At 66.3% G+C, this 227,109-nt stretch carries 208 protein-coding genes, 1 tRNA gene, 1 other RNA gene and 3 pseudogenes (2 of these 213 running past the window's edge); 79 read left to right on the plus strand and 134 right to left on the minus strand.

What is annotated here, in order from left to right; genetic code table 11:
* A protein-coding gene (locus ACVT6V_RS01825; protein WP_489898116.1) for an acetyl-CoA C-acetyltransferase crosses the window boundary here: on the plus strand, window positions 1-816 show its 3' portion. The gene continues 342 nt to the left of window position 1, outside the view; the window shows 816 of its 1,158 coding nt (coding positions 343-1,158); its start codon lies beyond the left edge, outside the window; it ends in the stop codon at window positions 814-816.
* Complete coding sequence (locus ACVT6V_RS01830) at window positions 813-1,964, plus strand: acyl-CoA dehydrogenase family protein (RefSeq protein ID WP_489898117.1); 1,152 nt, start codon at window positions 813-815, stop codon at window positions 1,962-1,964. The genes ACVT6V_RS01825 and ACVT6V_RS01830 overlap by 4 nt, the downstream gene beginning before the upstream one ends.
* 33 nt (window positions 1,965-1,997) lie before the next feature.
* Here the strand turns inward: ACVT6V_RS01830 and ACVT6V_RS01835 are convergent, their stop codons facing one another.
* On the minus strand, window positions 1,998-2,627 hold the full coding sequence (locus ACVT6V_RS01835) for a TetR/AcrR family transcriptional regulator (protein WP_489898118.1): 630 nt from the start codon (window positions 2,625-2,627) through the stop codon (window positions 1,998-2,000).
* Window positions 2,628-2,851: 224 nt separating this feature from the next.
* On the opposite strand from ACVT6V_RS01835, the gene ACVT6V_RS01840 reads away from it, so the two are divergent.
* Window positions 2,852-3,796: a hypothetical protein gene (locus tag ACVT6V_RS01840; RefSeq protein WP_489900679.1), complete on the plus strand. Its 945-nt coding sequence runs from the start codon at window positions 2,852-2,854 to the stop codon at window positions 3,794-3,796.
* An 85-nt stretch (window positions 3,797-3,881) separates the two neighbouring features.
* Complete coding sequence (locus ACVT6V_RS01845) at window positions 3,882-4,793, plus strand: PaaI family thioesterase (RefSeq protein WP_489898119.1); 912 nt, start codon at window positions 3,882-3,884, stop codon at window positions 4,791-4,793.
* A gap of 34 nt (window positions 4,794-4,827) precedes the next feature.
* Here ACVT6V_RS01845 and ACVT6V_RS01850 read toward each other — a convergent pair whose 3' ends face one another.
* Together ACVT6V_RS01850 and ACVT6V_RS01855 are read right to left on the minus strand one after the other, a co-directional pair.
* Window positions 4,828-6,375 (minus strand): PEP-utilizing enzyme, encoded by a 1,548-nt coding sequence (locus ACVT6V_RS01850; protein ID WP_489900680.1) that lies wholly within the window; start codon window positions 6,373-6,375, stop codon window positions 4,828-4,830.
* Window positions 6,376-6,578: 203 nt separating this feature from the next.
* On the minus strand, window positions 6,579-7,187 hold the full coding sequence (locus ACVT6V_RS01855; protein WP_489898120.1) for a TetR/AcrR family transcriptional regulator: 609 nt from the start codon (window positions 7,185-7,187) through the stop codon (window positions 6,579-6,581).
* Window positions 7,188-7,297: 110 nt separating this feature from the next.
* Here ACVT6V_RS01855 and ACVT6V_RS01860 point away from each other — a divergent pair, with 110 nt between their 5' ends.
* Genes ACVT6V_RS01860 through ACVT6V_RS01890 form a run of 7 tightly spaced genes read left to right on the plus strand, consistent with a single transcriptional unit; the run spans window position 7,298 to window position 15,395 of the window.
* Entirely contained in the window at window positions 7,298-8,197 is a 900-nt protein-coding gene (locus tag ACVT6V_RS01860) for a DUF7064 domain-containing protein (RefSeq protein ID WP_489898121.1), read from the plus strand.
* A 10-nt stretch (window positions 8,198-8,207) separates the two neighbouring features.
* Complete coding sequence (locus tag ACVT6V_RS01865) at window positions 8,208-8,822, plus strand: hypothetical protein (RefSeq protein ID WP_489898122.1); 615 nt, start codon at window positions 8,208-8,210, stop codon at window positions 8,820-8,822.
* Window positions 8,819-10,348: a pyruvate, phosphate dikinase gene (locus tag ACVT6V_RS01870; protein ID WP_489898123.1), complete on the plus strand. Its 1,530-nt coding sequence runs from the start codon at window positions 8,819-8,821 to the stop codon at window positions 10,346-10,348. The genes ACVT6V_RS01865 and ACVT6V_RS01870 overlap by 4 nt, the downstream gene beginning before the upstream one ends.
* The gene (locus ACVT6V_RS01875; protein WP_489898124.1) at window positions 10,345-11,958 is read left to right on the plus strand and encodes a PEP-utilizing enzyme; all 1,614 of its coding nucleotides are present in this window, start codon (window positions 10,345-10,347) and stop codon (window positions 11,956-11,958) included. Before ACVT6V_RS01870 ends, ACVT6V_RS01875 begins: the two co-directional genes overlap by 4 nt.
* The gene (locus tag ACVT6V_RS01880) at window positions 11,955-13,019 is read left to right on the plus strand and encodes a DUF7064 domain-containing protein (RefSeq protein WP_489898125.1); all 1,065 of its coding nucleotides are present in this window, start codon (window positions 11,955-11,957) and stop codon (window positions 13,017-13,019) included. The genes ACVT6V_RS01875 and ACVT6V_RS01880 overlap by 4 nt, the downstream gene beginning before the upstream one ends.
* Window position 13,020: 1 nt before the next feature.
* Window positions 13,021-14,679 (plus strand): PEP-utilizing enzyme, encoded by a 1,659-nt coding sequence (locus ACVT6V_RS01885; RefSeq protein WP_489898126.1) that lies wholly within the window; start codon window positions 13,021-13,023, stop codon window positions 14,677-14,679.
* Window positions 14,676-15,395 carry a tyrosine-protein phosphatase gene (locus ACVT6V_RS01890; protein ID WP_489898127.1) on the plus strand — a complete coding sequence of 240 codons (720 nt, stop codon included), beginning with the start codon at window positions 14,676-14,678 and terminating at the stop codon, window positions 15,393-15,395. The genes ACVT6V_RS01885 and ACVT6V_RS01890 overlap by 4 nt, the downstream gene beginning before the upstream one ends.
* On the opposite strand, the gene ACVT6V_RS01895 is transcribed toward ACVT6V_RS01890, so the two are convergent.
* From ACVT6V_RS01895 to ACVT6V_RS01980, 18 genes are all read right to left on the minus strand, one after another.
* Window positions 15,385-16,416 (minus strand): ABC transporter ATP-binding protein, encoded by a 1,032-nt coding sequence (locus ACVT6V_RS01895; RefSeq protein ID WP_489898128.1) that lies wholly within the window; start codon window positions 16,414-16,416, stop codon window positions 15,385-15,387. The genes ACVT6V_RS01890 and ACVT6V_RS01895 overlap by 11 nt on opposite strands.
* Window positions 16,417-16,455: 39 nt before the next feature.
* Window positions 16,456-17,121, minus strand: a complete 666-nt coding sequence (locus ACVT6V_RS01900; protein WP_489898129.1) for a hypothetical protein — start codon at window positions 17,119-17,121, stop codon at window positions 16,456-16,458.
* A 56-nt stretch (window positions 17,122-17,177) separates the two neighbouring features.
* Window positions 17,178-18,182, minus strand: a complete 1,005-nt coding sequence (locus tag ACVT6V_RS01905) for an MlaD family protein (protein ID WP_489898130.1) — start codon at window positions 18,180-18,182, stop codon at window positions 17,178-17,180.
* On the minus strand, window positions 18,179-19,177 hold the full coding sequence (locus ACVT6V_RS01910; protein WP_489898131.1) for an MlaD family protein: 999 nt from the start codon (window positions 19,175-19,177) through the stop codon (window positions 18,179-18,181). The genes ACVT6V_RS01905 and ACVT6V_RS01910 overlap by 4 nt, the downstream gene beginning before the upstream one ends.
* Window positions 19,174-20,265 (minus strand): MlaD family protein, encoded by a 1,092-nt coding sequence (locus ACVT6V_RS01915; RefSeq protein ID WP_489898132.1) that lies wholly within the window; start codon window positions 20,263-20,265, stop codon window positions 19,174-19,176. The genes ACVT6V_RS01910 and ACVT6V_RS01915 overlap by 4 nt, the downstream gene beginning before the upstream one ends.
* Window positions 20,265-21,260, minus strand: coding sequence for an MlaD family protein (locus ACVT6V_RS01920; RefSeq protein ID WP_489898133.1), 996 nt, complete (start codon window positions 21,258-21,260; stop codon window positions 20,265-20,267). Before ACVT6V_RS01920 ends, ACVT6V_RS01915 begins: the two co-directional genes overlap by 1 nt.
* On the minus strand, window positions 21,248-22,270 hold the full coding sequence (locus ACVT6V_RS01925; protein ID WP_489898134.1) for an MlaD family protein: 1,023 nt from the start codon (window positions 22,268-22,270) through the stop codon (window positions 21,248-21,250). The genes ACVT6V_RS01920 and ACVT6V_RS01925 overlap by 13 nt, the downstream gene beginning before the upstream one ends.
* Window positions 22,270-23,271, minus strand: a complete 1,002-nt coding sequence (locus tag ACVT6V_RS01930) for an MlaD family protein (RefSeq protein ID WP_489898135.1) — start codon at window positions 23,269-23,271, stop codon at window positions 22,270-22,272. The genes ACVT6V_RS01925 and ACVT6V_RS01930 overlap by 1 nt, the downstream gene beginning before the upstream one ends.
* 53 nt (window positions 23,272-23,324) lie before the next feature.
* The gene (locus tag ACVT6V_RS01935) at window positions 23,325-24,146 is read right to left on the minus strand and encodes an ABC transporter permease (protein WP_489900681.1); all 822 of its coding nucleotides are present in this window, start codon (window positions 24,144-24,146) and stop codon (window positions 23,325-23,327) included.
* A gap of 52 nt (window positions 24,147-24,198) precedes the next feature.
* Window positions 24,199-25,116, minus strand: coding sequence for an MlaE family ABC transporter permease (locus ACVT6V_RS01940; RefSeq protein WP_489898136.1), 918 nt, complete (start codon window positions 25,114-25,116; stop codon window positions 24,199-24,201).
* 385 nt (window positions 25,117-25,501) lie between these two features.
* Window positions 25,502-27,202 (minus strand): phytoene desaturase family protein, encoded by a 1,701-nt coding sequence (locus ACVT6V_RS01945; RefSeq protein WP_489898137.1) that lies wholly within the window; start codon window positions 27,200-27,202, stop codon window positions 25,502-25,504.
* A 57-nt stretch (window positions 27,203-27,259) separates the two neighbouring features.
* Window positions 27,260-28,120, minus strand: coding sequence for an SDR family NAD(P)-dependent oxidoreductase (locus ACVT6V_RS01950; protein WP_489898138.1), 861 nt, complete (start codon window positions 28,118-28,120; stop codon window positions 27,260-27,262).
* Window positions 28,121-28,123: 3 nt separating this feature from the next.
* The gene (locus tag ACVT6V_RS01955; RefSeq protein ID WP_489898139.1) at window positions 28,124-28,318 is read right to left on the minus strand and encodes a ferredoxin; all 195 of its coding nucleotides are present in this window, start codon (window positions 28,316-28,318) and stop codon (window positions 28,124-28,126) included.
* A 57-nt stretch (window positions 28,319-28,375) separates the two neighbouring features.
* Entirely contained in the window at window positions 28,376-29,773 is a 1,398-nt protein-coding gene (locus ACVT6V_RS01960) for an aldehyde dehydrogenase family protein (RefSeq protein ID WP_489898140.1), read from the minus strand.
* A gap of 7 nt (window positions 29,774-29,780) precedes the next feature.
* Window positions 29,781-30,572: a coniferyl-alcohol dehydrogenase gene (locus tag ACVT6V_RS01965; protein ID WP_489898141.1), complete on the minus strand. Its 792-nt coding sequence runs from the start codon at window positions 30,570-30,572 to the stop codon at window positions 29,781-29,783.
* A 12-nt stretch (window positions 30,573-30,584) separates the two neighbouring features.
* Window positions 30,585-31,844, minus strand: a complete 1,260-nt coding sequence (locus tag ACVT6V_RS01970) for a cytochrome P450 (RefSeq protein ID WP_489898142.1) — start codon at window positions 31,842-31,844, stop codon at window positions 30,585-30,587.
* Between the two features lies 1 nt (window position 31,845).
* Entirely contained in the window at window positions 31,846-33,384 is a 1,539-nt protein-coding gene (locus ACVT6V_RS01975; protein WP_489898143.1) for an acyl-CoA synthetase, read from the minus strand.
* Between the two features lie 53 nt (window positions 33,385-33,437).
* Entirely contained in the window at window positions 33,438-33,842 is a 405-nt protein-coding gene (locus ACVT6V_RS01980) for an SCP2 sterol-binding domain-containing protein (protein WP_489898144.1), read from the minus strand.
* 161 nt (window positions 33,843-34,003) lie between these two features.
* Here ACVT6V_RS01980 and ACVT6V_RS01985 point away from each other — a divergent pair, with 161 nt between their 5' ends.
* Window positions 34,004-34,537, plus strand: coding sequence for a TetR/AcrR family transcriptional regulator (locus ACVT6V_RS01985; RefSeq protein ID WP_489898145.1), 534 nt, complete (start codon window positions 34,004-34,006; stop codon window positions 34,535-34,537).
* A 128-nt stretch (window positions 34,538-34,665) separates the two neighbouring features.
* On the opposite strand, the gene ACVT6V_RS01990 is transcribed toward ACVT6V_RS01985, so the two are convergent.
* Complete coding sequence (locus ACVT6V_RS01990) at window positions 34,666-35,553, minus strand: LysR family transcriptional regulator (RefSeq protein WP_489898146.1); 888 nt, start codon at window positions 35,551-35,553, stop codon at window positions 34,666-34,668.
* Between the two features lie 99 nt (window positions 35,554-35,652).
* Here ACVT6V_RS01990 and ACVT6V_RS01995 point away from each other — a divergent pair, with 99 nt between their 5' ends.
* Window positions 35,653-36,672, plus strand: coding sequence for an LLM class flavin-dependent oxidoreductase (locus tag ACVT6V_RS01995; protein ID WP_489898147.1), 1,020 nt, complete (start codon window positions 35,653-35,655; stop codon window positions 36,670-36,672).
* Between the two features lie 132 nt (window positions 36,673-36,804).
* Window positions 36,805-38,013 (plus strand): EamA family transporter, encoded by a 1,209-nt coding sequence (locus ACVT6V_RS02000; protein WP_489898148.1) that lies wholly within the window; start codon window positions 36,805-36,807, stop codon window positions 38,011-38,013.
* Here the strand turns inward: ACVT6V_RS02000 and ACVT6V_RS02005 are convergent.
* Window positions 37,909-38,772 (minus strand): annotated as a pseudogene (locus ACVT6V_RS02005) (alpha/beta hydrolase); the annotation flags it as partial. The gene ACVT6V_RS02000 and the pseudogene ACVT6V_RS02005 overlap by 105 nt on opposite strands.
* Before the next feature lie 122 nt (window positions 38,773-38,894).
* On the opposite strand from ACVT6V_RS02005, the gene ACVT6V_RS02010 reads away from it, so the two are divergent.
* The 3 genes from ACVT6V_RS02010 to ACVT6V_RS02020 all read left to right on the plus strand — a co-directional run bounded on the left by ACVT6V_RS02010 (window position 38,895) and on the right by ACVT6V_RS02020 (window position 41,762).
* Window positions 38,895-40,178, plus strand: coding sequence for a MurT ligase domain-containing protein (locus tag ACVT6V_RS02010; RefSeq protein ID WP_489898149.1), 1,284 nt, complete (start codon window positions 38,895-38,897; stop codon window positions 40,176-40,178).
* On the plus strand, window positions 40,175-40,897 hold the full coding sequence (locus tag ACVT6V_RS02015) for a type 1 glutamine amidotransferase (RefSeq protein WP_489898150.1): 723 nt from the start codon (window positions 40,175-40,177) through the stop codon (window positions 40,895-40,897). Before ACVT6V_RS02010 ends, ACVT6V_RS02015 begins: the two co-directional genes overlap by 4 nt.
* Before the next feature lie 139 nt (window positions 40,898-41,036).
* The gene (locus ACVT6V_RS02020) at window positions 41,037-41,762 is read left to right on the plus strand and encodes a uracil-DNA glycosylase (RefSeq protein ID WP_489898151.1); all 726 of its coding nucleotides are present in this window, start codon (window positions 41,037-41,039) and stop codon (window positions 41,760-41,762) included.
* A 364-nt stretch (window positions 41,763-42,126) separates the two neighbouring features.
* Here ACVT6V_RS02020 and ACVT6V_RS02025 read toward each other — a convergent pair whose 3' ends face one another.
* The 7 genes from ACVT6V_RS02025 to ACVT6V_RS02055 form a co-directional block, all read right to left on the minus strand.
* On the minus strand, window positions 42,127-42,672 hold the full coding sequence (locus ACVT6V_RS02025; RefSeq protein WP_489898152.1) for a uridine kinase family protein: 546 nt from the start codon (window positions 42,670-42,672) through the stop codon (window positions 42,127-42,129).
* The gene (locus ACVT6V_RS02030) at window positions 42,669-44,210 is read right to left on the minus strand and encodes an alpha/beta fold hydrolase (protein ID WP_489900682.1); all 1,542 of its coding nucleotides are present in this window, start codon (window positions 44,208-44,210) and stop codon (window positions 42,669-42,671) included. The genes ACVT6V_RS02025 and ACVT6V_RS02030 overlap by 4 nt, the downstream gene beginning before the upstream one ends.
* Before the next feature lie 153 nt (window positions 44,211-44,363).
* Window positions 44,364-44,978: a recombination mediator RecR gene (gene recR, locus ACVT6V_RS02035; protein ID WP_187588163.1), complete on the minus strand. Its 615-nt coding sequence runs from the start codon at window positions 44,976-44,978 to the stop codon at window positions 44,364-44,366.
* Between the two features lie 9 nt (window positions 44,979-44,987).
* Window positions 44,988-45,356: a YbaB/EbfC family nucleoid-associated protein gene (locus tag ACVT6V_RS02040; RefSeq protein WP_489898153.1), complete on the minus strand. Its 369-nt coding sequence runs from the start codon at window positions 45,354-45,356 to the stop codon at window positions 44,988-44,990.
* Window positions 45,357-45,377: 21 nt separating this feature from the next.
* Window positions 45,378-45,707, minus strand: coding sequence for a hypothetical protein (locus ACVT6V_RS02045; protein ID WP_286321733.1), 330 nt, complete (start codon window positions 45,705-45,707; stop codon window positions 45,378-45,380).
* 4 nt (window positions 45,708-45,711) lie between these two features.
* The gene (locus tag ACVT6V_RS02050; protein ID WP_489900683.1) at window positions 45,712-46,653 is read right to left on the minus strand and encodes a pseudouridine synthase; all 942 of its coding nucleotides are present in this window, start codon (window positions 46,651-46,653) and stop codon (window positions 45,712-45,714) included.
* Window positions 46,654-46,685: 32 nt separating this feature from the next.
* On the minus strand, window positions 46,686-47,123 hold the full coding sequence (locus ACVT6V_RS02055; RefSeq protein WP_489898154.1) for an SRPBCC family protein: 438 nt from the start codon (window positions 47,121-47,123) through the stop codon (window positions 46,686-46,688).
* A 79-nt stretch (window positions 47,124-47,202) separates the two neighbouring features.
* On the opposite strand from ACVT6V_RS02055, the gene ACVT6V_RS02060 reads away from it, so the two are divergent.
* Both ACVT6V_RS02060 and ACVT6V_RS02065 read left to right on the plus strand, forming a co-directional pair.
* Window positions 47,203-48,594, plus strand: a complete 1,392-nt coding sequence (locus tag ACVT6V_RS02060) for an FAD-binding oxidoreductase (protein ID WP_489900684.1) — start codon at window positions 47,203-47,205, stop codon at window positions 48,592-48,594.
* Window positions 48,591-49,916, plus strand: coding sequence for a class I SAM-dependent methyltransferase (locus ACVT6V_RS02065; protein WP_489898155.1), 1,326 nt, complete (start codon window positions 48,591-48,593; stop codon window positions 49,914-49,916). The genes ACVT6V_RS02060 and ACVT6V_RS02065 overlap by 4 nt, the downstream gene beginning before the upstream one ends.
* A 92-nt stretch (window positions 49,917-50,008) precedes the next feature.
* On the opposite strand, the gene ACVT6V_RS02070 is transcribed toward ACVT6V_RS02065, so the two are convergent.
* The 4 genes from ACVT6V_RS02070 to ffs all read right to left on the minus strand — a co-directional run bounded on the left by ACVT6V_RS02070 (window position 50,009) and on the right by ffs (window position 55,323).
* Entirely contained in the window at window positions 50,009-52,384 is a 2,376-nt protein-coding gene (locus ACVT6V_RS02070) for a DNA polymerase III subunit gamma and tau (RefSeq protein ID WP_489898156.1), read from the minus strand.
* A 121-nt stretch (window positions 52,385-52,505) separates the two neighbouring features.
* Complete coding sequence (locus ACVT6V_RS02075; protein WP_489900685.1) at window positions 52,506-53,768, minus strand: glycosyltransferase 87 family protein; 1,263 nt, start codon at window positions 53,766-53,768, stop codon at window positions 52,506-52,508.
* A gap of 114 nt (window positions 53,769-53,882) precedes the next feature.
* Window positions 53,883-55,160 carry an aspartate aminotransferase type Ic gene (locus tag ACVT6V_RS02080; RefSeq protein ID WP_489898157.1) on the minus strand — a complete coding sequence of 426 codons (1,278 nt, stop codon included), beginning with the start codon at window positions 55,158-55,160 and terminating at the stop codon, window positions 53,883-53,885.
* 68 nt (window positions 55,161-55,228) lie between these two features.
* Window positions 55,229-55,323: signal recognition particle sRNA small type (gene ffs, locus ACVT6V_RS02085), an RNA gene on the minus strand.
* A gap of 211 nt (window positions 55,324-55,534) precedes the next feature.
* Here ffs and ACVT6V_RS02090 point away from each other — a divergent pair.
* The 3 genes from ACVT6V_RS02090 to ACVT6V_RS02100 all read left to right on the plus strand — a co-directional run bounded on the left by ACVT6V_RS02090 (window position 55,535) and on the right by ACVT6V_RS02100 (window position 58,366).
* A tRNA-Ser gene (locus tag ACVT6V_RS02090) sits at window positions 55,535-55,620 on the plus strand.
* Window positions 55,621-55,949: 329 nt separating this feature from the next.
* Window positions 55,950-56,786 carry an NmrA/HSCARG family protein gene (locus ACVT6V_RS02095; RefSeq protein ID WP_489898158.1) on the plus strand — a complete coding sequence of 279 codons (837 nt, stop codon included), beginning with the start codon at window positions 55,950-55,952 and terminating at the stop codon, window positions 56,784-56,786.
* Window positions 56,787-56,974: 188 nt separating this feature from the next.
* The gene (locus ACVT6V_RS02100; RefSeq protein WP_489898159.1) at window positions 56,975-58,366 is read left to right on the plus strand and encodes an acyl-CoA synthetase; all 1,392 of its coding nucleotides are present in this window, start codon (window positions 56,975-56,977) and stop codon (window positions 58,364-58,366) included.
* Between the two features lie 182 nt (window positions 58,367-58,548).
* Here the strand turns inward: ACVT6V_RS02100 and ACVT6V_RS02105 are convergent, their stop codons facing one another.
* From ACVT6V_RS02105 to ACVT6V_RS02195, 19 genes are all read right to left on the minus strand, one after another.
* Window positions 58,549-59,817: an MFS transporter gene (locus ACVT6V_RS02105; RefSeq protein WP_489898160.1), complete on the minus strand. Its 1,269-nt coding sequence runs from the start codon at window positions 59,815-59,817 to the stop codon at window positions 58,549-58,551.
* A gap of 49 nt (window positions 59,818-59,866) precedes the next feature.
* The gene (locus ACVT6V_RS02110; RefSeq protein WP_489898161.1) at window positions 59,867-60,271 is read right to left on the minus strand and encodes a RidA family protein; all 405 of its coding nucleotides are present in this window, start codon (window positions 60,269-60,271) and stop codon (window positions 59,867-59,869) included.
* Window positions 60,268-60,597: a hypothetical protein gene (locus tag ACVT6V_RS02115; RefSeq protein ID WP_489898162.1), complete on the minus strand. Its 330-nt coding sequence runs from the start codon at window positions 60,595-60,597 to the stop codon at window positions 60,268-60,270. Before ACVT6V_RS02115 ends, ACVT6V_RS02110 begins: the two co-directional genes overlap by 4 nt.
* Window positions 60,594-61,700, minus strand: a complete 1,107-nt coding sequence (locus ACVT6V_RS02120) for a Rieske 2Fe-2S domain-containing protein (RefSeq protein ID WP_489898163.1) — start codon at window positions 61,698-61,700, stop codon at window positions 60,594-60,596. The genes ACVT6V_RS02115 and ACVT6V_RS02120 overlap by 4 nt, the downstream gene beginning before the upstream one ends.
* A 1-nt stretch (window position 61,701) precedes the next feature.
* Complete coding sequence (locus ACVT6V_RS02125) at window positions 61,702-61,935, minus strand: recombinase-like helix-turn-helix domain-containing protein (RefSeq protein ID WP_489898164.1); 234 nt, start codon at window positions 61,933-61,935, stop codon at window positions 61,702-61,704.
* The gene (locus ACVT6V_RS02130; RefSeq protein ID WP_489898165.1) at window positions 61,932-62,387 is read right to left on the minus strand and encodes an alpha/beta fold hydrolase; all 456 of its coding nucleotides are present in this window, start codon (window positions 62,385-62,387) and stop codon (window positions 61,932-61,934) included. The genes ACVT6V_RS02125 and ACVT6V_RS02130 overlap by 4 nt, the downstream gene beginning before the upstream one ends.
* A complete protein-coding gene (locus ACVT6V_RS02135) occupies window positions 62,384-64,063 on the minus strand; it encodes a thiamine pyrophosphate-binding protein (protein WP_489898166.1) in 1,680 nt (559 codons plus the stop codon). The genes ACVT6V_RS02130 and ACVT6V_RS02135 overlap by 4 nt, the downstream gene beginning before the upstream one ends.
* A 39-nt stretch (window positions 64,064-64,102) precedes the next feature.
* The gene (locus ACVT6V_RS02140) at window positions 64,103-64,885 is read right to left on the minus strand and encodes an SDR family oxidoreductase (RefSeq protein WP_489898167.1); all 783 of its coding nucleotides are present in this window, start codon (window positions 64,883-64,885) and stop codon (window positions 64,103-64,105) included.
* Window positions 64,886-64,930: 45 nt separating this feature from the next.
* The gene (locus ACVT6V_RS02145; RefSeq protein WP_489898168.1) at window positions 64,931-65,683 is read right to left on the minus strand and encodes an SDR family oxidoreductase; all 753 of its coding nucleotides are present in this window, start codon (window positions 65,681-65,683) and stop codon (window positions 64,931-64,933) included.
* On the minus strand, window positions 65,680-66,495 hold the full coding sequence (locus tag ACVT6V_RS02150; protein WP_489898169.1) for an alpha/beta fold hydrolase: 816 nt from the start codon (window positions 66,493-66,495) through the stop codon (window positions 65,680-65,682). Before ACVT6V_RS02150 ends, ACVT6V_RS02145 begins: the two co-directional genes overlap by 4 nt.
* The gene (locus ACVT6V_RS02155) at window positions 66,492-67,475 is read right to left on the minus strand and encodes a VOC family protein (protein ID WP_489900686.1); all 984 of its coding nucleotides are present in this window, start codon (window positions 67,473-67,475) and stop codon (window positions 66,492-66,494) included. Before ACVT6V_RS02155 ends, ACVT6V_RS02150 begins: the two co-directional genes overlap by 4 nt.
* A gap of 28 nt (window positions 67,476-67,503) precedes the next feature.
* Window positions 67,504-68,454 (minus strand): PDR/VanB family oxidoreductase, encoded by a 951-nt coding sequence (locus ACVT6V_RS02160; RefSeq protein WP_489898170.1) that lies wholly within the window; start codon window positions 68,452-68,454, stop codon window positions 67,504-67,506.
* Between the two features lie 41 nt (window positions 68,455-68,495).
* Window positions 68,496-69,014 carry a cupin domain-containing protein gene (locus tag ACVT6V_RS02165; RefSeq protein WP_489898171.1) on the minus strand — a complete coding sequence of 173 codons (519 nt, stop codon included), beginning with the start codon at window positions 69,012-69,014 and terminating at the stop codon, window positions 68,496-68,498.
* A 55-nt stretch (window positions 69,015-69,069) separates the two neighbouring features.
* Window positions 69,070-69,438, minus strand: coding sequence for a RidA family protein (locus tag ACVT6V_RS02170; RefSeq protein WP_489898172.1), 369 nt, complete (start codon window positions 69,436-69,438; stop codon window positions 69,070-69,072).
* Window positions 69,439-69,483: 45 nt separating this feature from the next.
* A complete protein-coding gene (locus ACVT6V_RS02175; protein ID WP_489898173.1) occupies window positions 69,484-71,022 on the minus strand; it encodes an aldehyde dehydrogenase in 1,539 nt (512 codons plus the stop codon).
* Window positions 71,023-71,246: 224 nt separating this feature from the next.
* Window positions 71,247-71,786: a MarR family winged helix-turn-helix transcriptional regulator gene (locus tag ACVT6V_RS02180; RefSeq protein WP_489898174.1), complete on the minus strand. Its 540-nt coding sequence runs from the start codon at window positions 71,784-71,786 to the stop codon at window positions 71,247-71,249.
* Window positions 71,787-72,001: 215 nt separating this feature from the next.
* A complete protein-coding gene (locus ACVT6V_RS02185; protein WP_489898175.1) occupies window positions 72,002-72,859 on the minus strand; it encodes an ABC transporter ATP-binding protein in 858 nt (285 codons plus the stop codon).
* A gap of 53 nt (window positions 72,860-72,912) precedes the next feature.
* Window positions 72,913-73,827: an ABC transporter permease gene (locus ACVT6V_RS02190; protein WP_489898176.1), complete on the minus strand. Its 915-nt coding sequence runs from the start codon at window positions 73,825-73,827 to the stop codon at window positions 72,913-72,915.
* 72 nt (window positions 73,828-73,899) lie between these two features.
* Entirely contained in the window at window positions 73,900-75,381 is a 1,482-nt protein-coding gene (locus ACVT6V_RS02195; RefSeq protein WP_489898177.1) for an ABC transporter substrate-binding protein, read from the minus strand.
* 258 nt (window positions 75,382-75,639) lie between these two features.
* Here ACVT6V_RS02195 and ACVT6V_RS02200 point away from each other — a divergent pair, with 258 nt between their 5' ends.
* Both ACVT6V_RS02200 and ACVT6V_RS02205 read left to right on the plus strand, forming a co-directional pair.
* Window positions 75,640-76,023, plus strand: a complete 384-nt coding sequence (locus ACVT6V_RS02200) for a YidH family protein (RefSeq protein WP_489898178.1) — start codon at window positions 75,640-75,642, stop codon at window positions 76,021-76,023.
* Entirely contained in the window at window positions 76,020-76,355 is a 336-nt protein-coding gene (locus ACVT6V_RS02205; RefSeq protein WP_489898179.1) for a DUF202 domain-containing protein, read from the plus strand. Before ACVT6V_RS02200 ends, ACVT6V_RS02205 begins: the two co-directional genes overlap by 4 nt.
* Window positions 76,356-76,442: 87 nt before the next feature.
* Here ACVT6V_RS02205 and ACVT6V_RS02210 read toward each other — a convergent pair whose 3' ends face one another.
* From ACVT6V_RS02210 to ACVT6V_RS02235, 6 genes are all read right to left on the minus strand, one after another.
* Window positions 76,443-77,960, minus strand: coding sequence for a SulP family inorganic anion transporter (locus ACVT6V_RS02210; protein WP_489900687.1), 1,518 nt, complete (start codon window positions 77,958-77,960; stop codon window positions 76,443-76,445).
* Between the two features lie 135 nt (window positions 77,961-78,095).
* Entirely contained in the window at window positions 78,096-79,469 is a 1,374-nt protein-coding gene (locus tag ACVT6V_RS02215; RefSeq protein WP_489898180.1) for an arylsulfatase, read from the minus strand.
* A 92-nt stretch (window positions 79,470-79,561) separates the two neighbouring features.
* Window positions 79,562-80,335 (minus strand): GntR family transcriptional regulator, encoded by a 774-nt coding sequence (locus ACVT6V_RS02220; protein WP_489900688.1) that lies wholly within the window; start codon window positions 80,333-80,335, stop codon window positions 79,562-79,564.
* 504 nt (window positions 80,336-80,839) lie between these two features.
* A complete protein-coding gene (gyrB, locus tag ACVT6V_RS02225; protein ID WP_489898181.1) occupies window positions 80,840-82,768 on the minus strand; it encodes a DNA topoisomerase (ATP-hydrolyzing) subunit B in 1,929 nt (642 codons plus the stop codon).
* Complete coding sequence (locus ACVT6V_RS02230; protein WP_489898182.1) at window positions 82,765-83,727, minus strand: formylglycine-generating enzyme family protein; 963 nt, start codon at window positions 83,725-83,727, stop codon at window positions 82,765-82,767. The genes gyrB and ACVT6V_RS02230 overlap by 4 nt, the downstream gene beginning before the upstream one ends.
* 246 nt (window positions 83,728-83,973) lie before the next feature.
* A complete protein-coding gene (locus tag ACVT6V_RS02235) occupies window positions 83,974-84,909 on the minus strand; it encodes a hydroxymethylglutaryl-CoA lyase (RefSeq protein ID WP_489898183.1) in 936 nt (311 codons plus the stop codon).
* A 172-nt stretch (window positions 84,910-85,081) separates the two neighbouring features.
* Between ACVT6V_RS02235 and ACVT6V_RS02240 the strand changes: the two genes are divergently transcribed.
* From ACVT6V_RS02240 to ACVT6V_RS02250, 3 genes are all read left to right on the plus strand, one after another.
* Complete coding sequence (locus tag ACVT6V_RS02240; RefSeq protein WP_489898184.1) at window positions 85,082-85,690, plus strand: TetR/AcrR family transcriptional regulator; 609 nt, start codon at window positions 85,082-85,084, stop codon at window positions 85,688-85,690.
* 56 nt (window positions 85,691-85,746) lie between these two features.
* Window positions 85,747-86,739: a GlxA family transcriptional regulator gene (locus ACVT6V_RS02245; RefSeq protein WP_489898185.1), complete on the plus strand. Its 993-nt coding sequence runs from the start codon at window positions 85,747-85,749 to the stop codon at window positions 86,737-86,739.
* 123 nt (window positions 86,740-86,862) lie between these two features.
* Complete coding sequence (locus ACVT6V_RS02250) at window positions 86,863-87,687, plus strand: alpha/beta fold hydrolase (protein WP_489898186.1); 825 nt, start codon at window positions 86,863-86,865, stop codon at window positions 87,685-87,687.
* A gap of 55 nt (window positions 87,688-87,742) precedes the next feature.
* Here ACVT6V_RS02250 and ACVT6V_RS02255 read toward each other — a convergent pair whose 3' ends face one another.
* Window positions 87,743-88,384, minus strand: coding sequence for a TetR/AcrR family transcriptional regulator C-terminal domain-containing protein (locus ACVT6V_RS02255; protein ID WP_489898187.1), 642 nt, complete (start codon window positions 88,382-88,384; stop codon window positions 87,743-87,745).
* A 134-nt stretch (window positions 88,385-88,518) separates the two neighbouring features.
* Between ACVT6V_RS02255 and ACVT6V_RS02260 the strand changes: the two genes are divergently transcribed.
* A complete protein-coding gene (locus ACVT6V_RS02260; protein ID WP_489898188.1) occupies window positions 88,519-89,487 on the plus strand; it encodes an NAD(P)-dependent alcohol dehydrogenase in 969 nt (322 codons plus the stop codon).
* Window positions 89,488-89,540: 53 nt separating this feature from the next.
* The gene (locus ACVT6V_RS02265; RefSeq protein ID WP_489898189.1) at window positions 89,541-90,116 is read left to right on the plus strand and encodes a GNAT family N-acetyltransferase; all 576 of its coding nucleotides are present in this window, start codon (window positions 89,541-89,543) and stop codon (window positions 90,114-90,116) included.
* On the opposite strand, the gene ACVT6V_RS02270 is transcribed toward ACVT6V_RS02265, so the two are convergent.
* From ACVT6V_RS02270 to dinB, 7 genes are all read right to left on the minus strand, one after another.
* Complete coding sequence (locus ACVT6V_RS02270) at window positions 90,113-90,844, minus strand: DUF429 domain-containing protein (protein WP_489898190.1); 732 nt, start codon at window positions 90,842-90,844, stop codon at window positions 90,113-90,115. The genes ACVT6V_RS02265 and ACVT6V_RS02270 overlap by 4 nt on opposite strands.
* Before the next feature lie 334 nt (window positions 90,845-91,178).
* Window positions 91,179-92,480, minus strand: a complete 1,302-nt coding sequence (locus ACVT6V_RS02275) for a TrpB-like pyridoxal phosphate-dependent enzyme (protein WP_489898191.1) — start codon at window positions 92,478-92,480, stop codon at window positions 91,179-91,181.
* 220 nt (window positions 92,481-92,700) lie between these two features.
* Entirely contained in the window at window positions 92,701-94,533 is a 1,833-nt protein-coding gene (gene nhaA / locus ACVT6V_RS02280) for a Na+/H+ antiporter NhaA (protein WP_489898192.1), read from the minus strand.
* A gap of 97 nt (window positions 94,534-94,630) precedes the next feature.
* Window positions 94,631-95,299, minus strand: coding sequence for a response regulator (locus ACVT6V_RS02285; RefSeq protein WP_489898193.1), 669 nt, complete (start codon window positions 95,297-95,299; stop codon window positions 94,631-94,633).
* Window positions 95,289-96,932 carry an ATP-binding protein gene (locus ACVT6V_RS02290; RefSeq protein ID WP_489898194.1) on the minus strand — a complete coding sequence of 548 codons (1,644 nt, stop codon included), beginning with the start codon at window positions 96,930-96,932 and terminating at the stop codon, window positions 95,289-95,291. The genes ACVT6V_RS02285 and ACVT6V_RS02290 overlap by 11 nt, the downstream gene beginning before the upstream one ends.
* 29 nt (window positions 96,933-96,961) lie before the next feature.
* A complete protein-coding gene (locus ACVT6V_RS02295) occupies window positions 96,962-98,464 on the minus strand; it encodes a CitMHS family transporter (protein ID WP_489898195.1) in 1,503 nt (500 codons plus the stop codon).
* 388 nt (window positions 98,465-98,852) lie between these two features.
* Window positions 98,853-100,061 (minus strand): DNA polymerase IV, encoded by a 1,209-nt coding sequence (dinB, locus tag ACVT6V_RS02300; RefSeq protein ID WP_489898196.1) that lies wholly within the window; start codon window positions 100,059-100,061, stop codon window positions 98,853-98,855.
* Between the two features lie 261 nt (window positions 100,062-100,322).
* On the opposite strand from dinB, the gene ACVT6V_RS02305 reads away from it, so the two are divergent.
* Complete coding sequence (locus tag ACVT6V_RS02305) at window positions 100,323-100,904, plus strand: class I SAM-dependent methyltransferase (RefSeq protein WP_489900689.1); 582 nt, start codon at window positions 100,323-100,325, stop codon at window positions 100,902-100,904.
* 9 nt (window positions 100,905-100,913) lie between these two features.
* Here the strand turns inward: ACVT6V_RS02305 and ACVT6V_RS02310 are convergent, their stop codons facing one another.
* On the minus strand, window positions 100,914-101,762 hold the full coding sequence (locus ACVT6V_RS02310) for a helix-turn-helix transcriptional regulator (protein WP_489898197.1): 849 nt from the start codon (window positions 101,760-101,762) through the stop codon (window positions 100,914-100,916).
* Between the two features lie 101 nt (window positions 101,763-101,863).
* Here ACVT6V_RS02310 and ACVT6V_RS02315 point away from each other — a divergent pair, with 101 nt between their 5' ends.
* On the plus strand, window positions 101,864-102,844 hold the full coding sequence (locus ACVT6V_RS02315; RefSeq protein ID WP_489898198.1) for an SDR family NAD(P)-dependent oxidoreductase: 981 nt from the start codon (window positions 101,864-101,866) through the stop codon (window positions 102,842-102,844).
* 5 nt (window positions 102,845-102,849) lie between these two features.
* Here the strand turns inward: ACVT6V_RS02315 and ACVT6V_RS02320 are convergent, their stop codons facing one another.
* On the minus strand, window positions 102,850-104,124 hold the full coding sequence (locus ACVT6V_RS02320; protein WP_489898199.1) for a GAF domain-containing protein: 1,275 nt from the start codon (window positions 104,122-104,124) through the stop codon (window positions 102,850-102,852).
* Between the two features lie 173 nt (window positions 104,125-104,297).
* Here ACVT6V_RS02320 and ACVT6V_RS02325 point away from each other — a divergent pair, with 173 nt between their 5' ends.
* Both ACVT6V_RS02325 and ACVT6V_RS02330 read left to right on the plus strand, forming a co-directional pair.
* Window positions 104,298-106,103, plus strand: a complete 1,806-nt coding sequence (locus ACVT6V_RS02325; RefSeq protein WP_489898200.1) for a DUF2207 domain-containing protein — start codon at window positions 104,298-104,300, stop codon at window positions 106,101-106,103.
* A gap of 70 nt (window positions 106,104-106,173) precedes the next feature.
* Window positions 106,174-106,740 carry a LemA family protein gene (locus ACVT6V_RS02330; protein ID WP_489898201.1) on the plus strand — a complete coding sequence of 189 codons (567 nt, stop codon included), beginning with the start codon at window positions 106,174-106,176 and terminating at the stop codon, window positions 106,738-106,740.
* Window positions 106,741-106,764: 24 nt separating this feature from the next.
* Here ACVT6V_RS02330 and ACVT6V_RS02335 read toward each other — a convergent pair whose 3' ends face one another.
* Window positions 106,765-107,610, minus strand: a complete 846-nt coding sequence (locus ACVT6V_RS02335) for a helix-turn-helix domain-containing protein (RefSeq protein ID WP_489898202.1) — start codon at window positions 107,608-107,610, stop codon at window positions 106,765-106,767.
* A gap of 37 nt (window positions 107,611-107,647) precedes the next feature.
* Between ACVT6V_RS02335 and ACVT6V_RS02340 the strand changes: the two genes are divergently transcribed.
* The gene (locus ACVT6V_RS02340; protein WP_489898203.1) at window positions 107,648-108,226 is read left to right on the plus strand and encodes a TIGR03086 family metal-binding protein; all 579 of its coding nucleotides are present in this window, start codon (window positions 107,648-107,650) and stop codon (window positions 108,224-108,226) included.
* A 97-nt stretch (window positions 108,227-108,323) separates the two neighbouring features.
* Here the strand turns inward: ACVT6V_RS02340 and ACVT6V_RS02345 are convergent, their stop codons facing one another.
* Window positions 108,324-108,569 carry a hypothetical protein gene (locus tag ACVT6V_RS02345; protein WP_489898204.1) on the minus strand — a complete coding sequence of 82 codons (246 nt, stop codon included), beginning with the start codon at window positions 108,567-108,569 and terminating at the stop codon, window positions 108,324-108,326.
* Window positions 108,570-108,669: 100 nt separating this feature from the next.
* Here ACVT6V_RS02345 and ACVT6V_RS02350 point away from each other — a divergent pair, with 100 nt between their 5' ends.
* From ACVT6V_RS02350 to ACVT6V_RS02385, 8 genes are all read left to right on the plus strand, one after another.
* Window positions 108,670-109,083 (plus strand): YccF domain-containing protein, encoded by a 414-nt coding sequence (locus ACVT6V_RS02350; protein ID WP_489898205.1) that lies wholly within the window; start codon window positions 108,670-108,672, stop codon window positions 109,081-109,083.
* Between the two features lie 68 nt (window positions 109,084-109,151).
* Window positions 109,152-110,504 (plus strand): NAD(P)/FAD-dependent oxidoreductase, encoded by a 1,353-nt coding sequence (locus tag ACVT6V_RS02355; RefSeq protein ID WP_489898206.1) that lies wholly within the window; start codon window positions 109,152-109,154, stop codon window positions 110,502-110,504.
* Entirely contained in the window at window positions 110,501-111,346 is an 846-nt protein-coding gene (locus ACVT6V_RS02360) for a DUF1365 domain-containing protein (RefSeq protein WP_489898207.1), read from the plus strand. The genes ACVT6V_RS02355 and ACVT6V_RS02360 overlap by 4 nt, the downstream gene beginning before the upstream one ends.
* Entirely contained in the window at window positions 111,343-112,653 is a 1,311-nt protein-coding gene (locus ACVT6V_RS02365; protein ID WP_489898208.1) for a class I SAM-dependent methyltransferase, read from the plus strand. The genes ACVT6V_RS02360 and ACVT6V_RS02365 overlap by 4 nt, the downstream gene beginning before the upstream one ends.
* Window positions 112,650-113,462 (plus strand): DUF1295 domain-containing protein, encoded by an 813-nt coding sequence (locus ACVT6V_RS02370; protein WP_489898209.1) that lies wholly within the window; start codon window positions 112,650-112,652, stop codon window positions 113,460-113,462. Before ACVT6V_RS02365 ends, ACVT6V_RS02370 begins: the two co-directional genes overlap by 4 nt.
* 89 nt (window positions 113,463-113,551) lie before the next feature.
* A complete protein-coding gene (sigK, locus tag ACVT6V_RS02375; RefSeq protein WP_489898210.1) occupies window positions 113,552-114,124 on the plus strand; it encodes an ECF RNA polymerase sigma factor SigK in 573 nt (190 codons plus the stop codon).
* Window positions 114,117-114,878 carry an anti-sigma factor gene (locus ACVT6V_RS02380; RefSeq protein ID WP_489898211.1) on the plus strand — a complete coding sequence of 254 codons (762 nt, stop codon included), beginning with the start codon at window positions 114,117-114,119 and terminating at the stop codon, window positions 114,876-114,878. Before sigK ends, ACVT6V_RS02380 begins: the two co-directional genes overlap by 8 nt.
* A gap of 479 nt (window positions 114,879-115,357) precedes the next feature.
* On the plus strand, window positions 115,358-116,608 hold the full coding sequence (locus tag ACVT6V_RS02385) for an HNH endonuclease (RefSeq protein WP_489898212.1): 1,251 nt from the start codon (window positions 115,358-115,360) through the stop codon (window positions 116,606-116,608).
* A 432-nt stretch (window positions 116,609-117,040) separates the two neighbouring features.
* Here the strand turns inward: ACVT6V_RS02385 and ACVT6V_RS02390 are convergent, their stop codons facing one another.
* Together ACVT6V_RS02390 and ACVT6V_RS02395 are read right to left on the minus strand one after the other, a co-directional pair.
* Complete coding sequence (locus ACVT6V_RS02390; RefSeq protein WP_489898213.1) at window positions 117,041-118,282, minus strand: fatty acid desaturase family protein; 1,242 nt, start codon at window positions 118,280-118,282, stop codon at window positions 117,041-117,043.
* 10 nt (window positions 118,283-118,292) lie between these two features.
* Window positions 118,293-119,405 carry a ferredoxin reductase gene (locus tag ACVT6V_RS02395; protein WP_489898214.1) on the minus strand — a complete coding sequence of 371 codons (1,113 nt, stop codon included), beginning with the start codon at window positions 119,403-119,405 and terminating at the stop codon, window positions 118,293-118,295.
* Between the two features lie 154 nt (window positions 119,406-119,559).
* On the opposite strand from ACVT6V_RS02395, the gene ACVT6V_RS02400 reads away from it, so the two are divergent.
* Window positions 119,560-120,447, plus strand: coding sequence for a phosphatase PAP2 family protein (locus ACVT6V_RS02400; RefSeq protein ID WP_489898215.1), 888 nt, complete (start codon window positions 119,560-119,562; stop codon window positions 120,445-120,447).
* Between the two features lie 2 nt (window positions 120,448-120,449).
* On the opposite strand, the gene ACVT6V_RS02405 is transcribed toward ACVT6V_RS02400, so the two are convergent.
* From ACVT6V_RS02405 to ACVT6V_RS02440, 8 genes are read right to left on the minus strand one after another with little or no spacing between them, the layout of a single operon-like run.
* Window positions 120,450-121,430, minus strand: a complete 981-nt coding sequence (locus ACVT6V_RS02405; RefSeq protein ID WP_489898216.1) for a 2-hydroxyacid dehydrogenase — start codon at window positions 121,428-121,430, stop codon at window positions 120,450-120,452.
* A gap of 42 nt (window positions 121,431-121,472) precedes the next feature.
* Window positions 121,473-122,807, minus strand: coding sequence for an enolase C-terminal domain-like protein (locus ACVT6V_RS02410; RefSeq protein WP_489898217.1), 1,335 nt, complete (start codon window positions 122,805-122,807; stop codon window positions 121,473-121,475).
* Window positions 122,808-122,866: 59 nt separating this feature from the next.
* Window positions 122,867-123,583 (minus strand): sulfite exporter TauE/SafE family protein, encoded by a 717-nt coding sequence (locus ACVT6V_RS02415; protein WP_489898218.1) that lies wholly within the window; start codon window positions 123,581-123,583, stop codon window positions 122,867-122,869.
* A gap of 10 nt (window positions 123,584-123,593) precedes the next feature.
* Complete coding sequence (locus tag ACVT6V_RS02420; protein WP_489898219.1) at window positions 123,594-124,640, minus strand: ABC transporter ATP-binding protein; 1,047 nt, start codon at window positions 124,638-124,640, stop codon at window positions 123,594-123,596.
* Entirely contained in the window at window positions 124,633-125,652 is a 1,020-nt protein-coding gene (locus ACVT6V_RS02425; RefSeq protein WP_489898220.1) for an ABC transporter ATP-binding protein, read from the minus strand. Before ACVT6V_RS02425 ends, ACVT6V_RS02420 begins: the two co-directional genes overlap by 8 nt.
* Window positions 125,649-126,647 carry an ABC transporter permease gene (locus ACVT6V_RS02430; protein ID WP_489898221.1) on the minus strand — a complete coding sequence of 333 codons (999 nt, stop codon included), beginning with the start codon at window positions 126,645-126,647 and terminating at the stop codon, window positions 125,649-125,651. Before ACVT6V_RS02430 ends, ACVT6V_RS02425 begins: the two co-directional genes overlap by 4 nt.
* A 26-nt stretch (window positions 126,648-126,673) precedes the next feature.
* Window positions 126,674-127,600, minus strand: a complete 927-nt coding sequence (locus tag ACVT6V_RS02435; protein WP_489898222.1) for an ABC transporter permease — start codon at window positions 127,598-127,600, stop codon at window positions 126,674-126,676.
* Window positions 127,601-127,617: 17 nt separating this feature from the next.
* On the minus strand, window positions 127,618-129,192 hold the full coding sequence (locus tag ACVT6V_RS02440) for an ABC transporter substrate-binding protein (protein ID WP_489898223.1): 1,575 nt from the start codon (window positions 129,190-129,192) through the stop codon (window positions 127,618-127,620).
* Between the two features lie 379 nt (window positions 129,193-129,571).
* Here ACVT6V_RS02440 and ACVT6V_RS02445 point away from each other — a divergent pair, with 379 nt between their 5' ends.
* Window positions 129,572-130,615 carry a 2-hydroxyacid dehydrogenase gene (locus ACVT6V_RS02445; protein WP_489898224.1) on the plus strand — a complete coding sequence of 348 codons (1,044 nt, stop codon included), beginning with the start codon at window positions 129,572-129,574 and terminating at the stop codon, window positions 130,613-130,615.
* Window positions 130,612-131,007, plus strand: coding sequence for a universal stress protein (locus tag ACVT6V_RS02450; protein WP_489898225.1), 396 nt, complete (start codon window positions 130,612-130,614; stop codon window positions 131,005-131,007). The genes ACVT6V_RS02445 and ACVT6V_RS02450 overlap by 4 nt, the downstream gene beginning before the upstream one ends.
* A gap of 12 nt (window positions 131,008-131,019) precedes the next feature.
* Here ACVT6V_RS02450 and ACVT6V_RS02455 read toward each other — a convergent pair whose 3' ends face one another.
* On the minus strand, window positions 131,020-131,919 hold the full coding sequence (locus ACVT6V_RS02455; protein WP_489898226.1) for a LysR family transcriptional regulator: 900 nt from the start codon (window positions 131,917-131,919) through the stop codon (window positions 131,020-131,022).
* 120 nt (window positions 131,920-132,039) lie between these two features.
* On the opposite strand from ACVT6V_RS02455, the gene ACVT6V_RS02460 reads away from it, so the two are divergent.
* Window positions 132,040-133,305 carry an APC family permease gene (locus ACVT6V_RS02460; protein ID WP_489898227.1) on the plus strand — a complete coding sequence of 422 codons (1,266 nt, stop codon included), beginning with the start codon at window positions 132,040-132,042 and terminating at the stop codon, window positions 133,303-133,305.
* 25 nt (window positions 133,306-133,330) lie between these two features.
* On the plus strand, window positions 133,331-133,507 hold the full coding sequence (locus ACVT6V_RS02465; protein ID WP_489898228.1) for a hypothetical protein: 177 nt from the start codon (window positions 133,331-133,333) through the stop codon (window positions 133,505-133,507).
* Between the two features lie 497 nt (window positions 133,508-134,004).
* Here ACVT6V_RS02465 and ACVT6V_RS02470 read toward each other — a convergent pair whose 3' ends face one another.
* The 5 genes from ACVT6V_RS02470 to ACVT6V_RS02490 form a co-directional block, all read right to left on the minus strand.
* Window positions 134,005-135,270, minus strand: a complete 1,266-nt coding sequence (locus tag ACVT6V_RS02470) for a glucarate dehydratase family protein (protein WP_489898229.1) — start codon at window positions 135,268-135,270, stop codon at window positions 134,005-134,007.
* The gene (locus tag ACVT6V_RS02475; RefSeq protein ID WP_489898230.1) at window positions 135,270-136,205 is read right to left on the minus strand and encodes a 5-dehydro-4-deoxyglucarate dehydratase; all 936 of its coding nucleotides are present in this window, start codon (window positions 136,203-136,205) and stop codon (window positions 135,270-135,272) included. The genes ACVT6V_RS02470 and ACVT6V_RS02475 overlap by 1 nt, the downstream gene beginning before the upstream one ends.
* Before the next feature lie 37 nt (window positions 136,206-136,242).
* Window positions 136,243-137,853 carry an aldehyde dehydrogenase (NADP(+)) gene (locus ACVT6V_RS02480; RefSeq protein WP_489898231.1) on the minus strand — a complete coding sequence of 537 codons (1,611 nt, stop codon included), beginning with the start codon at window positions 137,851-137,853 and terminating at the stop codon, window positions 136,243-136,245.
* A 499-nt stretch (window positions 137,854-138,352) separates the two neighbouring features.
* Window positions 138,353-139,360 (minus strand): VapC50 family PIN domain-containing toxin, encoded by a 1,008-nt coding sequence (locus ACVT6V_RS02485; protein WP_489898232.1) that lies wholly within the window; start codon window positions 139,358-139,360, stop codon window positions 138,353-138,355.
* A gap of 4 nt (window positions 139,361-139,364) precedes the next feature.
* The gene (locus ACVT6V_RS02490) at window positions 139,365-139,820 is read right to left on the minus strand and encodes a helix-turn-helix domain-containing protein (protein ID WP_489898233.1); all 456 of its coding nucleotides are present in this window, start codon (window positions 139,818-139,820) and stop codon (window positions 139,365-139,367) included.
* Between the two features lie 284 nt (window positions 139,821-140,104).
* On the opposite strand from ACVT6V_RS02490, the gene ACVT6V_RS02495 reads away from it, so the two are divergent.
* Window positions 140,105-140,410, plus strand: a complete 306-nt coding sequence (locus ACVT6V_RS02495; protein WP_489898234.1) for an EthD family reductase — start codon at window positions 140,105-140,107, stop codon at window positions 140,408-140,410.
* A 137-nt stretch (window positions 140,411-140,547) separates the two neighbouring features.
* Here ACVT6V_RS02495 and ACVT6V_RS02500 read toward each other — a convergent pair whose 3' ends face one another.
* Genes ACVT6V_RS02500 through ACVT6V_RS02510 form a run of 3 tightly spaced genes read right to left on the minus strand, consistent with a single transcriptional unit; the run spans window position 140,548 to window position 142,189 of the window.
* Window positions 140,548-141,348 carry an HTTM domain-containing protein gene (locus ACVT6V_RS02500; RefSeq protein WP_489898235.1) on the minus strand — a complete coding sequence of 267 codons (801 nt, stop codon included), beginning with the start codon at window positions 141,346-141,348 and terminating at the stop codon, window positions 140,548-140,550.
* Entirely contained in the window at window positions 141,332-141,892 is a 561-nt protein-coding gene (locus tag ACVT6V_RS02505; protein ID WP_489898236.1) for a hypothetical protein, read from the minus strand. Before ACVT6V_RS02505 ends, ACVT6V_RS02500 begins: the two co-directional genes overlap by 17 nt.
* A 3-nt stretch (window positions 141,893-141,895) precedes the next feature.
* Entirely contained in the window at window positions 141,896-142,189 is a 294-nt protein-coding gene (locus ACVT6V_RS02510; RefSeq protein ID WP_489898237.1) for a hypothetical protein, read from the minus strand.
* 218 nt (window positions 142,190-142,407) lie between these two features.
* Between ACVT6V_RS02510 and ACVT6V_RS02515 the strand changes: the two genes are divergently transcribed.
* From ACVT6V_RS02515 to ACVT6V_RS02530, 4 genes are all read left to right on the plus strand, one after another.
* Window positions 142,408-144,108: an aldehyde dehydrogenase family protein gene (locus ACVT6V_RS02515; protein WP_489898238.1), complete on the plus strand. Its 1,701-nt coding sequence runs from the start codon at window positions 142,408-142,410 to the stop codon at window positions 144,106-144,108.
* Window positions 144,109-144,211: 103 nt separating this feature from the next.
* A complete protein-coding gene (locus tag ACVT6V_RS02520; RefSeq protein ID WP_489898239.1) occupies window positions 144,212-147,475 on the plus strand; it encodes an ATP-binding protein in 3,264 nt (1,087 codons plus the stop codon).
* Window positions 147,472-150,723: an ATP-binding protein gene (locus ACVT6V_RS02525; protein WP_489898240.1), complete on the plus strand. Its 3,252-nt coding sequence runs from the start codon at window positions 147,472-147,474 to the stop codon at window positions 150,721-150,723. The genes ACVT6V_RS02520 and ACVT6V_RS02525 overlap by 4 nt, the downstream gene beginning before the upstream one ends.
* 530 nt (window positions 150,724-151,253) lie before the next feature.
* Window positions 151,254-152,456 carry a S8 family serine peptidase gene (locus ACVT6V_RS02530; protein ID WP_489898241.1) on the plus strand — a complete coding sequence of 401 codons (1,203 nt, stop codon included), beginning with the start codon at window positions 151,254-151,256 and terminating at the stop codon, window positions 152,454-152,456.
* 12 nt (window positions 152,457-152,468) lie between these two features.
* Here the strand turns inward: ACVT6V_RS02530 and ACVT6V_RS02535 are convergent, their stop codons facing one another.
* Entirely contained in the window at window positions 152,469-152,981 is a 513-nt protein-coding gene (locus ACVT6V_RS02535) for a nuclear transport factor 2 family protein (RefSeq protein ID WP_489898242.1), read from the minus strand.
* A gap of 48 nt (window positions 152,982-153,029) precedes the next feature.
* Here ACVT6V_RS02535 and ACVT6V_RS02540 point away from each other — a divergent pair, with 48 nt between their 5' ends.
* Window positions 153,030-153,875, plus strand: a complete 846-nt coding sequence (locus tag ACVT6V_RS02540; RefSeq protein WP_489898243.1) for a DNA-3-methyladenine glycosylase family protein — start codon at window positions 153,030-153,032, stop codon at window positions 153,873-153,875.
* Here the strand turns inward: ACVT6V_RS02540 and ACVT6V_RS02545 are convergent.
* Complete coding sequence (locus ACVT6V_RS02545; RefSeq protein WP_489898244.1) at window positions 153,868-154,482, minus strand: TetR/AcrR family transcriptional regulator; 615 nt, start codon at window positions 154,480-154,482, stop codon at window positions 153,868-153,870. The genes ACVT6V_RS02540 and ACVT6V_RS02545 overlap by 8 nt on opposite strands.
* A 115-nt stretch (window positions 154,483-154,597) precedes the next feature.
* On the opposite strand from ACVT6V_RS02545, the gene ACVT6V_RS02550 reads away from it, so the two are divergent.
* Together ACVT6V_RS02550 and ACVT6V_RS02555 are read left to right on the plus strand one after the other, a co-directional pair.
* Complete coding sequence (locus ACVT6V_RS02550) at window positions 154,598-156,085, plus strand: MFS transporter (RefSeq protein ID WP_489898245.1); 1,488 nt, start codon at window positions 154,598-154,600, stop codon at window positions 156,083-156,085.
* Entirely contained in the window at window positions 156,082-156,783 is a 702-nt protein-coding gene (locus ACVT6V_RS02555; RefSeq protein ID WP_489898246.1) for an SGNH/GDSL hydrolase family protein, read from the plus strand. Before ACVT6V_RS02550 ends, ACVT6V_RS02555 begins: the two co-directional genes overlap by 4 nt.
* A gap of 9 nt (window positions 156,784-156,792) precedes the next feature.
* Here the strand turns inward: ACVT6V_RS02555 and ACVT6V_RS02560 are convergent, their stop codons facing one another.
* Complete coding sequence (locus ACVT6V_RS02560) at window positions 156,793-158,097, minus strand: hypothetical protein (RefSeq protein WP_489898247.1); 1,305 nt, start codon at window positions 158,095-158,097, stop codon at window positions 156,793-156,795.
* Window positions 158,098-159,013: 916 nt separating this feature from the next.
* On the opposite strand from ACVT6V_RS02560, the gene ACVT6V_RS02565 reads away from it, so the two are divergent.
* Window positions 159,014-159,136, plus strand: a complete 123-nt coding sequence (locus ACVT6V_RS02565) for a hypothetical protein (RefSeq protein ID WP_489898248.1) — start codon at window positions 159,014-159,016, stop codon at window positions 159,134-159,136.
* A gap of 21 nt (window positions 159,137-159,157) precedes the next feature.
* Here ACVT6V_RS02565 and ACVT6V_RS02570 read toward each other — a convergent pair whose 3' ends face one another.
* The 4 genes from ACVT6V_RS02570 to ACVT6V_RS02585 form a co-directional block, all read right to left on the minus strand.
* Window positions 159,158-160,750, minus strand: a complete 1,593-nt coding sequence (locus ACVT6V_RS02570) for an HNH endonuclease signature motif containing protein (RefSeq protein WP_489900690.1) — start codon at window positions 160,748-160,750, stop codon at window positions 159,158-159,160.
* Window positions 160,751-160,914: 164 nt separating this feature from the next.
* Entirely contained in the window at window positions 160,915-162,117 is a 1,203-nt protein-coding gene (locus ACVT6V_RS02575) for a CaiB/BaiF CoA transferase family protein (protein WP_489898249.1), read from the minus strand.
* Window positions 162,114-163,820 (minus strand): acyl-CoA dehydrogenase family protein, encoded by a 1,707-nt coding sequence (locus tag ACVT6V_RS02580; RefSeq protein ID WP_489898250.1) that lies wholly within the window; start codon window positions 163,818-163,820, stop codon window positions 162,114-162,116. Before ACVT6V_RS02580 ends, ACVT6V_RS02575 begins: the two co-directional genes overlap by 4 nt.
* A 291-nt stretch (window positions 163,821-164,111) precedes the next feature.
* Entirely contained in the window at window positions 164,112-165,476 is a 1,365-nt protein-coding gene (locus ACVT6V_RS02585) for an MFS transporter (RefSeq protein ID WP_489898251.1), read from the minus strand.
* Window positions 165,477-165,612: 136 nt separating this feature from the next.
* On the opposite strand from ACVT6V_RS02585, the gene ACVT6V_RS02590 reads away from it, so the two are divergent.
* Window positions 165,613-166,497 (plus strand): LysR family transcriptional regulator, encoded by an 885-nt coding sequence (locus ACVT6V_RS02590; protein ID WP_489898252.1) that lies wholly within the window; start codon window positions 165,613-165,615, stop codon window positions 166,495-166,497.
* On the opposite strand, the gene ACVT6V_RS02595 is transcribed toward ACVT6V_RS02590, so the two are convergent.
* Window positions 166,490-166,996, minus strand: coding sequence for a hypothetical protein (locus tag ACVT6V_RS02595; protein ID WP_489898253.1), 507 nt, complete (start codon window positions 166,994-166,996; stop codon window positions 166,490-166,492). The genes ACVT6V_RS02590 and ACVT6V_RS02595 overlap by 8 nt on opposite strands.
* 72 nt (window positions 166,997-167,068) lie before the next feature.
* On the opposite strand from ACVT6V_RS02595, the gene ACVT6V_RS02600 reads away from it, so the two are divergent.
* Window positions 167,069-168,256, plus strand: a complete 1,188-nt coding sequence (locus ACVT6V_RS02600) for a Fic family protein (protein ID WP_489898254.1) — start codon at window positions 167,069-167,071, stop codon at window positions 168,254-168,256.
* 49 nt (window positions 168,257-168,305) lie between these two features.
* Here the strand turns inward: ACVT6V_RS02600 and ACVT6V_RS02605 are convergent, their stop codons facing one another.
* Entirely contained in the window at window positions 168,306-168,428 is a 123-nt protein-coding gene (locus ACVT6V_RS02605) for a hypothetical protein (RefSeq protein ID WP_489898255.1), read from the minus strand.
* Between the two features lie 283 nt (window positions 168,429-168,711).
* On the minus strand, window positions 168,712-169,155 hold the full coding sequence (locus tag ACVT6V_RS02610) for a MarR family winged helix-turn-helix transcriptional regulator (RefSeq protein ID WP_489898256.1): 444 nt from the start codon (window positions 169,153-169,155) through the stop codon (window positions 168,712-168,714).
* A 75-nt stretch (window positions 169,156-169,230) separates the two neighbouring features.
* Here ACVT6V_RS02610 and ACVT6V_RS02615 point away from each other — a divergent pair, with 75 nt between their 5' ends.
* Window positions 169,231-170,199, plus strand: coding sequence for a ketopantoate reductase family protein (locus tag ACVT6V_RS02615; protein WP_489898257.1), 969 nt, complete (start codon window positions 169,231-169,233; stop codon window positions 170,197-170,199).
* A gap of 12 nt (window positions 170,200-170,211) precedes the next feature.
* Here the strand turns inward: ACVT6V_RS02615 and ACVT6V_RS02620 are convergent, their stop codons facing one another.
* Together ACVT6V_RS02620 and ACVT6V_RS02625 are read right to left on the minus strand one after the other, a co-directional pair.
* Window positions 170,212-171,786 carry an acyl--CoA ligase family protein gene (locus ACVT6V_RS02620; RefSeq protein ID WP_489898258.1) on the minus strand — a complete coding sequence of 525 codons (1,575 nt, stop codon included), beginning with the start codon at window positions 171,784-171,786 and terminating at the stop codon, window positions 170,212-170,214.
* A 114-nt stretch (window positions 171,787-171,900) separates the two neighbouring features.
* Window positions 171,901-172,656, minus strand: coding sequence for a dienelactone hydrolase family protein (locus ACVT6V_RS02625; RefSeq protein WP_489898259.1), 756 nt, complete (start codon window positions 172,654-172,656; stop codon window positions 171,901-171,903).
* Window positions 172,657-172,986: 330 nt separating this feature from the next.
* On the opposite strand from ACVT6V_RS02625, the gene ACVT6V_RS02630 reads away from it, so the two are divergent.
* Window positions 172,987-173,457, plus strand: coding sequence for a copper chaperone PCu(A)C (locus tag ACVT6V_RS02630; RefSeq protein ID WP_489898260.1), 471 nt, complete (start codon window positions 172,987-172,989; stop codon window positions 173,455-173,457).
* Window positions 173,458-173,601: 144 nt separating this feature from the next.
* On the opposite strand, the gene ACVT6V_RS02635 is transcribed toward ACVT6V_RS02630, so the two are convergent.
* From ACVT6V_RS02635 to ACVT6V_RS02660, 6 genes are all read right to left on the minus strand, one after another.
* Window positions 173,602-173,790: a hypothetical protein gene (locus ACVT6V_RS02635; protein ID WP_489898261.1), complete on the minus strand. Its 189-nt coding sequence runs from the start codon at window positions 173,788-173,790 to the stop codon at window positions 173,602-173,604.
* A 74-nt stretch (window positions 173,791-173,864) separates the two neighbouring features.
* Entirely contained in the window at window positions 173,865-174,473 is a 609-nt protein-coding gene (locus tag ACVT6V_RS02640) for an LppP/LprE family lipoprotein (RefSeq protein WP_489898262.1), read from the minus strand.
* Between the two features lie 91 nt (window positions 174,474-174,564).
* Complete coding sequence (locus tag ACVT6V_RS02645) at window positions 174,565-175,242, minus strand: GntR family transcriptional regulator (protein ID WP_489898263.1); 678 nt, start codon at window positions 175,240-175,242, stop codon at window positions 174,565-174,567.
* A gap of 45 nt (window positions 175,243-175,287) precedes the next feature.
* Window positions 175,288-176,199, minus strand: coding sequence for a polysaccharide deacetylase family protein (locus ACVT6V_RS02650; protein ID WP_489898264.1), 912 nt, complete (start codon window positions 176,197-176,199; stop codon window positions 175,288-175,290).
* A 231-nt stretch (window positions 176,200-176,430) separates the two neighbouring features.
* Window positions 176,431-177,582, minus strand: coding sequence for a maleate cis-trans isomerase family protein (locus ACVT6V_RS02655; protein WP_489898265.1), 1,152 nt, complete (start codon window positions 177,580-177,582; stop codon window positions 176,431-176,433).
* Window positions 177,579-178,883, minus strand: a complete 1,305-nt coding sequence (locus ACVT6V_RS02660; protein WP_489898266.1) for an MFS transporter — start codon at window positions 178,881-178,883, stop codon at window positions 177,579-177,581. Before ACVT6V_RS02660 ends, ACVT6V_RS02655 begins: the two co-directional genes overlap by 4 nt.
* Window positions 178,884-179,008: 125 nt before the next feature.
* Between ACVT6V_RS02660 and ACVT6V_RS02665 the strand changes: the two genes are divergently transcribed.
* Window positions 179,009-179,662 carry a fumarylacetoacetate hydrolase family protein gene (locus ACVT6V_RS02665; RefSeq protein WP_489898267.1) on the plus strand — a complete coding sequence of 218 codons (654 nt, stop codon included), beginning with the start codon at window positions 179,009-179,011 and terminating at the stop codon, window positions 179,660-179,662.
* Between the two features lie 11 nt (window positions 179,663-179,673).
* Here the strand turns inward: ACVT6V_RS02665 and ACVT6V_RS02670 are convergent, their stop codons facing one another.
* Together ACVT6V_RS02670 and ACVT6V_RS02675 are read right to left on the minus strand one after the other, a co-directional pair.
* Window positions 179,674-180,069 (minus strand): DUF4189 domain-containing protein, encoded by a 396-nt coding sequence (locus tag ACVT6V_RS02670; RefSeq protein ID WP_489898268.1) that lies wholly within the window; start codon window positions 180,067-180,069, stop codon window positions 179,674-179,676.
* A gap of 85 nt (window positions 180,070-180,154) precedes the next feature.
* A complete protein-coding gene (locus tag ACVT6V_RS02675; RefSeq protein ID WP_489898269.1) occupies window positions 180,155-181,336 on the minus strand; it encodes a TY-Chap domain-containing protein in 1,182 nt (393 codons plus the stop codon).
* A 372-nt stretch (window positions 181,337-181,708) separates the two neighbouring features.
* On the opposite strand from ACVT6V_RS02675, the gene ACVT6V_RS02680 reads away from it, so the two are divergent.
* Window positions 181,709-182,083, plus strand: coding sequence for a hypothetical protein (locus tag ACVT6V_RS02680; RefSeq protein ID WP_489898270.1), 375 nt, complete (start codon window positions 181,709-181,711; stop codon window positions 182,081-182,083).
* 44 nt (window positions 182,084-182,127) lie between these two features.
* Here ACVT6V_RS02680 and ACVT6V_RS02685 read toward each other — a convergent pair whose 3' ends face one another.
* The 3 genes from ACVT6V_RS02685 to ACVT6V_RS02695 form a co-directional block, all read right to left on the minus strand.
* Window positions 182,128-182,718, minus strand: a complete 591-nt coding sequence (locus ACVT6V_RS02685; RefSeq protein WP_489898271.1) for a DUF4234 domain-containing protein — start codon at window positions 182,716-182,718, stop codon at window positions 182,128-182,130.
* A 212-nt stretch (window positions 182,719-182,930) separates the two neighbouring features.
* Entirely contained in the window at window positions 182,931-186,329 is a 3,399-nt protein-coding gene (locus ACVT6V_RS02690) for a DEAD/DEAH box helicase (RefSeq protein ID WP_489898272.1), read from the minus strand.
* A 186-nt stretch (window positions 186,330-186,515) separates the two neighbouring features.
* Complete coding sequence (locus ACVT6V_RS02695) at window positions 186,516-186,866, minus strand: DUF2200 domain-containing protein (protein ID WP_489898273.1); 351 nt, start codon at window positions 186,864-186,866, stop codon at window positions 186,516-186,518.
* Between the two features lie 188 nt (window positions 186,867-187,054).
* On the opposite strand from ACVT6V_RS02695, the gene ACVT6V_RS02700 reads away from it, so the two are divergent.
* Window positions 187,055-187,306 carry a HigA family addiction module antitoxin gene (locus tag ACVT6V_RS02700; RefSeq protein ID WP_489898274.1) on the plus strand — a complete coding sequence of 84 codons (252 nt, stop codon included), beginning with the start codon at window positions 187,055-187,057 and terminating at the stop codon, window positions 187,304-187,306.
* 108 nt (window positions 187,307-187,414) lie between these two features.
* Here the strand turns inward: ACVT6V_RS02700 and ACVT6V_RS02705 are convergent, their stop codons facing one another.
* On the minus strand, window positions 187,415-188,242 hold the full coding sequence (locus ACVT6V_RS02705) for a hypothetical protein (protein WP_489898275.1): 828 nt from the start codon (window positions 188,240-188,242) through the stop codon (window positions 187,415-187,417).
* A gap of 281 nt (window positions 188,243-188,523) precedes the next feature.
* Here ACVT6V_RS02705 and ACVT6V_RS02710 point away from each other — a divergent pair, with 281 nt between their 5' ends.
* From ACVT6V_RS02710 to ACVT6V_RS02720, 3 genes are all read left to right on the plus strand, one after another.
* Complete coding sequence (locus ACVT6V_RS02710) at window positions 188,524-189,048, plus strand: hypothetical protein (protein WP_489898276.1); 525 nt, start codon at window positions 188,524-188,526, stop codon at window positions 189,046-189,048.
* Between the two features lie 341 nt (window positions 189,049-189,389).
* Window positions 189,390-190,664 (plus strand): vWA domain-containing protein, encoded by a 1,275-nt coding sequence (locus ACVT6V_RS02715; protein ID WP_489898277.1) that lies wholly within the window; start codon window positions 189,390-189,392, stop codon window positions 190,662-190,664.
* A gap of 273 nt (window positions 190,665-190,937) precedes the next feature.
* Complete coding sequence (locus ACVT6V_RS02720) at window positions 190,938-191,993, plus strand: ADP-ribosylglycohydrolase family protein (protein WP_489898278.1); 1,056 nt, start codon at window positions 190,938-190,940, stop codon at window positions 191,991-191,993.
* Between the two features lie 150 nt (window positions 191,994-192,143).
* Here the strand turns inward: ACVT6V_RS02720 and ACVT6V_RS02725 are convergent, their stop codons facing one another.
* Both ACVT6V_RS02725 and ACVT6V_RS02730 read right to left on the minus strand, forming a co-directional pair.
* Complete coding sequence (locus ACVT6V_RS02725; protein ID WP_489898279.1) at window positions 192,144-192,461, minus strand: hypothetical protein; 318 nt, start codon at window positions 192,459-192,461, stop codon at window positions 192,144-192,146.
* Window positions 192,436-192,870, minus strand: coding sequence for a GNAT family N-acetyltransferase (locus tag ACVT6V_RS02730; protein ID WP_489898280.1), 435 nt, complete (start codon window positions 192,868-192,870; stop codon window positions 192,436-192,438). The genes ACVT6V_RS02725 and ACVT6V_RS02730 overlap by 26 nt, the downstream gene beginning before the upstream one ends.
* Before the next feature lie 234 nt (window positions 192,871-193,104).
* On the opposite strand from ACVT6V_RS02730, the gene ACVT6V_RS02735 reads away from it, so the two are divergent.
* The 3 genes from ACVT6V_RS02735 (at window position 193,105) to ACVT6V_RS02745 (ending at window position 194,510) form a co-directional block, all read left to right on the plus strand.
* Window positions 193,105-193,641, plus strand: coding sequence for an LpqN/LpqT family lipoprotein (locus tag ACVT6V_RS02735; RefSeq protein ID WP_489898281.1), 537 nt, complete (start codon window positions 193,105-193,107; stop codon window positions 193,639-193,641).
* Between the two features lie 12 nt (window positions 193,642-193,653).
* Window positions 193,654-193,941: a hypothetical protein gene (locus ACVT6V_RS02740; protein WP_489898282.1), complete on the plus strand. Its 288-nt coding sequence runs from the start codon at window positions 193,654-193,656 to the stop codon at window positions 193,939-193,941.
* A 437-nt stretch (window positions 193,942-194,378) separates the two neighbouring features.
* The gene (locus tag ACVT6V_RS02745; protein ID WP_489898283.1) at window positions 194,379-194,510 is read left to right on the plus strand and encodes a hypothetical protein; all 132 of its coding nucleotides are present in this window, start codon (window positions 194,379-194,381) and stop codon (window positions 194,508-194,510) included.
* A 167-nt stretch (window positions 194,511-194,677) separates the two neighbouring features.
* Here the strand turns inward: ACVT6V_RS02745 and ACVT6V_RS02750 are convergent, their stop codons facing one another.
* The 5 genes from ACVT6V_RS02750 to ACVT6V_RS02770 all read right to left on the minus strand — a co-directional run bounded on the left by ACVT6V_RS02750 (window position 194,678) and on the right by ACVT6V_RS02770 (window position 197,790).
* Window positions 194,678-195,088: a hypothetical protein gene (locus tag ACVT6V_RS02750; protein WP_489898284.1), complete on the minus strand. Its 411-nt coding sequence runs from the start codon at window positions 195,086-195,088 to the stop codon at window positions 194,678-194,680.
* A gap of 94 nt (window positions 195,089-195,182) precedes the next feature.
* A complete protein-coding gene (locus ACVT6V_RS02755; protein ID WP_489898285.1) occupies window positions 195,183-195,683 on the minus strand; it encodes a GNAT family N-acetyltransferase in 501 nt (166 codons plus the stop codon).
* A gap of 24 nt (window positions 195,684-195,707) precedes the next feature.
* Window positions 195,708-195,944, minus strand: coding sequence for a hypothetical protein (locus ACVT6V_RS02760; protein WP_489898286.1), 237 nt, complete (start codon window positions 195,942-195,944; stop codon window positions 195,708-195,710).
* 118 nt (window positions 195,945-196,062) lie between these two features.
* Window positions 196,063-197,445: a hypothetical protein gene (locus tag ACVT6V_RS02765; protein ID WP_489898287.1), complete on the minus strand. Its 1,383-nt coding sequence runs from the start codon at window positions 197,443-197,445 to the stop codon at window positions 196,063-196,065.
* A gap of 3 nt (window positions 197,446-197,448) precedes the next feature.
* Window positions 197,449-197,790: a hypothetical protein gene (locus ACVT6V_RS02770; protein WP_489898288.1), complete on the minus strand. Its 342-nt coding sequence runs from the start codon at window positions 197,788-197,790 to the stop codon at window positions 197,449-197,451.
* 297 nt (window positions 197,791-198,087) lie between these two features.
* Between ACVT6V_RS02770 and ACVT6V_RS02775 the strand changes: the two genes are divergently transcribed.
* On the plus strand, window positions 198,088-198,498 hold the full coding sequence (locus ACVT6V_RS02775; protein WP_489898289.1) for a DUF898 family protein: 411 nt from the start codon (window positions 198,088-198,090) through the stop codon (window positions 198,496-198,498).
* 15 nt (window positions 198,499-198,513) lie between these two features.
* Entirely contained in the window at window positions 198,514-199,221 is a 708-nt protein-coding gene (locus ACVT6V_RS02780) for a DUF2510 domain-containing protein (protein ID WP_489898290.1), read from the plus strand.
* Between the two features lie 61 nt (window positions 199,222-199,282).
* Here ACVT6V_RS02780 and ACVT6V_RS02785 read toward each other — a convergent pair whose 3' ends face one another.
* The 8 genes from ACVT6V_RS02785 to ACVT6V_RS02820 form a co-directional block, all read right to left on the minus strand.
* On the minus strand, window positions 199,283-200,230 hold the full coding sequence (locus tag ACVT6V_RS02785; protein ID WP_489898291.1) for a polysaccharide deacetylase family protein: 948 nt from the start codon (window positions 200,228-200,230) through the stop codon (window positions 199,283-199,285).
* Complete coding sequence (locus tag ACVT6V_RS02790; RefSeq protein ID WP_489898292.1) at window positions 200,223-202,253, minus strand: amidase family protein; 2,031 nt, start codon at window positions 202,251-202,253, stop codon at window positions 200,223-200,225. Before ACVT6V_RS02790 ends, ACVT6V_RS02785 begins: the two co-directional genes overlap by 8 nt.
* Window positions 202,250-203,038, minus strand: coding sequence for an ABC transporter ATP-binding protein (locus tag ACVT6V_RS02795; RefSeq protein ID WP_489898293.1), 789 nt, complete (start codon window positions 203,036-203,038; stop codon window positions 202,250-202,252). The genes ACVT6V_RS02790 and ACVT6V_RS02795 overlap by 4 nt, the downstream gene beginning before the upstream one ends.
* Window positions 203,035-203,931 carry an ABC transporter permease gene (locus ACVT6V_RS02800; protein WP_489898294.1) on the minus strand — a complete coding sequence of 299 codons (897 nt, stop codon included), beginning with the start codon at window positions 203,929-203,931 and terminating at the stop codon, window positions 203,035-203,037. The genes ACVT6V_RS02795 and ACVT6V_RS02800 overlap by 4 nt, the downstream gene beginning before the upstream one ends.
* Window positions 203,928-204,971, minus strand: a complete 1,044-nt coding sequence (locus ACVT6V_RS02805) for an ABC transporter substrate-binding protein (RefSeq protein ID WP_489898295.1) — start codon at window positions 204,969-204,971, stop codon at window positions 203,928-203,930. Before ACVT6V_RS02805 ends, ACVT6V_RS02800 begins: the two co-directional genes overlap by 4 nt.
* A 153-nt stretch (window positions 204,972-205,124) precedes the next feature.
* On the minus strand, window positions 205,125-205,880 hold the full coding sequence (locus ACVT6V_RS02810; RefSeq protein ID WP_489898296.1) for a FadR/GntR family transcriptional regulator: 756 nt from the start codon (window positions 205,878-205,880) through the stop codon (window positions 205,125-205,127).
* A gap of 251 nt (window positions 205,881-206,131) precedes the next feature.
* Window positions 206,132-207,154 (minus strand): hypothetical protein, encoded by a 1,023-nt coding sequence (locus ACVT6V_RS02815; RefSeq protein ID WP_489898297.1) that lies wholly within the window; start codon window positions 207,152-207,154, stop codon window positions 206,132-206,134.
* Window positions 207,121-207,939 (minus strand): RDD family protein, encoded by an 819-nt coding sequence (locus tag ACVT6V_RS02820; protein WP_489898298.1) that lies wholly within the window; start codon window positions 207,937-207,939, stop codon window positions 207,121-207,123. Before ACVT6V_RS02820 ends, ACVT6V_RS02815 begins: the two co-directional genes overlap by 34 nt.
* 421 nt (window positions 207,940-208,360) lie before the next feature.
* On the opposite strand from ACVT6V_RS02820, the gene ACVT6V_RS02825 reads away from it, so the two are divergent.
* The gene (locus ACVT6V_RS02825) at window positions 208,361-208,681 is read left to right on the plus strand and encodes a hypothetical protein (RefSeq protein ID WP_489898299.1); all 321 of its coding nucleotides are present in this window, start codon (window positions 208,361-208,363) and stop codon (window positions 208,679-208,681) included.
* Window positions 208,681-210,957 (plus strand): TPR repeat domain-containing protein, encoded by a 2,277-nt coding sequence (locus tag ACVT6V_RS02830; RefSeq protein ID WP_489898300.1) that lies wholly within the window; start codon window positions 208,681-208,683, stop codon window positions 210,955-210,957. The genes ACVT6V_RS02825 and ACVT6V_RS02830 overlap by 1 nt, the downstream gene beginning before the upstream one ends.
* 1,511 nt (window positions 210,958-212,468) lie before the next feature.
* On the opposite strand, the gene ACVT6V_RS02835 is transcribed toward ACVT6V_RS02830, so the two are convergent.
* Together ACVT6V_RS02835 and ACVT6V_RS02840 are read right to left on the minus strand one after the other, a co-directional pair.
* Window positions 212,469-212,591 carry a hypothetical protein gene (locus tag ACVT6V_RS02835; protein WP_489898301.1) on the minus strand — a complete coding sequence of 41 codons (123 nt, stop codon included), beginning with the start codon at window positions 212,589-212,591 and terminating at the stop codon, window positions 212,469-212,471.
* A gap of 95 nt (window positions 212,592-212,686) precedes the next feature.
* Complete coding sequence (locus tag ACVT6V_RS02840; protein ID WP_489898302.1) at window positions 212,687-214,339, minus strand: nuclease-related domain-containing DEAD/DEAH box helicase; 1,653 nt, start codon at window positions 214,337-214,339, stop codon at window positions 212,687-212,689.
* Window positions 214,340-214,522: 183 nt separating this feature from the next.
* Here ACVT6V_RS02840 and ACVT6V_RS02845 point away from each other — a divergent pair, with 183 nt between their 5' ends.
* From ACVT6V_RS02845 to ACVT6V_RS02855, 3 genes are read left to right on the plus strand one after another with little or no spacing between them, the layout of a single operon-like run.
* Entirely contained in the window at window positions 214,523-216,148 is a 1,626-nt protein-coding gene (locus ACVT6V_RS02845) for a sigma-70 family RNA polymerase sigma factor (RefSeq protein ID WP_489898303.1), read from the plus strand.
* Window positions 216,085-219,207 carry a helicase-related protein gene (locus ACVT6V_RS02850; RefSeq protein WP_489898304.1) on the plus strand — a complete coding sequence of 1,041 codons (3,123 nt, stop codon included), beginning with the start codon at window positions 216,085-216,087 and terminating at the stop codon, window positions 219,205-219,207. Before ACVT6V_RS02845 ends, ACVT6V_RS02850 begins: the two co-directional genes overlap by 64 nt.
* A gap of 1 nt (window position 219,208) precedes the next feature.
* Window positions 219,209-220,936, plus strand: a complete 1,728-nt coding sequence (locus tag ACVT6V_RS02855) for a DUF8724 domain-containing protein (RefSeq protein ID WP_489898305.1) — start codon at window positions 219,209-219,211, stop codon at window positions 220,934-220,936.
* A 627-nt stretch (window positions 220,937-221,563) separates the two neighbouring features.
* On the opposite strand, the pseudogene ACVT6V_RS02860 reads toward ACVT6V_RS02855, so the two are convergent.
* Window positions 221,564-221,713: pseudogene (locus ACVT6V_RS02860) on the minus strand (ATP-binding protein); the annotation flags it as partial.
* 139 nt (window positions 221,714-221,852) lie between these two features.
* Here ACVT6V_RS02860 and ACVT6V_RS02865 point away from each other — a divergent pair.
* Genes ACVT6V_RS02865 through ACVT6V_RS02875 form a run of 3 tightly spaced genes read left to right on the plus strand, consistent with a single transcriptional unit; the run spans window position 221,853 to window position 224,876 of the window.
* A complete protein-coding gene (locus tag ACVT6V_RS02865; protein WP_489895637.1) occupies window positions 221,853-222,920 on the plus strand; it encodes a tyrosine-type recombinase/integrase in 1,068 nt (355 codons plus the stop codon).
* Window positions 222,917-223,228 (plus strand): helix-turn-helix domain-containing protein, encoded by a 312-nt coding sequence (locus ACVT6V_RS02870; RefSeq protein ID WP_489895640.1) that lies wholly within the window; start codon window positions 222,917-222,919, stop codon window positions 223,226-223,228. The genes ACVT6V_RS02865 and ACVT6V_RS02870 overlap by 4 nt, the downstream gene beginning before the upstream one ends.
* A gap of 22 nt (window positions 223,229-223,250) precedes the next feature.
* A complete protein-coding gene (locus tag ACVT6V_RS02875) occupies window positions 223,251-224,876 on the plus strand; it encodes a tyrosine-type recombinase/integrase (RefSeq protein ID WP_489897343.1) in 1,626 nt (541 codons plus the stop codon).
* A 71-nt stretch (window positions 224,877-224,947) separates the two neighbouring features.
* Here the strand turns inward: ACVT6V_RS02875 and ACVT6V_RS02880 are convergent.
* Both ACVT6V_RS02880 and istA read right to left on the minus strand, forming a co-directional pair.
* Window positions 224,948-225,565, minus strand: a pseudogene (locus ACVT6V_RS02880) (ATP-binding protein); the annotation flags it as partial.
* A gap of 61 nt (window positions 225,566-225,626) precedes the next feature.
* On the minus strand, window positions 225,627-227,109 hold the 3' portion of the coding sequence (gene istA / locus ACVT6V_RS02885) for an IS21 family transposase (RefSeq protein ID WP_489898306.1). The gene runs 68 nt beyond the window's last position; only the last 1,483 of its 1,551 coding nucleotides appear in the window; the start codon falls outside the window, past its right edge — the gene reads right to left on this strand; it ends in the stop codon at window positions 225,627-225,629.

Consider the following 227,109-nt stretch of genomic DNA (forward strand, 5'->3'; position numbering starts at 1 on the left):
GGCGTGCAGAAGATGAGTCAGTACCCGATCCTGTGCGCGTTCGGCGCCGGCGAACCGTACGGCTCGTCGGATCCATGGACCGACTGTGCCGGCTGGGAGGAGCGCTACGGCACTGAGGAGATATCGCAGTTCCGCGCCGCCGAACTGATCGCCGACCGGTGGGACATCAGCCGTGCGCAGTGCGAGGAGTTCGCGCTGGCCAGCCACACGCGCGCGGTCGCTGCCATCGACGCCGGCCATTTTGCCCGCGAGATCGTGCCGGCCTTCGGGGTCGCAGTCGACGAAGGCCCCCGGCGGGACACCAGTGCGCAGAAACTCGCCGGCCTCAAGACCCTCACCGAAGGTGGCAAGGTGACGGCCGGAGTCGCCAGCCAGATTTCTGACGGGGCGGCCGCTCTGCTCATCGCTTCCGAAGCCGGCGTCAAGCGGTTCGGATTCACTCCCCGCGCCCGAATTCACCATCTGTCGGTGCGCGGCGCAGATCCGGTGATGATGCTGACGGCCCCGATTCCGGCGACCCAGCACGCCCTCAAGCGAACTGGGATCTCCATCGACGAGATCGACACATTCGAGGTCAACGAGGCATTCGCGCCGGTGATCCTCGCCTGGCTCGCCGACATCGGTGCCGACCCGACGAAGGTGAACCCCAACGGCGGCGCCATCGCCCTGGGGCATCCGATCGGCTGTACCGGCGCCCGGCTGATGACGTCCATGCTCCACGAACTCGAGCGCACCGGTGGCCGATACGGACTGCAGACCATGTGCGAAGGCGGTGGGCAGGCCAACGTCACCATCATCGAACGGCTCGACTCATGAGGCGCGAACTGTACTCCGAAGATCACGAGGCCTATCGCGAGACCGTCCGTGAGTTCCTCCGCCGAGAGGTCGAGCCGTACAAGGACCAGTGGGATGCCGATCGATGGATCGATCCCAGCGTGTTCTCGCGCGCGGCGAAGGCCGGCATCTACGCATTGCAGATCGGCGAAGAGTACGGCGGTGCAGGAGAATCCGACTATCGCTACCGCATGGTCGTGTGCGAGGAGACCGCACGGATCAACGCGCTCTCGTTCAACACCACCATCAGCCTCCAGGACGATCTGGTTCTGCACTACCTGCTCGACCTCACCAACGATGAGCAGAAGTCTCGATGGCTGCCTGGGTTCGCGACCGGCGATCTGATCGGCGCCCTGGCCATGACGGAGCCAGGCGCTGGCAGTGACCTACGCGGCATTCGCACCAGCGCGCGACGCGAAGGTGACGAGTGGATTCTCAACGGCCAGAAGACGTTCATCTCGAGCGGCATCATGGCCGACCTCGTGGTCGTTGCAGCCCAGACCGACTCGGAGGCCGGTTCTCGCGGGTTCAGTCTGTTCGTCGTCGAGCGGGATACGCCCGGATTCGAACGAGGCCGCAAGCTGGACAAGATCGGGCTGCCCGCGCAGGACACCGCGGAGCTGTTCTTCGACGACGCCCGGGTCCCACACGCGAACCTCCTCGGCGACGCGGGCAAGGGGTTGCCCTACCTGATGAGCCATCTTCCCCGCGAGCGGCTCGGGGTCACCGCCAAGGCTTTCGCCGTCACTCGGGCGATCCACGCCAAGACCATCGCCTACTGCCGCGACCGTAAAGCCTTCGGCGGCTCCCTCACCGATCTGCAACACGTCCGCTTCGAACTGGCCGAGATGAAGACGGAGATCGACATCGCCGAGGCCTACGTCGACAAGTCCGTACTGGCCTACAACGCAGGCGAATTAACTCCCATCGACGCGGCCGAGGGGAAGTGGTACGTGAGCGAACTCCAGAAGCGCGTCATCGATCGCTGCCTGCAATTGCACGGCGGGTATGGCTACATGGCCGAGTACGACGTCGGGCGAGCGTACGTGGACACGCGGGTGCAGACCATCTACGGCGGCACGACGGAGATCATGAAGGAGATCATCGGACGGGATCTGGTCAGCGATTGACGTTGTGCTCGAAACCCATTGCAGAGTGCGGCGTCATCGGTACAACGCTCCCTGCCACAGGGTGACCAGAGGATCGACGAGTGACTCCTCCGCCCCGAGGTTCGGGTCGACACCGAGACCCGCGATATAGAGCACTCGTTCGGTTCCCCAGAACAGAGTCGACGCGAGCTGTCGACTCGGAACCGAGGTCACGATCATGCCGGCTTCGCGCTCACTGTCGATCTCTCGCGCCCCGGCCTCGATCAGCCCCTCGGTCAGAGTCAGCCAGAGCGCCTTGATCTCTGGCTCGCTCGGCCAGTTGTCCGCCACCGCCCGCAGCACCAGCCGATGACGGTGCCAGGTTTGCGTCACCGCACGGATGCTGCGCTCCAGGGCAAGACCAGGCTGTTCGTCAGGTGCGCGATTCAGAAACGGGGAGACCGTCTCCGAGATGTCGGCCATGGCTCGTTCGAGCAGTCCACGGAGCACGGCGATCTTCGACGAGAAATACGAGTAGAACGTCGCACGCGAGACCTGTGCACGTTTCAGGATCTGCGCGACGCTGATGTCTCCGAATGGCGCCTCCGCCATGAGCGCAAGCGTGGCCGCGTAGATCTCCTCCGCGATCTCACCCTCCGCTTCGGCAGAGCGCTGTCGCCCACGGGTTCTCGTACCACCGGCCACTCCGACAACCCTACCGATCACTGTAGTCACGCGACGCGACCAGGTTAATTTATACGGGTTTCAAAAATAGGTATACATAGTGTCTGGCTTTTGCTAGTGTGAGCCAGTACACAAGCGCCCCGGTGGGGCATGCCATCACAGGAAGGCGATTGACAGTGAGTACTGCATTCACACTCGCGGCCGACAGTTGGCCGCTGGTCAGCGAAGAGGGGTGGCCCCCCAACATGCAGCCGGCGCCCGGCGACTTCACGGCGGGCTTGCCGGCCGAGATCGCGTTTTTCTTCATCGCCGGTGCGGCGGTCGTGATATTCGCCCTGCCGTGGGCCATCCGCGCTGCCGTCAAGAGCAAGAACTACATCCCTCTGCTGGTGATGGCCAGCGGCCTGATCTGCAGCCTCCTCGAGCCGATGCTCGACCTGCTCGGACACCTGCACTGGGCGGAGAACCTCATCCCGGCGTTCACGAACTTCGGGATCACGGTGCCGGCGCTCATCCCGCTCTGTTATGTCGCTTTCCTCGGCCTGGAAGCCTATTGGTGCTACTTCGTCATTCGTAACGGTGCGCACCGGATGACCTTTGTCATGCTGCTCGGGATGGGCATCATCACCGATGCGGTGATGGAGACCATCGGCATCAATCTCGGCGTCTACCTCTACTACGGCACCCAGCCGTTCGAGCTCTTCAACTTCCCCTATTGGTGGGGCTTCATCAACGGCGGCTCGTTCGTGACCATCGGCGCCATCCTCGCCTACGCCGTACCGCGGCTCAAGGGCGCATCGAAACTCCTCCTGCTGCTGGTCGCTCCGTTCGGCATGATGGTGGCGTACTTCGGGGTCGGCTGGGTGCACATCCTGGCCCACAATGCGTCGTTGCCGACCTGGGTCCGCTGGATCGCCGCCGCAGTGATGATGGTGATGATGGTCGGCTGGATGTTCGTCCTGCATCACCTCGTGGGCCGCAAGGAGTCCGAGCCGGCCCCTCGCTGGACCCTGTGGCGATTGTTCGCTTACTCCCGCCTAGGCTTCAGCAAGGCCAGTCGCCAGAATTTGTGGGAGCGCATGCTCGACGAGGCAGGCCCCGGCGCACGAGAGGCCCTTGCGGTAGACCCCGAGGACCCGAAGCAGGCGTTCTTCGGACCGCAGCAGGAGCGCGAGCCCGCACTGGTGTAGGAGCGCGTGTTCAGATCACCACCGTCGAAGCGGCACCGGCCCATGCCGGTGCCGCTTCCCGTCGCCGAGAGTAGTGTGCTCACAGATGAACGAGCCAATCTACAGCCTGCCGATATTCGATGCCGACAATGCCTCCGCAGCAATGGGTATCACGCTCGAGGAGCTCGATGAGACGACGGGTTCGATCACCTTCGTGCAGCGCGCCGAAGCCTGGCACACCGGCATCGACGGAAACATCTCCACTGCGTCGCTGGGTCCGCTGATCGACACCACCCTCGGATCGGCCGCCTACCTCGCCGCGGCGAGTGACGGAACACAGGTCATGTCCTCACTGACGGCGTCGTTCTCGGCGAATCCGCTACTCGGCGAGACCATTCGCGGCCGTGCCACGGGGGTTCAGGTCGACACCCGATCGGACACGATCATCACCTCCGGACTGCTCGATGGCCAGGCCGGTCCCCTCGCGATTGCGCATTGCCGGGCGATGCCGGTGCACCGGGCACAATCGGCGGCACGGCTCGATGACGTGACGTCACCCAGCACCGCCACGGAGACGCAGGTGGACGACGGGCTCGTCGGTCGGACCCGACTCGAATTGTTCGCTTCGCGGCACGCCATATCCGCGCCGTTTCCCGCCGCATTGAATCTCGACGTCACGCGGGTCACGGACACAGACGTCGGCGGCATCTGGACGCCCGCGACCTGGATGCTGAACCCGCTCGGATCTGTACACGGTGGCGTCGTCTTCGCGACCGCCATGGAGGTCTCCCAGCTGACCGCCGAGCTCGTCCGAGATGGTTCCGATGCCATGTCTCTCGCCGAGATCAGCGTGGATCTCCTGGGCTCGCCACGTTCCGAGGAAGTCGTCACCTGGCACGGATCACTCGTGCGCTCCGGCCGCCGGCTGGTGAACGTTGCTGTCACCCTGGCGGGTTCCTCGGGACGCGACCACGCGCACGCCCGGTGCTCAGTGATCCGCCACCGGCGACATCGCTGATCGTGTCGCATCGAGGACAGCCGACTCCGGGTCATCAGCTCACGGCAGACGCCCTTCTGGACAAGATCTCCACACATCCGGTCCCGCCGTCGATCCGGATGATGTCGCCTGTCTCGATCAAGGATGTACCCCTACCCGTGTTCATGATGCACGGCACCCCCAGCTCGCGCGCCACCACCGCTGCGTGGCTCATCAACCCGCCGATGTCGACGACGAGCCCCGCCGAGAGGAACATGAGCGACACCCACGACGGATCGGTCGTGTGCGCGATGAGGATGTCCCCGTCGTCGAGTTCGGACTCGCCGGGGTCCGTCACGACAACAGCACGACCCTCGACCACCCCCGCGCACGCACCGACGCCGACGAGACGGTCCGCGGTTCCACGGTCCGCGGTTCCACGGTCGGCGGTTCCACGGTCGACATCGGTCACCACGACCTGCTCGGCCGGCGGATTGCCCCGCCACGTCGGCGGCACGGTCATGCCCTGAAACTCGGCTCGTCGAGCCTTGCGCTGTACCGCGATTCGGCCTGCATCGACCGACAGCAGACTGGCGAGTTCGGTTGCGGTGAAGTAGAACGCTGCGTCGACGTCGTCCAGGGTTCCCGCGGCAACCGCTTCGGCGCCGATCCGTCGTGCGCAGGCTCGCACCACGTCGAGGCATTGCAGGTAGCTCACCTTGCCGACACCGCGCAGCGGGATGAAGCGTCGCGCCAGGCGGAGCGTGATCGAGGTGCGGAGCCGGCCGGCGGGACCATCAGCATGCAACAGTCGTTCGGCCTCGGCAGCCGAGCCTGCCAACTGTTCGGCCCGCATGAGAGGGCTCTCGCTTTCCGGTCGTGCTGCGAACTGGTCGACAAGTCGCGTCACCGGCGCCGGGTCCTCGCGCCAACTGACCGCGGCGGTCTCGCCTTCGCCTGCACAGTGATAGCCGTGACGTCGGAGGAACTCGTCGAGCGACAGCACGTCCCGTGAGACCGACCACATGTCGGCGAGCACCGCGGACTCCTCGTGTGAGCCATGACCCCGCAACAGGTCGGTGACGTCCACGCCGGCCGCCTCGGCGAGAGCGGTGATCTGCTCGTGAACGAGCTGGATGGCGCATGCGCTGACCACGGCCTGTTCCTCGAGAGCACCGGTGAAGCGGCACACGGCGTCGGTCAGCAGACCGCGAGTCTCCGCGAGGCTGAGCGAGTCGACGTGCGCGATCGACTTACGCCACCACGCATCCGTTTCCGTCCTGCGTCGCTCGATCGTCCGCGCGACGCCCATCAGAGTGCGGGGATAGCGCATCACGATTGCCGGCAGGCGGCGGTTCGACGGATGACTCACGAAGTCGTCGGGAACGAATCCGAAGAAGTCCCGGGCGAGTGCATCACCGGACTGGCCCGGAATGAGATCGCCCATCTCGCAGAGGAAGTCGACGCGGACCGCCATCCGCCCATAAAAGGCCCCAGTGATCCTGTCCAGCGGGTCGTCGGGGATGCCGGCACGCCCCTTGTCCACAACTCCCATCGCACGGAACGGAGCGCGCAATCCGAGTTCGCTGGCGGGTACCCAGATGCTGGCGGTGAGCGGCGTCATGACGCCCGGCACCGCCTCGGCCAGATTGACCGAACTCCACGATGCATCGGGCGGTGAATCGGTGTGCAGAACGTCCATGGTCGTCTCCGTTCGTCCGGCGCGATTGCGCGTGGCCCTGATTAAACACCCCGGTACGGAGATTTTCTACGTGCAATTCGAAAATCTTCGGGGTGCGCCCCTCAAGGAGAGCCGCCCTCCGTCCGTCAGCGATACCCGTTGACCACCAACCTGATCGCGTCGCGCAACTGTCCGTCTGACAGTTCGATTCCGGCCAGCCTCTGACGCACGGCTGCCGTCGCGCTGCCCCCGACAGCCTCCGGGAGCGAGCGTCCACCGAACCGGCGCGCCGCATCCGAACGTGACACCCGGTACAGCGCGGAGCCGAGGACGAAACTGAAGAGGGTGACCAGGAGTTCGTCGGCGCGATCGGGCGGGATTCCGGCCGTGGCCGCGCATTCGAGAATCGCGGCAGCAGCGGTCAGCGCCGCCTCCCCCTCGAGGCGCGTGGTGGCCATCTCGCGCGCCAGCGACGGATGCCCGACCAGAAGGCGATGGAAGTCCATCCCCCATCGCACGAGTTCGACAGTCACATCCCCTGCCGGATCAACATGCCGGACAATCCGCATGGAGTCGTCGAGAACCAGAGCGAGAAGCTCGTCCTTGTTCGCAACGTGGCGATAGATCGCCATCGGGGTGACCCCCAGCTCCTGCGAGAGCCTACGCATGGTGAGCCTGTCGACTCCCTCCTCGTCGGCGATTGCCAACGAGGCGCCGACGATCTGCGCGACGTCCAACCCAGCGCCGTGTGGCATGGGGCTCTCCAGCCTGTCGATGTGACACTTGCCACAAGCAAGTATACGTTGTAGATTCGCTTTCAGTTTCTATTTCTACTTCAAAATCAACCTCGAGAGGGAGGCTGACGATGACCGTCACCGAGCCACTGCCCCGTTCGACCGATTGGGGCAGCCTGGCGGAGCCACTGCACGACGATGCGGCCGGCCAGGGCGATCCGATCTGGAAAGACAACGCCTACCTGTCGTATTGGGATGTCGAGCGCTCCACCTTCGGCAGCTTCCACCTCTCCACCTCGCCCAACGCGAGTGGCGCGCGGCGCGCACGCTGCTCCCTGCTGATCGGCCACACCGAGATCGAGATCATCGAACCGCTGGATCGCGGTTCGTTTGCGAGCGAATCGATCACCTTCGGATTCGACGGGAGGATCACCGTCGACCACCCCGACCTCCAGGCGGAGTTCGTGAACCTCCCCCTGTACACCGCGGCGGACTTCTCGCTGCACGATCTGATCCCGCCGTTGGTTCCGGGCAAGCCCCTGCAACACTTCCAGCAGGCCTGCACCATGCGCGGCCGCGCGGTACTGCGTGGTCAGACCCACGAGGTGGACGGATTCGGGATGCGTGATCGCACCTGGGGTTTCCGGGACGAATCCGCCCAATGGGCCGAGTACGCGGGTCTCGTCGCCGTCTTCGACGACGCATTCTTGTCGGTCATGAAGTTCCTCGGTGCCGACGGCACACTGGCAACGGACGGTTACCTGATCGGGCAATCCGGGAGTCGCCACATCACCGACGTCACGTTCGGGCGCACCGCCGCCGCCCAGTACCTCTACGCGCGCATGACGACCGCCGACGGCGCGGAGCATCAATGCGCACTCGCCGAGCGCCACGGCGGCTTCTTCGTCCCGATGGGATCGGCAACCGAAGGACCCGCGTTCGGTACGTATGACGACTTCATGTCGCTCGACCTCGACGGCAGTGGCGGTGCCGGGTTCTTCGAGCAGGGCATTGTCCACCGGGTCTGCTGAGGAGTCACCGATGACCGATGAACTGAACACACTCCAGACGCTTCGGCTGAAGGGGCGGATATCGAGATCGGATCTCGCGACGAGTACGGCAGTCGATCCGGCCGTCGTCAGCGCCCTCGTCGACACCTTCATTTCTGACGGGCTGGCCACGGAAGCCAATGGCCGGGTCAAGCCGACGCCGTCGGGCCGCGAGCGATTGGCGTCGCTACTCGACGCCGAACGTGCCGAACTCGACGTCCATGAACTCGACTCCGCGTATCACGAATTCGATTCGTACAACGTCGAACTCAAGGTGTTGATGACCCGCTGGCAACTCAAGGACGGCACAGAACCCAACGATCATTCGGACGGCGACTACGACGGCGCGGTGGTCGCGGACCTCCGAGACCTCCACGAGCGGTTCAGTCCGTTGTTGGATCGGATCCTCGTTCTGGCCCCTCGCCTGCGGCGATATCCCGGCCTGTTCGCATCCGCGCTCGCAAAGGTGGAGGCCGGCGACAGCTCATGGTTTGCGCGACCGATCGCCGACAGCTATCACACAGTGTGGTTCGAACTCCACGAGGAACTCATCGGCCTCACCGGCCGAACCCGGGCCGACGAGGCCGTCGCAGGACGTGCGCTGTGACGGCCGACGCCCTGACGGAGGTGGTCGGCCGCGTGGTCGGCCTCGGCGCACGCGGCGACCACGACCGGGAGACCTTGGGCGGCAAGGCGTGGAGCATCCAGAACATGCTCCGTCTCGGGATTCCGGTTCCCCCCGCATTCGCCATCACCACCGAGGTGTGCCGGGACTACCACCGCGTCGGTGGTGAATCGGGCCACCGGACCGTGCCCGACCACGTGTGGGACGGGGTCCGATCGGAGCTGAACATCATCGAGGAGGCGACCAGTCGCGGATTCGGTGCCGCCGCACGTCCGTTGCTCGTCTCGGTTCGGTCGGGCGCCGCGACGAGTATGCCGGGGATGATGGACACCGTTCTCAATCTCGGTATGACCGACGCCGTGGAGGACGCGCTGGCAGCCGAATCCGGCGACGTCGGTTTCGCCGCCGACACCCGCGCGCGGTTCGCCCACCAGTTCACCGCGATAGTCGGACACCCGCCGCCGGATGATCCGTGGCAGCAACTGCGCGACGCCGTCTACGCCGTCCTCGATTCCTGGCAGTCACCACGGGCGACCGCCTACCGCGACTCGCGCGGCATCAGTGACGTCGGCGGTACTGCCGTGACTGTTCAGGCCATGGTCTTCGGCAACCTCGGCGCCGATTCCGGCACCGGAGTTCTGTTCTCGCGGAATCCGCTGACCGGGGACCGCGCGCCGTACGGTGAATGGTTGCCGGGCGGGCAGGGCGAGGACGTGGTCTCGGGGCGATCGGATGCGCTCGTACTCGACGAACTCGCTGCCCAGCTGCCATCGGTCCATTCCCAGCTGCTCCACATCGCCGACGTCCTCGAACGTGAGGAGAAGGACTTGCAGGACATCGAGTTCACCGTCGAAGAGGGGCGTCTGTGGCTGCTGCAATGCCGTTCGGCCAAGCGGACCCCGCACGCCGCCGTGCACAGTGCCGTCGCGATGGTCGATGACGGACTCCTCACCACCGACGAGGCACTCGATCGCATCACCGGCGATCAGGTCCGCGCACTGACACGACCTCACCTCGATGAGGCCACGACCGATCGGGCAAGCGTGCTGGCCACCGGAAAGCCGGCCGCACCCGGCATTCGGACAGGTGTGGTGGTCACCGACCCCGACGTCGCCGAGGAACGCACCGACGCGGGTGAGGACGTCATCCTCGCCCGTCCCACAACCGATCCCGACGACGTGGCCGCCATGTCGGTATCCGTCGCTGTGCTGACCGAACTCGGCGGCTCGACATCGCATGCTGCGGTCGTGTGCCGCGAGATGGCGGTCCCGTGCGTCGTCGGATGCGGCGCCGGGTCACTGGCCGGGCTGACCGGACGCATCGTCACCGTCGATGCCGGCAGGGGGATCGTCTACGACGGTGCACTGCCTGTTGTCGACGGCGTCCAGGAGGCGCCGGACCTCGACACGATCATGCATTGGCTCGACGAGATAGTCGCGCCGGCAACCGATCCCGATCTCGCCGCACGACTCGACGAATACCACCAGAGCAGGAAGCCCCAGTCATGACCACCCGCCGCACCCACATGATCGACACCCTCGAGAGTGCCGACGTGCCACCCACCACCACATGGACCACCGGCAACGTCGCCGAGGCCTTCCCGGGCGTCTTCACCGCCTTCGGTATCGGATTCGCCTTCGATCCGATGGAGATGGCCTTCCGTCGGATGTTCTGCGACCTCGGTGCCGTCAGTGCCACCGACCTCGTGATCCCGGACAAGGTCGACGAGTGTTTCTGGAGCCTCTTCCACGGCCGGGGCGCAGGCAACATCGACAAGTTCCGAGAGGTCGCGAACGTCCTGCCCGGAACGTCTGCCACCGCGATCGAACAGCAGCTCTTCGGCTATGTACGCCCGGACACCGTTGATGCCAACACCATTCGCCGCTACCCGGCGATTCTGGCCAAGGCGCCGCGATGGGTGGCCACCGTGGGGCGGCGGCACGACGCGATGTTCGCCGATCTCCGCAGGTGGCGGTTGGCAACTCTGCCCACAGTCGATGCGCTCGACGAGCAGGGATGCCTCAGCGTTCTCGCCGACGCCCGCACCCGGTTCGAGGACATCATGTCGTTGCACATGGGTGTGGCCTTCGTCAGTTCGAGTCTCGCGGACCGGGTCGCCGACTCCGCCTCAGCGGTCGGATTGGGCGGGCTGGAGCAGGATCTGCTGTCCGGGGTCGGCTCAGACGAGAACGAGGTCGCACACGACCTGTGGGCGCTCTCGCACGGGCACATCGACGAGCAGAAGTTCATCGATCGCCACGGGTATCACGGACCGAACGAGGGACAACTCCACGGTGTCACCTGGCGGGAGGACCTCACACCGATACGAGCCCGTTTGGCGGACTACCGCGCCATCGGCGCGGACGACCCCCGCGCACCGCGCCGGAGGAGCGCGGTGCAGGCGGGTCGTCGCGAGGATGCCCTGGCACGGCTGGTGGCCGCGTCACCGCGCCACAAGCGACGACCGACGGCCGCAGTCGTGCGTCTCGCGGCTCGCTTCCTCGCATTGCGCGAACAGGGCAAGGCCGGATATCTGATCACCTACGACGTCGCTCGTGCTGCGGCCCGGCGCCTCGGCGTCCTGCTTGTCCGACGCGGAGTTATCGACGATCCCGAGCACGTGTTTCATCTGGGCTATGCCGAAGTGGTCGGCGGAGTCCGATCCGATCAGCGTGACGTCGTCACCGACCGGATCGCCGAGTACGTCCAGCGTCGGGAGCTGCGTCTGCCACAGGCGTGGGCGGGCACGCCGGAGGTCACCAAGGTCGGCGACGGCGACGGCGAGCAGTTGGCGGTGGGCGACACCCTGGCGGGTGTCGCGGCCAGCGGTGGCCTGGTCGAGGGACGGGCCCGAGTGGTACGGGATCCGGCGGAGGTCGAACTGGACGACGGCGACATCCTGGTCTGCGAGACAACCGATCCCAGTTGGGTGTCGTTGTTTCTCATCGCCGGCGGAGTCGTGACCGACTTCGGCGGATTGCTGAGCCATGGCCCCATCGTCGCCCGGGAACTGGGCATCCCGTGTGTGTGCGGCACCGAAACCGGCAGCAAGCAGATCCACGACGGTGCGCAACTGCGCCTCGACGGTGACACCGGAACGGTCACGGTGATCGCATGAGCATCGACACCACGACGTCCTCCGACCGTGTGTTGCACGGCGACAACCCGTTCGACGTCGATCCCCGTTCGGATCTACTGCACGAGATTCCCGAGTCGGTGCCCGGGTGGAGCGAGACGATGTTCTTCCACGCCTGGTCCCCCGACAGTGGCGTGGGTGTCTTCATCCATTGCGGGCGCTGGCCCACCGATCTGGATCTCTGGTGGGCCCAGGTCATCGCACTACTACCCGATGGCCGGCTATTGGTCGACCGCTCCTGGGGACGATCCGGCGGTGGCGCCGGGCCGACGACCGGCAACCTGAGAATCGAATGTCTCGAACCGCTCTCGAGCTGGCGTCTACGATTCGACGGTGCCGGCGAGATCACCGATCTCGCCGGTATGGCCGCCGGCCCGTCCGGCGCCGGTCCCGCCGTCCCCTTCGCATTCGACCTGATCCTCGAGGCGGCAGCTCCCGTCTGGGACATGCAGGCCGCGCTCGGAACACGCGATCTGTCATGGGCCGCGTTCCACCACACCCAGGGATTCCGCAGTTCCGGTGAACTCCGCTCCCGCGACTCTTCGTGGAATATGGGAGGCGTCGGAATCCGAGACCATTCCAGTGGTCCTCGCGATGTCAGCGCACTCGGTGGCCTGCACTTCTTCGTCTTCGTCTTTCCCGACACCGGACGCGTCGTGAACGGCTTGGTCAATTGGGACCGCGAGGGCGTGGTCGATCATCGGACATTCGCGTCCCAGCAGGACTTCCGATGCACTGTGGGAAGCGATGTGCACTGCACTGGACTCGAGGACTACCGGACGCATCGCCCTCATGACATGACGGTGACCTTGGGATTCGACGGCTCCGACCATGTGCTCACGGCGCAGCGACTACACGGCTACACGCTGACGTTCCACTCCCCCAACGAGAACATCAATGGCGTCGATCTCCGCACCCAAACCGATGCGTTGGTGATCACCCAGTCCACAGTTCGGGTCGTCGACCCGGCCGGCAACGTGGGATACGGGGTCGTGGAACGCGACTATCGCCCGTCGTCTCTGCCATCTCCCGAGGAGCGTTGACATGTCTGCGACTCGCAGTGACACCGAGGAGACATCGACGGGTGCCGAACATGTGCCACCCACCGACCTGTCGTCGAGTCCGGTCCATGTACCCGGGCACACGCTGCGGTGGACCACCGCCAACGTGGACGAGGGTCTGCCCGGAACCGTGAGTCCGTTGACCTGGTCGATGTACTTCCCGCCGACCGAGCAGACGATGCGAGACTGTTGGGTTGATCTGGGTGTTCTCCCGGCGTCGGCGCGTCCCATACCGACGGATGTCGACCAGCGTTTTCTGTCCGTCGCCTACGGGCACGCGATCGCCAACGTCGATCAGATGGGACAGATGGCCGCTCGCATCCCCGGCGGCTCGGCCGCCATGATGGAAGAGCAACTCTTCGGTTCGGTTCAGGCCGGTGGACTTCCCGAGCCCAAGGGCTGGAACAAGGTTCGACGCTATCCATACGTGGCGATCAGATTTCCCCGGACCCTCCGGCGGGCGATGGCCGACTTCGGTCCGTTGGCGGAGGAGACCGAACTCTGGTGGTCGCGCCGGGCCTTCGCCCTCGCGGACGCCCCGCTCGCCGAAGCGGTCTCGGCTCTCGTCGAAGCGAGGTCGATGTTCGTGCGCGGACTGTCCGTCCACATGGTGTTGTCGATGGCAGCCCAGGGTGTGATGGGACAGGTCGAGACGATGGCCGCCCGAGCCGGGGTCAACGGCGGTGACCTGATCCGCAGCACGGAGGGTACCGCCGAGTTCGAACTCGTCCGCGACCTGTGGGCGTTGGCGGCTGATCGACTGGACATCACCACCTTCAGCCGGCGACACGGCTACCACGGACCGCGCGAGGGACTCGTGGAATCGGTTGTCTGGCGCGAGGACCCGGCTCCGGTGCTGGCATTGCTGGAGCGATACCGGGCACGCGCCGACGGTGGTGACCTCGACGCGCAGCAGGCACGTCTCCGCGAGCAGCACGCGGCAGCAGTGGCACGCCTGCAGCAGTCGCTCGGGCCGGTTCGCCGGCGGGTGGCCGAGGTCCTCATCCGATTCGCCGCACGAGTTCCCGTCTGGCGTGAGACCGGGCGCGCGAATATCCTGCGCGGCGTCGATGTCGCACGCGCCGCGGCACGGACGGTCGGTGTGCGGCTCGCCGACGCGGGACATCTCGCCGATCCGAGCGATGTGTTCTTCCTGACGATCGACGAGATCAACACCGGGATGGTCGGTTCGTTTCGCGGGTTGGTGGAGCGCCGGCGAGCAGATCACATGGCGTTCGAGCAGATTCGACTGCCGCACGTGTGGCATGGTGTGCCGCAGCCGATCACCACCGTGCCGTCCCCCGCCTCCGAGGATGTGCAGGAGCTCCATGGTATCGGTGTCAGCGTCGGAGTCGCCGAGGGCGTCGTCCGGGTGATCGTCGATCTCGACGATGCAGAGATCGACGATGGCACCGTCATGGTGTGCAAGGCGACCGATCCGAGTTGGGCATCGCTCTTTCCGCTTGCCGAGGCGGTGGTGACCGATGTCGGGAGCGCCATGAGTCATGCGGCGATCGTGTGTCGAGAACTCGGATTGCCGTGCGTGGCCAACACCCGTAGCGGAACCGCACAGCTTCGGGATGGCATGCGCGTCCGGGTCGACGGAACCGCCGGCACAGTGCTCGTCATCGGTGACTCATGACCAGCCGAGCTCCGGTCAACCTACGCGACGTCGGAGGTATGACGATCACGTCTGGTGGCACCGTGGCTCACGGAGTTCTGCTACGCAGTGACGCTCCGTACCTCGGCGACGACCTCACCGGGACTCGAGGTTTTCCCCCAGATGTGGTGATCGATCTGCGGTCGCCCCGTGAGCGTCTCTGCATGCCCTACGTCTGGCCGTCCGGCACGACGGTTCACCATCATGATCTCTTTGACGCCGGCGACCTGGCCACCCTCCGTACCGGTACCACGATGACTGAACTCTATCGGGCCATGATCACGTCCAGTCGTCACGGGATCGCCGCCATCCCGGCGTTGCTCTCGGTTTCCGGGGCGACGATCGTGCACTGCACGGCCGGCAAGGACCGCACCGGAGTGACGATAGCCGCGCTGCTACTCCTCGCCGGCGTCGCCGCCGACGACGTGCTGGCCGACTTCCGTCACACCGAGACCGTGATGGATTCAGTGGTGGAACGCGCCTGCGCAGCAGGGATATTCGATCGCAATGCGGTCCGTGACGAATGGTTGCGGGCGCCCGCAGAAGGGATGGCGATCCTGATCGAGGAACTCACCACCTGGCCGGATGGGCCGGCGGGTTGGTTTGTCGCGCACGGAGCGTCGGAGGACGCGGTAGCGACATCCTGCTGGCGACTGGCTGCCCGTCCTCTCGCCGATCCGTCCGACTCTACCAGTTGACGGCCTCCGCGTGGGCGTCGGCCTCGGCACGCATGCGGTCTTCTTCGTCCATGCTGCGACGAATCGCTTCCTGCGCATTCGGCGGCAGAGTGTGCAGCATCTCGTGCATCCGCTCACGATGACGTTTGATGGCCTTACGTTCGGGCATCCCCGGATTCGGCTGCACCTGCGCGATGATCTCCGAGAAATCCTCGTGCGTACCCCCACCACCGATACCCGCAGCAGCCATCGCCGCCTCGGCCGCGGCCACCGCCGAGTCCTTCTCCTCCGACATACCGATCGGACCGAACCGGTCACCAGACAGGAACTGCTTGACCACCGGCTGCTCCGAGGTCAACAACACCTCCCGCGGACCGAACATCACCAACTCCTTGCGAAACAGCATCCCGATATTGTCCGGAATCGTCCGGGCGATGTTGATGTTGTGCGTCACCACCAACACCGTCGCATCGATCTGCGCATTGATGTCGATCAGCAACTGCGAAATGTAGGCGGTACGCACCGGATCGAGACCCGAGTCCGGCTCGTCGCACAGGATGATCTGCGGATCCAACACCAACGCACGCGCCAGCCCGGCACGCTTGCGCATACCGCCGGAGATCTCACCCGGGAGTTTGTCCTCGGCACCGGTCAGACCGACCAGGTCGATCTTCTCCATCACGATGTCGCGGATGTCGTCTTCCTTCTTCTTCGTGTGCTCACGAAGCGGGAAGGCGATGTTGTCGTACAGGCTCATCGACCCGAACAGCGCACCATCCTGGAACAGCACACCGAACAGCTTGCGGATCTCGTAGAGCTCCTTGGCCGAACACTGCGTGATGTCGGTACCGTCGACGATCACCGAACCCTGCTCGGGATGCAACAACCCGATCAGCGTCTTGAGGAACACCGACTTACCCGTACCCGACGGCCCCAACAACGCCGACACCTCACCCGTCGGCAACGTCAACGACACATCACGCCAAATATTCTGCGAACCAAACGATTTCGTCAGACCCGAAACACTGACCTCAACACCCACGATGTCCTCCGTTCTCGCCGGAAATGTCTTGCTGTGTGGTCATTTCGGCGCGACCGCGCTGTCGAGCCCGCCTACATCGGTGATTAGCCAGTCTTTCGAACCGTCCAGGGTCACGGTGTAACTCGCGGTCGACTGCACTCCATCGGGAGCCTGGGCGTTCTTCGTCATCACGCTCACGAACGCGGTGACGACGTAGGCAGAGCCGTTGTGAGACTTGATCTGCGCTGCAATCGGGGATGCGGTCGACTTCCATTGCAGCGGCACGATCACCTGTTCCATCGCGGACGAGGCATCGGTGAGTTTCTTGGTCAGCTCCGGTGAGGTCTTGGCCGTCAGCCGCTTGTTCCATGCCCCCAGGTCGTTGAAGTCCATCTGAGCTGCGCCGGTCGCGTACTCGAGCGCAACCTTTTCCGCCCGAGCCGATCCGGCGGCGTCCGACGTCATCGAATCGATGGTGTCGTTGCGCTCGGACAGCATGTACCCGAGCACCCCGACGGTGGCGATGAGCGCGATCATCACCACCCCCACGATCAACTGGCCGATGCCGAGGCGTGCTCCGCGAACAGCGGCGATTCTGCTCTTCTTCGCCGCCGTGCTCGCGGCGTGACCGGCCAGGCTGCTGTCGTCGACGGCCGTATCGGGGCCTCCGGCGACGGCCTCGTCATCGGTGTTCGTGCTGTTGGGTTCGGTGATCGTGGTGCTCATGGTGATCTCCTCTTGTGTGGTGCTGTTGGCGGGATGCAAATGAGGTTGTGCGGTGATCAACCTCCGACCTTGATGACGAGGCCTTTGCCGTTGCCGGATGTCGCGAGCGCCGTCTTCATCAGATTGCTGAGGTCGACTGTGCGGAGCTTGCTCGCCGCGGCGGTGACCGCCGGCAAGGCAGCGTCGCCCAGGATCTTCAGATCGGGTGCGGAACGGTCGAGGAACTTCTGGACGTTCTCCAGGAGCGGCTTGGCGTAGACGTTGAGTGATGTGGGCGAATCGGTGGACACGATGAATCCGTCTTTGCCATCCGGGCTGCTGTCGGCCTTCTTGCCGCCTTCCGTGAGAAACAGCGCGAGGCCATCCGCGAACCGGGACACCGGGTCACCGGCTGCTGCCAACGACGGACTGACCTCTGCGGCCTGGGTCAGCAGCGGCTGGAATCGCTCGAGTAGGTCATTGAGTGAGCCTCTCGTCGAGAGGATGGTCGACTCCAACAGGGCACTGGCATTGGCGATGTTGGACAGCACCTCTTGATCGGCGACGAGGCCGGTGTTGATCTCGTCGATGATGCTGCGGACCTTCTTCGCATTGATCTGCTCGAGCAGACGGGTGAACCGTGCCGACAGCTCGTCGATAGTGGTGGGGACGGTGACCGACGACGATGTCAGCGCCACGCCGTCGGCGATGGCGGGGCCTCCGTCGGTCTGCGGCGTGATGCCGATATACGTTTCGCCCAGCGCCGACAGATTGTCCACCCGGTAGTTCGACGAGACCGGGATCTCATAGTCCTTCTTGTAGTTCCAGCTGACCTTCACACCGCTCACCGATGGCTCGACGGCGGTGATCTTGCCGATCGGAACGCCCCGGAAGAGCACGCGGGAGCCGACGACGAGCCCGTTGGTCTGGGGGATGATCATCGTCGCGTTCCGGACGTTGTGGCCGTCGGTGACACTCAGCCCCACCGAACCCAGGTAGGCCAGCGACGCGAACACCAACGCGATCATCGCGATGATCGACAGCGCGGTGCGGCCACCGGCCGCGGTGAATCGTCTTCTCATCGAACCGCTCCCAGTATCCGCAGCACCTTCGTCATGTTCCCGATCATCTCCTCACCTTGCGGCGATCGGGCCGAGACGATGTCGAGTCCCGGCTTGCGCATGAACGGGAACAGGCTGTTCGAGAGAAACTTCCGCAGCAACTCGTCGTTTTCACCGATCGCGTCGACGCCTTGACGCACCGTCTGGATGGACCCGTCGACCTCTGTGAGCATGGGCATCAGCCAGAAACCGCCTTCGAACACGCTGCCGATACTGGGTAACACGATGCCGATCCCGGAGAACAGGCGTGACAGTTGGCTCCAGTAGTGCATCCCCGCCGGGGAGAGCATCTCTTCCATCTTGGCCAGCCGTGGGATGACGGTGCGGCTCGTCCTGTCCAGCCCGGTGATCATCGTGTCGATGCGTCGGGTGTCGAGTGCGAGACTGTGCATGTCGATCGCGGCGATCTTGGCGACTCGCTTGGTCTGCGCCATGTCGGGCAATGCGGTGTTCACCGACCTGATCACATCCTGCATGTTCTGGATGCTTCCGCCGTTGACGAAGTTCGCGACCACCGCGAGTGTGTCCTCGAGTGGGGGCGGTGCAGTGGTGCGCGACAACGGGATCACACCGCCGGCCAGCGCCGGTCCGGTCTCCGGTCCCCGGATCGCCAGATAGGGATCGCCGAGGACGGTGTTCTGCCGGATCGACGCCGTCGCCTCCGCGGCGATCCGCACACCGTGCTCGAGTTTCGCCGCGACGTCGACATGATCGCCGCGCAACGCTACCTCGGTGACCGAACCCACCCGCAGACCGTTGAGCGTCACATCGGCCCCTTCGGGCAGATTCAGTGTATTCGCGAACTTCACGGTGACCGACTGGCCATCGCCGGCCGATCGAACCGACGATGCGAGGTCCCCCGGATTGAGCGAACATCCGGCGAGGATCACCGCGATGATCGCGATCACGAGCAGACCTGCGGCACTCTTGCGTGGACGGTTCGGACTGATCATCATCGGACTCCCGCCATCAGCAGGTCCAGAGCACTCACCCGCACGGTGCGCGCGTCGTTACCGGACGAGCGGCAGCTGCCCTTTCTCATCGCGTTCAGGCGTGTACACATCTCGGTTGAACCCGCTGATCTGAAACGTATCTGTGGCGCACTGACCTGCATGCCCGCGCCCTGCCCCTTTCGTGTGACCAGCGTCGCGGTGTTCGCCACCGCCGGCAGCATGTCCAGGGCACGCGTGATGTCACCCACGCGGGTGGCGGCTATGTGTATCGGGACCGGCAAGACGTCGAGCAACGCGAAGAACTCTCTGCCGTACCTCGGCACGAAGTCGCCGATGGCTTGAAGAACCGGCGTCATGCCGTAGATCATGTGCACTGCTCCGGGCCACAAGACCTTCGCCCCGGTGTCCGTGGCCGCCGGCAGTTTGGTGATGATGGATGCGATGTCTTTCCATCGTGTCAGCGCATCGCCCGACAAGGGCGCCATCGTCTGGATGATCGAACCGATGTCCGAGATCCATCGATCCGGACTCTCGGCAGCGGCGGACGCGGTCGACATCAGATTCGCGACCGACGGTCCCGTACCCGCCACCGCCGTGGACATCTGATCGATCGAGCCCGCCACCGACCGCGTGTCACCCTCCGGGGCGATCTGATCGATGAGATCGGCCGCCGAGCCGGTGATCTCGGAGATACTCTTCGGCGTGTAGGCGTTTCTGATCGACACGCAGTCGCCCGGCTCGAGGGTCCCCCGACCGGACTCTCCCACCAGTTCCAGTGAGCGGTCGGCGAGGATGGACTTCGACCGCGTGACGGCTTTGACATCCGCCGGGAGCGACCGGTCGGAATGAAGGGAGAACTCGACACGCACACCGCTGTCGAAGGGCGTGATCGATGTTATCTCTCCGATCGCGTAGCCCATCCGGGTGACTTCGTTGCCCACGTAGAGGCCGATGGTATCGGGGAGGATCGCGCAGTAGCCGGACCGCGATGCCGCCTTGGCCTCGCCGCTACCCAGTGTCACGCCTGCGGCGATCACGACTGCAGCTACGCATGTGAGAACCACGCTGGTGCGCAATGGATTCCAGCTCATCAGCAGTTCCTTCCCGGGACCGGGAGACACATGGTGGAGGCGTCGACGACGAACGTCGAATCGGTGCTCGCCCGGCCGTCCGACCCAATCAATCGCACCAGCTGCTGCCGCAGCGGCTCGAGTTTGTCGATGAACCCGGACGTGGTGTCGGTGAGACGGCTCAGGGTGTCTCGCGCAGCGACAACGGCCGGATAGGCTTGGTCGGTGTGGTTCAGATAGAACCGGGCGAGGGTCCCGAGTCGCTCCAGCACTCCGCCAAGTTGTCGGTAGGCCTCCGAGAAACCGGCCCGGTACGTGTAGTACTGCGACAGCGCGATGTTCACCTTTCGGATCAACTCAAACACGAATTGCCGACTGTTGTCGAAGGTCGTCAGGTAGTTGCTCGCCATGTCCAGGATCGAGTGCACCTGCACCTTCTGTTGATCCATGACCGTGGCGAGGGTCTGCAGACCGGCGATCGCATTGCGGACCGACGTCGAGTTCTGGCTCAATCCGTCGGCGACCTGTTCGAGGGTCTTGTCGACCGGCTCTCCCTCGACATCGTTGGTGACCCGCGGTAGCTCCTGCAGGATGTCGGCGACGGTGTAGGGCACGCTCACGCGATTCGCCGCGATCGTGGTACTGCCCTCGGTGACACGGCCGGCCGGAACCAGGGACACGAAGTATCCGCCGACGGCCGTGAGCAACTGCACCTTCACGCTCGACCGGTCACCGATCCGGACGCTGTCCTCAACGTCAAGGGTCACCTGGACGTCGTTGTTCCGCAACGTCACCGACGAGACCTTTCCGACCGAGATACCTGCCACGCGGACGTCCTCGCCACCGGCGACCGCCGCCGCGTCGCGCGTGGTGAAGGTCGCCGTCTGTCGACCCGGTGGGGCGAGGTAGAAGTAGGCGACTCCCGCAACGATGACAACGACCAGCAGTATCGCCAGTCCACCGGCAAGGATGTCGTTCTCCGCCAGCCGTTCCCGGAATCGTGTCAGCTTCGACATACGACCACCCCACTACCGTTGATCAGGATCTGACCCATTTCGGGCAGCGACAACTCACCCTTCGAGCACCGAGTATTGTTCGTGGGCGTTGCAGCCGGAACCTGCAGGCCTTCGAACACGGTCGGCAGCAGTTCCAACGACTTCCAGAGATTGTCCACAGTGGGAAACGCTTCGGTCAGTGCCTTGTCGACGTCGGTGTCCGTCTCGATGCCGAGACCCGACAGGATCGAGTTGACGACGCCCATGAACGACGGACCGTACAGACTCGCCTTCCGGAACTCGTCGAGCACCGTCAGTGCCGAGTTCACAGGAGCCTCGATGTCGCGGAGGAATTCGATGATCTGCGGCGACTTTCCCCCGAGGCTGTCAGAGATGCGAGACATGTTTGCCACCAATGTCGATATCAGCTTCTGGCGGTCGGCCGTGTAGCGACTCAACGTGTTGACACTCTCCAACATCGGCGCCAGTCCACCTCCATCACCCTGCAGCAGTGCCAACGCGTTGTTGGAGAAGGCGTTGATCTCCTGAGGACTCAATGTCTGCAGCACCGGTTGGAGCCCGTTGAACAGTTCGGTGATGTCGAACGACGGCGTCGTGTTGGACACCGTCAGGTGGCGTGTCGTCTCGCCACGCTCGGCGCCGCCGACGACATCGAGGTACCGGACACCGGACAGGTTCGCGTATTTCACCGCGACAGTCGACGTCCCCGTCAGCGTGTGACCGTCGGTCAAGGTGAAGGCCACCCGCGCCACCGCGTTGTTGTCATCCCCTTGACTCAGGTCGATCGCCGTGACCTTACCCACCTTGACGCCACGGATACGAACGTCTGCATTGGGGCGCAGCCCGGACACATCGGTGAAGTCTGCTGTGTAGCCGTCGGTCTTGCCGCTCACCGGATTCTTGATTCCGTTGATGATCACGATGAAGAGCACTAGCGCGACCACCGCGGCGGCGATGAGTTTCCACAGCGGCTTGATGATGCGCGCCGACCCGGCGACTACGCCACCCATCAGTGACCTCCTTCGGGGAGTCCGGTCAGCGGACCTGCCAGGGCCGGCAGGCTATCCAAGGCCAGGTTGATCCTCAGGATCCGCTGACCCTGGGGCCCATCGGCGAACGCGCCGTCGAGATTGGTCACCAGTTCACGCACCGTCACAGGTGTGACGACTCCCTGACCCATCGCGGGTAGCACACTGGCCGCCTGGGTCACTGTGTCCACCAAGGGCGTCAGGTTGCCCTGGTTCGAACGGAGCAGCGTTCCGACCATGGAGAAGAAGTTGTCCGAGATCGCCTTCAAGGTGATGGTGAAATTGTTCTGTACCTCGTCTCCGGCAGCATTGAGCGCGCTGTCATAGAAACTGGTCATCGCCGACATGGCACCCTCGGCGAATGGTGGCAGTGCCGCGACGATCTCGTTGTAACGATCCAGCAGATAGGCAGGCATCTCGCGCTGCGTGCGGGCGACCGTATCCGCGAAGACGACGCCGGTGTGGATGAGCGGTTGGAAGGCTCCCGTGTAGACGAGCACACGCTTGATCGCGTCCATCGTCTCCGGGACGAGTGTTCCGTTGGCGACGTCGGACCCTTGCTCGATCATGGTCGCCATCGTGTAGTCACCGGCGTCGCGGCGCATCACATGGTCACCGTCGCGCAGTTCGCCGGATTCGCTGCTACCCGGGTCCGTGATGTTGACTCCGGTGATGCCGAAATAATTCTTCGGTCGGAAGTCGATCACGAAGTCCTGACCCATTCCCCGTACCAGTGATCGATCCAGATCGACTGTCAACGAGGATGTTCCATTGTCGTTGACCTGCAGCCCGGTCACTTTTCCGACCGGCGCGCCACGCAGCACCACATCTGTGCCCATCTCCACCCCCGGTCCCACCGACGGCGTGTCGATCGTCACCGCCATCAGGCTCTTGTCTCGCGGTGTGAGCGCAGGCATCACGTACGCGATGAACAGGGCAATCGCGACGACGATCGCGACAACGACTGCGCCGGTGAGACGCAACTTTCTGCGACGGTCGTGTTCGGATCCGATCAGAAATCCTGATACCACGCCGCTCACCCCTTGAACACCAGGTCGGGGTGCAAGCCCCACAACAGGATCGTCATCACGAGATTCATCACGATGACCATGACCAGACTTGCGCGAATGGCACGACCCGAGGCGCGGCCCACTCCCTCGGGGCCGCCGGACGCGAAGAACCCGTAGTAGCAATGGATGATCGTGATCACGGCGCAGAAGGTCACCGCCTTGACGAGTGAGTAGAAGACCTCCACCGGATCGAGGAACTGGGAGAAGTAGTGGTCGTAGGTCCCTGCAGGTGCACCTTGTACCACTTTCACGAACACGCTCGCGGTCAAGAAGCCGATCGCCAGGCTCAAGAGATAACCCGGTATCACACAGAGCATTCCACCGACAAGCCGAGTGCCGACCACGAACGGGATCGATCGGATGCCCAGGGTTTCGGTGGCGTCGATCTCCTCCGCGATCCGCATCGACCCGATCTCGGCTGTCATCCGGCATCCGACCTGTGCCGCGAAGCCGATCCCGGTCATGATCGGGCCCATCTCACGAATGTTCAGAAACGCACCGATGACACCCGTGAGGGGACCGAATCCGATCAGGTTGAGGGTGTTGTATGCCTCGATCGCCACGGCGATCCCGATCGCGACGCCGAGCACGACCAGCAACGAGATGACACCGCCGTCGACGATGATCGACCCGCGTCCCCACGCCATGCTGTTCATCGTGCGCATGGTCTGCTTGCGATAGTGACGAATCGTGAAGGGGATGTGGATGATGGTCTGGGTCGCGAACAGTGTCCAGCGACCCACACCTTCGCCGAGGTTGAACACACTCGTGCTGAACCAGCGACCGATCTTCACGACGGGATTGCCGGTGGCGAATCCACTCGGTGCACTCACCTTCACCTCACCCCACCTGACTCGGGAAGAACATCGACTGGACCTGAGTGGTTAGCAGATTCGTCACGAAGACCGCGACGAAACCCAGGACCACCGAGGCATTCACGCCATCGGCGACGCCTCGAGGGCCGCCTTTGGCCTCGAGGCCACGGAGGCTGGCGATGATGACCACCTCCATGCCGAAGAGCATCGTCTTGAGGATGGCGAAGAGGAAGTCCGTTTGAGTTGCGAAGGCGCCGAAGGATTGCCAGAAGCTACCCGGGATCACGCCGTTGATGGTGACGGCCAGCGAGAAGCCGGCGGCGACTGCGGACGCCACGATGATGACGCACAGGATCGGCGAGATGATCAGGATCGCGAGGAATCGTGGCAGAACCAGACGCTGCACCGGATCGACACCCATGACCCTCATCGCGTCGATCTCTTCGCGGATGGAGCGGGCGCCCAGGTCCGCGGCGATGGCCGATGCGGCGGCGCCGCCCATCAGGAGCCCGGCCGCGATCGGTGCACCCTGCGAGATCACACCGATACCGCTCGCAGCGCCGGCGAGCGACTTCGCCCCGACCTGATTGACCACCGCACCCACCTGGATCGAGATCTCGGTGCCGAACGGCAGCGCGATCAGGACCGCGGGCAACGCCGTGACCGTGAGGAGGAACCACGCCTGCTCGAGGGTCTCCACCATCGGGATACGCAGTCGCACAATACCGGTGATGGCATACCAGAAGACCTGTGCGGCGAGCCTGGCCGCACGTCCGAACGTTGCGATCGATTGCGCCGGTACGGTTGTGACGTACTTGACGACGGCTCTGCCGGCGCGATCGAACACCTGCGAGGCTCCCCCGAGCAGGGGCGGCGGCGGCGCGAGAGCGGCCTGTGAGCCGGACATCTCGTAGCGCTCGTCCGAGCGGTTGAGACCCTGCATCCCTTCCTCTCCGTTCAGTGCGGCGCAACGATAGGAACCGACACGCCATCGGTTAATTGATATTCAATTAAAAATTGATGAGCTGTTCCCCTTGTGCTCCCCGTCACATGGGACACTAGCATAAGTCGACATATGGTCAACCCCGATTGGGTCGACTGCCCCAGATGGCCTGGTTGCCCGACAATCGGCCCGACGATCCCCGGCCGTCGACACCGCGCGCTGCGGGCGTGCGAGTGTTCGACCGCTTCGCATCCGCACACAGGACAGCGGCGAGGCCTCCGGATACCATTCTGCCGCAGCAGAAGTGACGTACCACGAAGGCCCCGCCATCGAGCCGTTCCGACCGAAGGGTCAGACCGGTGTCCTGTTCAATCGATTCGCCTGATCATCGCGCGACCGGGAACGGGTCGTTCTGACCACTGTCGTAGACGTCGGCACCCCGTCGGCGGAGCTTGGAGACCCGCTCCTTCATGACTCCGAACCGCCCGCCCTTGTCTTCCAACTGCAGGTGCTTCAACAGGGTGCGAGCCGCATTCTGACCGGGCATGCCGCTGATGCCGGCCACCGGGTGGGTACCGGATCCGGTGAGATACAGGCCATCGACCGGCGTCTTGTACCCCGCAAACCCTGCCACCGGCTTGTTGGGCCCGAATCGACTGAGCGTCGGATCGACATGGTAGACGGAGCCGTCAATCGCCCAGAACCGTTCCTCGATGTCAGGAAGGACCAAGGGGCGCACAGCAACCTGAAGCTCTTCGACTCCCTTGTAGTACTGCTCGGCGTCGGAGACGATGCTGTCGGTGATCTTCTTGCGAGCGACGTCCCACCCCTCCTCGGGGAACGACGGGGTCAGTCCCGTCCAGAACCACCACAAGTCCTTGCCCTCTGGAGACATCGACGGATCAAATGCGTTGGTCACCTGGGCCAGACCTGGTATCGCGTCCGGCACCTGACCGCGAACACACGACCGTGCGGCTTCCAACGCCTGCTCATACGTGTGGTAGCAATTGCAGGCGAGCCGAAGATCGATTCCGTCGCCACGCCACTTCTCGTGTTTGGACATGTCGATCCGTCCGCTGAGGGCGACGTTCACCTTGGCATCGGCGATGCCGCGCTTCCGGGTTGGGATGTGATCGGCCGCAACCTGCTTCTTGGGCTCGAGAACACCTCGTGGAAGAAGCCGCGTCAACGTGGTTTTCGGACTGCAGGCAGTCAGAACCGCACGTCGGGCCGTGATCTCGCGCCCTCCACGGATACGAACGCCCGTACAACGATTGTTGGTGACGATCAACTCCTCGACCGGCGATCCGGTAATGATCTCACCACGGTTGTCTTTGATGACACCGGCCAACGCCTTGACCAGAGACCCGGTGCCGCCGTGGAACATTGCGACACCGTAGCGGCTCAGAACACCGAGGTAGATCAGCGACCATCCCGACAGATCCGCATCGAAAGGCATGAACGGCAGGCTCGTCAGGAGCGGAGCCCTGATCATGTCGTGCTCGAAGCTCTCCTCGATGGCCTCGGCCTGAGAGCTGGACATCCAGCGTCCGAGTGCAAGGAGTTGCTCACGGTTCTTCGCGAGTGCCCGCGCCGACTTGAGAATGTTCTTGATCTCCGGCTCGACCACGTTTGTCTGCATCATCGGGAGACCGACCGCCACCGCCGCATCGATGACCTCGTACAGCTCGATCAGTGCTTTCGCGTCCTTCTTCGAGAAGTACTCGAGTTCGGCAGCCGTCTTCCGCGGGTCTCGCCACAAACCGAGTGATGATCCGTCGGCGGCCAACTGGAAGTGCGCGGGATCGATCACCGTCTGACGAAGGCCGTGATTGCGCGACAGCCCCAGGTCTGCATCGATCGTCGTCGTCCGGAACAGCGATGCCTGAATCGACGCCTCGTTGATGGTGTACCCGGGCGCCTCCGGCTCGAACGGATTGGTCGAGGTCATACCACCAACAGTGTCCGCTGCCTCGACAACCAGGACATCGAGGCCTGCCTTGGCGAGGTACGCCGCGGCAACCATTCCGTTGTGTCCCGATCCGACGACGACTACGTCGGCCTCGCGTGGAAGCTCCTTGGTCATTGAATACTCCTAATGGTTGTACGGATCGTCGCCGAAACGGCGCGATTCCGGAACTGTCTACAGAGGGTTGGTTCCTGGAACTGCACCGTCGAGGTCTGTGATCTCCGACCAACGCTCCGCCACCTCGCCGACTGTCGGGGGATCCGAGAAGGTGACCCCCTTGTTCGCAAAGAGAGCCACGCGCTGCACCAGACCACCGCCGACGACGAACACCGACGCGGTGTCGGAACACCGCTCACTCAGGAGATGTGCAACGACCGGCGCGACGTGGTCGGGCGGCAACTTGTCCAACAGTTCCTGCGGTGCGACGTCTGCGGTCATCCGGGTGGCCGCCAAGGGCGCGATCGCATTCGCGGTGATGCCGAACTTATGGCCCTCCGCCGCAAGGGTATTGATCAGTCCCAGAAGGCCCAACTTGGCGGCCCCGTAGTTCGCCTGGCCGAAGTTGCCGTAGAGGCCACTCGTCGATGTCGCGACAATGATCCTTCCGAACGACTGCTCCCGGAAATGCAGCCAGGCGGCCTTCGTGACGTGATAGCCGCCGTAGAGGTGGACCTTGAGCACCGCGTCCCAATTGTCGGGTGTGAGCTTGGCGAAACTAGAGTCCCGCAGAATGCCCGCATTGTGGACGATGCCGTCGATCCTTCCGAACGACTCGAGCGCCGTGGCAACGAGCGCGTCGGCACCGTCCTGCGTCGCGATGTTCTCGTAGTCGGCCACCGCATTTCCGCCGCGGGCCGTGATCTCCGCGACGACGTCATCAGCCATCGACGGACCCGCGCCGGAGCCGTCGCGGGCACCACCGAGATCATTCACCACCACCAGGGCGCCCTCGCCGGCTGCGGCGAGAGCGTAGGCGCGTCCGAGTCCTCCGCCCGCGCCCGTGATCGCGATGACCCTCCCATCCAATGACGCCATGTGTCAGTCCTCTTCCATTCGGAGCGCTTCGGTCGGGCAGCCTTTAACCGCTTCCTCGACCTCTTGAATCTCGTCTTGGGCGACATCGTCTCGAAGCACGAGAAGTGCTCCGTCATCTCCGATCTCGAAGAAGTCGGGTGCGAGTGACTCGCAGATTCCCAGTCCGGTGCACTTGGCCCGGTCGAGGTGTACCTTCATGATTCCTCCTGCTCTGGATTTCGGGTGCGGGCGCCCTGGGCTGGACCCACGCCGCTCTCAGAAGAGCTTTCGCATGATCGACAGGTCACGCTTCGTGTAGGGCGGATAGATGAGCTTGATATCCGGTTTCGCCGTCTTCGAGAGCACCGCCTTGCGGTGACTGAGGCGCTCGAATCCCCACTGCCCGTGATACTCACCGATCCCGGACGCGCCGACGCCACCGAACGGGAGCTGCGGGACCAGACAGTGCATGGCGATGTGGTTGATCACCGCCCCGCCGGCCGCGACGTTGTCCACCAGGTGCCTGCCGACGCTGCGAGACGATGTGAATGCGTACAGCGCCAGGGGTTTCGGTCGCGAGTTCACGAACTCGACCGCCGCCGGAATCGAGTCCACGGTCAGGATCGGCAGTATCGGGCCGAAGATCTCGTCGGTCATCAGCGGTTCGTTCGGGGCCGGGTCGACCACGACGGTGGGTTGCATGCGCAGACCGCCCCGGTCGCTGCCCCCGCCGGCGACAATCCTGCCTGCGGTCTCGCCCAGATAGCCGGTGAGCCGGTCGAACTGACGCTGGTTGACGATCGGCAGGGTCGGGTCCGATTCGGCAGCACGAAACGCCTTGATGGTGTCGACGATCGCAGAGATCAGCCGGTCGGCGACGTCCCGGTGCACGAGCACGTAGTCGGGCGCGATGCAGGTCTGCCCGGAGTTGAGCAGTTTGACCCAGGCGATCCGCCGCGCCGCCACATCGATGTCCGCGTCGGACGCGACGATGACCGGGCTCTTGCCACCGAGCTCCAGCGTCACCGGTGTCAACGTCGGCGCGGCGGCCGCCATGATCTTCTTGCCGATCTCGGTGCCCCCGGTGAAGACCGCGTGGTCGAATCCCATGGCCAGGAGTCGCTGGGTGGTCGCCGCGTCGCCCTCGACGACCGTCACCGTGGACGGGTCGAGGTACACCGGGACCAACCGTGCCAACAACGCCGACGTCGCGGGCGCCAACTCCGAGGGTTTGAGCACCGCACAGTTGCCTGCCGCGACAGCGGCGATCAGCGGACCGAGGGTCAGATAGACGGGATAGTTCCACGGTCCGATCACCAGGACGACGCCCAACGGCTCGTACTGAACCCATCCACGGCCCGGCAACTGGTTGAGCGGCAGCCGGATACGGCGCCGCTTCATCCATTTCCGGAGATGTTTCCGGGCGAACGCCGCCTCACCGACGGTGGAGGCGATATCGCCGAGCCAGGCCTCCGCTGCCGTGCGCCCGAGATCCTCGGCGAGTGCCGCGGCGATCTCCGACTCCCGTTCCGTGAGCAGCTGCTCGATGGCCTCGAGCTGACCGATCCGCCAGTCGTAGGTCCGGGTCCTGCCGGCGGCAAAGGTGTGGCGGAGGTCGTCGATCACATTGCCGCCCGTCGGAGAGGCGTCTGTGGAACGCAATGGTGTCGCCATGGTCGCCTCAGATCTCCGGCGCCGGGACGACACCCGACAACACCGAGCCGGTCACGCCGCCGTCGACCACCAGCGCGTGACCGTTCACCCACCTGGCCGCGTCGGAGGCGAGAAACAGAATCGTGTCGGCGATGTCGCCGGGCTCCGCGTGACGGCCCAGCAGATTCCGCAGGCCGTCGAGGGTGTCCTTGCCCATCGACTCCTCGAAGTCGACGAGGATCGGGGTCTCCACGGGGCCGGGCAGGATCGCGTTGATCCGGAATCCCATTTCTGCCAATGCAAGGCCCATCGACATGGTGTAGACGGTGGTCACTTCCTTGGAGAAGTTGTAGGTGTTGCCCTGCTGCGGGTTCTCCTTGAACCAGGCCAGTCCTTCCTCGAAGGTGTCGGTGGCCAGCAATTCGCGAATCTGCTCCAGGCGCTCCGGCCAGCCGAAGCCGGCGGTCGAGCTCACGATCACGACGGCGGCCCCGGGGTTGAGCCGGTCGAAGAACGACTCGGTGAGATGACGCGGCGCGAGAGAGTTCACCGAGAAGACCAGCTCCGCGGGTGCTGTGCCGGGGATACCGGCGATGTTGAGCAGCCCGTCAAAGGTGCCGTCGAGTTGTTCGATCGCGGCATCGATGCTGTTCGGGTTGGCGAGGTCGACCTCGACGTAGGTGGTGACGTCGAATGCGGGCTTGTTGCGGTCGAACGCATGGACCTCTGCGCCGGCGGCGAGCAGACGCTGGGCTGTCGCGGCACCGATACCGGATGCCGCCCCGGTGACGACGTATCGCTTATCGGAAAAGTCAGACATGTGAGACTCCAGTCAGAGGGTGTAGGACATGGATTTGACTGCGCGGACGAAATTGCCGGTCAGGAACTCCGGCTCACCGACCCGCAGGGTCGGGGCCCTGTGCAAGAGCTGATCGAAGATCTCGGTGAGTTGCATCTTCGCCACGAAGCTGCCCATGCAGAAGTGCGGGCCACCGCCTCCGAAACCGACGTGCGGGTTGGGCCAGCGCGTGATGTTGAACTCGTTGGGGTTCTCGAAGACCTGCTCGTCGCGATTACCCGACGAGTAGACCATCGCCACCCACTCGCCCTCCTTGATCTCCTGGCCGCCGAGAACGGTGTCCTGTGTGGCCGTTCGGCGGAAGGTCATCACCGGTGAGGCCCACCGGACGAATTCTTCGACGGCGGGCTTGATCCGCCCGGCGAAGTCCTCCAACAGGTATGCACGCTGGTCCGGGAAGTCCTGGAATGCCTTGGTGGTGATGCTGATCGAGTTGCGGGTGGTGTCGTTGCCGGCGACCGAGAGCAACACGAAGAACGAGGCGATCTCCTCGTCGGTGAGCTTCTCGCCGTCGACCTCTGCCTGCACCAGACCGGTCATCAGATCGGCCTTCGGATTCGCGCGTCGCTCTTCCGCGAACTCGAAACCCATCGACAGCAGTCCGACCAGCGACTCGTTGAGCACCTCTCCGGGCTCGCGTCCGGCAGCCACATCCTCGTCGGCCCAGGAGACCATGCCGTCGGCGTGATGGGCGGCCTCTTCGCGCTTGTCGATGTCCTCGAGACCCATCATCTCGTAGATGGTCCACATCGGCAGCCGCTTGGAAACGATGTCGACGAAGTCGCCCTCACCCTTCTCGATGAGCTGATCGACGATGATGCGGGCCTGATTCTTGATCTGTTCGTGGATCTTCTTGACCTGCTTCGGTGTGAAGGCCGAGCTGACGAGCTTGCGCAGCGCGGCGTGCCGCGGGTCGTCCATGCCGAGAAATGAACCCGCGGCCGACAAGACGTCTTCGGGGATCTCCTCGAACTGGAAACCGTGCCCGGAACAGAACAACTCGGGGTGTTTGCTGACCTCGCTGATCAGATCGTGCGTGGTCACCACCCAGACACCGTCGTTCTCGGGCGGCATGATGGCGCCCTCGAGCGGGGCATGCCAACTGATCGGGCGGTCGGCGCGCAATCTGGCGAAAGTCTTCTCCCGCGCCTCGGCTGTCGAGGCCCAGAAGTCCAGCGATGAGATGCTGAGCTCGTCATACGGACGGGTCGGGGTATGCAGTGTGCTCGTCATGTCACGCCTCCACGAGGTACTTCTTCTCGATGTCGCGCTTGACGAGTTTGCCGGTGGCCGTCCTCGGCAACTCGTCCACGAAGTCGAGCGACTTCGGCGCCTTGAAATGTGCGATCCGCTCACGCGTGTAGTCGATGATCTCGTTCGCGAGCTCCGCGGAAGGTGTTTCGCCGCTGCGCAGTTGCACGACGGCCTTCACCTGCTGACCCATTTCCGGGTCCGGCACGCCGATCACCGCCACGTCGAAGATCTTCGGGTGCAAGGTCAGGACGTTCTCGATCTCCTGCGGGTAGATGTTCACGCCGCCGGAGATGATCATGAAAGCTTTGCGATCGGTCAGGAACAGGTAGCCGTCGTCATCGACGTAACCCAGGTCGCCCACCGTCGTCCAGTTCTCGTGCGACGGATGCTCGGCAGCCTTCGTCTTCTCCGGGTCCTTGTGGTACGAGAACGGCCGTGTCTCGCGTTCGAAGTAGACCTGGCCGACTGCCCCGGTGGGCAGTTCGTTTCCGTCGTCGTCGCAGATGTGCACCGGGCCGAGTGCGGATCGACCGACCGAACCCCGCTTGTTCAGCCATTCCGGTGTTGTGATGATCGTGGTGCCGTGCTGTTCGGTGGCACTGTAGTACTCCACCAGGATCGGTCCCCACCAATCGATCATCGCCTGCTTCACGTCGGGCGGGCACGGGGCTGCGGCGTGCACGACGATCCGCAGGCTCGACGTGTCGTACCCGGTTCGGACATCCTCGGGGAGCTGCAGGAGGCGGACGAACATCGTCGGGACCATCTGCGTGATGGTCACCTTGTGTTTCTCGATCGCCGCCAACGCTTCTCGCGCATCGAACTTCTCCAGGATCACCACCGTCCCACCCAGCGCATGGACCGCACCGCACCATTTCAGCGGTGCCGCGTGATACATCGGCGCCGGCGACAGGTAGACGTCGGAGTCATCGACCTTGAACACATGCTGGACGAGACCGGTGATCGGGTCACCGGGCTGATCGACCTGGATGGGCAGCAGCGTGGGCTGTACCCCCTTGGGACGGCCGGTGGTACCCGAGGAATACAGCATGTCCGATCCGCGCGGTTGATCGGTCAACCGCTCTCCCTCCCAGGCGAGGAGATCGTCGTAGGAAGCGAAGCCGTCGAGCTGTCCGCCGAACGAAAATGCTTCGATCTCTCTGACACCCAGTTCTTTCCGCGCCTTCCCGGCGAGTTCGCCCAGAGATGCGGAGACGAAGAGGACCTTCGCATCGCTGTCGTCGATGATGTACGCGACCTCGGGCGGCGCCAGATGACGGTTGACAGCAGTGATGTACAGCCCCGATCGCAGTGCTGCCCAATAGATCTCCAACACCTGCGGCGAGTTTTCGGACAGCACCGCGATCACATCGCCCTTGCGGAGCCCGCGGGCGTGCAATGCAGCCGCGATTGCCGCGGAGCGATCGTCGAGTTCGCGATAGCTCACGGTTGCGCCGCTGCCCGCCATGATGATCGCGGCTTTGTCCGGGTTGGTGACCGCGTGGGTTCCGGGATACATGATCGCTCTCCTCGTGTATGACCTGGTCGTGGGGTTCGCGTGGCCGGCGGGCCTCAGACCAACAGATCCTCGCGATTGTCGGTCTTGAGGTTGTCGATGTAGACGGGGAAGAGCTTCTTGCCGAGGGGCGCGAGTTTTAGCAGACTCGCGACGTTCCCGTTCACCGAGATCTTCTTCTTCGCCATAGCTAGTGGGAGGTTGACCTTGCCCTGCCAGTAGGCGTTTCCGGTGTCAGCGGGCATCACCATCGTCGCGTGCGGTTCCGGGCTGCCATCCCATCCGCTGTACACGCGCTTGTTCACCGCGTCCACGACCACCACCGCGTCGGGGGCGGAGAAGTCGAAGGCGAACACCAGGCCGCTGTCGACGAGCTTGGGCCCGATTTCCTCGTCATCGAACGCCGTCTCGAAGATCCCTCCGATGTACTTCCGCACCTCGGCAGCATCTGTGAAGGCCATGTTACGTCCTTTCAAATATAACTTTGATTCAATTCAGCGTCGCCAGTGCGGCACGCTGGGAGTATGTACCGCGAACGGTTATGAGCTGAGTCACACAGACGATAGCATAAGATGACTTATGGTCAACCCTCGCTCACACGAGCGGGAACGGAGGAGGGTCGATGACGACCGTGCAGTCGCGAGACGACTACTACGAAACCGGTCTGCAGATACTGTCCGAACTGGGGTTCTCCGGACTGAAGCTCGCCGAGGTCTGCCGGCGGCTGGGAGTCACCTCGGGTTCGTTCTACCACTACTTCTCCAAGTGGGCGGAGTACCTCGACTCCCTTCTCGGATACTGGAGGGAGGCACGCACCGTGAAGCTCATCGACGCCTTGGACTCCGAGACCGACCCACGTCTACGGCTTGCGCGGATCGTCGACATCGGTGTGGCGTTGCCGCACGGTGCCGAGTCGGCGATCCGAACGTGGAGTCGCATGGACCCGCAGGTTCGCGAGATCCAGGCCGATGTCGACCGTCAGCGTTTCGATGCGGTCTCCGAGGCGGTCACTGAGATCACCGGCGAGCCCGCCACCGCGGATCTCGTTGCCCATGCCGCCGTGTATCTCCTCGTGGGATACGAACAGAGCAGCCTCGAACCGAATACGGCCGCGTTACGCGAGATCATGCTGCGCCTGGTGAGCTCCCTCATGTGACGCCAAGCTGGCTGGACGCGACAGCGCGCCGCCCAAGCGATTCACTTCTCCAGATCGAGGTCGCGACAATCAGGAGTCCGTGGCGACGATGCCGACAAGCCCCGTCCTCAGGTCCCAGCTGTGGATACTCAGGTACCCAGAGCGTTCGCCGCGGACTCGACCAGGTGCCGGATCACCTCAGTGATCGAGCGTCGCGGCCGGGGCCGATTCAGCGCCTCGTAGACGCGGGCCGCGCGAACCCCCTTGAGGGTCAACGGCTTCACTCCCGGGTGCCGGACCGCGAACCGCGGGATGAGTGCGATGCCATGGTCGGCGGCGACGATCGACTCGATCGTCGCGAAGTCCAGCATGCGCTGCGTGACGCGGGGCGCGACCCCGGTCACCGCCGAGATCGACAGGAGCACGTCGTCGACCGGGAAGCCACCCTCGACGCTGATCCAGTCGCAGTCGGCGAGCTCGCCGACCTCGACCTCGTCCCGCGCCGCGAAGGCGGAATCGACCGCGACGACGACGTCCACGGGCTCCCGCATCAACTCCGTGACCTCCACGCGGGGTAGCCGCACCGGCGCTGTCCGCTCGTCCCTGTGGGTGACGACGATGTCGTGGTCGGCCAGCGCCGGAGCCGCGTCCGGGTAGCCGACGTCGAGTTCGGACGCGTGGACGTCGATCCCGGACCCGACGGTCCGGTCGAGTACGCCCGGGAGCAGCAGGGCGGCACCTGATGGGAACATGGCCAGCCGTACGGTCGCCCGGCCGGACCGGTAGCCCTCCATCTCCTCCTGCGCACGTTCGACGGCCGCGATCACGTCGTCGGCACGCAGTACCAGCGCACGGCCGGCATCGGTGAGACGTATCCGCCGCCCGTCCTGCTCGAGCAGCTCCACGCCTGCCTCCTTTGCGAGCACCTTGAGCTGCTGAGAGACCGCCGACGGCGTCATGTGCATGGCGTCGGCGACCGTCCCGACCGAGCCACGGTCGGCGAACTCCCGTAACAGGCGGAGGCGCTTCACATCCATGAAGCAGAATCGTAGACGCCGAGCGCCACCGTTCAACTCTGCTTCACCATCCACACCGACAGTGGGAATTAAACGGACCGCAGTATCATTTACCAGATCATGAAGAAGATCGGCTTTCTCTCATTCGGCCATTGGTCCGATGCGCATGGCTCGCAGGTCCGGTCCGGCGCCGACGCACTGCTGCAGTCCATCGACCTCGCCGTCGCCGCCGAGGAGCTCGGTGCCGACGGCGCCTACTTCCGCATCCACCATTTCGCCCGGCAACTCGCCTCACCGTTCCCGCTGTTGTCGGCGGTCGGCGCGAAGACCGATCGCATCGAGATCGGCACCGGTGTCATCGACATGCGTTACGAGAATCCGCTGTACATGGCGGAGGACGCCGGCGCCGCCGACCTCATCTCGGGCGGCCGTCTGCAGCTCGGGATCAGCCGGGGATCGCCCGAGCAGGTCATCGAGGGCTACAAGTACTTCGGCTATGTGCCGCCGGAGGATTCGAGCGACGCCGAGATGGCGCGACAGCACGCCGACGTGTTCCTCCGCGTCATCGAAGGAGGAGGATTCGCCGAACCGAATCCGCGGCCGATGTTCCCGAATCCACCCGGCCTCTTGCCGATCGAGCCCCAGTCCCCCGGACTCCGCGATCGCATCTGGTGGGGTGCCGGTTCCCGCGCAACCGCGGAATGGACTGCGCAGCGAGGGATGAACCTGATGAGTTCGACCCTTCTCACCGAAGACACCGGGATACCGTTTCACAAGTTGCAGGCGGAGCAGATCCAGCGGTTCCGCGACGCATGGGACGAGGCCGGTCACACGCGCGAACCACGGGTCTCGGTGAGCCGCAGCATCTTCGCCATCGTCGACGACCTCGATCGGGCCTACTTCGGGCGCGGCGGCGACGAACAGGATCAGGTCGGCGTCATCGACAACACGGTCGCACGCTTCGGACGCAGCTATGCCAACGAACCGGACAAGCTCATCGACGCGCTTCGTGAGGACGAGGCGATCGAGGCTGCCGACACCCTGCTGTTGACGGTCCCCAATCAGCTGGGCGTCGACTACAACGCCCACGTCATCGAATCGATCCTCACCCACGTGGCCCCGGCCCTCGGCTGGCGCTGACGATGGGTGGCCGCGGCCGGCGGCGGCGTTTCCGCCGCAGGCCGCGGTGTCGGAGTTTGTGAAGCATTTCTTCATCGTCGATGCGATTTATTTCGATTGTGCTGCACCGATCCGGCACCGACGATGGTGCTCATGAGCAATCGCGATCGACTCCTCGGGATCGGCGTGGTCGTGCTGTGGGGACTGAACTTCATCGCCATCCGCCTCAGCCTCGACCACTTCCCGCCGTTCTTCTGCGCCGCGCTCCGTTTCACCGTGATGGCGATCCCGGTGATCCTCCTCGTGCGCTTCCCGAAGGTCCGCATCCGGTGGTTCCTGCTCTACGCTGTCGGGTTCGGCGTCATCCAGTTCTCGTTCCTGTTCCTCGCGATGGACCTGGGCATGCCGACCGGCCTGGCCTCGCTGGTCCTGCAGACCTCTGCGCCGTTCACGGTGCTGCTCGGCGTCCTGTTCCTGCGGGAACGAATGAGCCTGCTGCAGGTCATCGGGATCGCGGTCGCCGTCGCCGGGATGGTCGTCATCGGCGACGGCGACCGCGCCACCCACAACGCGCTCGGGGTGGCCGCGATCGTGCCGATGATCCTGACGGTTCTCGGTGGACTGGGCTGGGCGTTCGGCAACATCGGTTCGCGTCTGGCCGTGAAGGGCGTGCCCGCGGGTCCCGCCGACGACGGGCGACTGTCGGACCCGCTGCGCATGACCCTGTGGATGTCGGTGGTGCCGCCGATCCCGTTCTTTCTGATGAGCATCGTGTTCGACGGTCCGACAACGGGTCTCGACTCGCTGACCACCCTCGACTCACGCAGCGGGCTAGTGGCGCTCGGTGGGCTGGCGTACACCGTGGTCCTCGGGACCGTCGTCGGCTCGGGCCTGTGGATCATGCTGATGTCGCGCTACGAGGCGAGTCGGGTCGCACCGCTGTCGCTGTTGGTCCCCGTCGTCGGAATCACCGCTGCCTGGCTCCTGCTCGGCGAGGCCCCGAGCACGCTCGAGGTCCTGGGCGCCGCAACGGTGATCGCCGGGTGCGCCGCCGGGGTGCTGGCCGCGCCACGATCGCGGCCTCGGCGCTCGCCCGTCGACGCAGATGTCGTGGACGTCTCAGCGCATCGCGAACGCAAGGGCGGCGCCGATGCGGTCGACGGCCGCTCGGGCGTCAGGGCTGATCAGCGTCATGTTGGCGAAGGCATGGATGAGGCTGCCCGCCCGGTCGAGCGTCACCGGGACTCCCGCCTGCTTCAGCCGGTCGGCGTAGGCGATCCCCTCGTCGCGGAGCGGATCGAATCCGGCCACGATCACATAGGCGGGCGCGAGACCGGACAGGTCGTCGGCCAGCAGCGGTGACACCCGGGGATCCGCGCGCTGCTCGACGTCGGGGACGTAGTGATCGACGAACCAGTCCATGTGCGCGTCGGTCAGATACAACCCGTCGGCGAACTCGCGACGGGAATCGCGCTTGGTCGTCACGTCGGTGACGGGATAGATCAACATCTGCAGGCAGGGCGTGACCTCGTCGTCGCGCACCTGCTGCGCGACGACCGCACTCAGGTTTCCGCCCGCGCTGTCGCCGGCCACCGCGATGCGGTCGGTACGCACGCCCCAACCCGGCGCCTTGGCGACGGCGAACCGCCACGCGGCGAGCGCGTCGTCGACCGCGGCGGGGAAGGGATGCTCGGGCGCGAGCCGGTAGTCGACCGAGAGGATGTCGGCCCCGGTGGACAGCGCCAGCCTGCGGACGAGGTTGTCGTGACTGACCCGATCCCCCTGGACGAAGCCGCCGCCGTGGAAGAAGACGACGAGCCCGACCGAATCGACCTGGGCGCGGTAACGGGTAGCCGGGATCGACCCGCCCGGCCCGTCGATCTCGAGATCCTCCTCGACGGCCATCGGCGGCAGCTTCTCGGTCAGGGTGGCCGCATTCTCGGTGAGGTCGGCCCGGGCGCGATCGACCGGCTTACCGGCGAGCTCGAAGGCGCGAAGGTTCGCGGCGATCCACCCGGTCAGCGCCATCTCCGGCGACAGCCGCTCCCCGTCGGCGTTGACGCGACCGAACTGTGCGCCGAGGCGCAGCAGGGCGGGCGGGAGGTGTCCGGCACCGCGCATGAGGACGCGCTGGACACGGGCAGGGATCGACGGCGACGTCGCTGTGGCCTGACTCACGCCCGCGAGCGTACCCGCGGCGCACGGTCGCGCCACCCCCGACCGCCTGTGTCAGACTCGTTGCCATGCCCGACCGCGTGAGAACTCCGATGCGCACCACCGTCGCACTTGCGGCCGCATCCGCGGCCCGGTGGGCGTCGCGGACCGCGGGTCGCGGCAAGGGTTCGATGATCGGTGGGCTCGTCGCGGCGAAGATCGATCCGAACATCATGGGACGACTCGCCGCCGGCAAACGAACCGCCCTCGTGACCGGCACCAACGGGAAGTCGACGACGACCCGGATGACCGCCGCGGCGCTGTCGGAACTGGGCGAGGTGGCCACGCAGGCCGACGGCGCGAACATGGACGCGGGCATCATCGCGACGCTCACCCTGCATCGTCCCGCGCCCATCTGCGCGCTCGAGGTCGACGAGCTCCACGTGCCGCATGTCAGCGACGCCGTCGACCCCGAAGTCCTTGTGATGCTGAATCTCTCACGCGACCAGCTCGACCGCGTCGGCGAGATCAACATGATCGAACGGCGCCTCCGCGAGGGCATCGGACGGCATCCGTCGATGACGATCGTCGCGAACTGCGACGACGTGCTGGTCACCTCGGCCGCCTTCGACACGCCGCGGGTGATCTGGGTGGCCGCCGGCGCGGGATGGGTCGGCGACTCGGTGAGCTGCCCCCGCACCGGCGAACCGATCGTGCGCTCCGGAACCGACTGGCAGTCGAGCGGCGACGAGAACTTCCGCCGTCCGACACCGGCGTGGTGGTTCGACGACGAGAACATCTACGGCCCAGACGGTTTCGTCGCGCCGATGACGCTGTCGGTGCCGGGACGAGCGAATCGCGGCAACGCGACCCAGGCAGTCGCGGCGGCCGTGGCGATGGGCGCCGACCCGGCGAAGGCCGTCGCCGCCGTCGGCACCGTCGGCGAGGTCGCCGGGCGGTACGGCATCCATCAGGTCGGCAACCATTCCGTCCGCACGCTGCTCGCCAAGAATCCCGCCGGCTGGCAGGAGGCCCTGTCGATGATCGATCAGGATGCCGACGGACTCGTCATCGCCGTCAACGGTCAGGTCCCCGACGGTGAGGACCTCTCCTGGTTGTGGGACGTGCGATTCGAGGCCTTCGAGACGATGCAGGTGGTGGCCGCAGGCGAACGCGCGGCCGACCTCTCGGTGCGTCTGCTCTACGCGGGAGCAGAGCACACGACCATCCCCGACCCGATGAAGGCGATCGCCTCGTGTCCGCCCGGCCGGGTCGAGGTGCTGGCCAACTACACCGCGTTCCGCGATCTCGGCACCGCGCTGGAGCGCGCCGAACGCGCCCGCGGATCCGATCTACGGGGTGCAGAGAAGTGAGCGAATCGACCCTGCGGATCGGACTGGTCCTGCCCGATGTCATGGGCACCTACGGCGACGGCGGCAACGCACTCGTCCTCCGTCAGCGTGCATTGATGCGCGGTATCGACGCCGAGATCGTGCAGATCACCCTTGACGACGAGGTGCCCGACTCGCTGGACGTATACACCCTCGGCGGTGCCGAGGACTACGCCCAGCGACTCGCGACCCGGCATCTCACGCGCTACCCGGGTCTGCAGCGTGCAGCGGCTTCCGGGCGCCCGGTGCTCGCCATCTGCGCCGCCATCCAAGTACTCGGCCACTGGTACGAGACGTCGGCGGGCGAACGCGTGGACGGGATCTCGCTCTTCGATCTGACGACCGCACCGCAAACCGACCGCAGCATCGGCGAACTCGTCACCGAGCCCGCACTCGACGGCCTCACCGCACCGCTCAGCGGATTCGAGAACCACCGCGGTGGAACAACTCTCGGTTCGGACGCGCGTCCGCTGGCACACGTGAGGCACGGCGTCGGGAACGGGGTGGGCGACGGCACCGAGGGTGTCGTCCAGGGATCTGTTCTCGGCACCTACATGCACGGACCGGCCCTGGCGCGCAATCCCGAGCTCGCCGACCATCTCCTCGCCCGCGCCGTCGGCACCGATTCGTTGGCGCCCCTCGACCTCCCCCAGGTCGATCGTCTCCGCAAGGAGCGACTCGCCGCCGGCCGCCGCGGCTGACTCTCGGCTGCCGCCTCACCTCACCCTGCCCGCTGGCGCCTCAGCCCGCCCGCACCCGAGAACTCGCCGATCGTGCCCTGCTTTTCGCCGATCGTGCCCAGAATCCCGCCGATCGTGCCCGCCGTCGTATCGTCGAAGCATGGCGTACCGCAGCATTGCCGCGCTCGACGCCGACCTCATCGACTGTCGGGCATGCCCGCGTCTCGTCCGATGGCGCGAGCAGGTCGCCCGCGAGAAGCGGGCCGCGTTCGCGGATCAGACCTACTGGGGCCGTCCGGTTCCGGGGTTCGGGCCCACCGACGCGCGGGTGCTGATCCTCGGACTCGCTCCCGCCGCCCACGGCGGTAACCGCACCGGCCGGATGTTCACCGGCGACCAGAGCGGCGACGTCCTGTTCCGCGCGCTCTACGACGTCGGCTTGGCCAACCAACCGCGCGCGACGTCGCTCGACGACGGCATGGAACTCCTCGGCGTCCGGATGACCGCGCCCGTGCACTGCGCGCCCCCACAGAACAAACCCACCGTCGAGGAGCGGGACCGGTGCGCCCACTGGCTCGATGCCGAACTCGAGCTGCTGCTGCCGACAGTGCGATCAGTGGTCGTCCTGGGCGCCTTCGGCTGGCAGGCCGGACTTCGGGCATTCGCCGACCTCGGGTGGACGGTGGACCGGCCACGTCCACGCTTCGGTCACGGGGCGCACACCGTGATCCGACGCGACGACCAGGACCTGTCGATCTTCGGGAGTTATCACGTGAGCCAACACAATACGTTCACCGGACGACTCACTCCGGCCATGCTCGAGGACGTGCTGATCGCAGCCGCAACGCACGCGGGCCTGAGTTGCCGAACGCCACCGCGACCGTGAACTATGACGGGTAGGCTGCGGTGGGTCACGCAGGTGTGACCGATTGGAGAGGACGGGCCGACTCATGACGACTGTGTTCGCACGATGGCTCGGCCGCACACCGGACTCGCGGTGCCGATGCGGACATCCACGCGAGGCTCACCTGCACTATCGATCCGGCTCCGACTGCGCCGTCTGCGGACCGGCAGAGTGCCCACGGTTCCGGTTCGACCGGTCCCGAGAGCACTGACGGGCCGGGAGGCGTCGGGGCCGGACGATCGGCACGATTCTGGACCCGATCGGCGGGATTCTGGGCACGATCGGCGAGGGGTGAGGGCACGCCGAGAATCGCGACAATCCTTGGGCACCAACCGTAGTGCGGCCGTCAGTCCAGGACGCGGCACCGCTCCCGGGTGCGGTCGACGGCGAACCAGCCGCGCTCGAACTGTTGCCATCGTTCAAGCATCGGCCGTGACTCCTCGCCGTCTCGGGCGACGGTGCGTGCCAGGCGCTCGGACGCCGGCCCGCCGTCGAGCCACAGCGACCACGTGAGCCGTTGCGCGATACGCCGTCGCGCCGACGACACGCCCTCGATGATCAGCAGCGGTTCCCACCGGAGCCAGATGAGCGGACCCGCGCTCGGCACGCCGTCGTGCCACACCCGTGGCCGGTAGCGGTAGTCGTGCCGGCGGATGAAGGCCTGCAGCACATCGGTTTCCAGCTCCGGCCACCACGCGACCGGGTTGTCCCAAGTGGCGAAGTCATCGGTCCGGATCAGCTGCACACCGACACCGCGTCGTCGTAGGCGCTCCACGAGAGCGTCCGCGACGGTCGACTTGCCCGCACCCGACGGCCCGTCGATCGCCACGATGCCCGAATCCATCTCGGCGGCAAGGTCGTCGAGATGACGGTCGAGCGCCGCTTCGATCATCCCGACGCACCGATCCCGGTGTGCGGCGCCTTGGTCAGGGACGCGGAGATCTTCGGCTCCGGAACCGATCGGATCGAGGTCCGTCCGGTCCGGAGGTAGTCCGTGATCGCCCGATCCAGCGCCGGATTGCGACGCCCGAGTTGCGCGTGATCACCACCGCCGACGGTGATGAGATGGCTGCGCATCAGACGCTGCATCGCGAACGATCCCCGGTACGGCGTCTGCGGATCACCGAGACTCTGGACCTGCAAGGGGGGCACGGCGAGTCCGCGATTGGCGAGCGCGACGGGCCGGGTGACCGCCGGCGCACCCGCACATGCCATCCCGGACTGATAGATCAGCCCGGGAGCGTCGTACACATCGCCGACGACGTAGTTCGCGAAGAAGGCTGCCGGAATCGTCGCAGGCTGCGCGGGCACCTGATTCTCGTTGCACATGATCAGGTTCTGCATCTCCTGCATGGTCGTCAGGAGCTTGATGACCTGCGGGTTGGGCGTCGACGGCGCCGTCGCACGGCCGGCAGTGCGCAGCGCGACCAACGGCCACAGATTGCGGTCGAGAGCGGCGAGCCGGGTGACCCCGAGCAACGACGACTTCGCCTGCAGTCCACCTGGAACAAGCATCGTCGCGATGAAGTTCTCGAACCTGGCCCGGGCGTCCGCGGTGAGATCGACCCCGGCGATGTACTGCGCGGCAACAGCTCGCAGGCCGGGCGGGACGTCGCCGACCCGCGCGGGCGACGCAGCCAGCGACGGGGGCACACCCGACTCCCTCTCGACCTTCGCGCTCCAGGCACGATAGACCGCGAGCGGCGTACGACCGAGATGATAAATGTTGTCGCGCTGAGCGATCCACGCCATCATTTCGTGCGTCCGACGTTTGTACGACGACGTCTGCGCAGCCAGCACCGTGTTCCACACCCAGGACGGGTCGACACCCGAATCGAGCACGAGTCGATCAGTGTGTCCCGGATACAACGTCGCGTACGTCGACATCAGCAACGTGCCGTAGGAGATGCCGTACAGACTGACCTTCTCCTCACCGAGTGCCCGCCGCACGACGTCGATGTCGCGGGCTGTGTTCTCGGTCGTGATCGTCCGCACATATCCGGGATCAGCACTGTCACAGCGTTCCCGATTCAGTCCACCGAACGACACGATTGCGGTGATGGCGTCGGCGTCGTCGGCGGGCGTGCACCGCGCCGGAGTCGACGACAGCAGGCCACGCGGCTGAACAGCGATCAGATCCCATTCGTCGCGGACCTCGCGCGGGACCTTCAGCGCCGAGAACATGCCGATCGCGTCGCCGCCGGGACCACCCGGGTTGCCGATGAGCACCCCGCGCCGACGGCCCGGGTCGCGGGCGGGAATCCGGCTGATCATGATCTGGATCGTCGGGCCGGACGGCCTCGCATGGTCCCGGGGAACCCGCACGGTGGCGCAGCGGACCTCTGGCCCGGCGCCATGGATCTTCGGGCACGGACCCCACGACAACGTCTGCGCCGGCGCGGGTGCCGCGGAGGCCGGGATCACCGACATCAGGCCGACTGCGGCGGTGAGGACCGTCGTCAGCACGGCGAGCCGACCGAGCAGGGTGGTGTCCCGACTGTTCACGCGTCCATCTGTAGCAGGGGTCGTGCCGATCCGGCGCGTCAGGGCGGTCGGGCTCGGGAGCAACCCGGTGTCCCGTGCCTAGCCGGCGAGCACGCGCCTGCCCGACAGCGCCCGCCCGAGTGTCAGTTCGTCGGCGAACTCGAGATCGCCGCCCATCGGCAACCCGGATGCGAGTCGGGTGACCGACAGCCCTGGGAAGTCCTTGAGCATGCGCAGCAGATAGGTCGCCGTCGCCTCGCCCTCGGTGTTGGGATCGGTCGCGACGATCACCTCGGTCACGTCGACGCCGTCCTCCTGATTGGCCAGCCGACGCAGGAGCTCGCGGATGCGCAGCTGGTCCGGCCCGATCCCGGACAGCGGGTCGAGGGCCCCGCCGAGGACGTGGTAGCGGCCGTCGAACTCCTTGGTCCGTTCGATGGCGTGGACGTCCTTGGGTTCCTCGACGACGCAGATCTTCGTGGCGTCGCGTCGCGCATCCGAACAGATCCGGCACAGCCGGTTCGCCGAGACATTGCCGCATTCTGCGCAGAATGTGACGTCGTCGCGCACACGACCGAGGGCCGCGATCAGCCGGTCGATCTCGCTGTTCTCGACGCCGAGCAGATGAAAGGCGATCCGCTGGGCACCCTTCGGGCCGAGTCCCGGCTGCTTGGCGAGCTCGTCGATCAGATCCTGGATGGGCCCCTCGTACATGTCGGCCGGCTAACCGAGACCGGGCAGGCCGCCGCCGAGACCACCGGCGAGCGGGCCCATTTTCTCCTGTGCCAGCGCCTCACGCTTCGTGGACAGGTCGGCGAGCGCGCCGAGGACGAGGTCCTGCAGGGTCTCCACGTCGTCGGCGTCGACGACCTTGGGGTCGATGGTGACCGCGGTGACCTCGCCGGTGCCGTTGCCGGTCACCGTCACCAGGCCGTTGCCCGCGGAGCCGGTCACCTCCGCCTCGGCGATCTCGTTCTGCGCGGCGAGCAGTTGCTCCTGCATCTGCTGCGCCTGGGCCAGCAGACCCGCCATCGGGTTGTCGCCGCCTTCACCGCCGCCGAACAGTGAGCTGGGATCGAAAGGTTGAGTCACACCGTCAACTGTATAGCCGTCTCAGCGCAGCAACCTGTCGACATGCTCGGCGAGCTCGTCGACGGTGACCCCGTCACCCGGTGTGACGACGAACGAGATCACGTCGTCGCCGAACAGTCGGCCTGCGCGCCTGGTCAGCGCGAATTCGAACCGATCGTCGATGCGGCGCCACCCGGTGATGGCGCCGTAGATCGGAGCGCTGGCGCCAGTGGTCACGCAGTACTCGTCGGCGCGTGGGCCGCCGACCAGGTCACGTTGGATCTGGAAACATGCCAGTGACTCGTCGTCGATGAACACCACGGCCTCACACCCCAGGTCGAGATGGCGTTCGTAGGTCGTCTGGATGGCCATGGGCTCAGGGTAGACCGGGCGGATTCGGTGGGGTCAGATCGTCGGCGACCGACCGGGTGCTCTCGAAGTGCCGACGTTCCCCGGTCAGCGGGTCGTCGAAGGTCAGCGAGTGCGCGATGAGCCGCAGCGGCTGCGAGAAGTCGCCCTGATCCGGCAGTTCTGCCAGGTCCGGCCGGATGTCCGGGTACAGCGGGTCGCCGACGATGCCGACGCCGAGATGAGCCATGTGCATGCGCAGCTGATGGGTGCGCCCGGTGAACGGGCGCAGTTCATAGATCCCGAGACCCCCGCCCGGCGCGACGCGTTCGACCAGGGTGATGTCGCTGATCGCGTTCACCTCACCCTCGACGACGCGTGCGCGCAGATCCCCCGCGGTCTTCTCGATCCGATCCGCGACCGTCCGGGTGACCATGAGGTCGTCGCGGACCGGTGCGAGTGCGCGGTACTCCTTGGTCACACGACGTTCGGCGAAGAGATCCTGATAGCGCGACCGGACCTCGGGACGCAGGGTGAACAGCAGCACGCCGGCGGTCAGCCGGTCGAGACGATGGGCCGGGGACACGAGGTCGGTGCCGAGTTGCCGGCGTAGTCGGACGAGCGCGGTCTGGGTGACGTGTCGACCGCGCGGCATCGTGGCAAGGAAATGCGGCTTGTCGACGACGACGATGTGATCGTCGAGGTGGAGTATCGGCAGGTCGAAGGGGATCTCGGGTTCGTCGGGGAGATCGCGATACAGATACACCGAGGTGTTCAGGCGGGCCGGCGCACCCAGTTCGACGGACCGGCCGTCGCCGTCGACGATCTCACCGCGGTCAGCGCGGGCGATCAGGTCCTCCGAGTCGAGACCGGCCAACGAGGGCGTCGCCAGGAGACACTCCCCGACCGTGCGCTCGGTGCCTGACCGCAGGACGACCCGCGTGGCGTCGACCCCGTCCCGCGCGGGCAGCGGCGGGAAGGGTCCGCGACGTCGTCGGCGGCTCAGCTCTCCAGACGCTTCTTGAGATTGCCGAGCAGCTCGGCCTGGATGCGGTTGAGTCCCTTCGGCGCGAAGGTCTTCTCGAAGAACCCGCCGATGCCACCGGCACCGGTCCAGGTGGTCGCCGTGGTGACGCGGCTGCCCGAGCCCGCCTTCGCGACGACATAGGTCGTCACCATCGACGAGTTCTCGTCCTTCTCGGTGACCGTGTCCGGGACAACCGAGACCGTCGCCTTGACGTCACGCTGACGCTTCTCGGTCGCCTGCAGGATCCAGTGCACGACGGTGCCATCGCCGTTGCCGCCGCTGATCACCGCGTAGTCGCGGTACTGCGACGGCAGGATCGCCGGACGCACCTCGTTGTAGTCGGCCAACGCCGCCACCACGACATCCGGTGCTGCGGCGATGTCGACGGACTGCGTTGCGGAAACCTGACCCACGGTGGGTACTCCTCTGAACTGATTGGCGGGGGGCAAACTCACGTCCTAGGCTATCCAAGTGAGCTCGGACCGGTTGGAGATGGGTGCGCAGGCGTTCGACGAGGGTGTCGCGACCCTTTTGGCCAGCTACCGGGCCATCCCGCCGGGTGCGACGGTACGTCTGGCAAAGAAGACGTCGAATCTGTTCCGTAAGCGTGCCAAGAACCCGTATCCCGGCCTGGACGTCTCCGGCCTGGACCGGGTGATCTCGGTCGACGCCGATGCCAAGACCGCCGACGTCGCCGGCATGTGCACATACGAGAATCTGGTGGCCGCGACGTTGCCCTACGGCCTGGCCCCCAAGGTCGTCCCGCAGCTGAAGACCATCACCCTCGGGGGCGCCGTCACGGGACTGGGCATCGAGAGCACATCGTTCCGCAACGGACTTCCGCACGAATCGGTGCTCGAGATCGACATCCTCACCGGCGATGGTGAGATCATCACCGCCACACCGACCAACGAGAACGCCGACCTGTTCTTCGGTTTCCCCAACTCCTATGGCACGCTCGGTTACTCGGTTCGGCTCAAGATCGAACTCGAAGCCGTGCAACCGTATGTGGCGCTGCGCCATGTGCGTTTCGACCGGCTGACCGACCTGCAGGACACGATGTCGGCCGTCATCGCGGACGGCACGTATGACTGCGAGCAGGTGGACTACCTCGACGGTGTGGTGTTCACGGCCGAGGAGAGCTACCTGACCCTCGGACGACAGACCGATGACCCCGGTCCCGTCAGCGATTACACCGGGATGGACATTTTCTACCGGTCGATTCAGCACCCGGGCGGGGTGACCCGCGACTATTTGACGATCCACGACTACCTGTGGCGCTGGGACACCGACTGGTTCTGGTGTTCACGCGCGTTCGGAGCGCAGAATCCCCGCATCCGCCGGCTCTGGCCGAAGAAGCTGCTGCGCAGCAGTTTCTATTGGAAGCTCATCGCCCTCGACCACCGCTTCAACATCGGCGACAAGCTCAACGCCCGCAAAGGTGAACCGCCCAGCGAACGCGTCGTCCAGGACATCGAGGTCCCGATCGAGAACACCACCGCCTATGTGCAGTGGTTCCTCGACAACGTCCCTATCGAACCGATCTGGTTGTGCCCGTTGCAACTTCGCGAGCCAAACCTGCCCGGTTCGGATCCGGTGCGGCCATGGCCGCTCTATCCCCTCGAACCCCGCCGGACCTACGTCAATGTCGGATTCTGGTCCGCGGTCCCGGTCAACCCGGAAGACCCCGGGTACACCAACAAGTTGATCGAACGTAAGGTGGCCGAGCTCGAGGGTCACAAGTCGCTGTATTCGGAATCCTTCTACTCCCCGGACGAGTTCGACGAACTCTATGGGGGCGAAAGCTACCGACTGCTCAAGAAACAGTACGACCCGCGTGGCCGACTGCTCGATCTGTATGCGAAAGCGGTGAAACGACAATGACGACATTCAAGGAAAGCCCTCTGCATGCCGGCGGTGAGACCTCGTCGAGCAAGATGACTTTGGCGCAGATCTTCGAATCGCTGATGGGCGGCAACCTCACCATCCGCATCACCGCCTACGACGGCAGTGCCGCCGGACCGGCGGACGCCGAGTTCGGACTCAACCTCAAGACCTCACGCGGCACAACATATCTCGTCACCGCACCCGGCGATCTGGGTCTGGCTCGCGCTTACATCGCCGGTGACCTCGAGCTCGTCGGCGCCCATCCCGGCGACCCGTACGGCGCACTGCGCGCTCTCGCGTCCGACCTGAACTTCGTCCGACCGTCACCGCTGACCCTGGCGCACGTGGCACGGTCGCTGGGCATCGAGCATTTCAAGCCGATCGCACCGCCGCCGCAGGAGGCGCTGCCGCGGTGGCGCCGATTCGCGGAGGGTCTGCGGCACAGCCGCGCTCGTGACGCGGAGGTCATCCACCATCACTACGACGTCTCCAACACCTTCTACGAGTGGGTGCTCGGACCGTCGATGACCTATACGTGTGCGGTCTACCCGGAACTCGAGGCCTCGCTGGAAGCCGCGCAGGACAACAAGTACCGCCTGATCTTCGACAAACTGCGCCTCAAGCCCGGTGACCGTCTCCTCGACATCGGTTGCGGCTGGGGTGGAATGGTCCGCTACGCGGCACGTCGCGGGGTACACGTGATCGGCGCGACCTTGTCCGCCGAACAGGCCGAGTGGGCGCAGAAGGCGATAGTCGATGAAGGACTGACCGACCTTGCCGAGGTCCGTCACAGCGATTACCGCGATATCACCGAGACCGGCTTCGACGCGGTCTCGTCCATCGGACTCACCGAGCACATCGGCGTCGCCAACTACCCGGCATACTTCAAGTTCATCCGGGATCGGCTCCGCGTGGGCGGAATGCTGTTGAATCACTGCATCACCCGTCCCGACAACGGTCGCAACGCGCGAGCAGGTTCCTTCATCGACCGCTACGTGTTCCCCGATGGCGAGCTGACCGGCTCCGGCAAGATCATCTCCAAGTTGCAGGACATCGGCGGCATGGAAGTGGTCCACGAGGAGAACTTCCGCGACCACTACGCGATGACCCTGCGCGACTGGAACCGAAACCTGGTGGAGCACTGGGACGAGGCCGTCGACGAGGTCGGCGAGGGCACCGCACGGCTGTGGGGCCTGTACATGGCCGGCTGCCGGATCGGCTTCGAGCGCGACATCATCCAGCTGCACCATGTGCTGGCGACGAAGCTCGACGACAAGGGTGGCAACGATCTTCCGCTGCGCCCGTGGTGGCAGCCCTAAGCCGTCGTTGTCACGGGTTCTTCCCCCGGGTATCGTTTCGTCGGCCAACTGCCGCAGGACGACGAAGTGATACCCGGGGCCGAACGGCCGGTTCACTCCAGCGGGCGTGCACCCAGTTCTGATTTGAGCAGTTCGAGCGCAACCTGATCGGGGTCCAACCGTCGTTCCGGTGGACCGGAGTGAGCATCGGCGACCATTTCATCGCGCTCGGCGTCGGTGAGCTCCTCGTCGGACCGTGGCGGCTCAGGCTCCTCGGGTTCCGGGGCGGCTTCCGGAGTCGTGGGCGCCGGCGCCGCGGCCTGATCCCGTCCCCGACTCGGCCGCGAGAACGTCGGCCGCTTCGGTGCCGGCCGTGACGGTTCCCGATCCGATCGACCACCTTGCGGCGCAGCCTGATTCGCGGCCGGGCCGGTGGCGTGGACACACCTGGCGTCGATGTCGGGACCGAACACCTGCTGCACTGCCGCCCGCAGGTTGCCCGCATGCTCCTTGCTCAACCGGCCGACGAGCATCTCGGTCGAATGCCCGAAGACGATCGTGTTGCCGTCCACGCCCTGGATCGACGCGCCCGAGAGCATGACCTCCAACACCGGCGTGATGCCGCGCGCCGCGGATCTGATGTCGGTCCACCTGGCCTCCACGTCGGCGACCGACAAGCCGGAATCCGGTTGCGGCGGTTCGACGTCGGCCACCGGCTGCGTCGGCTCCTCGACATCGAACGGCGGTGGCGGCTCGTCGTCCATCGGCTCATCCGGCAATGGAATGTCGGCGTCGGCCTCGATCAACGGCTCCGGCTCGGCCACCGCCCGCGCCGGCGGCTGCGGCGATGTCGGATTGGGCGGTGTGGGTACCCGACGGTCACGCTCGGCGCTCGACGGCGGCACAGGCTCGGGCTCTGCCGGTCGCGCAGCACCACCGTCGTCCGCTGGTCGCGCAGCCGCAGCCGCTTCCGCCGGTCGCGCAGCCGCAGCCCCCTCCGCCGGTCGCGCAGCCGCAGCCCCCTCCGCCGGTCGCGCAGCCGCAACCTCCCCCGCCGGTCGAGTAGCCGCACCCTCCTCCGCCGGTCGCGCAGCCGCAGCCCCCTCCGCCGGTCGCGCAGCCGCGGCCCCCTCCGCTGGTCGAGTAGCCGCGAACGGAGTGAGTGGCGTATCGAGACCCGGTGACCCGACCTCGGACCCCGCCGCCGCCGTCTCCGCCTGCTCCGCAGCCTTCCGCTGCGACGGTCGAACATACTTCGGCGCAGGCTCGTCTTCCGGAGCGGACGCGGCACCAGCAGCCACGGAACCCGTTGCGCGCGCCGACGTTCCGTTCGAGACGACGACACCGGATTCGAGCCGCTCCAGCCGCTGCAACAGCGCCGCATCCTCGGTCGAGGCGGCGGGCAGCAGCATCCGGGCGCACATCACCTCGAGCAGCAGACGTGGCGAGGTGGTACCGCGCATCTCACCGAGCGCTGCATGGACGGTTTCCGCGAAACGCGTCAGCGATGCCGGACCGAGCACGTCGATCTGGTGCTGCATGCGTGCCAGCGCGTCGCCAGGCGCCTCCACGAGGCCACGGTCTGCCGCATCCGGAACCGCCTGCAGCAGAATCAGATCCCGCAAGCGTTCGAGCAGGTCTACGGCGAACCGACGCGGATCGTGACCGGCATCCACCACCTTCTCGACGGTGCCGAACAGGCGTGAGCCGTCGGCGTCGGCCAGCGCGTCGATCGCCTCGTCGATGAGCGCGGTGTCGGTGACACCGAGCAGGGCGAGCGCACGATCGTAGGTGACGCCCTCGGGACCCGCACCTGCGAGCAGTTGATCGAGGATGCTCAGCGAGTCGCGTGGCGACCCGCCGCCGGCGCGGATGACGAGCGGGTACACATCGGGCGCAACCACGACCTGCTCACTGGCACAGATCTTCTCGAGCAGGGCGCGCATCACGGGCGGCGCGAGCAGCCGGAACGGATAATGGTGCGTGCGCGAACGGATCGTCGGCAGCACCTTCTCCGGCTCGGTGGTCGCGAACACGAAGATCAGATGCTCCGGCGGCTCCTCGACGATCTTGAGCAACGCGTTGAAGCCCGCGTTGGTCACCATGTGCGCCTCGTCCACGATGAAGACGCGGTAGCGCGATTCCGACGGTGCGTAGAACGCGCGGTCGCGGAGTTCACGGGTGTCGTCGACACCGCCGTGGCTGGCGGCGTCCAATTCGATCACGTCGAGGTTGCCCGGACCACCAGGCGCCAGCGCCACACACGAGCCGCACACGCCGCATGGAGTCGACGTCGGACCCTCGACACAGTTGAGGGAGCGGGCGAGGATGCGTGCCGACGACGTCTTACCGCATCCACGTGGCCCGGAGAACAGATAGGCGTGATTGATCCGCCCGGAGTCGAGGGCGTGACTCAATGGATCGGTGACGTGCTCCTGACCCACGACGTCGGCAAAGCTGGCCGGGCGATAGGTGCGATACAGAGCCACGCGTCGAGACTACCGGCGATCGCCGACAGCCGAACCTGCTCCCCCACAGCCCGCGACGCGACCGTGGATGCCTCCGCACACGGTGGCCGTTCCGGCACACATCGGTGCAGGCAACGACGGATCAGCGGCCGCCGGCCACCACTTCGTCCCCGACGTCGGTCGACGACGACTCGGACTGGCGCCGCAGCACCACGATCGTGGCGATCGCGGTGCCGAGGAAGATGGCGTTGTACGGGTAGTAGGTGAACCACTGCAGCCCGACGATGCCGTGCTTGAAGAACAGGCCGATCAGATACGCGTCCGGCACGGTCTTGTTCACGAACCAGATCGGGTAGGCCAGGTAGGTCCGCCAGGAGAACGCGATCAGCATCAGCGCGATCAGTCCCGCACCGACCACCCCGTAGACCAGCACACCACGACCGGGTGTGAACAGCAGGTGCACACAGATCACCACGAGCGGCACGAACCAGACCCAGTGGTGCCCCCACGACATCGGCGAGACGGCGCAGGCCGTCATCCCGACGATCGTGACCGCCAGGAGCTCCTGACCGTGCCGATGTGCGAGGGTCGCCGCATACATCCCCAAAGTCAGCGCGGCCACCGCGAGGGTCCCCCACAACACGACGTTGGGTTCGTCGGTGTGGGTCAGGTTGGCAAGCAGACCGCGGATCGACTGATTACCGACCGTCTGCGGAGCGCCCACACGATCGGAGTCGAACATGGTGCCCGTCCAGTAGGCCCACGACTCGCGCGGCAGCACCGCGAATCCGATGATCATCGTCCCGGCAAACCCGGCCAGGACCCCGATCATCGACTTCCATTGACGCAACAATGCCAGGTAGAGCACGAAGATCAGCGGTGTCAGCTTGATCCCGGCGGCGATGCCGGTGCCCACGCCGCGTAGGCGGCGGCCGTCGGCACGGGTGAGGTCGGCGACGATCATCAGCATCAGGAAGACATTGATCTGGCCGTACCAGACCGTGGTGCGCACCGGTTCGAGCAACAGCACGACCGCGACGAGTGCGAACGCGACGAACCGCAGCGGCCACGTCGGCCGACGACCGAGACTCTTGAAGCTGAGCATGATCACGAGATAGAGGGCGACGAAGATGCCTGCGGACCAGATGATCCGCGCGGTCTCGAACGACACCCAGGTGAACGGGGTGAACAGCAGGATGGAGATCGGCGCGTAGGTGTAGTCCATCTGACCGAGCAGTTTGGCGTCATAGAGACTGCCGCCGTCGATGACGGTCTGCGCCCCGGACAGGTACACGTCGAGGTCGAGCTGATTGTCGAACAACCCCCAGAACGGCGTGCTGTACGGCACGATCACGTCCTGCAGCCACAGGGCGAAGGCGGCGACGAGCAGGGAGCCGACGGCGATCAGGGTGAGCCTGATCCACCCGGCTGGTCGGGTGTCGGGTGCGAAAGGCGCAGTCCCGACGACCGACCGACGACGCTTCACTCTTTGCAGGTTTTCACAGCACCGCGCCCGAGGTCAGGCTTCGCGGGGTGCCAGCAGGGTCTCCGAGGCCGCCAGCAGCACACAGGTGGCGACGCCGTCCATGGCGGTCCGGAGATCGTCGGTCGACGGGAAGGTCGGCGCCAGGCGGATGTTGCGGTCGAACGGATCTTCTTTGTACGGGTAGGTCGATCCGGCCGCGGTCAGCGCGATACCCGCCTGTTTGGCGAGTTCGATGACGCGGCGGGCGGTGCCGTCGATGACGTCGAGGTTGATGAAGTAGCCGCCCTCCGGCTCCGACCATGCGGCGACCTTCGAATCGGCCAGGCGGTCGGCGAGGATGTCGAGCACCAACTGGAACTTCGGCGCCAGGATCTCGCGGTGGCGCGCCATGTGTGCGCGCACGCCGTCGGCGTCCCCCAGGAACTTGACGTGGCGGAGCTGATTGACCTTGTCGGGGCCGATGGTCTTGATCGACAGATGGCTCGAGAACCAGTCGAGGTTCTCCTTCGACGACCCGAAGAAGGCGACGCCGGCACCGGCGAAGGTGATCTTCGACGTCGAGCCGAGCACGTACACGCGGTTCGGATTGCCCGCCTCGGCCGCCATGTCCAGCACGGGCAGCGGGGGCGGCGGCGCGTCGACCAGCGTGTGCACGGCATACGCGTTGTCCCAGTAGATGCGGAAATCGTCGGCAGCCGGCATCGCCAGCAGACCGCGGGTGACCTCTTCGGTGAAGGTGACGCCGGTCGGATTCGAGTAGGTCGGCACCGCCCACATCCCCTTGATGGACGGATCGTCGGCGGTGAGTGCGGCGCACGCGTCCACGTCGGGACCGTTGGGCAGCATCGGCACCGGGATCATCTCGATCCCGTAGTTCTCGGTGATGGCGAAGTGTCGGTCGTAGCCGGGCACCGGGCACAAGAACTTGATCGGGGCGGCACCCCACGGCTGCGCGGAGTCGACGGTGCCGGAGAGCAGCGCGAACACCGTGAGGTCGTGCATCACCTCGAGGCTGGCGTTGCCCAGGGCGAGCAGATGCGCGGCGTCGACACCCAGCAGTTCCCCGAAGATCTCGCGCAGCTCGGGCAGTCCCGTCACGCCGCCGTAGTTGCGGGTGTCGGTGCCTGCGGCGTCGCGGTACTCATCGCCCGGCAGCGACAGCAGCTCATTGGAGAGGTCGAGCTGCTCGGGTGAGGGTTTACCGCGGGTGAGGTCCAGCTTGAGACCCGCAGCGCACAGTGCGTCGTACATCTGTCGCAGGTCGGATTGGGTTTCGCGAAGTTGGTCGGCACTCATCGAGTGGTAGTTCAACGCGGGACCTCTCCAGTGGCACCGGCATCGGCCGGCGGCGCCGCTGTGGAAACTGATGTTCGTCTCGGGATAGGGGACCCCGCGCACCCGAGAGAGCCCGTTGACCCTTGCTGCCTTCCGGCCCTGGGGGAGTTCACAGGATGCACGCCGCGCGGGATCCGCCGTCAAGTGTAGCGGGAGGGTCGGGGCGTTCTACAAACCGGTGGTTGCCCGGGGCTCTCACGAGGCGCGCAATGCCATCCACAACTCCTGTCGTCATCCACCTTTGGCACGCGGCATGTAGATGACGACAGGAGTTGTAGCTGTGGTCGAGCCAACCCCCACCCGACCGCGTTTTGGGTCCGACGGCCTCGGCCCGCTATCATGCCGTGGTTGGAGGATTCGCCTAGTGGCCTATGGCGCTCGCCTGGAACGCGGGTTGGGTTAACAGCCCTCAGGGGTTCGAATCCCCTATCCTCCGCCGATGACGGCAGGTCCGAGACCTGCTGATCCGAAGTGAGAGCTTCGGGGCTCCTCACCGCCAGATCGGGACAGCGTTCCTGATCTGGCGGTGTCGTCTTTCGTGGACGACGAACGCACCGAATCGCCCCGATCGCACGCATGCGATCGGGGCGATTCGAATCTGCACAGCCCCCGGATTCCTCGTCGGGGGGTCAAGGGGTGTCGACGAGGGCGGTGCGTCGTCGGGATCGTCGGCCGGGGGGGAGGGTGACGATCCGTCGGCACACACGACGCTACCGATGTGATCTGACACACCCTAGGGTCGAAGGACCCAAGTAGGTTGGAACCATGACCTATGTGGTTCTCGGAGCGACCGGCGGCCAGGGCGGCGCGGTGGTCACCGAACTGCTCGCTGCCGGTCTCCCGGTCCGTGCGGTCGTCCGCAATCCCGATTCCAAGAGATCGCACGAACTCGCGACCCGTGGCGTGGAGCTTGCGGTCGGCGACATGGTGAGCGGCAGCGGACTCGCGGAAGCCTTCGCCGACGCCACCGGCGTGTTCGCCTTCACCACTCCGTTCGAGACCGGCGTCGATGCCGAGTTCACGCAAGGGGTGGCGATCATCGGAGCCGCGATCGACGCAGGCGTCCCGTATCTGGTGTTCTCGTCGGTGGCCAGTGCCGACCGCAACACCGGGGTTCCCCATTTCGAGAGCAAATACGAGGTCGAACAACGGCTCGCAGGGACCGGTCTCCCGCACACCATCGTCGGCCCGACCTACTTCTACGACAATCTGCTCGGTGGTGCCGATGCCCTGGCGGCGGGCGTGATGCCGATCGCCATGCCCAGCGACCAACCACTGCAACAGTTGTCGCGCCGAGATCTGGGCCGGGTCGTCGTCGAACTCTTCCGGGACCCGCCGTCATATACCGGTGAACGCATCGACGTCGCCTCAGACGCCCTCACGCCCGACCAGATGGCGGCAACTCTGTCGTCTGTGCTGGCTACGGAAGTGCACGCCGAATCCTATGATCCGGAACGCATTTCGTCTCCTGATATGCGAGCGATGTTCGAGTTTCTGGGATCTGGTGGTTACCAGGTCGACATCCCCGCGCTGCACACCCGGTTTCCCGATGTCGGTTGGCAGACCTTCGAGGAGTGGGCGACCGTACAGTTCGGGGCCTGACGACACGGATTGTCACCGACGCAGACGTCGGCCGCGTATGCAGAGAAAGTTTTGGACAAGACCGGGGGTTCTGTAAACCGCCCCGGCCTCTGGTTCAACAAGCGAGTTACAGCATCGCGTGAACGTGGTCCCCACCGTAACAGGCCATGCCCACTATCGACGAATCGTCCATCTGAGAAGCTGAAGACGTGCTGTTCCCGACGCTGACCCCCAACGCACCCGACGTTTCCGACGTGATCACCATCGGTGACGACCGTTTGTCGCGAGAAGACCTGGTCGGAGCGGCCACCGCCGTCGCCGAACGAGTCGCGGGAGCGCGCGCCGTAGCGGTTCTCGCGCGCCCGAGCATCGACACGGCGCTCGCCGTCGTCGGCTGCCTGATCGCAGGGGTCGCGGCGGTGCCGGTCCCACCCGACTCCGGCGCCCGCGAACTCGAGCACGTCCTCTCCGATTCCGGCGCACAGGCCTGGCTGGGTGCGGCGCCCGCCGATCCCCCACTGCCGGTGATCCCGGTGCGCCGTTACGCCCGCTCGTGGCACCGACACCCCGAGCCACCCGAATCGTCAACCGCCCTGATCCTCTACACATCCGGCACCACCGGCCTGCCCAAGGGTGTGCCGATCGCCCGCGGCGCCATCGCCGCCGGCCTCGATGCGCTCGCCGACGCCTGGCAGTGGACCGCCGATGACACGCTGGCGCACGGACTTCCGTTGTTTCATGTGCACGGCTTGATCCTGGGGATGCTCGGGCCACTCCGGCGGGGTGGCCGACTGATCCACACCATCAAGCCGACTCCGGAGAACTACGCGAACGCGATGTCGCCGGGCGCCACCATGTTCTTCGGTGTGCCGACGGTGTGGGCCCGGGTGGCCGCGGATACGGCTGCCGCGCAATCACTGTCGTCGGCCAGGCTGCTGGTGTCGGGAAGTGCACCACTCCCGGTTCCGGTGTTCGAGCGGATCCATGAACTCACCGGCCACGAGATCGTCGAACGCTATGGCATGACCGAGACGATGATCACCGTGAGCACCCGCGCCGACGGTGACCGCCGCCCCGGCTGGGTCGGCCTGCCGCTGCGTGGTGTCGAGACCCGAATCCGCGACGGCGCCAAGGACCTTCCCCACGACGGCGAGACCGTCGGCGACCTGCACGTGCGGGGTCCGATGATGGCCCGGGGCTATCTGAACCAGCCGGAGAAGTCGGCCGAATCCTGGCTCGCCGACGGCTTTTTCGCGACCGGCGACGTCGCGGTCATCGATCCGGACGGCATGCACCGGATCGTCGGCCGCCGGGCGACGGACCTGATCAAGTCGGGCGGCTTCCGCATCGGCGCCGGTGAGATCGAGACCGTGCTGCTCGGTCACCCGGCCGTCGACGAAGTCGCGGTGATCGGTGTCCCCGACGACGATCTGGGGCAGCGCATCGTCGCGTATGTGGTGGGTGAACGCGTGCCCGAGCGTGAGCTGATCGATCTCGTGACCACCGAACTGTCGCATCACAAGCGTCCCCGGGAGATCCGGTTCGTCGACGCATTGCCCCGCAACGCTATGGGCAAGGTGCAGAAGAAGCTGCTGGACTGAGTCCCCCGCACTTCCTCTGTCGCCCACACTCCCTCCCCACCCGCACACTCCCTCCCCACCCCCGCTCCCCACCCCCGCACCCCACCGAAAACCACCCTCGAGCGGTGACCTGTCGGCATATCGCCGGCAGGCTCCCGCTCGAGGGTGGTTTTCGGTAGTTCGGGTGCCTTTCAGCGGGCCGGTCAGCCGGCGGCCGGGACCGGGTCGCCGACGACGGCTGACTCGGCGCGCGTCCGAACCCGGCCCAGCGCCACGATCACGCCGAGCGCCACCACCACCGGCAGGCAGGCGATCAGCACGATGGTGCTCGCCGAGTAGCCGAGACCGATCAGCGCACCGCCGACGATGGGTCCGACGACCGATCCGATGCGGCCCATCGACGACGCCCAGCCCACACCGGTCGCCGCGGTGGCCTGCGGGTACAGCGACACCGACACCGCGGCCTGCCCGATCATGCCGGCCTGCAACCCGAGCCCCACGCCGCCGAAGACCAGCAGCAACAGGGCCTTGTCCGGGCCGAGGAAGGCCGAGATCACGAGGAACACGATCGCGACGGCGGTGGTGCCCGCCAGCACCGACGTCATCCGGAACCGCAGTGCGCCCACCATCAGCACACCCGCGCCGACGATGCTGCCGACGCCGAGTGCGGCCGAGCCCAGCGGTGCCAGTTTGGTGGTGAACCCGTAGCTGGTCAGCAGGGTCGGCAGCCACGACGAGAAGATGTAGAACACCGAGAACACCAGGAACGAGAACACCCAGAGCAGGATGGTGCGAGTGCGGACCTCGGGGTCGAACAGCCGCGCCACCGAGGCATGATGGCGGGCGGAGGCCGGCGGGGTGCCGATCACGGCGCGTTCGTCGGGCAGCCAGATCCAGAGGAACGGCAGCAGTGCGGCCGAGGCGATCGCACCGAAGACGAAGACCGACGGCCAACCGAACGAACCGATCAGCTTGGTGCCGAGCAGCCCGGCGATCAGGGCGCCCAGCGAGATGCCCATCGTCACGAACACCGCGATCGACTGGCGGTAGCGGGTCGGATTGAGCGCCGTCGCCTGGGCGACGGCCGCGGGCATCACGGCGCCGAGACCGAAACCGGTCAGCAGGCGCAGCGCACTGAGTTCGAGGATGCCGCCCGACCATGCGGTCAGCAGCGATCCGATGGTGAACACGGCGACCGCGACCAGCACCACGCGGCGGCAGCCGAACCGGGCGGTCAACCGTCCGACCGCGATGTAGCCGAGGGCGACGCCGAGGCTGGTCAGCGACAGTGCCGGCGTGAAGTGGGATGCCGGGACGTCCCAGTCCTTGGCCAGTGCCGGGACGGACAGGCCCAGGGCGATGGTGTCGTAGCCGTCGAGGACCACCGCGACGAAGGCAAGGATCAGTACCGACCAGTTCGGTCGGGTGATGGGGCTGTGTGTGGGGCTGGAATTCTGTGTCGGTCCGCTCATGGTGGCGTCCTCGGGGTAGTCGGCGTGGCTGACGCCGGTTTGATTGATTCTAATCGGCCGCGGAAGCGGTCGTCGGGAGGAATCCCTGGGCTTCGACCTCGACGGTGAGGTCGGGTTCCACCAGTGCCGACACCTCGACGAGGGTCGAGCACGGGAAGTCGCCGGAGAAGATCGTGCTCCGGGCACGACCGACGGCCGCCTTGTCGGCGATGTCGGTGAGATAGATCCGCAGGACCACGATGTCGTCGACGGTCGCACCGCACGCCTGCGTGAGTGCGGCCAGCCGGCGGAAGGCCTCCACGGCCTGCGCATGGGTGTCGTCGCCGCCGACCGGGCCGTCGGGGCCACCGGCGTGCATGCCGGACAGGAAGAACTGATCGCCGACGACCCGGGCGTTGCTGAACATGTCCGGCCGCGGCGGTTCGGCCACCTCCGGATGGCCGATGCGGGTCATGCCGCGCCTCGTCGGGCGTCGGACTCCGCGGTCAGGCGTTCCCGGACCGGCACGAAGTCATATGTCGGATAGAAGTCGGTGGCGAAGGTGCCCCACGCCCGGCGTTCCAGTTCGACGTTGACCGCCGCGAGACGATCGGCGGGCAACCGTAGCGTGACGATCTGCCCGATCCCCATCGCGACCACCCAGGACACGATCTCGCAGCCGGCGGGCGGGAAGCCGTGCCACCAGTCGTTGTCGTCGAGACGGCCCTGCAGCTGTTCGAGGTTCTGCGACTGGTCGTGGCGCAGGATGACCGTCAGCAGCATCGTGGTGTCGGTGCTCATGCGTTGGCTTTCGCCAGCACCTCGGCCTGCGCGACGGCGTCGGCGCGGTAGATCCGCCGAATCCGCGAGACGCCGAGGTCGTGCTGGTAGAGGTGTTCTTCGCGGTCGGCGTCGTCGGCGAGCACCTCGAGGACCTCGCGGTCCTGTTCGAGCACCTCCCAGTGCTTGGCCTCCAGTGTGGTGCGGAACAGAAACCGCCAGGTCTCGCGTTCCCAGCCGCTGACGCGACGCGTGCGCCAGTGGAAGATCGCCGACGTCGAACGGTCGATCGGGGTGCTCATCCCGACGATGCCGAACACCCCACCCGGCCCGGCACCCGGACCGTACGGGATCTCCAGGTCGACGTAGTCCATCGAGCCGCGGACGAACTCCACCCAGTCGAAGTTCACACCACACTGGTCGGTCTTCTCGAAGAAGAACCCGCGGTCGGTCTCGCGGATGCGGAACCGCGCCGACGTGTCGCCGCCGAACATCGAGTGCGAATTGCGGTGCAGGAACGCGCCGTGCATCGGGTCGAGCACGTTGTCCATGTAGAAGCGCCACGGACCGGCCCACTCGGCATAATTCGCAAACCACGACACCTCGGCATCGCTGAGCCGATCAGGCAACACGAACGGTGTCGGCACCGACTCCGCGGTCAACGGGACGAAGGCGAAGATCGTGTCGGCGGCCTCCACCACCTCCAGTGACACCGTCGCCCGCCGCCCTTCCAGCGCGCAGCCCGGCATACCGGGCACCGAGACCACGGTGCCCGCACCGTCGACCTGCACGCCGTGATAGGCGCAGGCCACGCGATCACCGAGGTGCTGGCCCACCGACAACGGTGCGCTGCGGTGCGGGCAGCGGTCTTCGAGCATGTGCACCACGCCCTGGGCGTCGCGGAACAGCACCCAGTCGACCTCGAGGCGGCGGACCGGCACCATGGCGCCCGGTTCGACCATGTGTGACGGCAGGATCGGATACCAGCGGTCACGCAGACCGGTGGCGGCGATCTCGTCGGCGTCGAGGTGGCGTCGGGTCCCCACGGCGAAGGTGGGGCGGCCGCGGACCGGACGTGTTGCGGTGGTAGATGTTGCAGCGGTGTTGTTTTCGGTGGTGGTCATGTCACTTCCCCAATCGGCGCATCTCGGCGCGGAAGGTCTCGTCGGTCCACGGACCACCGTCGGGTCCGTGCAGTCCCAGTCCGTTCAGCCCGTCGACGACCTCGACGAGAGTCGTTGCACCCCCGGCAAAGATCTCGGTGATCGAGCCGCCGAGCTTGCGCTCATACGGTGTGATGGGTTCCGGGTGGGTCTGGTGTACTTCCAGATAGGGCTCGGGGGCTGGGCGAGTGTTCATCTCAGGGCTCCTTCGACGAGTGGGGTGGGCGGGGTGAGCAGTCGGCCGTCACGTGCGGCCAGTCCTTCGGAGATGGCGACGAATGACGCGCTCCACTCCGCGAACGACTCCCGACGCTCGGTGTGCACCGGCTTCGGTGCGCCGTCGATGACGACGAAGACGCCATTGTCGATCTCACCGGCGAGCTGTTGTGCCGCAGTGAGATCCGCGTCGGCGGTCGGGGCCGACGCGAGGACCAGGGTGGGTACCTCGACCGCGGGCAGCAGCGTCGCGACGTCGTCGGCCACGGCTGCGGGTTCGGCGAGGATGAGACTCAGGACGGTGTCCGGGTGGGCGACGGCGAGGCGGATCGCATCGCCGACGTCGTGCCCGGTGGCGAAGACGTGGGTCGGTTCACCGGCTTCGACGGCAGAGCGTGCGCCGTCGTCCCACCAGCATTGCGCGGCGATCATGAGTGTGCCTCTCCGGGAACGTGAACGGGCGGTACGAACGGCCCGGGCGCGGGATCGACGGCTTCGACGTCGATCTCGATGATCGAGGGGCCCGGGTGGGCGACGGCGTCGGCGAGGGCGTCGCTGATGACGCCGGCCCCCTGGACCAGTCGGTACGGAAGGTCCATCGACGCGGCGAGCAGGTCGAACCGCGGGGTGTGCAGGTCGACACCGGAACGACGGAACCCGTTCTTCTCCTGCATGTTGCGCAAGACTCCATAGCCGCCGTCGTTGAACACCAGCACGATGACGTGGGCTCCCGAGCCGGCCAGCGAGGCGAGTTCGCCGAGATGGACGGCGAGCCCACCGTCGCCGGCGATCACCAGCGTCGGCACGTCGGGTCGGGCGTGGGCGGCACCGATGCCCATGGCGAGACCCTGGCCGATGCCGCCGCCGAGGGGGAACACGTTGGTGGCGCGGTCGTAGATCGGCAGCAGCCGGTTACCCCATTGGCTGGACGGGATGGTGACGTCGCGGGCGATGACCGACTCGGCGGGCAGCGCGTCCCGGATGGCCTGACAGATCTCGGCGTATCCGCCGATGTAGTCGGTCAACTCGGCGCGGGCGGTGTCGCGGACCTCGGTGACGCGAGCCTGCCAGGCGGCCTCGGCTGCGGTGTCGCCGAGCTGATCGGCCAGGGCCCGGATGGCGTCGTCGGCGTCGGCGACGATGCCGACCTGCGCCGGGTAGACGCGGCCTACCGTGTCGGGTTCGACGTCGATCTGGATCAGCTTCTGCGGCAGCACAAGACTGTACGAGGCGGTCTCGTTCGATCGGAAGTGCGTGCCGACGGCGAGCAGGACGTCCGCGTCGGCGAGCAGGGCCCGGGCGGGCGGAGTGGTGGCGAAGTTGCCGATCACGAGCGGGTCGTCCTCGGGCACGATGCCGCGGCCGGAGTTGCTGGTCAGGATGCCGGCGCCGAGGCGGTGCGCGAGGTCGGCGATCGCCTCGCCGGCCCCGGCCGCTCCGCCACCCAGCCAGATCAGCGGCGAGCGTGCGGTGCTCAGCAGTTCGGCGGCGCGGGTGACGGCATCGGTGTCCGGGCGCACGGTCGGCACGGCATCGATGTCGATGGGCCGCTGTGCATCCGGAGTGGCGAGGTACTGCAGGTCGGTCGGCCATTCCACGCTGGCCGGGCCCTGCGGCGCGGACTCGATGTGCGCGATCGCGGCCTCGAGCTCGGCGGCCACGTCTTTGGCATCGGTGATGGTCGCGGAGTGCTGGGAGATCGCGTGCAGCAGCTCGGGCTGGCGGGGAAACTCGTGGATCACACCGCGGCTGGTCTCGGGGCGTCCGGGTGCGAGGTGTTCGCTCTCGATCTGGCCGGTGATGTGCAGCACGCGACTACCGGCGGTGAGGGCCTCCACCATCGAGCCGGCCGCGTTGCCGGCGCCGGTTCCGGTGCTGGTCAACGCGATACCGATGCCGCCCGAAGCGCGGGCGAAGGCGTCGGCGGCGTTGACCGCGGCCGCTTCGTGACGCATCTCGACGAAGGTGAGCTCGCGGTCGACTGCTTCGACGAGCGGCAGGTTGTGGATGCTGACGACGCCGAAGGCGGTGGTCACGCCGTGTCGGCGCATCACCTCGACGAGGACGTCGCCGCCGGTTCGGCGGTGCTCGGTGGGCTGATCGGTCATGCTGTTCTCCTGGGCTGGGCTGGGCTGCTGGTGGTGCGGTCAGACGTAGCGGTGGACGCCGCCGCCGACGTCGAGTGCGGCACCGGTCATGTAGCTGTTGCGCGGCGACAGCAGCGTGGTGATGGGAAACGCGAGTTCGTCGGCGGTGCCGAAGCGGCCGAGCGCGATTCCGCGGTCGCGGGCGATCTCCGTGCTCCACGCGTCGAAGTCCGCGTCCGTGCCGCTCTCGGCGAAGCGGCGTTGCCACTGACCGGTGTCGATGAGGCCGAGGAGTACCGAGTTGACGCGGATGCCGTCGTCGGCGAGGTCACCGGCGAGCGACCGTGACAGGTTGAGCAGTGCCGCTCGTGCCGCCGCCGTTGCGGCCAGGCGCAGTTCGGGTTGCCGCGACAGGATGGCGTTGACCACCACCACCGATCCGGCGTCGGAGGCCGCGAGCGCCTTGCGGGCCGAGCGGATCACGTTGAGAGCACCGAAGATCTTGAGGTCGAACTCGTCGCGGATCTCGTCGTCGGTGGTCTCGTCGAGGGTGCGCATGAGGGATCGGCCGGCGTTGCACACCACACCGTCGATGCCACCGAACTCCGCGACGGTCGCCTCGACGAAACCATCGACCGAGGCGCGGTCGGTGACGTCGCAGGTCGTGTAGACGACGTCGGTGCGGTCGGCCAGGTCTGCCGTCGCCTTCCGCAGCCGCTGCTCGTCACGGGCGCAGAGTGCCAGGCGGGCACCTTCGTCGGCGAGCATGCGTGCGGTGGCCAGGCCGATCCCCGAGCTGGCGCCGGTGATCAGAATGCTGCGGCGCTCGAGCTGCAGATCCATGGCTTCTCCCTCGTCTGTGGTGAATGGTGTGGTGGTGAATGGTGGTCAGCGGAAGATGAATCCGCCGTCGACGACGATGGTCTGTCCGGTGACGAATGCCGCGTCGTCGGAGAGCAGGAACCGCACGACGCCGGCGACGTCGTCGGGCGTCTGTTCCCGTTTGAGGCAGCGCCCGTCGGCGTAGGTGCGGTAGCGCTCGTCGGGCACCCCTTCGGTGGCCTCGACGCGGATGAGCCCCGGTGCCACCGCGTTGACGCGGACGCCGTGCGGGCCGGCGTCGCGGGCCATCGAGCGGGTCATGCCGATGACCGCCGCTTTCGACGAGACGTAGTGCACCAGCCGCGGTGAGCCGTACATGGCCACATCGGAGGCGATGTTGACCACCGCGCCCTGTGCCGCCGACAGCAGCGGCCACAGGTACTTGGTGACCGACCAGGTGCCACGGACGTTGACGTCGGCGAGGCGGTCGAACTCGTCGTCGGCGAGCTCGAAGAAGGTTGCGCCGCCGACTCCGTCGGCGATGGCAGCGTTGTTCACCAGGCCGATGACGCGGTCGCCGTCGCGGTCGAGACGATCGGCCAGATCCCGCACCGAGGCGGTGTCGGCGATGTCGGTGACCAGTGCGGTGACGTCGAATCCGGCTGCGCTGAGCTGGTCTTCGGCGATGCGCGCTGTGTGCGCGTCGCGTTCGGCGATGACGACTCGATGGCCGTCGCGGCCGAAACGTTCGGCGATGCTGCGACCGAGGCCACGTCCGCCGCCGGTGACCACCACGGTGCCGTTCGTTGCGGGGCTCATCGCAGTCCTCCGACAAACTCGGTGATGAGCTCTGCTGCGGCGGCGGGCTGTTCCTGGATGGCGACGTGACCAGCATTCGCGATGACGTGCAGTTCGGCGGCGGGAATCCGGTCCGCGATCAGTCGGGATTCGTCGACGCCGGTGATCACGTCGTGTTCGCCGACCAGGACGAGCGTCGGGCAGGTGATACGAGTCAGCTCGGCGCCGAGGTCGGTGGCGGCCATGAACTCCGCGGCGGCCGCGAAACCGGGCTGCCGAAGAGCCGCCATCCAGCGGCGAACCGATTCGGAGACAGCCGGATCGGCGCCCGGCGCGGTGAGCCGAGGGGCGCGCTCGACGGCGACGGCCGCCGCGCCCCGGTCGGTCAGCTCGGTGATCCGGGCGCGCATCGCGGCCGCCTTCGCCGGCGTCGTGCCCGACCCGCGAGTACTGTCGGCGAGGATCAGCCCGGCGACCCGGTCGGGTCGGCGCAGCGCCACCGACATGGCGATCACTCCGCCCCAGGACGTGCCGAGCAGGACCACGGGACGTTCGGGTGAGACGCGGTCGATCACGGCGACGACCTCGTCGACCACGTCGGATGAGGCGCCGGGGTCCGGCGAATCTCCGTACCCGGGGGCGTCGACACACCAGGACGCGATCCCGGCGGCGGCCAGCCGGTCGGCCAGTGGCGCACACGACGCCGCCGACCCACCGATGCCGTGCAGCATCACCACCGCTTGCGCACAGCGGATCTCGCGGTGCGTCGGGTGCGCGACCACGTTCAAGCGGTCACCAGCCGTCGGCGACGTGGTGGGAGCCGGCGCGGTCATGAGGCACCGGCCATCGCGGGTGCACCGTAGAAGTAGTCGACGTCGGCGGGGGTGACCAGCGCCTGCGCGCCGAGGTCGGGGATACCGGCCATCGCGGATCGGATGGTGGTGGTGGGCGGACCGGCGGTGCCCCAGGTGTCCGACAGTTCGGGGGTGCGCCGCCAGGTGCGGCACAGCCAGGCGTCCTCGTCGATCTGGGCGACCTCGGAGGTGTATTCGCACACCAGACCGGCCGGGTCGGTGAAGTAGGAGAAGGTGTTGTCGCCGGGGCCGTGGCGGCCGGGTCCCCACTGGGGTGCGATGCCGTGCGCCTTGAGGCTGCCGATGCCGCGCATGAAGTGGTCCAGCGAGCCCATCTCGTAGGCGACGTGGTTGATGGACGGCCACGCCGCCTGGTTCAGGGCGATGACGTGGTGGTCGGAGTTGCAGCGCAGGAACGCCATCTGACGCTCGGACCAGTCCGAGATCCGCATGCCGAGGACTTGGGTGTAGAAGCGCGCCGTGCGTTCGATGTCGGTGGTGTTGAGCACCACATGGGCGATCTTGCGGGGCACCGCGCGTCGTCCGGCGGGTTCCTGATCGGAGACCGCGAAGGTGTCTGCGGACAGCTCGATCACGCGGCCTTCCGGGTCGACCAGCGCCAACCCGTAGCCGCCGCCGGCGTCGTCGAGGGGCGCCGGTTCCCGCAGCAGCGGAACACCGATGCGGTCCAGCGCGAGGGCGGCGTCGTCCACCTCACGCGGGGTGGCGAGCGCAAAGCTGATGCCGCCGAGGCCGTTCACGTCGCCGCGGCGCAGATCCAGTACGTGGTGTTCGGTGCCGGTGGCCCGCAGCCAGAAGCGATCGGTGTCCTCGTCGACGGTGGTGAGTCCCCACACCTGGTGGTAGAAGTCCGCCGACGCGGCCGGGTCGGCGACGGTCAGCGCCACCGATCGCAGGCTGCGTAGTCGGCACACCGGCGCGTCGGCCAGGGTGGGCATCTGGGAGTAGAGCACGATGGTTCCTTCTCTAGAGGTCGAGGACGAGTTCGGCGGAGCGGCAGCGGGATACGCACGGGAACATGGTGGTGTTGGCCTCGTGTTCGGCGTCGCTGAGCAGGAAGTCGCGATGGTCGACGTCGCCCTTGATGATGCCGACCTCGCAGGTGCCGCAGATGCCTTCGGTGCAGGAGCTCGCGACGTCGACACCGGCGTCGAGCAGTGCGTCGAGCACCGAGATGTCCGGGCCGACCGGGATGCGTTGTCCGCTACGGTCGAGGACCACGTCGAAGGCGTTCTCGTCGCCGGCGGGAGCGGGTGCCACCGGTGCGGCGAATCGTTCGGTGCGCAGCGTGACGCCCTCGGGCACATGGGATGCCACTGCATCCAACAGCGGCGCCGGCCCGCAGCAGTAGACGACGGTGCCGGGGGTCGCGGCGCCGACGCTGGCGGCCAGGTCGGGCAGACCGCCGGTCTCGTCGTCGGCGTGGATGGTCGAGGCGTCATGTGCGGCAACCTCGTCGACGAACGCCATGGTGCGGCGTGATCGCCCCGCGTACAGCATCCGCCACGACTGCCCGTCCCGGTGCAGCCGGCGCATCATCGCCACGATCGGGGTGATGCCGACGCCCCCGGCGACGAGGATGTGTTCGTCGGCCTCGGGGTCGAGGGCGAACGCGTTGCGCGGGCCCTCGACCTCGATCTCCGCACCGACCGACAATCGATCGTGGACCAGTGTGCTACCGCCCCGGGACTGTTCGGCCCGCAGCACCGCGACGGTCCAGCGCGTGGTGTCCTGCGGGTCCGAGCAGAGCGAGTACTCGCGGATGAGCCCGCCCGGGAGGTGCAGTGTGATGTGTGCACCCGGTTCCCAGGTCGGCAACGCTGCGCCCGTCGGGTCGACGAGGCTGACGCTGGTGATGCCGTCGGCCTCCCACGTCTTCTGCTGGACGCGAAGGACTCTCGAGGTTCCTGCGCTCATCGTTGATCCTTTTCGGTAGGTGTTCGGTCGGTGCGGACGGGTCAGCGGGTGACGCCGTACATCTCGGAGCTCGGCGGATAGGTGGGCAGTTCGGGCTTCTTGGCGCCGATGATCACGCAGAACAGCGCATCGGTGTCGCCGACGTTGGCGAGGCTGCGCGGCACGCCCGCGGGTACGCGGATGAGGTCGCGGTAGCCCAGGCGGCGCACGGCCTTCTTGGTGCCGTCCTCGACGTCGTGCACGGCCACCTCGAGTTCCCCTTCGAGGACGAAGAACACCTCTTCGACGTCGTGATGGGTGTGCTCGGGGCCGACGGCGCCGACCGGCAGCCGCATGTTGGAGAAGGTGAAGTGCTCCGACGGGAGGGTGCGGTTGTCGCCCTCGTGGTTTCCGGTGGCGCCGGAACCGATGTAGCGGATCTGGGCACGCTTGAACCGGTCGCCGCCGGCGGCTGCCTGGAAGCCCAGGGTGTCCCAGTCCTCGCGGCGGGTCTCGCGGCTGGCGATGGCGGCGTCGATCTGCGCCTCGAGGTCGACGGTGGTCTTCTCGGGTGCGGTCATGGTGTGTCCTTTCGGGGTGGTGTTCTCGGCTGGCGGTGGTGAGACTGCGCTGGGGTCAGGCGACGTGCGCGACGGCTTCGATCTCGACGGTCGCGCCGTACGGCAGCGCGGCGACCTCGACGAACGAGCGGGCCGGCCGGGGTGCGGCGAAGACCTTCTCGTAGTGCCGATTCGCGGCGTCGCGCAGGGTGACGTCGGTGACGAAGTAGGTGGTCTTGACGACGTCGGAGAGCGTCATGTCGATGGTCGCGAGTCGTTCGGTGAGGCGGGCGATCGCGGCGTCCAGCGCGGTCTCCACGCCGTCGACGGCCTGACCGTTCTCATCCACCGAGAGTGCGCCAGAGACGAATCCGAAGCCGGCCACCGCATAGGCGGGGCTGTAGGGGTGTGCGGATTCGGTGGCGGTGTCGACGGGAGCTGACATGGATGTATTCCTTTCAGTGGTACTGCAATCGGGAGATGCGGTCGGTTATCGGGGAGTTCCCCAGGCGATCGGGGATTCGCTGCGGTCGAGGTAGATGCTCTTCTGGTCGCAGTACTGGCGGACGGCGTCGCGGCCCTTCTCGGTGCCCAGGCCGCTGTCGCGCAGCCCGGTGAACGGGGTGGAGATGGAGAACTGCTTGTAGGTGTTGACCCACACGGTGCCGGCGTCCACGGCCTCGCCGACCCGCAGTGCGCGCCGGTAGTCCTCGGTCCAGATGCCGCAGGCCAATCCGTAGACGGTGTCGTTGGCCTGGGCGATCACGTCGGCCTCGTCGTCGAACGGCAGGACGACGGCGACCGGACCGAAGATCTCCTCGCGGCAGATGGTGTCGGCGTTGGTCACTCCGGCGAGCACGGTGGGTGGGTAGTAGTTGCCCTCGGCGAGGCGCGGGTCGTCGGGAATCGCTCCGCCGCAACGTACCCGGGCCCCGGCAGCGATGGCCTCGTCGACCATCGCGGCGACCGAGTCGCGGTGTGAGCGGGAGATCATCGGTGCGACGTCGGTGGCCGGGTCGGTGCCCACGCCCAGTCGCAACCGCGCGGCGCGTGCCACGAGTTGGTCGGTGAAGGAGCCGAAGATGCTGCGGTGCACAAAGATCCGTGATCCTGCGATGCAGCTCTGTCCGCTGGAGGAGAAGATGCCGAACAGGACACCCTGCAACGCGCGTTCGATGTCGGCGTCGTCGAAGACGATCGTCGGCGACTTGCCACCGAGTTCGAGAGTGATCGGCATCAGCTTGTCGGCGGCGACGTGGGCCAGGTGACGGCCGGTGGTGGTGCCGCCGGTGAAGCTGACCTTGGCGACCGACGGGTGGCGCACCAGTGCCTCCCCCACGGTGCGGCCGGGTCCGGGCAGGACCGACAGCACGCCGCGCGGCAGGCCGGCCTCCTCGCAGAGCCGCGCCAGCAGCAGGGTGACCCACGGCGCCCACACCGGCGGCTTGCTGACCACGGCGTTTCCGGCGGCGAGCGCCGGTGCGAGCTTTTGGGCGTCCGACGCGATGGGCGAGTTCCAGGGCGTGATGGCGCCGACGACTCCCATCGGGCGGTGCGTCGACAGTGTCATCCACGGTCCACGCGACGTCGTCATCGCACCGTCCATCGTTTCCAGCGCGGCCGCCATGTAGCGGAAGGTGTTGGCGGCGCTGCCGGCCAGCGCACGGGTCTCGGTCAGCGTCTTACCGGTGTCGAGGGTCTGCAGTGCGGCGATCCGGTCGGCGGCGGCGTCGATCGCGTTGCCGATCCGATGCAGCACGGCGGCCCGCTCATGCGGCAGCATCGTCGACCACCCGCTGGCGCGGGCCGCGGAAAGACCCTCGCGCACAGCGGTGTCGACGGTATCCGCCGTTGCCCCGTGCAGCGTCGCGAAGACGCGGCCGGTGGAGGGATCCACCGATTCGATGAGGTCGCCGGTGCCGACCTCCCACCGCCCGGCCACGTAGATCCGGTCGGCCAGATCACGGGTGGCATCGATCCCGCGGGACACGAGGTCGGCGGTGTGGGGGCTACTCGTAACGAGCGACATGCTTGCGGTCCGTTCCAGCGGGTGAGTTTCAGGATTGTCAGCGCGTCGGCATTTATCTTTGCGCTAAGACATTTCTAAAGCCTTAGCGCTAAGAGGTCAAGGCCAGAAGTCCCAGGACAGACGTTTGTAACGCTCGTTTTACACGGCCGAAATGGTAGAGATGCAGGTCACACAGGGTGTGGCGCCGGTCACGGACGGGCGAGATTTTTTTTGAGAAAAGTTGGTCAGCCGGCGGTGATCGGGTCAGATTCGCCCGGATCGAGACCGTCGCCGAGGACCGCGGACCGCGCCGACGACTCGAGCCCGCCGAGTAGACCGGCGAGTGCTTCGGCGTCCTCGTCGGACAGTCCGTCGAGCATCGTGCGCAGCTTCGCGAAGTGTTCGTCGGCGACGCGATCGACCAGCGCGGCACCCTCGGGGGTGAGTTCGACGTAGACCACCCGGGCGTCGTGCGGGTCCTTGGATCGGGTGACCAGGCCCGCGTCCTCGAGGCGCTTCACCCGTAGCGACAGCCCGCCGGTGGTGACCAGCGTCTGCTCCGCGAGCTGTCCGGCGGTCAGTCGGTGGTCCGGGACGGCCCGGCGCAGGCAGGCGAGCACGTCGAACCCGGCCTCGCTGATGTTGTGCTCCTCGAACGTCGTCGCGATGCGCGCGCGGTACACGAGGAAGCTGCGATGAAGTCGTCCGAAGACCTCCAGTGCCGACACGTCCAGTTCGGGTCGGGCGACCGCCCAGTGCGACACGATGACATCGACTCCGTCCATGATGGGTCGAGATTACCTGCCGGAACCGCGCCGGCCCGCCGCCCCGCCACCCGCCCGGCCGCCACCCGGCAACGAAAAGCGCCCCAGAGAAGCTCCCTCCCCAGGGCGGCCGTCGACATCATGTCGATGAGTCGCCTGGAGCGGGTGCTTGTCTGGGGCGCTTTTCGGGGTGGGCGGTTTTCGGGGATGGGCAGAGCGGGTTCGCCCGCTGCGGCTCAGTGCGCTCCGACCGGGGAATGGCCCAGGAACTCCAGGATCGACTGGCGCCGACGCTGGTAGGTCTCCTCGAACTGGGCTTGCGGGTCGCGGGGGTTCTCGATGGTGATGATGTCCGCGACGGTGGCGGGGCGATGCGTCAGCAGCACCACGCGGTCGGCGAGCAGCAGCGCCTCGTCGACGTCGTGCGTGACGAACAGGATCGTCATCTGGGTCTGCGCCCAGACCGAGATCAGCAGCTGCTGCATGTCCAGGCGGGTCTGCGCGTCGAGCGCGCCGAACGGCTCGTCCATGAGCATCACCTGCGGTTCACATGCCAGGGTGCGGGCCAGCTGGACACGCTGACGCATGCCGCCGGACAGGTGGCTGGGCAGATGGTCGAGGTAGGAGCCCAGCCCGACCTGCTCCAGATACTGGGTCGCCGCCTTCTTCGCCTCGCGCCCCCGGACGCCGCGCAGCCCCAGCGGGAACTGCACGTTCTTCAGCGCCGTCCGCCACGGGAACAGCGCGTCCTCCTGGAACACCATCGCGCAGTGGGCGTCGTTACCGGTGATGGCGCGACCGTTCACGGTGGCCTCACCGCCCATCGGTGCGAGCAGTCCGGCCAGTGCCCGCAGGATGGTCGACTTGCCGCAGCCCGACGGCCCGAGGAAGACGACGACCTCGCCCGGTTCGATGTCGAGGGTGACGTTGGCGGCGATCTTGCCGTCGAAGCCCAGCTGCAGATGGTTGAGGTTGACCGCGGCACCGGCCCCGGCGCCGTAGACCGGGATGTCGGTGGTCGCCTTGGCCGCGGTCCGGGTGATCGTGTCGGTCCCGGTTGTGGTGCCGGAAGTCCTGGTGTCGGTCGATGTCATGGTGTCGGTCCTTCGAGTGTCGGTCGGGACGGTGTCGGTCGTGATGTCGGTCCTCATCGCGATGCCCGGGGCAGCCAGTGGTTGATGCGGCGACCGATCAGCTCGACGATCCAGGCGGTGATCAGTCCGAGCGCGCCGATCGAGAGCATGCCGACGACCACCCCGGCGTAGTCGAGCAGTCCGTAGGACTGCCAGGTGTAGTAGCCGATGCCGTACTGGCCGGAGATCATCTCGGCGCTGACCACACAGATCCAGGCGACGCCCATCGCGACGGAGAGTCCGGCGAAGATGCCGGGCATGGCACCCGGCAGCACGACGCTGCGCAGGATGGTCCACCGGTCGGCACCCATCGTCTTGGCCGCCTCTTCCCACACCTTCGGCAGCGAGTCCATCGCGTGGATGGTGCTGACCAGCACCGGGAAGAACGCGGCGAAGAAGGTGATGAAGACGATGCCCTGCTCGCTGGACGGGAACAGCAGGATGGTCAGCGGGACCAGCGCGATCGCGGGAATCGGGCGCACCATCTCGATGAAGGGCCGCAACGTCTTCCGCGCGAACTCGGATCGCCCGATCAGCATGCCGAGGGCGATGCCGACGATGGCGGCGAGCGCGAATCCGACGAGGATTCGCTGCAGGCTGGCGAACAGGTCGGCGTAGTAGCCGCTGCTGCCCAGTCGCTCGACGAATCTGTCGAGGACCGCTCCCGGGGTGGGCATCCGGTTGAACCGCAGCCAGGCGACCACCTCGTTGGCGGTGAGCAGATACCAGACCACCACGAACGCGACGATCGGGATCAGCGGCAGGCCGATCGCCATCGCGGTGCGACGCAGTCTCGCCGACGACCGGCTCGTGCCGCCGGGCTGCCCGTTCGCGTCCTCGGCGATGGGCGATGCGGCGCTTCCCTGTGTGGCGACGGCGGGGTCATGATCGGCGATCGGCCGATCCTGGGTGGGTGCCATGTGCGCCATGGTGGTTCTCCTTTCACGGAATCCGAGTCGGGCCGGATCCGAGTGGGTGGGGCAGGTGGGTTGGGTTCGGACTCAGGTGGTGGACCGCGACTGCGACACGGCGCTCTCGTAGGAGACCTCGGTCAGGCCGGGATGGGTCTGCTGGTACTTCGCGGCGCCGTCCTTCGTGGCGAAGGGCAGATAGCGCTGCGACGGCGGCGCGCCGAGGTCGGCGAGCCAGGTGGCGTGGGAGGCGAAGAGCTTGGTCGCGGTGACGGCGTCGGGCACGTAGGCAGCGCGGACGTCGGTCGTGGTGTCGGCCATCCGCCGCAATGCGCAGCTCGGGGTGGCCGCGACCGTGGTCGTCTGCTGTCCGGCGAACCAGACCTCGGATGCCGTCGCCGGATCGGAGACCGGCAGCCCGCACAGGTCGTCGGTGCCGCTCAGCCGGCTCGGGTTGTCGACGTCGGCGGCCTTGGCCGCGTAGTCGGGTCCGTACAGCTTGCGGAGGTAGTCGGTGTCGGTGAACTTCGTGATGTCGAAGTCCGCGGCGACCGCGCCTCGGCCGACGAGGTACTTCTTCACCTGCTCGAGCGCCGGGCCGAACTGCTCTTTGATGGTCGGATCGAACGAGACCAGACCATTCGGTCCGTTGTAGAGGTACACCACCTCCGGCTCGATCCCGGTGATCGCGCTGACCCGCAGCGCGGCCTGCATCGGGTTCGCGGTGATGTAGTCCGTCGTCTGCCGCAAGGCCTGCATGAACGCCGTCATCACCTCCGGGTGCTCGTCGGCGAACTGGTTCCGCGCGACGACGCCATGGAATGTCGGGACCCCGTTGTCGCCTCCGTCGTAGAGCAGGTGGCCCTGATTGCGGAAGATCACCAGCTGCGGCCACGGCACGAACTGGGCGAAGGCGTCCACCTGCTTGCCCTCGATCGCGGCGGCGCCGATCGACGGGTCCTGGTTGGCGACGTGGACGTCCTCCTTGCTGATGCCGGCCTGTTGCAGGGCGGTGGAGAGCATCCCGTCTCCCGCGGAACCAAGGCTCGTGGACACGGACTTGCCGCGCAGATCCTCCAGGTCGGTGGCCGCCGAGCCGTTCGGCACCACGACCTGGTTCAGCGAACCGCGCAGGTTGTAGCCGGTGGTGGCGATGAAGTCGGTCTTGGCGTCGTCGTATTTCTTGGTCTTCGACCCGTTGGTCAGCAGCGGGTAGTCGCCCATCGAGCCGATGTCGACATGCGAGGCGATCATCGCCGCCGTGAGAGGTGCGCCCGACGAGAAGTCCTGCCACACCACGCGATAGTGCTTGCCGGACTTCTGACCCGCCTCGTCGAGCGCGTCCTCGAAGGCCTCCCGGTCACGCATGAGGGTGCCGGCGTTGACCGTGTTGATCGTCTTCGACTGGTAGCCGACGTTGACGACGACGGCATCGGAGTCGAACATCCCACAACCGGTGAGTGCAGAACTCAACGCGACGGCCGCCGTGGTCGCGGCCATCGCGACGCGGACGCGGCTGCGCTGACGTGTCGACGTCCGGCGGGTGCTGCGCGAGGTGGTGTTCTTGGGCATGACTCAAGAGTCGAAGCAAACTGTTACATCTTCGCGACTCACCGTTGCATCACCGTTAAGCCACCTGGTCAGAGGCTTGCCGGTCCACCCGACTCGACCGAGGCCAGCACAGCTGTTCCAGGAGTCGTTGCAGCACAGATGTTTCGGACCGACACGGCTGCTGTGTTGATCCGCCACAAGGTCGACGAAGGCCCGAATTGCCCATAACGCCACCATGGTCGCAGGGTCGTCGCGAGCGCCCGTGGGACACTGGAACCCATGAACGACCGCACGACGACGACCGACGGCGACGACGCCCCGGTCACCGAGCCCGACTACCGGTTCACGCTGGCCAACGAACGCACCTTCCTCGCTTGGCAGCGAACGTCTCTGGGTCTGCTCGCGGCGTCGGTGGCGGTGCTTCAGTTCCTTCCGGACCCGGCCAATCCGGTCATCCGGTACGGTCTCGGTGGTCTGCTGGGTGTCCTCGCGATCATCACCGCGGCAGGGGGACTGCACCGTTGGCGTAGCAACGACTACGCGATGCGTCGCGACCTCCCGCTCCCCCGACCGCGTGTCGTCACCTACGTGACCGTGGTGCTGATCGCGATCGCGTCGATCGCGGTGATCATGGCGATCGTGTCCGCTGTGACCCACGGATGACCGCGCATCATCCGCCCGCCGATCCTGGCCTGCAGCCGGAGCGTACGCATCTCGCCTGGACCCGCACGTCGCTGGCCGTTCTCGCCAACGGGGTGCTGGTCGCCGGAAGGGATGTGCTCAGTCATCCGGACGCATGGAGTGCGGTGCGCTGGGTTGCCGCGGCGATGGCGGCGCTCCTGGCCATCGCCGTGTACCTGATCGGGCGGCGACGGACGCGGGTGCTGTCACGACGTCCGTTGCAGTACCCGATCTCGGACCCGCGGTTGATCATGGCGACGGGTGGTGGCGTGATCGCCCTCGCCGCGCTGCTCATCATCACCGCCACCCTCTGACCTGCAGCGATCCTCCGACAGACAAAGGCCCGGGCACCGATCACAGGGATCGATGCCCGGGCCTTGCTCGTAGGGACGGTGAGACGCTCAGGTGTCCCCGAGCGCTCCCGACAGGCGGGTGTGCAGCGCCTGTGACGCCGCGTTGAGCCCGACGAAACGGACGGCCGTACCGTGCTCGCGGTATTTCTCCCGGATGACGTCGAGGGTCGCGACGGTCGTGGCATCCCACACGTGCGACGCCGAGAAGTCGATGATCACCAGGGGCGGGTCGTCGGCGTAGGCGAAGCGGTCGACGAGCCCGTGGCTCGACGCGAAGAACAGGTCGCCGGTGACCCGGTACGTTCGGACCGGCCCGGACTCGTCGCCATCCGGCACCTCGACGTCGCCATCAATCGAGGCACGGCCCGCTGCCCGCGCGACGAACAGCACCATCGCGCAGAGCACACCGACGATCACCCCGTAAGCCAGGTTGTGTGTCGCGACGGTCACCGCGACCGTGGCCAGCATGGTGACCGATTCGCCGATCGGCATGCGACGCAACGTCGTCGGGGATATCGACTGCCAGTCCATCGTGGCGGCGGAGACCATCACCATGACAGCGACGAGCGCGGCCATCGGGATCGCGGCAAGGGCCGGGCTGAAGAACAGCACGAGGCACAGCAGGGCACCACCCGCGACGAATGTCGAGACACGGGTCCGCCCACCGCTCTTCACGTTCATCATCGTCTGCCCGATCATCGCGCAGCCACCCATGCCACCGAAGAACCCCGTGACGAGGTTGCCGACGCCCTGGCCCCAGCTCTCGCGTTTCGGGTCCGACGGGGTATCGGTGAGCTCGTCGACGAGCTTGGCGGTGATCAACGACTCGAGCAGTCCGACCAGCGCCACTGCGAGTGCGTACGGGAAGATGATCCGCAGCGTCTCGAGGGTCATCGGGACGCCGGGTATCCCCAGCGTGGGCATGTCCGAGGACACCTGCCCCTCATCACCGACCCGCGGGACGCCGATGGCGAACACCACCGCGATCACGGTGAGGATGGCCGTGGCGACCAGCGGCGCGGGTATGACGTTCGTGATCTTGGGTAGCAAGACCATCATGATCAGACCCGCTGCCGTCATCGGATACACCAGCCACGGCACCCCGATCAGATGCGGGAGTTGTGCGGTGAAGATGAGGATTGCCAGCGCGTTGACGAAGCCCGTCATCACGCTGTGGGGGATGTACCGCATCAGCTTCGCCACTCCCAGCATCGACATCGCCACCTGCAGGACCCCGGCCAGGATGACGGTCGCGATGAGGTAGTCGACGCCGTGGTCGTGAACCACGGGGGCCACCACCAGGGCAACCGAACCTGCTGCCGCCGAGATCATGGCCGGCCGGCCGCCGACCACGGCGATGGTCATCGCGAAGATGAAGGAGGTGAACAGGCCGACAGCAGGTCCGACGCCGGCGATCAACGAGAAGGAGATCGTCTCGGGGATCAGGGCGAGCGCGGTCACCAGTCCCGCGAAGACCTCGGTCCGCAGCAGCCGCGGACTGCGCAGGGCCGTCATCGTCGACGACCGGCGGACCCCCGCGACGGATCGCACCACCGCCGACGACATCTGGGTCCGCACGTCAGCGCGTGGGCGGGTGTCAACACTCATCAGGTCTCCTCTCGGGTGGTCGACGCCGGCCGACACGGCGCGAGCACACAGGCTCCGGTCGTGGCGACCGGCGCCTGCGTGCTCGCTCGTGTGCTAGACCGTCACGACCTCAGCGCGTTCTGGGACGAAGTCGAGCGGCGCGCCGGGCGGGATCAGTTCCTCCCGCTCGACGGACTCGTCGTGCTCGCGGATGATCCGGTGCGCATGCTGCATGACCCACCACCGGACGAAGGTCTGGTTGACCGGTTCACGTTCCTTCGGGTCCTCCAGCAGGTTGATGATCCGGGCGAAGCCGAGGGGGATCTCCGGATCGTGGAAGTGCTGCTGACGGACGAAGCTGATCTTGAACTGGGACCATTTGACCGCGTGGAGTTCGTCGTTGAGCCACACCATGCAGCCTTCACGAGCGGATTCCTCTGCGCCGAGAAAGAAATCGCGCTGATCGATGCCGTCGATCTGACGGTCGTCCGGGGTGTCGCAACCCGCGAAACGCAGCAACGTGGTGAACATGTCGGTGACATGGACCATCTCGTTGCTCTCCCGCGCGGCCACCTGCCCGGGCCACCGGATGATCGCCGGAGTCCGGATCCCGCCCTCGGCGGAACTGAAGTACGAGCCGTCGAAGAAGCCGGCGGTACCCCGTCCGGCGAGATGGTCTTCGGGTCCGTTGTCACCGGCGAACACGACGATGGTGTTGTCGGCGATGCCGAGTTCGTCGAGTTTGTCGAGGAGGCTCTGGAAGTCGGCGTCGAGCATGAGTAATGCGTCGCCCCATGCGCCGTTGCTGCTCTTGCCGCGGAACTCCTCACGGACCTCGATCGGGAAGTGCAGCAGCGAGTGGTTGTGATAGAGGAAGAACGGCTTGTCCTCGGCCACACTGCGTTCCATGAATTCCTTGGCGCGCCGATCGTATTCGGCGTCCATCCGACCCTTCAGTTCGACGGTGAGCTGTTCGTCGGTGGTACGGACACCGCCGGACTTGGTGCCGTCATACATGTACGACCAGCCGTCGCGTTCACCGGAGTACCAGGGATCATCGGGCCACAGGCATTCGTCGTAGGTGCGTGCCGGTCCGTACCATTCGTCGAACCCGTGATCGGTCGGCCAGCGGCCGTCTTCGGCCCCGATGTGCCACTTGCCGTAGCAGGCGGTCGCGTAGCCGGCGTCCGAGAGGATGTCTCCCATGGTCCGTTCCCACGCGACGATGCCGCCCGCGTTACCACCCAATGCGATCGTGTGGTTGCCGGATCGGATCGGATACCGACCGGTCATCAGTGCGGAACGCGTTGGGGTGCACTGCGGTTCGACCACAAAATGCGACAGCTTGAGACTCTCCTGTGCGAAGGAGTCGATGTTCTTGGTGTCGGCGCCGCGCAGGATGCCGCCGCCGTAGCAGCCGAGCTCCCCCAGCCCGAGATTGTCGACGTGAAAGTACACGATGTTGGGTTGTGCGCTTGATGCGGGCATGGCTATGCCTCACTTCCTTTCTGTTGGTGACACTTTGGGGTATGGCTTGGACAGGCGCCGACAGTTATCGGCACCTTGGTGGGAGTGTTATGTCAGATGTCGGCCGGGTCGCCCTCCGACACCCTGACTCTCGGGTTGACGGAGACCAGCGACAGCCGATCTCCGCGGTAGCGAACGGATTCCAGGTCGAACGGGGTGCCGTCCTCCAGGTACGACAGTCGATGCAGTAGGAGCACGGGCTCGCCGATCCGGATGTCGAGCAGCCGGGCGGTGCCCTTGTCGGCGGCGACGGCCTCGACGGTGTTCTCGGCCTGGCCGAGTCGGACGCCGAGCTTGTCCTCGAGGAGCCGGAAGACGTCCTCGTCGGCCAGGTTGGCACCGTCGAGGGCGTCGATGGCCTCGGGCCGCAACGAGGTGGTGTCCAGTGAGAGCGGAACGTTGGCCACCGACCGCAGACGCTCGATAAACAAGATCGGGCTGCCCTCGGGGATCTGCAGCTTGTCGGCGACCGACGGCGTGGCCGTCGACTCACGGGCCGAGAGCACCTTGTTCTGGACCGTCAGCTGATGTCCGGCAAGCGATTCCGCGAGACCTTCGAGCCGATCGATGCGCTGCCTGAGCTTGGCGCCGGTCACGAACGTGCCGGCCCCCTGGACCCGCGTGATGAGTCCTTCGGCCCGCAGCAGGTCCAGTGCCTCGCGGATCGCGTTGCGGCTGACACCCCACTCCTTGGCCAGCTCGTTCTCCGGCGGCAGCATGGGTCGAGGCGCAGCGAGTCCGCCGAACGCTCCGTCGAGGATCTGGGTCCGCAGGACGTCGCGCACCCAGCGCGCCGCGTCCTCGCGGGTGCCCGCGTACTTGGGCATCGGTGGGCGCGGGAAGTCCTTCGGGGGAATCCGTGGCCGTGATGTCATGGTCCTACCTTCCCTCGCGAACATTCCCGCTGATTTGCCTGGGAATTATCCCCCAGTTACGCCACCCGAAACAGCAGGAATGCGCTGGCCAGGCCGTTTCCTGTGGCGCAGGTGGTCGAGAAACGCCACCCGCTGATCGAGTGGTCCCGAACCCGCCACCCCCCACCCGCTGATCGAGTAGCTCCGAACCCGCCACCCCCCACCCGCTGATCGAGTAGTCCCGAACCCGCCACCCCCACCCGCTGATCGAGTAGTCCCGAACCCGCCACCCCCCACCCGCTGATCGAGTAGCTCCGAGCCGCTAGGCGAGGAGCGTATCGAGATCACCGCACCGGGTTTCGATACGCGACTCACTCCGTTCGCCGCCACTCCACCAACAGGTGGCACACACACCACGACGCCCCCTTCGCCGGCGAGTGTGGCGAAGGGGGCGCTGATTTCGGTGGACGCAACCACTCAGATGTCGAGGAACCTCTCGTCGCCGGCGTTGCGGGTGATGAAGCTGCGACGCGCCTCGACGTCCTCGCCCATCAGGATCGAGAAGAGTTCGTCGGCGATGGCGGCATCGGTGAGGGTGAGTTGCCGTAGCACGCGGGCCGCAGGGTCCATCGTCGTCTCCCAGAGTTCCTTGGCGTTCATCTCGCCGAGACCTTTGTAGCGTTGAATACCGCTGTCCCGATCGATTCTTCGACCCGCAGATCGTCCTCGTTCGAGCAGCAGATCACGCTCCCGGTCGGAGTAGGCGTATTCCGGTTGTGTCTTTTGCCATTTCAGCTTGTACAGCGGAGGTTGTGCCAGGTAGACGTGCACGTGTTCGATCAGCGGACGCATGAAACGGAACAGGAGCGTCAGCAGCAGCGTCGAGATGTGCTGACCGTCGACGTCGGCGTCGGCCATCAGCACGATCTTGTGGTAGCGCAGCCTGGTGATGTCGAACTCGTTGTGGATACCGGTGCCGAAGGCGGTGATGATCGACTGCACCTCGGTGTTCTTCAGCACCCGGTCGATGCGTGCCTTCTCGACGTTGATGATCTTGCCGCGGATCGGCAGGATCGCCTGATACATCGAATCACGACCGGACTTCGCCGAGCCTCCGGCGGAATCGCCTTCCACGATGAAGATCTCGGAACGCTCCGCGTCATTGCTGCGGCAGTCCGCCAGCTTTCCGGGAAGACCGCCGAGGCTACCGGCGGTCTTGCGGCGCACCAGCTCCCGCGCCCGGCGTGCGGCCATTCGCGCCTGCGCCGACGACGCCGCCTTGCTGACAATCGCCTTGCCCTCGGCCGGATGTGCGTCGAACCAGTCGGTGAGCCGTTCGTGGCACACCTTCTGCACGAACGACCGGATCTCGCTGTTGCCGAGCCGGGTCTTCGTCTGGCCCTCGAACTGCGGATCGGCGACCTTGACCGAGACCACTGCCGCGAGCCCTTCGCGGATATCATCGCCGGACAGATTGGGGTCCTTGTCCTTCAGCACCTTCGAGGCCCGGGCATGCCGGTTGACGACGGCGGTGAGCGCCGCCCGGAAGCCTTCCTCGTGCACGCCGCCCTCGGGGGTGTTGATGGTGTTGGCGAAGGTGTGGACCGATTCGGCATAGCCATCGTTCCACTGCAGCGCCACCTCGACCTCGTAGCCGGTTCCGGTTCCGGTGTAGCCGATGACGGTCGGATGAAGGGGCTGCTTCGTCCGGTTGATGTGGCCGACGAACTCACGCAGGCCGCCGGGATAGTGGTAACGACGGGGCTGCTCGTCGGTTCGGTTGTCGGACAGGAGGATCTCGAGGCCGCTGTTGAGAAAGGCCATTTCCTGCAGCCTCCGGGCAACGGTTTCCACATCGAGATGAACCGTCTCGAAGATATCGGGGTCCGGCCAGAACCTGACTGTCGTGCCGGTCTCCGCGGTGGGCTCGCCACGACGCAGCGTGCCGGGGACAGAGTGATCGTAGGTCTGGTACCAGCGGTGGCCGTCGCGGGCGACCTCGACCTCGAGTCTCGTGGACAACGCGTTGACCACCGATACCCCCACGCCGTGCAGGCCGCCGGAGACCGCGTAGGCACCACCGTCGGCCTCGAACTTGCCACCCGCGTGCAGCTGGGTCATCACGACGTCGACGGTCGGTATCCCGCTGGCGTGCATGTCGACCGGAATGCCGCGGCCGTTGTCGGTGACCTCGGCGCCGCCATCCGCGAGGAGCCGCACGCTGACCCGGGTGGCGTGACCGGCCATCGCCTCATCCACGCCGTTGTCGATCACCTCCCACAGCATGTGGTGCAGTCCGCGGCTGCCGGTGGAACCGATGTACATGCCGGGACGTTTCCGGACGACGTCGAGCCCTTCGAGGATGGTGATGGAGTCGGCGCCGTATCCGGCGGCGGTGGTGGTCATCGGGCGTCGCCTTCACGGATGATGCACCGGAATCCGATGTGTCCGGTCGACGCGTCATCGGTGTGTCCCTGCCGTGCGGCCGGCCGGTAGCGGTTGCAGTAGTTCGGCGCACAGAGGTGCGATCCCCCCTTCACCACGCGCCGCGGATACCTCCCGCCGTCGTCGACCCTGTTCTGCTGGACCGGGTTACGTGGGATACAGCAGCTGCTCGCCGGTGCGACGTTCTTGTCCCCGGCGGCGTGGCTGGCGGTGTGATGATCGCAGGTCCACTCCCACACGTTGCCTGCCATGTCGAACAGGCCGTAGCCATTTGGACGGTATCGCCCGACCGGCGAGGTTCCCGCGTAACCATCGGTTTCCAGATTCTGCCAAGGGAATTGGCCCTGCCACACGTTGCCGCCGGGGCGCCCATGCGGTTCGTCGTGGTCGCCCCAGACATACCGGGCGCGGTCGAGACCTCCGCGTGCCGCGAACTCCCATTCCGCCTCCGTCGGAATCGCCTTGCCCGCCCACTCGGCATAGACGCACGCATCGAGGTAGGAGACATGGGTGACCGGATGGTGATTCCGCTCGCCCAGGTTGCTCCCCGGGCCTTCGGGATGGCGCCAGCTCGCGTGGGGCACATACGACCACCAGCGGCGGTAATCGTCGAGCGGCACCGGTCCGGACGGCGGCGTGAAGACCATCGATCCTGGCACGAGCAGTCCCGGATCGGCATCCGGGAAATCGGCAGGGTCGGGCTCGCATTCGGCAGTGGTGAGATGGCCGGTCGCCTTCACGAACCGGCGGAACTGGGCGACGGTGACCGGGTGGGTGTCCATCCAGAAACCGTCGACCGACACCTGATGGACCGGGCGCTCCTCCGGATAGAAATCCTCGGAGCCCATCCAGTAGGTGCCGCCCGGAACCCAGGTCATCCCCTTGCGCGCGGCGGGTGCCTGCGGCTGCGTCAACAACATGCGCCCATGCTGCCAAGGGAAATGCCCTTCGGCGTTTTACACAGTGTTACGCCACCTGGCTGCACCTCGAAACTCCAGGCAGCGGGGCCGGCGGCGGCGAAATCGGTCCCGTTACGCCACCGACGTCGGAGGCGTCACCTACTCTGTCCGCACCTCACCTTGTCAGTGAGCCCACCCCGGAAGGCATCCGGCGGCGCCCCAACCCAGCTGCGGGGTGACTTCAGACGGCCGGAGTAGCCCGCCGGATCAGCCCTTTGCACCAGCAGGCGTGGGGAAGCCACCCGCGTGCAACACCATCGCCGGGAGCCGGCGGTCGAAGACGTGCTCGAGCCACTCCCCGGCCTCCTTGAGCGATGATGCGTCGAGACCGTGGGAGATCCCGGAGCGATCCAGGGCGTAGACGAGGTCTTCGGTGGCGATGTTGCCGGTCGCGTTGGGTGCGAACGGGCATCCGCCGATGCCCCCGAGACTGGCGTCGAGGATGCTCACCCCGGACTCGACCGCGGCCAGTGCATTCGCGATGCCGCAGCTGCGGGTGTCGTGGAAGTGGGCCCGCAGCGGCAGGCCCTGCGGCACCAGATCGGCTGCGACGGCGAAGCGTTCGCGGACATCTTTCGGCACCGCCACTCCGATGGTGTCGGCCAAGGACAGTTCCGTGGGGGGTTCATCCAGCACGCGCTCGAGGATGGATCGGAGCCGCGTCACGGGTACCTCACCCTCGAAGGGGCAGCCGAACGCGACGGCGATGGTCAGGTTGGCCGTGATCCCGGCGGTTCGCGCGGTCCGTGCGATTCGCCGCCAGATCTCCACGCCGCCGTCGACATCGGTGCCCTGATTGCGCCCGCTGAACGTGTCCGTGCAGTGAACGACGGCATTGATCTCGGTGACCCCGGCCGCGATCGCCCGGTCCAGCCCGCGCTCGTTGAGCACCAGAGCGCTGTAGGTGATGCCGTCGTTCGTGGGCAGCAGGCCCACCAGGTCTTCGGCGTCGGCCATCGCAGGCACTTTTCTCGGATGGACGAAGCTCGTCACCTCGACGTTACGAGCACCGAATCGCACTGCGCGCTGCACCAATTCGAGCTTTTGACCGGTGGACAGCTCCACCTTTTCGTTCTGCAGTCCGTCCCGAGGCGCGACCTCGACGATGGTGACCTCATGAATGATCGGGTCTGCCACGCTCATGAGGTCACCTTACCGAAGGCACGGGCCCGCGCTCGCCGCCAGCTCACCCATCCCAGCGGGCGGATTCAGATTCGAAATCTCATCAACATCCGTTGAGCTTCGAGGATGCATAATTCACCCAGGAGGAGCGACATCCGCCCATCCACCAACCACGCGAGATGAGGCCAGACGCGTGCCACCGACCACAAAAGGCCGCCGGACCGAAGCGGCATTTCTCGACGCGGCGCGTCGGACCTTCGCCGAGAAGGGCTACCTCAACACCAAGATCTCGGACATCGCGCAGGCCGCCGGACGGTCGGCCGGTTCGTTCTACAACTACTACGACAACAAGGAGCAACTGCTCGAAGCGCTTCTCGACCAGTTCACAGCCGAAGTCGTCGAGGGTTCGCTGAGCAGCAAATCCCCCGATCCCGAGTCCGGTGTGCGCGCTGCTGTGTCCGCATACTGGACGACTTACAAGAAGTACCTGCCAGAGATGATCGGCCTGTTCCAGATGTCGATGCTCGACGACAGCTACCGTCGACGATGGCAAGAGAATCGGGCCTCGGGCATACGACAGATTGTGGTCGGCCTGCACAGCGCCGACCACGCGGGATATCGCATCGGCCTCCCGCTGGATGCTCTGGCATCGGCCCTCGTGTCCACGCTGGAATCGAATTGTTGGACGTGGCTGGCGGCCGGCGGGGATCGCGACGTGGCACGCCCCGATGACGACACGGCGATCGACGTACTCACCGCAATCTGGTATCGCACCGTGTACGGTACGCGGACCGCAAGCTGATCTGATCCACGGCGGCCATCTGCATTCACATCCCGCGAACGCATAGATTGACTCCTATGAAGGCAGTCGATTCGCCGGTGCCGCGGCAGGAAAAGCGACGTATCGGCTTCGTCGTGTTCGATGGCGTGAAGATGCTCGACTTCTCCGGACCGGCGGACGTCTTCGCGGAGGCCAACCAGTTCGGCGGTGATTACGAGGTCGTGGTCATGTCGCCGAGCGGCGGCGACGTGACCACCTCGATAGGTGTGCGTGTGAGCACCGAACGGGTCACGGACTCAGGGTATTTCGACACCGTCGTGGTCGCCGGCAGCGAGATGGCGCCACCACTGTTCGTCACGGCCGAACTGGTGGCGGCGGTGTCGGATCTGGCGTCGCGTAGCCGGCGGGTCGCATCGGTGTGCACCGGTTCGTTCGTGCTCGCCGAGGCGGGGCTGCTCGATGGTCGGTCGGCGACCACCCACTGGAAATTCACCGCCGACCTCGCCCATCGCTATCCCGGCATCCGGGTGGACCCGGATGCCATCTATGTGCGCGACGGATGCCTCTACACCTCGGCGGGTGTGGTCGCCGGCATCGATCTGAGTCTGGCGCTGGTGGAAGAGGATCACGACGCCGAGGTGGCGCGGCAGACCGCGCAGGGATTGCTCGTGTACATGCAACGCGGCGGTGGGCAGTCGCAGTTCTCATCGTCACTGTCCGGGCCGACACCGCGGACGAGTCTGGTGCGCAAGGTGACCGACCACATCCACGGCAACCTGCACATCGGGCACACGGTTGCGGGTCTCGCAGCACACGCGAACGTCAGTGCCCGTCAACTGACCCGGCTGTTCCGCGAGGAACTCGGCACCACGCCGGCGGGATACGTCGCCGACGCCCGGTTCGCGATGGCGCGGGACAGGTTGCACGCCGGATTCACGGTGACGGCCGCGGCGCACGCCGCCGGCTACGGCAGCTCCGAGGTGATGCGACGGGCATTCGTCGCGCGCATCGGCATCTCGCCGCGCAAATATCAGCAGCGGTTCTCCTCCACCCGAATGGTCGCCGTCTGACCGTCTCCCCACGGCATGTCGCAAATCGGGGTATTTGTGTCGCAGCCGGTGGGACCGTTCCCGACGATCCGGGCGCACACTGAACGTGCCGGTCATCCCCTCATCCCCCGCGAAGGAGCGCCCATGCCCACCATCACCACATCGGACGGTGTCGAAATCTTCTACAAGGACTGGGGCAGCGGCCAGCCGATCGTGTTCAGTCACGGCTGGCCACTGTCGTCCGATGACTGGGACACCCAGATGATGTTCTTCCTCCAGCACGGCTACCGCGTCGTGGCGCATGACCGCCGCGGTCACGGCCGTTCCACCCAGGTCGCCGACGGCCACGACATGGACCACTACGCCGACGATCTGGCGGCCGTTGTCACGCACCTGGATCTGTCTGACGCGATTCACGTCGGGCACTCGACCGGTGGCGGCGAGGTGGCCCACTATCTGGCCCGCCACGGCCAGGATCGTGCGGCCAAGGCGGTGCTGATCAGTTCGGTGCCGCCCATCATGGTCAAAACCGACGCCAACCCGGGCGGGATCCCCAAGGAGGCGTTCGACGACATCCAGGTGCAGGTGGCCACCCGGCGTGCCGACTTCTTCCGGACCTTCGCCGAGGGCCCGTTCTACGGTTACAACCGCGACGGCGCCGAGCCGTCCGAAGGGGTCATCGCCAACTGGTGGCGCCAGGGCATGATGGGCGGCGTCAAGGCCCACCACGACGGCGTGGTCGCCTTCTCGCAAACCGATTTCACCGACGACCTCACGAAGATCACCATCCCGGCACTGGTGCTGCACGGCGAGGACGACCAAGTGGTGCCGTATGAGAACACCGGCGTGCGCTCGGCCGAACTGCTGCCGAACAGCACGCTCAAGACCTACCCCGGATTCCCGCACGGGATGCCGACCACCGAGGCGGCGACGATCAACGCCGACATGCTGGAGTTCTTCCAGAGCTGATGTACGTCGGCTCCGCTCACGGTTCCCGTGGGCGGAGCCGATATCGCGTTACGCCTCAGCCCTTTTCGGCTGCCGATCGCGCGGCGAGTCCCTCGATGATGAGATCGAGTCCGACGTCGAACTCATCTCCGAACGAATACCCCGGTTGCAGCGCCCGTTCGAGGGTGAACTCCCGGAAGTAGGGCAAGGTCCCCTCCGGGAGTGCCTCCATCATCTGATGCCCGAGTTCGGCGAGGTCCTCCTCCCCGGTGAACGGCAATGCGATCTCCTGGATCAGGAACCCGTACAGGTGCGCATCGAGCAGTGCGAAGGCATGCCCGGCCAACATGATCGAGAACCCGGCTTCGCGCAGGCAGCCAAGGACGGCATCGTGGTGCTGCAGCGTCACGAAACCCGCATTGCGGCGCGAATCCATCAACCCCACCGCCCACGCGTGGCGTTTGAGCACCTCTCGTGCCGACCGTGACCGCCGACGCATCTCGTCGGCCCAATCGTTGCCGACGACAGGCTGGTGAAACTCGTCGAACACCGCGTCGACCATCGCGTCGAGCATCGCCTCCTTGTTCGCCACGTGGTGATAGAGCGACATGGCCTCGACGTCGAGCTTGCGTGCGACCGAACGCATCGTCACCGCACCCAAGCCGTCGGCGTCGGCGATCTCGATTCCCGCTGCCACGATGGCCGCACGACTGAGCATGGTCGCTCTGGGTGATCGGGGTTTTCCCGGCACGCGCTGCACTCCTGACTGATCTGATTCGAACCCTTGACTCTCTTACGCCGTAAGCCTACCGTGTAGGAGAACTCACTTACAACGTAAGGTTTGGAGAGACGATGAAAGCAATGACTCGGGTCGAGTACGGCAGCAGCGAATGCCTGCACCTGGGCGAGGTCGATCGGCCCGCACCCCGGCAGGGCGAGGTTCTGGTCCGGGTGCACGCTGCCGGCATCGACCGTGGCACCTGGCACCTGATGACCGGCACGCCCTACCTTGCTCGGCTCGTCCTCGGCATCCGACGGCCGCGCTCGGTGGTCCTCGGACGTGACCTGGCCGGCGTCGTCGCGGAGATCGGCCCCGGCGTCGACGGCTGGTCGGTGGGAGATGAGGTAATCGGCACGGCCAACGGGTCGATGGCCGAATTCGCGGTGGTACCGGTCAAGCGCCTGGCCCGCAAGCCCGCAGGTGTCACCTTCGAGGAGGCTGCCGTGCTGCCGGTGTCGGGACTCACCACCCTGCAGGCGGTGCGTGATGCAGGCCGGGTGAAGGCCGGCGACCGTGTGCTGGTGATCGGCGCGTCCGGCGGTGTCGGCTCGTACGCCGTGCAGATCGCCACGACGTTCGGCGCCGCCGTGGTCGCCGTGGCGAGTGGGCCGAAAGCCGACTGGGTGAGGTCGCTGGGTGCACAGCAGGTGATCGACTACACCCACAACGACATCGACGCCTCCGCCGGTCCGTTCGACGTCATCCTCGATATCGCCGGCAACCGGCGCGTGTCGGCACTGCGACAACTGCTGACGCCGCGCGGCACCCTCGTCATCGTCGGTGGCGAGGGCGGCGGAAACCTGACGGGTGGGATTCAGCGTCAGCTCGGCGCCATGCTGCTGTCGCTGTTCGTCAAGCACCGACTTGTCGGCGTCATCGCCAAGGAGAGCGCCGACGACATGGCCGAGCTGGCGTCCATGGTCGACGCCGGCACCCTACGTCCCACCCTGGATCGGACATTCGCACTGCCGGAGGCGGCCAAGGCGATGGACTACCTCACCGATGGGCATGTCCGCGGCAAGCTGTCGGTCTCGATCTGACCATCCCGCTCACCGGTCTTGCGCGCGTGTCCGGTTCCGATCATGGTGGACGCATGCCCATCGCCGTTCGGCCCGCGACCGTATTCGATGACATCGCCACCATGGTCGGGCCCAAGAAGCCGGATTCCAATGTCTGCTGGTGTCTGAGCTATCGGATTCCCAACAAGCTCAACCGCGAACTCGCGCGACACGAGCGCGGCGCCTACGTGAAGAAGCTCTGCCAGAGCGGGATTCCACTCGGCGTGCTCGCCTACGACGACGCCGATGAGGTGGTCGGTTGGGCGGCGGTCGCGCCTCGGTCGGACACGACGTTCGCCACCAATCGCAAGATCCCCCACGTCGACGACCTCGACGTGTGGTCGGTGTGGTGCATCCGTGTCCGGCCCGGACACCGCAAGCAGGGCATCTCGCACGCATTGTTGGCCGGGGCCGTCGAGTTCGCCCGGGACAACGGGGCACCGGCGATCGAAGGCTACCCGGTGGACAACCGCGGTGAGAAGGTGGATCTCACGATGGCATACGTTGGCACGCGAAAACTGTTCGAGGACGCCGGTTTCGAGTGGGCGGCCGACACCACGTCGGTACTCAACCGGTTTCCGCGCGTGCTGATGCGACTCGACCTGCGCTAGTCCACCAGCTCACCGAGTCCGCAGTCCGGCACGTGAATCCACCCTTCGCGCGCGGCCACCTCGTGGTCTGACGCCTCCGGCAGATGTGTGCGGCCCAACGCAGCGGCCCGCGCGATGAGCGCGGTGATGACGGCGTCGAACGCGTTGTCGTCGCGGGCGAGAAGATCGCGATGGTGGCCGAGGTCGAGCCACGGTGCAGCCTCACTCAGGCTGTCCCCGAGGGCCACCAACACCTCCCGGTGTCGGACGCCTTTGTAGCCGCGCGCGGTCAGCCCCCACTTCTTCAACGCGGCAGCGGGGTACGCTTCCACGGCCCGGCCATCAACACGGTCGGCGATCCCGAGGTCGGCCAGCAGGCCAGCGCAGCGGAACGCCACGTGCGCAATCTGATCCGCGGAGACGCTGAGCGGACGACCCCACTTCGACTCGACGACGATGTGGTCTGTGCGTCGGTATGCCAGCGGTCGCCGATGGTCGATGTCGTCCAGAGCGCGACCGGCGGCCAGCTCACCGCGGTGTTGTGCGACAACGAAATCCACGAAAGCATCCGGCCAACCGAACGGTGCGTCGATGCCGATCCGGTCAGCACCGGAGACGAGTTCCCGAATCCGGGCGTCGTCGGCCGGCACGGACAACTCGGTGACCGTCGCCGCGTCCGACGACCAGTCGATCACCGCGACCGCGGTCAGCTTCGGTGATGCCGCGAGATCGATACCGACAGTGCGCATGTGGCCGACCCTTCGTTGCCGTGATGGATACCCCGATCCCTGGGATTGAGGTACCCCGGGGATTCCTCACCGATCCCTGGGATTGAGGTACCCCGGGGGGTCCTCACCGATCCATGGGATCGAGGTACCCCGGGGGTCCTCACCGATCCCTGAGGAGGTCCGGAGCGCTAGCGGAGGACCGTCACGAAGGGCGGCCCTTCGTGACGCTCGCAAGCTCGCTCCTCAGGGACCGGGTGGAGAACCCTCGCGAGCTCGCTCCTCAGGGACCGGGTGGGGAACGCTCGCTACTCAGGGCCCGGATGGCCACCCCACAAGAACCGGGATGCGTTACCCCTCAGAACCTCCCGTCGAGGAACTCGGCGTAGGCGGGCAGATCGAGCTGGCCGTGTCCCGACAACCCGATCACCACCACCTCCTCCTTGTCAGAATCGGCGACATGCGCGGCGCACGCCGCGATGGCGTGGGTCGACTCCGGCGCGGGCACGATGCCCTGGGTCCGGGCGAACTGCACACCGGCCGAGAACGCGTCGTGCTGGGTGATCGCGACACCCTGGACGAGTCCGAGTTCGACGGTGTGGCTCAGCGCCGGGGCCATGCCGTGATAGCGCAGACCACCGGCGTGAATCGGGTCGGGCACGAAATCCATACCGAGCGTGTGCATCTTGAGCAGTGGGGTCAGGCCCGCGACGTCGCCGTGGTCGTAGCGGTACTCCCCCTGGGTGATGGACGGGCATGCCGCCGGCTCGGCCGCGACGATCCGCGGGTTCGCCCGGCCGTGAATCTTCTCCCGCAGGAAAGGGAACGACAGCCCGGCCAGATTGGAACCGCCGCCGGCACAACCGAACACCACATCGGCGCCGCCGGATTCGACGGCGTTGAGCTGGTCGACCGCTTCCTGCCCGATCACGCTCTGATGCAGCACAACGTGATTGAGCACGCTGCCCAACGCGTATCGGGTGTCGGGATCACCGGCAGCCACCTCGACCGCCTCACTGACGGCCATGCCCAGGCTTCCCGTGGTATTCGGGTCCTTGGCCAGCATCGCCCGTCCCGACTCCGTCAGATCCGACGGCGACGGGTGCAGCGTGCCGCCGTAGGTCCGGATCAGGTGGCCGCGGTACGGCTTCGAATCGTAGGAGGCGCGGACCTGCCACACCTCGACGTCGATGCCGAACTGCGCCCCGGCAAAGGCGAGCGCACTGCCCCATTGCCCGGCCCCGGTCTCCGTGGTCAGTTTCCGCACGCCGTCGACGCTGTTGTAGTAGGCCTGCGCGACCGCGGAGTTGGTCTTGTGACTGCCGACCGGGCTCACGCCCTCGTACTTGACGTAGATGCGGGCCTTGGTGTTCAGGGCCTCCTCGAATCGGCGCGCCCGGATCAGCGGCGACGGCCGCCACATGCGGTAGATCTCACGCACCGGTTCCGGGATCTCGATGTAGGGCTCGGTGGAGACCTCTTGGGCGATCAGGCCGGCCGGGAACAGCGCGACGAGGTCGTCGGGTCCCACGGGTTCCTTGGTGCCGGGGTGCAGGTGCGGCGGGATCGGCTCATCGAGCTCGGCCGCGAGGTTGTACCAGTGCGTGGGCACCCCGACGGTGACCAGATCCGGATTGGTGGCGTCCACGTTCAGCGTCATGGCAGACAGAATAGTTGGTGGCCACATCGGCCAATCGAGAAGCCGAGCCATTCTGCTGGTCGAGTAGCCCGCGAGGAACGAGCGAGCGTATCGAGACCGAGCGCCGTGATCTCGATACGGCGCCTCGCCCTTGGGGGGCTCGGTGCCTACTCGATCAACAGGAGGTGGCGGCGCGAGCCGAGCCGCTTATCGACGATCAACCGGCGGCGTCCACCACCCCCTACGACCTCCGCCGGGCCGCCGACTGCTCGTTCTGTTTCGCCTCGAGCGCCGCGATGACGGTCCGGGCATCGTGCGAACCGAGATGACGTTGCCCGTTCAAGAAGAACGTCGGCGTGCCGCGGGCTCCGCTCATCACGGCACTCTGTTCGTTCGCGGTGATCCGTACCGCGATCTCCTCGCTCTCCAGGTCCACGATGAAGCGGTTCATGTCCAGACCGAGTCGCTCGGCGTAGCCGAGTAGATGGTCGGACTCGAGTTCGGCCTGGTTCGCGAACAACAGATCGTGCATCTCCCAGAACTTCCCCTGTTCGCCTGCCGCTTCGGCCGCGGTCGCCGCGAGATAGGCGTGCGGGTGGTACTCGTAGATCGGCAGATGTCGCACCACGTACTTGATGTCGTCGCCGAAATGCGCGTGCACGTCGTTGAACATTCCGGTCGTGCGCGCACAGAACGGGCACTCGAAGTCCATGAACTCGACGACGGTCAGCGGGGCGTCGACGCGCCCCCGGATGTGGTCCGTCGCCGGGTCCACCGGCGGGTCCAGCGTCACCGGCAGGTCCGCCGACGTCTCGCCCCACTTCACGCGCGCGCGGGTGAAGATGAGCCATCCGAGGCTCGCCGCCAGCACCATCGCGACCAGCACGCCGACGGTCGCCTCCGCGGCCTCATCCCCCTCCGTGAAGGCGAGCCCGACGATGAGCAGCGACACCGTGAACCCGATGCCCGACAGCGCCGCACCGCCGAGCAGACTGCCCGGGCCCACCCCCTGCGGCAACCGCCCAAGCCCGGCGCGGATCGCCAGCCACGCCCCCACCGTGATACCGACGAACTTGCCGACCACGAGACCTACGGCAACACCCCAGGTGATGGTGGAGGTGAACGCGTCGGCCAACACCCCGCCGCCGAGTGCGATACCCGCATTGGCCAGGGCGAACGTCGGTACGACGAACAGCGAGACCGGCCCGCGCAACACGTCGTGGAGCCGCTGGTTGACCGAGATCGAGCGCGCCAGCCCGCGTCGTGCGGTCCGCGCGACGGTCGCCTGCGGCGACTGCCAGTAGTCCCGGAACAGGATCTTGGCGCTCTCGACGTGGCCGCGCTGGGTCGCCTGCGCGGGCACCAGCAGGCCCGCGACCATCCCGAACAGCGACGGGTGAACCCCGGATGCGAGCGTCGCCGCCCACCCGACCACGACGAGCGCCACGTACGGCGAGCTGCGCCACACCGTCGTCCGCGACAGCATCCACAGCCCGATGAGACTGGCGAGAGCGATCACCAGCGGCACGATGTCGAGTTCATCGGAGTAGACGATGCCGATGATGGCGACGGCGAGGAAGTCGTCGACGACCGACAGCGTCAGCAAGAACACGCGGAGCTGGTTGGACATCCGCGGACCGATGATCGCGAGCGCGCCCAGTAGGAACGCGGTGTCCGTCCCGACCACCACACCCCACCCACTTGCGGCGTCGCGGCCGGCGATCAGCAGGTAGATCATGGCGGGGACCACCACGCCGGTGAGCCCGGCCACCAACGGCACCCACGCGCGGCTGCGATCGTGCAACGTCCCGACCGCGAATTCCTGTCGCACCTCGAGGCCGATCACGAAGAAGAACAACACCATCAGGCCGTCGTTGATCCAGTGCTGCAGCGACATCTCGTAGCCGTGCTCGCCAAAGCTGACGCCCAACTCCGTGTGCCAGAACTCGCTGTAGGTGTCGCCCATCGTGGAGTTGGCCCAGATCAAGGCGACGAGGGTGATCAGGACGAGAAGCGCGGCGCTCCCGGTCTCGGTGCGAACCCAGTCACCGGCCCTCCGTGCGTACGCGACCATCGGCGATCTCCTTCCGCACGGACCACATTGCCCGACCCGAGTCGGCTCCGCTCGCTCATCAATGACAACGAGGCGGCAGTCCGCATTCCACGAGGGATCAGCCCGACAACCGATACTCCTGCCGCGGCCGTCCGGTACTCCCGTACTGCAGCGTCATTGTCAGCCGTCCCGACGACACGAGATGAGCCAGGTGTCGACGGGCCGTCGCAGCGGACACACCGACAGCAGCAGAGACCTGGTCGGCGAACAAGGGACCGTCCTCGGTCGAGAACAGTTCGAGGATGAGACGTTCGGTCTGCGACCCGACGTCGGGCCGATCCGATCCGCGTGTCCCGAACCGCAATGCCGAGAGCGCGGCGTCGACCGCGTGCTGATCGACGGTGTCAGCGGTCAGGACACGTCGGTACTGCGCATAGCCGGCGAGACGTCGCGCGAGCTCGGTGTCGTCGAAGGGTTTGATCAAGTAGGCGAGCGCACCCGCCCGCATCGCGGTGCGGACCGCTTGGGAATCGGTCTCGGCGCCGACGATGATTGCGTCGCAAGGTAACTCGGAGACCAGATCGATTCCGGAGCCGTCCGGGAGGTAGACGTCGAGAAGGGCCAGGTCGATCGCGCTGCCGTGGTTGACCATCGCGGCACGCGCGGCGGCTACGCTGCCGGCCCGGTCGACGACACGGAAGCCGCGAACGGCGTCGACGATGCCGGCGTGCAACGCGGCCACGCGGAAGTCGTCGTCGACGATGAGTACGCCCAGGTCATCGGTCATCGCTGTCGTTCTCCGTTCCGTCGTCCATCACGTCGGGGAGTCGGGCCACCAGCACGGCGCCGCCCGGGTCCGCGGCATCCCGACCGCCTGCGTCGGCCACCCAGATGTCGCCCCCGACCCGACGCGCGATCTGTCTCGACAATGCCAGACCCATTCCGCGCCCACCGGGGACACCCGGGTCGGCCTTGGTGGTGACGCCCTCGTCGAAGATCAGCGACGGGTCGTCGAACGAGATGCCCGGACCGGAGTCGGCCACCGTGATCAGCAGGTCGTCGCCGTCGGTGATCAGTTCGACCTCGACGATCCCGGCGCGCGTGCCGTCGGCGCAGGCGTCGATCGCGTTGTCGACCAGATTGCCCAGCACCGTGGTCACCACGACGGGATCGCGCAGCGCGCCCTGCACCCAGGTCTGGTCGCCCAGCCGCAGGGTGACCGCGCGTTCTCGCGCGTGAGCGGCCTTGGCGTCGAGAAACGCCTGCAGGTGCGGTTCGCCGACGTTGTCGAGCCCGGCGAGCTGGGCACCCCGCGCACCGGCCCCGGTGAGTTCGTCCAGGTAGGAGATCGCTTCGGTGGTGTTGCCCCGGCGCAGCAGCCCGGCCAGCACATGCATGCGATTGGCCGTCTCATGCCGATGGGCACGCAACGCGGTACTCATCGATCGGATGGAATCGACCTCCCGGGTGAGATGTTCGACGTCGGTGCGGTCCACCACCGACAGCACCATCCCGAGGTCGCGTCCATCGGCCTCGGCGGCGTGCGAGCTGACGAGCACCACGCGGTCACCGACGGTCGCCGCGATCGGTTCGGCGGTCGGGGTGTCGAGGACCCCGCGTACCCGCGGTGTCAGTCCCAGCTCGTCGATCGGGGCGCCCACCGGGTCGGTGAGGTCGAGCAGGCGCAGCGCGGTGTCGTTGGCGACGCGGACGATCCCGGTGGCATCGACGGCGAGCACTCCGTCGGCCATCGAGTGCAGCACGGCACCCTGTTCGCGGACCAGTTCGAGCAGTTCGTCGGGCTCGAGGCCGAGAGTCAGCCGGCGCCAGCGCCGCGCGAGCAGAACCGAGCCGACCGCCCCCACCGCCAGCGCCCCCAGCGCGATGAGAATCGTGGTGATGATGTCGCGTCGCGTGTCGGTGGCCAGACGTGTCGTCGATACCCCGACGCTGACGAACCCGATGACCCGTCCGCCGTCGAACACGGGAACCTTCGCACGGACCGACTCGCCGAGCGTCCCCCGGTCGGTGCTCACGTCCTCGCTCCCCGCCAGCGCGTTCGACGGATCGGTGGAGACCCGTTTGCCCAGTTCGGCGGGTTCCGGGTGTGCCAGACGCAACCCCTGGTCGTTGCCGATGACGACGAACAGCGCACCCGTGCGCCGCTGGACCGCGAGCGCCTCGGCCTGCAGCGGCCCGGCCGCCAGTGCTGCCGGGTCGAGGACGGCTCCCTGATGTGTGGCGACCTCGGCTTGGACCTCGGAGTCGGCGGCGACGGATTGCGCGATGGCGAGTGCCCGCTGCGCGTATTCGTCGCGGACCCGGTCGTCGGAGCCCGAGATCACCAGCCCGAAACCGACGGCAAGGCTGACCGCGATGACGGCGAGTTGCAGGAGCAGTACCTGCGTTCGCAATCGCATTCGGTCAGCCTAGGCCGGGGTATCGCGGGTCAGAACGGGATCGCACCCACCAGGCCGCCGACGAGGAGCATCGTCAGCGACACCACCGCGGCCCGCCACAACACCTTCTTGTGGTGATCACCGAGCGAGACACCCGCGAGTGCGACCAGCAGCAGGATGGCGGGGACCAGCGGGCTCTGCATGTGCACCGTCTGCCCCGTGATGGATGCCCGAGCCATTTCGCTGGGATCGATGCCGTAGCGGGTGGCCGTCTCCGACAGCACCGGCAGCACCCCGTAGTAGAAGGCGTCGTTGCTCATCAGGAAGGTCAGCGGCAGCGAGAGGATGCCGATCACGATGGCCATGTGCGGGCCCATCCAGTCCGGGATGCCGTCGGCGAGCCAGTGGGCGATGGCGTCGACCATCCCGGTGCCGGTGAACACGCCGGTGAGCACGGCCGCCGCGAGCACCATCGCCACCACCGACACGATGCTCGACGAATGCCGGGTGATCGCTTCCTGCTGGTCCTTCACGTGCGGGAAGTTGACGGCCAGCGCGATGGCGGCGGCGATCATGAACAGGACCGGGATGGCGACGATGTCGAGGCCGAGAACGGCGAGCAGTCCGATGGTCAGTCCGGCGTTGACCCAGAACAGCTTGGGACGCAGGGATGCGCGATTGGGGTCCAGGACTCCGGTGAAGCTCGTCTCGCCGTCGTCGTCGCTGGCGTCGGGGTCGTACTGCCCGACGGGGATGTCGCGGGTGGGCACGTCGTCGCCGGTCGAGCCGGTGCCGGCGGAACCGGATGCTGCCGAACCGCTGCCGCGGCCCGAGCGTCCGAAACGTCGCGACTTCGGCGCGACGTCGGTGCCCGAGCCGCCACCCGCGGCGACCAGCACCTCTTCACGCGGCATGAGCAGCGAGTCCTTGATCTCGATACGACCGATGCGGCGACGTTCCATCACGCCGAGGTGCAGGGCGAACAGGAAGACGACGATCAACGCGACAGCCAGCGCCGGAACCATCGGCAGGAACACGTCATTGGTGTCGATCTTGAGGGCGCTCGCCGCGCGGGCGGTCGGGCCGCCCCACGGCAGGATGTTCATCGTGCCGTTCGCCAGGCCGGCGACCACCGTCAACACGACCGGGCTCACCCCGAGCTTGAGATAGAGCGGCAGCAATGCTGCGGTGGTGATGATGAAGGTAGTCGACCCGTCACCGTCGAGGGACACGATCATCGTCAGCACAGCGGTGCCGACGACCAGTCGCGCCGGATCGTTGCGGACCATCCGCACCACGAACCGGACGATCGGGTCGAACAGTCCGACGTCGATCATGATGCCGAAGAAGATGATCGCGAAGAACAGCATCGCCGCCGTCGGGGCGAGTTCTTTGATGCCGTCCTTGATCATGTCGCTGATGTCGAGGCCGGCCCCGGCGAACAGGCCGAACGCGACCGGCACCAGGATCAGCGCGACGACCGGCGTCGCGCGTTTGGTGATGATCAGGAACATGAAGGTGGCCACCATACCGAGGCCGAGTGCTACCAACATCGTTGTTCTCTTTCTGCTCTGGGAACGGTCGCGATGTCGCCGGGCTGGGAGTCGCGGCCGTTACAAGAGCACTCTGCGGGTAACCCACGTCACAGTCACGCTTGCGCTCATTAGTCGTCTTTTGCGCGTTTTGCGCACGCTGTCCGCTGGGTCGAGTAGCCGCGAACCATGCCCCGCTGGTCGAGTAGCCGCGAACGTAGTGAGTGGCGTATCGAGACCCGCTGCATCGCAAGCGGTCTCGATACGGTGCTCGCCTAGCGGCTCGCCCCTACTCGACCGGCGGGTGGGCCCCCGCTGATCGAGCCACTCCCCCCGCTGATCGAGTAGCGGGCGAGCGGCAGCGAGCACGCGTATCGAGATCCCGCAACCACCAAGAGATCGCACACACTCAGTCCGGAAGCATCGGCGCGTCGTCCCCGTGATGACGTCCGACGAGCACCGCCCGCGTGACCGCGTCGCGACCGAAACGATTGCGCAACTGGTCCATCGCGATGTCGAGTTCAGCGCCGTGGTCCTCGGCGAACGGCAGGGTGAGCTGGACGCTGTCGTGGTCGTCGAGGTTGGTCAGCGACAAGCCGATCAGCGTGCAGCCGCGATCCCGGATCAGCGGCATCGCCTCGTCGAGCAGTCCGCGCGCGACGGCCATGACGATGTCGGTGCGATCGGTCGACTCGAGGAACGACCGCGACCGCGTGGCCCGCCCGAAGTCGTCGAACCGGAGTCGCAGAACGACTGTGCGACAGACACGTTCGGCACCCCGCAGCCGCTTGCCGAGACGTTCGACGATGGCGACGAGCGTGGCCTCGAGGTCGGCCTCGTTCTTCGGCCGCCGACCGAGCGCCCGCTGTGATCCGATCGACCGTCGCCGACGTCCCGTCTCGACGCGGCGCGGGTCGCGGGCCATCGACAACGCATACAGATGACGCCCGGAACCCGACCCGAGCAGCGAGCTCAGACCACGTTCGCCGAACGAGGCGAGGTCGCCGACGGTGCTGATTCCCGCATCGGCGAGTTTCGCCTCGGTGACCGCCCCGACACCCCACAGCCTGCGCACCGGCAGTGGATGCAGGAAGTCCAACTCGGTGCCCGGGGCGACCTCGAGCAGACCGTCGGGCTTGCCGACCGCGCTGGCCACCTTCGCGAGGAATTTGGTGCGCGCGATGCCGACCGTGATCGGCAGTCCGACCTCGGTGGCCACCCGCCGGCGCAGCGTGGCCGCGATCTCGACGGGCGACCCGCTGATCCGTCTCAGACCGCCGACGTCGAGAAACGCCTCGTCGACCGAGATGCCCTCGACGACGGGCGTGATGTCGTGGAAGATCTCGAAGACCGCGCGGCTCGCATCCATGTAGGCGTCGAACCTCGGGCGGACCTCGACCGCTCGTGGACACAGCGCCCGCGCCTCGCGGCCGGGCATGGGCGTGCGTACGCCGAAGGCCTTCGCCTCGTAGCTGGCCGCGAGCACGATGCCACCACCCACGATGACCGGCCGCCCGCGCAGCTCCGGGTTGTCCCGCTGCTCCACCGACGCATAGAAGGAGTCCAGGTCGGCATGCAGGATCGTGGCCTCCGACCTCTCCTTACGCTCGATGCGCATAGAACATATGTTCGCACAGTGGTCTGACAGGTTACGGTCGAAGCCATGAGCGAGCACAGTCACGGCGCCGGGAGCGAAGCGAGCGGGCCGCACGACCACGGCGCCGGGAGCGGAGCGAGCGGGCCGCACGACCACGGCGCCGGGAGCGAAGCGAGCGGGCCGCACGACCACGGCGCCGGGAGCGGAGCGAGCGGGCCGCACGACCACGGCGCCGGGAGCGAAGCGAGCGGGCCGCACAGTCACGGCGCCGGGAGCGGCGACATGGACGGCGCGGCCGAATGGGACGAGCGGTACAGCAGCGCGGATCGACTCTGGACGGCCGACGTCAACCCGGCACTTGTCGCCGAGATCGCCGACGTCCCGCCCGGAACGGCACTCGACGTCGGGTCCGGGGAGGGCGCCGATGCCCGCTGGCTCGCCGATCAGGGCTGGCAGGTCACTGCTGTCGACATCTCCCAGGTGGCCATCGACGGGGCCCGGGAGATCGACACCCGGGACTCCATCGTGTGGCTCCGCGCCGACCTCACCGTCGATGATGTCCCCGGCCGCGACTTCGGGCTGGTGGCGCTGCACTACTTCCCCATCGCACGGTCGGACGAGGCCACGATGACCCGCATCATCGACGCCGTCGGACCGGGCGGACGCCTGCTGATGGTGTCGCACGAGGCGGAAGGCGTTCGCGCGCACGGCCGCAACCCGGACGACTACTTCCAGCCCGCCGACGTCGCGGACATGGTCGGCGATGGTTGGACGGTGATCACGAACGAAACCCGTGAGCGCGGTGTGGCGGCGGGTGGTGGCGTCCACACCCACGACGTCGTGCTGCACCTGCAGCGCGCCTGATCCCGCAGGTCAGTCGACAAGTTCCTGCGTTCCGAGCACCACGGCCAGCGACAGTCGATCGGCGTCCTCGGTGCCCGGTTCGGCGGTGTAGATCATGATGCGCAGATCGTCGGCGGCGACGATCATCGTGTCGCAATCGAGCGTGATGTGCCCGACCGCCGGATGGTCGATGGTCTTGTGTCGTCCGGTGTCCCCGCGGGGGAGATTGACGTCACCGGAGTCCCAGAGTTCGACGAACCGTGGGCTGTGCGCGGCCAGCGTGTCGATGAGTTGCCGTAGCCGCTGGTCGGCGGGATACCGGGTGGCGGTCAGCCGTAGGTCCGCGACCAGCCCACGCTGGAAGTCGGCCTTCTCTTCCGGCGTGTGCACGGTCCGGGTGCCGGGACCGACGAGATTGCGCCACACACTGTTGCGCTCGACTCCCCGCCAGGTAGTGGTCGGGCCCATCAGGGCGTCATACGGCGCGTTGGCGCTGATCAGCGTCCAGGTGGCGTCGTAGACGGCGACCGGCGTGTGGTCCAGCCGGTCCAGCAGACGCGCGACACTGGGCGTGATCCGCATCGACACCACATCTCGGCCCGGCGTCACGTGGCCGGCCAGCCGGAAGAGGAGGTCGCGCTCCGCATCGTCGACGCGGAGCGCCCGGGCGAGTGCCTCCACGACCTGCGCCGACGGCGAGGTGGCCCGGCCCTGCTCCAGGCGGGTCAGGTAGTCGACCGAGATCCCGGCGAGTCCGGCCAGTTCTTCACGCCGCAGTCCCGTCGCCCGTCGACGAGCGCCCACCGGCACGCCGACCGACGACGGTGTCACTCTGTCGCGCAGCCGACGGACGAGGCGTCCGAATTCCGACGATTCCACCCCTCGAGTGTGCGCCGGGCGGCCGGTGTTGTCCTGGCCCTGACAGTCCCAGGACAACCAGACGACTACCCCACGGCTGGTCCGCGGCCGACTCTGGAATCATGCCAACACAACCGAGAACAGACAATCTCAACTCCATCAGCTCAGGAACCGTCGTCATCACCGGGCCCACGAGCGGCCTGGGCCGGGCGACGACTCTGTCGATCGTCAATCGGCCGGCGGGCGCCCGCCCAGACCTGATCCTGATCGGCCGGGACGGACCACGACTGGTCGAGGTCGCCGACGTCGCGCGCGCGTCGGGCGCGACGGTCCACGCCATCGGCTGCGATCTCGCCCGGCTGTCCGACGTGCGCGACGCGGCGCAACAGGTGAAGGATCTCGTCGCGGCCGGCGCGGTCCGGCCGCTGCGCGGCCTCGTCGCCAACGCCGGGGTCTCCCCCGTCGACGCGACGTCGGCTTCCGAGGACGGTTTCGAGCTCACCTTCGCGGTCAATCACCTCGCGCACGCGCAGCTGATCGACGACCTCGTCGACACCTTCTCGACGCCGGCCCGGATCGTGCTGCTCGGCTCCAACACCTATCACCAGAACTGGGTCCGCCGAATCCTGCATGTCCCACCGGCCCGGTGGCGTGATCCACTCGAACTGGCCCGACCGGCTACGACAGCGACCCCGTCGTCGGGCGGCATCGCCTACTCGGACTCCAAACTCGCCATCCTCTACTACGCGCACGAACTACAGCGGCAGGTATCTCCCGGCATCAATGTCTCGGTGTTCGAGCCCGGATTCATGCCGGGCACCGGCCTGTCCCGCCAGCACGGCGAAAGTCTGCAGCGGATAGGACAACTCGTGGAACGCATCCCCGGCATCTCCACGCCTGCGCGTTCCGGACCGGCGCTGGCCTCGGTGGTTCTCGATGATCGATGGGCGCACCTCGCCGACGGGGCATTCGTCGTCAAACACACCGAACGCGACGTCAAACCCGTTGCAGTCGACCCGGTACGCGAGGCGCGTTTGTGGAAGGCAACACGCGAATTGTTGGAAGCCGCCCGCCAGGATGACTCCCAGCCACTCCCCGACTGAGCGACCTAGACCCCGTACCGCTTGTCCAGCAACCTGATTCGACCGCCGACGACGGCACGGTCAGGATCTCCGGGCGCAAGCCGGTGTTCGAGGCGCCGCCACGCGACCAGGTCGTCGCGACCATGCACGGACGACGTCCATTTCCGCAACGCCCCGACCTCACCCGCCGAGATCACCCGGGAGCGAACGTCTTCGCGGATCTCCTCGAACATCTCGGTGACGCCGGGCGCCGACGACTCGGCCAGCAACCCGCCACGACCCAGGAGCTCGATCACCGCTGCCAGGTCCTCGCCACGCGCCACCCGATCGCGGATCTCGGACACGTCGGACACCAGATCGACGGTCAACCGGTAGGGCCGGGAGGCCACCACATCATTGCCCAGATCCCTACGGAGCCTGGATATCTCGGCACGAACAGTGACCGGGTCGATGCCGTCCTCGGCGAGCATCAGGGCAAGCTGTTCGGTGTTGAGACCCTCCGGATAAGCCTGCAACAGCAGGAGGATCTCCGCATGCCGTCGTGACATCGTCCGTTCGCCCAGGGCGTCACCGTCGCGCCGCCACCGATACGTGCTGCCACCCAGTACCGTCAGGCGAGCACCACCCGGCGCGGTGAAGGTGGCGGGATCGGCGAGATCGACGGCCTTGGATTGCAGTTCACGCTCCACCGCGGCCACCACCGACCGAACCGCCGCCAGCGCGAACGGTGCCGCCACCTCGCGGCCGCCGGTGACATCGATGACGCCGATGACGTGACCGGTCATCGGGTCGTGCACGGGTGCGGCCGCGCAGCTCCACTGCTGCACCGGGCCGGCGAAATGTTCGGGTCCGACGACCTGCACGCCGCGGTCGACGGCGAGCGCGAGGCCGGGCGCGTTCGTGCCGACCAATTCCTCGCTCCACATCGAGCCCTCGACGAAATTGATGTGCGCCGCCTTGTCCCGCGCATCGGTGGCACCCTCGACCCACAGCAGGCGGCCCACCTGGTCGGTCAGCGCGACGACGACGCCGGTGTCGGCGATATCGTCGAGCATGAGGGACTGCACCAGCGGCCGTACGGCGGTGATCGGATGCGCATCGCGGTACGCGGCGAACTCGACCGCGGTCATCGTCGCCGCGCTGTTCTCGGGCACGGCGTCTCCTGGATCGACGCCCTTGCTGACCGAGCGGGCCCAGGATTCCCGCACGACCGATCGAACCGAGTCGTCGGACGGTGTGATGCCCGAGAGAAAGTCCTCGTAGGCCCGACGGACACGGGACGCCGAGGCAGAATCGGTCATACGTCCTCCGTCGTTCGGGCAGCGTTCGCCAAGTGCGCGCACCTCACCGTGATGCGAATAACAGCACTTGTTCATGCCATGTTAGCGCGCCCCGTCTCGACTGATCGTGCGTGACCGGCCGCGAATGGCCCCAGAACCCGGCCTGACCACCACAGATCGTCTACGCTTCGCTCGTGAAGCGCGCGCTGTGGTCGATCGCGGTTCTCGTGCTGACCATCATCGGTCTGCTCCTGCCCGTGTCGTTGTTCCCAGGGTCGACCGACACCGTGGGCGCCGATCCGGTGACCATCACCGACTATCGGGCGACCTACGACGTGTCCGCTCAAGGCCACATGACGGCCACCGAGGTGATCACCGCCGATTTCCCGGCCGGACGGCACGGCATCTTCCGCTTCTGGGATGTCACCGACGCCACCGACTCCTCGGTCCGCTACCTCCCCGACGACGTCCAGGTCAGCCTCGACGACGGCGGCGTGCCGGTCGACATGAGCTGGCAGAAGGGCAAACGATTCCGGGTCGCGAAGATCGGCGACCCCGACACCTTTCTGTCGGCGGGCCAACACGTCTACCGCATCAGCTACGTCATCGACGGCGTGCTCGCGCCGGCGGCCGGCACCCCCGACGGGCAGAACTCCTCGTCGAGCTGGAGCGGTGCGGCATCGTCGAGATTCAGTTGGCGCGTCGTCGCCGACGGGTGGCAGATGACGATCCTGAAGAGTTCGACGACGGTCAACCTGCCCGCCGACCCGGTCTCGACATCGTGCTCCACCGGCGACGGAACTCCCTGCCAGATCACCTCCAATGGACAGAACTCCCGCACCATCACGACGGGCCTACTCGAACCGTCCACCGGCGTCGCGATCCGCGCCGATCTACCCATCGCGGCACCCGACCGCACCACACTGCCGTGGGCTCCGGCGTTGGATCCCCTTCTCGGCCGCTCGGTCCCGGCGGCGATCGTGTTGATCATCCTCTCCGCCGTCACCTTCAGCCTCGGATTGCTCTGGGCGCTACGCTCCCGCGAGGAGATCCCACTGCTCCCCGTCATGTACGAGCCGCCGGCCGACCCGGCAGACATCACGGCGCGCCTCGGTCCGGTGCAGACCTACTACGTGACCCGTGAGGCAATGCCGTCGAAGGCCCTCGCCGCGACGCTGCTGCACATGGCGGACTCCGGCCTGGTCACCCTCGCGCGGCACGGTGAGGACTGGACGATCTCCTCACAGGTGTCCGGCGACGACTGGGCCCGCACCGATCCGGTGACCGACGCCCTGGCGACCGCGCTCGGCATACGAGGCACCAATCGGTCGTTCGAGGCCGACGGCTCGGTCAGCGCCGGCAAGAAGCTCAAGTCCGCGCAGGACGAGATCACTGCCGCGGCCAAGGCGTGGGCACAATCGTCGGGTGCCGTGACCCGTAGTGGTTTCGAACAGGTCGGACGGCTCGCGGTGCTGCTGGCGTTCGTCGTCGCGGCGGTCCTGTTCATCACGCGGTGGCTGCCGTTCTCCCTGTGCGTCCTGCCGATCGCGGCGTTCGCGATCGGCGGCGCAGGCCTGTTCACCACCGGCGTGGGTACCCGCCGGACGCTCCTGGGTCGCGACATCTGGTCACGTGCGGGGGGATTCGAACGGTTGCTGTCGACGACATCGAACGAGCAGCGTCTCGACTTCAGCGCGCGGCAGGACCTCTACACCAGCTACATCCCGTACGCCGTTGCTTTCGGGTGTGCCGACAAGTGGGCCGAGAAGTACCGCACCGCAATGGGTACCGAACCGCCCACGCCGATCTGGTTCGTCGGTGCCGGCGGCTACGGCTCCGGGTCGCCGGGCCTGTTCGGCGCCGGTGGCATCGACAGCTTCGAGTCCAGCCTCTCCTCGTCGTTGTCCGCGTACTCCGCGAGCCAGCGATCATCGTCCTCCGGCGGCGGCGGTGGCGGCGGATTCAGCGGCGGCGGCGGGGGCGGAGGCGGCTCGTGGTGACCGACCGAGCTGCGATGCACCTGCCAATTATTCCTCCGATGACCGAAACCTGCAGAAAGGCACCCACCCCATGGCCCTGATCATCCTCATCATCGTCGTGGTGCTCATCATCGCGGTGATCGGCTTCGGTGTGATCGGATTCAACAAGCTCCGTCGCGCCGACATCACCGCCCAGGAAGCGCTCGGCGGTATCGACGTCCAGCTGACCCGTCGGGCCGATCTCATCCCGAACCTGGTGAACACCGTCAAGGGTTACGCCACCCACGAACGAGAGGTGTTCGAGGAGGTGACCGCGGCCCGCGCGGGGCTACGACAGGCCGCGCAGGGCGGCTCGGTGCAGGATCGATCGGCCGCCGACGCCCGGCTCGACGGCGCATTGGGCCGGCTGTTCGCCGTTGCCGAGAACTACCCGGATCTCAAGGCGTCGACGAACTTCACCCAACTCCAGAACGAACTGTCCGACACCGAGAACAAGCTCTCGTTCGCCCGGCAGTACTACAACGATGCGGTCGCCCGGCTCAACAATCTGGTGCACACGATTCCGTGGATGTTCTTCAGCGCGTGGGCCGGTGTGAAGGCCCGCGAGTTCTACCGCGCACCCGAGGGACATCAGGAGCCGCCGCAGGTGCAGTTCTGACCTGGGACGGTCCGGTTCGACGTCTCAGTCGAAGCGCGCGGCGAAACTTCCCGGGGTCATCCCCGTCACGGTGCGGAAGTCCCGCACCAGGTGCGCCTCGTCGGCGTAGCCGAGTTCGGCGGCGATCGTCGCGAGGGTGCTGCCGGACTCGCGCAGACGCTCGGCCGCCTCGTGCAGACGGCGCCGCTGGATGAGCCACTTGGGCGTCAGGCCCAGACGCCGTCGGGTGAGCCGCTGCAGGCTGCGTTCGGTGACGTGGAAACGGTCGCAGATCTGCGGCACCGAGGTGACCGACGAGTCCGACTCGACGTACTCGACGATCGCGTTGATCTGCAGACCGTCGTCGTCGACCGGCAGGTGATCGCGTAGCCATGCCTCGACCAGGTCGGTCGCCTCGTGCTGACGTGTCGTGTCCTGCGGGTCGGGCATCATCGTGGCCCGCACGCGGGAGGTGAGCGTCGCGCCGGCCGGTCCGGTGACCTGTGCCAGGTCGGCGAATCGGTCGGTCCAGTCGGCCACCGCCGTTCCGGTGAGAAGGCCACCCGCGGCGGGCGCCAACATGGTGCCGATGGCCCAGCCCGACCCGGTCAGCTCGGTCTCCGACAGCCCGGTGTTCACGCCGTAGAACCGCGAATACTCGGCGGTGATCACCACGAGGCAGACCGGATACTGCAGGACCCGCTGAGGTGCCACCCGACCGGGCGGCACCGACCAGATGGGCACCCAGAAACGCCTGATCAGATCGGTGAGGTCGGGCGACGGCGCCCAGCGGCCGATGGTGAACGACGTATCGGCCGGGTCGACGAGATGGGCGCGTTCCACGTCGTCGGCGCGCGTACCCGCCTGATCCCCGGATCTGTCGGATTTCATCAATCCCCGTCTCGGTCGGTCTCGATAGGTTTCCATCATGACTGCTACTTCTGACACCGATCTCGCGACCCGCTACCGCGCTCTCGCCGACGGCTTCGCGGCGGTTGTCGACGTCGTTCCGGCCGACGCCTGGGCGGCCCCGTCCCCGTGCGACGGGTGGACCGCCCGAGACGTCGTCGGCCACGTCCTCGGCACCCAACGGGAATTCTTCGCCCGCCACGACATCGATCTCGGCGACGAACCCGACCTCGACGACCCGGCCGCCGCGTGGCGCAGCCACAGCACTCGCGTGGCGCAGCTCCTGGCCGACCCCGCCGTCGGCGACAAATCTTTCGACGGTCACTTCGGACCGACCACGATCGGCGAAACCCTCATGCGCTTCTACGGTTTCGACATGATCGCGCACCGCTGGGACGTGGCCACCGCGGCGGGCGACGAGGTGCGGTTCACCGACGACGAGCTCGACGTGATGGAAACGGCCGCAGACGGTTTCGGGCCGACCCTCTACGCCGACGGCGTCTGCAAGGACGGCGTCACGGCGCCCGCCGACGCCGACCGCCAGACCCGGTTGCTCGCGCGGCTGGGACGTCGCCCCCTCACCGCAGACCGTCCCTGAAAACCGCCCGACAGCCGGGCATCGTCGGCGCATCGCCGACAGCGCGCCCCAGCAGGGTTGTTTTCAGCGTGCCCTATGGGTTGTTTTCAGCGTGCCGCTACGGAATCCACCCGTTGCGCCGCGGGTACCGGGCGCGCAGGAAGCTGTACAGGTAGGTACTGACCAGCAGCACCACACCGGCGATGACCGTCGGCCAGAGGAAGTCGTTGTTCAACGAGTCGCGCACGGCGATGATCACCCAACCGATGGCGAGCAGCACCAGGGCGATGGTCGCGAGCAACCGCACGACCAGCACCAGGGTGGTCAGCACCGCCCACACGGCTTCGCGTCCCCGATCCGACATGGCGTCAGGGTAACCACGATCGCCCGCGCGTCGCAGTGACACGTCGCAGTGCGACACGGATCCTCGACGCGCGCCCTGCGGGTGGCGGACAATGGACGACATGAAAACGGTCCTCAACGTGATCTGGCTACTGCTGTGCGGAGTGTGGCTGGCCATCGGCTATGCGGTCGCGGGCATCATCTGCTGCATCCTGATCATCACCATTCCGTTCGGCATCGCGTCCTTCCGCATGGCCAACTATGCGCTGTGGCCGTTCGGCCGGACCGTTGTCCGCAAACCGACCGCCGGGGCGATGTCGCTCATCGGCAACATCATCTGGCTGGTCCTCGCCGGGATCTGGCTGGCGATCGGGCACATCGTGACCGGCATCGCCATGTGCATCACCATCATCGGTATCCCGCTGGGTATCGCCAGCTTCAAGATGGTGCCGGTGTCCCTGCTGCCGCTCGGCGCGCAGATCGTCTCCACCGACGAATACATGCCCGGCGGACCGGCCCCCGCGCCGCGCATGTGATCGACCCGGTGTGACGCAAACCGCCTGACCAGACCCATCCGATCGGGTTCCGGTTCCGAACACCGGACATGAGCGATTCCTCGTCCCGGTCGGTGGCGGTCATCGGCAGCGGTGTCTCCGGCCTGACCGCCGCACACCTGCTCGCCGACCACTACCGGGTGACCCTGTTCGAGGCGGACGACCGCCTCGGCGGTCACGCCCACACCCACGACGTCACCATGCCCGACGGTCAGGTCCTGTCGGTCGACACCGGTTTCATCGTCCACAACGACCGCACCTACCCGACACTCCTGCGGATCTTCGACGAACTCGGCGTGGACACCCAGGACACCGACATGTCGATGTCGATCCGATCGGAGATCACCGGACTCGAGTACGCGGGCGCGCGCGGACTGAGCGGACTGTTCCCGACCGCCCGCACCCTCACCCGTGGCCGTTACCTGCGGATGCTCGCCGAGGTCGCCCGGTTCCATCGGGCGGCGCGGCGCCTGCTCGACGACCCGGATTCCGACGAGCCACTGGCCGAATTCGTCGCCCGCGAGGGCTTCTCCACCTACTTCGTCGACAACTTCCTGCTGCCGCTCGTCGCGGCCGTGTGGTCGTGCGACGACGAGGTCGCCGCCGAGTATCCGGCCCGCTACCTGTTCACCTTCCTCGACCACCACGGCATGCTGTCGGTGTTCGGCTCACCCACCTGGCGGACGGTGGTCGGCGGCTCGGCACGCTACGTGGAGAAGATCGCCGACGGCGTGGTCCGGTCCGGCGGCGCGGTGCATCGCAGTGCGCCGGTTCGGTCGATCTCCGAGCGCCGCGACGGTCACGGTGTCGAGATCGTCGCCGACGGCGTCGGCACCGCACACTTCGACGCCGTCGTGGTGGCCACACATCCCCATCAGGCGTTGGCCATGCTCGACGCTCCCACGCCGGCGCAGCACCGCGCGCTCTCCGCCATTCCGTACTGCACCAAACAGGCTGTGCTGCACACAGATACCTCGTTGCTGCCGCGTGCTCGCCGTGCCTGGGCATCGTGGAACTACCAGATCCGCGACGACGGACCCCGCGATCACCACCCCGCGAACGGGTCCGGCGTGCTGGACGGGTCCGGCGTCGCGGTCACCTACGACATGACCCGGCTGATGCGGCTACCCACCACTCAACCGCGGATGCTGGTGACCCTCGGACGCACCGACCTCGTCGACGCATCGTCGGTCATCGCCGAGATGACCTATGAGCATCCCGTCTATACCACCGAATCGGTTGCCGCCCAGGCTCTCCTACCCGACGCGGAGACCGATGCCATCCGCTTCGCGGGCGCCTACCATGGGTGGGGGTTCCACGAGGACGGTGCGTTGTCCGGTGCCCGCGCCGCCGCACGTCTCGGAGCACCCTGGCAGACACCCGCAACCCAGGTGACGGCATGACCTACACGACGCAACGGGCCAGCGCGCGGGCGCCGATCGACGACCCGGCGCCGGCCACGGCCACGCACTACCCCACACCCGCAGTGGTCGCGACCCGGATCTCGCACGTCCGTACCACACCGGTCCGTCACTCGTTCGTGTATCGCAGCGCATCGTGGCTGGTCGACATCGACGACCTGCCCACACCCCCGATGCCGTTGCGTCCCTTCGCCCGCTTCGATGCGGCCGACCATTTCCCGAGCCCCGCCGAGACCGGGCAGAGCCTGCGTGATCGCCTGACCACTCACCTGACGTCCGCCGGCGGGACGGTGCCGGACGGCCGCATCATCGCGCTGCTCTCCCCCCGGGTCGCCGGCTACGTGTTCAACCCGTTGAGCGTGTTCTGGTGCCACCACCGCGACGGGACGCTCGCCTGCGTCATCGCCGAGGTGCACAACACCTATGGCCAGCGCCACACCTATGTCGTCCACCCCGACCAGCACGGACAGGCCCAGGTGGACAAGGAGTTCTACGTCTCGCCGTTCAACGATGTCAGCGGCTCGTACCGCTTGCGGGTCCCGCCACCCACGGCCGACGGGCGGGTCGCGGTGTCGGTGACGCTCGAGCGGCCCGGACAGGGACCGTTCCTCGCGGCACTGTCGGGGCAGGCCCGCCCCGCGCGACCGACCGCCATCCTCACCACGCAACTCCGGACCCCGCTGGCCCCACTCGTCGTGGCAGCGCGCATCCGCTGGCACGGAATCCGACTGTGGCTCAAGCGACTCCCCGTTGCGGGTCGACCCGGCCACGACCACACCATCACCATCTCCCGCGGTTCAGCCGACCGGAAGGAACGACGATGAACGCCCCGATTCGCAACTTCCCCAACGACTATCCCTCCGACGAGGCCGCGCGCTGGCCCGACGTTGCGCGCGTGCCCGCCGGACCGACCGTCGGTCTGCGTGGCTCGGTGGCCGCGTGGCTGTTCCGGCATGCTTCACGGCGCGTCGACGTTCGGGTCGAATTCCCCGACGGCGCACTGTCCGGCAAGCGCAGCTCCGACGTCCAGCCCCGCATGATCGTCCGCCGGCCCGACTCGTTCGCGCGCCGCGTCGGCGCCGACGGGCTGATCGGATTCGGTGAGGCCTTCATGGCCGGCGACTGGACCACCGACGATCTCGTCGGCGCCCTCACCCCGTTCGCGGCGCGGATGGCGCACCTGATCCCCCGCCCGCTGCAGGTGCTGCGGGCTGCGGTGTTGCCGAGCCAGCCCCGCTCCGAGGAGAACACCACCGCCAACACGCGCTCCAACATCGCGCGGCACTACGACCTCTCGAATGACCTCTTCGCCACCTTCCTCGACGAGACGATGACCTACTCGAGCGCGCTGTTCGACAACCTCGCGCCCGGGACACGGCCGCCGTGGTCGGATCTCGCCGACGCGCAGCACCGCAAGATCGACCGCCTCCTCGACCTCGCTCGGGTCGGGCCGGGCAGCCGGGTGCTGGAGATCGGCACCGGGTGGGGTGAGCTCTGCCTGCGGGCGGCCGCACGGGGTGCCACGGTCCGCTCGGTGACCCTGTCGGTGGAGCAGCAACAGCTCGCGCGGCAGCGGGTCGCCGAGGCCGGGTTCGCCGATCGCGTCACCATCGATCTGCTCGACTACCGTCAGGTCGACGGCGAGTACGACGCCGTCGTGTCGGTCGAGATGATCGAGGCCGTCGGCGAGAAGTACTGGCCGATCTACTTCGAGACCATCGATCGGGTGCTGGCGCCCGGCGGCCGGGTGGCGATCCAGGCGATCACGATGCCGCACGACCGGATGGCCGCCTCCCGCAACACCTACACCTGGGTGCACAAATACATCTTTCCGGGCGGCCAGCTGACCTCGTTGCGTGCGCTCGACGCGGTGACCCGCCGCCATACCGACCTCCGGCTGGCCGACGTCCACGCGATGGGGCGTCATTATGCCGAGACCCTTCGGCTGTGGCGCGAGCGGTTCGTCGGCAGTCACGACCGCGTGGCCGAGCTCGGTTTCGACAGCACCTTCATGCGGATGTGGGAGTTCTACCTCGCGTACTCCGAGGCCGGATTCCGGTCCGGCTACCTCGACGTCCACCAGCTCGTCTTCACCCGCGAACCGGCGCAGCACCACCGCGCAGCCCGATGATCGACCTACACGGGTGGGCCGCCTTCGGTGTGATCACCGGAGCGTCGCTGCTGTTCCTTCTCGTTCTCCACGCCGTGACGATGGCGGTCGGTCATCGGATCGGCCGGTACAACGTCGTCGACGTGGCCTGGGGACTCGGGTTCGTCGGTATCGCCGTGCTGTCGCTGATCCTCGGCCCCGGCGACCCGGGGCGCCGCTGGCTGCTGGCCGTGTTGGTCACGGTGTGGGGGCTCCGGTTGACCTGGCACATGTACGTCAAGTCCCTCGGCAAGGGCGAGGACCCGCGCTACACCGAACTGCTGGACCGCTCGGGCGGTTCCGGTCTGGTCGTCGTCGCACGCAAGATCTTTGCCACCCAGGGCATTTCGCAGTGGTTCGTGTCGCTGCCGATCCAGGTGTCGGCGGTCGTCGGCGCCACCCACGGCTGGTGGAACATCGTGCTCGTGGCCGGCATCGCGCTGTGGATTCTGGGACTGACGTTCGAGGCGGTCGGCGATGCGCAGCTGCGCCGGTTCAAGGCCGACCCGGGCAGCAAGGGTCAGATCATGGATCGCGGGTTGTGGTCGTGGACCCGTCATCCGAACTATTTCGGCGACGCCAGCGTGTGGTGGGGACTGTGGCTGATCGCCGCGAGCGCGTGGCCGGGAGTGCTCACCCTTCTCTCCCCCATCGCCATGACCTACTTCCTGGTCTACGCGACCGGAGCGAGGTTGCTCGAGGAATCCATGAGTCGCCGACCCGGCTATCCCGAGTATCAGCAGCGGACGTCGTACTTCCTGCCCCGACCGCCCCGGCAGGCAGTGCCATGACGCTCGTCGCGCCGCGGCGCGGGGCCATACCGTTGAGGCGTCAGACTTGTCCGGTTAGGCTGATCGTCGATGACGACCGAGTGCCCGCGGTGACAGCAGACTCCGCATCCGACGTGGCCGCGCTACCGGCCCTGCTCGACCGGATCGCGTCCGGCGACTCCGAGGCGTTCGCACGTTTCTACGACCTGACCAGCGACCGCGTGTATGGCATGGTGGTGCGGGTCCTGCGCGACCCCGGCTACAGCGAGGAGACCACGCAGGAAGTATTCCTGCAGGTGTGGCGGTCGGCAGGCTCGTTCGACCCGCAGGCCGGCTCGGCACTCTCGTGGCTGATCACGCTGGCACATCGCCGTGCCGTTGATCGTGTCCGGTCGGAGACCGCGGCCACCCGTCGGGACACCACCTTCGGCCTGGAGAGCATGCGCTCGACGTTCGACGAGGTCATCGAGGCCGTGGAGACCCGGGAGATCACCCGCGACGTGGTCGGCTGCCTCGAGACGCTGACCGATGTGCAACGCCAGTCCGTCGACCTCGCCTACTATCACGGCCTGACCTACCGCGAGGTCGCCGATCGCCTGTCCGTCGCGTTGCCGACGGTGAAATCCCGCATCCGCGACGGATTGAAACGACTGCGCCGATGCCTGGGAGATCGTGATGTCTGACGACGAGCTCCTCGACCTGGCACCCGCCGTCGGCCTCGACGCCATCGAGGGTGACGAACTGGCCGACGTGAACCGTGCGGTCGACGCCGCCTCGCCCGCCGTCCGCGCGGAATTCAACCGACAGGTCGCAGCGACCCGCGAGGCGATGGCGAACGTGAGCCATGCGACCGCGATGGCACCGCCGGAGACATTGCGCTCCCGGGTCCTGTCCGCCGCACGGGCCGAGGCCGACGATTCCGCGATCACCGAGAACGCCGCACCGCCGGCCGTGCCGACGATGGACGCGACCGTCACCCCGCTGCACCGACGTCGCCAGATCGTGTACCTGGCCGCCGCAGCTGTCGTCGCGATCGCGATCGGCGCCGTCGGCTGGATCATCGGCTCGTCCACGAGTTCGCAGCCCACCCAACCGCCGACTGCCGAACAGGTCTTCTCGGCGAAGGACGTCCGGACATCGTCGGGCGACGTCGCCACCGGTCATGCCACCGTCACGTACTCGGCCTCGACTGATGCCGGCGTGCTCGTGATGAACGACGTCCCCCCACCCCAGCCCGGCACCGTCTATCAGATGTGGCTCGTGGGGCCGAGCGGCGACACCTCGGCCGGCACCATGACCGACAAGGACGTCGCACCGTCGACGACCGCTGTGATCAAGGACATCGGCGATGCCACCTCGCTCGCCTTCACGGTCGAACCGCCCGGCGGCTCCACCCAGCCGACCGGTCCGTTCGTGGCGGAACTCCCCCTGAGCTGAGTAGCGCTCTCATGCAGGTGGTCTCGCGATCTTCCGCGTTGGTCGCCGGCCAACGGCCAGCGCGCCCAACACTTTCCGGGTGATCCGGTTGACGACGAGCGGCCCTTCCGCTGATCGAGTAGACGACAAGCGCGCGAGGACGCCCCTCCCGCTGATCGAGTAGACGACGAGCGCGCGAGGAGGCCCCTTCTGCTGATCGAGTAGACGACGAGCACGCGACGAGACCCCTCCCGCTGATCGAGTAGACGACGAGCACGCGACGAGACCCCTCCCGCTGATCGAGTAGACGACGAGCACGCGACGAGACCCCTCCCGCTGATCGAGTAGTTGACGAGCGGCAGCGAGGAGACGTATCGAGATCCCCTGCCACACAAACATTCAGCCACGACACCAACAAACCCCGACCGCCCGAAAAATTCTCTGCACTTTCCTCCACAAACCCCTTGACGTCGAACGCCAGTTCGAATACGTTGGATGGCATGAGAACGTCGGGGGAACTCTCACCGCTTGTCGATACACTCCGTGACCTACCCATCGCCCACGATGAGCTGAGCAAACAGTCGGCCTTCGACACGACCCAGGCACTGATCGTGATGGGCAACCTGATCGCCCACCACCTGGCGATCATGGTCGGCCACCTCGACCGCCTCGGTGTGGCGAAAGACCACGGCCGCACAATGACCGAACTCTTGATCGTGATGGGCCTGGCACCCGCGGTCGCGGCTCGCCTACAGCGCATCGCCGCCACCCGCGACACCCTGCCCACCCTGCACGCGCATGCCGCCGACGGCGCGATCTCCAGCGAACACGCCGACGCGGTGGTCAAAGGGATGGATCATATTGCCAAGAGATCAGCGGAACCGATCGACGACACAGCGCGTCTAAGGTTTGTGACAGATCTTCTCGGACAGTTCTTCTCCGGCGCCACCCCCGCCGACATCACCAAACACGCCCGCGCGTTAGGCAATAAGCACGCCGATGACACCGGTGGTCTGCCGGCGTCGGAAGACCGCAACCTCAACGCCCTGTCCAAAGCGTTGACCAGCGACGGACGGCTCGAAGTGCACGCCGACCTCAACACCGACGTCGGCGAAAAGTTCCACGCCGCCATCGAGGAACTGGCCAAACCCCGTCCCGAGCCCGACGGCTCCCCCGACGCCCGGTCCACTGAACGTCGCCAGGCCGACGCATTGGAAACGTTGCTGGACATCGCTGCTCGCGGCGGCGATGTCGCCTCCGCACCGCGCACCCAAACCCTGATCACCGTGCCCGCCGAACGACCCGCCGATGCGGAGTTGGCGTTCATGGGGTCGATCACCGAAGCCACCCTGCGCACCCTGACCTGTGACGGCACCATCACCACCATGATCGTCGACGACGAAGCCGTCCCCCTCGACATCAGCCACGACAAACGCCTGTTCCCCGCACCTCTGCGAAGAGCACTGCACCAACGCGATCGGGGCTGCATCAAATGCGGGGCACCCGCCACCCGCTGCCACGCACACCACATCAAACATTGGGCCGACGGAGGCAAAACCTACCTGGAAAACGGCTGCCTGTTCTGCCCCTCATGTCACCACGACGTCCACCACAACGGCTGGGACGTCGTCATGGGACTCGACAAACACCCCTGGCTCATCCCGCCGGCATCCGTCGACCCGCAACGCCGCCCGATCCCCGCCCACAACCGGCGCACCCTCAACCTCGACAACCTGCCCACCGCCGCCTGAACCGAGACCCGGTGACCACAACCGCCAGACCACCACCGCCGACCCCTCCGCTGATCGAGTAGGTTCCGAGCCGCCAGGCGAGGGACACCCTCCGCTGATCGAGTAGATTCCGAGCCGCTAGGCGAGGCACCGTATCGAGATCACCCAACCCCGGTCTCGATACGCAACTCACTTCGTTCGCCGCTACTCGACCAGCAAAAGAGCGACCCACCCGACGCGCGTAAACCCACGTACCCAACGACTTCCCACGCACCCGACCCCCGGCCGGGACCGCATCTGATCCTTGAGAACTCCATAGAGTGAAACACACACGGCACCACACGGTGTCGCGTACCCGACGGCCACCCAAACCCGGTCATGACGACCGGACCACAGTGGTGCGCGGTACGCGACACCGGGGCCGGGGCCTGATTGTCCAGCCCCGAGTGCCGACTAGGCCGCCGACTGCACCGGCGCGTTCTTGAGCTCCCGCAACGCAGTTCGCAGTCCTCGCCGCCGACCTGTCGCCGGGTCGACCCCGAAGTGGTTCTGCATACCCTCACGCACCGCAAAGCGCAGCTCCGACGCCGTTTCCGGCGCATCGTCGGACGTCGCCTTCAGCAGTGCGTTCGGCAGCGCGAGCTTCGCGATCGTCCGGAACGACTGGTAATACTGGTTCGCCAGAGATCCCGTGGTGTAGGGCAAGTCGTACTTGTCGCACAGTTCACGGACCCGGACACCGATCTCCTCGTACCGGTAGCTCGGCAGATCGGGGAACAGATGATGTTCGATCTGGTGACTCAGGTTTCCGCTCATGAAGCGCATCAAGGGCCCGGCGCGGAAGTTGGCTGATCCCAACATCTGTCGTAGATACCAGCGGGGTTGATCCTCGTTCTCGTACTCCTCGACGGTGAACTTTTCGGCACCGTCCGGGAAATGGCCGCAGAAGATCACGCCGTACGCCCAATAGTTACGGATGATGTTGGACGTGAAATTGGCGACGATGGTGCTCTTCCAATTCGGGCCCGCGAGCGCCGGGAAGATCACGTAGTCCTTCGCCGCCTGCTTGCCGACCTTGCGTCCGATGATCCGCAGATCCTTGAGTGCCTGCCGGTACGACTTCTCCTTCTTGCGCAGCTTCTCCGTCTCCAGATGGTGTAGCGCCACACCATATTCGAAGAATGTGCCGAGCGTGAGGTTGTAGATCGGATTGCCGATGTTCCACCACTCCCACGGCTGGTCACGCGTGACGCGCAGGATGCCGTAGCCCACGTCGTCGTCCATGCCGACGATGTTCGTGTACTTGTGGTGGACGAAATTGTGGGAGTGTTTCCACTGCACGCTGGGGCACGTGGTGTCCCATTCCCACGACGACGAATGGATCTCCGGATCGTTCATCCAGTCCCACTGGCCGTGCATCACGTTGTGTCCGAGTTCCATGTTCTCGATGATCTTTGCCAGCGAGAGCATCGCGGTGCCGGCCAGCCACGCCGACTTCCGGTTGCTGAACATCAACGCGACACGGCCGCCGGCAGCCAGACTTCGCTGAATCGTGATCGCGCGCCGAATGTAGCGCGCATCCGCAGGCCCCCGGACTTCTTCGATGTCGCGGCGTATCGCGTCGAGTTCCGCCCCGAGCGCCTCGACGTCGGCGTCGGTCAGATGTGCGTATCGGTCGATATCGGTGATCGCCATATCTCCCCCTCTACAGGTCGAGTGTGCATTCTCCGGACACGCTGCTGATGCACGTCTGGATTCGTTCACCTTCGCGGTGCTCCTCGCCATTGCGCAGATCGCGCACGTATCCCTCGGCAAGGGGAACCACACAGGTCTGGCAGATGCCCATCCGGCAACCGAACGGCATCTGGATACCCAGCTTCTCGCCTGCTTCAAGAAGAGTGGTGGCGCCATCTATCTCGGCGGTCTTGTCAGACTTCGCGAACGTCACGGTGCCGCCTTCGCCCCCGACGTCGGTGCGGGCGATGGCGAACCGCTCGATGTGGAGTTGGTCGCGGAGGCCTTCCTCCGCATAGCGCGCCTCGACACTGTCGAGCATCGCAACCGGTCCGCACGCCCAGCACGACCGGTCACGCCAGTCCGGGACCTCCGCGTCGAGTTGATCGATGTCGAACTTGCCCTGCTCGCGCGTCAGTTGCAACTGCAGACTGTACGACGTCAGCTCCGTGTCCATCTGCTCGAGCTCGTCGAGGAAGATGACGTTGTCGCGGGTCGGCGCCGAATGGACGTGCACGATGTCGGGCAGTGACTTGCGGGAACTCAACGACCGCAGCATCGCCATCACGGGTGTGATGCCGCTACCCGCGGTCAGGAACAGCACGCTGTCGGGCATCGGTTCGGGCAGATGAAAATCACCCTTCGGCGCGGCCAGCCGGATCACTGTTCCCGGGGTGACGCCGTCTACCAGGTGAGTGGACAGAAAACCGTCGGGATTGGCCTTCACCGTGATCGCGATGGTCTTGTCGGTCGTGTCGCCGATCGACGTCAGTGAGTACGAGCGCCAGTGCCACCGGCCACCCACCTGCAATCCGATGCCGACGTATTGGCCCGCCTTGTACGAATCCGGAAAACCCCATCCCGTCCGGATGACGACCGTCGCCGAATCCTCGGTTTCCCGCACCACCTCGACGACCCGACCGCGCAGCTCCCGAGCCGACCACAACGGGTTGATCAGGTGCAGATAGTCGTCCGGCAGCAACGGCGTGGTGGCCCGGGCAATCAGCCCGCGCACGATGTTGACCTCGGGTTTCTTCGCCTCGACACCTGCCGCCGGGCGTTTGCTCCACTTCAGTAGATCCATTCGGAACACCTCCCAGACCTTGTGCACGACTGTACACAGAAGCTAGGTCGCGAGACAGGTATCTGACAATCTCTGTTGTCGTCGATCCCAGTTGCTCAGATGTCCTCAGGTTTCGCGCAGGACGTTCCCAGATTCGCGCCGTAGCGTGAGAGCCATGACCGCAACCGGCGCGGCGCGGCGCCCCTCCTCCCTCTCACGCGCTGCGCTGGTTGCGGTCACATTTCTCGGTCTCGCGGCCCTTTTGTTCTGGGGCGCGGTGCGAACCGCTCCGGGCCAACGAGTCGACCAATGGCTCCTCGAGGTGTGCCGCATGCTCGCCCCGGTCGACGATCTGCCGCGCATCCTGCAGATCGACGTCGTGACCAGCCCGCTTCTGTGGCTGGTGGTCGCGGTCGCAGTGGTGACGTTGGTCCAGTGTCGACGGTTCCGGTCCCGCACCGATGCCCGCCATGGTGTCGCGATGACCGGGATGCTCCTGGCATTCGCGCCGCTGATGATTCTGCTCGTCCAATTCCTCCGCGATCACGTGCTGACGCGCCCGATGCTGTACCCATGGGTGGCCGAGACCGCCAACTCCGCACCCAGCGGTCATGCCGCGGCAGTCACCGCGATTGTCGTGGTGCTGGCGCTCGCAACGCCGCCGGTCCTGCGGCCAGGGGTGATCGTCGTCGGCGGCACCTGGGCCGCGGTCCTCGAGTTCGGCCTGGTCGCCTCCGGGTGGCACCGGCCGAGCGACGTGATCCTGTCGACGCTGCTCGTCGCCGGGATCGGGGTGCTGCTGCCGGACCCGTGGCACTCGGCAGCACATCGCACGCCACCCCGCTGGACCCTAGCGTCACCGGTGCTGATCGCGGTCGCCACCCCGGTCATCGTCGCGATCAGCTATCCGACGATCACGCAGGTCGCGGCCGCCGGAGCCATCGCGACCGTCATGGCGGTCGCGATGCTCCCGATCGGGTTCGGCCGTCGATCCGCCCCACGAACGGAGGCGCGTCCGCCCACGCAGCGCCCGCACCGGAGTCTCGCACCCACCACGCCCTGAGCTCAGGCAGGCCACACCACGCGTTCGAGCGGCCGACCCTCGGCGAGACGCCGGATGTTGTCGGCGATGTCGTGCACCCGGCCGACGAAGGTGTCCCGGGTGACACCGGACGTGTGTGGCGTCATCAGGAGGTTGGGGAGTTCGCCGAACGGTAGGTCGGACGGTGCGGCAGTGTCGCCGCCGGCCGGATATCGGTACCAGACGTCGATCGCCGCCCCGCCGATCGCGCCGTCACGGAGGGCCTCGTAGAGGTCCTGCTCCACGACCAGCGGGCCCCGTCCGACATTGATGAGCATGCCGTCGGGCCCGAGCTGCGCCAGTTCGGCCGCACCGATCATGCCCATCGTGCGGTCGGTCAGCGGCGCGGACACGACGACGACATCGGACTCCTTGCACAACCGGCCCAGTTCTCCGGTGTCGGCATGCCACTCCAGTCCGCCGCCATCACCGACCCGGCCCGACCCGGTGACCGCGCAGCCACGGGCACCGAGCGCACCCAGCAACTCGGCGGTCCGCCGGCCGATGTGACCGAACCCCACGTAGCCGACCATCGCGCCCCGCATCGTCGAAGGTTGGGTCAGCTGTTGCTGGTAGACCGACGACGCCCAGACCCCCTCACGCAGGGCGCAATCCTGGGTCAGCAGCCCGCGACGCAGCATGACGGCTACGGCCATGATGTATTCGGCGATCGAGTCCTCGTGGTGAAACGTGTTGGCCACCTGCGTGTCCGGCGCGAGTTCATCGAAGCTCACCTTGTCGGTTCCGGCGCCGCCGGTGTGCACGAGTCGCAGTCCACGGGCCGCCCGCGCCATCGCCGGGGTGACCCGGCCGCCCACATAGACGTCGGCGTCGGCCAGGTCCGCCACCAGTGCGTCCTCGTCGAATCGCTGATGCCAGGACAGCTCGATGTCCGACGCCAACAACAACGAGATCAACAGTTCCCGGTGCGGCAGCAGATTGGTCTCTCCGACAACAACCTTCACGTATTCCTCCTCGCCATTCACATTCTCGGATGCGGCGGCCGTTCAGCGGCGGACCAGCGCGGGGCGCTTGCTGTCGAACGACCAGTTCGGGATGAGGAACTGCATCCCGATCGCGTCGTCGCGGGCGCCGAGTCCCTCGGAACGGTAGAGCCGGTGGGCGGCGTCGACCTGGTCCATGTCGAGTTCGACACCAAGCCCGGGGCGGTCCGGCACCGTGAGATATCCGTCGACGATCTCGTAGGGATCGACGGTGAGTCGCTGGCCGTCCTGCCAGATCCAGTGGGTGTCGATGGCGGTGATGTCACCCGGCGCAGCGGCGGCGACGTGGGTGAACATCGCCAACGACACGTCGAAGTGGTTGTTGGAGTGCGATCCCCACGTCAGGCCCCATGCGTCGCAGATCTGCGCCACCCGGACCGAACCCGCCATCGTCCAGAAGTGCGGGTCGGCGAGTGGGATGTCGACGGCGTTGGTGCGGATGGTGTGACCGAGTTCCCGCCAGTCGGTGGCGATCATGTTGGTGGCCGTGGGCAGGCCGGTGGCACGCTTGAACTCGGCCATCATCTCCCGGCCCGAGTAACGGCCCTCGGGCCCGACGGGGTCCTCGGCATAGGCGACCACATCGCGCAGGCGCCGCCCGATCCGGATCGCTTCCTCGAGCAGCCAACCGCCGTTCGGGTCGAGCGTGACCCGGGCCGTCGGAAAGCGCTCGGCGAGGGCGGTGACCACGTCGGCCTCCTCGTCGGGCGAGAGCACACCGCCCTTGAGCTTGAAATCGGCGAAACCATAACGCTTCTGCGCGGCTTCGGCCAACGCGACGACACCGTCGGCATCGAGCGCCTCCTGATGACGAAGGCGCAGCCAGTCGTCGGTCTCGTCGGCACCGTCGGCGTAGTCGAGGGTGGTCTTCGTCCGGTCGCCGACGAAGAAGAGGTAACCGAGGGCGGCGACCCGGTCGCGTTGCCGGCCCTCGCCGAGCAGCGCGGCGACCGACACCTGCAAATGCTGACCCAATAGGTCGAGCAGCGCCGACTCGACGGCGGTCACCGCGTGGATGGTGACCCGCTGATCGAAGGTCTGGTCGCCACGGCCACCCTTGTCTCGGTCGGCGAACGTGCGGCGGATGTCGGCGAGCACGGCGTTGTGGTCGCCGATGCCGCGGCCTTCCACGATCGGACGGGCGTCCTCGAGCGTGGTGCGGATCGGTTCGCCGCCGGGCACCTCCCCGACACCCTGATTGCCCTCGGAGTCGGTGAGGATCACCAGGTTGCGGGTGAAGAACGGGGCGTGGGCGCCGGAGAGGTTGAGCAGCATGCTATCTCGGCCGGCAACCGGCACCACGCGCATCTCGATGACCACCGGGGTCGTTGTCGTCATTGGATTTCCTTTCCGAGGTTCTGTCTGGGCTCTGCCGGCGAGTTCTGCGAGAGCCGTTGTCAGAGAAGCTGTTGACCGATGAGCAGGACCGCGCCGACACACGACATCCCGATCGACACGAACCGCAGCCGGTCCTTGTCGAGATGCCGGTTGACGAAGCGGGAGGCCACGTAGCCGAGCACGACGGCCGGGATCAGGGCCAGGAACACGCGGGCGATGTCGGGGTGCAGGTTACCGGTCGCCGCGAGCGCGCCCACCGACATGAGGCTGCCCACCAGGAAGAACGCGCTCATGTTGCTGCGCACGGCTGCGCTCTCGGCGCCCGACAGGACCAGTGCCATCGGCGGTCCGCCGATCGACGTCGCGGTGCCGAGCAGCCCCGACGCCGCGCCGGCGGTCGCGAGGTTGCGTTTCTCCGGTGCCGGCTGCCAGCCGAGGCCGGCGAGCACGACGCCACCGAGCACGACCGCCGCCAACAGCAGCGACAGTCCTCGCGTCGGTAGCCACACCAGCAGCAGTGCACCGGCGATGGTCCCGGGAATCCGGCCGATCAACGCCCAGCCCGTACCACGCAGGTCGAGACTCTCCCGTTCGCGGATCACCACCATCAGCGTGACGACGGTTGCGGACATGATCAGGGTGCCCGGCAGCAGCGAGGGCTCGATGAGCGCCACGACGGGAGCGGCGAGCATCCCCATGCCGAAACCGATCGACGCCTGCATGCACGAGGCGATGCAGACGGCGACGGCGATGACGGCGAATGCCACGACGCTCACGCTCGAATGCTCATGCGACCGCGGGCATGCCCAGCCCGACGCGACCTCGCGGGTGATAGCACTCGGCGATGTGTCCGGCCTCGGCGTGATCGGTCACCGTCGGCGGTACCGCGGTCGCGCAGAGGTCGGTGGCGTGCGCGCAGCGGGTGCGGAATCGGCAGCCCGACGGCGGGTTGAGCGGCGACGGCACCTCCCCGCTGAGCAGGATGCGCTCGCGGCGTGTGGCCGGGTCCAGCGTGGGCGCCGCCGACATCAGTGCCTCGGTGTAGGGATGTGCGGGATGGTCGAACACGGATTCGGTGCAACCGGTTTCGACGATCCGGCCGAGGTACATGACAGCGACCCGGTCGGCGACGTGGCGCACCACTGACAGGTCGTGCGAGATGAAGATGTAGGAGATGCCGAGTTCCTGCTGCAGCTCGTTGAGCAGGTTGAGCACCTGTGCCTGCACCGACAGGTCGAGCGCGGAGACCGGCTCGTCGCAGATGATGACCTCGGGGTTGAGCGCCAGCGCGCGGGCGATGCCGAGTCGTTGGCGCTGGCCGCCGGAGAACTCCTGCGGGCTGCGGTGCTCGTCGCTGGGCCGCAGACCGACGAGATGCAACAGTTCCCGGACGCGGGCGGCGCGGTCCCGTTTGCGCGGGTACAGGTCCCGGTGGGTGCGCCAGGGCTCGGCGATGATCTCCGCGGCGTTCATCCGATTGTTCAGTGACGCATACGGATCCTGGAACACCATCTGCACCTTGCGGCGCAACGCCATCAGATCCTTGCCCTTGAGACGGAAGGGGTCGGTGCCGTCCCAGCGCACGGTGCCGTTGTCCGGGCGTTCGAGCATCATCAGGGTGCGGGCGAGAGTGGACTTGCCGCAACCGGACTCGCCGACGAGCCCGAGGGTTTCGCCGCGACGCAGGTCGAGGTCGATGCCGTCGAGGGCGCGCAGTTGTGTGCGGCCCGACTTGCCGGGCACGGTGAACGTCTTGCCGACGCCGCGGACCTCGAGGACCTGGGGTTCGGTGCTCGCGGACCCCGGTGCATCGGTCAGTGTTGCCTCAGACATTGCTGGTCTCCTCGGAGAAGTGGCAGGCGGCCTTGCGGCCGTCGCCGACGGAGGTCAGTTCCGGACGCTGCTCGACGCAGAGCGCTCGTGCGAGCGGGCACCGCGCCTGATAGACACAGCCGGACGGAATGGAATGCAGGTCGGGTGGGGTGCCGCCGATCGACTTGAGGTCGGACCCGCGCACGGCGCTGACCGGCACCGAGGCCAGCAGGCCCTTGGTGTAGGGATGCTTCGGATTCCCGAACACCTCGGCGACCGGTCCGGTCTCGACGACGTTGCCGGCGTACATGATCGCGACACGATCGGCCTGCTCGGCGACGAGAGCGAGGTCGTGGGTGATGAGTACGACGGCCATGTCGTGCTCGGCGCGAAGGCGCTGCAGCAGCGCCATGATCTGCGCCTGCACCGTCACGTCGAGCGCGGTGGTCGGCTCGTCGGCGAGCAGCACCTTCGGGCTCAACGCCACGGCCATCGCGATCAGCAGGCGCTGGCGCATGCCGCCGGAGAACTGGTGCGGATAGGAGTCGATGCGCGCCTCCGGCTCGGGGATGCCGACGTGGCGCATCAATTCGATGGCCTCGGCCCGCGCATGCTTCCGCGACATCTTGCGATGAATACGGAACGGCTCGGCCAGCTGTGTGCCGACCGGGTACACCGGGTTGAGCGCGGTGAGCGCGTCCTGGAACACGATGGCCAGTTCGGTGCCGGCCAACTGCCGGCGTACCGAATCCTTGGCGGTCACCAGGTCGACGTCGTCGAGGGTGATCGAACCCTCGGAGATGTCGGCGATCGGGTCGAGCAGACCGACCAGCGCCTGCGCCGTCATCGACTTGCCGCATCCGGATTCGCCGAGCAGGGCGAGGGTTTCGCCGCGGCGGGCGACGAACGACACGTGGTCGACGGCGCGGACGGTGCCGGTGGGGGTCCGCAGGTCGACGGTCAGATCGGAGACGTCGAGTGCGACACGGTCATCGGCTCGGGCATCGGGCCGGTCGAGAATGGGAGCGCTCATCGCACAGCCTTTCGTGACGAGAAGAGGTTCCGGCGGGCCTTGGGTGTGGTCAGGCGCCACCGCTGGCCGGGGTCGGTCGCGATGCGGGCCCATGCGGCCAGGATCGTCGCCGACACTGTCGTGATGACGATCGCGACACCGGGGAAGAACGACAGCCACCAGGCGGTCTGCAGGTAGGAGCGGCCTTGCGAGACCATCAGGCCCCAGCTGATCTCCGGCGGCTGGATACCGATGCCCAGGAACGACAGTGACGATTCGGCCAGCATGACGTAGCAGAAGTCGAGCGTGGCGACGGTCAGCAGCGTCGGCAACAGGATGGGTAGGACGTGTCCGCGCACGATCTGCCCGCTACTGGCGCCGAAAGTCCTTGCCGCATCCACGAACACCCGACTCTGCAACTCTGCCGATTCCGCTCGGGCGGTACGGAGATAGATCGGGATGCGGGTGATCGCCAAGACGGCCACGATGTTCGCGGCACTCGGGGAGAACACGAACAGCACGACGACTGCGAGCAGCAGTGACGGGAAGCTCATGATGATGTCGGCGATGCGCATCGCGGTGGTCTCCCGCCAGCCGCGGTGATAGCCGGCCCACATGCCGATGGCCGAGCCGATGACGCAGGAGATGATCACCGCGGGCACCGAGACCAGCAGAGTGGTCTGGCAGGCCACGATCAGTCGGGCGAGCATGCTGCGGCCGAGCGGGTCGGTGCCGAGGATGTTCATCCAGCCGGTGTCGATACTGAACGGCGGCAGGTTGGATTCGTCGAGGTTCTGGTCGGTGGCGGCGTTGCCGACGAGCCACGGACCGAAGGCGGCGACCAGCAGGATGACGAACAGGATGGCCGCGGCGACGGTGGCGAACTTGTCGCGCAACAGCAGTCGCCACAGCGGCATCTGCCCGGAGGGCACCTTCCGGGTGGCGACCGAGTCGCCCATCGGGTCGGTCGATGCGACGGGACTGGTGGTGTCGAGGGGTTCGGTGACTATGGACATGGTGTGCTCCTTCGGTTCCCGGTCCCCTAGACCGTTGCCTTGTCGCGAACTCGCGGATCGAGCAGCGCCAGTACCGCGTCGATCGCGATGTTGAGGATGAAGATGCTGACGGCGGTCAGCAGGACAGCCGCCTGCAGGACGGCGAAGTCGCGTTGCAGGATCGAGTCGATCATGAGCTTGCCGATACCGGGCCAGCCGAAGATCGCTTCCACCACGACCGCGCCGTTGATGAGTCCGACGGCGAGATCGCCGGCGACGGTCAGCGCCGGGGCGGCGGCGTTACGCAGCGCATGGTGGGTGACCACCCGCAGATCGCCGGCTCCCTTGCTGCGCGCCACCTTCACGTAGGGCGCCGACAACGCCGACACCATCGCCCCGCGCACCACCTGGGTGAGGACGCCGAGTGGCCGGATCATCAGCGTCGCGATCGGCAACACCCAGGCCAGCACACCACCGGTGCCCGAGGTGGGCAGCCAGCCGAGCACGACGGCGAAGATCCAGATGCCGGTGATGGCGAACCAGAAGTCGGGGACGCTGGCCGCGGTCATAGAGAGCAGGCTGGAGAATCGGTCGGCGAGCGAGTTGGGCCGGTAGGCGGCCCAACAGCCGATGATGACCGCACCGAGGATCGACAGCAGCAAGGTGAAGAAGGCCAGCTGCAGGGTGGCCGGGAAGGCCTTGAGCGCCATGCCCGCCGCTTCCTGCCCGGTCTTGAGCGACTCGCCGAAGTCGAGGTGGATGACGCCCGACAGGTAGTCGAACATCTGCTGCCAGATCGGCTTGTCGAGTCCGTGGGCCGCGGCGAACTCAGCCCGCTGGTCAGGGGTCGCCGAGACCGGTAGGTAGAGGTTGGTGGGATCGCCGGTGAGTCGGGCCATGAAGAACACGCCGAACAGGACGATGATCAACGGGATCAGGCTGGTGATCATCCGGCGCCGGAGGAAGGTGAGCATCGGTCGTCGCCTCGGTTTCAGTCGTTACGGGGTTGGGCGTGGGTCATGTCGGCGAGGTGCATCTCGTCACCGGTGGCCGAATTGGGTTGGTAGGAAACCTTGTTCGACTTGGCGAGCACGGCTTCCATGTGTGCGATGTAGGCGTACTGGCGGATCTTGGTCGGCTCATCGGCGAGCACCTGCGCCAGCGCATTCTGTCGCGCGTCGCCGGTCAGGGCTTCGGCCGCGGTGATCTCCTTGTCGTATGCCGCTGTGCCGTAGGTGCTCTGGTAACCGTCGGACAGCATGTACTGATCGAGGGTGAACTGGGTGTCACCGGCCTGGTTGCCGTGCTGCACCATCAGCAGCACCGGACCGGAACCGGGCACGAACGGCCTTGTCTGATACTGCATCTGACCCGAGGTGTCCATCATCTCGATCTTGACGTCGAGCCCGATCTTGCTGAGCGAGTACTGGATCGCCTCGATCGTCTCGTTGATCTTGGGGAACTGGCCGGTGCGGCCGATGAGTCGGATGGTGCGGTTGACGGGCACACCGTCGGCGCGGGCCTCGTCGATCAGCTTCTTGGCCTTGGTCAGGTCGTACGGTGTCGGGGTGAGCTGATCGTTGTAGCCGACGATGCCCTTGCCGACGAGTTCCGCGGCGGGTTTGCCGAGGCCCTGGAAGAGCGCCTTGACGATGCCGGCCCGGTTGATGGAGTAGTCGATGGCCTCACGGACCCGGTAGTCGTCGAGCGGGGCGTCGGTGGCCTGCATGCGCAGCGCCGTCGTCTCGTTGTTGACGTACGCGATGCCGAGGTCGCCGGCACCGTCTTCGGGTCCGAGCGACGTCGCCAGATCGGCTTCGTCGTTGGCGACCATCGCGGCGCGCACACTGCCTTCGGCGCGCCACTGATAGACGGCGCGGGTGTAGGCCGGCTTCGGGCCGTGATAGTCGGGATTGGCCTTGAGCGCGATCCGCTGGCCGGAGTCCCAGAAGTCGACCATGTACGGCCCGGTACCGATGGGCTCACGCACCTTGGCGTTCGCGTCGGTGGTGTGCGGGACCATCTCGATGAAGGAGACGCGCAGCGGCAGGATCGGGTCCGGCGCCTCGGTGCGCATCTGGACGGTGTGGTCGTCGAGCGCGGTGACGTCGATCGTGCTGTCGTCGAAGACGTAGCCGTTGACGTCGCAGCCGATCGCCCCGTTGAAGGTGCGCTTGATGGAGAACGCGGCGTCGGCGGCGGTGAAGGGCGCGCCGTTGGAGAAGGTGACGCCCGATACGGTGGTGAACTGCCAGACGTTCGGCTCCACCTGGCGCCACGAGCTCGCCAGCAGCGGCTTCAGGTCACCGGTGGTGGGGTCGCGTTCGATGAGCGGCTCGGTGATGTTGGAGCGGACGACGACGCCGGTGGCGGTCAATGATGCGTCGCACGGCTCCAGGGTGGGCGGCTCCTGCGGGAGAACGATGCGGAGGGTGTCGGGGCTTGCGCTCTCGCTCGAGGTGGTGTTGGCGACGCTGCAGCCGCTGACGGCCAGCATCGCCGCCGCGGAGACTGCCAGCGCGCCGGCAATCCGGCGGCGCGGGGATCGCAGAGATGCGATCTGCATGGGGACCTCCGATGAGAAGACTGCGAGTGATTCACTGCGTGTGAACCGAGGGGGCGGTACCGCCGCTTGTGACGGTAGACACACGCTAAGAGCGCTCGAACGACGGCGTCAACAGCACAAAACCGCAGGAAGTGGCGATTTCGGGGCGTTTCGACCGCTCGCGCGGCCTGCGTCGGTCGTCGGGAATTCGACCCAAAACCGGCGCTGACCTGTCGGTTCCCCGGGCCCGGTTGCGCCGGTCGAATCGACCCACCGGACATCGATACAGGTTGGGTATCGATCCATGTTATTTACGTGTTGGACGGGTATACGGACGGCCTCTTACGGTTGATTCATCCACCAAGGACCGCGTCATGGTCCCGGCCGTCGAGGAGGACGGATGAGCAGCAGTCTCGTGAACACCGCAGAATCTACCGATACCGTTGCTGGACAACATCTTCGGCCGTCAACCGGGAGGGTCTTGCAGGTCGGCCCGCTCAAGCCCTCGCTCGAGGAGCAGCTGGCCGGCACCTATGGCGCCGAGCGCCTGCCCGACGGGGCCGCTCGGGCGCCGTTCCTGGCCGAGCACGGAGCTGAGATCACCGCCGTCGTGACCTCGGGGCGCACCGGCGTCGATGCGGCGCTGATGGCCGAGCTGCCCGACCTCGGCGCGATCATCCACTTCGGCGTCGGCTACGACGCCACCGACGTCGAGCGCGCCACCGAACTCGGCATCGGCGTCAGCAACACCCCCGACGTGCTCACCGACTGCGTGGCCGACACCGCCGTCGCGCTGGTGCTCGACACCATGCGCGGGTTCACCGCCGCCGACCGCTTCGTCCGCGCCGGACGCTGGCCGGCAGAGGGGAATGTCCCACTCACCCGCAAAGTCTCCGGCGCCGCGGTCGGCATCCTCGGCCTCGGCCGGATCGGGTCGGCCATCGCGCAGCGGCTGTCGGCGTTCGGCTGCCGGATCGCCTACCACAACCGTCGGGAGATCGAGGACTCGCCGTACCGCTATGCCGCCTCACCGGCCGAGCTCGCCGCGACGGTCGATGTCCTCATCGTCGCCGCCGCGGGCGGTTCCGGAACCCGCCACCTCGTGGACCGGGAGGTCCTGGAATCGCTGGGGGTCAACGGTTTTCTGATCAACGTGGCTCGTGGCAGCGTGGTCGACGAGGACGCGCTCGTCGAGCTGTTGGCGTCGGGCGGCATCGCCGGCGCCGGCGTGGACGTCTTCGCGAACGAACCACAGGTGCCCGACGAACTGATCGCCATGGACAACGTGGTACTGCTGCCCCACCTCGCGAGCGGCACGGTCGAGACGCGCGCGGCGATGCAGGAGCTCACTGTGCAGAATCTCGACACCTTCCTGCGGACCGGCGACCTCGTCACCCCCGTCGTCGCACCCGCGAAAACCCCGCGCGCAAAGGACATCCGATGACCGTCATCCTGAGTTACCAACCCACCGCCGAGGGACGCGGCGCGTTACCGTTCGGCTTCGCCGAGGCGCGGATGCGCGCCACCGATGTGCTGGTCGTCGCCGACGGCGACAGCGCCACCTCCCCGGACATGCTGGTCGATCTCGAAAAGGCCCGCGAGACGGCCTCGGCCGTCGACGTCGCCTACAAGGTCATCGAGAACGACAAGAGCCTGTCCCACGCAGATCAGCTCGTCGACGCGTCCTACGACGATGACGTCGAGCTGCTCGTCATCGGTCAGAAGCGCCGCTCCCCCGTCGGCAAACTGTTGACCGGCAGTGTCGTGCAACGGGTACTGCTCGACGCCCAGTGCCCGGTCGTCGCGGTGAAGCCGCCGGTCCTGCCGGCCACCTGACCGGGGACTGATCTACGGCGCCGACCACTCCCGTTCGGGCAGAACGTCTTTCATCAGACGGACCAGTGCCGGGTTGGGATTGTCGCCGCGCCAGGCAACGTTCATCTGCACCGGCCGGTCGCGGATGGCGCTCACGTCCTTGAACACCACCCCGTCGGGATGCATCGTCATCGCCGACTCGGGCACCAGCGCCATCCCGAGGCCGGAATGCACCAGCACCAGCATGGTGTGCACCTGCGTCACGTACTGGACGTAACGCGGTGATGCGCCGACGGCGGTGAAGGTGCTGATCAGCAGTTCGTTGAAGTAGCGGGCGTCGACCGGCGAGTACATGATCACCGGCTGTCCGTCGAAGTCCTCGATGGCCAACTGCTCCACCGCCGCCAGATGATGGTCGGCCGGCAAGGCCGCCACCAGTCGCTCGTGATGCAGCGGCCGGGTGTGGATACCCGGCCGGGACACCGGCGGGCGGACGATCCCGAGGTCCAGATCGCCGCCGGCGAGCGCCTCGATCTGCGCCGAGGTGACCATCTCGCGGAGCACCAGTCGCACGTCGGGCAGCCGCTCGCGAGCGGTCTGCATGAGGCGTGGCAGTACCGCACGCGCCGACGCACCGGTGAAGCCGATGTTCACGGTGCCCAGGTCTCCGGCGGGCACGCGACGCACGGTGAGTTCGGCGCTCTCGGCCAGCGCGACGATCCGTCGGGCGTCGGGCAGGAACGCCGAACCCGCCGATGTCAACGAGACAGCACGGCTGCTGCGTTCGATGAGCTGCACACCCAATTCGTGCTCGAGCTGCTGGATCTGGCGGCTCAGCGGCGGCTGGGTCATGTGCAAGCGCTCGGCGGCCCGCCCGAAATGGAGCTCTTCGGCGACCGCGATGAAACACGAGAGGCGCGACAGGGAAAACATGTATCCACTTTCGGCATCGCAACGCCGCGATCTACGACGTCGTGCGGATCACGCTAGTGCATGCGCCGTCGCGGGCCTCCGGAACCTCACGTTCACCTGACTCGGCTAGCGTCTGCGGTCATGTCCGATCCTGGAGGTGATCCCGAACTCCGCCGGTCCCTGGGTGTCGGCGACGCGGTGATGATCGGACTCGGATCGATGATCGGCGCCGGGGTCTTCGCGGTGCTCGGGCCGGCCGCGCAGGCGGCCGGATCGGGCCTGCTCGTCGGACTGGCCATCGCCGCGGTGATCGCCTATTGCAACGCGACGTCGTCGGCCCGGCTGGCGGCGGTGTACCCGGTGTCCGGCGGGACCTATGTGTACGGGCGTGAACGCCTCGGCGAGTTGTGGGGGTATCTGGCCGGCTGGTGTTTCGTCGTCGGCAAGACCGCGTCGTGCGCGGCGATGGCCCTGACCGTCGGGGCCTATGTGTGGCCGCGGTACGCGCACGCGGTGGCCGTTGCGGCGGTGGTGTTCGTGACGGCGGTGAACTACCGCGGTATCCAGAAGTCGGCGTTGGTGACCCGGGGCATCGTCGCGGTGGTGCTCGCGGTGCTGGCGGCGGTGGTGATCGCAGCGGTGTCCTCGACGCCGGATGATGCATCGCAGCACCTGGGGCTCGGAGACGACGCGACGGTGTACGGCGTACTGCAGGCGGCGGGACTGCTGTTCTTCGCGTTCGCGGGGTATGCCCGGATCGCCACGCTCGGTGAGGAGGTGCGCGATCCGGCCCGCACCATCGGCCGCGCGATCCCCACCGCGCTCGGCATCGTGCTGGTGGTCTACGTGGCGATCGCGGTGTCCGCGCTGGCGGTGCTCGGCCCGACGGGCTTGGCCGATGCGACCGCGCCGCTGGTGGAAACGGTTCGGGCCGCCGGCGTTCCCGCGTTGGTGCCGGTCGTGACGGTGGGTGCGGCGATCGCGGCCGTGGGGTCGCTGCTGGCGATGGTGCTGGGCGTCTCCCGCACCACCCTGGCAATGGCTCGCGACGGGCATCTGCCGCGGTGGCTGGCCGCGGTGCATCCGCAGCACCGGGTTCCACACCATGCCGAGCTCGCGATCGCCGTGGTGGTCGCCGTGCTCGCGGCCACCGCCGATGTGCGTGGCGCGATCGGGTTCTCGTCGTTCGGGGTGCTGCTCTACTACGCCATCGCAAATGCCTCGGCGGCGACCCTGAGCGGCGAGGAGCGGCGACCGCCGCGGGCGGTGACGACACTCGGCCTGCTCGGCTGCGTCATCCTGGCCGCGGCCCTCCCGATCGGGTCGGTTGTCGCCGGTGCGGTCGTCGTGAGCGCGGGCGTCGCGGTGTTCTTCGCACGGCGCGGAATAACTCGGCCCGAGACGTAGCACCTGGAGTCCTACTCTGGCTGGTATGAAGACCATCGGCGTGCGTGAACTCAGACAACACGCGTCTCGCTACTTGGCCCGGGTCGAGGCCAGCGTGCTGATACCGGCCAGTCGCCCGGGAATTCTCGATGCGATCGATCGGGATCGCTTGCCCGGCGGGGATCTGTCTGAGGTGCTCGATCAGATCCGCGAAGAACGATGATCTACGTCGATACCTCGGCGTCGGCGAAATTGTTGATTCGTGAGAATGAAACCGATGCCCTGATCGCCTGGTTCGGGGGAGCACTCTGACGAGCCGGTCGCGATCAGTGCGTAGGGCCGGATCGAGTTGGTGCGCACGGCTCTGCGCGGCGAGTCTCAGGGACTCCCGGAACGAGCGCGAACACTACTGTCAGCACTGGACATCATCCCGCTCGGCGACGATGTCATCCGCGCCGCAGAGATCATCGGCCCGCCGACTCTGCGTTCTCTGGATGCCATCCACCTCGCAGCAGCCGTTCACATCCGGCGAGAGCTCTCCACATTCGTCGCATGCGACCAACAGCTGCTCGATGGCTGTCGCGCACTGGACCTGCCGACAATGTCACCAGGGCGGTCGTAGCCGCCTGATCGGCCGGCGGAATGGGCACAATCATCCCCGTGAGCACGATCCGAGGGATATTTCCCTCGGACACTGCTGACGGGTCCGATTTCAGCCATTCACCATCGCGGACAGGTGTTCTCGAAGTCCGGGTCGATCGACTGCATGTAGCCGGTGTCGTCGCGGTCGCGGATGCCGCAGTCGAGATACTGCTGATGCAGCGCGGCCAGCGCGTCCTCGTCGATCTCCACACCCAGACCCGGACCGGTCGGTACCGGGACCGCACCGTCGACGAAGCGCAGCGCGCCCGGCTTGACCACGTCCTCGGACTTCCACGGCCAGTGGGTGTCGCACGCGTAGGTGAGGTTCGGTGTGGCGGCCGCCAGGTGAACCATCGCGGCCAGGCTGATGCCGAGATGGGAGTTGGAGTGCATCGACAGGCCCATGCCGAACGTGTCACAGATGCCGGCCAGCAGTCGGGACCGCTGCAGGCCACCCCAGTAGTGGTGATCCGAGAGCACCACGGACACCGAGTTCTTCGCGACCGCGGGCTTGAGATGGTCGAAGGCGACCACGCACATGTTGGTGGCCAGCGGCATCTTCGCCTCGGCCGCCACCTCGGCCATCCCGTCGAGTCCGGGCGTGGGGTCTTCCAGATATTCGACGATGCCGTCGAGTTCGGCGGCGACGCGCACGGAGGTGTCGACGGTCCATGCCGCGTTGGGGTCCAGACGCAGAGGGACTCCGGGGAACTCGGCACGCAACGCCTTGATCGCCGCGACCTCCTCGTCCGGCGGGAAGACACCACCCTTGAGTTTGATGGCGGTGAAGCCGTACTCGTCGATCATCCTGCGGGCCTGCCGAACGAGTCCCGCGGGATCGATGGCCTCGCCCCACTCATCGTCCGCGGCACCCGGATGACCGGCCCATTTGTAGAACAGATACGCGCTGAACGGCACCCGATCACGCACGGCGCCGCCGAGCAGGTCGCTGACCGGCCGGCCGAGCTCTTTGCCCTGGACGTCGAGGCAGGCGACCTCGAACGGCGAGAACACCCGGTCGGTGGTGCTGGCCGTCGTGATCATGCCGGCCACCCCGTCACCGCCGGTCACCGAGAGCGTGGCGACCTTGCGGTCGATCGCATCACGAATACCGTTGAGTGCAAACACATCGAGCCCGATGATGGCCTCTCCGGCCGCCTCCATCCGGACCAGATGCGCGGTATCGGCGTAGGTCTCCCCGACGCCTCGTAGGCCACCGGCGGTCTCGATCCGGATGATCGCCCGCAATGCGTACGGTTGATGTACTCCGACCGTGTTGAGCAGCGGGGGGTCGACGAACGCCACCGGCGTGACGGTCACCGCGGTGATCATGGTGTTGCTCATCAGACGGCGGCATTCGCGGCGAGGGATCCCGCCAGCACGGATCGTCCGGCCACGGTGATCCGGCCGAGTTCGGCCTGATGCTCCGGCGTCGGCTGCACCAGCGGTGCACGCACCGGACCGGCGTCGATGCCCTCCATCGTCACGCCGTGCTTGACGAGCGACACCGCGTAGCCGGGCACCTTGTTGCGGAGCCGCACGAGCGGGTGGAAGAAGTCGCGGAGCAATGCCTCGGTGAGGTCGGTATCGCCGGTCTCCAGCGAATTGTAGAAGGCCAGAGCCAGTTCCGGCGCGAACGCAAAGGTCGCCGACGAGTAGAGGGTCACGCCGATGGCCCGGTAGGCCTGCTGGGTGATCTCCGCGGTCGGCAGGCCGTTGAAGAACAGGAACTCCTTGCCGGAGTCGGCCAGCGCCGCCTTCACCGCGATGACGATGCGAGCGACATTGTCCAGATCGCCGGTGCCGTCCTTGAACCCGATGACGGTGGGCAGGTTCGCGACCTGCACCGCCGACGGCTCGTCGAACACGGCATTGCTGCGGTTGTAGACGATGACCGGCAGGTCGGTCACGTCGGCCACCGCACGGGTGTACTCGACCAGACCGGCCGCCGGCATGGTCACCAGGTAGGGCGGGAGCAGCAGGATGCCATCGGCACCATGGGCTTTCGCGCTGGCCGCGAACTCCTTCGCCTGCACCAAAGAGCCACCCGCGCCGGCGAAGACGGGCACACGCCCGGCGACCGTGTCGACGGCACACTGCACGATCTTCCCGAACTCGGCGAGCCCGAGAGCATGGAATTCTCCGGTGCCGCAAGCGATGAACACGCCGCCGGGTCCGGCCGCGACACCGCGGGCGATGTGCTCGGCGAGACGGTCGTAGTCGACCTCACCGGAACTGTCGAACGGGGTGACGGGGAAGAACAGGACGCCGTCGAGCATGGGGACTCCTAGAGGTGAAAAGGTATGGGGGTGATGGTCAGTCGCGGGTGAGTTCGCCGTCGATGCGGCGCCAGATCCGTTCCGGGTTGCCGTCGGCGATCGCGGCCGGCAGCAGACCCGACGGCACGTCCTGGTAGGCGACCGGCCGCAGGAAGCGTTCGATGGCCAGCGATCCGACGGAGGTGGAGCGGCTGTCGGAGGTGGCCGGGTACGGGCCGCCGTGCACCATCGCGTGGCCGACCTCGACGCCGGTGGGCCACCCGTTGAACAGGATGCGGCCCGCCTTGAGTTCCAGCAGTTCCAGCAGGGCCCCGGCCTGGTCGTGGTCGGTGTCGTCGGCGTGGATGGTCGCGGTGAGCTGACCCTCGAGTTCGGCGGTGACGTCGCGGACCTGGCGCTGATCACGGCACTTCACGATGAGGCTCGACGACCCGAAGATCTCCTGCTGCAATGCTTCCGATGCGAGGAACTCGTCGGCGTCGGTGACGAACAGTGCGGCCCGGCAGACGTTGGGGTCCGACGACTCGGCACCGCGAGCGACCGTCTGTGCGGCGCCGGTGAACTCGTCGACGCCGTCGACGTAGCTGCGGGCGATGTTCGGGGTGAGCATCGGCGTCGGGGTGGCTTGGCTCATCGCCTCGGCCGCGGCATCGACGAAGGTGTCCAGGTCGGGGCCGTCGACGGCGATGACGAGTCCGGGGTTCGTGCAGAACTGACCCGACCCCATCGTCAACGATCCGATGAACGCGCGACCGAGGTCGGCGGCGCGCTCGCGCAGTGCGCCGGCGAGCGGATAGACGGGGTTGATCGAGCTCATCTCGGCGTACACCGGGATCGGCTCCGGTCGCGACGCGGCGGCCCGCACGAGTGCCGTTCCGCCCGAACGCGAGCCGGTGAAGCCGACGGCCTTGATGTTCGGGTCGGTCACGAGTGCGATGCCGAGTTCCTTTCCGCTGCCGAACAGCAGTGAGAACGTACCGGCGGGCATCCCGGTGGCGGTGACGGCCTCGGTGACGGCGCGGCCGACGAGTTCGGAGGTGCCGGGGTGGGCGTCGTGTGCCTTGACGACCACCGGGCAGCCGGCGGCGAGCGCCGACGCGGTGTCACCACCGGCGACGGAGAAGGCGAGCGGGAAGTTGCTGGCGCCGAAGACGGCGACTGGTCCGAGCGGGATCTTGCGCTGGCGGATGTCGGCGCGCGGCAGCGGAGTGCGGTCCGGCTGGGCGGGATCGATTCGGGCACCGTGCCAGCTGCCCTCGCGAAGCACCGACGCGAACAGCCGAAGCTGTCCCGATGTCCGACCGACCTCGCCGGTGATGCGGGCGACCGGCAGCCCGGTCTCAGCGGTGGCGCGGTCGACGAGGGCGTCGGAGGCCGCGTCCAGGTTGTCGGCGATGGCGGTGAGGAAGTCGGCGCGCTGCGCCGACGAGGTGGTTCGGAAGCTCGCAAACGCCTCCGCGGCGGCTGCGGTCGCCCGGGCGACGTCGTCGGCGGTGCCATGTGCGAACGCCGGCTGGAGCCGTTCGTCGGTGGCCGGATTGATCGCATGCACCGCGGTGCCGGTGCCGGTGACGTGGTCACCGGCGATGATCATCTGTCCGGTCAGTGTCTGCGTCGTGTGAAGCCCGGTCCGCTGCGCGGTGGTCATCGGCGTCCATCCCTTGAAATCGGCGATCATTGGTGGAACGGCTCCGGTCACATCGGGGGTCTCTCGATGTGACCCGAGCCATGATTCGACGGTAGGACCGCGCATCCATACATGTCCAAGTCAAATGTCGGTGGCATCGATGCGGTTGCGGTATCAGGGCTGGTGGGGCCGGATGCGGCGGTCCAGCTCGCGCGCATTTGCCCAGCGACGTGCGTCGCCTGATGCGTCGCCACCCTGAAACCATCACCTGGGAACGCGCAACCTACCTCGCCAGAACTGCCACCCCACAGCCACAGCGGGCCTGACTCGCCACGAAACCCAGTGGCGTGTCACGGACATAGGTGACCCTTATCCGGAGGAGCGATCGGCGATCTGGCAAGGCGGAGGAGGAGCGATAGCGGCGCTATCGTCACCGACGACAACGCAGCCAGGCGTCGATCGAACGCCGGAGACGAGTTGCCCATTTCCGAGACGCACCACTTGTTCGTACAGACAACCATCACGCGCGTCGATCTGAATCGGGTCGACGGTCGTGGTGTGCGGTGGCAGGCCAAGACATGGCCAGACCGTAGACGCGCCAGCATCCGGTCGCGTCTTGCTGCAAAGCCAGGACTCGGTAGTCGGTGAAGGCGGTCTCGCCGAATGCTCGCACGCTGTGGCCCGTGACGGGAAGGAACTTGAGGTAGACGACGTCGGCGCGGTCGGTGTGATCATGGACTCCGGTGGCCAGCGAGTAGCCCTCGAGTATCTGGGCGACATCGTCGAAATCCCAGGCCTCGGGTGAGGCGCTGAGATTGCCTACAGCGTAGGGATATTCGTCACGTCTTAGTAGTGCGAACCACCATGCGCGCGCCGTCGCGGCCGGGTCTCGCAGGATCTCCTCGATGTTGTCTGGGAACTGTTCGTCGATGTCGGCGTCGTCGACGATCTCCAACGCCGCCACGGGCGAAATGATCTCCTGAACGGCGGCGGCGAACTTCGGGGTGAGCGGGCGCAGCGCTTCGGCGAGCTGCCCCGGGGTTCGCGGCGGGTACTGATTGCGGCCAGTGAGGGCGGTGATCGCGCTCATCACCTTTTGGGTGTCGAGGTCGAGTTGGTCGAGGAGGAAATCGTCAGGGTGTACTGCCGTGACGCCGAGTGGGTCGCAGGCTTCAGCGGGGAAGTCTTTGAGGTTGGCAGTGACGATCAGTGCAGCACCGGAGGCGACGGCGGCGGCCAGGACATGTCGATCCTTTGGGTGATTGGTCATTGCGTCGACGAGCTGGAGGTAGCCGGCGCTGTGGTCGGTGGCGTGCGGGAACGCGCGGCGCATCTGGGTGACGCGGTGATCGGCCTGCTCGGCGGACACGTCGAGTTTGCCGGTGAGGTTGCGGTGGACTTCGTCGAGGAGTTCTGGCGTCCACACCGGTGTGAACAGGTCATGCTCGGCAAGGGTGAGAAGCAGGTTGTTGAGGTTCTGCGTCAGCATCACACAGGCATCGAGCACGACGCGGAAGGTTGCGGCCACAGAGTCAGCGCGTGGTGATGAAGCCGCCGGTCTCAGTCAGGCCGGGGTCAGGGGCGGCGAGTTCGGTCAGGGCATCAGCGCGCTGAGTGCGCACGCGTTGTTGGTAGGCCAGGACGTCAGCGAGCTGCACCCGGCGATGGCGGCCGGGAGTGGTGTAGGGAATCTCGTTGTCGATCAGCAGGCGCACGAGGGTGGGCCGGGTGATACCGAGGATGTCGGCGGCCTCTTGCGTCGTCAGCAGCGTGCGGTGCGGTTCAACAGTCACCGCGATTCCCCGAGCCAGGTTGGTCAGCACTGTTCGCAGAATCTGCCGCAACTCTTCAGGCAGCTCGGCCGAACTCTCACCGGCGCGCACAATCACCGAGTCATCGGCGGTGAGCACAGCGATCAGTGCGTCGAGTTGCTGCGCGTCGCCACCATCGGTGTCGGGGAGAACAGTCTGCTCCAGCAGGGTGGTCATAACATCGAGTGTAATTCGAAAAAAGCGAAAATGCACTGATGGTGTTCTGCGCCCATTCCGCGCTGGATTGACCCGTGAGGCAGGTCAGAACGAGAGACCTCGCGGCGTTCGAATGCTGTCCCACAACCTGCGGCGACCAAGCCTCGCGACGGCGAGCTCATCGACAAGTGATCACCAACCTCGATGTCAGTTCGTGAATACCCGCCCGCGCCACCACCGAGATGTGAAATATATGTGACCAGAGCAGTTGTCACATCGTGCTGCCACCGAGGAGAGGAACACCGATGTACCGGATCACCATCAACTACAACCACCCCGAGGACCCGGAGCACTTCCTCGATCACTATCGGACCGTGCACGCACCGCTGACCACGACGATGCCCGGCCTCACCTCGTTCGAGTGGGGCGTGGCGGAGACACTCGACGGCTCCACCCCGGAACACTTCGTCATCGCCGTGCTGACCTTTCCGTCCAAGGAGACGGCCATCGCGGGACTCACCTCACCGGAGGGACAGAAGGGCAGCGCCGATCTCGCCAACTTCGCGGGGGCCGGCGCGAGTATCAACATGCACGAGGTGATCACCGCCTGACCGACCCTCGATCACGGGCCGTTCGTCGTCGCCGGATTGATCGCGTGCACCGCGGTGCCATCGCCGGTGGCACGGTCACCGGCGATGGCCTCGGTCCGCTCGCTGTCCGCGTCGAGTGATCAGCGCACCTCGGCGTGTCACGCGCCGTGCAGCACGGTGACGAGGACGAAGACCGCGGGATAACAGCCGCAGAAGGCCCAGACGAAGCGATTCAGACCCATGAGGAATGCGCAGCCGGCATGGAAGATGACACCGGTGGTCAGGATCGCGAGGGCCAGCGGCGGCGGCGCCAGCACGATCGCGACGAAACCGACCTCCCAGACGATCACCGACCAGCCGACGACGCGGTCGAATCCGGGATGAGCAATCAGCAGATTGCCCGCCGACTGCACCCCATAACCTTCCGTGGAGAGGACTCCGGACATCGCGCCGCCGGTACGCCACGCCGGGGAGAACCCCTTGGCAAGCCCTGCGGCGAGGTAGGCCAGCAGGATCTGGGCGGCGATGAAGATGTCACCCATGACCCTGGCGTCGTGTCCACCGCCGGCGATCATCACGATCGCGAAGGTGACGAGGACGATGAACGTCAGTTGCTCGGCGCCGCTGCCGCCAATCTGCCGACGCATGCGGATGTACCCCGCCGTCAGCAGACAGAGGAGCGTGGCCACGATTCCCGCACCGGATCCAGTGCCGATGGCGATCACCGCGCCGGCCGCGCCGACCTGAACGAGCGCCGCGGCGGTCACCGACCGGGGGCCGCCGACGGTGGCACCGACTCGCTGATGCCACCCGACGCTCAACGTCAGCTGGCGTAGGTTCGCCCGGGCGAACATGCCACGCGGTCCGAACGCATCACGCAGCGCGATGATCTGGAACGATTCGATCAGCAGGCCGACGAAGATGACGCGCGATACGAGCAGCTCAGGATGCGTGAACACGGCCGGGACTCGGAACTCCCGCTGCGGCGAGGTCGTGCTCCTCCGACACGAACAAGACGTCGACCCGTCGGTTCGGCCCGTCCCACGCGGTCGACGTGACCGCGAACTGGACACGCGTGGTCCTCGGGTCGCGTACCTGCTGCACGATCACGCTCAACAGCACCACGTAGGACGCACTGACCAGGATCGCTCGTGAGTCCTCGACGTCGCCGTCGACGCGAAGGTTGTTCACCAGGTCGCTGACCGACTTGTTCAGGACCAGCTCGGGATTCCACAGCCAGCGGCGAATGGGCCGCGCGAAGCCGAAATGCAGTTCCCGCCAGGCCTGCCACCGCCCGTCGGGCTCCTGATACTCACGCCAGATGAGACGGTGGTCGGCCCGAGCCGGGTTGGGGGCGAAGAAGGTCCAGCCCGGCAGCAAACCGAGCGGGATGTGGCGCCGAATCCTTCGCGTGTACCGACCGGAGTCGACCTGATGTAACGCACTGACGATCCACCACCCGGCCAGGACTGCACCACAGGTGGCGATGACAAGCCCGGACATGGCCTAGCGGCCGCCGTTGACCACTTGCCCGCGGGCGTTCACCAGATCGGCCAGAGTGGTACGGGCACTGAGCTGGCCGGCGAGCTCCTTGATCTGCGCGATGATCTCACGGTCACGTTCGGTGATCTCGACAAACGGATGGTGTGCGTCGGCGACCGCTTCGGCCATCATCTCGTGCGGATTGCTCGACGACTGGCTCACGCCGTCCAGCGTGTGCCCGGCCTTCTGCAGCGCGGTGATGGACAGATCGATGGCCGCCAGTTCGATGGCGGTCAGTTCGGATCGCGGTTTCTTCATTGACATCTCGTTGCCCTTCTCGGTTCCGGCGCCAGTCGGCCTTCGTCACAGAGTGCGACGTGGCGCCGCGACGATCACGGGTAGCGGGCTACCCGATTACGTCATCACCGACCCGCCGGCACCGAGGTAGTGCCGGTCTCGCGGCCCGCTCGTCGCGTTTCCCACACGCCGTGCCACGCCCACTCGCATTGGCATGTGACCGGTGTCACACTTGAGTTATGACCACCATTTCCCACCCCGTGGAACATGCGGAGCTCGACCGGATGATCGGCGATCTCGGGCACGGGGCCGGGGTCTGGGCCTCCATGAGCCTGTCCGATCGTGCTGCGCTGCTGCTGAAGACGCGCGGCACCATCGCCGCACACGCCGAGGAGTGGGCCGACACCGCGATTCGTATCAAGGGCACGCCGCCGTACGTGCGCGGCGAGGAGTGGCTCGGTGGTCCGTACCTCGCGATGGCCACCCTGACCGCCACCGCCGCCACCTTGACGACACTGGCGCGCGGCGGCAACCCCCTCGACGGCATACCGGTCGGCCAGGCGCCCGGCGGAAGGATCACGCTGAAGGTGCTTCCGCGCGGCGTTCGGGAAGCGCTGTTGCTCAACGGGTTCACCGGATCGATCTGGATGCCGCCGGGAGTGGGGTTCGACGAGGTCTGCGCGCAGGCCGGCCTGGGTGCGCGGCGGCGCGGCGAGAACGGCGGTGTGGGTCTGGTGCTGGGGGCGGGCAACGTCACCGTCATCGGTCCGCTCGACGTGGTCTATGAACTCGTCGCCCACAACCGTGTCAGCGTCCTCAAGCTGAATCCGACCTTCGACGACATGCTGGGGATCTACCAGAAGGCGTTCGCACCGCTGATCGATCTCGATCTGCTGCGAATCGTGCACGGAGAGAGTGAGACCGGCGGCTACCTCACCAACCATCCGGATGTCGGTCATGTGCACATCACCGGCAGCGAGGCCACCCACGATGCGATCGTGTGGGGCCGCGGTCCGGAGGGAGAACGGCGACGTGCCGCCGGGACGCCGCTCCTGCGCAAGCCGATCACCAGCGAACTCGGCGGTGTCTCGCCGGTCATCGTCGTACCCGGCAACTGGTCCGACGACGACATCGTCCATCAGGCCGAGAACGTCGTCACGCAGAAGTTGCAGAACGCCGGCCACAACTGCATCGCCGCGCAGGTGCTGATCCTCAGTTCGTCCTGGCCCCTGCGGGAGCGGTTCCTCGACACGATCCGCTCGTTGCTCGAATCGTTGCCACCCCGCGAGGTGTGGTACCCGGGCAGCGAATGGAAGATGGCGCAGGCCGAACACACGCACCCGTTGGCCGAGCGGCACAGCGGGCGACTGCTCATCGAGGTCGGGTCGTCGACATCCGACGAGCTGTACCGGACCGAGTACTTCTCGCCCGTGCTCGGTCACACGACACTGCCCGGCGGCGGCGCCGAGTTTCTCCGGGCGGCGGTCCGGTTCGCCAACGACCGACTCGTCGGAACGCTCGGCGCGAACCTCATCGTGGCACCCCATGACCGCAAGGAGATGGGTGTACGGTTCGGCGAGGCGATCGCCGACCTGCGCTACGGTGCGATCGGTATCAACTGCTGGTCGGCGACCGCCTATCTGGCTCCGGCGTTGCCGTGGGGCGCCTACCCCGGCAACACCATCGGGCATGTGGGCAGCGGCATCGGCGTCGTCCACAACACGCACCTGATCGCCGACCCCGAACGGTCGGTGGTGAGCGGCCCGTTCCGCCCGTTCCCCCGCTCGTGGATGAGCGGCGAGGCCTCGATGGCACCGAAGGCGCCCTGGCTGGTGACGTCCAAAGCGAACACGTCGGCGTCGAAGGCACTCACTCACTACGCGGCCAACCCCGGGTGGGGACGTATCCCTCGGGTGTTCGCGTCGATGCTGCTGCCGTGACGACGTGTCGTCCAAACAGCTCGCAAACCTCACGGACCTCGCATGACGACGCTAATCTCAGCTCAGACGATTACACGATCTGGGCGCGAGAAACGGGAGCGAGATGTCGGCACGCGTCGAGGCCACCCGACCAACGGTCTCGGTGAGGATGTCCGGGACCGTCCGTGTCGATGTCGACGGCCACCCCGGGGAGGTCAAGTCCCGGCGTGAGCGCGCGGTCCTGGCCCGACTGGTCGCTGCCGACGGGCATGTCGTGTCGACGGACCGCCTGATCGACGACCTGTGGAACGGCGAACCCCCACCGAAGGCGTTGGCCGGCCTGCAGGTGCACATCTCGAATCTGCGGCGCATCCTCGAGCCGGACCGCGCCCCGCGGACACCGGCACGAATCCTGGTGAGCGAGCCACCCGGGTACGCCTTGCGACTACCGCGCGATGTGGTGGATCTCTGGCAGTTCGCCGATCTCGTCACCGGCGCCGACGGAACCGCCGCAGCCCGCTACGAACGGCTCGGGCAAGCACTCGCCCTGTGGCGGGGTGAGCCGTACGGCCCGCACGCCACCGACGAGTGGGCCCGCGCCGAGGTCACGCGGCTCGAGGAGGTGCACCTGATCGCGGTCGAGCAGCGCGCCGCGGCCGCGCTCGACCTGGGACGGCCGGCCGAGGCGGTGGCCACGCTTCCCGCGGCATGCGAACGATATCCGGCACGCGAGGAGTTCTTCCGGCTCCTCGCGCTGGCCCAGTACCGACTGGGCCGGCAGGCCGATGCGCTGCAGACGCTGCGTACGCTCCGCGGCTATCTCGCCGACGAACTAGGCGTGGACCCGGCGCCGCCGGTCCGCGAATTGGAAGCGGCCATCCTGCAGCAGGATCCGTCGCTGGAGGCGACCGCTGGGTCGATCGACGCGCCGGCCCCGGCCGGGACCGCCGACCTCAGGGCGGCCGTCGACCGTCCCAGCCACGAGTTCGCGGGGCGCGAAGCCGAGGTGGAGAAGCTTGCCGTGCACGCGGAGTCGGTCCAGCGCACCGGACTCCGGATCGTCTGGATCACCGCGGAGGCCGGCGGCGGGAAGTCGACCTTGGCACAGATGTTCGTCGGACATCTGCAGGCCGCGGGCTGGGCGACGGCGATCGGGCACTGTCCCGAGGTCGAGGGTGCGCCCACCGCGTGGGCGTGGCGGGAGATCGTCGGCGAGCTCGGCGGCGACAACGAGCTCGACGACCCGTTCCTCATCGCCCGCCAGGTGCGGGGCCTGTGCGAGTCCGGCCCCACCGGGACCGGCACGATGGTGGTGCTCGACGACGCGCACCGCGCCGACAGCGCGACCCTGCAGGTGTTGCGGCAGATGGTGACCTGGTTGGCCGATCGGCCGGTTCTGGTCTTGGCGACCTATCGTCCGTCGGAGGCGGGCGCCGAACTCATGGCCACCGGGGCGTCGCTGATCTCGGTGACCGCCGACCATCTCACGTTGTCGGGCCTGTCCGATGACGGCATCCGGGAGGTCGCGGCCCAGGCCGGGCTGGCGCCGGTCGACGATTCGACGTTGTCGCTGTTGCGGTCCCGCACCGACGGCAATCCGCTGTTCGTGCGGGAACTGGCCAAGTTGGTGGCCTCCCGCGGTTCCCGTGACGCCCGGACCGTGGTGCCCAGCGGCGTGCGCGAGGTGCTGCTGCAACGTGTCGAGCGGCTACCGACCGACACCGTCTCGGTGCTGCGCCTGCTCGCCGTGTGCGGCCGGACCGCCGACATCGACACCCTGATCGCGCTCTGGCCGGACGACGCGAACGCCGAGGACACCGTGCTCGATGCGATCGACTCCGCCGTCGTCGCCGGCCTGCTGACCACCGACATCGAACGGGCCCGGTTCAGCCATGTGCTGATGCGCGACGCCGTCTACGACGGCATTCCGGCGCTTCGTCGGCGGCGGCTGCACTGGCGCACACTGGAACACCTCCGGTCGAGCTCCCGATCGTCGCCCGACGAGCTCGCGGTGCATGCGGCGCTGGGCGCCTCGGCGCCGACCGCCACCGAGGCTCTGCAGATCGTCGAGGCGGCCGCTCGGACCAAGGGCGATGCCGACCTCGCGGCGGACTCGGCACCCTTGTGGCAGCACGCGGTGGACCTGCACCTGCTGGCCGGGCATGAGGACGCGACCGCGGCCCGTGACGATCGCGTCGCCCTCGTCGACGCGCTGTGCAACCTCGTCACGGCACTGGCACATCGTGGCGAGACCACAGCCGCACGTGAGTGCCGGGAGCGGGCGATGCACCTCGCCGAGGACATCGGCGACCCCGCACTGGTCGTCACGACCCTGTCCTCTTGGCGCACTCCGTTCATCTGGAGCACGCGCAGCAAGGGGGTGATCGACGACGTGATGGCGGCCGCGATCGAGGCAGTCCTGCCGACCATCTCCGGCGCGGCCCGGGCCTACGTGTTGACCGCGGCGGTCATGGAGTACGAGGGCAGCGACGATCAGCTCGCCATCGATCTCGCGCGTGAGGCCGTCGAGATCGCCTCCGGGATCAACGACATCGAATTGCGCTGTGCTGCCCTCAACGCCCGTGTCTTCACCGCGCTCGGTCCGGACAGTCGGGACGAGTATCCGGGCCTGGCGCAGGAGTTCCTCGCCGTCGCGGAGGAGGCGGGCAGCCTCGAGTATGTCGCTGCGGCGCGGTTCTACCTGTTCATGTTGCGGATGTCCGAGAACGATCTGCCCGGCGCCGTCACCGAGATGCAGTTGGCGTTGCAGAGCGCCACGAGCGGCCGGGTCGGCGAGTTGGTGGTGGTGCTGTCGGCGTTCGCGGCCGTCACCGATGTCCTGCGCGGAGATCTGGAAGCAGCGGATCGCACCTATCAAGCGCTGAGCAGGGAACTGCTGGCCGCGGGTATCCCGGCGGGAGAAGACTTCCGGAACATCGGTCAACTCTGCATCGGCTGGCATCGGGGATCGATCGGCCATCTCGTCGAGGACATCCGGCCGATGTACGAACGGTCCCCGCGGGCGATCGGATGGCTCTACGTCGTCGCACTGATCGATGCCGGCCGGGTCGACGAGGCCCGCGCTCTCGTCGACGCAGGTGTGCCGATCTGTCGCGACTACTACTGGACGTCACTCGAGGCATTTCACGCCCGCGCCCTGGTGCGGCTCGGCATGGTCTCCGAAGCCGCGGAAGTGTATGCGACGCTGCGTGAGTGGTCGGGAACCGTGATCGGCCTCAATGCCGGCAGCGTCTCGTTCGGTCCGATGGACACGGTTCTCGCCGAGGTCGCCGAGCTGCTCGGCGATTCTGCTGCGGCACAGCGGCATCGGCAGATCGCCGCCGAGGTGGAACAGCAGCTGCAACGCGGTCTGGCGGAGATCGCGTGAGCACCAGCCCGGCCGTGACGATGTGGATGTCCGGCACGGCCCGCGTGGACCTCGACGGGGCGCCGGCGGAGGTGAAGTCGCGCCGCGAGCGGGCGGTGCTGGCACGCCTGATCGCCGCCGACGGCCACGTGGTGTCCACCGACCGGCTCATCGAAGACCTGTGGAGCGGCGAGCCTCCGCCGAAAGCGTTGGGCGGCTTGCAGGTCCACATCTCCAATCTTCGTCGAATCCTCGAACCGGGCCGGGCCCCGCGGTCGCCGGCCCGCATCCTCGTCAGCGAGCCGCCCGGTTACGCACTCCGCGTGCCACGGGATGCGGTGGACCTGTGGCGATTCGCCGACCTCGTCCACGCCGTCGACGGCGATGCCGCCACCCGCCATGCACGGCTGGGTGATGCGCTGACCTTGTGGCGTGGGGAGCCGTTCGGGCCGCACGCCACCGACGACTGGGCCCGCGCCGAGGTGGCGCGGTATGACGAGTTGCATCTGACCGCCATCGAACAACGGGCCGCGGCCGCACTGGAACTGGGCCGTCCAGCCGAGGTGGTGGCCTCGCTCGCCGGGCAGTGCGAGCGTCATCCCGCACGGGAAGAACTGTTTCGGCTGGTCGCTCTGGCGCAATACCGTCTGGGCCGGCAGGCCGACGCCCTGCATACGCTCCGGACGGTGCGTGAGTATCTGGCCGACGAACTCGGCGTCGACCCGTCCCCGCCGGTACGGGAGTTGGAAGCGGCCATCCTGCAGCAGGATCCGGATCTGCAGCTACCGGCCGCGCCGTCGGCGCCGGTGCACCGATCCGAGCCCGCCGAGTCCCTGCGCACCGACATCGCGCATGATCCGGCATTCGCCGGACGAGAAGCCGAGATCGAGAAACTGCTCGAGCACGCGGACACCGTGCGCCACACCGGTTTGCGGGTCGTCTGGATCACCGCCGAGGCCGGTGGCGGCAAGTCGACACTCACCCAGCTCGCCGTGGGTCGGCTCCGCGCGGCCGGGTGGGCCACGGCCATCGGACACTGTCCCGAGGTCGAGGGTGCGCCCACCGCCTGGGCGTGGCGAGAGATCGTCGGGGAACTGGGCGGCGACAACGAACTCGACGACCCGTTCCTCATCGCCCGACAGATCCGCAGCGCCTGCGAGTCGGGACCGGCCGATGCCGGCATCGTCATCGCACTCGACGACGTCCACCGCGCCGACAGCGCAACCCTGCAGGTGCTGCGGCAGACGGTCAGTTGGCTGGCCGACCGGCCGGTGCTGATCCTCGCGACGTACCGGCCGTCGGAGGCACGAACCGAACTGCTGGCGACGGGTGCCTCGCTGGTGTCGGCCACCGCCGACCTCCTCGCCCTCGCCGGTCTCTCCGACGACGGTATCCGGGCGCTGGCCGCCGATGTCGGCCTGGACCCCGTCGATGACACCACCCTCGCGTTGCTGCGATCCCGGACCGACGGGAATCCGCTGTTCGTGCGGGAATTGGCCAAACTGGTTGCGTCACGGGGGACGCGGGACGCGCAGAAGACGATTCCGAGTGGTGTCCGGGAAGTGTTGCTGCGGCGGGTGGAACGGCTCCCCGATGACACCATCTCGGTGCTCCGACTGCTCGCCGTCTGCGGTCGGCGCGCCGATATCGACGCCCTCATCGCACTCTGGCCGGATGCGTCCGGCGCCGAGGACACGGTGCTCGATGCGATCGACACCGCGGTGGTGGCCGGTCTGCTTACCGCCGAGGTGGACACGGTCTGGTTCAATCACGTCCTGATGCGCGACGCCGTCTACGACGGCATCCCGGTACTGCGGCGGCGCCGGCTTCATTGGCGCACTTTCGAATTCCTCCAGCACAGGGCCCGCTCGGCCGCCGACGAGCTCGCGGTTCATGCCGCGTTGGGAGCGGCCGGGGCCACCGGCGAACAGGCCCTCGAGGTCGTCGAGTCGGCAGCGCGTCACCGCTCCGGCGACCTGGCCGCCGACTCCGCCGAGCTGTGGCAGTACGCCGTGGACCTCCATGCCCTGGCCGGACACGATCGGCCAACGGCCCCGCTGGCCGATCGTTCCGCGATGGTGCACGCGCTCGGCGACCTCGTCACCGCCCTCGCCCATCGTGGTGAGATCTCACTGGCGCGGAGCCGGCGGACCGATGCGGTTCGGCTCGCGGAGGCCACCGGTGATCAGGCGACGGTGGTGTCGGCGTTGACCTGCTGGCGCACACCAACGATCTGGACCACCCGCACCAAGGGTGTGCCCGACGAGGTGATGGTCGATGCACTCGATCGCGCTCTGCCCACCAGCACCGGCGCCGATCGGGTGCGGCTGCTCGTCACGGCAGTGTTCGAGCACGAGGGAATCAACGAGGATCGATCGTATGAATGCGCCCGCGCGGCGATGGACCTGGCCGATACACTCGGCGACATCGAATTGCGCTGCGCCGCACTGAACGGTCTGGTGTACGCCTCACTCGGTCCCGACCACCGCGGCGATTATCCCGAGCTGGTGGACACCTTCCTGGCGACGGCGCAAGAGGCGGGCAGCCTCGAATACGAGGCGGCAGCACGATTCTTCATGTTCCTGGCCCGTACCCGCGCGATCGATCCCGCAGGTGCGGCCGCCGAGGTGCAGCGGGCCATGGCGTGCGCGACGAGCGGGCGCGTCGGGGAACTCGTGGTGGTGCTGTCGGCCTTCAACGCCGTCCTCGACGTCATGCGCGGCCGGCTGGAGGCCGCGGAGCAGTCCTACACTGTTCTGGCCATGCAGCTCTCGGCCGCCGGGCTACCGTCCGGGGAGGACTTCGCCCAGGTCGGTCGCCTGTCGGTGGATTGGGTCCGCGGCTCGATCGAGCACGTCGTCGATCACGCCGCACGCTGGTACGAACGGGCACCGCACTCCGTCGCCTGGATCTACGTCGTCGCCCTGCTGGACGCGGGCCGCGAGGATGAGGCCCGTGCCATCGCCGATACCGACCCGTACGTGACCCGCGACTACTACTGGACGACGGTCGAGGTCTTCCACGCGCGGGCCCTGGTGCGCCTGCGCATGGTCGACGAGGCGCGCGATCTCTATGCAGTGCTGCAGAACTGGTCGGGCGTGATCGCCGGATTCGATTCGGGCAGCGTCACCTTCGGTCCTGTCGATGTGGTCCTCGCAGAGCTGGCCGACCTCATCGGCGATCCCGCAGCAGCCCAGCGCCACCGGGACGTGGCGGCGGAGTTGGACGCGAAGGTCCGACGCGGTCTCGCGCAGATCGACGCCGGCTGACCGCCCGCACCCAGCCCGCCGCTGGTCGCGTACCGAGACCACCACACCCAACCCGCCGCCCGTCGAGTAGCAGCGAACGTAGTGAGTCGAGTATCGAGACCACCACACCCAACCCGCCGCCGGTCGCGTATCGACACCACCACAACCCAGCCCCGTCGTCGCTGGTCGAGTAGCAGCGAACGAAGTGAGTCGCGTATCGAGACCACCACACCCAACCCGCGCTGGTCGAGTATCGACACCACCACCCCCAACCCGCCGCTGGTCGAGTAGCAGCGAACGGAGTGAGTCGCGTATCGAGACCACCACACCAGACCTCGATCCCGAGCACCCCTCCCGCTGACCCTAGACACCCAGGCGCTCGACCACCCGGGTAGCCGGCTACCCGATTAGCCGCAGGTCGGCTACCCCATTTCCGAGCAGCAATCTGACGTAGCCGGCTACTCGTGCCATCGAGCCACCCGCGGCTCATTCTGACGTGCGCGGAGCTCGCTCGGCTTCGCCTCCACCCCAACATATCTCAAGGACCCACCATGATCTCCGACGACGACACCAGCACACCCGACGCCGCAGAAACGACCGGGCGTCAGATCATCACGTTCACCGAGGACAGCACCCACGAGCAACGCGTAGCCGCACTCAACTCCGTGAGCGGCATCAGTTCGATCGCATCCAGCGACGAAGCCGGCATCGAGTCGACCTCCGCCGACGACCTCGACGCGTCCGACGCCACCATTTTCGAGCGCTTGGGCGTGGCGGTGGCGACGGTCGATGGCACCGCATTCGAGTCTCTCAGCGAGGTGGCCGACCAGAATCCGGCCATCGTGGCCGTCGAACCCGAACACGTCGTGCACGCCCTCGCCGCGCCACTGGCGCTCGAGACGCATCTGGCCGACGGACGCCTCTACACCTGGGGCCTCCAGGCGACCCGTGCGCTGCTCTCCCAGTTCGACGGCACCGGCGTCCGGGTTGCGGTGCTCGACACCGGTTTCGACCTGACTCATCCGGACTTCGCGGGACGGTCGATCACCACCAAGTCCTTCGTCGCCGGGCAAGACGTCCAGGACGGCAACGGGCACGGCACCCATTGCATCGGAACGTCCTGCGGTCCGCGGCGGATCACCAACGCGCGTGGCTACGGCATCGCGTCGAATGCCGCGATCTTCGCCGGCAAGGTGCTCAGCAATCAGGGCTCCGGCGCCGACGCCGGAATCCTGGCAGGCATCGAGTGGGCCATCGCCAACCGATGCCAGGTGGTGTCGATGTCCCTGGGCGCCAACGTTGCTCAACCGGTACTCGCCTATGAGGTCGTCGGGCAGCGTGCGCTGGCCGCGGGCACGCTCATCATCGCGGCGGCCGGGAACAACGCCCAGCGCCCGGCCAACCCCGGGTTCATCGGCAGTCCGGCCAATTCACCGTCGATCATGTCGGTGGCCGCGCTGGCCTCGGACCTGAAGATGGCGGCGTTCTCGGCGCGGGCAACCGTGGTACCCGGCGGGGCCATCGACATCGCCGCACCCGGATTGGACGTCTATTCGTCCTGGCCGATGCCGACCCGGTACAACACGATCAGCGGAACCTCCATGGCCACACCGCACGTCGCCGGGATCGCCGCGCTCGTGGTGCAGAGCACCGGCAAGACCGGAAAGGAACTGTGGAAGGCGCTCGTGACCGATGCGGAGGTCCTGCCCCTTCCGCAGATCGACGCCGGCGCGGGGCTGGCCACCGCGCCCTGAGTCGGCCCGGACCTACTGGCGCGGCGGGTCGAACGCCCCGGCCCGTACCTCGGCACCGTCGCCCAGTGGTCTCCGGATGGACCAGCGTTCGGTGAGGGTGGAGGCCGCCATCTTCCAGACACCGTCCTCGACGACATAGTCGTCGCTGTACTCCCCCGTCATGATCGCTTCGGTGCGGTCGAGCAGGTTGACCTGCCGGAACTTGAGCGTCCACCGTCCGGTGGCGGTGGTCTCGGAGGTCAGGGTGATGTCGGGATGCATGCCGTGGTGCATGTCGAAGATGACGTACTCGCCGTCGACGGTGTGCAGTGCGACCTGCTCGAAGATCTTCGCCATCGGTTCGACGTCGTCGTAGGCGCCGAGCGGGCCGTAGTCGATGCGGGCGCCGGACCGGATGAAGCATTCACGGAACATCCTGGGGTCCTTGGCATCACACGCACGCCAGTAGCGGTGTTTGAGTTGCTTGATCGCGTCGATGCGGTCGAGGTCGTCGAGGCGGCGGGCGAGGTCGTCGGTGGAACTCATGGGTTCACGATAGGAGGACTGTCGGGCACGGGGTGCATACTCGAGAACATGACCACGCACACGGTGCGGCGCGAGGTCCTCGGACCGTGGTCCCTGGACACCAGTCGCGAGTTCTGGGAAGGATTCACGCCGGCGGCGCTGCGGGACCAGAAGAAGGACGCGACGTTGACCACGGTCTTCCGGGTCGACGCCGACTGGTCGGTGGCTCACCTGTCGGCGATGCAGCGCGATCAGGTGGCCGAACTGTCGGTCGACGGGGACGGCGATCTCGATGCCGCCGCCGTTCAGGCCGCACGGTTTCTCGCCCTCGACGTCGATGCCCGGAGTTGGCCCGGCGCCGGTGAGCGCGATCCGGTGATCGGCCGCGCGCAGCAGAAGCTGCCCGGGCTGCGTCCGTGTGGATTTCACTCGGCCTATGAGGCTGCGGCGTGGTCGGTACTGAGCCAGCGGGTGCGGATCGTGCAGGCCGCGCAGCTGTGGGAGACCCTCATCGCGAATCACGGTGACGACGGCGCGTTTCCGGCGCCCGAGCGGCTGGCACGCGCCGAGCTCGATCTGCCCGGCCGCAAGGGCGAGTACCTGCGTGCGGTCGCCGAGGCCGCGCTCGCCGGCACCCTCGACACCGCGGCACTGCGCGCGCAACCGCCCGAGGAGGCCATCGACGCCGTCCAGCAGATCACCGGCATCGGCCCGTTCGCCGCCGAGCTCATCGTCCTGCGCGGCGCCAACGCACCTGACGTGGTGCCCACCCACGAACGACGGCTCGAAGCCGAGGTCGCGCACCTCTACGGTCCTGACCGTCCCCTGACCGACGTCGCGGAGTTGTGGCGCCCGTTCCGCACGTGGGCGTCGGTGTACCTGCGGGCCCTCGCGGAAAACCGGAACGTCAGTTAGCTTCTGCCAACAGCCCGTCGATGATCGATCGGGCGGTGGGCAGGGCAGTGTCGTCACCCATCTGCGCGCCCGTGTTGGCAGCCGTCACCAGCGCGTTCAGTTCGAAGGCCAGTTCGTGGGGGTCACGCCCCTCGAGGTGCCCCTGGGCCTGCGCCTCGCGGATCTCGTTCTCCAACCAGTCCGACCACTCTCGGTTGTCGGCCTGGATGGCGTCGTGCACCGCGCCTGTGCGGCTGTCGAATTCGGCCGTGGTGGCCACTCGAAAGCATCCCCCGGACAGGACCGGCTCGCTGACGTAATCCAGCCACCGGTTGATGAGTGTCGTCAGCCGCCGCATGCCTCGCGGTTCGGTGAACGACGGCGTCACGACATTGTCGATGAACACCTCGCGGGCCGACTGCACCGCAGCCAGCTGCAGCTTCTCCTTGGTACCGAACAGGGTCGAGACACCGCTCTTGCTCATCCCCAGGTCGTCGGCCAGCCGACCGAGACTCAGACCTGTGAGGCCCTCCGCCGAAGCCACGTCGGCCGCGTGGCGCGCGATCGTCGCGCGAGCTCGCTGCCCCTTTATCAGTCGCTTGTCGGTGGTCTGCTCGATGTCACTCACCCCTCCATCGTGACACTTCGGTCTTGAAAAGGCGAACGATCGGTCGTATTGTTTTCCACATCTCGAACAAAACGTACGACCGTCCGTTGACTATTATCGTCGCGAAGGAAGTCCGATGACCGATCTCCCCCTGACCGATACACCTCCGCCTGATGCCCCTCCGCCCGATGTCCCTGCGCCCGATGTCCCTGCGTCCGATGTGCGAGTGTCGGGTCTCGCACCGACGACACACCCTTCGAATCCCCGGACCGCCCGGCTCGCGCTGCTAGTCGCATGCGGCGCTGCGTTCGTCTCGTTTCTCGACCTGTCCGTGGTCAACATCGCGTTCCCGGTCGTCGCTCGCGATTTCCCCGCCACCCCCTCGGCGACACTCACCTGGGTGGTCAGCGGGTATGCCATCGCGTTCGCCGCGTTCCTCACGCCCGCAGGGCGATTGGCCGATGTGATCGGTCGGCGGCGCATCCTGCTGGGCGCGTTGGCCGGGTTCGCGCTGACATCACTGCTGTGCGCATTCGCACCCGACATCGAGTGGCTCATCGCCGGTCGAGTTATGCAGGGCGCATCGGCGTCGCTGATGATCCCGGCGGGTCTGGGCCTGGTTCTCAGCGCGGTTCCGATCGAGCGGGCCGGGACCGCCATCGCGGCGTGGACCGCGGCCGGTGGGCTGGCCGCAGCCGTGGGACCAGCGGTCGGCGGCGCTCTGGTCGAGTGGTTCGGTTGGCGGTCGGTGTTCGTCATCAACGTTCCGGTGGCCGCGGTCCTCATCGCCGTCGGCGCGATCATCACCGTGCCCGATACGCGGACGGGTGATCGTGGCTGGCCCGACCTGCTCGGTACCGTCGCCACGGCTGTGGGGATCGGCGCCGTGGTCGCGGCCGTCACCGAAGGGCAGCACTGGGATTGGGACTGGCGGGCGCTGGTGTGCGGAATGGGCGGTGCGGCCCTGCTGGCGGTGGCCCTGCTGCGGTCCCGTCGGCATCCGCGGCCGGCCATCGCGGTCGGTTTGTGGCGCAATCGGGACTATGCGCTCGCGAACGCCGCCTCGTTCGTCTTCGGCGTCACCATGTTCGCGTGGCTGCTGGCCGGACCGTTGTGGCTCGACACGATCTGGCACTACTCAGTGCTGGAGTCCGCGGGTGCGATGACGATCGGCGCCTTCGCGTCGATGGTCGCGGCGGTGGCCGCCGGTCGGGCACCAGAGCATCTGCAGCGCAGCCTCGCTGTGGTCGGCGCCGTCTTGTTCGCCGCGTCGACGTTGTACATGAGCACCGACGTCTGGAGCACCGATCCTGCGTTCTGGCTCGCGTGGGTGCCCGGCGGCATCCTCGGTGGCGCCGGGATCGGTATGATCATCACGGTCCTCGGTACGGCCGTGGCGAAATCCTCACCGCCACATCAGTTCGCCGCCGGCATCGGGATGAATGTGACCGCTCGCCAGACCGGCGGCGCACTGGGCATCGCCGTGCTCGCCGCCGTCTTCGCCGCGATCCCCGACCAGCCGGTGACCGCATTCCACACCCTGTTCGCCGTGTGTTCGGCCATCGCTCTCGCGGCCGCCGCCTGCACAGCCATCCCCACCCGCAACGAGGAGACACCGTCATGAACTACGACCTCACTGCCACCGAAAACGACTGCGAGAAGGACGATCCCATGGTGCTGTCGCCGGCTGCCGCCCGAGACATGCTGGTCGGTGTCCCGTGGCAGCGATTCGCGGTGATCGGCGACTCGATCGCGGCCGGCACGGGCGATTCATGGCCGGGCTACGCCGACGTTCCGTGGGCCGACCGGGTCGCCGGCATGCTGCGGTCCGTTCATCCGGACCTCGGCTATCTGAACACCGGGAAGATCGGCGCGACGATCGGCCAGGTGCACGCCGAGCAGCTGCAGTCCGTCCTCGACTTCCGACCCGACCTGATCCACGTGTCGTGCGGCGGCAACGACCTGCTGCGCTCGGACACCGCCCTGGGGACCCTGGAGGGTGACCTCGATGATCTGTGTGCGGCACTGGGCGCGACCGGCGCGACGCTGTCGTTGTTCACCCTCGCCGATGCGTTCACCGGCGAATTTCTCTGGATGCGGCCACGTTTCATGGAGTTCGCGGATGTGGTGCGTCGCGTGGCCCGACGTCACGATGCGGTGCTCACCGAGTTCTGGGAACATCCTGCGCGGTTGCGACCGAGCTGGCTGAGTCGAGACTACATCCATCTGACGATGGCCGGGCACGCGGTCGTGGCGACGGAGGTGGCCGAGTCATTGGCGCGGTACCACCGGGAAAGTGTGCTGTCGGTGCAGGCCTGCTGAGGGCAGCGATCAGACCGTCGGCGCGGTCTCCTGCGGCCACGCCACGTGCAGACCACGGATCGCGTCCCCGGCCTCGCCGGTCCGCTGCTTGGTGCCCTGCCGCGCAGAGTCCTCGGCCCCGTGGGCCCGGGCACCGAGCAGACCGTAGGGCGCCATGGCCTGCTCCACCGACCAGTTCGCCTGCACACCGGCCACCGACAGGTGGACGTCGCCACGTGCGTTGACGATGTAGTCGACGGGCGGCAGCCCGGCCTTCTGCGCGTCCGCTGTTGAGAGTGTCAGCTCGAACTGATTGGCACCCGGATTCGGAAGGGGATTGGCCTCGGGATCATCCTGTTTCCACGGCTCGTCCGGGTTGGCGCCGGGGTCGCCCGCGCCGAGGGCGTAGGCCAATGCGCCACCGGCGATCCCACCGGCAACGGCGCCGATGGCCGCACCGGCGGCGCCTGCGGCCAGCGCACCGACGGCGGCGCCGGCCGGGATGCCGATGAGTGCGCCGGCTCCGGCGCCGGTGCCGACCATGCCCAGCCAAGCCGCGTCCCCGAGACCGGCCACTGGCAACATCCAGGCGAACGTGACGCCGTTGTAGACGGCACCGACGGCCGCGCCGACCGGAACGCCGATGATCGCACCGCCCACTGCGCCCATGGCCGCTGCTGGAATACCCAGGGTCACCGCACCCGCTGTGGCGCCGGTCATCACGCCGATGATCGTCGACGCCGCCTGCCGCGACGCCTCGTCCGCGGGCACGCCCACGGAGATCAACCCCTGCGCGATCTTCGCCTCGCCATAGGCCGACCAGGCGTTGATGGAGTTGACGTCCTTGTCGGACATGCCCTCCGGGATGTCGGTGATGTAGTTGCCGACACGGATCTTGTCGGGCGGCGGCGCGATCGGCCGTACCGGGGCGGTCGGCTTGGGCGCGGTCAGCGGACGAGCCGGGACCGGATCGTAGGCGTTGTCATAGGTCGGCGCGTCATAGGTGCCGGGCTCCACATACGGCTGGTACGGGGCCTCCTGTGGCGGTGCCGGCAATGACCCCGGTCCGGGAACTGCCACAGGTGCGACCTCGGGCGTCGGCGTGGTGCCACCTTGCTCGGGGGCGGCCTCTCCAGGCGTGGTCCCGCCCTGTTGAGGCGCGGTGTCGCTCGGACTGGTGCCGCCCTGCTCGGGTGCGGCCTGGGCCAGGCCCGCGCCCATCCCGGTCGCGATGGACGCCGCCAGGGCTGCGGAGGTCAGGGTCAACCGCAACGGCGACCGCCGATCCTCTGGTTCGAGACGATGCCGCGCTCCCCGCTTCGACGGCTGACCCATGCTCGCGTTGTCCTTTCGATGGAGACTCCGACCCCAGGGAGCCTCTGAACGATTACTTCAGTGGCGATTGCTTCGGTGGCGATTGCTTCGGTGGCGATTGCTTCGGTGGCGATGTGCGGACCAGATTCAATCCGCGTTCATACGATGGGAATCCTGCGCAGCCGCAGACAGCACGAAACAGCATTCGATGGAGCCCTCGCCACGGCCGCAATGACGACCGTCATCAATAAGCAGCACGTAAATCCCCCCGACAAACCGATACCTGCCGTCCGGATTGTGCCATGCCGGTGAAAGGACCGCCGAGTCGGCGCTGTCATACGTTGGGGAGCCGGCGAGATTCGTCCGCTCGGATTACGGCACGATTGTCCAAAAGGATGTTCCGTAACTTTGCGGCGCATTTCGGTTGCTGATCGAGGTTGCACTCACAGTGAGCCACAACGGTCCCGATCCGGTCCGAATGTCTCGGATGATCTTTTCACCGCGTCGAGGCCCGAACGCGGCGGGGATCGAGATGACCTCGTAGGGGACTGTCGGACTGATAACCGCAATAGCAACTCGCAAGCGACATTTGGGATTGCGTTGCCACCCGGACCCATCTCCAACAAATCCGAATGGCGTGACAGTAAGCCGAATCACACCCCTCTTGCCCTTCGGAGCCACCATGCCCAGGTGGAGCGCGCCCCGGCAGTAGTCGTGGTCACCGAATGCCCCGATGTTCTCGCCGTATTGGCTGACTCGCGGCAACTGCGGCTCCGCCGCGGCACTCCCGGCACCGACAAACGCGAACGCCCCCATTGTCGCGGCCAGTAGCAACACACACACTCTGCGGTAGATCATCGAACCCCCATCGAGATCGGCAACAACTCGTCCAACTTAGTGGATGCCGGATTCGAGGCGGCCTATGTCCTCTGAACAAATGACGGCAACCGCATCGCTGCGCGAGCGCCGGTCTCATCCCGAGACCGGTGCCGCCGGACAGCGCTTGCAGGCGACAGAGCCGGAAATGATCGGGATGGATACCTACGACGGCGCGTCGTGATACTCGCGGTCTCCGTGGCCCTCAGTTGACGGTTGTGAGCAGCGCGAGTGCGAGGCGTGCTTCGATGACCGAGATCGGTGTGGGGATCGTCTCGGTGAGATGTAGGTGCGGGCCGTCGTCGGGCGGCGGCGCGTCTGGTTGCGGTGGTGGGTGGAGTTGTGCGCGGACCTGTTCGAGATGCTGCGCATACAACACCGCGATGTCGGGGCGCCGGTTGAAGTCCTGCGGGTTCGGCGGTGCACCGTCGGCGCTGTTGCGGCGCCACCAGGTGCGGCCGGTGTGGGGGCCGTCCTCGTAGATGCCGGTGGTGAACTGGCCGATCCCGGGTCCGACCATCCGGTTGTGTTTCGGACACGCCGGGGCCAGATCGATGATGTCGGTCAACCCGCCGGCAGCGAAGTCGCGGCGGGCGTGATGCAGTTCGACGTGGGAGGCCGGCTGATCGCAGCCGGGTGCCGAGCACACCTCCCCGTCCGGGCGGGCGAACGACGCCAACCGTTGAGCCCGGGTGGCACACCGTTTGGCCTGCCCGAAATACAGGGGCTGCGGGCTAGCATCGGCGAACACCGCCAAATACTGTTGGGCCTCGGCGGCCAACCGGATCACATCGGTGATCGGCAACAGCGACCCGGTGGCGGTGGTGCCGAATCCGGTCTCCCGGATCAGATCATTCAGCTCGGCCTTGACGATCAACTGCACCGGCAACCCCCGATGGGATTTGCCCAGCAACCCATCGGCAAACACCGCCCGCAACAACGCCGCCAACGCATCATGATTGCGCTGGGCCTGGGTGCGGGTGTCACGGGCGGCGGCCGCCTTCACCGCCTCGGGGTCGGCGTCCTCCTCGGCACCCGAAGGGGCGTCGGGATCCTCGGGGTTGTTGAGACCGGGTTTGGCCCACGCGGCCAGCATCATCTCCAGCAACGCCCGGGTCTCCGGATCCAGATGGCCGGTCAGTTTCGACATCTGCTGCGCGTTCTGCCGATTCAGCCACAGATTCCGCTTACGTTTACGATCACTGTCGTCGGTCAACTCGCCATCCGGATCCAGATGCGCCAACACCCGCTGACCCAGGATCACGATCTCATCCGGAGTGTGTTTGACCGCCAACTCGGCCAACGACGCCTCCGCGGCCACCTTCTTGTCGTGGGGCGCCTGCTGCGGGATCGTCTCCAGAATGTCGATCACCGTACTCAGATGCGCCGGGCCGACCTCACCGGCCGCGAACGCCGCCGCCAACTCCGGAAAGCGTGGCTCGGCGCACTGCCCACCCAACTGCCGCATCCGCCCGGTCGCCGCGATCTGATCCTTCCGCCGGCCCGGTTCGGAGACCCGCACCTCGACATTGAGGAAGTTCGTCAAACTCCGAAACCCCATCGCCCGCGGCACACCCCGATCCGACAACTCCAGAATCTGGCGATTACCCTCGAACAACTGCCGATTGACCGCCCGCTCCGAGGCCCGCGCCACCGCCAGCACCTCCGCATCACTACAGCGCGTCAGATCCGCCGCCGCCAACCGATCCAACACCGCATGCAACTCGGTGAGCAGACCCGGCACCTCCGACAACGACTCCTGTGCGTTCAGCGTGTCGTGCGTGTTCGGCTCGGCCATACCCACCCCCCAGCGGACCATCGTTCGAATATACGTTCGAGAGTAGACCTCATTCGGGCGTCCCGCAAGTGTCATCGCTCAGGACATCGGTGACAGTTCTGCATCAGGACATCGGTGACATCACACGCCCCTTGAATGAGCCGACGATGAGGCCTGCTCGACCGTCACATCGCCATCAACGCGGACTGGTCCTCGGCGTCGTCGCGCAACCGGTCGATCACCTCACGCGTGTGCTCGCCATGTTGCGGCGGCGCGGTTCGTAGCGGTGGCCTCACACCGGAGTAGCTCACGGGAAAGCCGATCTGCCGCAGCTCTCCCGTGTGATGAGCCACGGTGCCGACCATTCCGATCGCCTCGGTGTGCGGGTCCGCGTAGATCTCGTCGAGATGACGGATGGGCGAGACCGGCACTCCGTGCTGTTTGAGAAGTGCGCACCAGTGCTTCACGGTGCCGGTGGCGAACACCTCGGACAGGACCTGTTCCAACTTCTCCCGGTTCTCCACACGATCGCGGTTGCGCCAGAACTCCTCGCACTGTGCCAGCTCGGGGCGTCCGATGGCCGCGCACAACGAATCCCACAGGGTGTCGTTGCCAACCGCGATCACGAAGTACCCGTCAGAGGCCGGAAACGCTTGATAGGGAGCCAGATTGGGGTGCGCCGAGCCCATGCCGTGCGGACGGTGACCGTCGGCGAAGTAGTTGGTCGCCCAGTTGACGTGCATGGCCAGCTGGCATTCATAGAGCGACGTGGTGACGTACTGGCCGCGTCCGGTGCGGGCTCGCTCGACCAGCGCGGAGAGCACCCCGATGACACCGAACAGCCCGGCCCCGAGGTCGCCCATGGCATAGCCGGCCTTCATCGGCGCCCCGCCGGGCTCACCGGTCAGCGACATCAGTCCGCCGGCCGCCTGGGCGATCATGTCGTAGCCGGGTTCGTCGCGTAGCGGACCTTCCTCGCCGAACGCTGAGATGTGCAACACCACCAGGTGCGGGTGGCGGGCGGAGAGATCCCGGTAGTCGAAGATCTTCTGCAGGCTGCTGCCCGGCCGGAAGTTCTCCACCACCACGTCGGCGTCGGCGAGCATGCGGTCGATGAGCTGTTGCCCCTCTTCGCTTTTCAGGTCGACGGTTACGGACTTTTTCCCGCGGTTGACGGCAAGGTAGTAGGTGGCGTCGTCGCCGACGAGTGGCGGGCCCCAGGTGCGGGTGGGATCGCCGCCGTCGGGGTGTTCGATCTTGATGACTTCGGCGCCGAGGTCGGCGAACGACATGGTGGCGTACGGGCCGGCCAGGATCTTCGACAGGTCGATGACCTTGATCCCGGCCAGTGGCGCCGGACCGGAGTTGGTGGTTGCGTCGGTGTTCATGCGTCTGCTCCTGCGAGTGTGCGGGGTGCGGCGGCGTGGACCACCTCGGGCGTGACGTCGGTGCCGTCGGCGATGGCGCCCAGGTGCTCGATGGCGACGGCTGAGGGTTCGCCGTCGAGGCCGGCCAGATACGCGTTGGCGACGAGCAGCGAACGGTAGCCGCGGGCGGCGCTGAGGCGGTGGGCGGCGATGTCGAACAGCTGGGTCGCCAGCACCGCTTGCGCAAGGTCGTCGGCGTAACGGGCACAGGCGATCTGAGCGGATGCGTCATCGGCGGCGAGGAGATCGTCCCCGCGTGTGACGAGCCGATGCCATCGCTCGGTCAACATGTCCGCTCCGGGCGTGCAGTCGGGGCCCAGGCCGGCGAGGGTGGCAATCATCGTGTCCGCGAGGTGCCGATGTGCGTTCTGCTTGCGCATACAACGCAGGACATCGAGGGCGATGACGTTCGACGATCCCTCCCAGATGGAGCCGAGATGGGCGTCGCGCAGCAGCTTCGCGAATCCCCACTCCTCGATGTAGCCGTTCCCGCCGCGGATCTCCATCGCCTCGCCGGTCACGTGCCGGGCACGTTTACAGACATGATGTTTCGCGATCGGGGTGAGGATACGGATGAGGTTGCGTGCGTCGCTGTCCCCGTCGTCCGCGCGACGCAGGCAGTTCGCGCTGTAGCCGACGAGGGCGAGCGCGGCCTCGGCGTCGAGCAACAGTGGTAGCAGGGTGGCCCGCATGAGCGGCTGATCGAACAGGTTCTGGCCGAACACGACCCGCTCACGGGTGTGCGCGACGGCGTCGCGCACGGCGCGTCGCATCAGCGCTGTCGAACGCATCGCGTTGGACAGCCGCGAGGTGTTGACCATCTCGGCCATCTGTCGGAAACCGCGGTCGAGCGCTCCGACCTGGATGCCGACGGCCCCGTCGAGGGTGACCTCGCCGCTGGGCATCGACCGGGTGCCGAGCTTGTCCTTCAGCCGGTCGATGGTGTAACTGTTGCGGCTGCCGTCGGCAAGGTGCTTGGGCACCATGAACATTCCGACACCGCGGGTGGAACCCTCGGCTCCGCCGGGGAATCGGGCGAGGGTGATGATGACGTCGGCGTCGGGATTGGAGGCGAACCACTTCTTCCCGGACAACCTCCACGTCCCACCGTCGCGGACCGCCGTCGTGGAGGTCTGCGCGATGTCGGTGCCGGCCTGCGGTTCGGTCATGAACATGGCACCGGTCAGCGACGTCGCCGGGTCGGTGGAGGTGAGCCCGTCGATCCACGGCCCGAAAATCTCCGGGTCCCCGAACATGCGAAGCGTGCGAGCGGCGGCGTCGGTCATCGACACGGGGCAAGCCAAACCGAATTCGGACTGCACGAACAGGTACGACGCGAGGTACTTGACCAGATGCGGTGGCTTGGTGGTCCATCCGTGAATCGCTTTGTGCGACAGCGCCGACAGCCCGTACTCGTAGTAGGCGGCGGCGCACAGCTCGCGGTAGGCGGGGTGATAGTCGATCTCGTCGATCCGGTTGCCGTCCCGGTCGAACTGACGCAGTACCGGCGGATGCTGGTCGGCCACGGCGGCCAGATCGGTGAGCCGCTCGGCGGCGTCGGCGCCCAGTCGGTCGAGCAGTGCGTCGGTCCGGTTGCGGTCGTCCGCGTCGATCCACCGGTCGACGACCGCGGTCAGTGCGGGATCGGTGTGTGCGTAATTCATCAAATGCCTTTCAGGTCAGTTGTTGTTGGCGCCCTTCGTGACGGCCCTCCGCTAGCGCTCCGGGCCTCCTCAGGGATCGGGTAACGGTTCCGCTAGCGCTCCGGGCCTCCTCAGGGATCGGGTAACGGTTCCGCTAGCGCTCCGGGCCTCCTCAGGGATCGGGTAACGGATCACCCGCCCGCGCGAACTTCCCGCTCCCTGAGGAGCCTCCGAGCTTGCGAGGATGCGTCACCTCACCGCTCCCTGAGGAGCCTCCGAGCTTGCGAGGATGCGTCACGAAGGGGCGACACTTCACGACGTACTCGCAACCGCTTCCAGCCGCTCCGGCACCTCATCCACCGCCTCAACCCCATCGGGCCGCAGCAGGATGCGCATGCAGATCAGGGACAGCAGCACGTAGCCGAGCGCGAGACCGACCACCGGCCAGATCGATCCGGACTTGGTGAGCAGGAACTGACTGATCATCGGCGCCGTTCCCGCGAAGATCGCCGTCGACACCTGATAGGCGAGGGAGATGCCGGTATAGCGGATGTGCGTCGGGAACCGTTGCGCGAGAATACCGGCGAGTGCCGAGTAGTACATGGCGTGTGGGGCGGTGGCCAGCGCCATACCCACGATCGCCAGCGTCAACGACCCGGTCTTCACCAAAAGGAACATCATCGGCAGCAGCACGAGTTCGGGCAGCAGGATCACGGCGACGGCGCGACGTGGGTTGATGCGGGTGGCGAGCACAGCACCGAACGGCTGCACCAGCACCTGCACCACCAGCGAGATGGTGACCACGAGCAGGAACTCACTGCGGCCGAAGCCGAGATCCGATGTCGCCCAGCTGAGCGCGAAGGTCGTCTTGATGTAGGTGATGGCCACGCCGGCGACGACCGCGCCGATACCGAGCAACACCTTTCCGCCGTGCGAGCGCAGTACCTCGACAATGGGGATGCGGTTGCGCTCTTGCGCCGCTGCGGCTTTCTGCATCTCCGGCGTCTCGCTGATCTTGAGCCGGATATATAGCGCGACGATGACCAGGGCTGCGGAGCCGAGGAACGGCAGTCGCCAGCCCCAGGTGTCGAAGACGTTGTCCGACAGCACCGACAGCGCCAAGAAGGCCAGCGTGGCGAGCAGATTGCCGACAGGAGAGCCCTGTTGGGCGAACGCGCCGTAGAGCACCTTCTTGTCCTTCGGTGCGAACTCGGTGGCGATCAGCACCGCGCCACCCCACTCGCCGCCCATCGCGATGCCCTGCAGCACCCGGAGCAGCACCAACAGGATCGGTGCCCAGATACCGATGGTCGCGTAAGTTGGCAGCAGCCCGACGCCGATGGTGCCGGCACCCATCAACGCCAGGGTGATGATGACCGCGTTCTTGCGGCCGAACTTGTCACCGAAGTGACCGAAGATGATGCCGCCGACCGGACGGGCGACGAACCCGACGGCGAAGGTGGCGAACGCGGCCAGCGTTCCGATGGCGGGCGAGACGTCGGGGAAGAACAGGCGCCCCAGGACGAGTGCCGAGGCGGTGCCGTAGATGTAGAAGTCGAACCATTCGATGGTGGTGCCGACGAAGGCGGTGATGCCGGCCTTGCGGGCCTGCCGGACGTCGTACGGCGGCTGGTCGGCGTCGCCGCTGGGGTCCGCGCTCGGGACTGTCGAGGTCACTCGTGCTCCTCTCGTGTGACGCGCCGGTTCGCGTCGATGTGGTGAGACTCCCATCACTCTCCGACCAGCATCATGTAAAGTCCAGGACCTAATTCCACATAACTATGTGGTGGTCGATACATAAAGGCGGTGACCTGTGGAGTTGCGTCAGATCCGGGCGTTCCTCGCGGTCGCCGACGAGCTGCACTTCGGCCGCGCGGCCGCCAAGCTGCACATCGCGCAGTCACCGCTGAGTCAGCTGATCCGTTCCCTCGAGAAAGAACTGGATGTCGAGCTGTTCATCCGCACCACCCGGTCGGTGCAGCTCTCCCCCGCCGGGACGGCCCTGCTCGGCCCGGCCCGCATCATCGACTCACAGATACAGGCGGCGCGGACGGTGACCCGGGCAGCCGCGGCCGGTGAGACGGGGGTGGTCCGGATCGGGTTCGGCGGGGCGAGTGGCTATGTGGCGCTGTCCGCGCTGACACGCGAAATGGCCGAACGACATCCCGGCATCCATCTGGACCTGCGGCCGCAGACCTATTCCGGCGAGGTGGTGGACCTGCTCGACGACGGTGCGATCGACATGGGGATCGTCGCCTTGCCGGTGGCGCCGGACCTGTCCACGGTGACCGTACGTACCGAGCCGCTCGTGGTGGCCCTACCCGCCGAGCACCGGCTGGCCGCACACGAGCGGGTGTCGGTTGCCGACCTCGTCGACGACCCGTTCGTCGTGTACCCCTCCGCGCATGGTTCCCGCGTGCGCGACGCCGCGTTCGCGCTGTGTTCGGCCGCCGGCTTCATCCCGCAGATCGCGCGTGAAGCTCCGGATCCGTACAGTCTGCTCGCGCTGGTCGGCGTCGGGATCGGGGTGGCGGTGGTGGTGGAGGCCACCACTCACATCACGGTCGACGGCGTCGTCTACCGCCCCATCGACGGCGACGTTCCGGAGCTGCGCATCGCGTTGGCGTGGCGCGCCGATCGGATCTCTGCGGCCGCGCAGCGGGTGGTCGAAGTGGTGCGCAATTCCGCGCTCAATTGATCTGCCGACCGGTGACCAGCAAGGCGCCGTCCTTGAAAACGGCTGCGGTACATCGGAATGTGTTGTTGGGTCCGAGGCCGGAACCGCTCGGCAGATCGCCCTCGATGCGGACGGTTCCGGTGACCGCCCAGCTCGTGGCCACCGTCGACCGGTCACGCCCGGCCTCACGGAGCGCGGTCAGCTCGGCGTCGCGGAGACCCGAGGTGCGTGTCTTGACGTCGGAGAATTCGGCGGTACCGGCCTGGGATCCGCTGCCGCCGTTGCTCTCGAGCCGGTCACGGACGTCGTCGCGGATCGCGGTGACGCAGTGATCGGTGGCTGCGGATTCGCTGTCTTCGCGATTCTGGATCGTGGTGCGCCCATGCAGTGCGGCGATCACCAGGATCACCACGACGACCGCGATGACGATGCCCCACAGCGGCCACCGACGTGGCAGGCGGACACGCGAGGTCATGTAGTCACCGATCATGGAGGGGCTCAGGTTCACCCACACAGCCACATAGCTAACTTTATAGGTGCCAAAGTACAATATCAGGCACGTTGGTGTACTTTTCTAGTTCTGGGAGATTCCGTGACCTGGCCCGCGTGCCGCATCGAGGAACGTCCATGGGAGCCCCGCGGGCGGTCGGGATCACGCGCGGACCGCACGCTGCGTGCCATCGATGTGTCGATCCCACCGATGATCGCGGACCTCGACTACAACCCCACTGCCGCCGTTGCCAGACGTCACGAGGATGCCGTCATCGCGGTCGCCCGACTCGAGGCCGGATATGGCGTTCACCTGGCGCCGCTCGCGGACTTCCTGCTCCGCAGCGAAGCGATCGCGTCATCGAAGATCGAACATATCGACGCGGGACTGCGCGCGTTCGGAAAGGCTCTGGCGGGGGCGAAGTCCGGTACTGAAGCACAATCCCAGCTCGCCGCAGTGCGAGCCCTGATCACAATGGTCGACGCGGCGAACGATGGCCCCATCACACTTGATCTTCTCTTTCGGGCGCACCGGACGCTCATGGCGCCCGACTACTATCAGGCTCGCGAAGCCGGGGCTCTTCGCGATGTGCAGAACTGGATCGGCGGTAGCGATCATTCACCGCTCGGTGCGATGTATGTCCCTCCCCCGCCCGAAGCGGTTGCCCCGCTGATGGACGATCTGATCAGATTCAGCGATCGGCGTGATCTGCCGATCCTGGCCCAAGCCGCGATTGCCCATGCACAATTCGAATCGATCCACCCGTTCGTCGAGGGCAATGGCCGTATCGGTCGCTCATTGATCAGCGCGATCCTGCGACGCCGAGGTCTCACCGAGGGTGTCACGATTCCCCTGGCGTCGGCGATGCTGGCCAACACGACCCGCTATTTCGCGAAGCTCGACGACTATCGCACCGGGGATGTCGATGGCTTCGTCGCTTATGTGGCATCCGGGACCGTACATGCGGTCGCTGCTTCCGTGGAGACCGCCCGCGTGCTTGCCGAACTCCCCACCGAGTGGCGTGACCGGGCCCGGCCTCGCGCGAATTCGGCCGATGCCGCGTTGATCGACGCGCTGCTCGCGACACCTGTCATGGATGCCGACACTGCACAACGCATCACGATGACATCGGACGTGAGCACCTACCGCGCCCTGGCCCGGCTCACGGGTGCCGGCGTCCTGGAGCCGCTGACATCGAGTCGCCGCAACCAGATCTGGGCGGCCACCGACGTCCTCGCGGAACTCGACTCGCTCTCGGCGGCCATCGGTCGGCGCACCCTCGCCGAGTAACCGTCCCGTCAGCCACCCCGCCCACCCTGGGCGGCATACACTTCGTCATCTATGGCGCCGCGCGGTCGGCGGTGTGATCGGTGGTCATCTGTTCCGGGCCGGAGTTCCGACGACGCTGGTCGCGCGCGCCGCCCACCACGCCGATCGTGTCCGCGTAGAACGGCGTCGCCAACGAGCGACGTCGGCCGGTTCCCGAGCGGCGTCGACGACGTCGCCGAAGCGATCCCCACCGATCTGCGGGCCGCGGGGTTCGTCTCACAGACCCGCGACGACATATGGCGTGGAAATACCTCAAGCTCTTCATGAAATCTGGTGCATGTAGTCACCGATCAGAGACGCACAACAGGTTCACCAGATCACTGTGTCGCCGACATCGTGTAGGCCAACGTACAACAACGGGCGAGTTGGTGGACTTTTCAGCTACCTAGACGTTCAGTGTCCGGCGCGGGCGTCACTCACCAGTGCCACGCCTGGCCGCCGACGTTGCGAATGGTGCGCTGCAGCACGGTGATGGTGGTCGCGAAGTCGTCATCGGAGATACCCTGGCGACGTTCGGCTTCCAGCTCACCCTGAACGCCGGCCCCGGCCGTGAACCGCTCGGCACCTGCTGCGGTCAGCGTCAGCACACCGGCGTCCCGCACGATCCAGCGCTTGTCGATCGCGGCGTCGATGGCTGTGGTGATCGCCGTGTCGGATTCGTTCGGTCCGACCGTCGCCACCACATCGTGCTCTGCGACACCGTCTCGGTGTAGCGACAGTTGGTGCAGCACCCACCATTCCGGCTGCGTGATGCCAGCCTCGGCGAGACGAGAACGGGTTCGGGAGCGGATGGCCTCGCCTGCGCGGGCCGTCCAGAATCCGATCGGTTGCCGCAGCGGCGGCTGCATGTCATTGGTCACACCACGACGCTAAGACTTCAAGTTCAGTTGAGGTCAAGGCTCGTGCGTCGGCCATCGGCGCCTACCCTGGGCGGCATGCACTTCGTCATCTATGGCGCCGGCGCGGTCGGCGGTGTGATCGGTGGTCATCTGTTCCGGGCCGGAGTTCCGACGACGCTGGTCGCGCGCGGCGCACATCTGGCGGCGATCCGTGATCGTGGGCTCGTCCTGGACACCGCGGCCCGAACGCACACCCTGGAGGTCCCGGCCGTGTCCGGAGCGGCCGACGTGGCCTGGACCGACGACACCGTGGTGCTGCTGTGCGTGAAGTCGCAGCAGACCGCCGCCGCGCTGGATGACCTCGTCGAACACGCGCCGCCCACCACGCCGATCGTGTCGGCGCAGAACGGCGTCGCCAACGAGCGAGAGATCCTGCGGCGCTTCGGCCACGTCTATTCGCTCTGTGTGATGCTGCCGGCGCGTCACCTCGACCCGGGTGTAGTGGTGCAACGATCTGCCGGTGCGCCCGGCATTCTCGACGTCGGCCGGTTCCCGAGCGGCGTCGACGATGTCGCCGAAGCGATCTCCACCGACCTACGGGCCGCGGGGTTCGTCTCACAGACCCGCGACGAGGTCATGGCGTGGAAATACCGCAAGCTCATCATGAATCTGGTGAACGGTGTCGATGCCACCTTCCGCCGCGACGGCGAGGCCTACCGCGAACTCGTGAAACGGGCACGCGCCGAGGGCGAGGCGGTGCTCGCGGCAGCTGCCATCGATGTGGTCAGCGACGCGACCGACCGCGAACGCCGGGGTTCCCATATTGATCTGCGCCCGGAAGAAGCCGGTGCGGTGAGCAGCTCGACGTGGCAGAGCGTCACCCGCGGCGCCGGAAATGTCGAGATCGACTATCTGGCAGGCGAGGTCGTGCTGCTCGGGCGGCTGCACGGTGTGCCGACGCCGGTCAACGAGCTCGTGCAGACCGAAACGTCGCGACTGGTGCGGGAACAACGTCCGGCCGGCAGTCTGGATGCGGCGGAAGCATTGCGGCAGTTGGACGTATAGCTCCCAGCCCGATTAGCTCCCACCTCGCTGCCGCAACACGTTCTTCTGGATCTTGCCGGTCGACGTCTTGGGGAGTTCGGCGAACACGATGTCCTTGGGAACCTTGAACCGCGCTAGCGTTTTCCGTGCATGCTCGATGAGGTCGGCGGCGGTCACCTCGGCGCCGGCGCGGACGGTGACGTACGCGATCGGCACCTCACCCCAGAGCTCGTCGGTACGGGCCACCACGGCGGATTCGATGACGTCGGGGTGGGCGTCGAGGACACGCTCGACTTCCACCGAGGCGATGTTCTCACCACCGGAGATGATGACGTCCTTGCTGCGGTCACGGATCTCGGCATATCCGTCGGGATGCATGACGGCGACGTCACCGGTGCGCAGCCACCCGTCGAGCGTCGCTGCGGCGGTGGCTTCCGGATCGCGGTAGTAGCCGAGCATCACGTTGTTGCCGCGCACCACCAGTTCACCTTCGGTGGTGCCGTCGGCCGGGACGTCGTCGCCGTCCGGTGTCGCCACGCGAATCACCCCGGCCGAGATGTTGCCGATCCCCTGCCGGGCCTTGCGGATTGCGCGTTCGTCGGGACTGCCGGTATCCCATTCGGGTTGCCATTGGTTGACGGCGATCGGGCCGAACGTCTCGGTCAGGCCGTACAGATGGGTGACCTCGATGCCGAGATCGGCCATCCGGGCCAGCAATGCCGGTGACGGCGGTGCGCCGCCGGTGGCCGCCTGCACGGTTTGTTCCAGCGGTGCCGCGGCGGGGTCCTCGGCGATCATCGTCAACACCGTGGGCGCCGCGCTGAAGTGGGTGATGGCGTCATCGGTGAGGTGCCGCCAGATCTGCGCGGTGTCGATGCTTCGCAGGCACACATGGGTGCCGCCGGCGGCAGTGATCGCCCAGGTGAAACACCAACCGTCGCAATGGAACATCGGCAGCGTCCACAGGTAGTTGGAGACCGGTCCGAGTGCGGAGTGATACGCCATCGCCAACGACTGCAGGTAGGCGCCGCGGTGGTGGTACATCACCCCCTTCGGCCGGCCGGTTGTGCCGGATGTGTAATTGATGGCCAGCAGGCCGCGTTCATCCGCGTCTCGCCAGACGGGTTCGCCGCCGCCGGTGAGCGCGTCCTCATACTCGTCGGACGCGTCGCCGGCAGCGATCACCCGGATACCGGCCGCCTGCGCAACCGAGCGTGCCCGCTCCGCGAATTCGACGGTCGCGATCAACAACGTCGCGCCGCTGTGCTCGAGGATGTAGGTCAGCTCCGCCTCCGAGAGCCGAATGTTGAGGGGCACCAACACCGCACCCATGCCGGGGACCGCGTTGTGCAGTTCGAGCATGACGTGACTGTTGGCGCACAACGCCGCCACCCGGTCGCCCGGCCGGATATCCAGCCCGTCGAGTGCCGCCGTCAACTGCCCGACTCGCTGGTGGAACTGCGCGTACGTGAAGGTGCGGTCGCCGTCGATGATGGCGGTGCGGTCGGCGAACACCGCCGCCGCCCTGTCCAGGAAGGAGACCGGACTGAGTGGGGCAAAGGTGAACTCTGCCCCACTTGCTGGGTCGATCCGGTCCGCATGCGCCATCGTTGCCGCCTTCTCTGGTGTTCGGTCCGATCCCTCGATCCTAATGACCATCGCCGCGGCGACCCACCGGCGTCGCGTGTCGCGTGATGTCACGCGACGCCGGTGCCTGTCCGGCTACGCCCGCACTGGCTGATCCATCAATTGCCGCGCAAAGAATCTCGCCGTGTTGTCCGCCTCGATTGCCGGTACCCGCTTGTGCCCGCCGACGTGCGCCCGCAACGTCTTGTCGGCCGAGGCGAACGCGTCGAACAGCAGCAGACCCTCGTCACGTGGGATCTCGACGTCGTCCCAGGAGAGCAACAGTTCGATGGGCACGGTGATCTGCCGCGCCGCGTCGAGCAGCGACGCGTAGGCGAAGTAGCCGCCGAACACCGCCGCCGAGATTCGTGAATCGGCTGCAGTCAGAGGAATTCCGATGGCGGTGCCCAGCGTCAGCCCGGCGTATCCGATCGGGTATCCGGCGATCTCGGGCAGGGCGCACAACTCGTCGAGCACCCGCCGCCATTCGGGCACAGCGCGCTCGGCCAGCGAGGCGTTGAAGTCGGGGATGATCGGGGCGATGGGTTCGCGATTGGCGCGGGCGGTACGCAACGCCGCGACCCAACGCTGATCCTCGGCCGACCGGGGACGGTCGCCGTGCCCGGGGGCATCGATCGCCGCGACCGTGAATCCGTGGTTCGTGACGTAGTGGTGCGCGCGGTGGACGATGCCGCGATGCCGCTTGTTCAGACTGCCGCCGTGGCCCATCAGGATCAGGGCCGGGGTCGGCGGTGTGTCGACGGGTGACCAGAGGACGCCGGGGATGTCGTCCACGGTGAAGGAGCGTTCGACGATGCCGGCCGTCGTGTCATCGGTTGATGTGAAGTGCATGGTGTTGCCTTTCGAAATGCCTTGCTGTGGAGGCACTCCCGGCGACACCTGGTGTCAGCGGCGACCGCGAACCGAAGGGAGTACCCACTGGGTTGAATCGATCACGGGTACCACCTCCCTTCGCGGTGTTGCACGGTCGACAGTCACAGTAACAGTCGCCGTCTGTGCGGTCACGTGATTAAGTCGGCGCCCGGTGTCCCCCGATCGGTGGACCCGACAGTCCACCGGTGGATCACCCGGTCGGCGGAGTCCGCCGCGCCCCTGACCAGGGCAAAGTCATGGGTGTCGCCGGAACGAACAGCGTCCCGGCCCCACACCCAGGAGATTCCGATGAACACCACCAGCCGCCGCATCACCGCCGGACTCGTTGCCGTTGCCGCCACCGCAGGCGTCGGACTCGCCGTCGCCGGCGCCGCCCACGCCGGCACGATGCCCGTCACCCGTCCCGGCGAGCCGACCGTCGCGATGACCATCACCAACCACACCGACAAGCCCGAATACCTCCTCGGCGCCACGACCGGCTCGACCGGCCAGTGGGTCAACGCGCCGCAACGGGTGCTCTACCCCGGCGCCAGTGAGACCGTGACCGCCGTCGCGCCGTTCAGTAACTATCTGACCGTCAACGCCCAGTACAAGATCGGCCACTTCGGACCCACGGCCAACTACGAGATCGCGGACATGAAGGGCAACACCAACACGTCGATGAGCGGCATCTGGGGACCGCACGCCCAGAACTACTGGATGAATCACCAGATCAGCAGCCGCTACCCGAACGTGAACGTCGGCTTCGATCAGTGGTGATCGAACGAATGGTCGGCGAGATGCCGGGCCGGAACCGCTCAAGTCCCGGCGCCGGCCTCCGCCGCCACGCGATCGTCGAGCAGTTTGGCGGCGCGTTGGTGGCTGATGCCCAGTGCTGCACAGATATCCCGCACGGTCAGTCCCCTATCGCGCAGACCTCGCGCCGCGCAGTGCCAGGGCGGCCTCACGATTGGCTCGCTGCGATTCTGCCCGCAACTCGGCAGCGCGACGGAGCTCGGCGTCCACCGCGTCGGGCAGGTCGACGTCGAATTGCGCCATTCTGTCCACGTCAATGAGCGACTCCTCGAGCACAGCCAAGCGCTCCGGCGTCATAGCTCCTCGGACGCACGTCTCGGGTGCACGTTCCACGAATCGGGTGACTCGTTGCGCCAACGCCATTCACCGACTCAGCACTGCCCCCGCGTCACCTCGTACGGCAGCGACCCGTTCATCACGACTTGCGAGCCGTCCCAGACAAACGAGACGTCGACCCGGCCCGAGGGGTCCGCGTTGGGTTCGCCGGGCAGCGGCCAGCGGTAGGTGACGTCGACACTGGTCGGCGACGATCCGGTCACCGTCTGGAATCCGAGGTTGCAGGCGATGGCGGGGCCGACGAACTGGCCGAGGTGGAACATCAGTAGCTGCGAGGGTGAGGACGCGGTGCCCCGTGACGTTTCCAGCACGGCGTAGCTCAGGTCGTTGCAGGTGTTGTAGTTGGTGTTGCCCTGGAAGATCCATTGCGCGTCGGGCAGCGACGGCAACGGCGGCGGGATCTGCGCCATCGCCGCCGAGATGGCCGCGCTGCCGTCGGTGGAGCACGTTTCCGGCGTCTCGGTTGCGGTGATGGTCGGGACCGAGGTGGGTGCCGGCGTCGCCTGGCTCGGCGCCTGCACAGTGACCGTGCTGGTCACCGGTACCGGCTCGGCCGTCGGCTCACCGTCGGTCGCGCAGGCGGTCAGGCCGATCCCCAGCACCACGCAGAACATGAGGATGGCCACAGATCGGACGGATCGCATGACGTCCTTCTCCGGCGGTCGACGGTGTCAGGGTCAGTCTCCCCGCCTCACCGGCCGCAGACCGGAGAATCGGGCGATCCCCTTCCTCGCGTTACTGGCCCGTCCCGAACATGGCCGTCAGGGTCGTCGACCGGTTCCGCTCGGCATGCTCTTTCGCCAACGTTTCGGCCCGCGCGCCGTCACCGTCGGCGATGGCGTCGACGATCTCATGATGATCGTGCGACACCGTCTGCGGGTCGGGGATCTGACGGACCAGCCACTGCACCCGAAACAGGATGGGAGACATGATCTCCCCCAACGTACGGTTGTGCGACGTGGTCACGAGCAGCTGATGGAACAGCGCGTTCGCGTCGTGCGCCGCTGCCGTGTCACCCGCCGTCACCGCATCGTCGGCCGCGACCACGGCGGCCCGCAAAGCCGCGACGTCCTCGTCGGTCCGGTTGTCGGCGGCCTCGCGGCAGGCCATCGCCTCGAGCGCCTGCCGGATGTCGAACAGTTCGGCGACATCCCGCTCGGTCCACGACCGCACCACCAGCCCGCGGGTCTTGCGGACCTCCAGGAACCCCTCGGTGCGCAGCGCCTGCAGCGCTTCGCGGGCCGGGAGCCGCGACACCCCGTACGCGTCGGCGACGTCGCGCTCCACCAGCCGATATCCCGGCGGATACCGACCGGTCATCACGTCCGAGCGCAGGGCATCGAGCAGCCGGCCGGTCAGCGAGACGCTGTCGGTGGCGCTGGTCGGCGATGCCTCGGGGGTGGTGGGTGCCATGACGCTCACAGCTTACGACCCCCGGCCACGCCACTCGTCCTCACGTCAACGGCCCACGAACTCCGGGCGTTCGGTCCCGCCGAACGGGAAGCGACGGCGGAACTCGTCGGCGGCATCGGCCATGGTCACGAACTCCACGCCCTCGAACGAGCCCCACCGGTCCAGCAGACGTTCCAGCATCAGCAGCACCTGCGGGCGACCGGACACATCCGGGTGCAGGGTCATCGGGATGACGGCGTAGTCGAGCTCGCGGTACACCCAGTCGAACTGGTCATTCCACAGCTGCTCGATGTCACGCGGGTTGACGAAGCCGTGCGAATTCGGGTGACCCTTGATGAACATCATCGGCGGCAGATCGTCGACGTACCAGTTGCCGCAGAACTCGACCAGATCGATCTCGTGCCCGTGCTTGAGCGGGGTCATCCAATGCGCCGCCGGCTTGGACGTGTCGATCGGCGTCCACTCATCACCGACCCGCGCATAGAACGGGACGAAGTCGTTGTAGTTCTGCGAATGGTCGTAGGCGAACCCGTATTCGGCCAAGATCGACGCGGTGTGCTCACTCATCTCCCACCACGGCGCCACATAGCCTTGTGGGCGCTCCCCGCACAGTTGCTCGATCAGCTTGACGCTCTTGGCCATCACGTCGCGCTCCTGTTCGAGCGTGAGGGATCGCGGGTTCTCGTGGCTGTAGCCGTGCGCCCCGATCTCATGACCGGCATCCACGCACATCTGCGCCTGCCTCGGGAACGTCTCGATTGAATGCCCCGGCCAGAACCAGGTGGATCGGATGTCGCGGCGTTCCAGCAGCCGCAGCATCCGCGGCACCCCCACCTCCCCGGCAAACACGCCGCGCTGCATGTCATTCGGCGAGTCCTGCCCGCCGTAGGAGCCGAGCCAACCGGCGCATGAGTCCACGTCGATACCGACGCTGACCTGAATCTTCTTGTTTGTCATGGTGTTTGTCTTTCTGTGTTGTGGTCGACCCTTCGTGACGCTCGCAAGCTCGCTCCTCAGGGATCGGGTGGTGACGCGCGCTAGCGGAGGGGGTGTCCTCCCCGCTCCCTGAGGAGGCCCGGAGCGCTAGCGGAGGGGGATCCTCCCCGCTCCCTGAGGAGGCCCGGAGCGCTAGCGGAGGGGTGTCCTTTCCCGCTCCCTGAGGAGGCCCGGAGCGCTAGCGGAGGGCCGTCACGAAGGGCGCCCCAACAACTCCCGCATCGCAACCCGCGCATCGTCCATCGCCGCCAGATCGACATCGCTCCAATCCCGTTCGGCGATACTGTGCGCCGACAACCAGGCGACGACCGCACCGTCGCGTTCCACCGGCCCCAGCACCTGGGCGCTCACCCCGTAGAAATCGCGCAGCGCCTGCGGCGGAAACGGCGGCTCAACGAACGCGGGCTGGACCAGCACCCGGCGGGTCTCGTCAAGCCATCGCACGGTTTCCAGCGCACGCTGATCCAGCGACGGATCGTGCTGGATGGAACGGATTCCGGCACCGCATGATTCGGCGACGCACAGGTCGACGTGCAGCCCAAGATCGCCGTCGTCGACGCGAACGGTGGTGCGATCACAACCGGTGCGTTCCCGCAGTTCGGTGACGATCTGCTTGGCGCGATGCCGGAACGATGCCTGCTCACCGAAGCTGCCCCAGCCGCGGATGCGTCCATCGCCGCCGGCGGTTTCTATGGCCCACCACAACGTCGCGGCGATGCTGTCGATGACGGGTACGCCGAGCTTCTGCTCGACCGCTGCGGTCACTCCGGTGCCGTCGACGTTGGTGCAGATCAGCGCCACCGCCTGGGCGTCGCCGGCCTGGGTGGCGTCGGTCAGCAGCGTGGCCACGGCGTCCTCGGTGGCGGCGGCGAACGAGAAGTTGTCGGTCAGGTTCCATTCCGCGTGGGAGACGATCTCGACTCCGTGCCTGCGGTATTCGGCGACGATCTTCTCCACCACGTCGCCGGTGTACGGGGTGGCGGCGGCCAGCGAGTTGACGCCGAAGTCGTGGCAGGCCTGCAGCAGAGCCAGAGTGGAGGTGGTCGCGGGGATGCCGGTGGCGTCGGTGATGGCCGCGGCGATGGCGTTGTCATGCTCCACCCCCAGCCAGGATCCGGCGGTGCCGTTCCACACGATGACGTCGACCTTGGCGTCGGCGAGCAGTGTGGCTGCGGCGACCATCGAGTCCACGTCGAACGACGCCCCGGTGCCGTCGGCGCTGATGGCCTGCACGCGGACGCGGGTGGAGACGAACGTGACGTCGTCGCGGCCGGCGAGTAGTCGGGTGGTGGTGTCCTCGACGGTGGTGTTCGACGACGGGACGATCATGCCGATGCGGGTCATACCCTCACTCCTGGTGTCGTGGTGGTCGGCTGGGTTGCTCGGGGTGCGAGGCGTTTCGCGTAGTCGAGGGTGAGCACGGCGATGGTCATCACGATGCCTGCCCCGACGAAGTACAGCAACGCCCAGGTGTATCCGCCGGTGGCGCCGACGATGAATCCGACCGCCATCGGCGTGATGAACCCGGAGATGTTTCCGGCGAGGTTCATGGCGCCGCCCAGGACGCCGGCGTCTTCGCGGCCGCCGAGGATGGCCGGGACCGACCAGAACAGGCCCACCCAGCGCAGGAAGAACAGCACCACCGACAACAGCGCGATCGCCGCGACCGGGCCGGGCATGAGCACCACGCCGAGCAGGCCGAGCACAACGCAGACGCCGGCGATGCCGAGCAGCGACCGCATCACGAGGTTGGTGCGGTAGCCACGCTCCTTGAGGCGGTCGGCGAGCTGTCCGCCGATGATCTCGCCGACGAACCCGGCACCGAAGATCACAAACGTCGACCAGCCGATCGTCTTGAGGTCGAAGCCCTTGCTCTCCGACAGGAACAGCGGTCCCCAGGTGAGCAGGCCGTAGAACACGCCGTTGAACCCGAGCCAGCCGAAGCACATGGCCCAGAAGCTGCGGTACTTCAGGTAGTGCACCAGGCCGGCGCGCTGCCCGGTGGAGCGGTGCCGGGTGTTCTCGTCGGCGTGGGCGGTTTCCAGGTAGTCGAGCTCGGCGGCGTCGACCTTGGGATGTTCGGACGGGGTGTCGCGGATCGCGCGCCACGCCCATAGTCCGAGCAGCATGGTGACCGCCCCGGCCGCGAGGAACGCCCAGCGCCAGCTGCCGGTGAACGCGATGAGGCCGGCGATGGCGATGCCGCCGATGGCTGAGCCGAGCGGTGCGCCGGCGTCGAGGATGGTGGCGCCGCGGCCCCGTTCTTTCTCGGTCAGGAACGCCGCGTTGAGCTTGCCGCCGGCCGGCATGATGGGCGCTTCGGCGATGCCGATGGCGCCGCGGGCGATGGCCATGGTGCCGATGTTGGGTGCCATGCCCGACACCGCCGTCGCGCCGCCCCACCCGATGCAGGCGGCGGTGATCAGTTTGCGCGGCCCGAACCGGTCGATCAGCCAGCCGGCCGGGATCTGCATCGCCGCGTACGCCCAGAAGAACGCCGACAGCAGCAGCCCGGTGAGCTCGGCGCTGATGTGGAAGTCCTCTTTGATCATCGGCAGCGCCACGGACAGTGACCCGCGGTCGACGTAATTGACGGTGACCAAGAGGAGCAGCAAGGCAAACATCCGCCAACGGGTGTTGGACATCGCGAGAACTCCTTCAAGATTTGGTATACCAAGTCGGTATACCAAGAACCTAGAGGGCGACGTCCACAACCACAAGCGTTCGCTGTAACCACTGGGTAAACGATCGAAACCACGAGGTGAGAGGCATGACCCAGCCGTATCGGCCGTCGGCGATCTGGGGTACCGGGCGCAATTTTCCGGCCCCGGGCGCACCCAGCAAGCCCGACCGTCCGCAGCTGTTCCTGAAGAATCCGCATGCGGTGATCGGTGACGGTGAGACTCTGCACCTGCCGACCGACATCGCCGATGAGGTGGTGTGCGAGGGCGAGCTGGCCATCGTCATCGGCGCCGACTGTCGCGGGCTCGACAGTGTCGGCGACGCCCGTGCGGTGATCGCCGGCTACACCGTCGCCAACGACGTGACCGCCCGCGACCTGCAGCGGATCGACGACCACTGGTCGCGCGGGAAGGGCCTCGACGGTTTCTGCCCGCTCGGCTCACGCATCGTGGCCCCCGCCGACGCCCCGCCCTGGTCGGAGGCGATCATCCGGACCCGCGTCGACGGCGTGCTGATCCAGGAGTCGCCGGTGTCGGACGCGTATGTGGGTCCCGAGGAGTTGGTGCTGTGGATGTCGCGGCAGCTCACGCTGCATGCCGGCGACCTGGTGCTGTTGGGCACGCCGGACTATCTACCGCCCGGCGGCGAGGCGGCCGCGGTGCTGCGGCCGGGGAACGTGGTGGACATCAGCATCGATGGGATCGGGACGTTGCGCACGCCGGTCGGCGAACGGCACCAGTAGCGCCCGGCGAGTCACGCGCCCGCGGTGCAGGCCCAGATGATGGTGCGCGACCCGGGTCCCGACTTGCCGGCGGCCGCGACCTCGGCTCGACGCTTGGTGGGCGCATAGGCCCACCCCCAGCGCCGGGTCACCGGGTTCTGGGTGACGGCCCCGCAGCTGCGGTCCATCTGCACCACCCACTGGCAGTCGGATGCGGCGCACTTGGCTTCCGCGGCGCGATGGGCGGCACCGGCCGTCGAGTAGTTGATGGCGTACGCGGTGTTGCCGGTGCGCGGTGAGATCGCGATGGCACCGAAGATGTGGCCGGTGTCCGCGGAGGCCTCGGCGGGAACGGTGAGCAGGGTCGCGCCGGTGGCGACGGCGAGTAGTCCGGCGGCGGAGATGCGCTTGAGGGTGCTGGTTCGCATGGCGGGCGGTCCTTCATGAGTGGTGCGCGAGCTCGGCTTCTCGCGCGGTCATGAGTGGGATGCACCCGGGTGGCGGGAATGTTCCCTACGTGGCCGACGGCCGTCCGCTGCGGTCCGTGACCGGTCCGTCGTCGTCGCGGAACACGACGACCCGCAGCGCGTCCTGCAGTTGCCGGGTCGTCGCGCGCCACACCTGCTCCTCACGACGGCATGCCTCGGCATGATCCGAGTCGCCGGCCGCCTCTGCCTCGAAGGCGGATTTCATCCACTCCAGGTACTGCTCCTGGGTGGTGCGGATGTACTGCAGGATCGCCGACTGATCGAAGCGGCAGATCTTGGCGACCTCGTGCGCGCCGAGGGTGCCGTCTTCGTCCAGCACGATGAGCGTCTGCAGCGGATCAGGCAACTGATCCCGTTCGGGCGCAGGCGGATTCGCGTCCGCACTGGCGATCGCCGAGATGACGTCTGCGGCACAGGTGTGCATGAAGTCGAACCAGCGACCGAGCGCGGCGACGAGGTTCTCCCGATGGAAGGCCGGCATGTCGATGCTGTGGAAGACCATCAGAGCCGACTCGTGCAGGATCAGGGTGATGCCGGGCCAGCGCACCGACTCCCGGGCGACGAACTCGGCGGCCACGGCATCGTCGGCCACCTCATCGACCAGCGTGCCGAAGAACTCGATGGTCGCCTCACCGTCGAGGACCCATAGCCAGGTCGGGGCGTGCTTGGTCGGCAGGGGGATGTCACCGTCGCCGTCGGCCGCGATGCGGCGCCCGGCGATGCCCTCGAGCACGTCGGTGATCAGGTTGAGCAGGTGATCGCGGGATTGGGTGACCGCGCCGACCGCGATGGTCGCCTCCCGTCGCACCGGACGGGAGTCGCCGAGGAACGCCGGGTGCACGACCTCCCCGATGTCCCGCAGCATGTCGACGGCGACGTGGGCGACTTCATCGACGCGGCGACGACTCACCTCGTAGATCAACCGACCGTCCCGCAGCCTGCGCCACCCGCCGGCGGTCATCGCCTCGATCTGCTCGTCGTGGGACGCGGTGGTGGTGCGCAGCGCTTCGTCGGGGACCGTGCAGCGGATGCGGCGCGCGCCGGTGACGGTGAACGTCAGGACGACGCGGGGTCCATCCGGGATGACAGGGACCTGCTCGACCACAAATCGGTCGCCGACCTGCAGGATTGCGAGCCGGTCGGCCAGATCGTTGCGAAACAGTCGCCACGCGTCGTCGATCGACGCGTCGACATCGAAGTCGCCCATGTCTGTCCCCGATCAAGTAGTGCATACGTGACTGTCCGAACCATCACGCCCACACGCAACGTAGAGGTGGGGTCCGACAGTCACCGGGCGCGCCGGAAAGGTCCGCTTCCGGGATTTCGCCCCCGGGGATTGTCGCAGGTCCATGCTGTAATTCGGCAATGCTGTGGCTGGCGTTACCCAGTGTGGCAATTGTCATGTTCGTCATCGTGGTGCCGCTGAGTCTGCGCCGGCTGCGTTCACGGGTACCGACAAGTGGTCGCCCGGTAGAATCTCACCAGTCGGCGCACCGCCGATACACACCGTCGGCGTCACGTCACGACGCATGGAGATCATGAATCACTCAGATGAAAGGGCGTCGTCCCTTCGGTTCTCGTGAACCCGCACCGCCGTCGCCGACGGCGCCGCGAATCGCATGCCACGCGCAGCCTGGAGCAGTGGCGTCGGCAGGTCGAATACCTCGAACGACGAGTCCGGCTGGGCGACTATCGGATGCCCGTGGACATTCACAGTCTCGTCCTGCAGGGCAGCCCGCAACCGCTGTGGTGCACCCATCCCGCGTGTGTGATGGCCTCCCTCGGGACCGAGCCCCGGGCACGTTTGGACACCTTCATGGGCCGCCGTGGACGACGAGCTCGGCAGTTGCGCGTGGCCGTCGCCCACCTCGATGAACGTTATCGCGACGTCACCGTACCGACCGATGCCCCGAGGACACTGTCGTGGTGGCACCGGCGGCAGCCGTGGGCGTGAGCAGGTCGCGCCCGGTTCGACCGCCCGGGGCACCGCTCCCGTGGTCACACGAACAGCGGCACCTGGCTCTGCGGGGGCGCGCCCGCATAGCGGTCGACGACCTTGTTCAGCTCGAACTGCATGTACAAGATGTTGGTGCTCGCCAGGAAGGCCAGCACCCAGCACCACGTCGGTGAGCACGTGGGCGGAAGACCGGCGGCCCGCTGCGCATCCTGGATGCGTTTGCCCGCGTTGTGAAAGCTGACCAGCGGGCAGATGACCGTCCAGAACAGGAACAGCATCACCAACATCGGCCCGACCACCGGGATCTCGCGACGGGGATCGAACTCGGCCATCTCCTTGTGGATCTTGTAGTACCAGACGTAGAAGTAGATGCCGAGGGTGATGAGCGGCAACCCGATCCAGGCGGCAAAAGGGTTGCGGCGCTTCATCGCCAACCCGGAGGCGACGGGCTGGAACGGCGGCGGCTGTGATGGTTGGAACGGCGGCGGTTGCGGCGGCATCGCGGCGGTCGGGCCCGATTGGTAGCCCGGCTGTTCGGTGGGCGGTGGTGGCACGATGTTCGGCTCGGCGAACTGCGGTTGCCCGGCCGTCGCGTTCGGGTCGGCGGGCGGTTCGTCGCTCGGCTCAGGCATGATCGCTCTCGATTCGCGCTTAGGTGGTCGCCGACCTGGCCGAACCGGGCCAGGCGTGAATCGCGTGCACGCGACACCGACTCAATGCTATGTGCCGAGCATCGCTCGGGGACGGGGTCGGCGAAATCCGTTCGCACGCTGGAGCGATGGCCGTCGACGGGTTCACACATGATGATCCCGGTCGAGCGAGGTGATCGTGACCGCGCCACCGGCTACGCCAGCATCTCCCGGATGTCGTCGGCGCTAAGGGCCGTGCCGAAGAGTTCGCCGTCGTCGACGACAGCGTCGAACAGTGCACGTTTGCGGTCCTGCAGCCGCACCACGCGTTCTTCGATGGTGTCCGCGGACACCAGACGGTAGACGTTGACCGGGCGTTGCTGGCCGATGCGGTGCGCCCGATCGACGGCTTGCGCCTCGGCAGCGGGATTCCACCAGGGATCACAGACGAAGCAGTAGTCGGCCTCGGTGAGGTTGAGCCCGAATCCGCCCGCCTTCAGGCTGATCAGGAATACCTGGGTGGCTCCGGAGGTGAAGCGTCGTACCGCGGTGTCCCGCTGGCGCGTCGTCATCGATCCGTCGAGGTAGCTGTAGACGATGCCCGCCTCGTCCAGGCGGGCCCGGATGATATCGAGGAATCCGGTGAACTGGCTGAACACCAGTGCGCTGTGGCCCTCGTCGATCAGCGCGGGCAGTTGGTCGGACAGGTAGTCCACCTTGGCCGAGTTGACCGCATTGTGCGTGGTATCCACCAGCGCCGCATGCAGACTCAGCTGCCGCAGCATACTGAGCGAGCGGAACACCTGGAAGCGGTTCTTCTCCCAGTCACCCAACAGGCCGAGCACCTTCTGCCGTTCGCGGGCCAGCCGGGTGTCATAGATCTTGCGGTGTTTGGTCGACAGGTCGAGCACCATCGCCTGTTCCTGCTTGGCGGGGAGGTCGATGGCCACCTGATCTTTGGTGCGCCGCAACATCACCGGTTTGATCCGGCGCCGCAAGGTGTCGAGTCGTTCGGGGGCCGAGCCCGATTCGATCGGCTTGCGGAAGTAGTCGGCGAACGCGGTCGGTGACGGGAAGAGCCCGGGAGCGGTCACTGACAGCAACGACCACAGCTCCATCAGGTTGTTCTCCATCGGCGTACCCGTGATCGCCAGCTTGAACGGCGCGTCGAGGCGGCGTGCGCACTGATGGGTTTTGCCGGTGTGGTTCTTGATGAACTGGGCTTCGTCGAAGACCGCGCCGTCCCACGCGTACGCGTCGAAATCGTCGAACAGCAACCGCAGCAATGTGTACGAGGTGACCACGATGTTCGCGTCCTCGACCTGCTCGGCGAACGGGATGCCGGTCCGCGCCTCGGTGGCCGTGATCGCCGACACCCTCAGTCCGGGAACGAATTTGCCGCATTCGGCCACCCAGTTGGGCACAACGCTGGTGGGTGCCACCACCAGGAATCGTGCCGTTCGGTCGGCGTCGGCGGCGCGCGCGACCAGCGCGAGCGTCTGCACCGTTTTGCCCAGTCCCATGTCGTCGGCCAGGATGCCGCCGAGTCCGTTCTTCCACAGGAACGTCAGCCAGTTGAGGCCGTGGTGCTGGTAGTCGCGCAGCTCTGCCTTGAGTCGGCGAGACGGTTTCACCGGCCGCGGTGGCGCCGCTTTGGCCAACTGCGCCATGTGTTTACGCCACTGGGTCAGCTGTTTGTCGACGACTCCCAGAGCCAGGAGCTCCTCCCAGAACGTCGCATTGAGGCTGTGTCTGCTGACGCGACCGGAGTCGATCTCACCGAGCGTGCGTGCCTCGGCGAGCAGGTCGGCCAGCTTCTGCAATTCCGGTGTGTCCAGCGAGAAGTACGCGTTGCTGGGCAAGATCATGTGCTTCTCGCCCGCCGACAGCGCGGAGATGAGATCGGCGATCGGGACCTGCACGTCTCCGACGGTCACGGTGATCTCGAGGCCGAACCAGTCGTTGCGCTCGGATTCACCGGAGGTGAAGGCGATCTCGGGGAGGTCGGTGACGGGATGGAACTCGTCGGTGCACTGGTAGTCGATACGGATGCCGGGGTGGGTGCGCAATTGTGGGAGGAGTTCACCGGACACGATGGCGAGTTCCGGTATCGAGAACGTGGCCGGCTGCCGCAGCGCCAAGAATGGCGCGCCGTCGATGGCTTCGTCGTTGGCGGCAGCGGCGAGAAGCCGTTCATGGGCATCGAAGTGATCCCGTGACCCCGGGTGGCGGCGAAATTCGGCGAGCAGATTGAGGGAGGCGTCGCGTCGCCAGGTGGCCGTGTGGCGCGCAATGGTCCGCATCTGCGGTAGAAGCTCCGACCACAGCTGATTCTCGATGCCCGCTTCGCGATAGGGTGTGGTTCCCGTCGGTTCCGACGGGTCGAAGACGACGGGCACATCGTTGACCCGATACCCGACGCTCCAGTAGTAGCGGGCGCCACGCTCCGAATCCTTCAGCGTGAGTACCGCTTCCGGACCATCGATGCTCGGAGGTTCCAGCAGACCCTCGTCCACCTGCACCGTGCGCTGCTGCGTCAGTCGTGGCAGCGCCTCGACCGAGAACTCGGGCAGGTCGGCCGTGGGGATGACGATGGCGGCGTCGTGCCGGAGGGCAGTGAGTTCGTCGCGCCGAATCGGGTGCTGCAGGGGCGCCAGTGTGAGCACTCCGTCGCCGACGGTCCACAGCCCGTGCGCATCGGGCGCGCCGATGAAGTTGAGGTCGGCTGCGTCTACGGGGTGATCGTCGAGCACGACCTCGGTGCCCAGGTGCGCACCGTCGCGATGCGCGGTGATGGTATAGCGCACGTCGGCGCTGCCGAGGCGGACGGTGGTGGAGAGCAGGTTCGGGTCGGCGATCAGTGCGACGCCGTCGGCGATCGCCTCGGCCAGTAGTCGCCACAGCGCCGCAGGAGGTGCGGCCAGCGAGATGTAGTCGTGGTTCGCCGAGTACACGCTGCCCACCACCATGCGATGGATCGCGCGCAAACCCGCATGGTGGGTGGGGTCGGCGGCGGGATGATCCGGCATGGCAATCTCCCGCCACGATGCACCGGTCCTGATCCACTTGTCGCGTTTCCCCTGGATCATGGGCCGCAGCGTGAGCGATGGGTTCCGCGAATACCGGGTGGGCGCGGCCCGACCGACCGCGAGGGCCAGTGGCTTTGTCCGGGTCGTCGCGGTAGTCGGGGTGTCGAGGATGGCGGCGATCGTCGTGCGCCACGACAGTGGGATCAGTGCCGAATCCGTGGCGATGGTCGTCGAAACGGGAGCAACAACGGACGCCATCGGCGTCGGCGTCGCGGACGGCTCAGAGGTCGCAACCCTCACCGTGAACAGCAGCGCCACAACATGTTTGCAATTGGCCGCCACCGGACAGGTGCATACGGCGTGCGCGATGCCCGCTATCGTCGGCTCTCCACGAAAGCGGACGTGCTGGCGATACTGCTCACCGCGACTGCCGAGACACGCCCCGGCCAGCGTGGTGCCGTCCTCGGTCCAGGAATGGTCGAGAATCCTGCGCTGTTTGGCGTAGCTGCGGCCGCGCACGATCGCGGGGCCGCTGAACATCCGATTCAGCTCGGCGTCGTGGAATTGCAGGGCACCGTTCCTCACGCGACGAGACTACGTTCCCCGCTCACGAATGTCGGGACTTGTGTAGGCGTTTCGACAGGTCAGGCACCATGTTGGCCACGTCCGACGGTGGGGATGAGACTGGTGCGTTCGGAGTGATTGTCGGTGCTGCTGTGGCAGCGCGCCGGACAGCGAGCCGTCATGTGACCGGCTCACCGAGCCGGCGCGTCAACCCCGCAGAATCGACGTCATCTTCTTGCCCTTGGCCACCTCGTCGACGAGTTTGTCCATGTACCGGATCTTCTGCATCAGCGGGTCGTCGATGTCCTCGACGCGGTGCCCGCAGATGACACCGGTGATGAGCTTGGCGTTCGGGTTGAAGGCCGGCGCATCGGCGAAGAACGTCTCGAGGTCGATCTCGTCGTCGATGGTCTTCTGCAGGCCGGCGGCGTCATAGCCGGTCAACCACGAGATCACCTGATCGACCTCCTCCTTGGAGTGATCCTTCCGCTCGGCCTTCGCAACATAATGCGGATAGATGCTGGCGAAGCTCGTGGTGAAGATTCGATGCCCTGCCATGGGTGCTCCTTCGTCGGGTGGTCGATTGAGCCCAGCATAAGGATCGACAGTGGCTCCGGTCAGCAGCGAGGCATCGGATGTTCACTCGGCGAAAACTTGTCGCAGCCGACCCATACCCAGGATTAACCTTGCTGACCATGTGAGATGAACCAACGATCATTCGCCCCGGCGAGCAACTCCGCCACTTCATGGACGATCTCGGACTGACGATCGAAAGTGCCGCGGGTCAGCTCCGCGTATCCCCGGGAGTGGTCGCCGACCTCATCGCAGGCCGTCAGCGCATCACACCGGTCATGTCTCGGCAGCTCGGCAACCTGTTCGGGCAGTCGCCAACCTTCTGGGTTAATCTGCAGGCAGAGTATGACCGGCGTGTCGAGAGCGCGGCCCGAGATGCCGCCGCGTGGTCTGCGGAGCTGAATCGACGTCTCGCGGATCAATAACCTCCACGCCGGCCGGGTTTCCGCGCGGCCCAGCCGAGGTCGGTTTCACATGAAACAGAGGTCGTCTTTGACACTGACTCCGTCTGCGCAGAATTCCGCTCAGCTCCCTCAAGCACCCAACCGGTCAACGGCCCGCTCATCCCCCAGTTCGTCTCGTGCCGAGGGATTCTCGACGTAGAACGACAGAAAATCGAGCAGTTGTTCGGCACCGACGGCGAACAGGTCGGCGGCAACGGTGATCGACTGCCGAAGATCGCGTTCCGTCGGCGCGAGCGGGCCGACGTAGTTGATGTCGACCTGTGCGCGGGCGCCGTCGGCCAGCGTGATCAGTAGGCCCAGGTTGTTGTTGACACCGACCGGTTCGACGGCGGCCAGATCGGACCATCCGATCTGCTGTCGCGCTTTGAAGCCCTGAACAACGAGAGACTCAGGTGTGCAGTCGATTCGGGGAAAGCGAGCGTAGCCCAAGGCGAACCAGATCAACGCCAGTCCGGCATAGAGCGCTAATGCCAGCGCCACGAAGGGCAGCACCACGTCGAAACCCGCGCTCATCGGGAATGTCAACGCATCCGTCCACATGCCCACCGCCAGCACGATGCTCGCGACGAACGCCAGTCCGAAGACGAGCCAGTACCCGCAGACCAGCGTTCTCGGCATCGCGAAGGAGATCGAGCTCGGGCCCAGGGTGATCGCCGATCGAGGCACAGCGGAGTTGCTCAGCTGTTGACGCATGACGACCACGGTCAGGATCGATACGACGAAACAGCCGATCACAGCCGGAAAGTAGAACAGCGCGTACAGGAATCGGGCGTCGATGAGCGCACGGATGCCGTGATAGACCCAGAAGGCCCCGAACGCAGCGAAGATCGCGGCGAGGACCGCGAGGACCTTCGTCTTGGCGCGGATGCTGTCCCAGCCGGAATCGAGAGGTCTCATCGACCGGTCAATCCCAGTTGCGAGTGGTCGATATAGACACTGTCGGTGTCGGCATCAGCCCCAGCGCATACCCGATGCTCTCGGGAGAAGTACCGGTCCACCGGTTTCACAGGTCACCTCGATTCTCGACATGTGCAGGCCATCGACCCGTCGGACGCACGCCATCCCATTCGACAGGACGTCCTGCCGTCAGATCGTGGCATCCCGTCCTCCGACCCGAAGAACCGGTCACGCGAATGACGACGCTCCCGGCGTAGGACCCCCTCCGTTACCCTCGACGCATGACATCGGGGGTTGGGGGAAGCGGCGCGTTACACACACGCGCGTCATATGCGGCACATGAACTGCCCGTTCCGGTCTTGGCCGCGGTCGTTCTCATGTACTGCGGAGCCTTCGTACAGATGCTGGGGCTGGTGTCGGCGCTGGTGATGATGAACTCGGCGGCCCTCGAGTTGCGCACCGCCCATGAGGAGTGGGCGCGATCGCAGGGCCTACCGCCGGATGTGGGCGCTGCCGTCGACACCGGACTGGGGGTCGGCATCGCGATCGCCATCGCCCTCAGTGTGGTCGCTGTCGGGCTGTGGCTCTGGATGGCACGCGCCAACAGCCGAGGACTGCGCTGGGCACGGACCGTCGCCACGACTCTCGGGGTGCTCGGCGCCGGTTTTGCGACCTTCTCGGCGATTCGCGCCGACACCGGGTTCACCCTGGCGCTCAACCTCGTCATGGCCGTACTCGCGCTCGGCATCATCGCGTTGCTGCATCATCCGAGCTCCCGGGCGTTCTACGATGCTGTTCGGTCGTAGGCGCGCCCTACGATCCCAGTCGCACAGTCCGCCCCAACCCTCCTGAACTGGCTTTTCCGTCCACTGCGCGTTTCTGTCGGTGCCCTCTGCCACCATGTGAACACACGGCGCGGCTGATGACCCGCAGCGCTCGTGAACGTGCGATCGAGATCGTCCTATGACTCTTCTCGATCAGGTTCACTGACATCCGGTGGTGTTAGTGAACGTCGTTGAGACCACGCCCAAGGATGTCAGCCGGGCATCGGTCAGCGACGACCTTTTCGAGGTCACGCGCAAAGTGCTATTCTTGCTTTCACGAAAAGCCGCTCGGCCGCAAGCCCGGCGGAGAAGGGAGTTACGAGATGAAGTTCTCCGCCGCTCTGGATGTCAACGTCGTCGCCCACGAGGCCACCGACGAGGTGACCGTTCTACTCGAGATCGAAGCGCCTGCCGCACCGGTCACCGAGCACCGCGCACCCACCGCCCTGCAGGTCGTGCTCGACCGCAGCGGCTCGATGACCGGCGCACCACTCGAGGGTGCGAAGAAGTCGCTGCTGGCGCTGGTGCAGCGCCTCGACCCGGCCGACATCTTCGGTCTGGTCACCTTCGACAACGAAGCGCAGGTCGTGGTGCCCGCCGGTCCGCTGACCGACAAGGCGGCAGTCGCCGACCGCATCGACGCAGTGGTTTCCGGCGGCAGCACCGACCTCTCGTCGGGCTACCTCCGCGGGCTGCGCGAGATGCGACGGGCCACCGCCGACGCCGGTGTGCACGGCGGCACGGTCCTCGTCATCAGCGACGGCCACGTCAACTCTGGTATCCGTGATGCCGACGAGATGGCCGACGTCACCGCGCAGGCCGCCAAGGACGGCATCGTCACCTCCGCGCTCGGCTATGGGCGGGGCTACGACGAGACCATGCTGTCGGCGATGGCACGCTCCGGCAACGGCAATCATGTGTTCGCCGAGGATCCCGACGCGGCGAGTACGGCGATCGCCGGTGAGGTGGACGGCCTGCTGTCGAAAGTGGCGCAGGCGGTCAGCGTCACCGTGCACTGCGAGCCCGACGTGCAGATGGTGCAGCTCTACAACGACCTGCCAGCGCATCAGATCGCCGACGGAGCGGTGATGATCGAACTCGGCGACTTTTATGCCCAGGAGGAACGGAAACTGTTGCTGCGCCTGGGTATCGAGAACATGGCCGCGCTCGGCCTGGCCCAGGTGGCGCGCCTGGAGCTGCAATACGTGGACATGCCCGATCTGGTGGAGCACACCGTGTCGTTGCCGATCGCGGTCAATGTGGTTCCGGGTGACGAACTCGGCGATCGTATCCCCGACCCGACGGTGCAGTCGGAGAAGCTGTTCCAGGAAGCACAGTCGGCGAAGCTCGAGGCATCCCGTGCCTACGAGTCCGGCGATCTGGCTGCCGGCGACGCCTTACTGGCCGAGTCCCGCGGCCGCTTGACCGACGCGGCAGGCATCGCCCCGGTCGGTATCGTCGGTGCCATCCGCGCCGAACTCACCGACGTCGACCGGATGGGCGACATGTCCCAGGCGAACGGCGCGGCCTACATGTCCAAGATGACCCGCGACTCGTTCCACCAGCAGAACCGCAAGCGCGGCCGCCGACGCCCTTGACCTATCGACCTCGCAACCACACCGTTCCCGCTGGTCGAGTAGTCCGAGCCGTGCCTCCTCCGCTGGTCGAGTAGTCCGAGCCGCACTCCTCCACCCGCTGGTCGAGTAGTCCGAGCCGCCCACCCCAACCCGCTGGTCGAGTAGTCCGAGCCGCGTCTCCTCCGCTGGTCGAGTGTCCGAGCCGCACTCCCCACCCGCTGGTCGAGTAGTCCGAGCCGCTAGGCGAGGACGTATCGAGACCACAGACCACGAGAACCCGAAAGGCCAACCCCTTTGCACCTCAACCCAACCCAACTCGACCGCGCCGCCGGCGTACTTCTCGGCACCGCCGTCGGCGACGCCCTCGGTGTCCCGTACGAGTTCGAAACCCGCATTCTCCGCGACGATGAGCAACCCGAAATGCTCGGCGGCGGTCTCGGCGACTTCGCCCCCGGCGAATGGAGCGACGACACGTCGATGGCCATGGCGATCGCAGAAGTCGCGGCCACCGGCGCCGACCTGACCACAGACGACGCGCTCGACGCCATCGCCATGAATTTCCTGCGCTGGTTCGATGGCGGCCCGCCCGACGTCGGCACGCAGACCCGCGCAGTTCTCAGCGCTACCCGCCGGCGGCTGAAGGCCGGCGAGCACGGCGTCAGCCGGGTGATGCGCGACGAGGCCGCCCGCTACGCCGCAGCACACCCGCACTCCGCGGGCAACGGCGCCCTGATGCGGACCGCGCCGGTCACGCTGGCCTATGTCGATGATCGTGATCGACTCGCCGACGCTGCACGCCTGGTTGCAGAACTGACACATGCCGATCCCCTCGCCGGCGACACGTGCGTCGTCTGGTGTGAGGCGATCCGGGTCGCCGTCATCGCCGGGCATATCGACCTTCGCGCCGGGCTCGACCTGCTGCCGGCCGATCGCGTTGGCCGTTGGGTGCGGTGGCTCGACGACGCCGAAACCCAAGGCCCGAAGGTGTTCACCCCGAATGGTTTCACCGTGACCGCTCTGCAAGCCGCTGCTGCGGCGATCACCCAGACCGCCATTGCCGGGTCAACGGACTCCGCGCACCTGACGGAAGCCCTGAACACTGCGATCCGGATCGGCAACGACACCGACACCGTCGCGGCGATCGCCGGCGGACTGCTCGGCGGCCGGTGGGGTGCGAGTGCAGTGCCCTCGCAGTGGCGTGAGAGTGTGCACGGCTGGCCGCGGCAAGCAGGCCGTCCCAGCGACGCGGATAGTCTCGTAATTGCAGCCACCTCGGCAGTCCGCGGGGGTCGGCCGGGTACGAGAAGCGCACGTGGTTGCGAGGACGCCGCCACAGCCATCCCCTGCTGAGGCGACACCCACGATACGGAGACGGTACGGCCCAAGTCAGCCCGGTCGGACGGGGCGTCGGAGACCCCGCGGGATCGGGAGCGCATGCCAAACGCCGAGGAGGTTATCACGTTGGGCCAGTTGGGTATTGCCTTCCGCACCGGCGACCCTTCAACCGTCCGCAGCGCCGCGCGGCGCCTCGCCAGGTGATGAGCCGGCTATTGCGACGCCCGTTGACGTGACGACTCGGCATCCTCCGCGTGAACCGCGGGTTCGGCCTCTCGCCAAGCCGACGGCGACGGCCATGACCGGATCATGGCGCGTGCCGTAGAGTTTCGCCGGCTTGGCACGCAGCTTGGCAATGTCCTTCTCGAGCCGTTTGATCCGTTTGTGAGCCGCTTTGTCTAACCGGCACAGGTCAGTACGCAACTGCGCCACTTCGCCTTCGAGATGGACGGTCGCGTCACGCTTGTTGCTCTTGCGGGTCATCCCTGATGTCTGCACCCGGCCTCAGGGTAGGCGCCGGCACGCCGTATCCAGTGGAGGCGCTCGACCTCGTCGACGTCGATGCCCCACACGGTGTCGCGGCGTGTGCCCCGGTCGGTACCCAGCCGTGGACGGGGTAGAACGCGTCAGCCAGAGCGTTCCCGTCCAGCACGAACAACGTCGCCGATGTGTGCCCATCGGCGCGAAAATGCGCGCACGCCACCTCCAGCAACGCGGTCCCCATACCGGAGCGCCACCGACCCGGATCGACGTACAGCACCATCAGCAGCGCACTTTCGGTTCCGGCCGGCCAATCGCGACGAACCGAGAATCGTGTCCCCGTCGATACTGCGCCGGAATTCGGCCGCGGCGTGCTCCGCGTTGTCGGAAAGGCAGCGCTGCCCGCGGCCATTGCACACGAGGCCTACGACGGGTACCACCAGGTCGAAGAAGGCACGGAAACGGTACCTGAAGCGGCAGGCGCAGGGACAGGCGCAGTGGCAGGCGCCTGGGCGCGAGCCGAGTACGGTGCGATGGTGGGCGTGTACGGCGGCCCCGTCGGCGTTGCCGCCGGAGCGGTGATTGGTGGTATCGCGGGAAGCCTGATCGGCGGGAGCTTCGGGAAGCAAATTGGAGGGCTGTTCGGTTGAGCCAGATCGATATCTATGAACGAGTACGGCTGATGTCGGTATCGGCGGCTCGCGTTGTTGACCCTCGGACCATTCCCGGTGAGGTTCGACTGGATTCTGAGCAGCTGCAATGGCAGCAGGATCACAGCGGCCGGGAACTCGGTTATTTGATGACCCTGGTTGCACCCGAATCGCCGATGGCATCGTTCCGTGACAACGTCTTTGTGGTGGTCACTCGGTTCGTCGTTGACTGCGGGGTTGACGTCAACGATTCGCTGGACGAAGCGTTTAACGAAGCGCGTCAATTGCCTCACTGGACAGAACAACGAGCCGAGCGATTCCCCATCACTGACCGAAACGAGGGTGGCACCATTCAGGCAGGCTCGTTCCAGGACAAGTCTGCAGGCTGGTTGTTCACGGTGAACAAATACGTTCTGTACCAACGGGGAAACGTCGTGTACCTGCTCCAGTGCACCGGTACTACATCCTCCGAGAGCGTAGACACCTGGGGATCGCTGATTCGGACCGTGCAGTCCGCACACCTGGACGACTGAGAGGAGCTTTCGATGGTGACTCGCGCGACCACAGTTCCCGACCTCGAAGCCGCACTTGCAACAGAGGTGACCTTCACACCAGATCCCGCCGATACGGGGTGGTTTCGTGGCAGAGCAGCCGCGACAGCGCTCTACCTTCGAATGGGTAACTTCCCCGATGAACACCTTTATTCGCTCTATTTGGGCCATGGCCGCTGGATGGACTTCACCTCCACACCCGACACGTGGACGGTCGTCACAAACGCAGACTGGCCCGCCGCCGCACGGCCGCGGCTCCCGAAAGGCCAGTTCCATGAATGACTTTCACGTCGCCGTGCCCGCGCTCAGCCAAGACCAGCAGGACTACCTGTTGTCACGGTGGAACGAGTCCCACCGCCGCTGGTTGCCACCGCGCCTGAGACACTGACAGTCGGTACGGTGGCCGTCGTAGCCACTGCTACCGGCATGGGTGTCGGGGACCTCGCGTACCAGACAGTCCACGAGCATTGGGGCGAGGACATTCACGGGCATGGCGTCGTCGCGGGAATAGGGCATGGCATGAAGTTGGCCGGAGTCAATACCGGCTACCAGATAGCGGATGACACAGCCGGCTTCGCGAAGGACATATCGCGCAGCACGAAGAGCGTTTGGCACGGGCTGTTCTAATGGCGCGCACGGCCCGACGACCCCCGGTGAAGGCGATCAGGAGCCTCGGTACCACTTGGTATGACCGGAGTTTCGCGTACTGGATCAGGCGTATGCTCTACGCCGGTTATGCGCTGATTGCCGGCGCCTTCGCGGTAGCGATCGTGGGCACGTTTCTCTACCTGCTCGTCGCCGATCTAGGGGTTCGTTCGCCTCCTGCTGACGCCATCGCTCAACCTCTTTGACGGCGTCGAACTCCTTCTGCGTCAAATACTTCTGGCAGCTGACGATCACTCCTCCGACAACACTGCCCCAAGAATGCGAAAGCGGCCAAGACTCAGCTACGCATCACACCCGTAGCTTCAGTCCGGTCCCACCCGCTGACCGTTACAGTGGTCCACGAATCTTGTGGTCAGCCGGTGCGACGAGAGATCCCCGACGTCTCCCGTGATTGCGAACGCAGCCCGAACGCGGGAGACGCTATCGCGCTGGGCCAGTTGGCTACTGCCTTGCGAGCCGGTGACTCGTCGGCGATTCGCCTCGGCATCCGACGGCGCGCCGGGGGATGCGGCGACGCGTCATGCGGGATATGGACTCGCTCCGAACAATTACCGGTCTCGGCGTTGACAGGTTCGACTCCACCGACGCTCGTGGGCGCAGGCTGCACGCCAACGATGTGCACGACCTCTGCACGCAGCTTGGCGGTCTCCCTCTCGAGCCGCTTGATCCGTTTCTGCGCCACCTCGTCGAACCGGGAGAGATCCGACCGAAACCGTGCCACTTCGTCTTCGAGGCGGGCTGTCGCGTCGCGCTTCTTGCTCATGCTGGGCCATCCTTGGTGTCGAACCTAGTCTCAGGGTAGGCGTCACCAGGCCGTTTGCATCGGAAGCAGAGGTTGTGTCGTTCTCGCGAGGCGGTCAGCCCGGCTGCGCAGACCAGTCGATCCGGTACTCCACCTCGTCCACCTCGAGGCCCCACACCGTGTCGCGGCGAGTGTTGCCGGTCGGTGTCCACCCGTGGGCGCGGTAGAACGCTTCGGCCCGCACGTTGCCGGCCAACACGAACAGCGTCGCCGACGTGTACCCGTCGGCGCGCAGCTGCGCACACGCCACGTCCATCAACGCCGTCCCCACACCGGAGCGCCACCGATCGGGGTCGACATACAGCGCCATCAGCAGGGCCTCGTCGTCACCTTCCGGGCTGATGACCACGACACCGAGAACAGCGTCGCCCTCGACACCGACCCAGGCGCGCGGGCTGTTCGGCTGGTTGAACGTGTAACTCGCCGCGCGTTCCTCGGGCAGCATGGCCGCCAGTGCGTCGGCGGGCAGCAGTCCCGCGTACCCGACCTGCCAGGAACGCACATGCATTTCCGCCACCGGCATGGCGTCGGCGGGCATGGCGGGGCGGATGTGCACGGACTCATTGTGCTCTCGGTCCGCTCACGACACCACGACGGCGACGGCGAACCCTCCCAACGTCAGCGCGCACCCGATCACGACGGCAGTTGCGGCCCGTCGGATCGGCCCGGGAATGATCATGCAGACCGCAGCGACCACAAGAATCAGGACGTCGATGAACAAGCCCAGGCCCCAGAGGAATTGGATCGCCAGCCAGCAGAGCACGATGGCTCCGACGATGATGAACGGTGACTCTTTCCCGATGAAACGCTTGTCCATGTGCGTCACCCCCGACGCGCAGTTCGGTGTTCGCGTACACGCGTGACAGTCAGGTACTCAGGTCTATGGTTCATTTCGATTTCGTCCTCGCGGTTCGTGGGCCGGTTCGACATCAGATTTACCTCGCCCCCGGCAGAGTTGGCGGGTTGGCCGGATCACCCAGTGGGTAGGTGCCGGAGATGTCGCCGTTCGGGCGTGGGATCTGACTGCCCGGGGCGAGAGTCACACCTTGTGGGAATCGGTCCAAGTCGTCGGTCCACTTTCCGAACTCGTGGTGCAGCGGCAGGTTTCCGAGCGGCCCCCACTCGGTGTGGTCCCCCAGGTCATCGCGGTGCAAGGTGTTCGTCTCGCCGTCGGGGAGGTATTGGTAGGTCTCCATCGACGGAAAGTCGGTGACATCGCCCGAGATTCGTGCGCCGTCGTCGCCGGGAGTGACGATCGTCTGTCCGTTCACCGACCAGCCCGCGCTCGCCGATCCGGGTGGAGCGAACGGGTCGGCGGCCTTGTAGTCGATCGCGACAGTGCCGTCGGACAGCTGTTTCGCCGAGACCTCGGGTGTGCCCACCCTGACCTCGCCGGTGTTGGAGTTGACCGACGGGTTCTGTCGCGCAATCACCAACCCGTTCTCGTAGTCGACGACATAGGTGACGCGGGTGTCTTCCGGTGAGAAGTTCTCGTCGAATCCTCGGTTGTCCCCGAGATGCCGTACGAAACCCGGGTCGGTTGGATCGACGCCGCCGACGACCTTTTCACCTGGAATGAACAGTCCGGTACTCACGATGCCCTGTCCAGGAACCGGTTTGATCCTCAGGACGCTGATCGTGGGTGACACGCCCTTGTTCTTCGGGTCGTAGCTGTGCGGGTCGACCATCGCAGCCAGTCTCCAGTCGTTGTCGCTCGCCGGGTCTCGACCGTAGAGCGCCCGAAAGGCAGCAACCTGATTGGCCTTGCGGGCCGCTTGGTTCGTCTCGGGATCATCACCAGGTGGTGTCATCGGTAGCGACCCGTTCGCAGTGTTGATCGCGGCGGCGAGGTCGTCGTCGAAAGTCTCGGCGTGCACGATCACGCGGTTGACGCGGGCCTGCATATCGTCGACCTTCTGCTGATAGGCCTGCCTGTCGGAGGCCGAGGCGTGGGACAGGTCGGGGGGATGCGGGTCGCTGACCTGGTTGGTCTGTGGATCGATGACCAGGCCTGCGGCGGTGGCGTCAGTTTGCACCGCCTTGGCTTCGCGCGACAGTCCCAGTCCCTCCACATAACAGTCCCTGGCCGCAGCGGCGACCTGCCAGGTCTCGTTGCCATGGGCGTCGATATCGACGCGACCTCGGCGGGCCGAGTCACGCGCGGCGACGGCCGCGTCCCCGTCCCAGGTGTGCAAGGTGTCGAGCTCCTTCAGGGTCGCACCCAGGGTCGAACATGTCGTCTGCTGTGCCGAACAGATCGTGAACACCTCCGCGATCTGTTCGGGGTCGAACGCGAGAACTTCGCCGAACGTCACCATCGGTCACAACCGCAGTTCGGGACGACCACTCATGTCCCCTCCGGCGTGCTGAGGTCGCAAACCGATCGCATTGGCGGCATCGGTCGAGCCGTACCGCCAGGCGGTCCGCTGCAGGTTCGTACCGTGGTCGCCGACCATCGCCGCGAGGTTTGTTCCCCGCTGGCGCCAGCCGTCCGCCTTTTGCGTCAGGGCTCGGCCACTGGCGCTGAACAGCCCTGACGCTGCCTCCGACAGCGCGCTGTGGTGTGTCTCGAATGCACGACCTGCCTCCTCGGCTACCCCGAGAAGTCTCACCGCCGTCACCACCAGATCATCGAGATCCGCTTCGACTCGACCATTCCTCATGAGGCCCCCTCTGTCGTCATGTGATCGGACACTGCAGCATCGTCATATGGATTGACGCACCGCGTCACCGATCGGTTCCACGGAAATTAGCGTGATCTGCGTCTTCGCGCCGCTCGACGAGCGTTCTCGGCGGACCTTCGTGGTCGATGGCGGCATCACCGCCCGCGGGCTTGCACGCCGTGAGCCGTGGCTCACATCGCCGTAACAACTGTGCGCTTCCTCCCGACAAGCATTCTGGCGGCCTCGCGCTCATCGCGTGGTCGCGGAGCAGAATCTCGTCGGGGAAAGGACCCAGCAATGCCTCCGAACAGTCAGCGTTTCCGTTTCGACGGCGGTGCCGGGACCTACCTTGGAACGGGCCTGTTGGCCGTTCTGATCACCGTGTTCTCCCTGGGCTTCTGCTATCCGTTCGCCCTCGTCCTCAAAGAGCGCTGGCGCGCCAAGCATTCCTACATCGACGGACACCGCCTGGTGTTCACCGGATCGGCGTGGGGCCTGTTCGGCAACTGGGTCAAGTGGCTACTGCTCACATTCGTCACAATCGGCATCTACCTGTTCTGGGTGGGACCGCGTATTCAGCAGTGGAAGTGGGAGCACACCGACTTCGAGGATCCGCTTGTCGGCAGCTACGCGGGCACAGCCAATGTTGCGGGATATCCCACCGCACCGCCTCCGCCGTACGTGCCGCCGCACGGTCAGACCTACTGACTAAGATCCACGCCCATGACGAGTGGAAGTACTCCGGCAGGCTGGTACGACGACGGGCAGGGCGCCCTTCGCTGGTGGGACGGCACCCTGTGGACCGAGCACACCCAGCGGGCGGCAAGTCAAGGCTCTGGTGCCATGGCCGCCGCCTCGGCGGCGACCTCGGCCTGGACGCGCAACCTGCTGCACCGCGACGACCCCACCGCCGACCCCGACGCCGTCTGGACCGCCGTCGGTAGACCGGTCACCGGCATCGGCGGAGGCCGATACCGGCTGACCGAGAACTACTTGTTCTTCGAGAAGGGCACCCTCTCGACGAAGGCGCAACAGATCCTCACACATGAGATCCACGACGTCGACGCCTCGCAGACCATGACCCAGAAGGCTCGTGGTGTCGGCACCATCGTCTTGTTCACAGTGCGCAGCGGAAGCGGTATGCGTGAACGTGTGGAGCTCGTCGACATCGACAATTTCCGCGAAGGTGTCGCCGCGCTCAACCACGTCGCACATCAAGCACGCGGACGTCTGCGGACCCAGATGCAGACACAGCACGTCAACTACACCGGTGTTCCGGCCGCATCTGCGGTAACAGCGCCGCAGCCCGCGACGCCGGCATCGGCTGTCGACCTCAATGCGGAGCTCGCACGGCTGGTCGCATTCAAAGAGCAAGGCGTGCTCGACGACGAAGAGTTCGCGGCTGCCAAGCGGAAGTTGCTCGGGCTCTGAGTTCGATCCTGATTGTGGACGGCAGGTAGGCACGATTGCGTCCCGGTTACGGTCGCTCTCGTCATCGAGATACCTCCGCGGCAATCCGATTCACGGCGACTTCGTCTGCACACTCCTGATCCAGCCACCACCGGGCGATATCGACGCGTCTGGCAAACCACACCTGTGGCTGTGCGGCTGCGTGGTCGAGGAAGCGTCGGAGTGCCCGCGCCCGTGCCGGGCGACCGGCCAGCCGCAGGTGCAGGCCGACGCTCATCATGCGGGGTGTGTCGGACGGGTCGGCGAGTAACTCATCGAGTGTGTCGATGAGTTCGTCGCCGAACTGTCGTCCGGTCGACAGCCCCGGGGTGGTGGCGAAACGCATGTCATTGGTGTCGAAGGCGTACGGCAGCACCAGGTGTGGATGCCCGAAAGCGTGCTCGTGGTAAGGCAATTCGTCGTCGTAGCCGTCACTGTCGTAGAGGAAGCCGCCCTCCTCGACGATGAGGCGCCGGGTGTTGGGGCTGGTGCGTCCGGTGTACCAGCCGGTCGGTCGCTGACCGGTGGCGTCGGTGATGGCGGTGACGGTGCGGGCGATGTGGTCGCGTTCGGTGGCTTCGTCGACGTCGTGGTAGTCGATCCAGCGATAGCCGTGCCCGCACAATTCGTGGCCCCGTAATGCCATCTCGGCAGCGAGCTCCGGGTAGCGTTCGACTGCCATACCGCAGGCGAACACCGACGCGGGGACTCCACGCTCGTCGAGCAGGTCCAGCAGGCGCCACGCCCCGACGCGGGTGCCGAAGTTGTACATCGACTCGGTGCGCAGATCCCGTGCACCGACCCGCGGGTAGCCGTCAGCCACATCGCATCCCGCGTTCTCGGAGACCTCGTCGCCGTGCAGGATGCTGTGCTCGGCGCCTTCCTCCCAGTTGAGCACCACACTGACCGCAACGGACTTGCCGTCGGGCCATCGCCAGGTGGGTCGCCGGTCGGCATACCCACGCAGGTTCCGGGGGTAGGGCTCAGCCATGACGCGCCGCCTCGTGCGCCTGCCGGTAGGTCCGGTCGGTGGCGCCGGTGAGTCGCGCCGCCCACCACACGCTCGCGATGGCCGAGTCGACCGCATGGTCGACGGTGGTTGACACGTTGGTGGAGATCACCGCGACTGGTCGACCTTCGGGGCCCGCCAGCGCGCTGACCGTCGCGTCGAGATCGGCCTGCGGGATCTTCGCGTACTCGATGTTGCGGGTGATGCCGCCGGCTTTGTCGACCTCCACCACATAGCCTTTGGCGGTCAGCTGGTCGACGACGCGACGATGCACCGCATCCGCGTTCGGAGTGTACAGACCGATGCGCTGTGCACCCACGTCGGCGAGTGCGGCCAGCTGCGCGCGGTGGGTGGTCGACGTCGTGACGCCGGTGCGTGCGGCCATGGCTGCGGCGATGTCGTCGTCGGCCTGTTCACTCAGCCAGAATCCGGTGGTGCCCGCCCACATGATGGCGTCGCATTCGCAGTCGGCGAGCAGGTCTGCGGCGTCGGCCATGGTGTTCGGATCGAATTGCTGTGCGGCGCCGTCCCCCACCGACCGCACGCGCACCCGGGTGCACACCGCCGAGATCCCCAGTGCCGAGAGCAGTCCGGTGGAGTTGAGGAGCCGTTCCATGGTGGGGTTCGACGATGGGACGACGAACCCGATTCGTGGGGTGGTCACGCGGGACGCTCCCTTCCGTGTGCGACCGCCAAGGACCGCGGTGCCGGATGTTTCGGGTGCCAACCGCTCGGCCAGTGTGCACAGCGTCAGTTCCGTACCGACACCGCCGACCAGTTGCACGGAGATGGGCCGGCCGTCTGCGCCGCGTCCGGCCGGCATCGACAACGCGGGTAGCGCGGTCAGCGACACCGCACGCAGGTGTGCCATCAGCTGGTGGCCAGTCATCTCGGTGCCGTCAACCCGGATGTGTTCGGCGAAGCCGACAGCGCCCGTCGGGGCGCACGGCAGAATCACCGCGTCGTAGCCGGCGAGACGCTGACGCAGCCGCCGCCCGATCTGCGCGGCGGTCGCCCAGGCGTCGCGAACAGTGCTGTCCACCACGATGTCTCGTGGAGCCCCGTCGAGGACGGCGCGGGTGTCACTGCACAGCAGGTCTTCGCGGCCGCCGGCGAGTGCACGGACGGCGGCATGATCGTCCAAGCGCTGCCGCAGCAAGGCGTAGGTCTGCCACGCGTCGCGGAACAGGCCGTCGACCTCGTCGACCTGGAAGCCCCGGGCCCGCGCCTGATCGGCGACGGCGTCGAGAGTTGCCCGCACGTCGTCGCCGACGGGTGCGATCTCCGTTGCGGCGGTGATCAGGACGCGGCCACGTACGGCGCCGGTGGTGGTGGTGAGATCGGAGGCTGCGCGCAGCACGTCGGCGATCTTGCCCGGGGTGCGGGCCATCACGCCGGGCACCTCGAGGTGTCCCGCCAGCTGCCAGGGTGCGCGGCCGAAGCCGACGGGGTTGTCGCGGGTCGCCCCGAGGCCACCGATGCGGCCGTCCCGCGGGAGCACGTCGGGTCCGGGCCGCAACCCGTAGATGCCCACGGACTGGGCGGGCCAGCGGATGGAGCCGCCGTAGTCGCCGGCGATGGCGAAGTCCACGATGCCGGTGGCCACCGCGACAGCGTCGCCGCCGCTCGACCCGCCAGGCGACAGATCGGGGTTGTCTGGGTGCAGGACACGGCCGCCGAGGTGGGTGTCGGTGTCGATACCGAAACCGAATTCGGCGCAGTTCGTCTTCCCGAAGAACACCGCTCCGGCCCGCCGGACGCGGCTCACCGCGATGGCATCGACGTCCGGCCGGAAGTCGTCGAGGACGAGGCTGCCCGCCCGCGACGGTACCCCCGCGACGGCGAACAGATCCTTCACACTGAACAGGTCACCGTGCAACGCACCGCCGTCGGCCGTGGTGGCTTCGTGGCGCACAGCGTCCGGGTCGACGTGGACGAACGCGTTGGTCCACGAGTATTCCTCCCAGCTCGAGAGTGCGTGGGCGACGGTCTGAGTCGTCGTCACTGCACCCGCTCACGTTCTGCGCGGACACCGGCTTCGATGCGGTCGGCGATGGCCCGCCGCAGGCTGTTGAACTCGGGCGTGGTGGCGTCACGCGGGTGCGGCGAGTCGACCTCGAAGATCTCGGTGACCTGGCCGTCGGCCATCGTGGCGATGCGGTCGCTGAGGACGAGTGCTTCCTCGATCGAGTGGGTGACGAACAGGGTGGTGACCTGTCGTTCCTGCTGCAGCCGCACGGCGAGCTCTTGCATCTCGCGACGCACGTAGGCGTCGAGCGCGGCGAACGGTTCGTCCATCACGAGAACGTCGGGCTGCATCGCCAACGCGCGTGCGATACCGACGCGTTGCGCCATGCCGCCGGACATCTGGTGTGGATATCGCCCGGCAGCGTGTTCCAGGCCGACCTCGGAAAGCTGTTGTACCGCTCGCGCCTTGCGCTCCGATCGGGACAGCCTCAGGTGCCGCAGCCCTTCGGCGACATTACCGGCGGCGGTCAGCCACGGGTACAGCGTCGGCGCTTGGAACACCACGGCGCGGTCCGGGCCGGGTCCGCGGACCTCGTGATCGCCGACCCGCACGCTGCCCGAGTCGGGGCGTTCGAATCCGGCCAGCAGGTTGAGCAGGGTGGTCTTGCCGGTGCCGCTCGGCCCGAGCAGCGAGAAGAACTCGCCCGGCTTGATGTCGAGGGTGCAGTCGGCCAGCGCGGTGGTGCACCGTCCCTTCTGCCAGTATTCCTTGGTCACGCCGTGCAGCGTGACCGACGCGGACGTGGTGGTCGGGGTGGTCATGCTCGTACTCCTGTCGCGGTGTGCCAGCGCAGCGCCGAGTTGGTGATCGCGCGTAGCGCCATATCGGTTGCCAGACCGCAGATTCCAAGGACGATCATGGCGGCGAACACACCGGGGTAGTCGAGGTAGTTGTAGCAGTTCCAGATGGTGTAGCCCAGGCCCGAGTGCACGGCGAGCATCTCGGAGGTGACGGCCATCATCCAGGCCAGGCCGAGGCCGATGCGCAGGCCGCCGACGATGCCGGGCAGCGCCGCGGGCAGCACCACCGCGAAGGTGGTGCCCCATCGGCTGCGGCCCATCATGCGGGCGGCCCGCACCAGATCCCGGGACACCCCGGATACCGCCACCGTGCTCGACGCGGCGATCGGGAACACCGCGCCGAGGATCACGAGGAAGTAGTTGGTGACCGACCCGATGCCCAGGATGACAATGCACACCGGAATCCAGGTGGTCGGCGGCACCGGCCCGAGGATGCGCATGGTGGGTGTGAGAAGTTCGTCGGCCCAGCGGGATACGCCGATCAAGAGGCCGAGCAGGACGCCGATGACGGCGGCGGACAGGTAGCCGATCGCGACGCGTTCGAGGGTGGCGGCGATGTCGACCCACAGCTTGCCGCTGTAGAACATGCCACCCTGCGAGCTGGTCGCCCAGTCGTTGAGCGTGGCCAACACCATCGACGGTGACGGGATCAGCGCCTTCGGGAAGATCTCGGCGCGCACCACCAGCTCCCATCCGGCCAGGATGAGGATCGGGACGATCGCGCCAACCACGATGCGGCGCAGCATGGTTGAGGTGGAGCCGGTGTTGCGCCGTACGTTTCGCGGTGTCGGTGTGGGGATCGGTTCAACGCCGGTCTGTGGCTGCGACTCGGTCAGCAGCATCGCCTCGCTCATTGTGCGTCACCCAGGGCCTGCGCGGGTTGCCCGGTGGCGCCGGCCAGCATGGAGTAGTTGACGTGGTCGCGGATCTGCTGGTCGGTCAGCGGCGCGGGGATCAGTTTCTGGGCGTACATGGCGTCGGCGATCGCCTTGATCTGGGTGAACGGCATCTCGATGCTCGGTGACAGTTGCGGCATGGCCTGGTTGATCGCCGCTTCCGGGACGTTGGTGTACTTCTTGATGGCGTTTACCCAGTCCTGCTGTCCCTCTGGGGTCTTCAGGTAGGGCACCAGATCGCGCATACCTTTTGCGACGGCCTTGACCTGGTCGGGCTGCTGGTCGAGGTAGTCCTGGCTGACCACCACGACGTTGGTGAGGTCACCGGCGGCCTGGTCGTAGGGGTAGTCGAAGTGCTGACCGAACTTCTGGTCGAGGATCTCGGCGGCGAACGGCTGGGCGGGGATGGCGGCGTCGACCGAGTGATTGGCCAGCGCCTGGCCCATGCCCTCGTAGGGCACGTTGGTCATCTCGACGTCGTTGTTGGCGTCGATGCCCTTCGTCGGCAGTTCGAGCCGCAGTTCGATGTCCTGCACGGTGCCGAACTGCGAGGCGATCTTCAGCGGGTGCCCATCGGTTTTGGCCTTCTTGACCGCGTCGGTGAATCCGGCCCAGTCGCCCTCTTTGAGACCCAGTTCAGGGCTGACGACGAAGTCGGAGCCACCGTTGACCTGTCCGCTGATCGCGACGATCGGCAGGCCCTTGGAGATGAGGCTGACCAGTGCGGTGTAGTCGATCTGGCCGACGTTGATCTTGCCGGACGCCAGACCGGTGCTCAGGTCGGACAGTTTGGTGAAGTTCTGGTAGGTGACGTTCTCGCCCGGCATCTTGTCCGGCAGCAGTGACATGGACAGGCAGTGGGCGCACTGGGGTGAGGCCACCACGATCTCGTCGGTGGGTGCATCGCTGCCGCAGGCGGCGACGAACGCGGTGGATGCGGCGATGGCGGTCGCGGCCAGGGTGGTGGTGAGTCGTCGGGTGATTCGTGCTCGGCGCATGGGTGCGCTCCTCCATCTCGGGTGATGACGTGATCCGGCGTGAGCCGACGTCTAAGACGGTAGGGAGGCGCGTTTGCCCGTCCGTAACGCGAAAATCAAGCTTGATTACGCAAGTGGTCTTACCAATTTTGCCTGCGGCGGTTTAGCGGATGGCTACCCACGTCGCCGGCGTGCCCGCCCGATACGTCGTCCGTCGCCACCGAAGAGGTCACCGCCGATGCGGCACAGGTGGTCTTCCATCGCCTCGGCGGCACGGTCCTCGTCGCCGAGCGCGATGGCGTCGAGGATCAGGCGGTGTTCGTCGGCCTGCACGTCGGGCTGGTTCGTGGCGGTGCTCGATCCGTTGAGCAACGTCCACATCGGGTGGGAGGCGACGTCGACGAGTTGGCGGGTCATCCCGGCGATCACCGAGTTACCGCAGTAGCCGGCCAGTTCGGAGTGAAAGGCCTGGCTGAGCTGGAAGTAGTTGCCGAATCCCCGCTGATGTGTCGAGGTGGCGCCACCGGCATCGGAGGCGTCGATCAGGGCATTCATCCTGCGGATCTGATCGAGATCCAGCCGTCCGGCGCACATCCGCGCCATCGTCGGTTCCAGCTGCAACCGGGCCTCCAGCAGGTCCTGCGGTGTGGCGTCGAGAAGTCCGAGTGCCGGGTTCTGCATGTGATGGCCGCGCTCGGTGACGTAGCAGCCGGAGCCGCGACGGATCTCCACGATCCCGAAAAGTTCCAGCGCGAGTAGGCCGTCGCGAACCGTGGGACGCGACGTACCGCATTCGGCCGCGAGGTCACGCTCGTTGGGCAGCCGGTCCCCCGGGGTGAGCCGGCCGGCACTGATCGCCGTGAGCACCTGGTTGACCACCTGCATGTACTTGCGGCCACCGCCGGGCACCTGGGGCATGATCTCGGGCACGGGATGAGGGTAGTTGGTCTGACCAGTGGGTGCTGGGTGGTGATGCGACCACGGCACCGGTCGGTGGTCGCGAGCGGTCGATCGTTCCCTCACAACCCAGCAGCCATGTCGTATCCGCTTCTCGCCACAGTCGTGGGTCGACCGGCTGCACTGCGGGTCCTTCACGTTGATTCTTCAGTTCGACCGCCGATTCGCGTACTCGCGCTATAGAAGGTCATCTGTCGCATGCGCGCAGGCTCCCGGGCTCAGTATCACCAGTCCAACGGCATCGGAACATCTTCGGCACCCGGTATCCCGGCCACGAATGTCTCGGTCAGCTCGCGCCAGGATAAATTCAGGAGAAACGATGTCGCGCTGTCGTCGGAACCTGTTGAGTAGAAACGTGTGTCGTCGTCTCGGTGGTACGTCGACGCCTCAAATCCCCGCGCACCGGCGGTGCGCGACTCCGCCCACCCTGGTGCCGTCCCCCTGCTCAGCCACCGCACGTTCACAACATCGAGATGCCTTGACCGACAATCATTTCTGGTGGTTCCTGCCACGAGTGTCCCGACGAAGTATCGTGCTGCGTCGTCGAAGTGTCCGAAACTGGCGGCCGTGCGCTCCGGATACGTGTCGCCGCGGCTCCGCCCGCGTGTCCGCAGGCTGTACCCCGACCCGTCACGCAGAATCCAATAATCCCGATACCCGTCGGAGTCCTCGGCATTCCCGGGGCCGCGCGGAATCATCACCCGCTCAGCCTGGACGTAGGGCACTCCGAAGAGAGGAGCCTTCGAATGCAGCTCACCTCGGTCCACGAGCATCAGTTGCAGAGCCGACCAATAGGTCATGGCTGCAATAAAATCCGGCAATCCGTCGGGATGATCCTCGGTCGAATCGGCACGTCGATGGCCGGTACCGCCGGTGAGGAAGTCGGCGACCGGCGGCGGCACGACCTCCGCAGGTATGAGGAGACGTCGCCCACGACCCGGCACCACCTGCAACGCGGTGCCGAGGTCTCGACACCGTCGAACCTGGTCAAGCCCGACATCGAAATACCACCCACCAAAACCGAATCGGATGCGGTCAGCCTTGTACACAGCCGACATCCACGGCTTCGCCCGAAACCGCATCCGCCACACTGCCGGGACCGCCCAGAACATCGCGAGCACTGAAGGTACGGGCGCGAGGACGAGGCCGACGAATGCGGCAAAGACCAAGCCCAAGGACGTTTCGCCGAACACAATGGCCAGCACCATCGGCATCACCGCGACGAGACCTGCGATCGCGACATGCATCGGGACGTTGCCACGCAACGCCGCCCGCCCCATTCGGCGCGGTAGATCGTTATCCGCATGGGCGTGCAGTTCGTATTGCAGCGTCGGAGGAATGCCGGCGCCCAGGGCGGGTAGGGACTTGCCGACAGACCGGACGCGCGGCAACGCCACGTCATCGACACCGGCAACGTCGGCATGATCCACATCGTTTGGTTGCTCACGACTGCGCATCGCCGCATTATCCGGTGCGATGAAGCACGCAGGACCCATCGCATCGCAACTGCTTCGATGTCGGGGCGATGATTGCGTCGTCGAAATCCAGGGAGGCTGGGGTGTTGCTGGTCGAGACCGCCGCACGTCTCTTGACGGAATTCGATCAGGCGATCGACAACAGAGTTACGCGTACTCACCACGGTCTTGCACACGCGATCCGCAATCGACTTGTGTTGGGCCGCATCACCGGCCGCGATGAACAAACGGATCAACGCGAAGAGATCCACGATATGCACGACGAGCCGCAGGAGTCCGCGACCGATACCGATGTAGCTTCCGTCTGTGTCGTTCACGACCTCGATGTGGACGATGCGCTTGCCGAGCGATGCGCCGCGGGTGCCCTGAAGGACGCCGACGTTGTAGACGCCGAGCAGGAGCAGCACGAACAATTGAATCGGCCAGACGTAGCCGATGCTGTCGTTGAACGCGGCAGCGACGAGAATCGCGACGATGCCCGTCACGAAGAACGCGGCAAGGAAGAACGCGACATCGATGACAGCGGCTGTCAGGCGCAATCCGATCGACGCGATCATGCCTGCCGGCCTTGGTGTCATGTAGCAGGCTTGTCCCGGAGTCGCCACGGTCTCAGAGCCTTCCATCCGTCGAACGGGTTGATCGTCCCGAGGATCTTATCGAGAGGGGCGCGGCTCCCGGCTCGACTCCCAGCGTGTACCTGAATCGGGTGCACCGCGGCACGATCCGGATCTCGTTCACCATGGGCGAGGGCGACGCCTCGAAGAATCCTGGGTTCATATCGCCGTTCTCCTGCTAACGCGTGTGTTGATGGGCGAGCTACGCGCTTGAGGTGTCCCGGGCTTGAGTCACATTCAGGTGGGTGGAACCGGATACGGACCGCGTACGTCCAAATGGGGAAGGCGTTTGTGAACTTCGTCAGCCCAAGGCGCTTGATGTCGGCTGACCTGGTATGAAAGCAGTTCGGGGGAAGGACACACAGTGACGGATTTCCAGGTCGATCCAGCAGAGCTCCGTGCAGCAGGTACGCAGATCGGGAGCAGCCACACCGGCGCGGACTCACCGGCGACGACCGCGGCTCCGATCCGCAAGGGTGCAGCGGGTCTGAGGGGCACCGACACCGCCCGCGCGCTCTCTGCGGCGGCGGGTTCAGCCGAATCCGCGGTACAAGTCGCGCAGGCACGGATCGGCGCGTGGGTCTGGGTCCTCAACGAGTCTGCAAACACGTTTGACGGTACCGATGAGCAGAGCGCGGAACGCCTCAAAGCACTCGGCGACTTCAATCGAGCACCCGCCCACTGATGCGACCCACGCGTTCGCAGGTCGACGGCTTCGACTTCGGCAGTCTTCCCGCAGCCGCACAGGCCGTCGACACCCTGGGTAGTCATATCGAAAAGGATGGCGAGAACATCCTCCGGACGATCTCGGGCATGGACTGGTCAGGCAAAGCGCGCGACTCGGCCGACACTCGGGCGGGTGCCGAGAAGATCCAGTTCACCCGCGCCGGTGCCGCTCTCGAAGACCTTTCGACTGCAATCGTCAACGGGAGTGCGTCGATGTCGCACATCGCTGACCGGCTCACTGCAGACGCGGCCGGATACGAGGGCGACGGCTACTCGGTCTCGGATGACTGGACAGTCACCGACGCCTACAACTACGGACTGGCCACCCTACTCACCTCCGGCGATACGGAAGCGCAACGGCAACTGGAGCGCCTACGACGGGAGCGAGCCAATGCGGCCGCAAATGCCACCGCTGCGTTGAATCGCCTGGCGTCTGAGTTCGACCACGCGGACAGCGCGTGCGCAGGTGCGATCGACTCGGCAAGCACCGATGCCAGTGCACTGGCGCCGGTGTCGTCGGCCCTGGGTGGTCCAGTCGCTGACCGAATCGCAGCGAAGCTCGCCGAAGGCCAACCACTCACGTCGTTCGAGCGCCGGGTTCTCGAAGAAGGCACCTCGCTGAGGCCCGACCAACTCGAAGCTCTGCGCAATGGCGGCAGCGCCACGCTGTCGCAAGGTCAGTACGACTTCCTTCGAGAACTGACAGGTGAGTTGGACGGGAAGTCGATGGACTCCGTCCTGGACATAGGTGAGGGTGCACAGCATGGTGAGATCCAGAACGATCTTGCCAACGCGATCCAGATACTCGGCATCCCCAACGTCCGGACTGATGCCGGCGATCACGGCGGTATGGACTCGCTGCCTGCGAGTATTCGAACTCTGCTAACCACGAATATGGTCGCCGGCACGAATCCCTCGGTCGCAGAGCGCCTCTTGGTGGGTGGGAAGCGTCGTGTCGAGAATTTGGATGAGTTCCTCAAGATGACCGACTTCGTGGGCCAGAGTGACGAGAACCTGCGCCTCGGTTCAGATGTCAACCGCGGCATTCTCAAGCCGGTCGCCGAGATCTCGAGTGTGGGCGAATCGCCAGGATCTGGGAACAACATGTCGGCCGCAGGATATGACTTGGCTCTTGACAAGGCACTAGCGGCAGCGGCAACTGATCGCATTGCGTCGCACGATTTCATCACAGGCGCCAACATGGACGTAACCTGTGATAACGGCGGGCGCTACAACGCAGGCATCCATCTCAACGGTCTGGTAACCCAAGAATGGGAACACGGTAGTACTGGTCTACACAGACTGTTCGACTGGGTTGGGGACGAAGCAGATTCCGGGAACCCATTTCAAGCGACGATGGCGCGCGACGCCGCGAGCTCGCTGGGACATTATCTCGGATCAACCGGAGATCTGGGCGCCAACGAGGGTCTGGGTGTGCGGAACCCTGAGATGGCACGAATATTCGCTGATGCGATGAGCCCGTATCTGGGTGACTTCAGCGGAATCAACGAGACCAGCGGCGGGATTTACACGTACGGTGCCGACAAACTCTCCCCTGGAGAGTTGGAAAACATCTTCCGCTCGGTCAACACCGACGGCGAGGCGGCCGCAACCCTGAATTCTTCAGCATTCAAATGGCAGAATCTGATGGCCGTTCATTATGGGCTGGATACGTACCAGAGTTCACTGGCCGAATCTGCCGGCGTGCTGTCGCAAGCAATGACCGATGGGAATGGGCACTCAGTAGATTTCCTGTCAGATTCGCAGTTCGAGGAGCGGATGCGGGTCTACAACAATCAAATGCAGGTCTTCGGTACGGTCAAAGACGCGACCGGGCTTCTTCCGTTCGGCGCCCAGACGCAACCGCTGATGCAGCAGCCACTCGCTGACGCGATTTTTGGTGAGCAACCGGTGCGGGAAGACGCAGCCAACCAAGGCAACGACCCAACATGGGTGGCTCAGCTCAATGACCCGAAAGTACAGCAGTACTACCAGTTCTCGGGATACGTGGGTGCCCATCCGGAGCTGAGGCAAGAACACCCAGAATGGTTCGATTCGTACGGCGAGCCAATCTGGGACAAGGTCAAGGACGATGGCCAGTGGACAGCGCTCATGACAGACGTGTCCGATCGCTGGCAGGACGACTTTGAACGTGGCCAAGACCGGCCGGATTGGCCCGCAGGTCCTGATAACGCGAAACCCCGGAACCCCAATGATCCCGCCCACAAGCCATGATCGCGCTTTCCCGAATGAGGGCTTGCAACAGGCGTCTTCGCCGACGATCCGCGCTCCTTTTGCTGATCGTCAGTGCCACCACCACCGTTCTGCCGGCCTGCACCACCGGCAGTGCCACAGACTCAGCTCAACCAAGTCACGTCCCGACCGCTACGGATTACCCTATTGTCTGGCTCGACACCCCAAACCTCGATTTAGACAGTAGCGATGGCACGTTTGTTCGCGCCATGGCGGAATCCTGGTACATGCGTGAGCAACTGGGCCCTGACGCCTACTTTCCCGGGTTCCGAACCGCAGCCAACACCGCTTATCGGACCTGGGAGTCGATAGGCCCGAGGTACGATCCACCGCACACCGTGTATATGTGGGCAGCGCCGTTCTCGGACCGAGCGCCAACGAATGACAGATTTTTAAACCCGGGTGCCGAGATCGGCGGCGCGTCCGTGTGCATGTTGTCGCCTGATGTCGACTTCGATCCAGGAGGTATGATTTACAACTTCCGTCGCATAGGCCAGCAACCACCTACTAACCAGCACGGCCCCTTACCAGCCCCAACTCGCAATGTCTTTGGCGATTGGAAGGTCCTGGACTTTACCGATCCGACTCAGGCACTCGCACAGTGGTGCAATGAACCCCCAGAAGAATTGCCACGTGATGTCCACACGACGAGACCCGGCTGGCCGTCCGCGAGTATGTGATTCCAAATGACTGCCAATAGCTACCATTTTCCACCGCACATCCTCGCCGCGCTGCGTGCACCTGAGGGCACCACTGCCGACGAGATCTACGCGCGATTTCCCGAGGCCGCGCCACGGCAGCACACTCCGAGGGGAGTGGAGTCTCCCGCAGACGACGCTGACTTCCGAGCTAGGTACCAAGACGCGGTCGACGACTGGCACGACCGAAACGGTTGGCAGAGAATGCCACATCACGTCGCGCAGCAACTTGCCGATCAAATCCGCACCGACATCGCCTGGGAGCGCAGGAGCCACCGGTAGCACGAGTACCTCAACATTCACGCCAGGCCGCGGGCAGCGACGCCCGCCGTCATCGCCGCATGACCCGCACGTGGTCACTCATGGACGCTTGCAGGCTGTTCCTGTCCTGATTCAGAGTGCATCCAGGCGTTCTGCGAGTTGGCCGGAGTGGATGAGTGACCGCAAGATGTGGTGGCCGAGGTTGCGAAAGCCGGCCAGACATCCTTCCCCGCGGACATGCCAAGTCAGCATTTGCACGGCGCGTTGGCCGCCGCGGTCCGATCGTCTACGACACGGACACCGTCGCCGCCATCGCGGACGGATTGCAGGGCGTCGGGTGGGGCCTCGTATCGATCGTCTGCGTCCTCATCCCTCGCTACCTGAGGATCAACGCCAGTTCTCCTCGCCAAAGTGGTGGAGCGACCGGATGCAACGCGAGTTCTTCACAGCGGCCCTTCGGTACGACCACGGGTTCGCGTGCTCGCGGCCACAGGAGATCGTCACCACTTGCACGCCAGAATCCAGGGCTCGGTATCACCAGTCCAACGGCATCGGAACATCTTCGGCACCCGGTATCCCGGCCAGTAGGACAGCCGACGGGGCATCGTCATCGACAACATCCGCGAAGACGTCGCCGCGCTCAACCTTGTGTCGCATCACGCACGTGCACGTCTGCGGACGCAGCACGGCAACTACACCGGCGAGAGCCGTCACCCTGTTGGACACGCCGGGCGCCGATTGCCGCCTCCCCCTCACACCCCCAACCTCCGCGCCACATCCGCTCCCCCGACCTCCCGCACGAACTCCGGATCCCCGCACACCACCAGCTGATCTCGCGCCCGCGAAAGCCCCACGTACAGGCGTTCTCTCGACCGGTCACGGGGTTTCGACTCGTTGAGCGCCAGTACGATGACCCGCCGCTCTAGGCCCTTGAAGCCCAGGACGTGTCCGTAGAACACCTGCTCGTCGTCCCAGAAGGTGTCCCAGTATGAGATGTTGCCGGCGTCTTGACGCTCCTTCTGTTCGGGATGGCGGCTACCGGTGGTCAGCAACGCGATGTCTTCGGGACGCCAGCCCTCGTCGAGGAGTAGGTCGATCTGATCGTCGGCAGCATCCATGGCCGCGTCCGAGTGGCATGCGACGAACCGGACATCGGGGCCGTCTCCGCCGTGAAGTTGCATACGGTGATCGGCGAGCGGGCTGAAGGCCGTGGCGATCTGGCGGGTGTTGCGCAGGTTGTGGTCGAGGACGAGCGGCACCAACGGGACCGGTGGCGAGCCCTGCCGATCGAAGACTCGTTGCGCCTGGTCGCTGAACAAGTAGATGCCGCCGGCGTCCAGGTCTCGCAGGCAGGCCAGCATCGGCTTCCACCACTCGTCGGCAAAGTCCTGCGCCTCGTCGACGACAATCGCATCGAACCGGTGGCCCGGCGAAAGCTGTTCAGCAAGAGCAAGCATCTGGTGCGGCAGGGTCTTCTCCCAGAACTCGGCGGTCTCCTGGGTGCGTTCCTGTTCGTCGGGGCCCTCCGCGGCACCCCATCGGATACCCAGAGCGTGGAACTCGCCGACGTAGGCCGGCTGATCCCGCCGCTTCCATGTGGCGGTGATGCGTTCGAGGTAGGAGGCGAGGCCGTGGGAGTAGCAGACCAGCGCGACCCGCTGGCCCGCCCGCGAGAGCCGCCGGGCCTGTTCGAGCGCCAGGAACGTCTTGCCGCTGCCCGCGCCGCCGCGGATCTCCACCCGCGAAAGCTTCTCGATCGCACCGAGGATGACGGCCTGGTGCGAGGTCAATGCGTCTGCGTGGTCCTCGTTTTCGAGTGCCCGGGCCACGACGTCGCGTTGGGGGAGCCCCCGACCACTCAGCGTGCTGCGGAGTTGGGTCATACCGGTCGTGTCGATGGTCGGCAGGTCGCCGCCTTTCTTGAGCAGCACGTTGCGGACCAGCGGCATGAGCTGATCGAGCTGGGTGCGGTCGATGATCTTCCACCGTGGGCAGTCCGGCAGTGAGAAGTCGGCGGGCACCTCGGAGTGCGGCAGCACCACCATGTGGTCCCAGCGGATACGGCCCTGCGTCCACTCGGGATCGTCCTCCACATAGTTCCGCAACGCGTAGCACGCGCCTCGCGCCTGCTCGACCGGGTCGATCCGCTTCGGCGGCTGCCCGGCACGCGACTGCCACCAGCATCCGTCGTCGTGCCACACCTCGCCGCCCTTGACCTCCAAGCACATGATGCCGGCACCGTCGATGGCCACCACCATGTCGATCTCGTGATCCTTGGCGTGGTCGGTGACGCGCTGGCCGTGGATGATCAGATCATCATCGAGGAGCTGCTCGGTGAGCAGCTTCCAGATGGCTTCCTCGCTGGTGGAGGCGAATCGGGGTTGCGACGGGACTTCGTGGGGCACGGGGTGACGGTAGCGCCTGTGGTCGAATATCGCCTTTAGTTGGAGATGAATCAACCGAAGTTCGCGTCGGAGTATCTTCCCGTTTGTGGTGAAGCACGAGAAACGGATCCGGTAGCCCGCTGTCAGTACCCCGGGTTAGCATCCCTTCCACAGATGTCGACGAGGACGGTGAAAGAGGTGAGAATGGGGTTCGATCTCGACTCAGTCACCTTCGACGAGCTCGTCGCTCAACTGGAACAGCTGTCCGAGGAACTCGGCCGGGAGCTGCGGATCGACGAGATCCGCGGCTACCTGCGAACTGAAGGAATCGATCCCCAGGTCCTTGGCAAGATCGTTTCGCGGTCAAAGCAGGGACCAGCCAGCGCGGGCCCGGCCTCCAAGAATGTCCGAAGAGCTGACGAGGAAAATCGCGCTTGCTCCGATATTACTTCGCTGCCTTCCTCAATTGACTCATCGGACACATCAAGCGCTATCGAAGGCCCAACAGGTGCGGAGCTTTCAGCACTGGAGGAAGAGATAATCGCGGTGCCGGCCGGCTCAGAGGAACTTGAGCTGGCGATCGAAGATCTAGAAGATGACTGGTACCGGCAGGGAAAGTCGCTGACGTACGACGACGTCTTGCGACTTGCAACAAAACGAGGCTTCACGCCTGATCAGATAGAGTACATATCCGACCGACTGTCGGCCGCCGGGATCGCAGTCAAGCAGTCGAAGAAGGAGTCGGCGGGCATTCGCGATGCTCTCCACCTCGACGACGAAGGTTTCAAGCCCGAGATTTCGCGCTCCCAGACGAGGCAGCTAGACGGGCTTGGCCGCTACTTCGCTTTGATTGGCCGGAGCCCTTTACTTCGCGCCGACGAGGAAGTCGAACTTTGGCGACGCATCCATGCAATGCAGCAAATCAAAGACCAGCTCACAGCAAATCCCCTGAGCCCAGTCCGGCCGAGCATGGTCAAAGCCATGAAGAGCGGTAAAGCTGCCCACGATGAGCTCGTGTGCCGAAACCTGCGACTAGTAGTCTCGATCGCCCGAAAGCAAGTGAGCGACAGCGCTGGTCTCGACCTGGAGGACCTCATCCAAGAGGGGACCATCGGCCTCATTCGTGCGGCAGACAAGTTCGACGGATCGAAAGGCTATAAGTTCTCTACATACGCAACGTGGTGGATTCGCCAAGCAATCAGCCGGGCGATCGCCGACAAGGGTCGAACCATTCGAATTCCAGTGCACATGTACGAGAAAGTCGTTTCTGTTCGACGTCGTGAAGCAGAACTCACGATGACGCTGGGGAGGCTTCCTTCCCTCGCAGAACTCAGCGAGCATGCAGGGTACGACCTCGCCACGGTTGCGGCAATCCGCGATCTAGACAAGAGCATTGCTTCGTTCAGTGCGCCGGTCGGAGGCGGCGACTCGACGCTCGGCGACCTGTTGGCCGACGAGTCTGAGTCCGCCGTCTCGACCGACCCAGCTCAAGTGATAATCGATGACCACTGCGCTAGCGAGGTGGATTCCCTGTTAGAGAACGCTTTGTCGCCTAGAGAGGTCCTGATCATGCGGCGTCGGAACGGCTTTGACGGCAAATGCGAAACGCTCGACGCGATTGGCCGTGATATCGGGGTGAGCCGGGAACGCGTCCGCCAGCTCGAGAACATGTCACTTGACGCTCTCCGCGTCCACTCTCTACTTCGACCTCTCTACGCCTACCTCCTGGACGACTACCGCGTAGACCGGCCCAAGCCGCGCGGCGGATGGCCGACGGCCACGAAATCAAAGAAGAAGTCGAACACAAGAAAGATTATGCCCAAGAGATGAGTGAAGCACTCGCACAGACCTACGCAGAGGCGTGCACGAGGTTCGTAACCTGGCTCGACCAGAATGTGACCTCCGAAGCACGCGGCGACCACCTCGATACACTCGACGTTAGTCCATCGGCCACGTTCTGGATGGGGCGCTTGGCGTGTGAAGAAGAAGTGAGCCAGAGCGAGATCGGTGACCGGGCTGAGCGACTCGACCCGTGCGCGATCGGCATCCGCATAAAGCCCGAACTGGATGGTCCGTGGACTCTCCAGGTCCGCGTTGAACTCCGGGCATGGATCAAGGATGCAGCGAGCGACCTGTGGCGTAAGCTCGACCCAATACAGCTAGACAAAGCGATAGACGTAGGCCCAGATGGAGTTACGGCTGCACGGTCTGAACTTGCGCAGCTGTTGGTGGCGTCAGGAGCGGCAGGATTGGCCGCCGAGATCCGCGTCGACGTCGAAACCCATGCAGCTAAACCTGAACTCGTGGTCCAACTCGTCAACACCACTCCGGCATCGGGTCGCCCCAAGGCCGATGACACACACCTGTATGAAACTCGGCTCGCCATCGGCGGTGTGGAGTGCAGCCCTTTCGTCCTGGAAGCGCTCCCTGACAGCTTCAGGTACGACCGAGCGGTAGATGCCTACGGACTCAACGTTGGCGTCGAGCGCGACCCCCGGCCGGGCTACGACTTCGTCACCACCGACAACGTCATCGTCGACACCAGGCGACCCGTATACTGGAACAGCTCCGACCCGCAACCAGATCTGTCCTTCCAGACGCTCAGCAGCGATCCCATCCCGTCGCTCACACAGCTCGTCGACTCGCTTGAGCGATGGAACAAAAAGCACTGGGCCACGTCAGCGCTCGATGAACTGTCCGCGGAGTACCACTGGTCGCAGGACATGCGAGCTGAGGCAGCCGCAGCGGCCGCTGCGGCTCGTTCGGAATGTGACCGCCTTCGCCGGGGGCTCGCTCTACTCGAGAAGGACGCTCAGATCTCGCGGGCCTTTCGCTTGATGAACCGCGCAATCGCACACAGCAGCCGCGGAAAGTACCCGTCCTGGCGGCCTTTCCAGATCGGATTCCTGCTATCGGCCCTTGAGTTCCTCGACAACACCAACGACGACGACCGGGATGTCGTCGACACAGTGTGGTTCGCCACCGGTGGCGGTAAGACCGAGACTTACCTCGGCCTCCTCGTGACAGCCGCATTCCACGATCGGCTGAGCGGCAAAACCACGGGCGTGACAGCATGGTCTCGCTTTCCGTTGCGGCTCCTCAGCCTTCAGCAGACTCAACGATTCGCTGATGCTATCGCCGGAGCCGAACTCATCCGCCGCGCCGAAAACATCCCAGGAGACCCCTTCTCCATCGGATTCCTGGTTGGCAAAGGAGGCACACCAAACAGGGTGGTGAAGGACTCTTCTGGGGACGATCCAGACCCCGAGAGCCCTGGCATGCCCGACCAGTACCAGGTATTGCTCGATTGCCCTTTCTGCTTCCAAGAAACACTGCGAATGCGTTTCGACCGCAAGGTGTGGGTCCTCGACCACCGGTGTAATAACGACAAGTGCCCGTGGCCGGAGCGTGCACTCCCCTTTTACATAGTCGACACCGACATCTACCGCTTCCTGCCAACGGTCGTACTCGGCACACTCGACAAAGCCGCCAGCATCGGTATGCAGCAGGCAATGCGTGGCCTCGTGGGTCCGCCGGTCTCCAAATGTTCAGAACCGGGTCACGGCTACACCTACTCACCGCGAAGGAGCCGACCCAATGGATGCCTGGTCCCGGATTGCAGCGGCACTTATGTTTCGCTTCCGATGGACGAGCGGTTGTTTGCACCCTCCCTGCGCTTACAAGACGAGCTGCACCTGTTGCGCGACAGCCTCGGTGCAGTCGACAGCCATTACGAGAGCCTTCTGGATCACCTGCAAGAACAGCTCGGCGGACGTAAAGCCAAAGTCGTCGCCAGTAGCGCGACATTGAGCGGCCACGCGAAGCAAATCGAGGTCCTCTATCGGAGGACTGGTCGGGTCTTTCCGCAGCAGGGTGTCCAGGCGGGGACATCGTTCTGGTCGACAACGAGTTCGAGTCCATTGAGACGATTCGTGGCGGTCGCGCCACGCGGAGTCACACTGGACCACGTGAGCGACCGCACCGTCAGCATCCTGCAAGAATGCGTGCGACGGATGGTCAGCGATCCACATTCAGTGTGCCTCGAAACAGGGATCGAACCGCAGTTCGCAGAACGCCTGATCTCCGACTATGGAACCAACACCATCTACGGCACAACGCTGTACGATGTCGAGGCAGCTGATCGCAGTCTCACAAGTAATACCTCGGTTGGCACGCTCAACAGCGTTCAGCTGACTGGACAGACTGACTTCGACGAGGTCCGTCAGATCCTCGCACGGCTCGAGGCGCCGGAGTCAGATTTCCAAGAACGCATCCACGCAATCGCTGCGAGTTCCATGCTGAGTCATGGTGTCGACGTGTCCCGACTGAACACCATGGTGATGCTAGGGCTTCCGCTCAGCGCGGCTGAGTTCATCCAGACGACCGCACGCGTCGGCCGCACCCATCCCGGCCTCGTGTATGTCCTTCACAAGATCGGTCGCGAGCGCGACGCTCAGACGTTCAGACACTTCCCGAAGTTCGTCACACAAGGCGACCGCTTCGTCGACCCTATTCCCATCACGAGAAGGAGTCGCCGGGTCCTCCAGCTGACGCTTCCGGGAGTGATGGAAGCGCGACGATTGGATCTGTGGGAACCAAGCAGTTTATCGAAACGGTTGACAACGCTGAAGACCCTTCGTGATTACATCGAGCAGACCCAGACTGGTCCTGCCTCGGAGAAGGCGCTCATCGCAGAGGCACTTGGATTCTCGGACGAATCCGACCCCCTGCTCACAGCGGAGATCTCGGAATGGCTCGACACATGGTTCAGGAATCTTGACGACCATGGTGCCGATTTCAAGTGGCCGAGCGATTTGTGCCCCAACCGCCCGATGACGTCGCTCCGAGATGTCGAATCCACCGCCCCCATTTTCGAGAGGAGAGCCTGACATGGTCGACCTGACACGCAGGAGCGGAAGCCAGATTCTCCGAACCTTCTTGCCGAACCAGACCGCCGACATCAAAGGCAACATCTACAAGGTGTCCGATTGGTCGAGCCCAGCCCAATTGCGGGTCGATGAACAGTCGGTTCGACGTTCATTGCTGCGCGAGATCCAGCCGTGGACGAAGGCTGGCGAAGACGGCGGACTGGCAAGCGACCTCTACAGCCTCAAACCGATCAAGGTCGTCGAGTTGGAAGCTGACAATGGAGTTGCCGTTGAACGCTACCCGCGAATCTGGCTTTGTCCTGCCTGCAAGCGAATCGGCAGGGACTCGACGAAACGATGCCCGTGTGGATCGTCGCGGTGGGGGCAGCTCCACTTCCTTGGCTTTCATCAGTGCGGCGCGGTCGTGGAACCCCGAATCCAGCGTTGCCCCGCCCACGACGAGGTCATGATGGTCAGCCCCAAGTCAGCGAAAGCGGCGGACATCCGATTCGCTTGCCCGATCTGCAAGACGACGACTATGTCCGGTCTGGGATTCATGAGATGCCAGTGCGGGGGCGGCAACATCACGTGGAATGTGCACAAAGCCAGGTCGGTCTACACACCACGCGGAATGGCGATGATCAACCCAGCCTCGCCGGAGAAGCTCCAAGCCATCCTCGGACCAGGAGGCTCCGGTCGAGCACTGGCCTGGGTCGTTGAGGGTATGTCTGCGGGCGATCCGATGAGCATGGCGGCAATGCCCACCAAAGAGGAGTTCATCAACAACCTGATGAGCACTAACGGCTTCACCAGAGAGCTCGCGGAAAGCATGGCCGCGCAGGCAGAGGCTGCCGGTCAGGTCGGCCAGTCTCCCGTATCGGCCGCGCTGGCCCAGCTGACCGATTCACAACGCGACGCGGCCGGACATGACGCTATCTCAATTGCAACTGCAACCCACGATTCGCGCACTCCTTCAGCACAATTGGAAGCGCCGAGCGGCAGCGATCTCGCTGCGATCTACGCCACTCGCTATCCCGCTGCGCTCAAACGCGCCGGACTGTTGGAAGTCGACCTAGTCGAGCGCTTCCCCGTTCTGAATACGATGTATGGCTACACCCGTGGCGGCAATGGACTCGGCGAAGACCGCCTCTGTACGTTCCGCGACAAGCGCGGTGGATACCGCCTCTACGGGGATCTTTCGGAGACCGAGGCGCTGTTGTTCCGTTTGGAACCCGTGAAGACCGCTCGGTGGTTGGAGGGACGCGGCCACGACCTGGGAACGTGGGACACCAACTCTGCCATCAGTGCTCGAGCGGCCATCTTGCGCGTCGCGTCCATCCCGCCGCCTGGTGACCAGCCACCGGTCGCGACGGCTGGAAGCGATCTCCTCGAGCTCATGCACTCGTACTCTCATCGGCTGATGCGCCTGACCTCTGTGTACGCCGGAATTGACCGCGACAGCCTGAGCGAGTTCCTACTTCCACTGCATCTGGGCTTCTTCATGTACGCGACGCCTAAAGGCGACTTCGTCCTCGGCGGGATGCAGAGCGTGTTTGAATCGAACCTGGACGAACTGCTCAACGCGTTCGTGAGCGCGGAAAGGCGTTGCCCGCTGGACCCCGGCTGTTCCCGAGGCTCCGGTGCATGCAGCGGTTGCCTGCATGTAGGAGAGCCGTCCTGCCGGCTCTTCAACACCTACCTCAGTCGGCAGGCGTTGTTCGGCCCCACTGGATACCTGGATTCCTTGTGATTTCAACGACATTCATGGGCGGAGACAAGAGTGCCACGTGATCGCGACTGGTCCAGCTCCGAGGTCGAACTGTGCGTCGCCGACTACCTCCAGATGCTGACACTCCAGATGAATGGCCAGCGATTCAGCAAGAGACAACGTGCCGTTGAACTTGCAGAAAGGCTCGACGACCGCAGCCGGGCGTCCGTCGAGTTCAAGCACTGCAATATCAGCGCGGTGATGACCGAGCTCGGCTATCCGCTGGTCACGGGATACAAGCCACTGGCCAACTACCAACGTCTTCTGATCGAAATCATCGAGCAACAGCTGAATACCAATGAGTCAGTACACCAGGCTGTACAGGCTGCCGTAGAACGACCAGCCATCCCCGTCGACATCGTCTTCGACCAGAAGGTGTGGGTGAAAGCGCCGAACGCGCGGCAGAACTCAGACAAGCACGCCGAAGCGCTGAGAATGTTCAGCCCAGTGCGTCGCGACTATCTCGCCCAGGAAGCTCGGAATAGTTCGCTTGGCAAGGCCGGCGAGCTCTACGTGGCCGTGTCGACGGTCACGAAATTCCCCAGGGGTTTCTGTCACGTAATTCCCCACGTTCGGGTGTGCTGTGGCCAGCGTAGCTGGCGTTGGTGGTCAGCGGGTCTTGGCGGTGCGTCCGGGTCGTTTGCGGGGCCGGTAGGACGGTCCGTCCATCAGGATCTGGTGGCTGGTGTTGATGAGCCGGTCGAGCAGGGATTCGGCGACGACGGGGTTGGGAAACAGCGGGTACCAGTCATATGGGGCTGGCACTTGTTCGTCTCGGGGGAAATGTGCTGCTAGCTGGGCTTTAGGGCGCTCTGCGTGTCCTCCCTGTTTTCAAGGTGGGATCGAGATATGTTAGGTGCTACCTGAACCAGTTAAGTGGGAAGAAGGTGTGCCGGCGATGGAGGGTCTGCGGGTGATTTCCGGTGGCGCCGTCCCGGTCGAGCCGGTCGTGGCCGATCCTGCTGTGTTTCAACAACAATGCGTGGATGCGTTTGTGGCGTCGTGGCGGGCGCGGGGGTTCAGTCCGGTGACGATCGACAATGATGTCGGGTTGTTGGAGCGGACGTTGTCGGCGTTGGGGTGTCCGGCGTGGGAGGTCACCAGCGAGGACGTCGATCGTGTGGTTGGGGAGTTGGCGGTGGCGGGTCTCTCGGCGGCGACGCGGCGTGAGTACGTGCAGATCTTCAAGGGGTTCCATCGGTTCTTGCAGACCCGGAAGGCGGCCGAGATCGAGGCGGCGTTCGGGGTGCGGTTGGTGTGTCCGATCGACGAGTTCAACGCGTCGCGGCATGTGGGGGACGATTCGCCGGCGGTCGCGCCGCCGCCGAGTCCGGAACGGGTGGGTGAGTTCTTCGAGTTCTTGAAGTCCAGGATCGCCACGGCCCGCAAGTATGCGCCGGCGGCGCGGGACTACGCGATGTTCCGGACGCTGTATCACGCGGGTCTACGGTCGGAGGAGGCGTCGTTACTGGAGGTCGCCGATGTCCATTTCGGGCGGGGACCGTTCGGCAAGCTGCATGTGCGGTTCGGGAAGGGGGCGCATATGTCGGGTCCGCGGCCGCGGTGGGTACCGATGCTCGATGGGTTGGACGTGTTGTTGGGCTGGTTTCTGGCCGAGGTGCGGCCCAAGTTTCCCGACTCGGTGGTGCTGTTCGCTGACGAGTCGGGTGGTGCGTTGCATCGTGGCACGATCCGCAACCGGCTGCGGTATCTGATGGAGTTGGAGGGTCGGCCGGCGGTGGAACGGTTCAGCCCGCACGCGCTGCGCCGGGCGTGCGCCACGCACAATTACGAGCGTGGCGTGGATTTGGTTGCAATACAACAGCTTCTGGGTCACTGGACGGTCGGCTCGACGATGCGGTATGTGCGTCCGTCGGCGACGTTCATCGAGGACGCCTACCGGCGTGCGGTCACCTCGACGTTGGCCGAGCTCGGCGCGGAGGACGCGGAGGACGCAACGGTATGAGGATCCGGTGGCGGTTGCGGATGGCGGCGGCCCAGCGTGAGGTGTGGACCGCGACCGAGTTGCGGCGGTTGCTTGCGGAGCGAGCGGGGATGCAGATGTCGGCGGCGTCGGTGTCGGCGCTGTTCACCAAGGAACCCAGCCAGGTCAAGTTGTCGACGCTGATCGCGCTGTGCACCGCACTGCAGTGCACCCCCGATGACCTGTTCGAGATCGACACCGCGCCGGTCGAGCAGCCCGCTGAGGCGGCCCGACCGGTCAGCTCCGAGCCGGCGGCCACCGTGCGGGGCCGGTCGATGCCGCCGATGTGAGCACACGACCTGGAGCGCGGGAATGGGTAAGCGGCAACGTGATTGCGTCGAGTGTGGCGCCCCGGTCGGATACCGCGACCGCGAGCACTGCTGCCGCTGTATCCGCCGGATACGCGCGCAGCAGGCGAAGGAGCGATGCCCGGGCTGCGCCCGTGACCGGGTGCTGTTCGCGGCGACCGGCCGCTGCGCGGTGTGCTCGCGCCGCTGCGCTGCCTGCGGCAACCCGACCCGATTTCGTGACGAGCCGTTGTGTCGAGGGTGCCGCAGACGCGCCGAGCGCGCCGCCGCGAAGTCGCTGTGCCCGCGTTGCGGCAAGCCCGGCTATCTGCGGGATTCGACCGGGTGGTGCGGGCTGTGCTCACGTCCGGGCCCGGCCAAGGACCCGCCCCGGATCTGTGTGTCCTGCGGCCAGCTCCGTCGCCACGTCGGACATGGCCTGTGTTCTCGTTGCTGGCAGCGCAACCCGGACCGGCCGTTCGTGCGGGGCGAGACCCTCGCCGCCCGGCTCGCCGAGCCGCCGGACTGGCTCGAGGACTTCGTCGCGTATCTGGCCGCCCGGCATTGCCCGGCTCGCGCAAGCGGACTGATCACCACGCTGGCTCGGCTACTCGACGACGACCACCCCAACCATCCGCAGCGTGTGCTCGAGCGGGCCCGCCGGCCCGGCCGGTCGATGGGAACGCTGGCCCGCGCGCTGGAGACGTTCTTCACTGACCGCGGCCTGGCGATGGCCACCGACCAGCCCGAGCGACTCGCCGCCGACCGCCGGCAGAAACGGATCGATGCCGTACCACCCGGGATGCGTTGTGCAGCTGCAGATTTTGCCGAGTCGATGCTCCGTGCCCGCGAACGTGCGCGGCGGGCACATACCCGGCCCCGCGCCGACCGCACCATCGAGACGGCGTTGGCGATCGTCCGAGATCTCGCGGTCTTCCTCGATTCCCAACGCGGCAAACAGGATTGGGCTCTCGTCGAGGTTGCCGACATCGAAGCGTTTCTCGCCGCCTCACCGAACAACCAAGCACGCCGGCTGACGGTTCTACGCCAATTCTTCCGCTTCGCCCACACCAGCCACGTGCTACTCATCGACCCCACCAGCGGCCTATCCGCGAAACGCTACCGAGCGTTTCGCGGCCCCACCCTGACGATCGACCACCAGCGGGACCTGTTTCGGCGCTGGAGCACCGATACCGACACCCACCCCCATGAGGCCCTGATGGGGCTACTGGCCCTGTTGCACGGCGCATCCAACCGCGAAGTACGCACACTGCAGATCGATCACATCGACGACGGTGCTCGATCGATCCGGCTCGGGCAGCGACCACACCCGGTACCACTGGACCCGGTCAGCTGGGCCGCTCTGCAACGCTGCCTGGCCCACCGCGACCGACTGCACACCGACAACCCGCACTTGCTCGTCACCCGCGGCACCAAGGCCGACCGACGACCCGCCTCCGAGGCCTACCTGACCCATTTGCTCGACCCGTGCGACGTGTCGCCCAAGCTGCTGCGCACCACCCGCCTGGCCGATCTGGTCAACACCCTCGACCCGAAACTCGTCGCCGCGGCCTTCGGCATGCGACCCGAAGGCGCGCTGATCTACCTCAACGACCACGTCGACCCAGACCGACTACCGCAGCACACCTGACGATCCACACCCGAACCCGTGCAGTTTCGGTGCCAGTGCGCACACGTTCGCGCGAACAAGTGCGCTTTTTTGGGGGCGCGGTTGCTGGTCAGGATCAGTGGTTTGCCGGCGATCGCGCGGTCGGAGACGAGGTCGTAGAGGTCGTCGGAGCCGGTGGTGGTGTGCTCTCGCATGGCGAAGTCGTCGATGATGAGCACGGCGGGGCGGGTGTATTCGCGCATGCGTTGCCCGATGGTGCGATCGGCGTGGCCGCCGGCGAGATCGGCGAGCATGCGGGCGCATTTGACGAACCGCACGTCGTGGCCCCGTAGGGCGACCTGGTGGCCAAGTGCTTGTGCCACATGTGTTTTACCTACACCGACCGGGCCATAGAGGATGACTGATTCGCCGGCGTCGAGCCAGCGCAGGGCGGCCAGGTCGCGCAGCATCGCGGCCGGGAGTTTGGGGTTCGCGGTGAAGTCGAAGTCATCGAAGGTGGCTGATTGCTCGAACCGTGCCCGACGCACGCGGCGCGCCAGGGCGGCGGTCTCACGGCGGGCGATCTCGTCCTCACACAGCACTTGTAGGAACTCCAGGTGCCCGAGTTCGCCGGCGCGGGTTTGGGCCAGTCGGGCGTCGAGGGTGTCGAGCATGCCGGTCAGTTTCAGCGCTTTGAGTGCGGCTCGCAGGCTGGGATCATGAATTGTCATCAGAGTGTCCTTGTTGTGAAAGATGTTGGCAGGGTGGTGGAAGTAGTGTTGAACGAAGGACCTATTGGCCGACGGCTGCGTCGAGGTCGTCGGTAAAGGCGGCCGGGCCACGCAGACACGCCGGTGGCGTGGGAGCCGGCGGCGTGGGGGTGTCGTCGTGTTCAGTGCCGGCAACCAGGATGCCCTTGATGGTGCGGGCGCCGACATCGCCGACCGCGATCGCCCGCGCGCACGCGGCGTTGATGCGGTCATCGGGGTACTTCGTGCGTAGGCCCACGATGGATTGCACCGCGCGCAGCCGGTGGATGGCGTTGACCTGCGAGAGTTCGTCGACCACGGCCACGGCGTGCTCACCGATCTGTTCGGCCTGCCCACGGCACCACACGACGGTGCGCGACTGGTGAGCGATCTTATGTGGCGGGTAGTGCTCGAAATGGGTTGAGCGGCCGTTGAGGTGGAGCACGTGGGTGGCCACCACCTGATCGTCGGTGAAGACCTGCACCACGTCCCCGCAGGTGCGTACGCGCACGTGGTCACCGATCAGCCGCCACGGCACCGAGTACAACGCTTTGCCGGCTTTGACATGACAGTCCGGGGCGACTTTGCCGACGTGGTAGGTGACGAGTTCGAAACGACGGGATGGCAACGGTGTCAACGTGTCTCGTTCGCACTGTTCGAACAGCGAGACCGGCATCATGCCGCCGATCCCGCGGTGAGAGTGCCGCCCATACACCTGAAGGCACCACTCGATGGCGGCCTGCTGCATCTGCGAGACGCTCTCGAACTCGCGGCCCCGGAAGAAGGAGTCCCGGATATAGGGCATCGGACGTTCAATGCGCGCTTTGTCTTTCGGTTTGAACGCGCGTGCCGGATCGATCAACACACCGTAGAACGACGCCAACTCGGCATAGGCGCGGTTGAGTTGCGGATCATAGAGATCGGGTTTGGTCACCCCGGTCTTGAGGTTGTCACACACAATCCGCTCCGGGACGCCGCCGAAGAACTCGAACGCCGCCACATGCGAAGCGCACCAAGAGGTTTGATCCATCTTCACCACCGGCTGCACGAACAACCAGCGCGAGTAAGCGAGAATGATCGCGAACGCCCACACCGTGACCCGCTTGCCCGTGTCCGGGTCGGTCCACATCCCCAACTTGCCGTAATCGACCTGGGCTTCCTCACCCGCCGGGATCGGCCCCCGCGGCGGGGTCGCCTTGGCCTCTTTGACCTGATCGGCGAAATGCGTCGCCATATAACGCCGTACCGACGATTCCGACACATCCACACCATGATCATCCCGAAGGCGTTGCGCGATCGTCGCGATGGTCACCGCGGCCTTAAGCTGATCAGCGATCCACTCATGATGAGCCGCGATCCGCGGCCACGTCACCGCCCGCACCGACGGATCGACCACCTCCGGGAACCAGTCGGCGATCAACGCCCGCCACACCGACTCATCGAACACGCCATCGGTGCCCGGGCTCATGCCCGCCGCGACCGCCGGCGCCAGAAACTTGCGGATCGTTTTGCGATCGATCCCCAAC

It is taken from the genome of Gordonia sp. LMA167 (assembly GCF_058130025.1).

What these genes read in the sequence shown, in the direction of transcription:
- ACVT6V_RS01830 (WP_489898117.1), top strand. Translation starts at nt 813, where the DNA reads ATGAGGCGCGAACTGTACTCCGAAGATCACGAGGCCTATCGCGAGACC.
- ACVT6V_RS01840 (WP_489900679.1), top strand. Translation starts at nt 2,852, where the DNA reads ATGCAGCCGGCGCCCGGCGACTTCACGGCGGGCTTGCCGGCCGAGATC.
- ACVT6V_RS01845 (WP_489898119.1), top strand. Translation starts at nt 3,882, where the DNA reads ATGAACGAGCCAATCTACAGCCTGCCGATATTCGATGCCGACAATGCC.
- ACVT6V_RS01850 (WP_489900680.1), bottom strand. Translation starts at nt 6,375, where the DNA reads ATGACGCCGCTCACCGCCAGCATCTGGGTACCCGCCAGCGAACTCGGA.
- ACVT6V_RS01855 (WP_489898120.1), bottom strand. Translation starts at nt 7,187, where the DNA reads ATGCCACACGGCGCTGGGTTGGACGTCGCGCAGATCGTCGGCGCCTCG.
- ACVT6V_RS01860 (WP_489898121.1), top strand. Translation starts at nt 7,298, where the DNA reads ATGACCGTCACCGAGCCACTGCCCCGTTCGACCGATTGGGGCAGCCTG.
- ACVT6V_RS01865 (WP_489898122.1), top strand. Translation starts at nt 8,208, where the DNA reads ATGACCGATGAACTGAACACACTCCAGACGCTTCGGCTGAAGGGGCGG.
- ACVT6V_RS01875 (WP_489898124.1), top strand. Translation starts at nt 10,345, where the DNA reads ATGACCACCCGCCGCACCCACATGATCGACACCCTCGAGAGTGCCGAC.
- ACVT6V_RS01880 (WP_489898125.1), top strand. Translation starts at nt 11,955, where the DNA reads ATGAGCATCGACACCACGACGTCCTCCGACCGTGTGTTGCACGGCGAC.
- ACVT6V_RS01885 (WP_489898126.1), top strand. Translation starts at nt 13,021, where the DNA reads ATGTCTGCGACTCGCAGTGACACCGAGGAGACATCGACGGGTGCCGAA.
- ACVT6V_RS01890 (WP_489898127.1), top strand. Translation starts at nt 14,676, where the DNA reads ATGACCAGCCGAGCTCCGGTCAACCTACGCGACGTCGGAGGTATGACG.
- ACVT6V_RS01900 (WP_489898129.1), bottom strand. Translation starts at nt 17,121, where the DNA reads ATGAGCACCACGATCACCGAACCCAACAGCACGAACACCGATGACGAG.
- ACVT6V_RS01905 (WP_489898130.1), bottom strand. Translation starts at nt 18,182, where the DNA reads ATGAGAAGACGATTCACCGCGGCCGGTGGCCGCACCGCGCTGTCGATC.
- ACVT6V_RS01910 (WP_489898131.1), bottom strand. Translation starts at nt 19,177, where the DNA reads ATGATGATCAGTCCGAACCGTCCACGCAAGAGTGCCGCAGGTCTGCTC.
- ACVT6V_RS01915 (WP_489898132.1), bottom strand. Translation starts at nt 20,265, where the DNA reads ATGAGCTGGAATCCATTGCGCACCAGCGTGGTTCTCACATGCGTAGCT.
- ACVT6V_RS01920 (WP_489898133.1), bottom strand. Translation starts at nt 21,260, where the DNA reads ATGTCGAAGCTGACACGATTCCGGGAACGGCTGGCGGAGAACGACATC.
- ACVT6V_RS01925 (WP_489898134.1), bottom strand. Translation starts at nt 22,270, where the DNA reads ATGGGTGGCGTAGTCGCCGGGTCGGCGCGCATCATCAAGCCGCTGTGG.
- ACVT6V_RS01940 (WP_489898136.1), bottom strand. Translation starts at nt 25,116, where the DNA reads ATGCAGGGTCTCAACCGCTCGGACGAGCGCTACGAGATGTCCGGCTCA.
- ACVT6V_RS01945 (WP_489898137.1), bottom strand. Translation starts at nt 27,202, where the DNA reads ATGACCAAGGAGCTTCCACGCGAGGCCGACGTAGTCGTCGTCGGATCG.
- ACVT6V_RS01950 (WP_489898138.1), bottom strand. Translation starts at nt 28,120, where the DNA reads ATGGCGTCATTGGATGGGAGGGTCATCGCGATCACGGGCGCGGGCGGA.
- ACVT6V_RS01955 (WP_489898139.1), bottom strand. Translation starts at nt 28,318, where the DNA reads ATGAAGGTACACCTCGACCGGGCCAAGTGCACCGGACTGGGAATCTGC.
- ACVT6V_RS01960 (WP_489898140.1), bottom strand. Translation starts at nt 29,773, where the DNA reads ATGGCGACACCATTGCGTTCCACAGACGCCTCTCCGACGGGCGGCAAT.
- ACVT6V_RS01965 (WP_489898141.1), bottom strand. Translation starts at nt 30,572, where the DNA reads ATGTCTGACTTTTCCGATAAGCGATACGTCGTCACCGGGGCGGCATCC.
- ACVT6V_RS01970 (WP_489898142.1), bottom strand. Translation starts at nt 31,844, where the DNA reads ATGACGAGCACACTGCATACCCCGACCCGTCCGTATGACGAGCTCAGC.
- ACVT6V_RS01975 (WP_489898143.1), bottom strand. Translation starts at nt 33,384, where the DNA reads ATGTATCCCGGAACCCACGCGGTCACCAACCCGGACAAAGCCGCGATC.
- ACVT6V_RS01980 (WP_489898144.1), bottom strand. Translation starts at nt 33,842, where the DNA reads ATGGCCTTCACAGATGCTGCCGAGGTGCGGAAGTACATCGGAGGGATC.
- ACVT6V_RS01985 (WP_489898145.1), top strand. Translation starts at nt 34,004, where the DNA reads ATGACGACCGTGCAGTCGCGAGACGACTACTACGAAACCGGTCTGCAG.
- ACVT6V_RS01990 (WP_489898146.1), bottom strand. Translation starts at nt 35,553, where the DNA reads ATGGATGTGAAGCGCCTCCGCCTGTTACGGGAGTTCGCCGACCGTGGC.
- ACVT6V_RS01995 (WP_489898147.1), top strand. Translation starts at nt 35,653, where the DNA reads ATGAAGAAGATCGGCTTTCTCTCATTCGGCCATTGGTCCGATGCGCAT.
- ACVT6V_RS02000 (WP_489898148.1), top strand. Translation starts at nt 36,805, where the DNA reads ATGAGCAATCGCGATCGACTCCTCGGGATCGGCGTGGTCGTGCTGTGG.
- ACVT6V_RS02010 (WP_489898149.1), top strand. Translation starts at nt 38,895, where the DNA reads ATGCCCGACCGCGTGAGAACTCCGATGCGCACCACCGTCGCACTTGCG.
- ACVT6V_RS02020 (WP_489898151.1), top strand. Translation starts at nt 41,037, where the DNA reads ATGGCGTACCGCAGCATTGCCGCGCTCGACGCCGACCTCATCGACTGT.
- ACVT6V_RS02025 (WP_489898152.1), bottom strand. Translation starts at nt 42,672, where the DNA reads ATGATCGAAGCGGCGCTCGACCGTCATCTCGACGACCTTGCCGCCGAG.
- ACVT6V_RS02030 (WP_489900682.1), bottom strand. Translation starts at nt 44,210, where the DNA reads ATGTCGGTGATCCCGGCCTCCGCGGCACCCGCGCCGGCGCAGACGTTG.
- recR (WP_187588163.1), bottom strand. Translation starts at nt 44,978, where the DNA reads ATGTACGAGGGGCCCATCCAGGATCTGATCGACGAGCTCGCCAAGCAG.
- ACVT6V_RS02045 (WP_286321733.1), bottom strand. Translation starts at nt 45,707, where the DNA reads ATGGCCATCCAGACGACCTACGAACGCCATCTCGACCTGGGGTGTGAG.
- ACVT6V_RS02060 (WP_489900684.1), top strand. Translation starts at nt 47,203, where the DNA reads ATGGGTGCGCAGGCGTTCGACGAGGGTGTCGCGACCCTTTTGGCCAGC.
- ACVT6V_RS02065 (WP_489898155.1), top strand. Translation starts at nt 48,591, where the DNA reads ATGACGACATTCAAGGAAAGCCCTCTGCATGCCGGCGGTGAGACCTCG.
- ACVT6V_RS02095 (WP_489898158.1), top strand. Translation starts at nt 55,950, where the DNA reads ATGACCTATGTGGTTCTCGGAGCGACCGGCGGCCAGGGCGGCGCGGTG.
- ACVT6V_RS02105 (WP_489898160.1), bottom strand. Translation starts at nt 59,817, where the DNA reads ATGAGCGGACCGACACAGAATTCCAGCCCCACACACAGCCCCATCACC.
- ACVT6V_RS02110 (WP_489898161.1), bottom strand. Translation starts at nt 60,271, where the DNA reads ATGACCCGCATCGGCCATCCGGAGGTGGCCGAACCGCCGCGGCCGGAC.
- ACVT6V_RS02115 (WP_489898162.1), bottom strand. Translation starts at nt 60,597, where the DNA reads ATGAGCACCGACACCACGATGCTGCTGACGGTCATCCTGCGCCACGAC.
- ACVT6V_RS02120 (WP_489898163.1), bottom strand. Translation starts at nt 61,700, where the DNA reads ATGACCACCACCGAAAACAACACCGCTGCAACATCTACCACCGCAACA.
- ACVT6V_RS02125 (WP_489898164.1), bottom strand. Translation starts at nt 61,935, where the DNA reads ATGAACACTCGCCCAGCCCCCGAGCCCTATCTGGAAGTACACCAGACC.
- ACVT6V_RS02130 (WP_489898165.1), bottom strand. Translation starts at nt 62,387, where the DNA reads ATGATCGCCGCGCAATGCTGGTGGGACGACGGCGCACGCTCTGCCGTC.
- ACVT6V_RS02135 (WP_489898166.1), bottom strand. Translation starts at nt 64,063, where the DNA reads ATGACCGATCAGCCCACCGAGCACCGCCGAACCGGCGGCGACGTCCTC.
- ACVT6V_RS02140 (WP_489898167.1), bottom strand. Translation starts at nt 64,885, where the DNA reads ATGGATCTGCAGCTCGAGCGCCGCAGCATTCTGATCACCGGCGCCAGC.
- ACVT6V_RS02145 (WP_489898168.1), bottom strand. Translation starts at nt 65,683, where the DNA reads ATGAGCCCCGCAACGAACGGCACCGTGGTGGTCACCGGCGGCGGACGT.
- ACVT6V_RS02150 (WP_489898169.1), bottom strand. Translation starts at nt 66,495, where the DNA reads ATGACCGCGCCGGCTCCCACCACGTCGCCGACGGCTGGTGACCGCTTG.
- ACVT6V_RS02155 (WP_489900686.1), bottom strand. Translation starts at nt 67,475, where the DNA reads ATGCCCACCCTGGCCGACGCGCCGGTGTGCCGACTACGCAGCCTGCGA.
- ACVT6V_RS02160 (WP_489898170.1), bottom strand. Translation starts at nt 68,454, where the DNA reads ATGAGCGCAGGAACCTCGAGAGTCCTTCGCGTCCAGCAGAAGACGTGG.
- ACVT6V_RS02165 (WP_489898171.1), bottom strand. Translation starts at nt 69,014, where the DNA reads ATGACCGCACCCGAGAAGACCACCGTCGACCTCGAGGCGCAGATCGAC.
- ACVT6V_RS02170 (WP_489898172.1), bottom strand. Translation starts at nt 69,438, where the DNA reads ATGTCAGCTCCCGTCGACACCGCCACCGAATCCGCACACCCCTACAGC.
- ACVT6V_RS02175 (WP_489898173.1), bottom strand. Translation starts at nt 71,022, where the DNA reads ATGTCGCTCGTTACGAGTAGCCCCCACACCGCCGACCTCGTGTCCCGC.
- ACVT6V_RS02180 (WP_489898174.1), bottom strand. Translation starts at nt 71,786, where the DNA reads ATGGACGGAGTCGATGTCATCGTGTCGCACTGGGCGGTCGCCCGACCC.
- ACVT6V_RS02185 (WP_489898175.1), bottom strand. Translation starts at nt 72,859, where the DNA reads ATGACATCGACCGACACCAGGACTTCCGGCACCACAACCGGGACCGAC.
- ACVT6V_RS02190 (WP_489898176.1), bottom strand. Translation starts at nt 73,827, where the DNA reads ATGGCGCACATGGCACCCACCCAGGATCGGCCGATCGCCGATCATGAC.
- ACVT6V_RS02195 (WP_489898177.1), bottom strand. Translation starts at nt 75,381, where the DNA reads ATGCCCAAGAACACCACCTCGCGCAGCACCCGCCGGACGTCGACACGT.
- ACVT6V_RS02200 (WP_489898178.1), top strand. Translation starts at nt 75,640, where the DNA reads ATGAACGACCGCACGACGACGACCGACGGCGACGACGCCCCGGTCACC.
- ACVT6V_RS02205 (WP_489898179.1), top strand. Translation starts at nt 76,020, where the DNA reads ATGACCGCGCATCATCCGCCCGCCGATCCTGGCCTGCAGCCGGAGCGT.
- ACVT6V_RS02210 (WP_489900687.1), bottom strand. Translation starts at nt 77,960, where the DNA reads ATGTCGTCGGCGGTGGTGCGATCCGTCGCGGGGGTCCGCCGGTCGTCG.
- ACVT6V_RS02215 (WP_489898180.1), bottom strand. Translation starts at nt 79,469, where the DNA reads ATGCCCGCATCAAGCGCACAACCCAACATCGTGTACTTTCACGTCGAC.
- ACVT6V_RS02220 (WP_489900688.1), bottom strand. Translation starts at nt 80,335, where the DNA reads ATGCCCAAGTACGCGGGCACCCGCGAGGACGCGGCGCGCTGGGTGCGC.
- gyrB (WP_489898181.1), bottom strand. Translation starts at nt 82,768, where the DNA reads ATGACCACCACCGCCGCCGGATACGGCGCCGACTCCATCACCATCCTC.
- ACVT6V_RS02230 (WP_489898182.1), bottom strand. Translation starts at nt 83,727, where the DNA reads ATGTTGTTGACGCAGCCGCAGGCACCCGCCGCGCGCAAGGGGATGACC.
- ACVT6V_RS02235 (WP_489898183.1), bottom strand. Translation starts at nt 84,909, where the DNA reads ATGAGCGTGGCAGACCCGATCATTCATGAGGTCACCATCGTCGAGGTC.
- ACVT6V_RS02245 (WP_489898185.1), top strand. Translation starts at nt 85,747, where the DNA reads ATGAAGGCAGTCGATTCGCCGGTGCCGCGGCAGGAAAAGCGACGTATC.
- ACVT6V_RS02250 (WP_489898186.1), top strand. Translation starts at nt 86,863, where the DNA reads ATGCCCACCATCACCACATCGGACGGTGTCGAAATCTTCTACAAGGAC.
- ACVT6V_RS02255 (WP_489898187.1), bottom strand. Translation starts at nt 88,384, where the DNA reads ATGCTCAGTCGTGCGGCCATCGTGGCAGCGGGAATCGAGATCGCCGAC.
- ACVT6V_RS02260 (WP_489898188.1), top strand. Translation starts at nt 88,519, where the DNA reads ATGAAAGCAATGACTCGGGTCGAGTACGGCAGCAGCGAATGCCTGCAC.
- ACVT6V_RS02265 (WP_489898189.1), top strand. Translation starts at nt 89,541, where the DNA reads ATGCCCATCGCCGTTCGGCCCGCGACCGTATTCGATGACATCGCCACC.
- ACVT6V_RS02270 (WP_489898190.1), bottom strand. Translation starts at nt 90,844, where the DNA reads ATGCGCACTGTCGGTATCGATCTCGCGGCATCACCGAAGCTGACCGCG.
- ACVT6V_RS02275 (WP_489898191.1), bottom strand. Translation starts at nt 92,480, where the DNA reads ATGACGCTGAACGTGGACGCCACCAATCCGGATCTGGTCACCGTCGGG.
- nhaA (WP_489898192.1), bottom strand. Translation starts at nt 94,533, where the DNA reads ATGGTCGCGTACGCACGGAGGGCCGGTGACTGGGTTCGCACCGAGACC.
- ACVT6V_RS02285 (WP_489898193.1), bottom strand. Translation starts at nt 95,299, where the DNA reads ATGACCGATGACCTGGGCGTACTCATCGTCGACGACGACTTCCGCGTG.
- ACVT6V_RS02290 (WP_489898194.1), bottom strand. Translation starts at nt 96,932, where the DNA reads ATGCGATTGCGAACGCAGGTACTGCTCCTGCAACTCGCCGTCATCGCG.
- ACVT6V_RS02295 (WP_489898195.1), bottom strand. Translation starts at nt 98,464, where the DNA reads ATGTTGGTAGCACTCGGCCTCGGTATGGTGGCCACCTTCATGTTCCTG.
- dinB (WP_489898196.1), bottom strand. Translation starts at nt 100,061, where the DNA reads ATGCGCATCGAGCGTAAGGAGAGGTCGGAGGCCACGATCCTGCATGCC.
- ACVT6V_RS02305 (WP_489900689.1), top strand. Translation starts at nt 100,323, where the DNA reads ATGGACGGCGCGGCCGAATGGGACGAGCGGTACAGCAGCGCGGATCGA.
- ACVT6V_RS02315 (WP_489898198.1), top strand. Translation starts at nt 101,864, where the DNA reads ATGCCAACACAACCGAGAACAGACAATCTCAACTCCATCAGCTCAGGA.
- ACVT6V_RS02320 (WP_489898199.1), bottom strand. Translation starts at nt 104,124, where the DNA reads ATGACCGATTCTGCCTCGGCGTCCCGTGTCCGTCGGGCCTACGAGGAC.
- ACVT6V_RS02330 (WP_489898201.1), top strand. Translation starts at nt 106,174, where the DNA reads ATGGCCCTGATCATCCTCATCATCGTCGTGGTGCTCATCATCGCGGTG.
- ACVT6V_RS02335 (WP_489898202.1), bottom strand. Translation starts at nt 107,610, where the DNA reads ATGAAATCCGACAGATCCGGGGATCAGGCGGGTACGCGCGCCGACGAC.
- ACVT6V_RS02340 (WP_489898203.1), top strand. Translation starts at nt 107,648, where the DNA reads ATGACTGCTACTTCTGACACCGATCTCGCGACCCGCTACCGCGCTCTC.
- ACVT6V_RS02345 (WP_489898204.1), bottom strand. Translation starts at nt 108,569, where the DNA reads ATGTCGGATCGGGGACGCGAAGCCGTGTGGGCGGTGCTGACCACCCTG.
- ACVT6V_RS02350 (WP_489898205.1), top strand. Translation starts at nt 108,670, where the DNA reads ATGAAAACGGTCCTCAACGTGATCTGGCTACTGCTGTGCGGAGTGTGG.
- ACVT6V_RS02355 (WP_489898206.1), top strand. Translation starts at nt 109,152, where the DNA reads ATGAGCGATTCCTCGTCCCGGTCGGTGGCGGTCATCGGCAGCGGTGTC.
- ACVT6V_RS02360 (WP_489898207.1), top strand. Translation starts at nt 110,501, where the DNA reads ATGACCTACACGACGCAACGGGCCAGCGCGCGGGCGCCGATCGACGAC.
- ACVT6V_RS02365 (WP_489898208.1), top strand. Translation starts at nt 111,343, where the DNA reads ATGAACGCCCCGATTCGCAACTTCCCCAACGACTATCCCTCCGACGAG.
- ACVT6V_RS02370 (WP_489898209.1), top strand. Translation starts at nt 112,650, where the DNA reads ATGATCGACCTACACGGGTGGGCCGCCTTCGGTGTGATCACCGGAGCG.
- ACVT6V_RS02380 (WP_489898211.1), top strand. Translation starts at nt 114,117, where the DNA reads ATGTCTGACGACGAGCTCCTCGACCTGGCACCCGCCGTCGGCCTCGAC.
- ACVT6V_RS02385 (WP_489898212.1), top strand. Translation starts at nt 115,358, where the DNA reads ATGAGAACGTCGGGGGAACTCTCACCGCTTGTCGATACACTCCGTGAC.
- ACVT6V_RS02390 (WP_489898213.1), bottom strand. Translation starts at nt 118,282, where the DNA reads ATGGCGATCACCGATATCGACCGATACGCACATCTGACCGACGCCGAC.
- ACVT6V_RS02395 (WP_489898214.1), bottom strand. Translation starts at nt 119,405, where the DNA reads ATGGATCTACTGAAGTGGAGCAAACGCCCGGCGGCAGGTGTCGAGGCG.
- ACVT6V_RS02400 (WP_489898215.1), top strand. Translation starts at nt 119,560, where the DNA reads ATGACCGCAACCGGCGCGGCGCGGCGCCCCTCCTCCCTCTCACGCGCT.
- ACVT6V_RS02410 (WP_489898217.1), bottom strand. Translation starts at nt 122,807, where the DNA reads ATGACGACAACGACCCCGGTGGTCATCGAGATGCGCGTGGTGCCGGTT.
- ACVT6V_RS02420 (WP_489898219.1), bottom strand. Translation starts at nt 124,640, where the DNA reads ATGTCTGAGGCAACACTGACCGATGCACCGGGGTCCGCGAGCACCGAA.
- ACVT6V_RS02425 (WP_489898220.1), bottom strand. Translation starts at nt 125,652, where the DNA reads ATGAGCGCTCCCATTCTCGACCGGCCCGATGCCCGAGCCGATGACCGT.
- ACVT6V_RS02430 (WP_489898221.1), bottom strand. Translation starts at nt 126,647, where the DNA reads ATGTCCATAGTCACCGAACCCCTCGACACCACCAGTCCCGTCGCATCG.
- ACVT6V_RS02435 (WP_489898222.1), bottom strand. Translation starts at nt 127,600, where the DNA reads ATGCTCACCTTCCTCCGGCGCCGGATGATCACCAGCCTGATCCCGTTG.
- ACVT6V_RS02440 (WP_489898223.1), bottom strand. Translation starts at nt 129,192, where the DNA reads ATGCAGATCGCATCTCTGCGATCCCCGCGCCGCCGGATTGCCGGCGCG.
- ACVT6V_RS02445 (WP_489898224.1), top strand. Translation starts at nt 129,572, where the DNA reads ATGAGCAGCAGTCTCGTGAACACCGCAGAATCTACCGATACCGTTGCT.
- ACVT6V_RS02450 (WP_489898225.1), top strand. Translation starts at nt 130,612, where the DNA reads ATGACCGTCATCCTGAGTTACCAACCCACCGCCGAGGGACGCGGCGCG.
- ACVT6V_RS02455 (WP_489898226.1), bottom strand. Translation starts at nt 131,919, where the DNA reads ATGTTTTCCCTGTCGCGCCTCTCGTGTTTCATCGCGGTCGCCGAAGAG.
- ACVT6V_RS02460 (WP_489898227.1), top strand. Translation starts at nt 132,040, where the DNA reads ATGTCCGATCCTGGAGGTGATCCCGAACTCCGCCGGTCCCTGGGTGTC.
- ACVT6V_RS02465 (WP_489898228.1), top strand. Translation starts at nt 133,331, where the DNA reads ATGAAGACCATCGGCGTGCGTGAACTCAGACAACACGCGTCTCGCTAC.
- ACVT6V_RS02470 (WP_489898229.1), bottom strand. Translation starts at nt 135,270, where the DNA reads ATGAGCAACACCATGATCACCGCGGTGACCGTCACGCCGGTGGCGTTC.
- ACVT6V_RS02475 (WP_489898230.1), bottom strand. Translation starts at nt 136,205, where the DNA reads ATGCTCGACGGCGTCCTGTTCTTCCCCGTCACCCCGTTCGACAGTTCC.
- ACVT6V_RS02480 (WP_489898231.1), bottom strand. Translation starts at nt 137,853, where the DNA reads ATGACCACCGCGCAGCGGACCGGGCTTCACACGACGCAGACACTGACC.
- ACVT6V_RS02490 (WP_489898233.1), bottom strand. Translation starts at nt 139,820, where the DNA reads ATGACCACCCTGCTGGAGCAGACTGTTCTCCCCGACACCGATGGTGGC.
- ACVT6V_RS02495 (WP_489898234.1), top strand. Translation starts at nt 140,105, where the DNA reads ATGTACCGGATCACCATCAACTACAACCACCCCGAGGACCCGGAGCAC.
- ACVT6V_RS02505 (WP_489898236.1), bottom strand. Translation starts at nt 141,892, where the DNA reads ATGTCCGGGCTTGTCATCGCCACCTGTGGTGCAGTCCTGGCCGGGTGG.
- ACVT6V_RS02510 (WP_489898237.1), bottom strand. Translation starts at nt 142,189, where the DNA reads ATGAAGAAACCGCGATCCGAACTGACCGCCATCGAACTGGCGGCCATC.
- ACVT6V_RS02515 (WP_489898238.1), top strand. Translation starts at nt 142,408, where the DNA reads ATGACCACCATTTCCCACCCCGTGGAACATGCGGAGCTCGACCGGATG.
- ACVT6V_RS02520 (WP_489898239.1), top strand. Translation starts at nt 144,212, where the DNA reads ATGTCGGCACGCGTCGAGGCCACCCGACCAACGGTCTCGGTGAGGATG.
- ACVT6V_RS02530 (WP_489898241.1), top strand. Translation starts at nt 151,254, where the DNA reads ATGATCTCCGACGACGACACCAGCACACCCGACGCCGCAGAAACGACC.
- ACVT6V_RS02535 (WP_489898242.1), bottom strand. Translation starts at nt 152,981, where the DNA reads ATGAGTTCCACCGACGACCTCGCCCGCCGCCTCGACGACCTCGACCGC.
- ACVT6V_RS02540 (WP_489898243.1), top strand. Translation starts at nt 153,030, where the DNA reads ATGACCACGCACACGGTGCGGCGCGAGGTCCTCGGACCGTGGTCCCTG.
- ACVT6V_RS02550 (WP_489898245.1), top strand. Translation starts at nt 154,598, where the DNA reads ATGACCGATCTCCCCCTGACCGATACACCTCCGCCTGATGCCCCTCCG.
- ACVT6V_RS02555 (WP_489898246.1), top strand. Translation starts at nt 156,082, where the DNA reads ATGAACTACGACCTCACTGCCACCGAAAACGACTGCGAGAAGGACGAT.
- ACVT6V_RS02560 (WP_489898247.1), bottom strand. Translation starts at nt 158,097, where the DNA reads ATGGGTCAGCCGTCGAAGCGGGGAGCGCGGCATCGTCTCGAACCAGAG.
- ACVT6V_RS02565 (WP_489898248.1), top strand. Translation starts at nt 159,014, where the DNA reads ATGACGGCAACCGCATCGCTGCGCGAGCGCCGGTCTCATCCCGAGACC.
- ACVT6V_RS02570 (WP_489900690.1), bottom strand. Translation starts at nt 160,750, where the DNA reads ATGGCCGAGCCGAACACGCACGACACGCTGAACGCACAGGAGTCGTTG.
- ACVT6V_RS02575 (WP_489898249.1), bottom strand. Translation starts at nt 162,117, where the DNA reads ATGAACACCGACGCAACCACCAACTCCGGTCCGGCGCCACTGGCCGGG.
- ACVT6V_RS02580 (WP_489898250.1), bottom strand. Translation starts at nt 163,820, where the DNA reads ATGAATTACGCACACACCGATCCCGCACTGACCGCGGTCGTCGACCGG.
- ACVT6V_RS02615 (WP_489898257.1), top strand. Translation starts at nt 169,231, where the DNA reads ATGCACTTCGTCATCTATGGCGCCGGCGCGGTCGGCGGTGTGATCGGT.
- ACVT6V_RS02620 (WP_489898258.1), bottom strand. Translation starts at nt 171,786, where the DNA reads ATGGCGCATGCGGACCGGATCGACCCAGCAAGTGGGGCAGAGTTCACC.
- ACVT6V_RS02625 (WP_489898259.1), bottom strand. Translation starts at nt 172,656, where the DNA reads ATGCACTTCACATCAACCGATGACACGACGGCCGGCATCGTCGAACGC.
- ACVT6V_RS02630 (WP_489898260.1), top strand. Translation starts at nt 172,987, where the DNA reads ATGAACACCACCAGCCGCCGCATCACCGCCGGACTCGTTGCCGTTGCC.
- ACVT6V_RS02635 (WP_489898261.1), bottom strand. Translation starts at nt 173,790, where the DNA reads ATGACGCCGGAGCGCTTGGCTGTGCTCGAGGAGTCGCTCATTGACGTG.
- ACVT6V_RS02640 (WP_489898262.1), bottom strand. Translation starts at nt 174,473, where the DNA reads ATGCGATCCGTCCGATCTGTGGCCATCCTCATGTTCTGCGTGGTGCTG.
- ACVT6V_RS02645 (WP_489898263.1), bottom strand. Translation starts at nt 175,242, where the DNA reads ATGGCACCCACCACCCCCGAGGCATCGCCGACCAGCGCCACCGACAGC.
- ACVT6V_RS02650 (WP_489898264.1), bottom strand. Translation starts at nt 176,199, where the DNA reads ATGACAAACAAGAAGATTCAGGTCAGCGTCGGTATCGACGTGGACTCA.
- ACVT6V_RS02655 (WP_489898265.1), bottom strand. Translation starts at nt 177,582, where the DNA reads ATGACCCGCATCGGCATGATCGTCCCGTCGTCGAACACCACCGTCGAG.
- ACVT6V_RS02660 (WP_489898266.1), bottom strand. Translation starts at nt 178,883, where the DNA reads ATGTCCAACACCCGTTGGCGGATGTTTGCCTTGCTGCTCCTCTTGGTC.
- ACVT6V_RS02665 (WP_489898267.1), top strand. Translation starts at nt 179,009, where the DNA reads ATGACCCAGCCGTATCGGCCGTCGGCGATCTGGGGTACCGGGCGCAAT.
- ACVT6V_RS02670 (WP_489898268.1), bottom strand. Translation starts at nt 180,069, where the DNA reads ATGCGAACCAGCACCCTCAAGCGCATCTCCGCCGCCGGACTACTCGCC.
- ACVT6V_RS02675 (WP_489898269.1), bottom strand. Translation starts at nt 181,336, where the DNA reads ATGGGCGACTTCGATGTCGACGCGTCGATCGACGACGCGTGGCGACTG.
- ACVT6V_RS02685 (WP_489898271.1), bottom strand. Translation starts at nt 182,718, where the DNA reads ATGCCTGAGCCGAGCGACGAACCGCCCGCCGACCCGAACGCGACGGCC.
- ACVT6V_RS02695 (WP_489898273.1), bottom strand. Translation starts at nt 186,866, where the DNA reads ATGGCAGGGCATCGAATCTTCACCACGAGCTTCGCCAGCATCTATCCG.
- ACVT6V_RS02700 (WP_489898274.1), top strand. Translation starts at nt 187,055, where the DNA reads ATGGACGATCTCGGACTGACGATCGAAAGTGCCGCGGGTCAGCTCCGC.
- ACVT6V_RS02705 (WP_489898275.1), bottom strand. Translation starts at nt 188,242, where the DNA reads ATGAGACCTCTCGATTCCGGCTGGGACAGCATCCGCGCCAAGACGAAG.
- ACVT6V_RS02710 (WP_489898276.1), top strand. Translation starts at nt 188,524, where the DNA reads ATGACATCGGGGGTTGGGGGAAGCGGCGCGTTACACACACGCGCGTCA.
- ACVT6V_RS02715 (WP_489898277.1), top strand. Translation starts at nt 189,390, where the DNA reads ATGAAGTTCTCCGCCGCTCTGGATGTCAACGTCGTCGCCCACGAGGCC.
- ACVT6V_RS02725 (WP_489898279.1), bottom strand. Translation starts at nt 192,461, where the DNA reads ATGACCCGCAAGAGCAACAAGCGTGACGCGACCGTCCATCTCGAAGGC.
- ACVT6V_RS02730 (WP_489898280.1), bottom strand. Translation starts at nt 192,870, where the DNA reads ATGGCCGCGGGCAGCGCTGCCTTTCCGACAACGCGGAGCACGCCGCGG.
- ACVT6V_RS02740 (WP_489898282.1), top strand. Translation starts at nt 193,654, where the DNA reads ATGGTGACTCGCGCGACCACAGTTCCCGACCTCGAAGCCGCACTTGCA.
- ACVT6V_RS02745 (WP_489898283.1), top strand. Translation starts at nt 194,379, where the DNA reads ATGCTCTACGCCGGTTATGCGCTGATTGCCGGCGCCTTCGCGGTAGCG.
- ACVT6V_RS02750 (WP_489898284.1), bottom strand. Translation starts at nt 195,088, where the DNA reads ATGAGCAAGAAGCGCGACGCGACAGCCCGCCTCGAAGACGAAGTGGCA.
- ACVT6V_RS02760 (WP_489898286.1), bottom strand. Translation starts at nt 195,944, where the DNA reads ATGGACAAGCGTTTCATCGGGAAAGAGTCACCGTTCATCATCGTCGGA.
- ACVT6V_RS02765 (WP_489898287.1), bottom strand. Translation starts at nt 197,445, where the DNA reads ATGGTGACGTTCGGCGAAGTTCTCGCGTTCGACCCCGAACAGATCGCG.
- ACVT6V_RS02770 (WP_489898288.1), bottom strand. Translation starts at nt 197,790, where the DNA reads ATGAGGAATGGTCGAGTCGAAGCGGATCTCGATGATCTGGTGGTGACG.
- ACVT6V_RS02775 (WP_489898289.1), top strand. Translation starts at nt 198,088, where the DNA reads ATGCCTCCGAACAGTCAGCGTTTCCGTTTCGACGGCGGTGCCGGGACC.
- ACVT6V_RS02780 (WP_489898290.1), top strand. Translation starts at nt 198,514, where the DNA reads ATGACGAGTGGAAGTACTCCGGCAGGCTGGTACGACGACGGGCAGGGC.
- ACVT6V_RS02785 (WP_489898291.1), bottom strand. Translation starts at nt 200,230, where the DNA reads ATGGCTGAGCCCTACCCCCGGAACCTGCGTGGGTATGCCGACCGGCGA.
- ACVT6V_RS02795 (WP_489898293.1), bottom strand. Translation starts at nt 203,038, where the DNA reads ATGACCACCCCGACCACCACGTCCGCGTCGGTCACGCTGCACGGCGTG.
- ACVT6V_RS02800 (WP_489898294.1), bottom strand. Translation starts at nt 203,931, where the DNA reads ATGAGCGAGGCGATGCTGCTGACCGAGTCGCAGCCACAGACCGGCGTT.
- ACVT6V_RS02805 (WP_489898295.1), bottom strand. Translation starts at nt 204,971, where the DNA reads ATGCGCCGAGCACGAATCACCCGACGACTCACCACCACCCTGGCCGCG.
- ACVT6V_RS02815 (WP_489898297.1), bottom strand. Translation starts at nt 207,154, where the DNA reads ATGCATGTCGCGATCGCAGGTCTCGTCGCGGTGATGCCGATGGTGCTG.
- ACVT6V_RS02820 (WP_489898298.1), bottom strand. Translation starts at nt 207,939, where the DNA reads ATGATCGCGTCGATCGGATTGCGCCTGACAGCCGCTGTCATCGATGTC.
- ACVT6V_RS02830 (WP_489898300.1), top strand. Translation starts at nt 208,681, where the DNA reads ATGCGACCCACGCGTTCGCAGGTCGACGGCTTCGACTTCGGCAGTCTT.
- ACVT6V_RS02835 (WP_489898301.1), bottom strand. Translation starts at nt 212,591, where the DNA reads ATGCGACACAAGGTTGAGCGCGGCGACGTCTTCGCGGATGTTGTCGAT.
- ACVT6V_RS02845 (WP_489898303.1), top strand. Translation starts at nt 214,523, where the DNA reads ATGGGGTTCGATCTCGACTCAGTCACCTTCGACGAGCTCGTCGCTCAA.
- ACVT6V_RS02850 (WP_489898304.1), top strand. Translation starts at nt 216,085, where the DNA reads ATGGCCGACGGCCACGAAATCAAAGAAGAAGTCGAACACAAGAAAGAT.
- ACVT6V_RS02855 (WP_489898305.1), top strand. Translation starts at nt 219,209, where the DNA reads ATGGTCGACCTGACACGCAGGAGCGGAAGCCAGATTCTCCGAACCTTC.
- ACVT6V_RS02865 (WP_489895637.1), top strand. Translation starts at nt 221,853, where the DNA reads ATGGAGGGTCTGCGGGTGATTTCCGGTGGCGCCGTCCCGGTCGAGCCG.
- ACVT6V_RS02870 (WP_489895640.1), top strand. Translation starts at nt 222,917, where the DNA reads ATGAGGATCCGGTGGCGGTTGCGGATGGCGGCGGCCCAGCGTGAGGTG.
- ACVT6V_RS02875 (WP_489897343.1), top strand. Translation starts at nt 223,251, where the DNA reads ATGGGTAAGCGGCAACGTGATTGCGTCGAGTGTGGCGCCCCGGTCGGA.